This is a genomic window from Actinomadura sp. K4S16, from assembly GCF_008327685.1.
Lineage (GTDB): Bacteria > Actinomycetota > Actinomycetes > Streptosporangiales > Streptosporangiaceae > Spirillospora.
This window is the reverse complement of the sequence record NZ_BDDE01000011.1, coordinates 56,628-283,959: the sequence shown is the minus strand read 5'-3', so window position 1 is coordinate 283,959 and position 227,332 is coordinate 56,628. Positions and strand designations below refer to the sequence as shown.

Here is a 227,332-nt window from a genome sequence, read left to right as displayed (position 1 = left end):
TTCATCCTCACCGACCTCACCGTCTCCCGGTTCCACGCCGAGATCTACCGCGCGGACGAGGGCTGGATGGTCTCCGACCTCGGCTCGATGAACGGGACCCGGGTCAACGGGTACCGGCTGACCGGCCCGGCCCGCGTCCGTCCCGGCGACGAGATCGGCTTCGGCAACTCCGCCTTCATCGTCACCGCGCCCTGATCCCCCTCACCTCGCCGCAGTCGGCCTGCGCCTCGATAGCGGGCGGTTCACGGCGGCCGTGACCGGCCCCGGCCCTTGACGTATCCGTTAAGAGTCCTTACTTTTCCTTCAAGTTAGGAAACTTTCCTAATTTGGAGGAGCCGCCGTGTCCGCGCCCGTCCCCGGAACCCCCAGCCTGCTGCGGGCGATCAACGACCGCGCGGCCCTGGAGGCGCTGCTGGCCCGGGGGCCGCTGACCCGCCCGCAGATCTCCGACCTCACCGGCATCTCCAAGCCGACCGCCTCCCAGCTGCTCGCCCGGCTGGAGCAGGCCGGGCTCGTCGTCCGCGACGGCGTCCGCGAGGGCCTGCCCGGCCGCACCGCCGAGCTGTACCGGATCAACGGCGCCGCCGCCCACGTGGCGGGCGCCGACGTCACCCCTGCGCGGATCCGCGCCAGCGTCGCCGACCTCGCCGGGACGGTCGTCGGCGAGCACACGCTGCCGACCCCCGGACGCACCGGCGTGGACGTCGTCGCCCGGATGGCCGCCGCGCTCGACGGGGCCGCCGCCGCGGCCGGGCTCACCCGGGACCGCCTCGACCGGGCCGTCATCGGCATCCAGGGCGCCGTCGACCCCGCCACCGGCCGCCTCGGGTACGCCTCGCACATCCCCGGCTGGCACATCCCCGACCTGGTGGAGACGCTGAGCGGCGGGCTCGGCGTCCGCGTCGCGATCGAGAACGACGTCAACCTCGCCGCGCTCGCCGAGCGGTCCGGCGGGCGGGCCGCGGGCGCGGCGGACTTCGTCCTGCTGTGGGTCGCCGACGGCGTCGGGATGGCCGTCGTGCTGAACGGGACGCTGCACCGGGGCGCGACCGGCGGCGCCGGCGAGATCGGCTACATGCCCGCCGCAGGCGCCCCGCTCATGCGGGACGTGCGCCGCACCCGCACCGGCGGCGTGCACAGCCTCACCGGCGGCGCGGCCGTGCTGAGGCTGATGCGCGAGCACGGCTTCCGCGGCCGGGACGCCGCCGCCGCGCTCGGCCGCGCCGCCGCCGACGTGGAGACCGAGGGCAGGCGCACCGCCACCGGCGCGGGCGCCCGCGCGGAACGCGCCCTCACCGAGCTCGCCACCAGGCTCGGCGCCACGCTCGCCACCGTCGTCGCGGTCGTCGACCCCGCGCTCGTCGTCCTCACCGGCGACGTCCTGCTCGCCGGCGGGGAACCGCTCCGCGCGCGCATCGAACAGCACCTGCACAGCCTCACGATCCCGCGCCCCGAGGTGCGGCTCAGCACCGTCCAGGGCAACCCCGTCCTGGCCGGGGCGCTCCAGCAGGCGCTCCGGGAGACCCGAGACGAGGTCTTCACCACCACCGTCCCCTGACCCACCGGCCCCGACCGCGCCCTCCTCCTACCACGCCGTTCCCCACCCCTAAGGAGAACCGGAGTGCCCCCCACCACAACGCGCCGGCTCGCGGCGGCCACGGCCGCCGCCGGGCTCGGCCTCGCGACCGCGTGCACGGCCGGCGGCGACCCGTCGGGCAAGGGCCCGGCGTCCGACGAGAGGCAGACCATCGAGGTCTGGCACGGCTGGAGCGCCCCGCACGAGGTGAAGGCCTTCCAGGACGCCGTGGCCGGCTTCAACAGGGCCCACCCCAACATCACCGTCAAGCTGGTCAACGGCCAGACCGACGACCGCATCACCAACGCCATCCGCGGCGGGAACCCCCCGGACGTGGTGTCGTCCTTCACCACCGACAGCGTCGGGCAGTGGTGCCGGAGCGGCGCCTGGCAGAACCTCGCGCCCTACATCGCCAAGTCCAGGCTGGACCTGGGCCAGTTCCCGCCGGCGGTGCGCAGCTACACCGAGTACAAGGGCACCCGCTGCGCGATGCCGCTGCTGGCCGACGCCTACGGCCTCTACTACAACAAGAAGCTCATGAAGGGCGAGCAGCCGCCCAGGACGATGGGCGAGCTGACCCGCCTGGCCAAGAAGCTCACCGTCCGCGACCCCGACGGGACCATCAAGGTCGCGGGATTCCTACCGTCCGTCCAGTACTACGAGCACCAGGTCCAGCACCTGGCGCCCCAGTTCGGCGTCACATGGCTGACCCGTGACGGCAGGGCCGACTTCTCCGGCGACCCCGCCTTCCAGGCCTACCTGAAGTGGAACAAGAGCCTCATCGACTGGTACGGCTACGGCAACGTCAAGAAGTTCCTGCGCTCGATGGGCCAGGAGTTCGAGTCGTCCAACCCGTTCCAGAAGGGGAGGACGGCGATGGCCGTGGACGGCGAGTGGCGCACCAGGTTCATCCAGGAGGAGGCGCCGAGGCTCGACTACGGCACGGCGCCCGTCCCCGTCTCCGACGAGCGCGCGAGCGCCTACGGCGGCGGGTTCGTCACCGGAACCGTCATCGGCGTCCCGCGCGGCGCCAGGCACGCCCCGGCCGCATGGGAGTTCGTCCGGTACCTCACCACGGACACCGGCGCTCTGGTCACGTTCGCCAACGCGCTCGGCAACGTGCCCTCCACGATCCCGGCGCTGTCGTCGCCGGGGCTGAGGCTGCCGCCGCAGTTCCGGACGTTCCTCGACGTCTTCCGGAACCCGCACAGCTCCACAACGCCGCCGACCCCGAACGGCAACGACTACGTCGTCCGGTTCGAGAAGTTCGTCCAGGACGAGTGGGAGCCCGGCAAGGTGAAGGACCTCGGCGCGGCGCTGGAGAGGCTCGACGGCGAGGTCGACGACTCCCTCAAGCTCGCCGGAGGCTGACCGTGGCATCCGGATCACTTCGCCTCCCGCTCACCGGAGCGCGGGGCGGGACGGCGGCGCGGGCGCGGCTGCGCCGGCGGCTCCGGGTCCTGGCGTTCCTGTCCCCCTGGCTCGCCGGGTTCGGCCTGTTCTTCGCCTACCCCCTCGCCGCCACCGTCTACTTCTCCTTCACCCGCTACAACCTGTTCACCCTGGAGTACGCGGGGCTGGACAACTACACCTACCTGCTGCACGACCGCGACGCCCGCACGGCGATGCGCAACACGCTGTGGCTGGTCGCCGTGCTCGTCCCGCTGCGGGTGCTGTTCGGCCTCGGCGCCGCCCAGCTGCTCACCAGGATCAAGCGGGGCGCGGGCGTGCTGCGCTCGATCCTCTACCTGCCCTACCTCGTGCCGCCGGTCTCGGCCACGGTCGCGTTCGTGTTCCTGCTGAACCCCGGCACCGGCCCCTTACCGACGGTCTCCGCGCGGCTCGGGATCCCGCTGCCCGACTTCTTCAACGACCCCGGCTGGGCCAAGCCCGGCCTGACCCTGCTCGGGCTGTGGGCGGTCGGCGACGTCATGATCATCATGCTGGCCGCGCTGCTGAACGTGCCCGCGTCGCTGTACGAGGCGGCCGCGATCGACGGCGCCGGCGCCTGGGCCCGGTTCCGGCACATCACGCTGCCGACCGTGTCCCCCGTCCTGGCGTTCTCCGCCGTCACCGGCGTCATCGAGACGCTGCAGTACTTCACGCAGCCGATGGTGGCGGGCAAGGTCGCATCCGGGCGCGCCGACCTGCCCGGCGTCCAGTACTCCCCCGGCTACCCCGACGGCTCCACGCTGACGTTCCCGCAGTGGCTGTACGACCAGGGGTTCCGCCAGTTCAACATGGGCTACGCGTGCGTGCTGGCGCTGGTCATGTTCGCCACCGCGATGGCGTTCACCGTGGTCCTGCTCCGCAGGTTCCGCGCGTTCGCCGGAGAGGAGGCGGGATGACCCGGGGAGGGCGCGCCCGCCGGGCGCTGCTGTGGCTCGCCGTGCACGCGACCGCCGTCGCCATCGGCGTGATGTTCCTGGCACCGCTGGCGTTCATCGCGCTGACCGCCGTGATGACCGACCGGCAGGCGCTCGGCGGCGACCTGTGGCCGCGCGACTGGCGGTTCGGCAACTTCGCCGAGGTGTTCGGCGGCGACATGGTCCGCTGGACCGTCAACAGCACCGTGTACGCGGGGCTGTCGACGCTGTTCATGCTGGTCTCCAGCGTCCCGGTGGCCTACGCGCTGGCCCGCTTCCGGTTCCGCGGGCGGGGCCTCGCGCTCGTCGTGGTGGTCTCGGCGATGATGCTGCCGCCGCAGGTCACCATGGTGCCGCTGTACATCGTCTGGGCCCGCCTCGGGTTGACCGGCACCCTGTGGCCGCTGATCATCCCGCAGCTGTTCGGGGACGCGTTCTCCATCTTCCTGCTCCGCCAGTTCCTGGTGACGATCCCCCGCGAGTACGCCGACGCCGCCCGCGTGGACGGCTGCGGCGAGCTGCGCACGATGCTGCGGGTCGTCCTGCCCATGGCGAAGCCCGCCCTGGCCGCGGTGGCGCTGTTCCAGTTCTTCTACTGCTGGAACGACTACTTCCGGCCGCTGGTCTACGCCGACCCCGACCACTGGACGCTGGCCATCGGCGTCGCCACGTTCCGCGCCGCCCACCACGTCGAGTGGAACCTCACCATGGCCGCGACGCTGCTGACGATCCTGCCGGTGCTGGTGGTGTTCTTCCTCGCCCAGCGCGTGTTCGTCCAGGGCGTGACCCTGGCGGGGGTGAAGGGGTGAAGCTCACGGTCATCGGGGGCGGGTCCACCTACACACCGGAGCTGGTGGACGGCCTCGCGCGGGCGCACGCGGCGCTGCCGGTGTCGGAGCTGGTGCTGGCCGACCCCGACGCCCGGCGGCTGGAGCTCGTCGGCGGGCTCGCCGCGCGGATGCTCTCCCGCGCCGGCCACCCCGCCCGGGTCGTCACCACCGGCGACCTGGACGAGGCGGTCGCGGACGCGACGGTCGTCCTGCTCCAGCTGCGCGTCGGCGGGCAGGCGGCCCGCCGCCTCGACGAGACGCTGCCGCTGGCCTGCGGCTGCGTCGGGCAGGAGACGACCGGCGCCGGCGGCCTCGCCAAGGCGCTGCGCACCGTCCCGGTCGTGCTGGACATCGCCGCGCGCGTCGCCGCCCGCGCCCCGCGCGCCTGGATCATCGACTTCACCAACCCGGTCGGCATCGTCACCCGCGCCCTGCTGGACGCCGGGCACCGCGCGGTCGGCCTGTGCAACGTCGCGATCGGGTTCCAGCGGCGCGCCGCGGCGCTGCTGGACGTCCCGCCGGACCGGGTGGGCCTCGGCCACGCCGGCCTCAACCACCTCACGTGGGTGCGGTCGGTCCTGCTCGACGGACGCGACGTCCTGCCGGACCTGCTCGACCGGCACCCCGCCGAGCTCGCCGCGGTCTCCGGCCTTCCCGCCCCCTTCCTGCGGGCCCTCGGCGCCGTCCCGTCCTACTACCTGCGCTACTTCTACGAGCACGACCGCGTCGTCCGGGAGCAGCGCGGCGCGCCGTCGCGGGCCGAGGAGGTCGCCGCGCTCGAACGCGACCTCCTGGAGGCCTACGCCGACCCCTCCCTGGACACCAAGCCCGCCCGGCTCGCCGAGCGCGGCGGCGCGTTCTACTCCGAGGCCGCCGTGCGGCTGGCCGCGTCGCTGCTGGGCGGGCGCGGCGACGCCCAGGTCGTCAACGTGCGCAACCACCGCACGCTGCCGTTCCTGGACGACCGCGCGGTCGTCGAGGTCCCGGCGCGGATCACCGCCTCCGGGGCGGTGCCGCTGCCCGTCCCGCCCATGGAGCCGCTGTTCGCCGGGCTGATCGCGCACGTGGCGGCGTACGAGGAGCTGGCCCTGGACGCCGCCCTGCGCGGCGGCCTCGAACGCGTCACCACCGCGCTGCTCGCGCACCCGCTCGTGGGGCGGATCGAGACGGCCGAGCGCCTCGCCCGCGACCTCGTCGCCGCCAACCGCGCCCACCTGCCGTGGGCCGCCTGATGGGGGCGGGCGTCCTCGTCGCCGTCGACGGCGGCAACAGCAAGACCGACGCGGCCGTCGCCACCACCGCCGGGGAGTTGCTCGCCACCGTGCGCGGCGCGGGCTTCCGCCCGCAGACCGCGGGTCTCGACGCCGCGCTGGACGCGTTGACGGCGGACCTCGGCGGCGCGCTGCGGAAGGCCGGGGCCGCGGCCGGCGACGTCGTCCACCTCGCCGCCTACATGGCCAACGTCGACCTGCCGGGCGAGGAGGAGCGCCTGGAGAAGCTCCTGCTCGCCCGGGGCGCCGCCCCGAGCGTGACCGTCGGAAACGACACGTTCGCGCTGCTGCGCAGCGCCGCCACCGAGGGCTGGGGCGTCGCGGTGGTGTGCGGCGCCGGCATCAACTGCGCAGGTGTCGCCCCCGACGGGCGCACCGCCCGGTTCCCGTCCCTCGGCCCCCACACCGGCGACTGGGGCGGCGGCGCGGAACTGGGCCGCGCGGCCCTGTGGCACGCCGTCCGCGGCGAGGACGGACGGGGACCGGAGACGGCGCTGACCGCCGCGGTCGCCGCCCACTTCGGCGTGCCCCGCGCCGTCGACGTCGGCCTCGCCCTCCACCTCGGCGAGATCGACCAGGGCCGCCTCACCGGCCTCGCCCCCGTCCTGCTCGACGCCGCCGAGGCCGGCGACGCGGCGGCGCGCGGCACGGTGCTCCGGCTCGCCGAGGAGGTGGCGGTCCTCGGCTCGGTCGCCCTGCGCCGCCTGGACCTGCTGCACTCCCCCGCCGACGTCGTCCTCGGCGGCGGCGTCCTGGCCGCCCGCCGCCCCCTTCTGATGGACGCGGTCGCGGACCGCTACGCCGCCCTCGCCCCCCGCGCGCGCCTGCTCGTCCCCGAGGACCCTCCGCTCCTCGGCGCCGCGCTCCTCGCCCTCGACCACGTCGGCGCCGCGCCGTCCGCCCACGAGGCCCTGCGCGTCGCTTTCCGCCGCGGCCCTTGACGTTGTAAGGTCGCGCCGGAATGGGTAAGGGGGACGCCGTGGAGATCGGGTTCGCGGTTCCGGGGTCGGGCGCGTGGGCGACCCCGCGCAACCAGGTGGCGGTGGCGCGGCGGGCCGAGGAGCTCGGCTACCGCTCGCTGTGGACGCTCCAGCGGGTCCTCAACCCCGCCGGGTCGCGGGACCTCACCTACCGCAACGTCCCCGACCCCCTGATCACCCTGGCCTACCTCGCCGCCCACACCACCCGCGCCCGCCTGGGCGTCGCGGTCGTGAACCTGCCGTTCTACGCGCCGCCGATCCTGGCCAAGCAGGCCGCCACCCTCGACCACGTCAGCGGCGGGCGCCTGGACCTCGGCCTCGGGATCGGCTGGATGCCCGAGGAGTTCGCCGCGGTCGGCGCCCCGATGGAGCGGCGCGGGGCCCGCGCGGAGGAGTTCATCGGCGCGCTGCGCGCCCTGTGGGCGGGCGGGCCCGGGGACGCGGCGCGGTTCCGCGGCGAGTTCTACGACATCCCGCCGGTGACCATGGACCCGCGGCCGCTCCAGCCGTCCGGTCCGCCGATCCTGCTGGGCGGCGGCGCCGAGCCCGCGCTGCGGCGCGCCGGCCGGATGGCGGAGGGCTGGGTCAGCTCCAGCCGCGCCGACCTCGCCGCGATCGGGCGCTCCATCGACATCGTGCGGGAAGCCGCCGAGGGGGCCGGCCGGGACGCGTCCGCGCTGCGGTTCGTGTGCCGGGGCGCGGTCCGGATCCGGCCCGCGGGCCGGGAGGGCAGGCGCCCGCTCACCGGCTCCTACGAGGAGATCCGCGGCGACTTCGGGGCGCTCGCGCGGCAGGGCGTCACCGAGCTGTTCGTCGACCTGAACTTCGATCCCGAGATCACCGGGCCGGACGCCGACCCGGAGGCGTCGCTGGAGCGCGCCCAGGAGGCGCTGGAGGCGTTCGCACCCGGGGCCTGACTACAGGGGCGGGCGCCGCGCCTCCCAGGGGGTGCTGAGGACGACCGTGGTGCGCGTCGCGACGTTCGCGGCGGCGCGGATCTTCTGGAGCAGGTCCTCCAGCTCGTTCGGGGAGGCGACCCGGACCTTGAGGATGTAGCTCTCGTCGCCCGCCACCGAGTGGCACGCCTCGATCGCCTGGAGATGCGCCAGCCGCTCGGGGGCGTCGTCGGGGGCGGCCGGGTCGATCGGTTTGATCGACACGAACGCGGTCAGCGGCAGGCCGATCTGCCGGGTGTCGAGCTGCGCGGCGAAGCCGGTGATGACGCCGCGCTTCTGCAGCCGCCGGACGCGCTGGTGCACCGCCGACACCGACAGCCCCGTCTCCTTGGCCAGGTCGGTGAAACTCATCCGCCCGTCGTCGGCCAGCAGCGCCATGATCTGACGATCGATCTCCTCCACGCGGGAAATCTAGCGCGCCGGAGCCGGTGCGCGGGCCCGCATGGGATCACGGATCGGCCTTGCCCGCCGGGGCCGAGGCCCCGGCGGGCCCCGGTGAGGGGCGAAGGTCAGCGGCGCACGGTGCGCAGCGGTCCGCAGCTGCCGCGCACCACCAGCTCCGTCGGCAGCAGGACCGGGCCTCCGCGGCCGCGCCGGGCGGGCTCGCGCAGCAGCAGCTCGCAGGCGCGGTAGCCGATGTCGTGGCCGGGCCTGGCCACGGCGGTGAGCGGCGGGTCGCACAGCTCGGCCCACGCGACGTCGTCCATCATGGCGATGGACACGTCGGCGGGCACCCGCAGGTCCAGCTCGCGGGCGACCAGCACGGCGGCCTCGCCGAGCAGGTGGCCGGCGGCCAGCACGGCGGTGGCGTCCGCGCGGCGCTGCAGCAGCCCGGCGGCGGCGGCGTAGGCGGCGTCGCGGGCGGGCCGGGCGGCCACGATCAGGTCCTCCTCCACGGGCACCCCCAGCTGGGCCAGGGTCTCGCGGAACGCGCGCTCGCGCACCCCCGGCGGGCGGCCCGGCGCCCCGCCGAGGAACCCGATGCGGCGGTGCCCGAGCCCGACGAGGTACTCCGCGAGGGACCGGACGCCGCCCGCGTCGTCGGCGAGGACGGACGGGACGTCCGGCAGCCCGGGCAGGACGCGGTCGGCGAACACGACGCTGGAGCACACCCGGGCCGCGGCGCGCCAGTCGGCCTGGTCCCCCGCGGGCAGCGCGATGATCCCGTCGACCCGCTGCTCGACGAGCCGGTCGACGATCTCGGCCTCGCGGGCCGGGTCGCCGTGCGCGGCGTCCACGATGACGTGCTCGCCGAGGGTGCGGGCGCAGGCCAGCACGCCCGCGACCAGCTCGGCGCAGAACGGGTCGGTGACGTCGGGGACGACCAGGCCGATGCCGCCGCTGCGGCGCAGCTTCAGCCCCCGGCCGAGGGCGCTCGGCCGGTAGTCCAGCTCGCGGGCCGCCGCCAGCACCCGTTCGCGGGTCGCGGCGCTCGCCGAGCCCGTCCCGGAGAACACCCGCGAGACGGTGGCGATGCCGACGCCCGCCGCCGCGGCCACGTCCTTGATCGTCGCCGACCGCCGCTCCGCCATGACCGCCCCGCCCCTCTCGACCGTTTCGATCATCTTCTCACGATGAGTCTCCCCTGGAAACGATTCCATGATGTTTACTCCAGCCATTACGACATATCCCCTGCTCGACAGGGGAACGGCGGAAACGTTTCCACAAGGGGTTCGGATGGCCAAGATCGTGCTGGACCGGGTCGACAAGGTGTACGGCGGCGGCGTCAAAGCCGTCGACGGGCTCGACCTGGAGATCCGCGACGGGGAGTTCATGGTGCTGGTCGGGCCGTCCGGCTGCGGCAAGTCCACCGCGCTGCGGATGATCGCCGGCCTGGAGGAGATCAGCGGCGGGAAGATCTCCATCGGCGACCAGGTCGTCAACGACCTCGCGCCGAAGGACCGCGACATCGCGATGGTCTTCCAGAACTACGCCCTCTACCCGCACATGACGGTGGAGCAGAACCTCGCGTTCGGCCTCAAGCTGCGCGGCACGCCGAAGGCGGAGATCAAGCAGAAGGTCCGCGACGCCGCCAAGATGCTGGGGCTCGAGCAGTACCTGTCCCGCAAGCCGGCCGCGCTGTCGGGCGGCCAGCGCCAGCGCGTCGCGATGGGCCGCGCCATCGTCCGCCAGCCGCAGGCGTTCCTGATGGACGAGCCGCTGTCCAACCTCGACGCCAAGCTCCGCGTGTCCATGCGCGCCTCCCTCAGCCAGCTGCACGAGCGGCTCGGCGTCACCACCGTGTACGTCACCCACGACCAGGTCGAGGCGATGACGCTGGGGTCGCGGGTGTGCGTGCTGCGCGAGGGCAAGCTGCAGCAGGTCGACACCCCGCAGCGGCTGTTCGACAACCCCGTCAACCTGTTCGTGGCCGGGTTCATCGGCTCGCCGGCGATGAACTTCGTGCTCGCCGACCTCGACACCGGCGACGGCGGGGCGCGGGTCTCCTTCGCCGGCTACACGCTGCCCGTCCCGGCGGCCGTCCTGGACGGCAGGCCGGGCCTGCGCGACTACCTCGGCCGCAAGATCATCCTCGGCGTCCGCCCGTCGGACTTCGAGGACGCCGCGCACGCCCAGACCGGCTGGGCGCCGATGGCGGTGCGCAGCAGCGTCACCGAGGAGCTCGGCAGCGAGATCAACGTGATCTTCACGATCGACGCGCCGCCGGTCGAGCACAAGGACACCGCCGACCTCGCCGAGGACGCCGCCGAGGGCGAGGGCGACATGGCGATCCCGCTGATCGAGAACAAGGCGCTGTGGACGGCCCGCGTCAACTCCCGCTCGCACGTGCGCCCGGGGCAGGACGTGGACCTCGCCGTGGACACGCGCCGCCTGCACTTCTTCGACCCGTCCAGCGGCCTGGCCATCGGGCACCCGGGCGTCGCCGGGGCGCACGGCGCCGCGGACCTGAGCAAGTCCGGCTGACCCTCACAAGCGCGAAGCGCACCAGGGGGTGTGGGGGATCGTTCCCCCACAATGATGCGCCGGAACAGATCGGTGCCCACGGCCTCGGAGAGGCCGTGGGCACCGTCGCGCGGGGGACCGTCTCGTCCCCGGAGGTCACTTCACCGAGCCCGCGAGGACTCCCTGGACGAAGTAGCGCTGGAAGGCGAAGAAGACCGCCAGCGGGACGACCAGCGACAGGAACGCGCCGGGCGCGAGGATGTCGATGTTGCCGGTGAACTGCCGCATCTGCGACTGCAGCCACTTGGTCATCGGCTGCGACTCGGTGTCGGCGAACACCAGCGCGACCAGCAGGTCGTTCCACACCCACAGGAACTGGAAGATGCCCAGCGAGGCGATCGCCGGACCGCCCAGCGGGAAGATCACCCGGCGGAAGATCGTCCACTCCGAGCCGCCGTCCATCCGCGCCGCCTCCAGCAGGTCCCGGGGGATCGCCGCGAAGAAGTTGCGGAGCAGGAAGATGGCGAACGGCAGCCCGAACGCGACGTGGAACAGCACCACGCCGGTGACCGAGCCGAACATCTGGAACCCGCCGAACTCGATCTTGCCGTAGAGCTTGGCGACCGGGATCAGCGCGACCTGGATCGGCACCACCAGCAGCGCCACGACGAGCAGGAACAGCCAGTCCCGTCCGGGGAACTCCATCCAGGCGAACGCGTAGGCGGCCAGCGAGGCGATCGCGACCACCAGCAGCGTCGCCGGAACGGTGATCAGCACCGTGTTCCAGAACGAGTCGACGAAGTCGCCCTTGTCCAGCAGCGCGCTGTAGGACTCGGTCGTCAGCTGCGCCGGCTTGGCGAACACGTTCCACCAGCCGTCGGCGTTGTTGTCCTCGTTGGAGCGCAGCGAGGCGACCAGCAGGCCGAGGGTCGGCACCAGCCAGAACACCGCGATCAGGACCAGCAGCGCCTGGGCGGCGGTCCCCCCGACCTTCCCTACGACGCGGGCGGCCACACCCCGGCGCGGCGCTCCCGCCGCGCCGTTGCCGCCGCCGGCCCCGGAGGGCGCCGGGGCGTCCTTCTCCGCGGTGCTCATTTGCGCTCCTGCCGCATTCGCCGGACGTTGAACAGCATGGCGGGCAGCACGAGCAGGAACAGCAGCACCGCGATGGCGCTGCCGGAGCCCTGGTCGTTGCCGCCGCCGAACGACTCGGTCCACATCTGCAGGGCCAGCACGCTGGCGTTCGGATCGCCGCCGCCGATGATGTAGACGAGGTCGAAGACCTTCAGGACGTTGATGACGAGCGTCACCAGCACCACCATCAGGACGGGCGCGAGGAGCGGGATCGTCACCCGCCGGAACACCTGCCACTCGGTGGCGCCGTCCACCCGCGCCGCCTCCAGCGCGTCGCGCGGGATGGCGGCGAGCCCCGCGGCGATCAGCACCATCGCGAAGCCCGACCACACCCACAGGTACGACACGATGATCGCCGGGGTGATGAGGGTGTCGCCCAGCCACTCGGCGCCCTGGTAAGCGGTGGTGAAGTTGTCCTTGGGCAGCCGGATCGTGTACGCCCCGTCCGGCACCTTCTTCATCGTGAACGTGCCGTCGGCCTCCGTGGTCGCCTTGGCGACCACCTTGCCGCCCTGGACCGCCTCGACCCGGATGCCCGGCAGGCCGGACTCACCGGAGTTCGGGGCGTTCTGCTGCCCGCCGCCGCCCCGGGTGAAGTCGAACCAGACCGTGCCGGTCAGCTGGCCCGGCTTGGCTGCCGGGGGCTGCGCGGCGGGCTCGGCTGACTTCGGCAGGTACTCGGGCTTGACCCTCAGCAGCGGGACGAGCGCGCTCTGCCCGGCCGAGACGGGCCGCACCGTGACCACGGCGCCGCCCTCCTGTCGGACCGGTGCGCTCCCGCCGCCGCGGGGCGCGGCGCCCGGGTAGGTGGTGTCCTGCCGGAACATGTCGTGGATCGCGACCATCGCCGCGTTCGCCACGCCCTTGTCCGGGTCCTGCTGGTACACCAGCCGGAAGATCACGCCGGAGGCGAGGAAGGAGATCGCCATGGGCATGAACACCACGAGCTTGAACACCGTCGCCCACCGGATCCGCTCGGTGAGGACGGCGAACAGGAGGCCCACGATCGTCACCACGGTCGGCGCCACGACGACCCAGATCGCGGTGTTGCGCACCGCCACGAGGTTGTCGTGCCCCTTGAAGATCCCGGTGTAGTTGTCGACGCCGACGAACGAGCCGCCCGAGGCGTCGAAGAAACTGCGGATCACCGAGTAGACGATCGGGTAGACGACCAGGAAGCCGAGCAGCAGCAGCGCCGGCAGCAGGAACATCAGGGCCAGCCACGAGGGCGGGGTCAGCCGCTCGCGCGCCCCGCGGCGGCCCTGGGGGGCGGCCGGAGCGGCGACGGCGGCGGCGCCGCCGGCCGTCGCGGCCGGCGGCACCTCCTCATTCGGAGCCTTCATTCAGGGGTTCCCTACTTGTGGGCCCTACTTGTACGCCTTGGCCGCCTCGGCCTCGAGCTTGGCCTGCGTGCCCTTGACGTCGGTCGGGTTCTGCACGAACTGGCGCAGCGCCTCCCACTCGCCCTTGCCGGGGGTCGCGCCGAACGCGGCGGGCGCCAGGTCGGACATGTCGTAGCGGGCGGCGTCGCCGGACTGCTGGAGCTGGGTGACCAGCTGCTTGGCGATCGGGTCGGAGTAGGCGTCGGGCTTGACGTTCTTGTTCGGCGTCAGGTAGCCGCCGAGCCCGGCCCACACCGTGCCCGCCTCGGGCGAGGCGAGGTACTTCATGAGCTCCTGCGCGCCCTTGCCGTCCTTCAGCGCGACCGCGACGTCGCCGCCGAGGATCGCCGGGGCGGTGTCGCCGGCCTTCGGGAAGGCGAACACCTTGGCGTCCGTGCCGACCTTGGCCTTGGTGGTGGCGATGTTGGCGGCGGCGAAGTCGCCGCCGTACACCATGGCGGCCTTCTGCTGGCCGAACACCTGGGTGACCGACTCGTCGAACTTGGTCTTGGTCGCGGTCGCGACGCCGCCGTTCAGGTAGTCGCCCTTGCCCCAGATCTCGGCGAGCGTCTCCAGCGCCTTGCCCACGCTGGGGTCGGTCCACTTGATCTCGTGCTTGGCGAGCTTGTCGTAGTTCTCCGGCCCGGCCTGCGACAGGTAGACGTTCTCGAACCAGTCGGTCAGCGTCCAGGAGTCCTGCGGCCCCGCGGCGAGCGTGAACGGGGTGGTGCCCGCGTCCTGCAGCGTGCCCGCCGCCTTGGTCAGGTCGGCCCACGCCGCGGGCGGCTGGACGCCGGCCTCGTCGAGCGCCTCCGGCCGGTACCAGAGGATCGACTTGTAGGCGGCCTTGACGATGACGCCGTAGGTCTTGCCGTCGGAGGAGCCGAGCTCCTTCCAGTACGGCGCGAAGTTCTGGCCGACCTGCGTCACCACGTCGTCGGCGAGGGGCTTCAGCGCGCCCTTGCCGGCGTACTGCTGCATCAGGCCCGGCTGCGGCAGGATCGCCACGTCCGGCGGGTTCTTGGCCTCGATGCGCGGGCCGAGGTAGGCGTCGGTGTTCTCACCGGTGGAGGCGTAGTTGACCTTCGCCCCGGTCTTCTTCTCGAACGCCTGCAGGACCTTGCGGAAGTTCGCCTCCTCCGGACCGGTCCACTTGGCCGCGACCTCGATGGTGGTGCCCTTCAGCTCACCCCCGCCCGCGGGCCCGGAGTCGTCGCCCTTGTCGTCGCCGCCGCACGCGGCGGCCGCCGACAGCAGCAGGCCCGCCGCGACGGCGGCTCCCGTCACCCGCCGGCCGAAGCCGGATCGGGGGGTGCGGGGGGAGGTCCCCCCGCCGGCAAAGCTGACCGTCATTCCTCATCCTCCCTGGCCGGAGCGGCGTCGCCTGGTCCCCAGATCGACGCGCCCGTCTCGATATCGAAGAAGTGCAGGCGGCCGGTGTCGACGCGGATCGTCACCGGGTCGCCCACCTTCACGCGGGTGCGCGGGCTGAACCGCGCGACCAGGTCCGTGCGGGGCTTCTCCAGGTGCCCCAGCACGTCGGTCCCCGCGTCGCGCGCGAGCTCCTTGGTGTCCTCGGTGACGACCTGGGACGCCTCGATCGCGAAGTGCACCAGCACGTCCGAGCCCATCGCCTCCACGAGGTCGGCGGTGGAGGTGAGCCCGGACCCCTCGGGCGTCTCCACGAGCTCGGAGTCCTCCATGTCCTCGGGCCGGATGCCGACGACGACGTCGCTCCCGAGGTGGGACGCCAGGGCCGGGCGCTCGGTCAGCACCTCGGCCGGGAGCGTCAGGGTCTGGCCGCCGATCTCCAGGCGCGGGTTCGCCGCGTCGCCGGACAGCGTGCCCTGGATCAGGTTCATGGCCGGTGAGCCGATGAATCCGGCGACGAACAGGTTCGCCGGCCGGTCGTAGAGCTCCTGCGGCGCGGCGACCTGCTGCAGCCGCCCCTTCTTCATCACCGCGACCCGGTCGCCGAGCGTCATCGCCTCGGTCTGGTCGTGGGTGACGTAGATGGTGGTGACGCCGAGGTCGCGCTGGATGCGCGCGATCTCGGCGCGCATCTGGACGCGCAGCTTGGCGTCGAGGTTGGACAGCGGCTCGTCCATCAGGAAGGCCTGCGGCTCGCGGACGATCGCGCGGCCCATCGCGACGCGCTGCCGCTGCCCGCCCGAGAGGTTGCGGGGCTTCTTGTCCAGGTAGTCGGTCAGGCCGAGGGTCCGCGCGGCCTTGTCGACCTTCTCCCGGATCTCGGACTTCGGCAGCTTGCGCAGCGACAGCCCGAAGCCGATGTTGTCGCGCACCGACAGGTGCGGGTAGAGGGCGTAGCTCTGGAACACCATCGCGACGTCGCGGTCCCGGGACGGCACCCGGTTGACGACCCGGCCGCCGATCGTGACCTCGCCCTCGGAGATCTCCTCCAGCCCGGCGACCATCCGCAGCGCGGTCGTCTTGCCGCAGCCCGACGGGCCCACCAGGACGAGGAACTCCCCGTCGGCGATGTGGAGGTTCAGGTCGGTCACGGCCCGCGTGCCGTCGGGATAGACCTTCCCGACGCTGGTCAGGTCGACCTCTGCCACGGCGTCTCCTCTTCGTCACGGCACGTTGATGCGGAGGAATTTCGTTTACCCCCGCGTAACAGTGCAACAAGGAGGTACAGGGCCGGACGCCCGGACCGCAACCGGCAGCGTACGGTCCGGAGCATTTGGTGCAGAGATCGTTACCGGGCCGTTTCCGCCTCAATTTGAGACGACCGAAAATGACACGTGGGCATGAACCAGAACCCGTTCATGCCCACGTGCCCGTCGAGGCGTCCCGGCGCGTCCGGGACCGGTGTCAGTCCACGACCACCAGCCCGCGCTCGGTGGTGTTCATCGGCTCGTAGCCGTCCTCGGTGCACACGACGATGTCCTCGATGCGGGCGCCGTGCGGCCCCGGGTAAATGCCCGGCTCGATCGAGAACGCCATTCCCGGCTCCAGCGGCTCGCGGTTGCCGGCGACGATGTAGGGCTCCTCGTGCGACTCCAGTCCGATGCCGTGGCCGGTGCGGTGGAAGAAGTGCTCGCCGTGCCCGGCGGCGGCGATGATGTCGCGGCCCGCCGCGTCCACCGCCTCCGGCGTGGCCCCCGGGCGCACGGCCTCGCACGAGGCCCGCTGCGCCTCCAGCAGCACCGCGAAGTACGCCTGGTAGTCGGCGGGCGGCTCGCCCACGCAGTAGTTGCGGGTCGAGTCCGAGCAGTAGCCGCTCGGCATCGTCCCGCCGATGTCGACCACGACGGGCTCGCCGGGCCGGATGACCCGGTCCGACAGCTCGGCGTGCGGGTTCGCGCCGTTCGGACCCGAGCCGACGATGACGAAGTCGACCTGGGCGTGCCCCTCGGCGATGATCGCGTCGGCGATGTCGCGGCCGACCTCGCGCTCGGTCCGGCCGGCCTTCAGGAGGCCGGGGACCAGGCGGTGCACGCGGTCGATCGCCTCCCCCGCCTCCCGCAGCGCGGCGACCTCGGCCGCGCTCTTGCGCATCCGCAGCTCCCGCAGCACGGCCCCGGCCGCGGTCTGCTCGGCGCCGGGCATCGCGCCGCGGAACCGCAGCGCCATCACCGCCCACATCCGGTCGGCCAGACCGACGGTCCCCACGTCCCGCGGGAGGCGGTCGGCCACCAGCGCGTACGGGTCGTCGGTCTCGTCCCACGGCACCAGCTCCAGCCCGAGCGAGCCCGCCGGCGACTCCTGGGCGGCGGGCAGCTCCAGCCTCGGGACGACCAGGAACGGCTCGCCGTCGGCCGGGACCACCAGGCAGGTGAGCCGCTCCAGCTGCTTGGCGTCGTACCCGGTGACGTACCGCAGGTCCGGGCCGGGTGTCAGCAGCACGGCCCCGAGGCCCGCCTTCGCCGTCGCCTCGCGCACCAGGCCGACGCGCTCGCGCGGATACAACTCCGTTGTCACATCCGTCTCCATATGTTCGATCCTCTCCAGTGGCCGGTACCAGGATCCCAGGGGCGTCCGGGCGCCGCCGACCCGGCCCGCGTGGCAGCATGTGGCCCATGAGCGGGCTGATGCTGCTGGACACGCCGTCGTTGTACTTCCGCGCCTTCTTCGGGGTCCCCGAGTCGGTGACGGCGCCGGACGGGACGCCGGTGAACGCCGTGCGCGGGCTGATCGACATGATCGCCCGGCTCGTCCAGGACCGGCGCCCGGACCGGCTCGTCTGCTGCATGGACGCCGACTGGCGGCCGGCGTTCCGGGTGGAGGCGCTGCCCTCCTACAAGGCGCACCGGGTCGCCGAGGACGGCGGCGACCAGACGCCCGACGCGCTGGAGGCCCAGCTCCCGCTCATCGACCGGGTCCTGGACGCCGTCGGGCTGGCCCGCGCGGGCGTTCCCGGCTACGAGGCCGACGACGTGATCGGCACGCTCGCGGTACGGGGCGCGAAGGACGGGCCGGTCGACATCGTGACGGGCGACCGCGACCTGTTCCAGCTCGTCGACGACCGCGGTCCCGTCACCGTCCTGTACACCGCCCGGGGGATCCGGAACCTGCAGGTGATGGGCGAGAAGGAGGTCGCGGCCAAGTACGGCATCCCGGGCCGCGGCTACGGCGACTACGCCACGCTCCGCGGCGACCCGAGCGACGGGCTGCCCGGCGTGCCCGGCGTCGGCGACAAGACCGCCGCCGCGCTCGTCACCCGGTTCGGGTCGGTCGACGGGATCCTCGCGGCGCTGGACGCGGGCACCGACGAGGGCTTCCCGGCGGGCGCGCGCCGCCGGATGGAGGCGGCCCGCGACTACCTGGCCGCCGCCGAGACGGTGGTGCGGGTCGTCACCGACATCGACGCCCCCGAGCTGGCGGGCCTGGACGACCGGCTGCCCGCCGAGCCGCGCGACGCAGAGGCCCTCGTGGAGCTGGCCGACACCTGGAACCTGTCCAGCCCCGTCAACCGCCTGCTGAACGCGCTCTCCCGCTGAACCGCCCCTTTTCCGCTGCAATTTGCGCCGAGAGTGTCGGATGACACAGACGGCGCGGTCTCCGGCGTGCAGCATGCGGAACAGTGAGGGGTTCTCATTGGCACATGCAGGCGACCGGTACCCGCGGCACTTGGGCCTCAACGCCCCACTCCCCCCAATTGCCGTGGGTACCGGTTCATCCGAGCCCCGGACCTGAGACGGACGTGCCGTGAGCGAGCGGACCGGAACCCGCGGCGGCCTCGCCGCCGACCCCGGCGGAGGATTCTGGGACGCCCTGGACGCACCGGAGCGCGCGGCGCTGCGGAACGCCGGGCGGACCCGGAGCTACCAGCCGAGGGCGCCCCTGTGCTACCAGGGCGACGACTCCGACCACATCATCGTCATCGAGTCGGGCTGGGCGAAGGTCACCTGCGCCGGCGAGGACGGCCGCGCGGTCGTGCTCGCCGTGCGCGGGCCCGGCGACCTGGTCTGCGAGAGCGCGGTGCTCGGCCGCCGCGAGCGGTCGGCGACCGTGCAGGCGCTCGACCACGTCCGGGCGCTGATCGTCCCGGCGACCCGGTTCACCGCCTTCCTGGACGCCCATCCGCGCGCGTGGCGGCTGGTCAGCGGCACGTTCGTGCGGCGGCTCGACGACGCGGACCGCAGGCTGCGGGCGCACGTGTCGGCGCAGGGCGCGCGGCGGCTGGCGATCCTGCTGGCGGACCTGGCCGACCTGTCGGCCCGGCACGCCCCGCCGGTCGGCGGCGGGCCGATCGCGATCGCGCCGCCGCTGTCCCAGGAGGAGCTCGGCAGCTGGATGGACGCCTCCCGGGAGACCGTGGCGCGGGCGCTGTCCGCGCTGCGGCGCGAGGGGCTGGTCAGCACCGGCTGGCGCAGGGTCACCGTGGAGGACCCGGCGGGGCTGCGCGCGTTCGCGGACTCCTCCGAGGAGTGAGCGTCCGGCGGCCGGACCGCCGGCGGCCGGACGACGCCTTTACATTGTAGATTCACAGAGAGATCGACGGATTCGTCCCGTACGCTCGGTTGTGTGCCGCGCCGACCGCTGCGACTGCGTACCGCCCAGGCCGACGCCGAGGTCCGCGCGGGGCTCGACCGGATCCGCGCCGAGTTCTCGGTGCCCGGCGCGTTCCCGCCCGCCGCCCTCGCCGAGGCCGCCGCGTCCGCGCCCCCGTCCAACGGCCGCGTCGACCTGCGCGACGTCCCCTTCTTCACCCTCGACCCGCCCGGCTCGCTCGACCTCGACCAGGCGATGCACCTGGAGCGGCGCGGATCGGGGCACCGGGTGCGGTACGCGATCGCGGACGTGGCCGGGTTCGTCCGCCCGGGCGGCGCGCTCGACACCGAGGCCCGCGCCCGGGGCGTGACGCTGTACCTGCCGGACGCGAACGCGCCGCTGCACCCCCGCCCGCTCTCGGAGGGCAGCGCGAGCCTGCTGCCCGGCCGGGAGCGCCCGGCCGTGGCCTGGACGATCGACATCGACGACGCCGGGCGGATCACCGGCGTCGACGTGCGGCGCGCCGTGGTCCGCAGCCGCGCCCGGCTCGACTACGCCACCGCCCGGCGCGACGGCGGCGACCCGCGGATCGCGCTGCTCGGCGAGATCGGCGAGCGGCTCATCGCGGCGGAGGCCGCACGCGGCGGCGTGAGCCTGCCGCTGCCCGAGCAGGAGGTCGTGCACGCGGGCGGCGGCTGGGCGCTGAAGCTGCGCGGCGACCTCGCGACCGAGGCGTGGAATGCGCAGATCTCGCTGCTGACCGGGCGTGCCGCGGCCCGGCTGATGCTGGACGGCGGCGTCGGGCTGCTGCGCACCATGGCGCCCGCGCCCGCCGAGGCCGTCGAGCGGCTGCGGCTGGCCGCCCGCGCGCTCGGCGTGTCCTGGCCGGGGGACGCCTCGTACGGCGACATCGTCCGCGCCCTGGACCCGGCGCTGCCCCGGCACGCGGCGTTCCTGCACGACGCGGCCGGGCTGATGCGCGGCGCCGGCTACACCGCGTTCGACGGGACGCCGCCCGAGCAGGCCGTGCACGCCGCCGTCGCCGCCCCGTACGCGCACGTCACCGCGCCGATCCGGCGGCTGGCCGACCGGTACGCCACGGAGGTGTGCCTGGCCCTGGCGGCCGGCCGCCCCGTCCCGGGCTGGGCGCGGGAGGCGCTGCCGGAGCTGCCCGAGGCGATGCAGCGGGCGCTGCGCCGGGGCGCCGACATCGACCACGCCTGCGTCGACCTGGTCGAGGCGCTCCTCCTGCGCGACCACGTCGGGGACGTGTTCGACGCGGTGGTCGTGGACGTCAACGGCGACCGCACCGGCGGGCGCGTCCAACTGGTGGCGCCGCCCGTGTTCGGCCGCTGCGACGGGGAGGGGCTGCCGCTCGGCGAGCAGGTCAAGGTGCGGCTGGAGGAGGCGGACCCGGCGCGCCGCCGGGTCCGCTTCTCCCGCGCGGAGTGAGTCCCGCGACGCCGTCAGCGGCGGGCGCGGCGGCGCGGCCGCCAGCCCGCCGAGGTGCCGGTGCCGACGCCGCCGAGGTGCAGGGCGAGCAGCAGCAGGCCGAGGACGGTCAGGGTGCCGTTGTTGATGGCGTCCGAGGTGATGTCGGCCAGATCGAACAGCAGGGCAAGGGCGAAGACGATCGCGGCGACGATCGCGAGCATGTCGGCCTCCGTGGGGGTCGGGGGCCCACCGCGGGCCCCTCGGGTGCCTACCGGATCTCCTCCAGCCCGCCCCCGAAACCGTGCACCCTTTCCGGTTGTCCGATATTCGGATTAACACCACAAAACAGCCCGTGCCGGTCACGCCCCGTCGCGGCGCGGCTGCTCACCGGGTTCCCCGGCGGGCGCGGCGCCGGTCCGGCACCCGGCCCGCCGGCCGCCTTACGGGCCGTCCGGAACGTCCCGGCGCTCGGCGAGCGCGGCGCGGGCCCGCTCGGTCATGCGGACGACCTCGCGGCGCACCTGCGGGCGCTCGGTGAGCCGCTCGCCGAACGGGATCCGGACGGTGTGCTCGACCCCGCCGTCCGCGACGGCGAACTCGATGCCCTCCGCGTCCAGGCCGGTCATCCGGGCCGCGGTCGCCCCGGGGCGGCCGCCGAGCGCGCGGCAGATCGTCAGGCAGTCGGCGGCGTGGTCCTCGTTCATGTGGCGCGCGATCTGCCTCACGACGTCGTCGGTGAAGGGGTCCGCGTCGGTCATGGGTGGTCCTTTCGCTTGGGCGCCGGCGGGAGGGCCAGGTCCTTGTAGATCCGGAGGGCGTTGCCGCCGAGGACGAGCCCGAGGGTCTCCTCGTCCAGGTCGAGGGCGGCGCCGACCGCGCGGGCGTTGCGGGCGACGCCGGGCACGCCGGGCCAGTCGGTGCCGAAGACGAACTTGCGGGCCAGGCGCCGCAGGTCGTGCCGGGCGTAGTACTCGGGGAGCCGCCGGGGCGGCAGCCCGGACAGCTCGATCCACACCTCCTCGCGCGACAGCGCGAGGAACGCGGCGGCGTCGTACCACCAGCCGCGGCCGCCGTGGGCGAGGACGAACGTCAGGCCGGGGAACAGCCGCAGCACGTCGTCGACCGGCGCGGGGTCGGCGTACCGGTTGGCCGAGCCGGGGAACGAGCTCGTCCCGCAGTGCACGACGACGGGGACCCCGGCGTCGCGGCACACCTGGTAGGCGGGGTAGAGCTCCGGGTCGGCGACGCTGAACCCGCCGTGCACCGGGTGGAGCTTGAGCGCGGCGGCGCCGAACCCGAGCTGCCGCTCGACCTCGGCGTCGACCGGGTAGTGCAGGTGCGGGTTCACGTTGGCGATCGGCCTGAAGCGCCGCGGGTTGTGCTCCAGGAGCGGCCGCAGGTCCTCGATGGGCTGCGTGCCGGTGGTCCGCGGGCTGTACTCGCACAGCAGCAGGGCGATGTCGACGCCCTCGGCCTCGAAGTAGGCGTCGACCCGCTCGGGGACGAGGGCGCCCTCGTCGTCGTAGAGGTCCTGCCACGGGTGGGACGAGCCGAACTCCTCGGCCCAGCGCCGCCAGGCCGGGCGGAGCGTGGGCAGCCGGGCGGCGTGCACGTGCGCGTCGATCAGCGGGCGTCCGTCGAGCATGCGGCGGAGCCTACCCGCCGCCCCTCACGCGGCGCCGACGGTGTCCTGCTCGTCCAACCAGGCGAGGATGCCCTCCACGGCGGAGCGGCAGCTTCCGCAGCCGGTGCTCGCCCGGGTCTCCCGCGCGACGGCGTCGGCCGTGCGGGCGCCGCCCTGCCAGCAGGCGCGGATCCGGCCCTTGCTGACGTTGTTGCACTGGCAGACGGTCGCCGCGTCCGGCATCCGCAGCGGCGACTCGGCCTCGGCGGCGCCGCCGGCGCCGGGGAACAGCAGGCCGAGGCGCTCGGCGGGCAGCGGCGCGGCCCGGTCGTAGAGCTGGGTGAGCGTCCCGGCGGTGGAGGTCTCCCCGAGCAGGATCGCGCCGATCAGGCGCCCGTCCCTGATCACCGCCTTCTTGTAGGTGCCGCGCGCGGCGTCGGTGAAGCGCACGACCTCCACGTCCTCGTCGTCGTCGCCGAAGTGCGTCTCGCCCATCGACGCCAGCTCGATCCCGGCGGCCTTGAGCCGGGTGATCTGGCGGGCGCCGGTGAACCGCGCCGCGGGCTCGGTGCCGGCGAGCAGGCCCGCGAGCACCGCCGCCTGCTCCCACGCGGGCGCCACCAGCCCGTACACCTCGTCGCGGTGCTCGGAGCACTCGCCGATGGCGCGCACGGACGGGTCGGTGACCGACCGCAGCTCGTCGTCGACGACCACGGCCCGGCCGACCGCCAGGCCCGCCTTCCGGGCGAGCGACACCTCGGGCCGCACGCCGCAGGCCAGGATGACCAGGTCGGTGTCGATGACCTCCGTCCCGCCGCCGGGCAGGCCCAGCTCGACGCCGGTCACCGCGCCGCCGGCGGTCCGCAGCCCCGCCACCTCGGCCTGCAGCCGGGTGCCGATGCCGAGGGCCGCCAGCGTGCGGGCCAGGACCTTCCCGGCGGCGGGGTCGAGCTGGCGCTCCATGAGGTGCCCGGCCAGGTGCAGGACGGTCACCTCCAGCCCGCGCCCCATGAGCCCGCGCGCGGCCTCGATGCCGAGCAGGCCGCCGCCGACGACGACCGCGCGGCGCGCCGACTCGGCCAGCTCGGAGATGCGGCGGCAGTCCTCCAGGGTGCGGAAGACCTGCGCGCCGCGCGGCAGGCCGTCCCGCAGGCCCGGCATCGGCGGGATGAACGCGGTGCTGCCGGTCGCGAGGACGAGCGTCCCGTAGGGGGTGACGGTCCCGTCCGAGGCGTGGACGGTCCGCGCCTCGCGGTCGATGCGGGTGACCTCGACGCCGAGCCGGGCGTCCACGCCGTGGGAGGCGTACCAGGCGGCGTCGACCAGGCTGATGTGGTCGGGCCGCGTCATCCCGGCCAGGACGTTCGACAGCAGGATCCGGTTGTAGGGGCGCTGCGCCTCCGCGCCGAACACCGTCACCGGCGTGGCGGCGTCCCGGGCCCGCAGCTCGTCCACGAACCGCGAGCCGGCCATGCCGTTGCCGACGACGACGATGCCGGCGGTGTCTGCGGGACTCACCGCTTCACCTCCAGGGGCAGGGGTCGGATCTGGTCGCGCTCGGTCCCGAAGGCGATGCTCGGGTCGGGGGTCTGCGGCGCGTTCACGAACGAGACGAACCGGCGGAGCCGCTCGGGGTCGTCGAGGGTGTCGCGCCACTCGTCGGAGTAGGACGCGACGTGGCGGGCCATGGCGGCGTCGAGGTCGGCGCAGATGCCGAGCCGGTCGTCCACGATGACCTCGCGCAGGTAGTCCAGGCCGCCGTCGAGGGACTCCAGCCAGGTCGCGGTGCGCTGCAGCCGGTCGGCGGTGCGGATGTAGAACATCAGGAACCGGTCGATGAGAGTGATCAGCTCGTCGTCGGCGAGGTCGGTGGCGAACAGGTCGGCGTGCCGGGGCCGCATGCCGCCGTTCCCGCCGAGGTAGAGGTTCCAGCCGTTCTCGGTGGCGATGACGCCGAAGTCCTTGCTCTGCGCCTCGGCGCACTCGCGGGCGCAGCCGGACACGGCCGACTTCAGCTTGTGCGGGGCGCGCAGCCCCCGGTACCGCAGCTCCAGGCGGATCGCCATCGCCGCCGAGTCCTGGACGCCGTAGCGGCACCAGGTGGACCCGACGCACGACTTCACCGTGCGCAGCGCCTTGCCGTAGGCGTGGCCGGACTCGAACCCGGCCTCGACGAGCCGCCGCCAGATCTCGGGCAGCTGCTCGACGCGGGCGCCGAACAGGTCGATCCGCTGCCCGCCGGTGATCTTGGTGTAGAGGCCGAAGTCGCGCGCCACCTCCCCGATCACGATGAGCCGCTCGGGGGTGATCTCCCCGCCGGGGACCCGCGGGACCACCGAGTAGGTGCCGTTCTTCTGCAGGTTGGCGAGGAAGTGGTCGTTGGTGTCCTGCAGCGCCGCCTGCTCGCCCTCCAGGATGTGGCCGTTGCCGAGGCTGGCGAGGATGGAGGCGACGACCGGCCTGCAGATGTCGCAGCCGCGGCCCGTCCCGTGCTCCTCGACGAGCTGGGTGAAGCTCGTGACCCGCCCCGCCCGGACGATGTCGAACAGCTCGGCGCGGCTGTAGGCGAAGTGCTCGCAGAGCGCCTTGCTGACCTCGATCCCGGCGGCGGTCAGCTCGGCGTCCAGGATCCGCTTCACCAGCGGGACGCAGCTGCCGCAGCTCGTCCCGGCCCGGGTGCATTCCTTCACGCCCGGCACGTCGGTGAGGGAGTGCTCGGCGATCGCGCAGCGGATGCCCTCGGCGGTGACGTTGTTGCAGGAGCAGATGACCGTCGCGCCGGGCAGGTCGCCGCCCGCGGCCTCGGTCCCGCCGAACAGCATCTGCTCGGGCGCGCCCGGAAGGCTCCCGCCGACGTGGGCGCGCAGCGTCCCGTAGGACTCGGCGTCGCCGACGAGGACGCCGCCGAGCAGGGTCCGCGCGTCGTCGCTGACGACGAGCCTCTTGTAGACGCCGACGACGGGGTCGGTGTAGGTGACGCCGAGGGCGCCCTGCTCGGGGCCGGCGAACGGGTCGCCGAAGCTGGCGACGTCGACGCCCATCAGCTTGAGCTTGGTCGACATGTCCGCGCCCTCGAACACCGCGGTGCTCGCCTCGGACAGCAGCCGGTCGGCGACCACCTCGGCCATGGAGAAGCAGGGCCCGACCAGCCCGTACACCGCGCCGCCGACGAGGGCGCACTCGCCGATCGCGAAGACGGCGGGGTCCTCGGTGCGGCAGGAGGCGTCCACCACGATCCCGCCGCGCTCCCCCACCGGCAGGCCGCAGCCGCGGGCCAGCTCGTCGCGCGGGCGGATCCCGGCGGAGAACACCACGACCTCCGCGTCGACCACCGTGCCGTCCTCCAGGACGACGCGGCGGACGGATCCGTCCTCCCCCGCCTCCAGGGCGCGCATCGGGGTGCCCGCGTGCACGGCCATGCCGAGCGCCTCGATGTGGCGGCGCAGCATCGCGCCACCGCCCTCGTCCAGCTGGCGGGGCATCAGCCAGGGCGCCACCTCCACGACGCCGCTGCGCAGGCCGAGGCCCTGGATCGCGCGGGCCGCCTCCAGGCCGAGCAGTCCTCCGCCGACGACGGCCCCGGTCTCCTTGCCGCGCGCGTAGGCGCGGATCGCGTCCAGGTCGTCGATCGTGCGGTAGACGAACACCCCCGGCAGGTCCCTGCCCTCGACCGGCGGCACGAACGGCGACGACCCGGTGGCCAGGACGAGCGCGTCGTAGGCGACGGCGCCCCCCGCCGAGGTCGTGACGGTCCGGGCGGCGCGGTCGATCCCGGTGACCCGCTCGCCCGTCCGCACGGTGACCGCGCCGTCGTGCGCCGGGTAGGCGAGGTCGGCGCCCTCCAGATGCGTCGTCAATGCCACCCGGTCGTAGGCGGTCCTGGGCTCCTCGCCGATCACCGTGATCGTCCACGTGCCGGCGGTGTCGCGCTCGCGCACCGCCTCCACCAGGCGGTGCGCGGCCGGCCCGTGGCCGGCGACGACCAGGCGCTTGTCCGGTCTGCTGTCGGCTCCCATGGCCCCGATCGTCGGCGGCCCGTATTTCCCGGAGGCATCGCCGCCGTCATCCCCGCGTTAACTGGGCCTCACAACCGACACGCCCGGTATGTGGGGACGCGGGAACGGGCGCGATCCTCCCCGCCGCCGCTTCGCCCCAGGGGCGCACCGTGCCGCACCCGTCCCGGTCGTGCACCATGGAAGAGTGACGGAGGCTGTGGAGAGCGGGACGCGGACCGGGCTGCGGATGCTGGCCGACCTCGTCTCGGACGGCGACGTGGTGGTGCTGAGCGGGGCTGGCCTGTCGACCGAGTCGGGCATCCCCGACTACCGCGGGGAGACGGGCCGCCGGCGGCGCGCGGCGCCGATGACCTACCAGGCCTTCACCGGGAGCGAGGCGGCGCGCCGCCGCTACTGGGCGCGCAGCCACATCGGCTGGCGGCACATCGCGCGGGCCCGCCCGAACGCGGGGCACCGCGCGGTCGCCGAACTGCAGCGGCGCGGCCTCCTCGCCGGGATCATCACCCAGAACGTCGACGGGCTCCAGCAGGCCGCCGGGGCGCGCGAGGTGATCGAGCTGCACGGCGCGCTGGACCGCGTCCTCTGCCTGGCCTGCGGGGAGCGGTCCGCGCGCGAGCGGCTGGACGAGCGGCTGCGCGAGGCCAACCCCGGCTGGGCGGCCGGCGCCGAGGCGGTCAACCCCGACGGCGACGCCGTCCTGCCCGACGAGGCCGTCGAGGCGTTCCGGATCGTGGGCTGCGAGCGGTGCGGCGGCGCGCTCAAGCCCGACGTGATCTTCTTCGGGGAGAACGTGCCGCCGGCCCGCGTCCGGGCCTGCTACGCGCTGACCGAACGCGCGGGCGCGCTGGTGGTGCTCGGGTCGTCGCTGACCGTGCTGTCGGGCTACCGGTTCGTCCGGCACGCGGCGCGGCACGGCGTGCCGGTGGCCATCGTCAACCGGGGCGCGACCCGCGGCGACCCGCACGCCCTGGTCACCCTGGACGCCCCGCTCGGCGCGACCCTGGACGAGCTGCTCGCCGAGCTGCCCGCCTGACCGGGCCCGCCCCCGCACGGCTCCCCGGTCCGGCCTACTGCCCGCCGCCGAGCAGCGAGGTCGCGGGCGGAGCGGGGCTGTACGGCTGGCCCGGGCTCCCCGCCGGGGGCGCGCCCGTGGCCTGCGGCGGATCGGGCAGCATGTCGCCGGTGACGAAGCCCGTGCCCTCCAGCAGCCGCATGTGGGTGCGCACGAACGTCTCGCACTGCTCGGAGAAGGCCCGCACGAGAGTGTTGCGGGTGCTGCCGCGGACGGCTCCGATCGCCGGGTAGATCTGCCCGTGCGCCATCCGCAGCCGGGCGACGGCGGTCCGGTCGTAGTCGTTGCCGGACTTGCCGGTGATCTCCGACATCCAGCTCTGCTGGTCGGCGGTGGGCTGGTTCGGCAGCGGGACGTTCAGCTTCGCGGCGACGGCCCGGTCCAGCGCGTCGAGGCGCACGTGCTGGCGGGCGATCTCGCCGAGGTTGCGCCGGGTCGCGGCCCGGGAGGCGCGGCGCTCGGCCTCCCGGCCGACGGGGATCTCCCACAGCCCCGCCTGCCGGACCTTCACGATCAGCTCCCGGTCGGCGGGGCCGAGCGGCCCCCACGGGGTGTCGACGGTCGACTGCGCCGCGTCCGCGGCGCCCGCCTGCGGCGCCACGGCGCCGCCGTCGGAGGCCTGGCGGCCGATCGGCGCGCAGGCGCCGAGCAGCAGCGCCGCGGCGAGGCCGCACAGCGCCGCGACGACCGGTCGGGGTTCTCGCATCCGCCGCCGCCTTTCGGTCTGGGGGAAGGGGCGTCGATGCGCAGTACGCGCGTCCGGTCGCGGAGGTTCGACGGGATCTCGACCGGACCCGGACCGGTTCGGCCCGGCGGTCAGGTCCAGCCGAGCTGCGACAGCGAGGTCAGCGGCGGCTCGCCGCCGGCCTCGGTGAAGGCGCGCAGGGCGTCGACGAGGGCGCGCCGCTGCCCGGCCGGCATCCGGGACACCACCGCGGCGATGTCGGCGCGGCGGCGGGCGGTCACGTCGTCGACGATGCCGCGCCCGGCCGGGGTGAGCTGGATGCGGACCTCGCGGCCGCTGTCGGGGCTCGCCTGCCGGTCCACCAGCCCGGCGGCGGCCAGCCGGTCCACCATGCGCAGCGCCGTCGAGGGGTTGACCTCCAGGAGGCCGGCGAGCGTCACGAGCTTGGCCGGCCCCTGCGAGGACAGCACCACCAGGAGACGGAACTGCGGCAGCGTGACGGCGCCCTCCGTGGCCGCCAGGGAGCGCACCGAGACCGCCACCAGCAGCCGGGAGGCCGTCAGGAGCGCCGAGGTCACCTCGTCGACGCCGTCGTCGTCCAGCGCGTTCATGACGACTTTCTACAGGGGCCGGTCCCGCGCGCGCCAACGCGGCCCGGGACCGCTCCACCGCCGGTCACGGACCGTCGTCCTGGGGTAGCAGATCGGCGAGGAGTTCGGCAAGATGGCGCGGCCGGGCGCCGGTCCCCGCCTCGATCTGCGTCCGGCAGGAGAACCCGTCGGCCAGGACTTCCGTCCCGGGCGCGGCGTCCCGGACCTCGGGCCAGACGCCCTGCTCGGCTATCGCGGTGGAGACCTCGTAGTGGCCGGCCTCGAAGCCGAAGTTCCCCGCGAGACCGCAGCAGCCGACGTCGAGCGTCCGCACGTCCACCCCGGCGCGCGACAGCACCCGCTGGTCGGCGCCGAAGCCCATCACGGCGTGCTGGTGGCAGTGCGGCTGGGCGATCGCGCCGACCTTCGGCGTGTCGAGCCCGGCGACCACGTCGTGGGACGCGCCGGGCGAGGCGCCGCCGGACTCCTCCTGGTGCTCGTCGAGCAGCTCGGCGAGGGTGCGGGTCTGGTCGCGGAGCCGCTTGACGTCGTCCTCGACCGCGTCGCCCTCCATCAGCTCGGGGGCGTCGGCGCGGAACACCGCCGTGCAGCTCGGCTCCAGCCCGACCACCGGGACGCCGTCGCGCAGCCGGGGCGCGAGCGCCCGGACGGTGCGGCGCAGCACGCGGGCCGCCACGCCGAGCTGCCCGGTGGAGATCCAGGTCAGGCCGCAGCACAGCGGGACCGGCGGGACCTCGACCCGGTGGCCGGTCGCCTCCAGGACCCGGACGGCGGCCCTGCCGATGTGCGGGTGGAAGTTGTTCGTGAAGGTGTCGGGCCACAGCACGACCCGCCTGCCCCCGCCGCGCGGGGGCCGGCGCCTGAACCAGTCGGTGAACCGCTCGCCGGCGAACCGGGGCATCTCGCGGCGCGGGTCGATGCCGCCGGCCCGCTTGGCGATCCCGCCCAGGACGGGGGCGTGCAGCGCCGCGTTGGCGGCGCCCGGCGCGAGCGCCGCGATCCGGGCCCACAGGGGCAGCCAGCCCATCGTGTAGTGCGCGGGCGGACGGATCCGCCCCTTGTAGTGGTGGGCGAGGAACTCGGCCTTGTAGGTGGCCATGTCCACGTTGACCGGGCAGTCGCTGCGGCAGCCCTTGCACGCCAGGCACAGGTCCAGGGCGTCGCGGACGTCCTCGGACCGCCAGCCGTCGGTGATGACGGCGGCGCCGCCCGGCCCCGGCACCGACGGGTTCGGCGTGCCGGCGCCGGGCATCCCGCGCATCATCTCCATCAGGACGCGGGCCCGGCCGCGGGTGGAGTGCTCCTCCTCCCCCGTCACCCGGTAGCTCGGGCACATGACGCCGCCCGACGACGCCCGGCACTTGCCGATCCCGACGCAGCGGGACGCGGCGTGGGCGAAGCGGTGGTGGTCGTCGGGGAAGGAGAAGTAGGTGTCCGGCTCGGCGGGGTCGTAGGCGAGGTGGTCGAGGTCGTCGTCCAGCCGGTACGGGTGGACGATCTTGCCGGGGTTCATCCGGTTCCCCGGGTCGAACACCGCCTTGAACCGCTCGAACAGCCGGACCACCTCGTCCCCGAACATGATCGGCAGGAGTTCGCCGCGGGCCTGGCCGTCGCCGTGCTCGCCCGACAGCGAACCGCCGTAGTCCGCGACGAGGCGGGCGGCGCGCTCGACGAAACGGCGGTACCGGGAGGCGCCGCGCTCGTCCTCCAGGTCGAACGGGATGCGGGTGTGCACGCACCCCTGCCCGAAGTGCCCGTAGAGGGAGACGGGGCCGTAGCCGAACTCCTCGACGAGGGCGCGGAAGTCGCGCAGGTAGTCGCCGAGCCGGTCGGGCGGGACCGCGGAGTCCTCCCAGCCCTCGTGCGTGTCGGGCTGCCCGGGCGGGTAGGCGGTCGCGCCCAGCCCCGCCTCGCGCACCTTCCAGAGCAGCTCCTCCTCGTGCGGGTCGTGCACGAACGTGCAGCGCGGCGGGTTCGGCCCGTTCTCGATCTCCTCGAGGAGGGCGCGGGCCCTGCCGTCGGCCTCGTCCCTGGTGTCGCCGCCGAAGCGGACCATGAGCCAGCCCGCTCCCTCCGGCATGTCCTCCACCACCCGTGGCGCGGCGAGGTGGTCGCGCTTGGCCAGGTCGAGGAGCTGCTCGTCCATGCCCTCCAGCGCGAGCGGATCCGAGGGCAGGACGCGCGGCACGGCGTCCCCGGCGGCCGCGATGTCGTCGTAGCCGAGGACGGCGAGCGACTCGAACGCCGGGACCGGCACCAGGCAGATCTCCGCGCGCAGGACGGTGACGAGCGTGCCCTCCGAGCCGACGAGGGCGCGGGCCGCGTCGAAGCCCTTCTCCGGCAGCAGCGAGTCCAGGTTGTAGCCGGACACCCGGCGCGGGATGTCGGGGTAGCGGGTGCGGATCAGCTCCATGCCGTCGTCGCGCAGCTCGCGCAGCGCCCGGTAGATCTCGGCGCGCCGGCCGCCCTCGGCGAGGATCCGCTCGTACTCCTCGTCCGAGGTCTCGCCGACCCACATCCGCAGCCCGTCGTAGGTCAGCACCTCCAGCCGCACGACGGAGTCGACCATCTTCCCGTACGCCTGCGCGGACGCGCCGCACGAGTTGTTGCCGATCATCCCGCCGATCGTGCAGGTGTCGTGGGTGGAGGGCTTCGGGCCGACCATCAGCCGGTGCTCCGACAGCCGCTCGTTCAGATCGTCCAGGCACGCGCCGGGCTCGACGACGGCGCGGCGCGCCTCCGGGTCGACCGAGACCAGCGCGCGGCAGTACTTGGACCAGTCGACGACCACGGCGTTGTTGACGCACTGCCCCGCCAGGCTCGTCCCGCCGCCGCGGGACAGGACCGGGACGTCGTGCTCGGCGCATACCCGGACGGCCTCCGCGCCTGCCTCGACCGTCCGCGGGACCACCACCCCGATGGGCGGCTGCTGGTAGTTGGACGAGTCGTGGGAGTAGGCGGCCCGGGAGCCGGGATCGAACCGGACCTCGCCGTCCACCCGCTCGGTGAGCGCGCGCCGCAGCGCGTCCCGCCCTCGGGACGCCGCGGCCTCCCGCCTCTGCTCCTGCCTGGTGCCCTCCGCCGATACAGCCATGTCGAAGCGACTATCCCGGAAACCGCGCTTCAATCGCGGCGCCCGGATTTCCGGGCCGGCCTCCCCCGGGATCAGTGCGCCAGGCGGTGGGCGGCCTCCAGCAGGAGGGCGTGCACGAACGCCTGGGGCATGTTGCCGCGCAGCTGCCGCTGCTTGACGTCGTACTCCTCGGAGAACAGGCCGCTGGTCGCGCAGCCCGACCGGGTCCGCTCGAAGGTCGCGAGGGCGCGGGCGGTGTGGCCCTGGCGGTCCTCGGCGAGCGCGAGGAAGAAGCCGCAGAGGATGAAGGCGCCCTCGGCCACGCCGAGCGGCCGGTCCCCGACCCGGTAGCGGTAGACGAACCCCTCCTCGACGAGGTCCTCGCGCACCGCCCGCAGCGTCGCGGCGGTGCGGGGGTCGTCGCTCGGGAGCGCGCCCCGCAGCGGGGGGATCAGCAGCGCCGCGTCCACGCGGTCGTCACCGGGCGCGCGCTTCCAGCGGCCCTCGGGGGTGAGCGAGGTGCGGGAGGTCTCGGCGAGGATGGCGTCGGCGAGCGCGGTCCACCGGCCGGCCTCGGCGCGGCCCGCCAGCGTCCGGGCCGCCTGGCGCAGGCCGGCGACGCAGGTCAGGCGCGAATGCGTCCACAGGTCGTCGTGGATCTCCCAGATCCCCGCCTCGGGCCGGGTCCAGCCGCGGGCGACGGCGTCGACCGCGACGCGGGCGGCCTCCACCGCCTCCGGCTCGCGGCGGTCGTGCTCGGCGGCGGCGGACAGCAGCAGCAGCGCCTCCCCCAGCGCGTCGAGCTGGAACTGGTCGCCGGCCCTGTTCCCGACGACCGCCTGGGCGCCGGGGTAGCCGGGCAGGCCGCTGGCGCTCTCGTCCGGCACCTTCCCGCCGCTGACGGTGTAGGCGGGTTTCAGCCGGTCCCCGTCGGCGAGGACGCGGGCGGACACGAACCCCACGGCGTCGCGCAGGAGTCCGGGCGGCCCGCCGTGGACGGCGACGGCCCGCCCCGCGAAGCACTGGTCGCGGATCCAGGCGTAGCGGTAGTCGAAGTTGCGGCCCTCGTTCGAGCGCTCCGGCAGCGCCGTCGTGGCGGCGGCCACCATCCCGCCGCCGGAGGCGGTGAGGCCGGTGAGGACGGAGTAGGCGAGGCGGGCGTCGCGCGGCGCGATGGTGTCGCGGCAGTGCGGCACGGCCTCGTGCCAGTCCCGCTCGGTGGCCTCCCAGAGCGCGGCGGCGTCCAGCGGTCCGCCGCCCCCGCCCGCCGCGACCTCGAGGACCAGGTGGCGGGTCTCGCCCTCCTCCAGGTCGAAGGCGAGGTCGAGCACGGGCCCGCCGTCGCCGCCCGCCCGCACGACGGCCTCCTCCGCGCCGAGCCAGCGCAGCGACGCGCCGCCGCCGCGGGCGGTCCACTCCGCGCCGTCGCGGCGCGGGTCCCGCATCCGGGCGGCGCCCGGGCCGGTGCGCACGTCCAGCAGGGCGCGGACGCGGGACCGGCCCCGCACGGCCCGGCAGCTCCGCAGGACGACCGCCCGGTCGGAGACCGCCGGGCGGGCGAGTGCCTCGCGGCACTCCAGGATGGCGCCGTCGCCGGTCACCCACCGGCTGTGCCAGATGAGCCCGCGGTCGGCGTAGTAGCCGCCCCAGACCCACCGACGGGCCGCGGGCTGGACCACGTAGGCGCCGGGGCCGCCGAGGAGGCCCCCGAAGGCGGGTGGCGAGTCCCAGGCCGGGAAGCACATCCACGCGAAGTCCCCGTCCGGGCCCACAAGGGCGCCGCGCTCCCCGTCGGCTATGAGGGCGTAGTCGCGGAGCGCGTTCGGCCGGGACTCCCTCTCCTCGGGCTGGTCCAGCATGCCCTTCCCGTACCCGGCGACCAGCCGGTACTCCCCCGACGCCGCGGGCCGGGACCGAGAAGCACCGCTAGGCGTCGCGGCGCTTGAGCAGGACGGCGGCCACGGCGAGCAGCACGGCCGTCCAGAGCGCGAACACCCCGTACCCCTGCCAGGGGGTCAGCAGGTCGTTCTGGCCCTGGCGGGCCTGGGCGATGAGATGGCCCGCCTCGGACGGCAGGTAGGCGTGGATGTGGTCGCCGATGCTGCCGGGCAGCAGCTGCGCGAGCGGCGCCAGCACGAGCACGAAGCCGATGACGCCGGTGATGCCGCCGGCGGTGTGCCGCACGATCGCGCCGATCGCCAGGGCGAACAGCCCGAGCATCGCCAGGTAGAGGCCGCCGCCGACGACGGCGCGCAGCACGCCATCGTCGGCGAGCGAGACCTCGGCCTTGTCGCCGATGAGCGCCGAGCCGATGAAGAACGAGGCGAACGACACCGCGACGCCGAGGACGAGGACGACCGCCGCGAACACCAGGGACTTGGCCCACAGCACGGGCAGCCGCCGCGGCACCGCGAGCAGGCTCGCGCGGATCATGCCGGTGGAGTACTCCGAGGCGATGACCAGCACGCCGAGCACGCAGATGGTCAGCTGGCTGAGGAAGAACCCGCTGCCGAGGATGAAGCCGGTCGGGTCGGCGACGACCTGGGCGCGGTCGGCGGGATCGGTCTTGTCCCACTGCGCGACGGTGAGGCCGACGAACAGCGCGGTGAAGCCGAGGTCGAGGAGGACGAGCAGGATCAGCGTCCAGAGCGTGGACCGGACGGTGCGGATCTTCGTCCACTCGGAGAGCAGCAGCCGCCCGAAGCCCGGCCGGGGGTGCTCGGCGGGGTCGGCGGCGGGCGTGGTGGCCGTGGTCATCGGGTCTCCCCCTCCTGGGCGGGGACGGCGGCCGGCACGGGCGCGCCCGCGCCCGCCGCGCCGTATTCGACGCTGTCGCGGGTCAGCTCCATGAACGCCGACTCCAGCGAGCCGCGGGTCGGGGTGAGCTCGTGCAGGACGATCCCCTCGGCGGCGGCCAGCTCCCCGACGCGGGGCGCCTCCATGTGCGTCACGGTGAGCAGCCCGTCGCCGTCCGGGACGGCGCCGCCCCCTTCGGCGGTGACGAGGGCGGCGAGGCGGGCGGCGTCCGGGCTGCGGACGATCACCGTCTTCTCGGTGCTGCGCTCGATGAACTCCTCGGTGGAGCAGTCCGCGATCAGCCGGCCGCGGCCGATGACGATGAGGTGCTCGGCGGTGACGGCCATCTCGTTCATCAGGTGGCTGGAGACGAACACCGTGCGGCCCTCGGCGGCGAGGTGCTGCATGAGCGTGCGGATCCAGACGATGCCCTCGGGGTCGAGGCCGTTGACGGGCTCGTCCAGGATGAGCACGGACGGGTCGCCGAGCAGCGCGGCGGCGATGCCGAGCCGCTGCCCCATGCCGAGCGAGAAGCCGCCGGCGCGCTTGCGGGCGGCGCCGGTGAGGCCGACGAGCTCGACCACCTCGTCGACGCGCTTCCTGCCGATGCCCTGCGTCTGGGCGAGGCACAGCAGGTGGTTGTAGGCGCTGCGGCCGGTGTGCACGGCCCGCGCCTCCAGCAGCGCGCCGACGACGCGCATCGGGGCGTTCAGGTCGCGGTAGTGGCGGCCGTGGATCCGGGCGTCCCCGCGGTCCGGCCGGTCGAGGCCGAGCAGCAGCCGCATGGTCGTCGACTTCCCGGCGCCGTTCGGGCCGAGGAACCCGGTGACCCGCCCGGGGGCGACCGTGAAGGTCAGGTCGTCCACGGCGGTCTTGTCGCCGTAGCGCTTGGTGAGGTTCTCCGCCTCGATCATGCCTCTCCCGGCTCGCTCTCTCGCGGTTGGTCCGTGATCAGGATCACACTAGCGCCCCGGAACGGAAGCCATCTCCTCCTGGAAGCCGATCCGACCTGGGCCGAGAGGACGAGCGCCAGGGGCGGAGACGACGAGACGCCCTGCCCGGGGACCGGGCAGGGCGTCGGGCCGGGGAGGGCGTCAGGCGGCGACGCCGTCGGCGGCGTTGACGTCCTTGTGGAACCGCTTGTGGATGTAGAGGCGCTCGCCGAGCGTCTCGCAGCGCCACCACAGCCCGCTCGGCGGGCCGATCCGGGTGCCGCGGGGCAGCTCCCGCAGGACCTCGTTGACCGGCGTCATGCGCAGCCGCCCGGACCGGCACACGAGGATGCGCCGGTCGGTCACCACGACGACCCGGTAGGCGTTGCTGAAGATGATGATCCAGTACGAGAGCAGAGCGAAGTACTGGCTGGTGGTCTGGGCGCCGAACACCGCCTGGATGTTCTCGCCCGGCTGCAGGACGTGGGCCGCGTTGGCGCGCATCTTGTCGCGGATGGCCACGGTCGGGGCCTTTCTCGTGTTCCGGTGAAGCGCCTGATTGTGCCACCGGGAACTGGGCCGTACGAGGTTTTTTCACAGCCTTGGTAGTTTTTGCAGTCTTCACCGGGGTTCGTCCGGGTCTTTCCGAGGGAGCCGGGGCGTTATTGACCATCTGCCAATAGGTGCGGGAGGATGACCCGGCAGGATCCGACCCCCCGGGAGGCGCCGTGACCGCCCCGTCCGAGATCACGACCGACCGCCTCGGAGAGCGCGACGTCCTGCGGAGCCTGGCCGCCGAGCCGCTGGTCGGCCTCGCGGCCGGCCGGGCCCTGCTCATGCAGCTCGCCCACCCGGCCGTGGCGCGCGGCGTCGCCGAGCACAGCGACTTCGCCGACCGCCCCCTGGCGCGGCTGTTCGGCACCCTCGACTTCCTGCTCGTCGTCACCTTCGGCACGCCGGAGCAGGTGGCGCGCATCGCGGCGAAGGTCCGCGGCATCCACACGACGGTGCGCGGCGAGGGCTACTCCGGCAACGACCCCGACCTCCAGATGTGGGTCAACGCGACCCTCATCGACTCGGCCCTGCACGTCTACGAGCAGGTCATGCGGGGCGACGACCCCGGTCTGGCCGAGGCGTACTACCGGCAGTCGAGGGTCGTCGCCGAGGTCCTCGGCTGCCCCCTGGAGTCGCAGCCGCCCGACCTCGCCGCCTTCCGCGCCTACATGGCCGACACGCTCGCCGCGCTGGAGGTCGCCGACACCGCCCGCGAGGTCGCCGCCGCCGTCCTGTGGCCCCGCCGCCTGCGGATCCTCTTCCCCGCGCTCGCCGTCTTCCGGCTCGTCACGGCCGCGCTCCTGCCGGACGAGCTGCGCGACGGGTACGGCCTGCCGTGGACTCCGGCCCGCCGGCGAGCGGCCGGCGCGCTGCTGCGGACGGCCGGCCTCACCTACCGCCTGACGCCGGGGTGGCTGAGGCGCCCGCCGGAGCCGCTCCTGGTGCGCCTGGCCGCCTACCGCGTCGACCGGACCCTCTCGGCGCGGCGGGCCCGGCGCCGCACCGCCTAGGCGACCGAGGAGTAGGCGACGACGCCGCGGCGCATGGCGTCCATGGCGCGGCGGGCGGTCTTGCGGATGTGGCTGTTCGGGGGCGCGGCGTCGGTGACCTGCCCGAGCAGGTCGAGCAGCTGCTTGACGGCCCGTACGAAGTCGCCCGCGGTGAGGTCGCTCTCCAGCAGCACCTCGTCGAGGTCGTCGCCCTTGGCCCACCGGTAGGCGGTCCACGCGAAGCCGAGGTCGGGCTCGCGCAGGAACGAGACCCGGTTGTCGTGCTCGACCGACTCCAGCTGGCCCCACAGCCGCACCATCGCGGCCAGCGCGTCCTGCGCGGGACCGGAGGGCGTGCGGGGCGGAGCGGCGTCGTCGGGCTGCCGCGACTCGTAGACGAGGGCGGACACGCACGCCGCCAGCTCGGCCGGGCCGAGCTTCTCCCACAGGCCCTCGCGCAGGCTCTCGGCGGTGAGCAGGTCCAGCTCGTTGTAGATGCGGCCGAGGCGGCGCCCCTCGGCGGTGACGGAGTCGCCCTCGAGGTAGCCGAGCTGCTGCAGGACGGCGCAGACGCGGTCGAACGTGCGGGCGATGACCTGGGAGCGGCCCTCGACGCGGCGCCGGAGCTGCTCGGTCTCGCGCTCCAGGCGGTGGTAGCGCTCGGCCCAGCGGGCGTGCTCCTCGCGCTTGTCGCAGCCGTGCACCGGGTGCCGGCGCAGCTCGGCGCGCAGCCGGGTGATCTCGGCGTCGTCGGTGGCGGGCGAGTCGCCGCGCGTGCGCCTGCGCTCGCGGACGTCGTCCGGGACCTTGTTGCGCAGCGTGGAGGCGAGGTCGCGGCGGTCCTGCGGGTTGCGGGGGCTGAAGGACTTCGGGATGCGGATCCGCTCGACGGGCTCGACGGCGCGCGGGAAGTCCTGGATCGACAGCCGCTGCACGGACCGGTTCACCGTCAGCACGAGCGGCGCGGGCCCGTCGGAGCGGCGGCCGACGCCCGGGTCCAGGACGACGGCGAGGCCCGAGCGCCGCCCGGACGGGACGAGGATGACGTCGCCCGGCCGCAGCCGCTCCAGCGACCGGGCGGCCTCGGCGCGGCGGGCGCCCGCGCGCTCGCGCGACAGCTCCGACTCGCGGTCCGACAGCCGCCGCCGCATCGCGGCGTACTCCATGAAGTCGCCGAGGTGGCACTCGGCCGCCTTGGCGTAGCCCTCGAGGGCCTGCTCGTTCTTGTGCACCTGCCGGGCCAGGCCGACCACGGCGCGGTCGGCCTGGAACTGCGCGAACGACTCCTCGAGGAGCGTGCGGGCGCGCTCGATGCCGACGGCGCCGACGAGGTTGACGGCCATGTTGTAGGACGGCCGGAAGCTGGAGTTCAGCGGGTAGGTGCGGGTGCCCGCCAGCCCGGCCACGGACGCGGGCTCGACGTTCGGGCCCCACACCACGACGGCGTGGCCCTCGACGTCGATGCCGCGCCGCCCGGCGCGCCCGGTGAGCTGGGTGTACTCGCCCGGGGTGAGGTCGACGTGGGCCTCGCCGTTCCACTTGTCCAGCTTCTCGATCACCACGGTGCGGGCGGGCATGTTGATGCCGAGCGCGAGCGTCTCGGTGGCGAACACCGCCTTGATCAGCCCACGGGTGAACAGCTCTTCGACGATCTCCTTGAACGTGGGGAGCATCCCGGCGTGGTGGGCGGCGACGCCGCGCTCCAGGGCGGCCAGGAAGTCGCCGTAGCCGAGGATCCGCAGGTCCTCCGGCGCGATGTCGGCGGTGCGCAGCTCGGCGTGCGCGCGGATCTCCTCGGCCTCCTCCTTGGAGGTCAGCCGGATCCCGGCGTGCAGGCACTGCAGGACGGCGGCGTCGCAGCCGGCCCGGCTGAAGATGAACGTGATCGCCGGGAGGAGCCCGGCGCGCTCCAGCCGCTCGATCACGTCCGGCCGGGCGGGCGGCCGGAACCGCTGCGGGCGCGGCGCGCGGCGGCGGCCGGTGCGGCGCCCCTGGTTGACCTTGGCGCGCCGGACCTCCTCCACGGCCATGCGCGTCAGCTGCGGGTTCAGCCTGGCCTGCCGGTCGCCGCTCTTGCCGGTGTCGACGAACAGGTCGTACAGCCGCGTCCCCACCAGCATGTGCTGGAACAGCGGGACGGGGCGGTGCTCGTCCACGATCACCGCGGTGTCGCCGCGGACCTCGTGCAGCCACTCGCCGAACTCCTCGGCGTTGCTGACGGTCGCCGACAGCGCCACGATCCGCACCGAGTCCGGGACGTGGATGATCACTTCTTCCCAGACGGCGCCGCGGAACCGGTCGGCGAGGTAGTGCACCTCGTCCATCACGACGAACGCCAGCCCGGCGAGGGTCTGCGAGCCCGCGTACAGCATGTTCCGCAGGACCTCGGTCGTCATGACGACTATCGGCGCCTCCCCGTTGACGCTGTTGTCGCCGGTGAGCAGGCCCACCTTCTCCGGGCCGTACCGGCGGACGAGGTCGGCGTACTTCTGGTTCGACAGCGCCTTGATCGGCGTGGTGTAGAAGCACTTGGTGCCGCCGGTCAGGGCGAGGTGGACGGCGAACTCCCCCACCACCGTCTTCCCGGAACCGGTGGGGGCGGCGACGAGCACGCCGCTGCCGTCCTCCAGGGCCTGGCACGCCTCGAGCTGGAACGCGTCGAGCTCGAAGTCGTAGAGCGTCCGGAAGTCCAGCAGGGCCGGGCCGTGCCCCGCGGTCCGCCTGCGATAGGCGGCGTACCGCTGAGCCGGGCTCTCGTCGGCCGACGTGGTGTCGGGGGAGGTCATACCTTCGAGCCTACGGTTTCGACCGGCCCGATACCCAATCAGCGGGCCCGGTCGCCCTTCTCCAGCTCGGCGTCGATCGCCTCGAGGTCGAGGGGCGAGGCCTCGTCGTCGGACAGGCCCGCGTACGGGTCGGGACGGCGGGCGCGCCTGCGGTCGTTGAGGAAGGCGAGCAGCGCGGCGATCTCGAACAGCGCCACGGTCGGCAGCGCGAGCGCGAGCATCGTGAACGGGTCGGCGCTCGGCGTGGCGACCGCCGCGAAGACGAAGATGCCGAAGAGGATCAGCCGCTGGGACCGGCGGATCCGCGACGAGCTCAGCACGCCCGCCATGTTCAGCACGACCACGAACAGCGGCAGCTCGAACGTCAGCCCGAACACCAGCAGCATCGTCAGCACGTAGCTGAGGTAGCTGTCGACCGTGATGAGGGGCTTGACGTCGTCGGCGACGAACCCCAGGAAGATCGCCAGCCCCTTGTCGACGGTCAGGTAGGCCAGGGCCGTGCCGACGAAGAACAGCGGGACCGCGGCGCCGAGGAACACGTACGTCCAGCGCCGCTCGCGCTGGTACAGGCCGGGCGCCACGAACGCCCAGAGCTGGTACAGCCAGAACGGCGCGGAGATGACCCCGCCGATGATGCAGGAGATCTTCAGCTTCAGGAAGAACGAGGAGAAGATCCCGTTGACGAACAAGGAGCACTGGTCCTTGTCGACCACGTGGGACTGGGGCAGCGAGCAGTACGGCTGCTTGAGGAAGTCCCAGACCGGGTCGAACAGGAGCCAGCCGATGACCGCGCCGACCGCGAAGGCCAGCACGGCCTTGATGAGCCGGTTCCGCAACTCACGGAGGTGGTCCATGAGGGGCATGCGGCCGTCGGGGGCGGCGTCGCGGCTGTTCAGCTTCATCGTCGGCATTCGGCTCGGGGGTCGGGGTGGACGGGGGCGCGGGCCGGATCAGCCCTTGCGCGCCTGACCGGGGTCCGACACCGGCACGCCCTGGATCGGCTCGCCCGACCCCAGCGCGCCGCGGGGACGCTGCCCGCCCTCGCCCGCGGCCGCCTCGCGCTCCAGCCGGGCCGCCTCCTCGCGCAGCCGCGCCGCCTTCTCGCGCGCGTCCTCGCCCTGGGAGGCGGGCATGGTCTGCGCGGGGCGGTCGGCGGGCGCGTCGTCATCGTCCTCGCGCAGGCCCTTGGTCTCGGCCTTCAGGATGCGCGCCGACTTGCCCAGCGACCGGGCCAGCTGGGGCAGCTTCGCCGACCCGAAGATCAGGACGACGACCAGCAGGATGATGAGCAGTTCGGGAGTCCCGATGTTCGGCATGGGCAATCCTCTTCAACAGGTGACACTCAGCACGATCGTACGCCGTCCCCGGGCGGTTGTGGCGACCGAGCGTCCTCGAGCCGGGAGAGTTCATCGCGCAGCGCCGACCGTTTCGGTTCCAGCCGCCGCCGGGTGCGTTCCAGTTCACGTCCGAAACGCCGCACGCCGAGCCACACCTTGACCGCGCACCAGGCGAGCACGGCCAGCCCGGCGAAGCCGAGCGACACCGAAACCGAGACCCACGCCACGACCGCCACGCTATCCGATCGCTCAGGCCAGGCCGTACCGGGCCAGCGCGCGCGCCGCGTCCTCCCGCACCCCGGCCGCGACCGCCTCCGGGGCGACGACGCGGCCCTGGTCGCCGAGCCGCAGCGCCAGGCCCCGCACCCAGCGGGCGTCCGGGGTGCGCAGGACGACCCGGAGCCGCCCCTCCCCCAGTTCCTCCACGCTCTCGCACGGGTAGTAGTCGGCGACCCACCGGCCGCGCGGGGACAGCTCCAGGGTGACCGCCTCGTCCTGCGGCGAGGGGCGGAACAGGCCGGCGTCCACGTCGATCGGCTCCGCATCGTCCGGCACCTCGGCGGGCACGTCGAGCACCGACAGGTCGGCGATCCGGTCCAGCTTGAAAAGCCGCACGCCCTCCGCCCGGCGGCACCAGCCCTCAAGGTAGGTGTTGCCCTCCACGACCAGCAGCCGCATCGGGTCGACGTCGCGCTCGGTGTTCTCGTCCCGCGCGGGGACGTAGTAGGTCAGATGGACGCGGCGGCCCGCCGCGATCGCGTCGCGCAGGGCCCCGACCGCGGTGCGGGCCGAGTCGCCCGTCCCGCCCCGGGCGTCCACCTCCACGGCGACCTTGCTGGACACCGCCGCCGCGGCGCCCGCCGCGGTCTCCAGCTTGGCGATCACCCGGCTGAGCGCGTCGCGGTCGTCCAGGTCGGGGATCCCGGCCAGCATCCGCAGCGCCACCAGCAGCGCGCTCGCCTCGTCGACCTTCAGCCGCAGCGGCCGGGCGATCGACTCGGCCTCCGCGACGGTGATCTCGCCGCCCTCGTAGGACAGGTCGATCGGGCAGTAGGGGTCGGGCGCGCGCAGCTCCACGCACCACAGCAGGTTCAGGTCGTCGATCAACTGCTTCTCGGTGACTCCGAACGCGGCGGCCGCCTCGCCGAGCATCACCGAGTCGCGGTTCACCACGTACGGCACGAGCGCCAGCAGGCGCGCGAGCCTGTCCGTGGACGTCGTCGCCGCCGTCTTCGCCGCGGTCTTCGCGGCCGTCTTCGCCGCCGTCCTCGCCGTCATCGGCCGTCCGTCCCCCCGTGCTCTCCCCGCCCGTCCGCCGGATGCGGGCCGGCCGCGGCCAGCACCGACTTCAGGTGCTGGATCACCGCCTCGCGCAGGTCCGGCGGATCGAGCACCACCACGTCGTCGGCGAACCGCGCCAGGTAGGGCGCGAAGCGGTCGACGTCCCGGAAGGTCAGGACCGCCTCGTCCCACTCCCCGTCCCAGCCCGGCTCCTCGACCGGCCGGACGTCGCGGGCCCACCGCCGCGGGCCCTGCGCCGCGCCCCGCCGCAGCCGGACGGCCGCCGGGCGGGGCTCGCCGAGCGGCTCGCTCCAGTCGAACGCGATGCGCCGCACGTCCACCCCGTCGGGCACCGTCACCGACCCGGGCGGGCCGTCCGGGGCCACCTCCCCGACGATGCGGCTCAGCCGGAACACCCGCTGCTCGTCGCGGTCGCGGTCGAACCCGACCACGTACCAGCGGCCCCGCCGGCTCACCACGCCCCACGGGTCGAGGTGCCGGCGCGCCACCGACGTCCGCCCGATGCCCTGGTAGTCGAACGCGACCGGGCGTCCGTCGCGGACCGCCTCCCACAGCGCGGGGAAGGACGGGTCCTGGGTGTTGACCCGCGGCTCGATCCCGGCGGCGGTGGTCACGTCGGTCTCCACTCCGGCCGCGCGCAGCTTCAGCAGCGCACCCGAGGCCGCCTCGGCCATGCTGGCGCGCTGCCACACCCGCGCCGCGAGGCCGAGCACCGCCGCCTCGTCGGGCGTCAGGTGGATGTCGGGCAGCTCGTAGTCCTGCGGGGGGATCCGGTAGCCGATCTCCTCGCCGCCGCCGCCCTGCTGGTCGCTGCCGACCTCCAGCGGGACGCCGAGCTCGCGCAGCTCCTCCTTGTCCCGCTCGAACATGCGCTTGAACGCCTCGTCGGAGTCGGGATAGCCGGGCACCGCCCGGCGGATCTGCTCGGCCGTCAGATAGCGCCGGGTGGCGAGCAGGCAGACCACCAGGTTCAGCAGCCGCTCGGTCTTGCGCCGCGACACTTCGCCACCACCTCGTTCCTCCGTGAGCCCCGTACCCCGGCCGGCGTGCCGATCGGCCCCACGTGCCGTCGCCCAGGACGCTACCGTTTCCCGGTGTGATCCGATGGCGCAAAGGCACAGTTGAGGACATCCGCCGCGAATGGCCCGGGGCGGTCGAGCTGGACGTCTCGATCGGGGGCGACGGGACGCACCGGGCCCTGGCCTACCCCGCCCTCGTGGGGAGGCCCGAACCGGGCGACACCGTCCTGCTCAACACTACGGCCTTGGCGATGGGTCTCGGCACCGGCGGCTACGCCATGGTCGTCGCCGTACCCGACAGGCTCCCGCCCGACCCGGAGGGGCCCGGCCACCTGGTCAAGGCCCGCTACACCCCGCTCCAGGCCACCGTCCTCGGCGCCGACGAGCAGGACTCGCCCCACCACGCGGCCCTGCGCGAGGCCGACTCGCTGGACGGCATGCCCGTCGTCGTCGCCGACCTGCACTCGGCGCTGCCGCCGATCCTGGCCGCCCTGCTGGCCGAGCGCCCGGCCGCGCGGGTCGTCTACGTCATGCCGGACGGCGGGGCGCTGCCCGCGTGGTTCTCGATGTCGATCGCCAAGCTGAAGGACGCCGGGGCCCTCGCCGCGACCGTCACCGTGGGGCAGGCGTTCGGCGGCGACCTGGAGGCCGTCACCGTCCACACCGGCCTGCTGGCCGCGCGGCTCGTCCTGGAGGCCGACGTCGCCGTCCTCGCCCAGGGCCCGGGAAACCTTGGGACGGGCACCCGGTGGGGCTTCTCCGGCGTCTCGGCGGGCGAGGCCGTCAACGCCGCGTCCGTGCTGGGCGGGCGGCCGGTGGGGTCGCTGCGGGTGAGCGAGGGCGACAAGCGGGAGCGCCACATCGGCGTGTCGCACCACTCCCTGACCGCCTACGGGCGCGTGGCACTGGCCCCCGCCGACATCCCCGTCCCCGAGCTCGGGGGCCCCTTCGGCGCCCGCGTCGCCGCCGGGGCCGCGCCGCTGGGCGACCGGCACCGGCTCGTCCCCGTCCCCGTCGACGGCCTCCACGAGGCCCTCAGGGCCGCCGAGAAGGACTGGGGCGTCCGGCTGTCCACCATGGGCCGCCGCCTGGACGAGGACCTCCCCTACTTCCTCACGGCCGCCGCCGCGGGCCGCCACACGGCCGCCCTGCTCGGCTGACGCTCACAGCGCCGCGGCTTCGGCGTCCGCCGTGCGGGCGCCGGCCCCTTCGGCGCCCGCGGCCTCGCCGCCGCCCGCGGCCTCGTTGCCGCCGGCGCTCGCGGCCTCGTCGGCGGTGTAGGACGAGGTGAACGTGAACGCCCGCGGCGACGGGCCGTTCTCGCGCAGCAGCGCGAGGCGCTCCAGGGCCTCCCCGACGGTCGGGATGTGGCCCGCCGGCACCCACCACAGCACGAGGTGCGCCTCGACGTGCCGCTGGAACCACTCGCGGCGGCGCCGCATCGTCTCCAGATGGCCGCTGCGGTAGACGAAGTCCCACAGCGCCTCCGCCGACTCCCACACCGAGAAGTTGACGATCACGTCCTCGCCGGCGGGGCGCATCCCGGTGGCGTCCTCCTCCCCCTCCTCCACCAGCCGCCAGACGAACCCCGGCGTGCCGTCGGCGAGCGCGTTGACGGGCTCCACGAGCGCCATGAAGTCGGCCATGCGCGGGTCGTCGAGGGGGTGGCGGAGCGTGCCGACGTTGAACTGGGCGAGGTGGTACCGGGTCCGTGTGCTCATGGGCTCACCTCACCACGGGCGCCGCTTCTATGTCAATCCTCATTGTTTTTAGAAGGGGCGGCCGCGACGCAGCACCAGCCGGGCCGCGGATCCATGCGGACCCGGACCGGCGAACCCTCCACCAGTCCCTCCAGCAGCGCCAGGTTCATCCCGCACACGAGCGGGGGGAACTGCTCGGCCACCGCGTGGAACGGGCAGTTGCGCATGCGCAGGACCTCGCCGTCCACGACGGGCTCGTAGCCGCGGTCGACCAGCGTCTTCGCCAGATCGTCCAGGCCGCCGCACGGGCCGCTCCCGCCGCGCAGGGCCCTGCCCTTGCGGCGGGCCGCGTCCTGGAGCTCCATGTCGAGCCCGGCCGTCTCGGCCGCCTCGGCCAGCAGGCCCGCCGCCGTCCGGTAGTCGCGGGCGGGCACCGACACGTCCCGCTCCGCCGCCGAGCGCCGGTACACCTTCGCCGGCCGCCCCGCCCCGGGCCCCGACCGGCCCGTCAACCGCCTGCTGGCGGCCTCCAGGAGGCCCGCGTCGACCAGCTTGTCGAGGTGGAAGGCCGCCAGGGTCCGCGCGACGCCGACGGCCTCGGCGGCCTCGCCCCGCCCCACGTCGCGGCCCTGCGCCGCCACGAACTCGTACAGCCGCCGCCGCAGCGGGTCCTGCAGCAGCGCGATCGCGTCGATGTCCTCCATCCCGCCATTCTAAGAACAACGGGAGTTCGACTTAGAGGGGAGGCGGGGAGGCCGGGGTCAGTGCGCGCCCAGCAGGTCCACGACGAACACCAGCGTGTCGTTCCCCTTGATCCCGAACTGCGCCAGGCCCTTCGGCCCGTACCCGAGGGCCGGCGGCACCACCAGCAGCACCCGGCTGCCCACCCGCTGCCCGACGAGGCCCTGGTCCCAGCCCGTCATGACCTGGCCCGTCCCGATCATCGCCGCGAACGGGTGGCCCTCCGACCAGGACGAGTTGAACACCTTGCCGTCGCGCCAGAAGTACCCGCCGTACTGCAGCGCCACCAGCTGGCCCTTCCGCACGGCCGGGCCGTCCCCCTTGACCAGGGTGCGCACCTGGAGCCTCTTGGGCGGGGCCGTGCGCGGCATCGTCACCGCCGGCGCCTGCCCCGGCGCCGCGTCCGCCACCTTCGGCAGCCCGGGCTCGGACGGCGGGGCCTGCCGCGCGCCGTGCGGGCCCGCCGTCCGCGGGTACACCGCGCGGACGTCCAGGACGTACAGCAGCGTGTCGCCGCCGCCCACCTGGTGCTTCGGGTCGCCCTTGTCGCCGAAGCCGTCCTTCGGCGGGATCCGGGCCACCACCCGCGATCCCGGCTGGACCCCGTCGAACGCCTTGGTCAGGCCCGGCACCAGCCGGCCCGTGGGGAACGCGCCCGGCTCGCCCTTGGAGTAGCTGCTTGCCAGCAGCTTGCGCCCGCCCTTGTTCCAGCGGTAGCCCACGTAGTCGGCCACGACGAGGTCGCCCTTGCGCGCCGCCGTGCCCTTGCCCGCCTTGACGGTCTTCACCGCGAAGGACCCGCCGGGCTCCCCCTTGGGGAACTTCACCTGCGGCAGCTTGCCGAAGTCACCGGTCACCTCGACGTCCACGCCGCCGCCCCAGCAGGCGGCGGACAGGGCGAGCGGCGCGGCGAGCACGACGGCCGCGGGCAGGAACCGAAGACGACGGCGCATACGGGGTCCTTCGGGGGGTGGTGAGCGCTACTGGGCGCTCACCCTACCGCCCAGGTGACCTACCGGTAACCTGCCGTGCGCGTGTCGCCCCGGCCGGTCCGCGGGGCGCGCCGGCCGGCGCCGCGCCCCGCGTCCGAACGCCGCCGGGCCGTCCGCCTACATGCCCGCGATGAGCTTGTCCACGCGCTCGTCGACGGAGCGGAACGGGTCCTTGCACAGCACGGTCCGCTGCGCCTGGTCGTTCAGCTTCAGATGGACCCAGTCGACCGTGAAGTCGCGGCGCTTCTCCTGCGCCTTGCGGATGAACTCGCCCCGCAGCCGCGCCCGCGTCGTCTGCGGCGGCACCGACTTGGCCTCGAAGATGTCGAGGTCGCGCGACACCCGGTCGACCGAGCCCCGCTTCTCCAGCAGGTAGTACAGGCCGCGGTCGCGGTGCACGTCGTGGTAGGTGAGGTCGAGCTGCGCCACGCGCGGCGACGACAGCGGCAGGTCGTACTTGCGCCGGTACCGCTCGATCAGCTTGTACTTGATCACCCAGTCGATCTCGCGGGACACCAGGTCCAGGTCGCCGGTCTCCACCGCGCGCAGCGTCCGCTCCCACAGCTCCAGCACCCGCTTGGCCGTGGCGTCGCCGCCCCGCGCGTCCACGAAGTCGCGGGCCTTGCCGTAGTACTCCTTCTGGATCTCCAGCGAGCTGGCCTCGCGGCCGTTGGCCAGCCGCACCTTCCGGCGCCCCGTCATGTCGTGGCTGACCTCGCGGATCGCCCGGATGGGGTTCTCCAGGGTGAGGTCGCGCATCACCACGCCGGCCTCGATCATCCGCAGCACCAGGTCGGTCGCCCCGACCTTCAGCAGCATCGTCGTCTCGCTCATGTTCGAGTCGCCGACGATCACGTGCAGGCGGCGGAACCGCTCGGCGTCCGCGTGCGGCTCGTCGCGGGTGTTGATGATGGGACGGGACCGCGTCGTCGCCGACGACACGCCCTCCCAGATGTGCTCGGCCCGCTGCGACACGCAGTACACCGCGCCGCGCGGGGTCTGCAGGACCTTGCCGGCGCCGCAGATGATCTGCCGCGTCACCAGGTACGGGATGAGGACGTCCGCGAGCCGCCCGAACTCGCCGTGCCGCCCCACCAGGTAGTTCTCGTGGCAGCCGTAGGAGTTGCCGGCGGAGTCGGTGTTGTTCTTGAACAGGTAGATGTCGCCGGCGATGCCCTCCTCGCGGAGCCGCCGCTCGGCGTCGACCAGGAGCCCCTCCAGGATCCGTTCGCCCGCCTTGTCGTGCGTCACCAGGTCGACGACGCTGTCGCACTCCGGCGTCGCGTACTCAGGATGGCTCCCCACGTCCAGGTAGAGCCGGGCACCGTTGCGAAGGAACACGTTGCTGCTGCGGCCCCACGACACGACCCTGCGGAACAGATAGCGCGCCACCTCGTCCGGTGACAACCGCCGCTGCCCGCGGAAGGTGCAGGTGACGCCGTACTCGTTCTCAAGCCCGAAGATGCGCCTGTCCACACCAAGACCCTATGCGGCGCGGCCGTCACTTGGCAGTCTCTCGACCCACCGTTTCCGGCGAACCCGTCCGCCGCCCCGCAAGCCGCCCGGCACGCCGCGGGCCCGCGGGGCGGGGCGGTGTGGCCGCCCCGCCCCGCGGGCCCGTCTCCGTCCTGCACGGCGCCGCCGGGCGGCGGGCGCGTCAGTCCTCGTCAGCCCCGGTTCCGGTGGAGCCGCCGGCGTCCTCGCCGCCGGAGGCGGTGCCCGGTCCGGACTCCTCCGCCGACAGCAGCTCGCCGATCCGCGCCGCCGACAGCCGCTTGAACAGCCGGTGCTCGCGGTTGCGGTCCAGCACCGCGACCTCCAGCGAGGTCGCCTCCAGGTGCCGGTCGGAGTCCTGCGCCTCCAGCGCCCGCACCGCCGTCCGCAGCGCCGCCTCCAGCGAGGAGCCCTCCCGGTAGCCGTCCTTCAGCGACTGCGCCACCGCCTCGGCCTGCCCGCCCATGGCGACGTAGCCGTGCTCGTCGGCGACCGAGCCGTCGAACGTCAGCCGGTAGATCTGGTCGGTCTCGGCGTCTTCGCCCACTTCCGCGACGACCAGCTCCACCTCGTACGGCTTGTTGGTCTCGGTGAAGATCGTCCCGAGCGACTGCGCGTACACGTTCGCCAGGCCCCGCGCCGTCACGTCACGGCGGTCGTACTGGTAGCCGTTGATGTCGGCGTAGCGGACGCCCCCGAGCCGCAGGTTCTCGAACTCGTTGTACTTCCCCACCGCCGCGAACGCGATCCGGTCGTAGATCTCACTGATCTTGTGCAGCGCCCGCGACGGGTTGTCCGCCACGAACAGGATGCCGTCGTCGTACTGCAGCACCACGACACTGCGGCCGCGCGCGATGCCCTTGCGCGCGTAGTCCGCCTTGTCCTTCATCTGCTGTTCGGGCGACACGTAGAACGGCATGGACACCGGTCTGGATCCCTTCTATCGCAGCGGGGCGGTCGGGCCGCCCGGCGAGTCGTAACGTCCGTCGACGACGGCCTGCGCCAGCGCGCCCACCTCGTCCTCGCCGAGCCGGCGGTACCCGTCCGCCGTCACCGACGCCACCACGGGGAAGATCCGGCGGGTCAGGTCGGGGCCGCCCGTCGCCGAGTCGTCGTCGGCCGCGTCGTACAGCGACTGGACGCACGCCAGCGCCGCGTCCTGCGCCGACAGGTCCGGCCGGTACAGCTTCTTCAGGGCGCCCCGCGCGAAGACCGACCCCGAGCCGATCGAGTGGAAGTCGCGCTCCTCGTAGCGGCCGCCGGCGGGGTCGTAGGAGAAGATCCGCCCCTCGTTCCGCTCCTCGTCGTAGCCCGCGAACAGCGGCACCACCGCCAGGCCCTGCATCGCCATCCCGAGGTTCTGCCGCACCATCGTCGCCAGGCGGTTCGCCTTGCCCTCGACCGACAGGGTGCGGCCCTCGCGCTTCTCGTAGTGCTCCAGCTCCACCTGGAACAGCCGCACCATCTCGATCCCGATCCCGGCGGTGCCGGCGATCGCGATCGCGGAGAACTCGTCGGCGCGGAAGACCTTCTCGATGTCGCGCTGCGCGATGACGTTGCCCGCCGTCGCCCGCCGGTCACCCGCCATCACCACCCCGCCGGGGAAGGCGACCGCGACGATCGTCGTCCCGTGCGGGATGTCGTCGCCCGCCCGCGACGCCGGCGGCGTCCGCCTTCCGGGCAGCAGGTCCGGGGAGTACGCCCCGAGGAACTCCGTGAACGACGACGTATCCGGGCTCGCGAACAACCCCGGCAGACGTCCGGTGTGCGAATCGTGGGACGCCACGCGACTCCCTTCCCCTCCACCATTGCGCCGGCTCCGGTGATCTCACCGGCGCGGACTCTACGACCCTACTGTTCAAGGTCGCCCGCGCGCATGCCGCCCGATCACCGGTCCGGTCAGCCCACGGCGAACCCGGCCCCCGCCCGGCCGGCCCTCGTCCGCCCCTGGACGCACGAACATGGGCGGGCCCCTGCCGGGCCCACCCATGTCCTCACTGCCGTGTCAGGTCGGAGTTCCGCCCCCGGAGAAACGGCGATTCGCTATGTGGCCGATCCGCCAGGACCGGGGATCACTGCCCGCCCTTTTGGATATAGGCGCGGACGAAGTCTTCGGCGTTCTCTTCCAGCACCTCGTCAATTTCGTCCAGGATCGAGTCCACGTCGTCGGTGAGCTTCTCCTGGCGCTCCTGCACGTCCTCGGTGGTCGTGGCCTCGGTCTCCTCGACCTCTTCCGTGCGCCGGGTGGTCTGCTTCTGACCGCCGGTGTCCTTCGTGGCCATTCCGTACCTCCGCTCTGCCGGTGCCTCCGACCCTATCTCCGATCTTCGACGGTGCGCGGAACTCTCGGCTCCGTTTCGCCGTCTCCGGCCGGGGACCGGGGGCATGCTCGGGTTATCGCCGGTCCACCGCCCAGCGAAACGGGCAAACCGGCCAGGAAACCGAGCCCTTCACCGTCGCGCCAGGTCAGCGGTACCGATCGCGCTCGATAGTCCCGCTATCCAATGCACGCGCGAGCGGACCCGTCCCGGGGCCGTTCAGGACGCCCGTGCCGGGGCTCAGCTCTGGCCGGTCAGGGTGGCCACGAGGTCGGCGGCGGTGCGGCAGCGGTCCAGGAGGGCGCCCACGTGCTGCTTGGTGCCGCGCAGGGGCTCCAGGGTGGGGACGCGCTGCAGCGACTCGCGGCCGGGGACGTCGAAGATGACCGAGTCCCAGGAGGCCGCGGCGACCGACTCGGCGTACTGGCGCAGGCAGCGGCCCCGGAAGTAGGCCCGCGTGTCCTCGGGCGGGTCCTCGACCGCGGCCTGGACCTGGGCCTCGGTGACGACCCGGTCGATGCGGCCGCGCTCCACCAGGCGGTTGTACAGGCCCTTCTCGGGCCGGATGTCGGTGTACTGCAGGTCGACGAGCTGCAGGCGCGGGTGGGACCAGTCGAGCCCGTCGCGGCTGCGGTAGCCCTCCAGCAGGGACAGCTTGGCGACCCAGTCGAGCTCCCGGGACAGCTGCATGGGGTCGTCCCCGAGGCGGTGCAGGACCGACTCCCAGCGGTCGAGGACGTCCCGGGTCATCTCGTCGACGTCCGAGCCGAACCGGTCCTCGACGTACTTGCGCGACTGCTCCAGGTACTCCATCTGGAGCTGGACCGCGGTCATCTTCCGGCCGTCGCGCAGCGTGAGCAGGTGCTTGCAGGACGGGTCGTGGGACACGGCGCGCAGCGCGGCGACGGGCATGTCGACCGACAGGTCGACGGTGAGGAAGCCGTCCTCGATCATGGCGAGCACGAGCGAGGTGGTACCGAGCTTGAGGTAGGTGGACAGCTCGGCCATGTTGGCGTCGCCGATGATGACGTGCAGCCGCCGGTACTTCTCGGGGTCGGCGTGCGGCTCGTCGCGGGTGTTGATGATCGGCCGCTTGAGGGTGGTCTCCAGCCCCACCTCGACCTCGAAGAAGTCGGCGCGCTGGCTGATCTGGAAGCCGTCGCCGCGGCCGTCCACGCCGATGCCGACGCGGCCGGCGCCGCAGACCACCTGGCGGGAGACGAAGAACGGGGTGAGGTGCCGGACGATGTCGGCGAAGGGCGTCTCGCGGCGCATGAGGTAGTTCTCATGGCAGCCGTAGGAGGCGCCCTTGTTGTCGGTGTTGTTCTTGTAGAGCTGGATGGGGTGGGTGCCCGGCACGAGCGCGGCGCGCCGCGCGGCGTCGGCCATCACGCGCTCGCCGGCCTTGTCCCAGATGACGGCGTCGAGCGGGTTGGTGCACTCGGGCGCCGAGTACTCGGGGTGGGCGTGGTCCACGTACAGCCGGGCGCCGTTGGTGAGGATGACGTTGGCGAGGCCGAGGTCCTCGTCGGTGAGCTGCGTGGGGTCGGCGACCTCGCGCGCCAGGTCGAAGCCGCGGGCGTCCCGGAGGGGGTTCTCCTCCTCGAAGTCCCAGCGGGCCCTGCGGGCCCGTGCCGCCGACGCCGCCAGGTAGGCGTTGACGACCTGGGAGGAGGTCACCATCGCGTTGGCCCCTGGCTGTCCGGGTACGGAGATGCCGTACTCGGTCTCGATGCCCATCACCCGCCGAACACTCATATCGTCGAGCCTATCGGGGCCGGGAGGGTGGAGCCATGGGGCCCGCTGTTAGCGGCGGGCGTGGCGGGGCATGCCGCGCGGCGGCCCCCGTCTGGAGGGGCCGCCGCGCGCATGCGCCGGGTCGGGGCTACAGGTACTGGCCGGTGTTGGCGACGGTGTCGATGGAGCGTCCGGCCTCGGAGCCCTTGGTTCCGGAGACGAGCGTGCGGATGTAGACGATCCGCTCGCCCTTCTTGCCGGAGATGCGGGCCCAGTCGTCCGGGTTGGTGGTGTTGGGCAGGTCCTCGTTCTCGCTGAACTCGTCGACGCAGGCGGCCAGCAGGTGGCTGACCCGCATGCCCTTCTGGCCGGTGTCGAGGAACTGCTTGATGGCCATCTTCTTGGCCCGGTCGACGATGTTCTGGATCATCGCGCCGGAGTTGAAGTCCTTGAAGTACAGGACCTCCTTGTCACCGTTGGCGTAGGTGACCTCCAGGAAGCGGTTCTCCTCGCTCTCGGTGTACATGCGCTCGACGGTGCGCTGGATCATCGCCTCGACGGTGGCCTCGGCGGAGCCGCCGTGCTCCTTGACGTCGTCGGGGTGCAGCGGGAGTCCGTCGAGGATGTACTTGGAGAAGATGTCCTTGGCGGCCTCGGCGTCCGGCCGCTCGATCTTGATTTTGACGTCCAGCCGGCCGGGGCGCAGGATCGCGGGGTCGATCATGTCCTCGCGGTTGGACGCGCCGATCACGATGACGTTCTCCAGCCCCTCGACGCCGTCGATCTCGCTGAGCAGCTGGGGGACGATGGTGTTCTCGACGTCGGAGGAGACCCCGGACCCGCGGGTGCGGAAGATGGAGTCCATCTCGTCGAAGAACACGATGACCGGCGTCCCGGCGGACGCCTTCTCGCGCGCCCGCTGGAAGACCAGGCGGATGTGCCGCTCGGTCTCGCCGACGTACTTGTTCAGCAGCTCGGGGCCCTTGATGTTCAGGAAGAAGCTCTTGCCCTCCTGGCCCGTCTTCTCCGCGACCTGCTTGGCGAGCGAGTTCGCGACGGCCTTGGCGATGAGCGTCTTGCCGCAGCCGGGCGGACCGTAGAGCAGCACGCCCTTGGGCGGCCGGAGCTGGTGCTCGCGGAACAGGTCGGCGTGCAGGTAGGGCAGCTCCACGGCGTCGCGGATCATCTCGATCTGCGATCCGAGGCCGCCGATCTCGTCGTAGGAGATGTCGGGCACCTCTTCGAGGACGAGCTCCTCGACCTCCGCCTTGTGGATCTTCTCGTAGACGTAGCCGGACCTCGGCTCGAGCATGAGGGAGTCGCCCGCCCGCAGCGCCACGCCGCGCAGCGGCTCGGCCAGCTTGACGATGCGCTCCTCGTCGGCGTGCGCGATGACCAGGGCCCGCTCGCCGTCGTCGAAGAGCTCCTTGAGCATGACGACCTCGCCCTGCTCCTCGAACTTCAGCGCCTCGACGACGTTGAGGGCCTCGTTGAGCATGACCTCCTGGCCGCGCTGCAGATCGTCGATCTCGACGGCCGGGCTGACGTTCACGCGGAGCTTGCGCCCCCCGGTGAAGATGTCGACCGTCCCGTCGTCGCGGGCGTCCAGGAAGACGCCGAACCCGGAGGGTGGTTGTGCGAGCCTGTCGACCTCCTCCTTGAGCGCCACGATCTGTTCGCGAGCCTCTTTGAGGGTCGCTACGAGACGCTCGTTCTGACCGGTTACGGCGGCCAGGTTGGCCTGTGCCTCATGGAGGCGTTCTTCCAGCACACGTACTTGGCGCGGGGATTCCGCGAGCTTGCGGCGCAGCACGGAGATCTCCTCCTCCAGGAAGGAGATCTGCGTCTGGAGGTCCTTGACCTCCTTTTCGTGCTGCGCCCTGCGCGCCCCAGCATCGTCACGAGCGGCCACGCCCCGCCACCTCCTCACGAAGAGAGCCGACGACCTACTGAGACCCTACCTATCTGGAGGGCTTCCGTAACCTGCCCATTCGGTGTTCGTGTCGTGCGGGGGTCTTCCGGGAGGGTTGGCAGAGGTGCCGTGGAGGTACCGCGGGGCGGGGGCTTACGACGCCTGGACCTGCGGGTTCGTGATCCCGGGCGTGTCGTGGCACGGCGTTTGCCGAGTCCGGTGGATGGGCGCGGAGCTAATGTGATCTAGGCCTCGGCGGGACCGCCGGGCGCGGCGTCCGGGGCGGACGCGGCGTCCTCGGAGGCGGTGCGGGCCTCGCCGGAGGCCTTGCGGGCCTCGCCGGAGGCGGTACGGGCATCGTCCGGGGCGGGGTGGGCGCCCTTCGCGGGGCGCCGGCGGCGGGCCGGCGGCGTGACGCCGTCGGCGAGGCGGCGGGCGGTCACGAGGAAGCCGGTGTGGCCGACCATGCGGTGGTCGGGGCGGACGGCGAGCCCGTCGACGTGCCAGGAGCGCAGCATCGTCTCGAAGGCGTAGGGCTCGGCGAAGCTGCCGTGGGAGCGCAGGTCCTCGACGACGCGCGACATCTGGGTGGTGGTGGCGATGTAGGCGCAGACCATGCCGCCCGGGACGAGGGCCTTGGCGACGGCGTCGAGGGTCTCCCAGGGCGCGAGCATGTCCAGGACGACGCGGTCGACGTCGGTCTCGGCGAGGGCGTCCTCCAGGGAGCCGACCGTGAGGCGCCAGGAGGGGTGGGGGCCGCCGAAGAACTTCTCGACGTTCGCACGCGCGATGTCGGCGAAGTCGGGCCGGCGCTCGTAGGAGGAGACGAGGCCGTGCTCGCCGACGGCCCGCAACAGGAAGCACGTCAGGGCCCCGGACCCGGCGCCGGCCTCCACGACGCGCGCGCCGGGGAAGATGTCGGCCATCGCGACGATCTGGGCGGCGTCCTTGGGGTAGACGACGGCGGCGCCGCGCGGCATGCGGAGGGTGAAGTCGGCGAGCAGCGGCCGGAAGGCCAGGTACTCGGTGCCGCCGCTGGAGCGGAAGACGCTCCCCTCGGGGCTGCCGATCATCTCGTCGTGCGGGACCGAGCCCTTGTGCGAGTGGTAGACCTTGCCCGGCTGGAGGGTGATGGTGTTGATCCGGCCCTTGGGGTCGGTGAGCTGAACCTGGTCGCCGGGGCGGAAGGGGCCGTGCGGGATGCGGCCGGGCGACGGTGCGGAGCCGTTCGGCTGGGGTTCGCTCATGGAGGTCAAGGCTAGCGGCGGCCGCGGGCAGGTCTGTCCGTCGCGCAGGCGGTCTGAGCACCGCCCGGGCGGGGCGGGACGGGTCAGATGCCGGCGAAGGCGCGGTCGACGTCGGCGACCGCGAGGACGCCGTAGACGCGGCCGTCGGGCTCCACGAGGAGGTACTCCGAGGCGGGCGCCTTGCGCAGCGCCTCCACGAGCTCCTCGCCGGAGAGGTCGGCGGGCAGGGTGAGGCCGTCGTCGATGCCGCGCGACAGGTCGCCCGCGCTGACCCAGGGGCGGCGGTGCTCGGGGGTGGCGGTGACGGCCTTCTCGCTGACGAGGCCGAGAGGCCTGCCGTCGTGGTCGGCGATGACGATCGCGCCGGCGTGGTCCTCGCGGGCGCGGCGGACGGCCTCGGCGAGCGGCACGTCGGCGGTGACGAGGGTGGCGCGGCGGGCGAGGCGGCGCGCGGACAGCAGCGGGATGCGGTCGCGGACGCGCTCCGCGCGGATGGACTGCGTGGCGCCCACCCAGATGAAGGAGGCGACGAGGGCCGACCAGAGCAGGGCGAGCCAGCCGATGCCGCCGCCCTCTCCGGTGTTGTAGGTGGCGAGGTAGGCGCCGGCGAAGAGGCAGGCGATCGCGACGCCGCGGCCCACCCAGCCGGCGAAGACGGCGCCGTTGCGGCTGCGGCCGGTGACCTTCCAGACGACCGCGCGCACCAGCCGGCCGCCGTCGAGCGGGAGGCCGGGCAGCAGGTTGAACAGCCCCACGAGGAGGTTGGCGAAGGTGAGGGCCTCGACGAGCAGCAGCGCGACGTCCGGCATCGGGAGGACGGCGTGGGCGAGCAGGCCGAGCCCGGCGAGGACGAGGTTGACCAGCGGCCCGGCGAAGGCGATGAGGAACTCGCGGCCGGGCGTGGGGGCCTCGCGCTCGATGGAGGTCTCGCCGCCGAGGATGTGGAGGGTGACGGAGCGGACGGGCAGCCCGAACGCGCGCGCCGTGACGGCGTGGCTCAGTTCGTGCACGAACACCGACCCGTACAGGAGGACGGCGTAGGTGAAGGCGACGAGGTAGCTGAGCGGGCGGCTGACGACGCCGTCGACCTGGCCCTCGAACATCACGGTGACCAGGACCGCGACCAGGAACCAGCTGGGCGAGACGTAGACGGGCACGCCGAACGGCCGGCCCATGAGGAGGCCGGGGCGTCCGGCGCGGTCGTCGTCGGGACCGCGGCCGCCGGCCGGGGTCCGGTCCTCGGTCGGGGGCGCGCTGTGTGTCACGCCCTCGATGCTACGGCCCCGCCGGTGCAGGTCGCCCGCGGGCGGCGCGGGTCCGCCGGCGCCGCGAGGCCGGGCACGGCGGCGGGTGCGGGATTTCCGTCGGGGGTGTCGCCTAGTCTGCTGTGCCATGACGACGACCGAGACGACCGAGACGGGCGGCACCGAGGCCGGCGGCAGGACGTCCGTTCCGCCCGCGCGCAGGGCGGACGAGGGCGGAGGCGCGGGGGGCGCGGTGGTGGTCGGGTCGTTGTCGCCGTCGCGCGCGGGCGACTTCATGACGTGCCCGCTGCTGTACCGGTTCCGGGTGATCGACCGGATCCCGGAGCGGCCGAGCGCGGCGGCCGTGCGGGGGACGCTGGTGCACGCGGTGCTGGAGCGGCTGTTCGACCTGCCGACCGGGGCGCGCACGCCGGAGGCGGCGCTGGAGATGCTGGCGCCGGAGTGGGACCGGCTGCTCGAGGCCGAGCCGGAGCTGGCCGAGCTGTTCGAGGACGGCGCCGACGGCGAGGCCGAGCACGCGGAGTGGCTGGCGCAGGCGCGGCGGATGGTGGAGCGGTACTTCACCCTCGAGGACCCGCGGCGCCTGGAGCCGGCCGAGCGCGAGCTGTTCGTCGAGACGGTGCTGGACTCGGGGCTGAAGCTGCGGGGCTACATCGACCGGGTGGACGTGGCGCCCAGCGGCGACGTGCGGATCGTCGACTACAAGACCGGGACGGCGCCCCGGGCCGACTTCGAGGCGCGCGCGCTGTTCCAGATGAAGTTCTACGCGCTGGTGCTGTGGCGGCTGCGCGGCCGGGTGCCGCGGCTGCTGCAGCTGATGTACCTGGGCAACGGCGAGATCCTGCGCTACGAGCCGGACGAGGCCGACCTGCGCGCCACGCAGCGCAAGGTGGAGGCGCTGTGGCAGGCGATCCGGCGGGCGATGGAGACCGGCGAGTGGCGGGCGCGCGCGGGCCGGCTGTGCGACTGGTGCGACCACAAGGAGCGCTGCCCGGAGTTCGGCGGCACGCCCCCGCCGCTGCCCTCGGCCCCGGTGGACCGCCCCTCCCCCGCCGACCTGGAGGGGGCCGGCCGGGCCGACCCCCGCGCGGGGGTCGGCGCGCGCGAGCACGACGATCTCTAGTAGCGCCCCCGGAGCGGCCGGGTCATCCTTGGGGAGGACCGCGGATCCGCGTTCAGGAGGGCTCGGGACCTGCCGCGGCCTCCTAGGGTGAGTGTCGTGTCACCCCGCATCCGTGGTCTCCACGCCTTCCGCGCCTGGCTGCAGGCGCGTCCGATGGCGGCCGACGCGCTGCTCGCGGTGGGCCTGCTGGCGGTGGGGTTGCCGCAGCTGTTCCTGGAGGAGCTGCCCGCCGGCGACAGCTACGAGGGCTTCCGGTCGCCGGACGTCTGGGACGGGCTGCTCGTCACCGCGGTGACGATGGCGCTGACGTGGCGCCGCCGCCACCCGATGCCCGTGCTGCTGTTCATCATCAGCGGCGAGCTGGTGATGGCGGTGTTGCACTACCCGCCGTCGGTGCCGGACGTCGTGGCGTTCCTGATGGCCGTCTACAGCGTGGCGGCGCACCGGGGGCTGGCGCAGAGCGCGCTCGGCGGCGTGACGGCGTTCGTCTACTTCCTGACGTACCTGCTGGTGCTGCCGGTGTCGGCGGCGCCGGAGGTACTGATCACCGACTGCGCACTGGTGATCGGCGTGTGGGTGCTGGGCCGCAACCTGCGGCTGCGCCGGGCCTACTTCGCCGAGCTCGAGGACCGGGCCGCCCGGCTGGAGCGGGCGCGCGGCACCGACGCGCGGGCCGCACGGGTCGAGGAGCGGTCCCGGATCGCCCGGGAGCTGCACGACGTCGTGGCGCACCACGTGAGCGTGATGACCGTGCAGGCGGGCGCCGCGCGCCGGATCATCGACCGGGACCCGGGCAGCGCGCGCGAGGCGATGTCGACGATCGAGGAGGTCGGGCGGACCGCGCTGAGCGAGATGCGGCGGATCGTGGGCGTGCTGCGCACCGACCGCGACACCGAGCGGCCGGGCCGGGAGCTGGCGCCGCAGCCGGGCCTGGGCGACCTCGGCGAGCTGCTGGAGCACGTGCGGGAGACGGGCCTGTCGGTGCAGCTGTGGATGGAGGGCGAGGCGCGGCCGCCGTCCCCGGGCGTGGACGTGGCGGCGTTCCGGCTGATCCAGGAGGCGCTGACGAACACGCTGAAGCACGCGGGGCCGCAGGCGCGGGCCTGGGTGCGGCTGTACTACGGCGACCGCGACCTGACGGTGGAGATCGAGGACGACGGGCGCGGAACCGCGACGTTCATGGCCGGCAACGGCGACAATCCGGGCCACGGCCTGGTCGGCATGTACGAGCGGGTCGCGCTGTACGGTGGCGAATTGAAGATCGGGCCGCGGGTCGGCGGCGGATTCGGCGTGCGGGCCCGGTTCCCGCTGGAGCCGTGAGCCGTGGCCGCGCGAGGCCGTAGGTTGGGCAGGAGCGCCGCGGACGCGGCGGTCCGGTGAGGGCGAGGAGCAGGGCGATGAACGGTCCGGGACGGCGGCCGGCGGTGGCGGCCCGATGACCACGGTACGAGTGCTGCTCGTCGACGACCAGCCGCTGCTGCGGACGGGGTTCCGGCTCATCCTGGAGGCGGAGGCCGACATCGCCGTCGTCGGCGAGGCGGGGGACGGCGCGGCGGCGGTGGAGATGACCCGGTCGCTGCTGCCGGACGTGGTGCTGATGGACATCCGGATGCCGGGGGTGGACGGCATCGAGGCGACCCGCCGGATCATCCGGGAGGGCGCGGCCTCGCACGACCCCAAGGTGCTGATCCTCACCACGTTCGACCTGGACGAGTACGTGATCGAGGCGGTCCGGGCGGGCGCGAGCGGGTTCCTGCTCAAGGACTCGCCGCCGGAGGACCTCGTGCAGGCGATCCGGATCGTGGCGGAGGGCGACGCGATCGTGGCGCCGTCGGTGACGCGGCGCCTGCTGGACAAGTTCGCCAACCGGCTCCCGTCCGTCCGCGACTCGGCGCCCCCGCCGGGGCTGGACACCCTGACCCAGCGGGAGCGCGAGGTGCTGTCGCACGTGGCCCGCGGCCAGTCCAACGCCGAGATCGCGGCCGAGCTCGTGGTGAGCGAGACGACGGTGAAGACGCACGTCGGGAACGTCCTGGCGAAGCTGGGCCTGCGGGACCGCGTGCAGGCCGTGGTGTACGCCTACGAGACGGGGCTGAGCAGGCCCGGCCAGAGCTGACGCACCGGGCGGGCGGCCGGTTTCAGGGGCGGCCCCTGAGGCGCCCCTGACCTTCGGCGGCGGAGGCCTACTCCGGTAGGACGACGGCGGGGTCCTTTCTCCTGCCGTGGGTGGACGGGCAAATCAGTTCCTGAGGTCCAGGAAACGGGTTTGTCCGCCTTCTAGTGTTTTGGACGTCGGATCGCCGGGGGCACGGCGCGGTCCGGACGTTTCCTGCTCACTCACCCACAGGAGTTTCCCGTGACGAACACCGCCCCATCGACCGCCGGCGCGGCACACGCGTCCGGGGCGGGCGACTTCGCCGCTCGGACCCAGCAGATCGCGAAGGTGTACGGGCGCGGCGACGCTCAGGTCGTCGCGCTCGACGGGGTCACCGTCGGCATTCCCCGCGGCCGCTTCACCGCGATCATGGGCCCCTCCGGGTCCGGCAAGTCCACGCTGATGCACTGCATGGCGGGGCTGGACTCGGTGGACTCCGGACAGGTCTTCATCGGCGACACCGAGCTGACCCGCCTCAAGGACAAGCAGCTCACCCGGCTGCGCCGCGACAAGATCGGCTTCATCTTCCAGGCATTCAACCTGGTGCCGACGCTGACGGCGCTGGAGAACATCACGCTGCCGATGGACATAGCCGGGCGCAAGCCCGACGCCAAGTGGCTGGACGAGGTGATCGAGACGGTGGGGCTGCGGCCGCGGCTCAAGCACCGTCCCACCGAGCTGTCGGGCGGGCAGCAGCAGCGGGTGGCGTGCGCCCGCGCCCTGGCCTCCCGCCCTGAGATCATCTTCGCGGACGAGCCGACCGGGAACCTGGACTCGCGCTCGGGCGCCGAGGTCCTCGGATTCCTGCGCGACTCGGTGCGGCGGATGGGGCAGACCATCGTGATGGTCACCCACGACCCGTCCGCGGCCGCCTACGCCGACCAGGTGCTGTTCCTGTCCGACGGCCAGATCGTCGACACGATGGCCGAGCCGACCGCCGAGCGGGTGCTGGAGCGCATGAAGGGCTTCGACGCCGGCGGCCACGACACCCGTCCCGCGGGCGCGTCCGGATCCGGGGTGTCGGCGCGATGATGGGCAAGGTCACGCTCCGCAACCTCGCGGCGCACAAGATCAGGCTGGTGCTGACGGCCGTCGCGGTGATCCTCGGCGTCGCGTTCGTGGCCGGCACGCTGATCTTCACCGACAGCATGAACAAGCAGTTCGACGAGCTGTTCAGCCGGATCGGCACGAACGTGGCCGTTGACGTGCGGGCCAAGAAGGTCGTCGAGGGCGACGACGACGGCATGGCGGCGCAGCCGGTGCCGGCGGCCGTGCTGAAGACCCTGCAGGGGATCGACGGCGTCAAGGACCCCAAGGGCAACGTCAACGGGTACGCGGCCGTCGTCGGCAAGGACGGGAAGATCGTCGGGACGGCGCAGGACGGGCCGCCACAGATCGGAACGAACTGGACGACGGGCGGCACCTACGACCTGGCGGCGGGCCGCGCCCCACAGGGGCCGGACGAGGTCGTCATCGACACCAGGACCGCGGAGAAGGGCAAGCTGAAGGTCGGCGACACCACCCGCGTCGTCACGGCGGGGCCGCCGGCCCGCATGCGGATCGTCGGGCTGGTCGACGCCGGGAACCTGATGGGCGCGACCCTCACCGGCTTCGACACCGCCACCGCGCAGCGGCTGATGCTGAAGCCCGGCTACTTCAGCGACATCGAGATGGGCTCCACCGGCCCGTCCCAGGCCGAGCTGCGCGACCGGGTCGCCAAGGCGCTGCCGCAGAACCTGGAGGCCGTCACCGGCGAGAAGCTCCGCGAGGAGTCCAAGAGCGACATCGCGGCGATGATGAGCTTCTTCCGCACGTTCCTGCTCGTGTTCGCGCTGATCTCGATCTTCGTCGGGTCCTTCATCATCTTCAACACGTTCTCGATGCTGGTCGCGCAGCGGACCCGCGAGCTGGCGCTGCTGCGCGCGATCGGCGCGGCCCGCGCCCAGGTCACGCGCGCGGTGATCGGCGAGGCCGTCGCGGTCGGCGTGGTCGGCTCCACCCTCGGCCTCGCGGCCGGCGCCGGCCTGGCGTCCCTGCTGCAGTCCCAGATGGGCGACGCGGGGCAAGGCGGGCTGACGTTCACCGCGACCCCGGTGATCTGGTCGTACGCGGTGGGCATCGTGGTGACGGTCGTGTCGGCCTACTTCCCGGCCCGCCGCGCCGCGAAGATCCCGCCGGTGGCGGCGATGCGCGACGACGTGGCGCTGCCGCAGCGGTCGCTGCGGATCCGCGTCGCGCTCGGCTCGCTGCTCACCCTCGTCGGCGCCGGCCTCATCGCCGCCGGGCTCGCCGGCAACGGCGGCAACCCGGCGATCCCGGTGGGCGCGGGCGCGTTCGCGGTGTTCATCGGCGTCACGATGCTCGCCCCGGTGATCAGCGTCCCGGTGATGAAGGTGCTCGGCGCGCCGTTCGCGCGGCTGCTGGGCTCGCCGGGCCGGCTCGCGCGGCAGAACGCGCTGCGCAACCCGCGCCGGACCGCCGCGACGGCGTCGGCCCTGATGATCGGCCTGGCGCTGATCACCACGGTCAACGTGCTGGGCGCGACGATGCGGGCCTCGATCGACGAGCAGGTCGACGCGCAGTTCGGCGCCGACTACCTCGTCGAGGTCGAGGGCGCGGGCGGCATCAGCACCGAGGCCGTGCAGAAGATCGGGGCGACGCCCGGAGTGGCCTCCGCGTCCTCGACCTACGAGGGCGACGCCAAGATCGACAACAAGAAGGCCTGGTACATGTCCGGCGACGTGGCGGTGATCGCCAAGGCCGCCAGGCTGAAGATCACCTCCGGTGGCACCGCCATCGGCGACGCCGGGATCATGGTGGACGAGGCCACCGCCAAGGCACGCGGCTGGAAGGTCGGGACCGCGGTCCCGGTGCAGTTCACCGATGGACGGACCGAGCGGCTGACGGTGGCGGGGGTGTACGCCAGGAGCGATCTGGTCGGTCCCCGGCTCATCTCCCAGCAGGCCCACCTGCGGCACACGGTGAAGCCGACCGTGGCCGCGGTCGTGGTGGACGCCTCGGCGCCGTCGGCGGCGACGAAGAGCGCGCTGGAGTCGACGCTGAAGGACTACCCGAACCTGAAGGTGTCCGACCAGGCGTCGCTGAAGGCCGATGCCCGCAAGCAGGTCGACGGGTTCGTGACGTTCCTGACGATCCTGCTGGTGATGTCCGTCATCATCGCGGCCGTCGGGGTCATCAACACGCTGGCGCTGTCGGTGATCGAGCGCACCCGGGAGATCGGGCTGCTGCGCGCGATCGGGATCTCCCGGCGGCAGCTGCGCCGCATGGTCCGGCTGGAGTCCATCATGATCGCGGTCTTCGGCGCGGTGCTCGGCATGGGCATCGGGGTGGCGTTCGGCGCGGCGCTGCAGAACGCCCTCGCCGACAAGGGCCTCGGGGTCCTCGCCGTGCCGTACGGGACCCTGGTGGTCTACCTGCTGGTCGCCGCGGTCATCGGCGTCCTGGCGGCGCTCTGGCCGGCGTGGCGCGCGGGCCGCATGGACGTCCTCAAGGCGATCTCCACCGAGTAGTCCGGAGCGGGCGCCCGTGAAGAAGGCCCGGTCCCCCTCGCGGGGGCCGGGCCTTTCCTCGTGCGCGGGGCGCGCTCACGCGCCCGGCGGCGCTACTCCGCGGGCTCCGGGTCTTCGGCCGGGGCGGCGGGCGCCACCGCGGCCTTGGCGACCGCGTCGGTCGCGCTGACCGTGGTGTTCTCCGGGAAGTGGCAGGCGGCCTGGTGTCCCGGGCTGAGCTCGACCAGCGGCGGCTCGACCTGCTTGCAGATGTCCTGCGCCTTCCAGCACCGGGTGTGGAACCGGCAGGCGGGCGGCGGGTCGAGCGGGCTCGGCACGTCGCCCTGCAGCCGGATCCGCTTGCGCTCGGCGCGCTGGCTCGGGTCCGGGATCGGAACCGCGGACAGCAGCGCGTTCGTGTAGGGGTGCATGGGCCGCTCGTACAGGTCCGAGCGGTCCGCCAACTCGACGATCTTGCCGAGGTACATGACGGCGACGCGGTCGGAGATGTGCCGGACCACCGAGAGGTCGTGCGCGATCACCACGTAGGTGAGGTCGAGCTCGTTCTGCAGGTCCTCCAGCAGGTTGACGACCTGCGCCTGCACCGACACGTCCAGGGCCGAGACCGGCTCGTCCGCGATGATCAGCTTCGGCTTCAGGGCCAGGGTGCGGGCGATGCCGATGCGCTGCCGCTGCCCGCCGGAGAACTCGTGCGGGTAGCGGTTGTAGTGCTCGGGGCTCAGCCCGACCAGCTCCAGGATCTCCTGGACCGCCTTCTTGACGCCCTGCTTGGCCTCGATGTTCTGCAGCCGGAAGGGCGCCCCGACGATCGCGCCGACCGTCTTGCGCGGGTTCAGCGACGAGTAGGGGTCCTGGAAGATCATCTGGAGGTCGCGCCGGAGCGGCCGGAGCCGCCCCTGCGACATCGTGGTGATGTCCTCGCCCTCAAAGGTGATCTTGCCGAAGCTGGGGTCCAGCAGCCGCATGATCATCCGGCCGGTGGTGGACTTGCCGCAGCCCGACTCGCCCACCAGTCCGAGCGTCTCGCCCTTGCGGACCGAGAACGACACGCCGTCGACGGCCTTCACCGCCGCGACCTGCCGGCGCAGCAGCCCCGCGGTGACGGGGAAGTGCTTGCCGAGGTTGTCCACCTCCAGCAGCGGCTCGCCCTCCCGTACGGGGCGGGCCTCCGCGGCCGGACGGGTCTCGTCGGCCGGGGTCTTGGTCGTATTCACAGTCTCGTTCCCACCCGTGCTCGTCACAGCTTCGGCCGGATCTCGTCGTTCCAGATCTGCCGCTTCTTCTCCAGCGGGAGATGGCACGCCGCCTTGTGGCCGGGCTCGACCTCGACCAGCTCGGGCCGCTCGGTCGTGCTCTTGTCACCGTTGAGGTCACTGTAAGGGCAGCGCGGATGGAACGCGCACCCCGACGGCACGTTGATCAGGCTGGGCGGCGACCCCTCGATCGGCATCAGCCGCTCCGAGCGCTCCCGGTCCAGACGCGGCATCGAGCCGAGCAGCCCCCAGGTGTAGGGGTGCAGCGGCCGGTGGAAGGCGTCGTCGACGGAGGCGTACTCCACGGCGCGGCCCGCGTACATCACCAGGATGTCGTCCGACAGCTCCGCGACCACCCCGAGGTCGTGGGTGATCATGATGACCGCGGAGTTGAACTCCTGCTGCAGGTCGCGGATGAGGTCGAGGATCTGCGCCTGGACGGTCACGTCCAGCGCCGTGGTCGGCTCGTCGGCGATCAGCAGCTCGGGGTCGCAGGACAGCGCCATCGCGATCATCGCGCGCTGGCGCATGCCGCCGGAGAACTGGTGCGGGTAGTCGTCCACCCGCCGGTCCGGCTTGGGGATGCCGACCTTGCCGAGCATGTCGATGGCGTGCTTGCGGGCCACCGCCTTGGACACGTCGTTGTGCACCCGGTAGGCCTCGATGATCTGGTGGCCGATCGTGTAGAAGGGGTGCATCGAGGACAGCGGGTCCTGGAAGATCATGGCCATCTCGCGGCCGCGGAGCCGGCGCACCTCGTTCTGCGAGGCGCCGACGATCTCCTTGCCGTTCAGCCAGATCTCCCCGGACACGTCGGCGTTGCGCCGGTTGTGCAGGCCGAGGATGCCGAGGCTGGTCACGCTCTTGCCGGAGCCCGACTCGCCCACGATCCCGAGCGTGCGGCCCCGCTCCAGCTGGAACGACAGGCCGTCGACGGACTTGACCAGGCCGTCGTCGGTCGGGAAGTGGATCTTGAGGTCGCGGACCTCGAGGAACGCGCTCGGGGCCTCGCCGGTGCCCGCGGTGTCCGCGGCGGGCGCGGTGCCGGTCATCAGCCAAGCCTCACTCTCGGGTCGACGATCGCGTACAGCATGTCGACGATCAGGTTGATCACGATGATGGACGTCGCCGTGAGCAGCGTCACGCCGAGCACCATGGGCAGGTCGCCGCCCCTGATCGAACTGATCGCCAGCTGGCCCAGCCCCGGGATGCCGAAGGTGTTCTCGGTCAGCACGGCGCCGCCGAGCAGCAGCCCGATGTCGAGACCGAAGATCGTGAGGATCGGCGTCAGCGAGGCGCGCAGCGCGTGCTTGGTGACGACGGTCTTCTCCGGCAGGCCCTTGGCGCGGGCGGTGCGGATGTAGTCCTCGTTCATCGTCTCAAGCATGCCCGCTCTGGTGAGCCGCGCGTACATCGCGGCGTAGAGGAACGCCAGCGTGATCCAGGGCAGCACCAGCGACTGGAACCAGGTCACCGGATTGGAGGTGAGCGGAACGTAGCTGCCGCCGCCTGGGAAGATCTTGAGGCTGTAGGAGAACAGCGCGAGGGAGACCAGGCCGGTGAAGTAGATCGGCAGGGACACGCCGGCCAGGGCGATGATCATCGCCCCCCGGTCCCAGACCGAGCCTCTGCGCAGCGCCGACACCACCCCGGTGGCGATGCCGCTGATGAGCCAGACCACGGCGGCGCCGAGTGACAGCGACAGGGTCGCCGGGGCCCGGTCGATCAGCGTCTCCAGCACCGGCTGGCTGCTGCGGAACGAGTAGCCGAGGCACGGCGCCGGGCAGTGGTCGGTCACGGGGCCGGCCTTGTAGTCCTTGCCGACCACGATGGCCTTGACGTAGTTGCCGTACTGCACCACGACCGGCTTGTCGAGGCCGAGCCGCTCCTTGGTGTCCTGGATGGCCTCGGCGGTCGGCGCCTTGCCCACGTAGGACGCCGCGATCTGGTCGGTCGTCTGACCGGCGATCTTGGGCAGCCAGAAGAAGATGCCGAAGGTCACCATGCTGACCAGCAGCAACATGACGACGGCACCGATGAGGCGCCGGATGAGATATGCGAACACAATGCTCGGCCCGACCCGCCGGCCGGCGGGACCTGTGGGTCCCGGACCGGCCGGCGGGCGTCGCCTTCACCTGCCTTCAGCTGTACGCACGGACGAAGCGGAGTGTCACTCCACGCCCATGTTCAGGTAGTCGTACATTCCGCCGTAGTAGTACGTGATGCCCGCGTTCGTCACGCGCTTCGGCCGGTACATCAGGGCCTTGGCGTAGATCAGCGGGACCTCGGCGGCGGTCCCCATGACCGCCTTGTCGACCTCGCCGTACATCTTCGTGCGAGCGGCCTTGTCCTGCGTGGAGATCGCGTCGTCGAGACCCTTGTTGACCTTCGGGTCGTTGAGCTCGGCGAGGTTGTTGCCGCCGGACGGCTTGATCGCCGAACCGTGCACGATCTGCGACAGGAAGCCGTACCCGGTCGGCCAGTCGGCCGCCCACGCCATGATCATCATGCCGATCTCGTGGTCGTGCACGTACTTCGGCACGCCGACGTACTTGTTGAAGTAGTCGCCGGCCGGGAACTGGACGATGCTGACCTTGATGCCGACCTTGGCGAGGCTCTGCTGGATCGCCTCGGCCATCGCGACTTCCTTCGGCCGGTCCGACCGCGCCGAGATCTTGCTCGTGAAGCCGTTCGGCTTGCCGCACGCCTGCAGCTCCGACTTGGCCTTGGCGAGCGTGGCCTGGTCGAGCCCGCCGCCCTCGGCCTGCTTCTGCGGGTACAGGTCGAACTTGGTGTAGCCGTCCACCGACGGGGGGAGCACGGTGGTGGCGACGTCGCCGCCGGCCAGCGGGCCTCCGTAGGCGGTCTGCGCGGCGACCTTGTCGGTCGCGTACTGCACGGCCATGCGGCAGTGGATGTTGTCGAGCGGCTTGACGTTCACGTTCAGCGACATGAACCGCAGGAAGCCCTGGATCGGGTTGTCCACGTACGGCTTCTGCTCGGGGGTCAGCACCTTCGGCTGGGTCCCCGCCTGGACGCCGACGCCGGTGATGTCCATGTCCAGCGAGCCGGCGAGCAGCCGCTGGTCGATGTCATCGGCGTTCTGCTTGATCTGGACTTCGATCTTGTCCGGCAGCGCCTTGCGGAGCGGGTCGGTGCTCTGGTTCCAGTTCGGGTTGCGCGACAGCGACATCGACTTGCCGCGCGTGTAGTTGTCGATCTTGTACGGACCGCTGGAGACGATCGAGGTCTCGTACTTCGTGCCGGTGTCCTTGGCCTTCGGCACAGGGATGGACTGCGACATCGAGACCAGGTAGTCGAACTCCTGGAACGGCTCGTTCAGGTGGAAGATGATCGTCTGGTCGTCGGGGGTCTCGATCGACTTCAGACCCTCGTCGCTCTTGTCCTCGTACGGGCCCTTGTAGGCGGGCTTGTTGTCGACGAGGTACTGCTTGAAGTACTTCGGCCCGAGCTGCAGCTCCTTGGTGTAGTTGCTGCGCTCGATCGCGTACTTGACGTCCTTGGACGTGACCGTGGTGCCGTCGTCGTACTTGACGCCGGTCCGCAGCTTGTACGTCCAGGTCTTGCCGCCGTCGCTGGGCTGGCCCATGTCGGTGGCCAGGTCAGGGACGATCTCGAGGCTCTCCTTGCCCGCCGCCGCCTTGGCCGTGGTCAGACCGCGGCCGTAGAGGCGGGCGAAGTTCTGGGAGAACGCGTAGTAGGTGTTGCCGGGGTCCGGCGAGTCCCAGTCGTCGGAGTCGGCCAGCTTGAGCGTGCCGCCCTTCTTGTCCGACTTGTTGACGACCTCGTTCACGCCGGCGTTGTACCCGGGGCCGCTCCCCGAGCCTCCGGATTCACCGCCGCCGCAGGCGGCGAGCCCTGCGGCCGCGACCACACCGGCCGCGAAGACCGCAAATGGTCTCATCTTGTTCATGTGCAGGCGCACCCCTTCAATTAGACGGGTCGGTTGAACCCGAGTCACTTGGCCCGAGGGTCGAGAGCGTCCCGCAGCCCGTCACCGAAGAGGTTGAAGGCGAGGACGGTGATGAAGATGGCCATACCGGGGATGATCATGTAGGCCGGGTCCGAGGAGTAGATCGGCACCGCGAGCGTCAGCATGGCGCCCCAGGACGGCGTCGGCGGGATCACTCCGACGCCGAGGAACGACAGCGCCGCCTCGAACAGGATGTTGGTCGGGATCAGCAGGGTCGAGTAGACCAGGATCGGGGCGACCAGGTTCGGCAGGACCTCTTTGAAGAGCACGTAGGAGTTGCGGGCTCCCAGGCTGCGGGCGGCGTCGACGAACTCGCGCTCGCGCAGCGACAGCGTCTGGCCGCGGATGATGCGGCCGATGTAGGGCCAGTTGAAGAAGCCGATCACCACGACCAGCACGGAGATCCGCAGCCCGTTGCCGTTCATGCCGAACGCGCCGTCGGAGACGACGCCCACCAGCGCGATCGCGAACAGCAGCAGGGGGAAGGCCAGGAAGGCGTCCATGGCCCGGCTGATCAGGTAGTCGACCCAGCCGCCGAAGTAGCCGGCGGTGATGCCCATGACGGTCCCGATGACCACCGACAGCAGGGTGGCCAGGAAGGACACCAGGAGCGAGATCCGGGCTCCGTGCACGATGCGGGCCAGCAGGTCGCGGCCGGTGCCGGGCTCCACGCCGAGCAGGTGGTCGCCGCTGATGCCCGTGTGCCAGATGCCGCCCTTCGGCCGGTTGTAGGTCGGGTCGATCAGGTTCTGGTGGTACGTCAGCGGGTTCTGCACGAAGAACGGACCGAAGATCGCGATCAGGATGAGCACGAAGACGATGACCGCGCCGGTGAGAGCGACCTTGTCCCGCTTGAGCCGCATCCAGGCGATCTGCCCGAGGGAGCGTCCCTGGATCTTCTTCTTGTCGACGCCGACAAGTACCGCTTCCGGCTGCGCCTCGCTGTCGGACCCGGTCACCTCTATGGGTGCGGCCACGCTCGTTACCTCCTACCGTCCGGCCACTGGTTCTGCCTGCCGCCGGCGAGTGACCGGCGGTCGCGGAGATCATCCGCTGCCCCCGTGCCCGTTACGCCGCGTTTGCTGAAGGGAAACGTAGTCCTTCGGGCACGACTGTCCATCCGTGAGACGTACTTCGGAAGTACCCGTATCTGACTTGTGATCTCGTCGTCATCTGGCAAACACGCGCCCGTACGCCACTTCGGACAAATCGCCCGAATAGTACGTTCAGCCACGAGTGGCCCCGCAACGCCAGGGGGGTCCGGAACGACAAGCTTTACCGTACTGAGTCCGTTCTGAGACTGATCGTCCGCAGGTCAGGCCCCGGACGCACAGAAACGGCGGGCCGGAACGCCCGCGATCGGGACGTCCCGGCCCGCCGTCACGTCGCGTGCGGGGGCCGCGGTCTCAGGAGATGCCGCGGTCGCGGAGGATCTTCTCGATCTCCGCCAGCTCCGGGTCTCCCCCGCCCGGCGCGGGCCCCTCGACGCCGCGCCTCGGCTTGCCGCCGCGCCCGGCGGAGCGGTGCCCCTCCCCGCCTCCCGCGGCCTTGCCGCCGCCGGCGTCCCCGCGCCTGCTCAGCATCGCGCCGGAGGCCAGGTAGAGCAGCACGGCCAGGCCGCCCACGGCGACGCCCGCCCACTTCACCGGGCTGAACGCCAGGTCGACGAAGAACTCGGTCACGCCCGTCATCGCCGCCGCGAGCGGCACCAGGGACAGGGCCGCGCCGCGCAGCCCGCTGGCCGCGCCCCGGCGGCGGTAGGCGCCCCAGCTGATCACCAGCCCGACCAGGGTCACCCCGAGACTGATCGCGAAAATGGCTGCGTCGCTCATGCCGGCCCCTCACTCCGTGTGTCGGTGCTCTCTCCATCGTCACACGTGGAATGCCGGTTCTGCTCCTCCCGGCGGACGGTTTGCGGCCGGACCGGTCTCCTCCCCCGGCGGGACCCTCCCCTAGGGGCCGCCCCCCGGGGTACCGCCCCGCGGGTATCAGGCCCGCGCGGCGCCGCGCCGTGAGGTGCCGCGGTCGGACGGCGGACGCGCCGCCGCACTCGTCACGCGACCGGCGAGTGTCACACGACCAGGGAGCGCAGCCGCTCCAGGTCCACCTCGAGCAGCGAGGCGACCACCGTCCGTCCCGGCGCGGGCGGGATCGGCAGGACGCCGGGGACGGCGACGGTGACGCAGCCCGCCGCCTCGGCCGCCGCGACGCCGTTCGGGGAGTCCTCCAGCACCACGCAGCGGGCCGGGTCGGCGCCGAGCCGGGCGGCGGCGGTCAGGTAGGGCTCGGGGTGCGGCTTGGTCCGGGCGACCTCGTCACCGGCGACGCTGAGCGCGAAGTGCTCGCGGCCGACGGCGTCCAGCACCGGCTCGATCAGCCGCCGGTGGCTGGAGGACACCAGGGCCGCCGTCACCCCGGCGGCGCGGACCTCGGCGAGCAGGTCCTTGGCGCCGGGCATCATCGGGACGCACGCGCCGAGCCGCTCGACCATGCCGTCCAGCATCCGCCGGCCGACCTCCTCGCGGGGGGCGTCGGCCCCGGTCAGCTCCAGCATGTAGTCGACGGCGAGGTAGAGGGAGCCGCCGACCAGGCGCTCCTGGTGGGCGGGGCTCCACTCGCCGCCGAGCCAGGCCATGACCTCCGACTCGACCTCGAGCCAGACGCGCTCGGAGTCGATGAGCAGGCCGTCCATGTCGAACAGCACGGCCTGCGGGCCCCCAGCAGTCACAGCTCTCCTCACATGTCGCACGAACCGGAGAACCACCCTATCCGGGTGATCACCGGACACTCCGGGCCGTCCGCGCTCCAGGCGGGCCCGCGCCTCTTGGACGGGGTGTGCAAAGAGACGGTGACGGATGGGTCACCGGACCGATAGCGTGCCACCAGTGACTACTAACGGGTAAGGAACGGCATGAGCGCGTACCGCATCATCCTCGTCGGCACCGACGGCTCTGACTCCTCGTTCCGCGCGGTCGACAGGGCCGCGCAGCTGGCCGCCGCCACGGGCGCCACCCTCCTGCTCGCCTCCGCCTACAGCCCCATGCCGGAGCGCGAGCGCGCCACCGCCGCCGACCGGCTGGGCGACCTGGCCTACAAGGTGCAGGGGTCCACCCCCGCCGACGACGCGCTGCGCGCCGCGCGGGAGCGGGCCGTCGCCGCCGGCGCCACCGACATCGAGCAGGAGGCCGTCGAGGGCGACGCCGTGGACGTGCTGTCGAAGCTGGCGAAGGAGCGCCCCGTGGACCTCATGGTGATCGGCAACCGGGGCCTCAACAGCCTCGCGGGCCGCATCCTCGGGTCCGTCCCGGCGAACCTGTCCCACCGCGCCCCCTGCGACGTGCTGATCGTGCACACCACCCCCCGCGGCAAGTGACCCGATCGTGACCCGGGTTCCGCCGCGGGCGTACACGGCGGGGTCTGGCCTCCGGAGGGGTGGGGTAGGTCACCGTCAGGACGTAGGCTGACAGCCACCGATCATGAGCGGGGCCCCCGACCCCCGGGAATGACGGCCCCCGTCGGTGACGCTGTACCTGGGCGTCGGAAGGAGGCAGCGCGTGGTCGAACTCGAAAGCGTGCCGGAACTCGTCGATCCGGTGGTCGTGGCCGCCTTTGAGGGGTGGAACGACGCCGGGGAGGCCGCCAGCGGGGTGATCGCGCATCTGGAGTCGACGTGGGAGGCGGTGCCCATCGCCGAGCTCGACCCGGACGACTACTACGACTTCCAGGTCACCCGCCCCATCGTCGAGATGACCGACGGCGAGACCCGCGGCATCACCTGGCCGACGACCCGCGTGTCGTGGGCGCGGCTCCCGAACGGCAAGGACGTCGTGCTGCTGCACGGGATCGAGCCCAACATGCGGTGGCGGTCGTTCTGCCGCGAGCTGGTCGGACTGATGCTGGAGCTCGAGGTCCGCAACGTCGTGCTCCTCGGCGCGCTGCTCGCCGACGCCCCCCACACCCGCCCGGTGCCGGTCACCGGCGCCGCCTCCGAGGCCGGCCTGGTCAACACCCTGAACCTGGAGCCGGCCCGCTACGAGGGGCCGACCGGCATCCTCGGCGTGCTCCAGGACGCCTGCGCCAAGGCCGACCTCGACACCGTCTCCCTGTGGGCGGCCGTCCCGCACTACGTCGCCCAGCCGCCGTCCCCCAAGGCCACCCTCGCCCTGCTGCGCCGCGTCGAGGACCTCCTCGACGTCACCGTCCCGCTCGGCGAGCTGCCCGAGGAGGCCCGCGCCTGGGAGCACGGCGTCAACGAGCTCGCCGAGGAGGACTCGGAGGTCGCCGAGTACGTCCGCACCCTGGAGGAGCAGAAGGACGCCACCGAGCTGCCGGAGGCCAGCGGCGACGCCATCGCCCGCGAGTTCGAGCGCTACCTGCGCCGCCGCGATCCGGGCTGAGGGCCGCGGCGGGGGCTAGACTCGATCACGTCGATTCCCCGTCGATGGCCCGCGCACGCCGCGAAGTGCGCCCGACATGACGTCATCTCCCTCGGAGGGCGGTAGCGCCCGGGGCCGGTGAGCCCCCGCCAGGCGGCGATCCGCGTCCGCCCGCCCCGCGAGCTCCGGCGCCAGCGGCGCCGCCGCTCCCACACCTGCTGGGACCATCTCCTCGTCGCGCCGCTGTGGCCGCTGCACGGCGCCAATCTCGGGACGCTCCTGCGGACCTGCGACGCGGTGGGCGCGTGCATGGCCGTCCCCCGCTTCCCCTGGGTGCCCGAGGCCCTCGCCCGGGGCAACACGCTGCGCCGCCCCGCCTGCGTCCACTGGGTGGGCGACCCGCTCGGCTGGCTGGAGCGGCAGCGGGCGTCCGGGAGCCGGGTCGTCGGCGTCGAGCTGGCCGACGAGGCCGTGCGGCTCGCGGACCTGCCCGCCGCGCGCACCCGGACGGTGGCGGTGCTGGGCCACGAGCAGTCCGGCATCCCCGCCGAGGCGCTCGACCTGCTCGACCTGGCCGTGGAGATCCCCATGGTGGGCGCCGGCAGCAGCCTGAACGTCGCGGTGGCCGGCTCGCTGGTGCTGTACAGGCTCGCGGGCCTGCTGTGACGCGCGGGGCTCACCGGCCGCGCCGTGCCGGGATCGGCAGGGACCGCCGCGGCCGAGGGCCGGGCGGGCCCGGCCGGTCAGAGATCGACGCCGAGGAGGGCGTCGACGACGGCGGCGGCCTGGGCCGGCGCGGCCTCGTCGGCGCCGTCGGCGGCCGCCCAGGCGTCGACGGCCGCCAGCGCGGCCGGCGCGTCGAGGTCGTCGGCCAGGCTCTCGCGGACCGCGGCGGCCAGCGGGGCGGCGGGCGGACCGGACGGGCGCGCCGCCGCGGCCCGCCAGCGGCCGAGGCGCGCCGCCGCCTTGTCGAGCTCGGCCGGCGTCCACTCCCAGTCCGAGCGGTAGTGGTGGGCCAGCAGCGCCAGCCGGATCGCCATCGGGTCGGCGCCGGACCGCCGGAGCTTCGAGACGAACACGAGGTTGCCGCGCGACTTGGACATCTTCTCGCCGTCCAGGCCGACCATGCCGGCGTGCACGTAGGCGCGGGCGTGGGGACGCTCCCCCGTGGCGACCTGCGCGTGCGAGGCGCCCATCTCGTGGTGCGGGAACGCCAGGTCCGAGCCGCCGCCCTCCACGTCGAACCCCATGCCGAGGTACTCGATGGAGATCGCCGAGCACTCCACGTGCCAGCCGGGGCGGCCCTCCCCGAACGGCGAGTCCCAGCCGGGCTCGCCAGGCCGCCGCGCCATCCACAGCAGCGCGTCGAGCGGGTCGCGCTTGCCGGGCCGGCCGGGGTCGCCGCCGCGCTCGGCGAACAGCGGGCCCATCTCCTCCCGCGTGAGCCGGCTGACCTGCCCGAAGGCCGGGTCGGAGGCGATCGGGAAGTAGACGTCGCCGGCCACCTCGTAGGCGGCGTCCCGGCCGCGCAGCTTCTCGATCATCTCGATGATCATAGGGATCGCCTCGACCGCGCCGATGTACCGGTCGGGCGGCAGCACGCGCAGCGCGGTCATGTCGTCGCGGAAGAGCTGGATCTCCCGGTCGGCCAGATCGCGCCAGTCCTCGCCCGTCTGCCGGGCACGTTCCAGAAGGGGGTCGTCGACGTCGGTGGCGTTCTGGACGTAGCAGACCTGATGGCCGAGATCCCGCCACACCCGGTTGACCAGGTCGAAGGCCAGGTACGTGTTGGCATGGCCCAGATGCGTCGCGTCGTACGGGGTGATCCCGCACACGTACATCCGGGCGGTGTCGCCGGGCGAGGTGGGGCGCGTCGTCCCCGTCCCGGTGTCGTGCAGGCTCAGAGGCCGGGTCGCGGCGGGCAGTCCCGCATCGGACAGGCGGGGGACTTCGGAGGCGGGCCACGATCGCATACGGAAAGCTTATCCATGCGCACTTCGCGGCATGAATCCGAGATCGCGGCATCCGACCGGACGGCCCGCCCGGCGCCCCTCAGCCCAGCCGGACGCGCGGGTCCAGCACCGAGTAGCCGATGTCGACCAGCAGGTTCGCGGCGACCACGGACGACGTCACCAGCAGCGTCACCCCGATGATGACCGGGGTGTCGCCGAGCGCGATGGACTGGTAGACGAGCTGGCCCACCCCCTGCAGCCCGAACACCTTCTCGGTGACGACCGTGGAGCCGATCAGGGCGCCGAGGTCGATGCCGAGCTGGGTGACGACCGGGGTCAGCGCCGTGCGCAGCCCGTGCCGGCCGACGACGCGGCGCTCCGGCAGGCCCTTGGCCCGCGCCGTGCGGACGTAGTCCTCGCCGAGCACGTCCAGCATCGCCCCGCGGGTGAGGCGCGTGTAGGTGGCGATCATGAGGAACGCCAGCGCGATCCACGGCAGGACCATCCGCCGCAGGAAGTGCTCCTGCAGGGGCGGCCCGGCCTCGAAGAGGTGGACGGCGCCCCGGCCGAACCCGGCGGAGGCCACCTGCAGCAGCACGAGCGCCATCACGAACGGCGGGGTGGACAGGCCGACCAGCACGAGCACGGTCGCGGCCCGGTCCCACAGGCCGCGCGCCCGCACCGCGCTGAGGACGCCGAGCAGGACGCCGCCGGCGAACCACAGGATCGCGGCGCCCGCCACCAGGAGCAGCGTCGTGGGGAGGCGCTCGCCGATCAGGGTGGTGACCGGCATGCCGTTGATGTAGGAGTCGCCGAGGTCCCCGCGCAGCAGCCGCGCGGCGAACCGCCAGTACTGGACGAGGACGGGGCGGTCCAGCCCGAGGTTGCGGCGGATCTGGCCGAGGGTGTCCGCGGTGGCGCGCGGCCCGCCGATGACGCGCTCCACCGGGACGGGCGAGACGTGCAGGAAGACGAACACCAGGGTGGCCACCAGCCACAGCACCACGACCGCGTACAGCAGCCGGCGGAGGACGAACCGCGCCACGCGCCTCACCGCCCCCCGGGGACGCGGTCGCCGCGCGGGTCGAACGCGTCGCGGACGCCCTCGCCGAGCACGTTGAACGCCAGCGTGGTCAGCAGCAGCAGGACGCCCGGGACGGCGAGCAGCCACCAGGCGGTCTGGAACACGTCGCCTCCCTCACCGAGCATCGACCCCCAGCTCGGCATCGGCGGGCGCACCCCGACGCCGAGGAACGACAGCGTCGCCTCGAAGACGATCGAGGCCGGGATCAGCAGCGAGGTCAGCACGGTGATCTGCGCGGACAGGTTCGGCAGGATCTCGCCGAACATGATCCGGACGTCGGAGGCGCCGAGGGCGCGGGCCGCCTCGATGAACTCCCGCCTCCGGATCATGATCACCTGGCCGCGGATCACCCGGGCGACCGCCGCGAACGAGAAGAACGCGATCATCAGGATCGTCATGGTCAGGCCGGCGGCGACCGAGCCGATCTGGAACGTGGTGGCCAGCATGATGGCCACCAGCAGGTACGGCAGGGCGAGCAGCATGTCCATGAGCCGGGCGAGCACGCCGTCGACGAGGCCGCCCGCGAACCCGGCGAGGGTCCCCACCGCGGTCCCGGCGGCGGACGCGAGCAGGGCCGACAGGATGCCGACGGCCAGCGAGATCCGCGCGCCGTAGGCGGCGCGGACGAGGACGTCGCGGCCGAGCTGGTCGGCGCCGAGGGGGAAGCGGCCGCCCGGTCCGCGCGGCTGCCCTCCGGCGTCCAGCCCGGTCTCCGGGAAGGTCGCGTCGTAGGGGTGGCCGGTCAGGTGCGCCCACAGCGGCGCCAGCGCGGCGAACGCCAGGATCAGCGCCAGGACGGCGAGCGCCGCGACCGCGAACCGGTCGCGGCGGAACCGGGCCCACGCGAGCTGGCACGGGGTGCGGCCCGCCACGGGCCGGGCCCCGTCCGGCGCCGTCCTGCGCCGGCGGGTCTCCACCTCGGCGCAACTGCTCATCGCGCCGCCGCCGCGGCCGCCGCCCGCCCGGGCACGCGGGCCCGGTACCCGGTCGTGGGCGCCGCGCGCCGCGCCACCGCCGCCATCCGCACTCCCCGTCCGCCGATGACCCTGCGCGGGCGGCCCCGCTCCGACGAAGATCGCATCAGGTAGTCAAACTAGCACCGAGCGTCACGTCCCGCAGGCGGAGCCGGCAAGAGGTCCGGGGCCGCGGTCCCGGCCGCCGCCCCTCAGCGGACGCGGGTCCAGGCCCGCCCGTCCCCCGGGGTGGCGGAGAAGTCGTACCGGACGCCGGTCCGGCCCAGCGCGACGAGGCTGACGGAGGTGGTGCCCCACACCCGGCCGTCGCCCAGGTCGAGCAGGGGGAGCAGGGCGCGGTGGTCGGCGCGGGGCAGCCCGGCGCCGTTCACCAGCGGCAGCCACGCGCCCCAGGCCCGCTCCACGGGGTCCCCGGGGCTCGGCTCGGGGCGCGGCGCGGCGGCCAGGAGCGGCCGGAAGTGCGCGAGCCGCGCGGCCATGTAGGCGTCCTCGGTCTCGCCCTCGAGCTGGCCCTCACCCTCCAGCCCGCTGTTGACGATCATGTGCAGGCCGGGGCCGAGGTCCCGCTCGGTGAGGGCCGCGCCGTCCCAGCTCCACAGCCGGACCCGGTCGGGTTCGGCGCCGACGAGATGGAACGGGTCGAAGGCGGCGAGGTCGGGCAGGCCGAGCTTGCCGTCGGCGGCGACCCGCAGCGGCAGTTCGCCGCGCGAGACGCGGCCCGCCTCGGGCGCCGCCCGGCCGCGGCCGTTCAGCACGACGGCGACCCGCGGGGCGCCGGGGTCCACCGCCAGCCAGGTACCGCCCGCGCGCAGGTCGCGGCCGCCGAGGAGGCCTGGGCGGTCCGGCCAGTGCCGGCCGGGCGGCTCCCAGGCGCGGGCGACGAACTCGTCGCGCACGCCCGCGAGGAGCACCGGGACGGGGGAGGCGGGGTCGACACTGATGATCGCCGTGCACATGCCCTAATTGGAGCATTTCCCGGAAATGCCGCACCCGGCGGGGCCGACCTACAGCGGCGGCCAGGGGATGGCGGGCCAGTCCTCGGGCGGGTAGGGGTGGATGCGGTGCTTGAGCATCAGCTCGACGCGGCGCCGGGTGGCGTCGACCTCCTCGGCCGTGAGCAGCTCGGCCAGCCGCGCGCCGAGGGCGCCGCGCAGCTCGGCGTGGACCCGGCCGAGCGCGTCGACGGCCTCGGCGGTGAGGGGCTTGCCGCGCCACTGCCACAGGACGGTGCGGAGCTTGTACTCGGTGGAGAAGCAGACGCCGTGGTCGCAGCCGTACACGTGGCCGTCGCCGGGCGGCAGCAGATGGCCGATCTTGCGGTCGGCGTTGTTGACGACGGCGTCGAAGACCGCCATCCGGCGGACGGCCTCGTCGTCGGAGCGGGACAGCGCGACGAGGTCGATGTCGGGGTCGGGCTCCACCCACAGCTGCACCATGCCGGGCCCGTACGGGCCGTCGCGGTGGACGGTGGGCGGGACGGTGTTCCAGCCCATGGCCTTGGAGACCTCGTAGGCGGCGACCTCCCGCTCGGCGAGCGTGCCGTCGGGGAAGTCCCACAGGGGCCGCTCCCCCGCGACCGGCTTGTAGACGCAGTTGGCCGTCGCCCCGTCGTGCTCGATCGAGCAGTAGAGGGTGGCGTTCGAAGCCTGGACGAGCCGGCCCTCCACGGCGATGCGCCCGGCCGACAGCAGCCGCTCGGCGGCGTCCGCGTCGCGCGGCGGGACCGGGCGCCCGGCCCCGGCCCGTCCGCCTGCGTCGCCGGCGGGCGCCCGCCCGCGCGAGGACTGCGTCATGCGCTCATTCTCCCGGCCACGTCGTCCATGATCCAGCACAGCGGGGTGTCATCTCAGCCGAGGTACCCGTTCTGGCGGGGGCACACGTGCCCCTCGCTGTCGAGCGGCAGGCCGCACAGCGGGCACGGCGGCCGCCCGGCCGCCACCACCTGCAGGGCGCGCTCGGCGAACGCGCGGGCCTGCGCCGCGCTGATCCGCACCCGGAGCACCGCGACGGCCGGGTCGTCCTCGCCGACCTCCGGCTCCTCGTCGGACTCGGTGACCTCCTGGGCCTCGATCACCACCTGCTCGTCCTCGGGGTCCCAGGCCAGCGCCATCGTGCCGACCTTGAACTCCTCCTCGACGGGCTGGTCGAGGGGGCCGTCGTCCTTGAGCTCGGACGGGGCGACCGCGGGCACGGCCGCCTCCCCGCCGCTGCGCCGCAGGACCTCGTCCAGCAGCTCCTCGAGCCGCTCGGCCAGCAGCGTCACCTGGAACTTCTCCAGTCCGACGCTGGTGACGCGGCGGCCCGAGCGCGCCTGCAGGTAGAAGGCGCGGTCGCCGGGGCGCCCGACGGCGCCGGCGACGAAGCGCTCCGGCGGGTCGTAGGAGATGACGGGCATGCCAATGACCCTACGCGCCGCCGCCGACGACCGCGTCACTCGACCCGAGTCCGGCTTTCCCGGAACGTTCCTCCGGCGGTTCCGGGACCAGGCCGGCGACGTCGCCTCCGGTGTCGTTGAGCCGCACGACGAACGGGCGCGTCTCGGTGTACCGGATCACGGTGAGCGAGGCCGGGTCGGCCTGGATGCGCTGGAACTGGTCCAGGTGGAGGCCGAGGGCGTCGGCGACCACGGACTTGATGATGTCGCCGTGGCTGCACACCGCGTAGAGCGCGTCCGGCCCGTGCGCGGCGGCGATCCGCTCGTTCCAGTCGCGGACGGCGGCGACGGCGCGGTGCTGCGCGTCCGCCAGCGCCTCCCCCGCCTCGCCGGGGAACCGGGCGGCGCTCGGGTGCGCCTGCACGACGCGCCAGAGCGGCTCCTCCGCCAGCTCCTTGAGGGGGCGCCCCGTCCAGTCGCCGTAGCGGACCTCGCCGAACCGCTCGTCGGTCTCGATCTTCCCGGCGGGCTCGGCCCGCGCCGCGACGATGGCCTCCGCGGTCTCGGCGCAGCGTTCGAGGGGGCTGGACACGACGGCGGCGAGCGGCAGCGGCGCCAGGCGGGCGGCGAGCGCGGCCGCCTGCGCGCGGCCGCGCTCGTCCAGGCGCACGCCGGGCGTCCATCCGGCCAGCACGGGGCCGGTCATCGCGGTCAGGCCATGCCGAACCAGGAGAAGCGTCGTCACACCGGCCACTCTAGGAGATCACCGGAACGCCCCGACGCCCCGGATGCGCGACAATGCGTGGCGTGATCGTCGACAAGGCCATCTACGCCGGCGGCAAGCGCCGCGACATCGAGGGCGACATCAGCGACGCGTTCGACCTCGCCCGGGAGGACGGCGACTGCTTCTTGTGGATCGGCCTCTTCGAACCCGACGAGGACGAGTTCGAGCTGGTCAAGGACGAGCTGAACCTGCACCCCCTGGCGGCCGAGGACGCGGTGTCCGCGCACCAGCGGCCCAAGATGGAGCGCTACGACGACACGCTGTTCGTGGTGCTGAAGACCCTCGCCTACATCGACAAGACCTCCGACATCGAGGTCGGCGAGATCATGGTCTTCCTCGGCCGGGACTTCGTGGTGACCGTCCGGCACGGCGCCGGCAACCCGCTCGGGCCGGTCCGCAAGCGGCTGGAGGAGAGCCCGGAGCTGCTCGGGCACGGCGCCACCGCGGTCCTGTACGCGGTGTGCGACGAGGTCGTCGACCGGTACGGCGTCGTCGCCCACGAGGTCGAGGTCGACATCATCGGGCTGGAACGGGCCGTGTTCGACCCGAACGCCCGGGACGTCACCGCCGACATCTACTCGCTCAAGCGGGAGGTGCTGGAGTTCCGCAGCGCCGAGGACCCGCTCGTGCCCGTCCTCCAGGAGATCGTGAAGGGCCGCGTCGCCGAGTGCGGCTCCACCCGCGAGTACTTCCGCGACGTCCTGGACCACCTGCTGCGCGTCGACGGGCAGGTCGACTCCCACAACGAACTGCTCAACAGCGTGCTGACCGCGCACCTGGCGCTGCTCGGCAAGCGGCAGAACGAGGACATGCGGAAGATCTCCGCGTGGGCCGCGATCATCGCCGTGCCCACCGCGATCGCCGGGATCTACGGCATGAACTTCGACCACATGCCCGAGCTGCACTGGACGATCGGCTACCCGCTCGTCATCGCGGTCATGGCCGTCGTGTGCGTGCTGCTGTTCCGCCGACTGCGCAAGAGCGGCTGGCTCTAGCCGTCCATGACGTGGGGCGACGGCGGCGCGGCGAGCAGCACCGCCCACAGGTGCGACTCGGCGCCCCGCGCCTCCAGGCGCCGGCGCATCCGCTCCACGCCGGAGCGCGTGGGCAGCGCCAGCCACACCAGCAGCGGGTAGCCGAGGACGAACCCGACGACGAAGACGAGCTCGCTGTGGGCCACCATCGCCAGCGGCAGACCGAGCAGGATCACGCCCTCGGCCAGCGCGAACCGCAGCAGGACCGCCTGCCGGAACATCATCAGCGCGGTCAGCGCCGCCGCGCCCGGCTCGGCGCCCGGCTCCATCGGGCGCGGCGCGCGGGGTCCGGCGAGCAGGGCCAGCAGCGCGGCCGCCGCGAGCGGGAGGTGGATCCACGGCGGTGCGTCGCGGCGGCCGTCCTCGACGATCAGCGGCATGATCGCCAGGATCAGCACGGGGGCGGCCAGCAGCGCCAGCATCATCAGGCGCATCCGGCCGAGCTCGGTGCCGGCGCGCAGCGAGGCGAGGTAGCCGGGGTCGTCGCCGGGGCCGGCGCCGAACACCGGCGCCACGCTCGGCCCGCCATCGCCCTCCGGCGTCTTCGGCGAGTACATCGAGAACGGGGGTGGCGCCATGGCTGCGAACTCTAGCCCGGCGGGAGCCGGCCGCAATAGATCTCACCAGGATCTTCACGCCGCGGGCGCGTCCCGCCGGAGCCGCCGCTCGCTTTCCGCGCGGCCTGCGCGGACCGCTAGATTGACCGCCTATGAAGGAGCGTCACCTCGGGCGGAGCGGGCTGCTGGTGTCCCGGCTGGGCCTCGGCACCATGACCTGGGGCCAGGACACCGACCCGAACGAGGCGGCGGCCCAGCTCACCGCGTTCGTGGAGGCGGGGGGGACCCTGGTCGACACCGCCGACGTCTACAGCGACGGCGACAGCGAGCGCATCCTCGGCCACCTGCTGCGCGAGCTGGTCGACCGCGACGACCTCGTCGTCGCGACCAAGGCCGCCATCCGGCCGAACGGGCGCTACGACGGATCCCGCAGGCACCTGCTGCGCGCGCTCGACGCCTCCCTCGACCGCATGGACCTGGACCACGTCGACCTGTGGCAGCTGAACGTCTACGACCCGGCCACGCCCCTGGAGGAGACGCTGTCGGCGCTGGACGAGGCGGTCGCGTCCGGCAGGGCCCGCTACGTCGGGGTCTCCAACTACGCCGGCTGGCAGGTCGCCAAGGCCGCCGCCTGGCAGCGCGCATGGCCGGGCCGCGCGCCCATCGTGTCCGCGCAGCTGGAGTACTCGCTGCTGAGCCGCGACATCGAGCGGGAGGTCGTGCCCGCCGCCCTGGACGCCGGGGCGGGCCTGCTGCCGTGGTCCCCGCTCGGCCGGGGCGTCCTCACCGGCAAGTACCGCACGGGCATCCCCGCCGGGTCGCGCGCCGCCGCCCCGCACTTCGCCGAGTTCGTCCAGCCGTACCTGGACGAGGAGTGCGCCCGCATCGTGGAGTCGGTGGTGACCGCCGCCGAGGGCCTCGGGTGCTCCCCGCTCGCCGTGGCGCTGGCGTGGGTCCGCGACCGGGAGGGCGTCGCGGCGCCGATCGTCGGCGCCCGGACCGCCGCGCAGCTCCGCGCGATCCTGGAGAGCGAGGAGGTCACGCTGCCGAACGAGATCCGCGGCGCGCTCGACGACGTCTCCGACGTCTCGGACACGACCTCCCACCCGTGACGCGTCCGTGCGCGATTCATCCGTGAAGCCCGGGGCCGTCCGTGGCACGCTCTGGACGGTCCACCGCCAACCGCGATCAGCCGTGACGGGAAGCCCGTGACCGACACCCCTGACCAGACGCCCTCCCCCGCCGAGCGCAAGGCCCGCGCCGAGGCCGCCATCCGCGCCGCCGAGGCCGCCGCCGGAGCGCTCGTCGAGAGAGACGCCCCCGACTCCGCGCCCGCACCCGCGCCGGCGCCCGAGCCCGGACGCACCCCGGAGGAGGGCCTGCGCGCCCTCGCCGAGCTGTTCGCCGAGACGGGCGTGCCCGCGGCCCTCGCCGCCCGGGCCGCGGCGCGGCTCGGACCGGGCGCCGCCGGGCGGCTGCGCGACGACCCGTGGCGGCTGCTGAGCGTCCCCGGCGTCCGCCCCGGTCAGGCCGACCACTTCGCCCGCGCCGTCCTCGGCGACGGCGCCCGCCCCGACGACCCCCGCCGCGGCGGCGCCCTCGTCCTGCACCTGCTGACGGAGGCGGCGCGCCAGGGCCACACGGTCACGCCCGCCGCCGACGTGCTGTCCGCGCTGGAGCGCCTGCGCTTCCCCGACCCCCGGCGCGCCGTCGAGGCGGCGCTGGACGAGGCGGAGGTGCTGTCGCTCACCGAGGAGCCCGAGTTCGACGAGGAGGCGTTCGAGGAGGACGCCGAGCCGCCGGAGCCGGAGGAGACGCTCGGCCCGGCGCGGTGGGCGCTCGCCGAGGAGGCGGCGGCCGAGGGCTTCCAGCGCCTGACGCTCACCGCGGCGCCGCTGCTGGACGACGCGGCCCTGAAGGGCCTGCGCGACGGGCTCCCCGAAGACCGCTCCCTCGCCCTCACCGCCGCGCTGCGCACCGGCGTGAGCATCCTGCGCGGCGCGCCGGACGGCCTCGCCCGCACGGTCGCCGCGATCGCCTCCGCCGCCGCGTCGCAGGGCGTCCGGACCGCGGTGGCGGCGCCCACCGACCGTGCCGCCGCCGATCTCGCCGCCGCCCTTCCCGGCGGGGCCGCGGAGGGCGTCGAGGTCACCAGCCTGCACCGGCTGCTGGAGCCGCGGGAGGACCCGTCGGCCGCGCCCGGGGCCGTCGTCTACGGGCGCGGCGAGCAGCGGCCCTTCGAGCTCGACCTGGTCATCGTGGCGGACGGCGCGGCGCTCGACGTCGAGCTGTGCGCGGTGCTGACCGAGGCGTGCCCGGACGGCGCCCACCTCGTGCTGTGCTGCGAGCCGGGCGCCGCGCCGCCCGCCGGGCCCGGCCGGCCGCTGGACGACCTGGAGGCGTCGGAGACCGTGCCCGTGGTGGAGCTGGACGCCGAGCCGCCGTCCGGCCCCGTCGGCGAGCTGACCGAGGCGGTGCGCGGCGGCGAGCTGGCCGCCGTGGACGCCCCCGGCCGCGAGGTCGTGATCGTGCCCGCCGAGGGCGCCGGGGAGGCGGTGCACCGGGCCGTCCAGCTCGTCACCGACTCGATCCCGCGCGCGCTCGGCATCCCCGTCGAGGACGTCCAGGTCGTCGCCCCGGCGGCGGGCGGGGACGCGGGCGCCGGCGCCCTCAACACCGCGCTCAAGGCCCGCCTGAACCCCGGCCCCGGCGCGTTCGGCGGCATGGACCCCGGCGACCGCGTGGTCGTCGCCGCGCCCCTCCCGCAGGCCCCGCTCGGCGAGACGGGCGTGGTGACCGGCGGCGGCCCGCACGGACTGGAGGTCGACTTCCCGGGCGGCGCCGCGGTCGTCGCCCCGGCGGACGCGTCCCGGCTGCGGCACGGCTGGGCGGTGCCGGTGGCGCTCGCGCGCGGGACCCGGCGTCCCGGCGTGGTCGCGGTGCTGGCGGCGGACGGCCTGTCGCGGCCGCTGGTGGCCACCGCGTTCGGCCTCGCGCGCCGCCACCTGTCCGTCGTGCAGGCGGCCGGACCCGCGCTGGCCAGGGCCGTCCGCGAGGACGGGGCCCCGGCGCGGCGCACCAGGCTCGCTCGGCTGGTGGCCCAGTGAGGTACTGACGGGTAAAGAAACCCCCGTGTCGCGGTTTACGGACGACCCCGTATGGGACACGATGTCAACAAGGGTCAGGGACAGCAGGTGGAGGAACGACATGCCCCAGCGGCTCAGGCGGCTCGGTACGGCGTCGGCGGCGGTCTCGGCGGGGGCGCTCGTCGTCGTCCTCTCCGCGCCGGCGGCCGAGGCGGAGACGTGCAAGAAGGGCGTCGATCCCCAGAGCACGATCGAGAACTGGAAGTGCAACCTCGGCAACCTGCGCGAGGGGCTCACCCCGAAGCCCACGCCGACGCCGACGCCGTCGAAGACCGCGAAGCCGGTTCCGGAGAAGTCCACCAAGAAGACGCGGACGCCTGCCAAGGCGCCCGTCAAGGCGCGCAAGCCGGCCTCGGCGCCGAGCGGCGGGCAGGGGGCCGCGTCCGGGCCCGCCCCGATGACGGGGCCCGGAGGCCTCAAGCCGTACAAGGGGCAGGCCCCGGTCACCGCGCCGGGGCTTCCCGGCGTGCTTCCCACGCCGGAGATCGCGGCCGACCCGAACGCCTACGCGAACGCGTCCGGCGGGACGGCCGCCGTGCCGCAGACCCGGCTCATCTCCCCCGTCGCCGCGTCCGGCCAGGACAACGGCCAGATGCTGCTGGTCGCCGCCGCGGCCGGGGCCGCCGGGGCCGTGGGCGCGCTCCACATCAGCGTCGCGGGCCGCGCCCTCCGCCGCCGCCGCGAGGCGCGCTGAGGGTTCCGCGGGCCGCGGGCCGCGGGTCGCCGCGGCCCGCCGGGCGTCACGCGGACGCGGCGCCGATGGAGTGCAGGCCGCCGTCGACGTGGACGATCTCGCCCGTCGTCGCGGGGAACCAGTCCGACAGCAGCGCCGCGCAGGCGCGGGCCGTGGGCTCGCTGTCCTTGATGTCCCAGCCGAGCGGGGCCGCCTTCGGCCACATGTCCGTCATGCCCTCGAAGCCGGGGATGCTCTTGGCCGCCATCGTCGCGAGCGGCCCCGCGGCGACGAGGTTCACCCGGATGCCCTGCGGGCCCAGGTACTTGGCCAGGTAGCGGGCGCACGACTCCAGGCCGGCCTTCGCCACGCCCATCCAGTCGTACACCGGCCACGCCTTGGTGGCGTCGAAGTCGAGGCCGACGACGGAGCCGCCGTCCTTCATCAGCGGCAGGCACGCCATCGTCAGCGACTTCAGCGAGTACGTGGAGGCGTGCACGGCCGTCGCGACGTCCTCCCAGGGCGTCTCGAGGAAGTTGCCGCCGAGCGCGGTCTGCGGCGCGAAGCCGATCGCGTGGACCACGCCGTCGAGGCGGTCGAAGCCGCAGTCGCGCAGGTTCCCGGCGAGGGCGCCGAGCTGGTCGGCGTCGGTGACGTCGAGCTCCAGCACCGGCGGCGGGTCGTCGGGGCCGGACGGCAGCCGCTTGGCGGTCCGCTGCGTCAGGGTCGGCCGCGGGTAGGCGGTCAGCACCACCTCGGCGCCCTGCTCCTGCGCGATCCGCGCGACGTGGAAGCCGATGGAGGCGTCGGTGAGGACGCCGGTGACCAGGATGCGCTTGCCTTCGAGGATTCCCATGACTGTCAGTGCCCCATTCCCAGGCCGCCGTCGACCGGGATCACGGCCCCGGTGATGTAGGCGGCGTCCTCACTGGCCACGAACCGCACGGCCTTGGCGATCTCCTCCGGCTTCGCGATGCGGCCGAGCGGCACCGCGGCGGTGATGGCCTTCTGCTGGTCCTCGCTGAGCACCGCCGTCATGTCGGTGTCGACGAAGCCGGGCGCCACCACGTTGACCGTGATGCCCCGCGACCCGAGCTCGCGGGCGAGCGAGCGCGCGAAGCCGACCATGCCGGCCTTGGACGCGGCGTAGTTGGACTGCCCCGGCGAGCCCATCAGCCCCACGACCGAGGAGACCAGCACGATCCGCCCCGCGCGCTTGCGCATCATGCTCTTCACCGCGCGCTTGGCCACCCGGAACGAGCCGGTCAGGTTGGTGTCCAGGACGGAGGTGAACGACTCCTCGCTCATGATCGCGAGAAGCGTGTCCTTGGTGATCCCCGCGTTGGCGACGACCACCTCGACCGGGCCCTGCTCCGCCTCCACCTTGCCGAAGGCGGCGTCGACGTCCTCGGCGCTCGTCACGTCGCACCGGACGCCGAACAGCCCCTCGGGCGGCTCTCCCGACCGGTAGGTGACCGCGACCGCGTCGCCCGCCGCGGCGAGCTCGCGGGCGATGGCGAGGCCGATGCCCCGGTTACCGCCGGTCACGAGGACAGAGCGACTCATCAGGACCCTCTCGTTGTGCTGCTCGTTGGCTGGTGCCCGACACTAGCGGCCCCGGCGCCCGCTGCGGATGTCCCCAACCGACAAGATCCGCTCACCTCCCTTTGTTCGGTCGGCGCGCGGGCCCCGGCGGGACGGGCGCGGGCGGTAGGTTGCGGAGGGTGCATGACATCGATCCCGCCTTCACCGCGCTGCCGCTCCGCGCGCTGGCCGACGCGGCGCTGTCCCGTGCCAGGGAGCTGGGCGCCGAGCACGCCGACTTCCGCCTGGAGCGCATCCGCAGCCAGACACTCCGCCTGCACGACGCCGCCCTGGAGACCGCGCTGGACGCCGACGACGTCGGGCTGTCGGTCCGGGTCGTCAAGGACGGCACCTGGGGCTTCGCCGCGGGCATCGACCTGACGCCCGGGGGCGCGGCCCGCGTCGCCGCGCAGGCCGTGGAGGTCGCCGCCGTCGCCCGGGCCGTCAACCGCGAGCCGATCGAGCTGGCGCCCGAGCCCGTCCACGGCGAGCGCACCTGGGTCTCCGCGTACGAGACCGACCCGTTCGAGGTGCCGACCGCCGACAAGGTCGCGCTGCTGGCGGGGTGGAGCCGGCGGCTGCTCGGCGACGACCGCGTCGACCACGTCGACGCCACCCTGCTGCAGGTCAAGGAGAACAAGTTCTTCGCCGACCTCGCCGGGACGGTCACCACCCAGCAGCGCGTCCGGCTGCATCCGGTCGTGACCGCCGTGGGCATCGCCGACGGCCTGTTCGACACGATGCGCACGCTCGCGCCGCCCGCCGGGTACGGCTGGGAGTGGCTGTCGGGCCGGCACTGGGACTGGGACGGCGAGCTCGCCCGCATCCCCGAGCTGCTCGCCGAGAAGCTCGCGGCGCCGTCGGTGGAGCCGGGCGTGTACGACGTCGTCGTCGACCCGTCCAACCTGTGGCTGACGATCCACGAGTCGATCGGGCACGCCACCGAGCTGGACCGGGCGCTCGGCTACGAGGCCGCCTACGCGGGCACCTCGTTCGCCACGCCGGACAAGCTCGGGGCCCTGCGGTACGGCTCCAAGGTCATGAACATCACCGGGGACCGGACCACCGAGCACGGCCTGGCCACGATCGGCTACGACGACGAGGGCGTGGAGGCCCAGTCGTTCGACATCGTCTCCGAGGGCCTGTTCACCGGCTACCAGACCGACCGGCGCATCGCCCGCCTCACCGGCGCCGAGCGCTCCAACGGCTGCGCCTTCGCCGACTCCGCGTCCAGCATGCCGATCCAGCGGATGGCGAACGTCTCGCTCAGGCCCGCCGAGGGCGGCCCGTCCACCGAGGAGCTGATCTCGGGGGTCGAGCGCGGCATCTACATCCTCGGCGACAAGAGCTGGTCGATCGACATGCAGCGCCAGAACTTCCAGTTCACCGGGCAGCGGTTCTTCCGGATCGAGAACGGGCGCCTGGCCGGGCAACTGCGCGACGTCGCCTACCAGGCGACGACCACCGACTTCTGGAACTCGATGGAGGCCGTCGGCGGTCCGCAGACCTACGTGCTCGGCGGCGCGTTCAACTGCGGCAAGGGCCAGCCGGGGCAGGTCGCGCCGGTCAGCCACGGCTGCCCGTCGGCGCTGTTCCGGGGCGTCAACATCCTCAACGCGGTGAAGGAGGCCGGCCAGTGAGCACGATCAGGCCGCAGGAGGCCGTCGAGCGGGCCCTGTCGCTGTCCCGCGCGGACGACTGCGTCGTCATCGCCGACGAGGCGAGCACCGCGAACCTGCGGTGGGCGGGCAACACCCTCACCACCAACGGCGTGACCCGCTCCAACCGCCTCACCGTCATCGCGCTGCGGAGCACGGCGGACGGGGTGGCGGCGGGCGTGGTGTCGCGGTCGGCCGTCGGCGCCGACGGCATCGAGGACCTGGTGCGCGCCGCCGAGGCCGACGCCGCGGGCAACGAGCCCGCCGAGGACGCCCGGCCGCTGGTCGCCGAGGCGCCGCTCGCGGGCGGTTCCGGATGGGACGACGACCCCGCCGAGACCGGCATCGGGGTCTTCGAGGGCTTCGCGCCCGCGCTCGGCGAGGCGTTCGCCGCCGCGCAGGCCGGCGGCCGGCGCCTGTACGGGTTCGCCAACCACATGGTCACCTCGACGTTCCTCGGCAGCTCGGCGGGGCTGCGGCTGCGGCACGACCAGCCGACCGGGCTGGTGGAGCTGAACGCCAAGGGCGCGGGCGGCTCGGCGTGGGCGGGCGTCGGCACCCGCGACTTCACCGACGTGGACGTCGCCGCCCTCACCGCCGGCCTCGCGCGGCGGCTGGAGTGGGGCGAGCGGCGCGTGGAGCTGCCGGCCGGGCGGTACGAGACGATCCTGCCGCCCTCCGCCGTCGCCGACCTGATGATCTACCTGTACTGGTCGGCGGGCGCCCAGGACGCGCAGGACGGCCGGACGGTGTTCAGCGCCCCGGGCGGCGGTACCCGCGTCGGGGAACGGCTCGCGAACCTGCCCGTCACCCTGTCCAGCGACCCGGCCGCCCCGGGCATGGAGTGCGCCCCGTTCGTCATCGCGCACGCCTCCGGCCGCGAGTCGTCGGTGTTCGACAACGGGCTCGCGCTCGGCGCCACGGACTGGATCGGCGACGGGACCCTCGCGTCCCTCACCCAGACCCGGCACTCCGCCGAGCGGACCGGGCTGCCGGTCACCCCCGCCGTCGACAACCTGGCGATGCGCGGGCCGGACGGCGGCGCCTCCCTGGAGGAGATGATCGCCCGCACCGAGCGCGGGCTGCTGCTGACGTGCCTGTGGTACATCCGGGAGGTGGACCCGCAGAGCCTGCTGCTGACCGGGCTCACCCGCGACGGCGTCTACCTCGTCGAGGACGGCGAGGTCGTCGGGGCCGTGAACAACTTCCGGTTCAACGAGAGCCCGGTCGACCTGCTGTCGCGGCTCGCCGAGGTCGGCGAGACCGGGCCGACGCTGCCGCGCGAGTGGTCCGACTACTTCACCCGCACCGCCATGCCGGCGATCCGGGTGCCCGACTTCCACATGTCGACGGTGAGCCAGGCCACCTGAGCCGCCGCGGACGGGACGGCGGGAACGCCGCGCCCGGGCCCTGAGCCGGACCCGGCGCGGCGTTCCCGCCGTCCCCCGGCCGTGACGGTCCGGGCGCCGGGCGCCCCCGGCGCTAAGCCCACCGCGGGCTCACGCGTCCTCCAGGCGGAAGCCCACCTTCATGGTCACCTGGAAGTGGGCCACATCACCGTCCTCGATGTGGCCGCGGACCTCGGTCACCTCGAACCAGTCGAGATGGCGCAGGGTCTGCGAGGCGCGCCGGACACCGTTGCGGATCGCGGCCTCGACGGTGTCCGGCGAGGTCCCCACGATCTCGGTCACGCGGTACGTGCGATCGGTCATCGACTCCTCCAGATGTTTTGCCCAGTACTGCCGGTGCAGGTCGGACTCCATGGGCTTACCGTGGAATGGTGAAGGTCAATCCCCGCCACCACCGCGAGCCGGCGGTCTACACGGTCACCGACGCTCCCCGCCCCATGTCGGAGGACATCGGCCGCCGCCAGCGGCGGTACCTCGTGTCCATGGGCGTCCGCACGATCTGCTTCGTGGGGGCGGTGGTGGCCGCGGTCGCGGGCGCGCCGTGGTGGCTCGCGCTCCTCATGGTGGTCGGAGCCGTGGTGCTCCCCTACGTCGCCGTCATCTTCGCGAACGGAGGGCGCGAACCGACCGCCCCGGCGGCCTTCGACGACCGCGCGCGCAGGGAACAGAAGCCGGTTTCCGGACAGCGTCCGGAAATCCGGTCGTGACATTCTCTTGACTAACCGCAGGGGGTTTCGGTGTACGATTTGTACCGGCGCTCTGGTCCCCCGTCGGAGCGCCCGTGCCGGTGTTCCGGGCCCCCGTCGGAACACCGATGATGCGGCGCCGGGTGGATTGCCCCCGTATCCACCCGGCGCCGCTTTTCAATGTCCTCGGTGACTCTTGAAGCCGCGCGGCGCGGCGGACGACCCTCCGCGGACCTCTCCTTGACCGCCCTTCCCGGATGAGGCACATCCCCGCCGGAACGCAAGCCCTCCGGGCTGGCCTGGTCCGGCCACGACCCGAAACCCGGGCCCCTCACGCCCTCCCCGCCCAGATCCGCGGGGGTCGCGGCGCTTCCACCCGGACACCCTCCCCCAAGACGTCCTGGCCGCGAACCGATCCTCTTCCCGGGCCCGCCGCGTACTGCTGAGCGACGCCGACGCCCCGCGCCGGAGGGGAGGCTTAGCGGGAGCCCGGGGCCCGCCACCCCTTGACGGAGGCGGCCGTTGAGACGAACATCACAGCTGCCCCCTTTGAGACACATCCCCCATGTGTCTCACCGGCGGGCCGTCGACCCACGGCGCGACACGGCCCGCACCCCCGCCCGGGAAACGGAGATCGGCCATGAGCGCACACGACGACGTTCCTGAGTGGGCACCCCGGACCCCGCCGGAGTCGGGCGGCCCGGAGTCCCCCTACCTCTTCCTCGGCGCCTCCCGCCCGGGCGGGCTCCCGCCCTCCGGCGCGGGCGAGTCCTCCGGCGAGCCGTTCGACGCCTTCACGCGGCCGCACCGCACGCCCCGGCCTCCGGGTCCGGCGCACGCCGCCGCCCGGCCGGCTCGCGGGCCGTGGGGCCTCGGCGGGGGGCGGCCGCCGCGGCGCGTCGGCGGCGTGCTGCTCGGGCCGCTGGCGGGCGCGGTCGGCCTGGTGCTGCTCTCCGGGTTAGGCGCCTACGCCCTCGCCTCGACCGGCGGCGGGTGCTCCGGCGACGGCGCGGTGACGCTCGACGTGGCGGCGGCGCCGGACGTCGCGCCCGCGGTGGCGCGGGCGGCGGGCCGCTTCAACGACGCCGGGCACAAGGTGGACGGGCGGTGCGCCCGCGCGCGGGTGCGCGCCGCCGACCCCGCCGCGGTCACGACGCTGCTGTCCGGCAAGGGCGTGGCCGGGGTCGCCCAGAAGCCGGACGTCTGGATCCCCGACTCCTCGCTGTGGACCAAGCTCGTCGAGGGCCCCGGTCGGGCCCCGGCCCCCGGGGACCCGGACCGGCTGGGCGGGATCGCCTCGACCCCGATCGTGCTGGCGATGCCGCGCGGCCTCGCGACCCAGTTGCGCGATCTCGGCGCGCCGGAGCGGCCGTCCTGGAAGGACCTGCTCGCGGCGGCCGGGACGGCCTCGAACGCCGAGCCGGGCCCGGCGGCGGGGGCGGGGGGATCCCGCCGCGGCTGCTCCGGCTCCAGGTCCCCGACCCGAACCGCAGCGCGACCGGCATGGGCTCGCTGATCCTGGCCGGCGCGCTGCTGGCGGACGCCCCGGGCGGCGAGGCGTCGTTCACCGGCGTGGTCCGGACGATCCGGGAGGGCGTCGCCCCCTCGGTCCAGGCCGAGTTCGCCGAGTTCGCCGAGTTCGGCGCGGCCGGCCAGGGCAAGCCCGACCGCTACCCGGTCGCCCTGGCGCCCGAGCAGGCGGTGTACGCCTACAACGCGCGGCGTCCGGCGGAGCCGGCGGTGGCGGTGCACCCGGCGGAGGGCACGGTCTACCTCGACCACCCCGTCACCGTGTTGGCGGAGGACCGGGCCAAGGCGCGCGCGGCGCGGCTGCTGGGAACGGCGCTCGTGGACAAGGCCACCCGTGACGACCTCCAGCGGCTGGGCTTCCGGGCGCCCGGCGGGGCGGCGCCCGCGTCGTTCTCCCCGCGGACCGGCCTGGACCCGCGCCCGCCGCGGGCGCTCCCGGACACGCCCGCCGCCGACGTGCGGCGCACCATGCAGTCGTGGGCGCAGCTGTCGCTGAGCATCCGGATGCTGAGCGTGATCGACGTGTCGGGGTCCATGGACGAGCCGGTCGCGCCGGGGGTGACGCGGCTGCAGTCCACGGTCCGCACCGCCCAGGGCGGGCTCTCGCTGCTGCCGGACGACAGCGAGCTCGGCCAGTGGGTCTTCTCCACGAAGCTGGAGGGCGACCGGGACTGGCGGGAGCTCGTGAGCGTGGGCCCCCTCAACGAGCGGCTGGGGTCGGCCACCCGGCGGCAGCTCGTGCTGAGCGCGTTCGCGCGGATCCAGGTGAAGGAGCACGGCGACACCGGGCTGTACGACACGGTCATGGCCGCGTTCGACTACATGAAGCGGACCTACAAGCCGGAGTACGTGAACTCGGTCCTGCTGTGGACGGACGGCAGGAACGAGGACCCACGGGGCCCGTCCCTGGAGGAGACCCTCGACCACATGCGCCGCGAGTACGACCCGGAGCGCCCCGTCCAGGTCAACATGCTGGGCTACGGCTCGGGCGTGGACGTCGACGAGCTGCGGCGGATCGCGGAGGTGACGCACGGCGACGCGTACGTGGCCGAGACGCCCGGGCAGATCCAGGGGATCTTCCTCAAGGCCGTCTCGCGCCGGGTCTGCGAGCCCGACTGCTGACCCGCGGAGCGCCGGGCCGCGCCCGGAGGCGGCGCACGAACCCTCTCGTATTTGATTCTAGAACTCTGTTCGAGTTAAGTTAGCGTTCTGTTAGTAACGCAGGCGAGAGGGGCACGGCGTGCGCCGCACCGTATTCAACGAGGACCACGAGGCCTTCCGGGACACGATCCGGGACTTCATCGAGGCCGAGGTGGCCCCGGTCTACGAGGAGTGGGAGGACGCGGGCCACCCGCCGCGCGACTTCTACCGCAAGCTCGGCGAGCTGGGCGTGTTCGGCATCCAGGTGCCGGAGGAGTACGGCGGCGCGGGCGAGACCAGCTTCAAGTACCAGGCCGTGATCTCCGAGGAGTGCGCCCGCGCCGGCGTGAGCTTCGGCGGCTACGGGGTGCACGTCAACCTCGTGCTGCCGTACCTGCTGAAGTACGGCTCGGAGGAGCAGAAGAAGCGCTGGCTGCCGCCGTTCGTGTCCGGCGAGATGATGACGGCCATCGCGATGACCGAGCCCGGCACCGGCTCCGACCTCGCCGGCATGCAGACCACGGCGAAGCGGGACGGCGACCACTACGTCCTGAACGGCGCCAAGACGTTCATCACCGGCGGCGTCCTCGCCGACCGGGTGCTCGTGGTGGCGCGGACGTCCCCGGCCACGCCGGAGAACCGCCGGGCGGGCCTGTCGATCCTGGCCGTGGACACCAGGAGCGAGGGCTACGCGGTCGGCCGCAAGCTGGAGAAGATCGGGCTGCGCAGCTCCGACACCGCCGAGCTGTCGTTCACCGACGTCCGAGTCCCCGTGGAGGACCTGCTCGGCGAGGAGGGCCGCGGGTTCGAGTACCTGACGCACAACCTCGCCGAGGAGCGCCTCGGCATCGCGACCAGCTCCTACGCCTCGGCGGCCGCCGCCGTGGAGTTCGCCCGCAAGTACGTGCAGGAGCGCACCGTCTTCGGCAAGACCGTGTCGTCGTTCCAGAACACCAAGTTCGTGCTGGCCGAGTGCGCCACCGAGGTGGAGGCCGCCCGCTCGCTCGTCGACCGCTGCATCGAGGCGCTGGACGCCGGCGAGCTCACCCCCGCCGACGCGGCCGTCTGCAAGCTGTTCTGCACCGAGGTGCAGGCCCGCGTCGTCGACAAGTGCCTCCAGCTGCACGGCGGCTACGGCTACATCCTGGAGTACCCGATCGCGCGCCTGTACGCCGACGCCCGGGTCACCCGGATCTACGGCGGCACCAGCGAGGTGCTCAAGACCATCATCGCCAAGGACATCCAGGTCTGACGGAAGGGCTGGGCACATGACCGAAACCCGGGTGGCCATCGTCACCGGCGCCGCGCGCGGCATCGGCGCCGCCACCGCCGTCCGCCTCGCCAGGGAGGGCTTCGCCGTCGCCGTCTGCGACCTCGACGAGGCCGCCTGCGCCGGCACGGTCGAGACGATCAGCAAGGACGGCGGCACCGCGCTCGCCGTCGGCGTGGACGTCGCCGACACCGCGCGGGTGAACGCCGCCGTCGCGCGCGTCGCCGCCGAGCTGGGCCCTCCCGTCGTCCTGGTGAACAACGCCGGCATCACCCGCGACAACCTGCTGTTCAAGATGTCCGACGACGACTGGGACGCGGTCATGTCGGTGCACCTGCGGGGCTCGTTCCTGATGACCCGCGCCGCGCAGGAGCACATGACCAAGGCCGGATGGGGCCGGATCGTGAACCTGTCGTCGGTGTCGGCCCTCGGCAACCGCGGCCAGGTCAACTACTCCGCGGCCAAGGCGGGCCTCCAGGGCTTCACCAAGACGCTGGCGATCGAGCTGGGCAGGTTCGGGGTGACGGCCAACGCCATCGCGCCAGGGTTCATCGCCACCGAGATGACGGCCGCGACCGCCGCCCGCGTCGGCGTGGACTTCGAGGACTTCAAGGCCGCCGCGGCCAAGGAGATCCCGGTCCGGCGCGTCGGCGTCCCCGAGGACATCGCCGGGACCGTCGCGTTCCTGGTGAGCGACGACGCCTCGTTCGTGTCCGGCCAGGTCATCTACGTGGCCGGTGGTCCCCGCGCGTGACGGGGCGGCCCGGGCGCGGGACCGGGAGGGGACGGAGGAGTCGCTGCGCGCCGCGGCGGTCGCGCTGCTGCGGCGCGGCGGCGTCCTCGCCGGCCTGAACCTGCGCCAGGTCGCCGACGAGGCCGGGGTCAACCGCGGGCTGGTCTACCAGTACTTCGGGTCGCGCCGGGCGCTGCTGCGCTCGGCGCTGTTCCACCGGTCGCGCCCGAACGCCGAGGACGCGGTGGACGCGGCCGGGCTGCCGCTGCGCGAGCGGCTGGCCCGGCTGTTCTGGACGAGCCTGCGCCATCCCGAGCCGGTCCGGCTGGCGACGCTGCTGGTGCTGGACGGCGACGACCGGCCCCGCGTCCTGCTCAACCGGGGCGCGGGCCGGGAGGATCTCGCCGCGGAGGCGGCGCGGGGCGACCTGCCGGTCGAGGACGTGGCGGCCGTGCAGGCGGCCATCGCGTCCACCATCTACGGGTACACGCTGCTGCGCGAGCATCTGGCGCGGGAGATCGACGTGCCGGCCGAGGAGCTCGACGAGCGCATGGCCCGCTGCCTGGAGGCGATGTTCGTGCGCCGTCCCGGCTAGCGTCCGTGCGCCGTCCCGGCTAGCGCGGGCGGGCCGCGGCGAGCCGTTCGGCGAGCGCGGCCGGTGCCTCGACGAGGGACGGGCCGTACCAGGTGAGGAGCCGGCCGCTGACGAGCGCGACGTCGAGCCCGGGGAAGCACTCCGGGCCGTCGTCCTCGGTGAAGCGGTACGGCTCGTCCGGCAGGACGACGAGGTCGGCGCCGGCCGCGGTCAGCTCGTCCAGGGGGATCTTCGGGTAGCGGTCGGAGTGCCCGGCGTAGACGTTGGACACGCCCAGGCGGGCCAGGACGTCGCCGGTGAAGGTGTCGCGCCCGACGACCATCCACGGCCGCCGCCAGATCGGGATCACCGCCGCCCGAGGCTCCCCCGGCGCGACGCCCGCCCAGACGCGGGACGCCTCCTCCAGCCAGCCGGGCACCGGCACCCGGCACGCCTCGGTGAGCATGCGGCGCAGCGAGGCCAGCGCCTCCTCGACCGTGCGGATCCGCGTCATCCACACCGGGACGCCCGCCGCGCGCAGCGCCTCGACGTCGGCGGGGCGGTTCTCCTCGGTGTTGCCGACGACGACGTCCGGCCGCAGCGCGATGATCCGCTCGAGGTCGGGGTTCTTGGTGCCCCGCACGCGCGGCACGTCCAGGCCCTCGGGACGGGTGCACCAGTCGGTCGCGCCGGCGAGCAGCTCGGGCGCGGTCGCCGCGACCGTCTCGGTCAGGGACGGGACGATCGACACGACGCGGCGCACCCGGCCGGGGACGGCGGCCGGGGCGCGGGTGTCGTCGCGGACGGCCATCGGCGCGCGGGCCTCAGACGTTGCGGCGGTACTGGCCGCCGACCTCGAAGAACGCGTCGGTGATCTGCTGGAGGCTGCACACGCGCGCCGCGTCCATCAGCACCGCGAACACGTTCCCCCCGGACCGGGCCGCGTCCTTGAGCGCGGCGAGGGCGGCCCGCGCCTCCTCGCCGTGCGCGTCCTGGTAGCCGCGGACCCGGTCGAGCTGGGACCGCTTCTCCTCCTCGGTGGCGCGGGCGAGCTCGATCGTCTGCGGCGTCCCGTCGTCGCCGTCCGGCGCGCGGAACGTGTTGACGCCGATGATCGGCAGCGAGCCGTCGTGCTTGCGCTGCTCGTACAGCATCGACTCGTCCTGGATGCGGCCGCGCTGGTAGCCGGTCTCCATCGCGCCGAGCACGCCGCCGCGCTCGCTGATGCGGTCGAACTCCGCGAGCACGGCCTCCTCGACCAGGTCGGTGAGCTCGTCGATGACGAACGACCCCTGCAGCGGGTTCTCGTTCATCGCCAGGCCCCACTCCCGGTTGATGATGAGCTGGATCGCCAGGGCCCGCCGCACCGACTCGGCCGTCGGCGTGGTGACCGCCTCGTCGTAGGCGTTGGTGTGCAGGCTGTTGCAGTTGTCGTAGATGGCGATGAGCGCCTGCAGCGTGGTGCGGATGTCGTTGAAGTGCATCTCCTGCGCGTGCAGGGAGCGCCCGGACGTCTGCACGTGGTACTTGAGCTTCTGGCTGCGCTCGTTGGCCCCGTACCGGTCGCGCATGGCCACGGCCCAGATGCGGCGGGCCACGCGTCCCAGCACGTTGTACTCGGGGTCCATGCCGTTGGAGAAGAAGAACGACAGGTTGGGCGCGAAGTCGTCGATGTCCATGCCGCGCGCCAGGTAGGACTCCACGTAGGTGAAGCCGTTGGCGAGGGTGAACGCGAGCTGGCTGATGGGGTTCGCGCCGGCCTCGGCGATGTGGTAGCCGGAGATGGACACCGAGTAGAAGTTGCGGACCTTGTTGGCGATGAACCACTCCTGGATGTCGCCCATCATCCGCAGCGAGAACTCGGTGGAGAAGATGCAGGTGTTCTGCCCCTGGTCCTCTTTGAGGATGTCGGCCTGCACGGTGCCGCGCACGGTGGACAGCACGCGCGCGCGGATCTGCGCGGCCTCCTCCTCGGACGGCTCGCGCCCGTTCTCCTCGTAGAAGGCGTCCAGCCCCTGGTCGACGGCGGTGTTGAGGAAGAACGCCAGGATCGTGGGCGCGGGACCGTTGATCGTCATCGACACCGAGGTGGTCGGCGACGACAGGTCGAACCCGTCGTAGAGCGCCTTCATGTCGTCGAGCGTGGCGATCGAGACCCCGGACGTGCCGACCTTGCCGTACACGTCGGGACGCTCGTCGGGGTCGCGCCCGTACAGCGTGACCGAGTCGAACGCGGTGGACAGGCGCGTCGCGGGCTGGCCCTCCGACAGCAGCTTGAAGCGGCGGTTGGTGCGGAAGGGGTCGCCCTCCCCCGCGAACATGCGGGCCGGGTCCTCGTTGTCGCGCTTGAACGGGAACACCCCGGCGGTGAACGGGAACCGGCCGGGCAGGTTCTCGCTGCGGAGGAACCGCAGCAGCTCGCCGTGGTCGGTGTAGCGCGGCAGGGCGACGCGGGGGATCCGGGTGCCCGACAGCGACTCGCGCGTGAGCCGGGTGTGCAGCTCCCGGTCGCGGATCCTCACGACCTGCTCGTCGCCGGAGTAGGACTCCACGACGGCGGGCCAGTTCTCGACCAGCTCGGCGTTCCCCGGCTCCACGTCGCGGCGCGCCCTCTCCAGCAGGGCCTCCACCTCGGTGGCGTCCGTCAGCTCGGCGCGCACCTCGTCCAGCCGCTGGACGCGCCGCACCGCCTCCATCTGCTTCACCGTGTCGGCGTGGTACGCCCGCACGGTCTCGGCGATGTCGGACAGGTAGCGCACCCGGTTCGGCGGGATGATCGTCGCGGCGCCGGTCGACACCTTGCTCGCGATCTCGGGCAGGGCGCCCGGCTCCAGGGGCAGGCCGTGCTCGCCCAGCAGCCCGCCGAGGTGCTGGTAGAGCGCCGTGACCCCGTCGTCGTTGAACGTGGCGGCGCTCGTGCCGAACACCGGCATGTCGTCGGGCCGCTGCCCGAACGCCTCCCGGTTGCGCACGAGCTGGCGGCTCACGTCGCGCAGCGCGTCCGCCGCGCCGCGCCGCTCGAACTTGTTGATCGCGACCACGTCGGCGAAGTCGAGCATGTCGATCTTCTCGAGCTGGGACGCGGCGCCGAACTCCGGCGTCATCACGTACAGCGACACGTCCACCAGCGGGACGATCGCGGCGTCGCCCTGCCCGATGCCGGGCGTCTCCAGGATCACCAGGTCGTACCCGGCGGCCTTGCAGGCGGTGACGATGTCCTCGATGTTGTCCGGCAGCTCCCGCGCGCCCCGGGTCGCCAGCGAGCGGAAGAACACGCGGTCGCCGTCCAGGGAGTTCATCCTGATCCGGTCGCCGAGCAGCGCGCCGCCGCCGCGCCGCCGGGTCGGGTCCACGGCCAGCACCGCGACGCGCAGCCGGTCGCCCTGGTCGACGCGCAGCCGCCGCACCAGCTCGTCAGTGAGCGACGACTTGCCGGACCCGCCCGTCCCGGTGATCCCCAGCACGGGGACCCGCCGCCCGGCCGCCGCCTCGGCGAGCCGCGCGCGGGCGTCCCCGGGCAGGCTCCCGGCCTGGAGGCACGTGATGGCCCGGGCGAGGGCGCGCCGCTCCCCCGCCAGCACGGCGTCGGCCGGCACGGGCTCCGCGGCCAGGTCGACGTCGCACTCGCGGACCAGCTCGTTGATCATGCCGGGGAGGCCGAGCCGCTGCCCGTCCTCCGGGGAGAAGATCCGCACGCCGGCGCCGGACAGCCGGGCGATCTCCTCGTGCACGATGACGCCGCCGCCCCCGCCGAACACCTTCACGTGCTCCGCGCCGGCCTCCTTCAGGCTGCGCGAGAGGTACTCGAAGTACTCGACGTGGCCGCCCTGGTAGGAGCTGACCGCCACGCCCTGCGCGTCCTCCTCCAGGACGGCGTCGACGACCTCCCGCACGGAGCGGTCGTGCCCGAGGTGCACCACCTCGGCACCCTGGGACTGCAGGATGCGGCGCATGATGTTGATGGCCGCGTCATGGCCGTCGAACAGCGCCGCCGCCGTCACGAAGCGCACCGGGTGCACCGGCGCGTGCAGCTCCCCCGTCACCGTCTCCACCTCAACCCTTGGACATCCAATATTTGGAAGTTAAAATAGTTTCCGTGCGCGACGCAGTCAAGACCGAATACGGTGGCCCGGTGCCCGACATGCCCGACCCCATCGCCGAGGCCCACCGCCAGTGGAGCGGCCGCTGGCCCGAGCACGCCGACCACATGGCGGCCGTGACGTCGGTGATGCGGGCCCAGCAGATCCTGCTCAGCCGGATCGAGGCCGTCCTCAAGCCGTACGGGCTGACGTTCGCCGCCTACGAGGCCCTGCGCCTGCTCGCCTTCGCCCGCACCGGGACCCTTCCCATGGGCAAGATGGGCACCCGCCTCATGGTGCACCCGGCGTCGGTCACCAACGTGATCGGCCGCCTGGAGCAGCGGGGCCTCGTCGGCCGCCGCCCCTCCCCCGACGACCGCCGCGTCGTCCTCGCCACCATCACCCCCGCAGGCCGCGACCTCGCCGAGGAGGCCACGCACGCCCTGAACGAGGCGGGCTTCGGCATCGCCGGCCTCCCGGCCGCCGAGGCCGCCGAGATCACCACCGCGCTCCGCCGGGTCCGCCTGGCGACCGGCGACCTCGACTGATCCCGCTCGCCCGATCCCGCTCGATCAGGTCCGGCGGGTCTCGCCGCTCTGGAACGGCCGGGGTCTGTGACACCTTGGGGGCATGACGAGCGAGACGGTCTTCACGTACGGGGCGCCGCAGCTGAAGTTCGGGAGCGGGGCGGCGGACGAGATCGGGTTCGATCTCGCGCAGTTCGGGGCGCGGAGGGTGCTGGTCGTCACCGACGCCGGGATCGCCGCGACGGGCGCGCCGCAGCGGATCGCGGAGGCGATGGCGGCCTACGGGATCGAGGCCGCGGTGTACGACGGCGTGCGCGTCGAGCCGACGGACGCGAGCATGCGGCAGGCGGTCGAGCACGCCCGGGAGACCGGGCCCTACGACGCGTACGTGGCGGTCGGCGGCGGGTCGAGCATCGACACCGCGAAGGCCGTCGACCTCCTCACGACCAACGAGGGCGATCTCGCCGAGTACCTGAACCCGCCGGTGGGGGCCGGACGGGCGCCGGAGCGGCCGCTGCTGCCGCTGGTGGCCGTCCCCACCACGACGGGCACGGGCGCCGAGAGCACCACGGTGTGCGTCCTGGACGTCCTGGACCTGCGGGTCAAGACCGGCATCAGCCATCCGCGGCTGCGGCCCGCGCTGGCCGTGGTGGACCCGGACCTGACGATGACGCAGCCGTCCGGGGTGACCGCGTCCGCGGGGATGGACATCCTCTGCCACGCCCTGGAGAGCTACACCGCGCGCCCCTACGACGCGTACGAGCGCAAGAGGCCCGAGCAGCGGGTCCCGTACTGCGGGGCCAACCCGGTGTCGGACATGTGGGCGGAGAAGTCGCTGAGCCTGCTGTCGCGGTCGTTCCGCAGGGCGGTCCAGGACGGGGAGGACCGGGAGGCGCGCACCGACATGGCGCTCGCCGCGACGTTCGCGGGGCTCGGGTTCGGCAACGCCGGCGTGCACATCCCGCATGCCAACGCCTACCCGATCGCCGGGCAGGTCAGGGACTTCAGGCCGGACGGCTACCCGGACGGGGAGGCGATGGTCCCGCACGGCATGTCGGTGGCGCTCACCGCGCCCGAGGCGTTCCGCTTCACCTTCGAGGCGTGCCCCGGGCGGCACGTCCGGGCCGCCGAGCTGCTCGACCCGCGGATGGACCGGCCCGACGACGCTGCTGAGCACCTGCCGCTGGCGGTGCTGCGGCTGATGCGCGACGTCGGCATCCCGGCGGGGATCGGCGGCGTCGGGTACGCGGAGGGCGACGTCCCCGGGCTGGTGGAGGGCGCGATGAAGCAGCAGCGGCTGCTCGCGACCTCGCCGCGCCCGGTGGACGAGGAGGCCGTCGCCGGGATCTTCACGCGGTCGCTGCGCCTGTGGTGAGACCGCCCGTGGTGAGACCGCCCGTGTGAAGGTGAGGCCCTCAGCGGGCGCGGACCCAGGCGTCGATCAGGTCGGCGGCCTCGGGCCGGGAGTCCGGCAGGTAGTGCGTGTCCTTGATGCGGTGGAAGGTCTTGTCGGACGCGGCGAGCGCGTCGAGGACCGCGCGGGCGTCGCTGTCGTAGACGCCCTCGTCCGCGGTGGCGTGCACCACCAGGGACGGGGCGGTGATGCGCGCCAGGTGCGGGGCGGCGACGCACTGCGAGGTGCGCAGGCTCCACATCGACAGCCACGAGCGGAGCGTGCACAGCGAGCCGAGGCCGAACACGCCGTAGTTGGCCTTGGCGGGCTCGCCGAGGTAGCAGCGGTTCGGCGGGCGGTCGGACGGCTCGATCGCGGGGTCGATCATCCGCAGGTCGGCCCAGGTGCGGTGCACGGTGAACAGGGCGTCCCGGGCGCGGGTGCCCCGCAGGGCGTCCAGGCGGGCGAGGACCCGGTCGGTGATGTGCTCGTTGCGGGCGCGCTGGGCGGCGCGGTACCGGGCCTGGAACTCCGCGCCGTACGGGGGGCCGTTGCCGGGGTCGAAGGGGTCGAGGGACGGGTCGACCGACAGCGGGTCGGCCTCGTCGGTGACCGACGGGTCCATCCAGGCGGTGAGGACCTCCGGGCGGCCGGAGTGGGCCGCGAGCGCGACGAACAGGTCCCCGGCGGGCAGGTCCTCGATCGCCGGGACGGGGCGCATCCCCGCGACGGGCGTGACGTTGGGCTCGACGGCCTGGGACTGGTAGGCGGCCATCAGCGAGCCGCCGCCGGAGTTGCCGAGCAGGACGATCCGCTCGGCGCCCGCCTGCTCGCGGAGCCAGCGGACGCCGGCGCCGATCTCGGCGAGCGCGTGGTCGAGCAGGAAGTACGCCTCGTTGCCGCGGAAGCGGGTGTTCCAGCCGAGGAAGCCGTGGCCGCGGGCCGCGAGGTGCTCGGCGAGGTAGTGCTCGGAGAAGTCGACGTTGTAGTGGGTCGCGATGAACGCGGTCTTCGGCGCGGCCCCGGCGGGCCGGTGGTAGACGCCCTGGCACGGGTGGCCGCCCGCGCCCGCCCGGCCCCCCGCCACCGGCGACGGCAGCCCCACGAACTCCCTGGCAGTCCCGCCCATCCGGCGCCTCCCGGCTCGATACCGAATCAGGTTCTGATCGTAGGGGGTTATGGAGGCCGCACGACCACCCCCTGCCTGGTCGTACTGGTCCATCCCATATGCTGCGGATCACATCCGTTGTGTCGCAAGGAGGCGTGATGGCGGATTCGCCGACGATGACGTACGGCGGCTATCTGAGGCTCGACGACCTGCTGTCCTGCCAGGAGCCGAAGACCCGGGCGCACGACGAGCTGCTCTTCGTGATCATTCACCAGGTCTACGAACTGTGGTTCAAGCAGATCCTGCACGAGGCCGCGCTGCTCCAGGCACGCCTGGAGGAGGGCAACAGCGCCGGGTCGCTGCACACCGCCCGCCGCATCGCCAAGATCCTCAAGACCGTCGTCGGGCAGCTGGACGTGCTGGAGACGATGACGCCCCGGCAGTTCGCGGCGTTCCGCGACGCGCTCGGCAACTCCAGCGGCTTCCAGAGCGAGCAGTTCCGCGAGATCGAGGCCGTCCTCGGGCGGCGCTCCTTTCCCACCTCGGACCTGCGCGGCGACGAGCGGCTCCAGGCGGCCGTGTCCCGCCCGTCGGTGTTCGACTCGCTGCTGCGCTACCTCGCCGGACGCGGCCATCCCGTCCCGCGGGAGGCCCTGGAGCGCGACTTCTCCCGGCAGTGGGAGCCGGACGCCGGCGTGCAGAAGGTCCTGCTCACCGTCTACGCGGACGAGTCGAGCCCGGCCGCCGAGGTCTGCGAGGCGCTCGTCGACGTGGACGAGGGCATCCAGGAGTGGCGGTACCGGCACCTGAAGATGGTCGAGCGGACGATCGGCGCGAAGATCGGCACGGGCGGGTCGGCCGGCGCGGACTACCTGCGCCGCACCCTGTTCGCCCCGGCGTTCCCCGACCTGTGGGAGGTCCGCTCCCAGACCGAGGAGGTCCCCGTCCATGGCGGCTGACGGCGGCGAGCGGGTCGCGATCGTCGGCGCGGGCCTGGCGGGCTGCCTGCTCGCGGTGCTGCTCGGCCGCCGCGGCATCCCGGTGACGGTGTACGAGCGGCGCCCCGACCCGCGCGTCGCGGGCGCCGAGCGGGGACGCTCGATCAACCTGGCGATCTCGGCCCGCGGCCTGGCGGCGCTGGAGCAGGTGGGGCTGCGCGACCAGTCCCTCAAGCAGGCGCTGCCCATGCACGGCCGCATGGTGCACCCCCTCTCGGGCGCGCAGAACTTCCAGCCCTACAGCGCCGACGGCAGGCGCGCCATCAACTCCATCAGCCGCGCCGAGCTGAACCGGTCGCTGCTGGACACCGCCGAGGGCACGCCGGGCGTCACGCTGCGGTTCTCCCAGCGCGTCACCGGAGTGGACGCCGAGGCCGGCGCCGTCCTGCTGGAGGACGCCGCCCCGGAGCCCGCCGACGTCGTCCTGGCCGGGGACGGCGCGTACAGCGCCGTCCGCCGGTCGCTGCGCCTGGACGAGGACGCCGACTTCCTGGAGCACGGCTACAAGGAGCTGACCGTCCCGCCCAAGGACGGCGAGTTCGCGCTCGACCCCGACGCGCTGCACATCTGGCCGCGCGGCACCTCGATGATGATCGCGCTGCCCAACCTGGACCGCTCGTTCACCTGCACGCTGTTCTGGCCGAAGGAGGACTTCGCCGCCCTCGACACCCCGGCGAAGGCCACCGCGTACTTCGAGCGGCACTACCCCGACGTGGCGGGGCTGATGCCGGACCTGGCCGACGACTACGAGCGCAACCCGGTCGGGTCGCTGGTGACCGTCCGGTGCTGGCCGTGGACGCGGTACGGCAGGGGCGCCCTCGTGGCGCTGCTGGGCGACGCCGCGCACGCGATCGTGCCGTTCTTCGGGCAGGGCGCGAACTGCGCGTTCGAGGACTGCATCGAGATCGACCGGTGCCTCACCGAGACCGGCGGCGACTGGGCCCGCGCGCTGTCGCTCTACCAGGAGCGGCGCAAGGCGAACACCGACGCGATCGCCGAGATGGCGCTGGACAACTTCATCGAGATGCGCGACCGGGTGTCGTCCCCGGTGTACCGGATGAAGCAGGCGGCGACGCACGCGCTGGAGCGGCGCCTGGCCGGGCGCTACGTCTCCCGCTACGAGCTGGTGTCGTTCTCGACGGTCCCGTACGCGCGGATCCCGGCGCGGATCAGGCGCCAGAACCGGGTGCTAGCCGCGGCCGCCGCGGGCTCCGCGGCCGTCCTCGGCCTGGGCCTGCGCGCCCTCGTCCGGAGGCGCTGACCCCCGGCGGCCGGCGGCCAGGTCGGCCACGGCCGCCGCCAGCGCCGCCAGCACGAACCCCAGGACGACGATCAGCCCGTGCCGGAACGCGGCCGCCCAGTCCCCGCGCGTCCCGGCGATCGTGGCGAAGAACACCGACCCGACGGCGGCGACTCCCATCGCGGTGCCGACCCGCTGGCCGGTCTGCAGAACGCCCGCCGCGCTGCCGCCCTCGGTGTAGTGCACCTGCGACAGCGTGATCGTCTGGTTCGGCGAGATCACCAGGCCGCTGCCGAGCCCGGCCAGCAGCAGCGGCGCCGCGGTCGCCCAGGCCACCCCGGCGCCGGGCCTCAGCTCGACGGCGAGCCACGCCGCGCCGAGCCCGGCCAGCACCAGGCACAGGCCCGCGGCGACGAGGTGGCGGCCGTAGCGGGCCACGGCCCGGCCGCCGAGCGCGGACCCGACGGCCGAGCCGACCGCGAACGGCGTGATCGCCAGGCCCGCCTCCAGCGCGCTGAGCCCCAGGCCGGCCTGGAGGTAGAGGGTGAAGATGAAGAAGACCGCGGTGAACCCGGCGAAGTACAGCAGGGCGATCGCCGTGCCCAGCGAGTAGGAGCGGAGCCGGAACAGCGCGAGGTCGACCATCGGCGCCCTGGCCCGGCGCTCCCAGGCGGCGAAGACCGCCAGCAGCACGGCGCCCGCGAGGATCAGCAGCCACTTGCGGCCGCCGTGCCACTGCTGCTCCTGGACGAGCGGCAGCAGCACGCAGAGGACGCCCGCGCCCAGCAGGAGCACCCCGAGCGGGTCCAGGCCCTGCCGCTCCCCGTAGACCGGGGCGGGCAGCAGCCGCCACGCCAGGAACAGCGCCGCGACGCCGACCGGGATGTTCACGTAGAACACCCACCGCCAGCCCTCCGCCGACCCGGCGATCGCGATCAGCCCCCCGCCGAGCAGCGGGCCGACGGCGGTGGCGATCCCGATGACGGCGCCGAGCGCCCCGAAGGCCCGCCCCCGCTCCGCGCCCCGGAACAGCTGCTGGATGAGCCCGGCGACCTGCGGGTTGAGGATGCCGCCCGCAACGCCCTGCACGAGCCGGGCGAAGACGAGGAACAGGATCGTCGGGGCGATGCCCGCCCCCGCGCTCGCCGCCGTGAACAGCGCGAGCCCGGACATGAACACCGCCCGCCGGCTGCGGGCGTCGCCGAGCCGCCCGGCCGGGACGAGGACGAGCCCGAACGTCAGCGCGTACCCCGACAGGATCCACTGCAGCTGCGCGTCGGACGCGTGCAGCCCCGCCCGGATCGACGGCAGCGCCACGTTGACGATGCTGACGTCCAGCAGCGTCATGAACGCCGCGACCAAGCAGACCGAAAGAGCCTGCCAGCGGGTGTCCATTGCCTTTTTCTCCTCCTTCGGGCCTGGCGGCCCTCCATCGTCGATAAAGGCGGGCGATCGCTGGCATCGCTCCGACTCGCCCAAAGGCTCGCTGCGCGATCAGATTCTTGCTTCGCTCGAATCTGCCTTCGGACGCGATCGCAATCGTGAGGGTTGGTGCTTGGTTGCGGTGGTGGCTCGTGGAGGTGTCTAAGCTCGCCTCATGACCGACGCCGATCTGGGGAACGGGCCCGAGGAGTTGCAGTGCTCCGCCAAGGGGTGCCGGGCCGACGCCGTGTGGGCGCTGCGGTGGAACAACCCGAAGATCCACACGCCGGACCGGCGGAAGGTCTGGCTGGCCTGCGACGAGCACCGCGAGAGCCTCTCGGCGTTCCTGTCCCGCCGCGACTTCCTGAAGGACGTGGTGCCGGTCGCCGAGCGCGACGAGCCCGCCGGGCGGGGTTAGGCCTCGTCGAGGACCGGCTCGCCGGCCTGCTCGGGCACCTCGGCCCGCCAGCCCTCGGCCATCTCGGTGAGCCGCGCGGCGCCGTCCCGCGCGGGCACGCCGCGGCCGACCGCGAGGCCGAGCAGGTAGGCAGTCAGCGGCGCGCCGGGCCGCGCGACGTTGTGGGCGACGTCGCGGGCGAGGTCGAGCACCAGTCCCTGGTCGACGTCGCCGGGCTCCAGGCCCAGTTCGAGGCAGGCCGCGTTGATCCAGTCCTCGAGGACAGACATGGGTTCCCCCTTCGAGCATGGTGCCGGTGGTGTGCCCACTCTCGCACGATCAAAGCAGGCGCTCGGCGGCGGCCAGCTGTTCGGGGGTGTCGCAGTCGTACCAGGCGGGGCGCGTCCCGGCCGGGAGCGTGACCGGCACGGGATCCAGGGGGCCGAGGAGGCCGCGCAGGGACGCGCCGTCGTAGCCGGCCAGCGCCGTCCGCAGGGCGTCCGCCCGCCAGCAGCCGGCGAGCCACTGCTCGCGGCCGTCCTCGTCCACCAGGACGGCTCCGGCCCCCTCCGCCATCGCCGCCAGGAGCGCGGCGACGTGGGCGGGGCGCAGGAACGGCAGGTCGGCGGCCAGCAGCGCCAGGCGCGGCGCGCGGACCTCGGCGAGCCCGGCGCGCAGCGCGGGCACCGGTCCGGCGCCCGGCGGGTCCTCGCGGACGACGACGGCGCCCGCGAGGACGTCGCGGCGCGGCCCCACCACTATCAGCCGGGACGCTCCGGACGCGGCGGCCGCCGCCCACTCGATCAGCGGGCGTCCGCCCACGGGGGCGGCGGGCTTGTCGGCGCCGAACCGGCGTGCGCGTCCGCCCGCGAGCAGCACGGCGTCGAAGGCCGCGCCGGCGTCCACCGGCTCAGCCGCCGATCGCCGACATGGGCCGGGCGGGCTGCAGGAACGACGGGTCGTCGATGCCGTGCCCGGCGCGCTTGGTCCGCACCGCCGCGCGCCAGCGGTCGGCCAGCTCGGCGTCGGTGGCGCCGGCGCGCATCGCGTCCCGCAGGTTGGACTCCTCGGTGGCGAACAGGCAGTTGCGGACCTGTCCGTCGGCGGTGAGCCGCACCCGGTCGCAGGCGCCGCAGAACGGCCGGGTCACCGAGCCGATCACACCGACCGTCTCGGGGCCGCCGCCGACCAGGAACGACTCGGCGGGGGCGCTGCCGCGGTCGTGCCCGGTGTCGGGCACGAGGTCGAACTCGGCGGACAGCCGGTCCAGGATCTCGTCCGCGGTGATCATGTTCTCGCGGGTCCAGCCGTGCTGGGCGTCCAGCGGCATCTGCTCGATGAACCGCAGCCGGTAGCCGTGCTCCAGGCAGTAGCGCAGCAGCGGGACGGCCTCGTGGTCGTTGATCCCGCGCATCAGCACCGTGTTGATCTTGACCGGCGCGAGCCCGGCCCGGCGCGCCGCCGCCAGCCCCGCCAGCACGTCGTCCAGCCGGTCGCGGTGCGCGAGGCGCCGGAACGTCTCCCGGTCGAGGGTGTCGAGGGAGACGTTCACCCGGTCGAGCCCGGCCTCGGCCAGCGGCGCGGCCAGCCGGTCGAGCCCGATCCCGTTGGTGGTCAGCGAGATCTGCGGACGCGGCGCCTGCTCCGCCGTCCGCCGCACGAGGTCCGGGAGCCCGCGCCGCAGCAGCGGCTCCCCGCCGGTGTAGCGGACCTCCGTGACGCCGAGGTCGCGCACGGCGAGGCCGACCAGCCGGACCACCTCGTCGTCGGTGAGCAGTTCCGGCTTGGGCAGCCAGTCCAGCCCCTCGGGCGGCATGCAGTACGAGCACCGGAGGTTGCACCGGTCGGTGAGGGAGACCCGCAGGTCCGTCGCGGTACGGCCGAAGGTGTCGACCAGCACGGGCACCCCTTCCTGTTGCGGTCTTGCACTCCAGCCTATTCCGGTGGTTGACGATTTGATCCACCGCGGGAGACGGTGGCGTCGGACGAAGATCAAGGAGGCCGGGGTGGCGACGTCGCGGGAGTGGGAGTTCGCGGGCACGCGGGGGGCGGTCACCGCCCGGATCTGGGCGGACGGCGAGCCGCGCTACGTCGCGGTGCTCGTGCACGGCTACGGCGAGCACCTCGGCCGGTACGACCACGTCGCGGACGTCCTGGTCCGGCACGGGGCCGTCGTCTGCGGCCCGGACCACCTGGGCCACGGCCGCTCGGCCGGCGAACGGGTGCTGGTCGAGGACTTCGAGGACGTCGTCGCCGACGTGCACACGGTCGTGGAGGCGGCCCGCGGCGACCACCCGGGACTGCCCGTCATCATGATCGGCCACTCCATGGGCGGCCTGATCGCCACCCGCTACGCCCAGCTCCACGGCGGCGGCCTCGCCGCGCTGGTGCTGTCCGGCCCGGTCCTCGGCCGCTGGCACGTCGTCGAGGAGCTGCTCCCCCGCGACGAGATGCCGGACGAGCCGATCGACACCGCCACGCTCTCGCGCGACCCGGCCGTCGGGAAGGCCTACACCGAGGACCCCCTGATCTGGCACGGGCCGTTCAAGAAGCCCACCGTCCGGGCGCTCGACACCGCGCTCCGCCGCGTCAACGAGCACGGCTCGCTGGGCGCGCTGCCCACCTTCTACGTCCACGGCGACGCCGACGAGCTCGTCCGGCCGCGCGACACCCGCGTCGGCATCGACGCGGTCCGCGGGGACGACCTCACCGAGCGGCTCTACCCGGGCGCCCGCCACGAGGTCTTCAACGAGACCAACCGCGACGAGGTCCTCGCCGACGTCACCGCCTTCATCGACCGGGTGCTGCCGGAGGCGTAGGGGCCGGTCCGCGCCGCGCCGCGCGGCAGCGGATCCTCGGGGCCCCCTCCCCCGCCGTCTCATCGCCGCTCCCGCACGGCCTGCGGCGCCATCCCGGCGCGCCCCCGTGCTGGTGCGGCCACGAAGTCCTGACCAGGGCGGACACCCAAACAAGGCCACCGGAACCATGGCGACCCTCCGTGAAACATTCTTTACTTTAAGACACCATTTCCTGGTTCAAGGGGGGACGTACACATGAACCGGATCAGGATCGAGGACCGGGCGACCACGGCCGAGGACCGCGACCGCGCGGTCCCGCCCGAGGGGGGCGGGTCATGACCGACCTCTGGCCGCTCGTCGGCGCGGCCGTCAACCCGACGAGCGGCCAGACGTGGCAGCAGGCGATCAGCGCGTTCGAGACGCTCACCGGACGGCCGCTGCCGGTCCGCCGGTGCTACGACGGCGCCCCGCCGTCCACGGTGGCCACCTCGCAGCTGCGCCACGACCTGGGCGTGCGCAAGAGCGTCTACAGCATCAAGCCGACGATGACGACACCGCTGACGACGCTGCAGTCGCTCGCGAACGACATCATCGCCACGGGCGCCGTGGTCGACGTGATCATCTACCACCAGCCGGTCGACAACATGAGCGGCCCCGACTTCATCAACCTCTACAAGCGGTCGGCGCCGCCGTTCCGCTCGGCCGGGGTGAAGGTGGGGGTCTGCTACAGCAACTACTCGTGCAACCTCCCGTACTCCGATTCGCGGTCGGCGCTGCGCTACTACTGGCCGCCCACGGGCCTGGTCGACTTCATCGGGATCGACGAGTACCCGATCGGCGAGATCACCGCCACCGCGGACGCCCCTCCGATGGACGTGCGCACGCGGCGGGCGTGCCAGTTCGCCGACTCCCTGGGGGTGCCCCTGGGGCTCAGCGAATGGGGCGTCGACGCCTCCTGGCCGGTCACCAAGTCCGCCCAGTGGATGCGGTCGGTCACCGACTGGGGCCGCGAGCGCTCCCTGCTCGGCGTCCCGCTGCGGTGGTCGTGCTACTTCAACATCGCCCCCTACGCCATGACGCACGCCGAGTACGTGGACGCCTACGACAACCAGTCCGACCTGCTGATGTAGGGGACGGCGGTCCGGCGTCCCGCGTGGGGCGGGGCGCCGGACCGCCGGCTCGCGTGCCGTCAGCCCTTGACGCAGATGAGCTGGCGGAGGTGCGCCACGACCTCGACGAGGTCGGACTGGGCCTCGATCACCGTCTCCAGGTCCTTGTAGGCGCCGGGGATCTCGTCGATGACGCCGCTGTCCTTGCGGCACTCGACGCCCCGGGTCTGCTCGACGAGGTCGTCCACGGTGAAGCTCTTGCGCGCCTTGTTGCGGCTCATCCGGCGGCCCGCGCCGTGCGAGGCCGAGTTGTAGGCCGTCTCGTTGCCGAGGCCGCGGACGATGTAGGTGCCGGTCGCCATGGAGCCCGGGATGATCCCGAGGTCGCCGGCGCCCGCGCGGATCGCGCCCTTGCGGGTGACGAGCAGCTCGACACCTCCGTACTCCTCCTCCGCCACGTAGTTGTGGTGGCAGGAGATGACCTGGTCCCACCGGCAGCGCTTCTCCCCGAACCGCTTCGTCACGACGTTCTGCGCGAGGGCCAGCATGACGGCGCGGTTGCGGCGCGCGTACTCCTGCGCCCAGAACAGGTCGTGCCGGTAGGCGTCCATCTTGGCGGTGCCGGTGAGGAACACGGCGAGGTCGCCGTCCGGCAGGTCCTGGTTGTGCGGGAGCCTGCGGGCGGCCTCGATGTGGTGCTCGGCCAGCTCGTTGCCGATGTTGCGCGACCCCGAGTGCAGGACGAGCCAGATCGCGCCGTCGTCGTCCGCGCACAGCTCCAGGAAGTGGTTGCCGCCGCCGAGCGTGCCCATCTGCGAGCGGGCGCGGCCGAGGCGGGCCCGCACCGCCGGGTGCAGGTCGTCGAACGCCTTCCAGAAGTCGTACCAGCCGCGCTCCTTCAGGCCCGGCAGCGCGGACGGGTCGACGGCGGTCTTGTGCGAGCCGCGCCCGACGGGGATCGCCTTCTCCAGCCGCGAGCGCAGCCCGGACAGGTCGTCGGGCATGTCCTCGACGGTGAGCGACGACTTCGCGGCGGTCATCCCGCAGCCGATGTCGACGCCGACGGCGGCCGGGGACACCGCGTCCCTCATCGCGATCACCGAGCCGACGGTGGCGCCCTTGCCGTAGTGGACGTCGGGCATCACCGCGAGGCCCTCCACCCACGGCAGGGCGGAGACGTTGCGTAGCTGGTCGAGGGCGAGGTCCTCGACGGTGGCGGGGTCGGTCCACATCCGGATCGGGACGCGGCCGCCCTTCAGGGTCTGGTACGGCATTCCCTCTCCTTGATCGACGGAACCGGACCGCGATCTATGACGCCAGAGTCACCCGTCCCGGTTCAACCGGTTTTCGCCCTGGCGGCGCTCGGTCAGCCCGAGGCGGTCGAGGTGGCGCAGCAGGGCGACGGCGGCGTCGCGGCCGGTCCCGAGGGCCTCGCCGGCCTGGGCGGGGGTGAACGGCTGCGGCAGGGCGGACAGCACCCGCAGCGCCTCCCGGTCGGCGCCCGGGAGCAGCACGAGGCCGTCGCCGATCTTCAGGACGGCGCCCGCGTTCTGCGCGCCGGCGAGCACGTCGCCGGTGAGGCCCAGCTCTTCGAGGCGCTCGGCGCTGGGCGGCCGGAAGGGGGCGTCGGCGAGGTCGGCGCGGAGCCGCTCCACGGCGGCGGCCCAGGGCGGCGGCGGTTCCGCGGCGACGGCCGCGGGCGGCGGCTCGGCCACCCGCTCCGGTGCGGGGCCCGGGGCGGGCCCGTAGACGCGTCCGGCGTCCACGCGCAGCGGCGGCCGGACGAGCGCGGCGACGAGCTGCCGGGCGGGCAGTCCGAGGCGCAGCCGGACGGTCTCCAGCGGGATCCCGGGGGCGCGGGGGCTCGCGGCGGCGTGCCGGGACGTCTCCTCGGCGAGCCGCTCGAACAGCGACCGCCAGTGCGCCGGGTCGGCGACCCATTCGCCGTTCAGGGCGACTGCGTCCGCCGGCGGCGCGCAGCCCATGAGGGACAGCTCCGAGCGGCGGAGCACGCCGTGCCGCCGGAGCACGAGGGCGCCGTCCGGGCGGTCCGGCCAGGACGCCAGCTCCCGCGCGCGGGCGGCGCCCGCGCCGCGCCGCACGAGGGTCGGCGGCCGGACGTCCAGGACGCTCACCCCGGCGATCGAGCGGCGCTCGGGGTCGCGCAGGAGCCCGGTGTCGCCGAGGTGCAGGGCGAGCCGGGTGTTCAGGGTCAGGCGCGCGGTGTCGGGGCCGAGGGGCCGCAGCCGGACCGGGACGGCCGCCGACCCGATGTGCAGCGTCATCCGCCGCGCGAGCCTGCCGGACGCCTCGCCGAAGCGGGTGCGGACGTCGACGCTGGTGGTGTGCGTCCAGGCGCCGGGGGTGACCAGGGCCATGCCGGGGTCGACGCGCCCGGCGTCCCGCAGCGTCAGCACCACGCGGGAGACGCCGCCGACCGACTCGCGGGGCTCGCCGGCGCAACCGATCGTCCGGACGCGGACGCGCTCGCCGGCGGGCATGAGGAGCAGCTCGTCGCCCACGGCCACGGTCCCGGCGGTGAGGGTGCCCGCGATGACGGTCTGCCGCCCGGCGGTGAACGCCCGGTCCGCCCAGAGCCGCACCGGGGCGGCCGGGTCGGGCACGGGCAGCCGCCCGGTGAGGCGGTCGAGCGCGGCGGCCAGCTCGACCATCCCGGCGCCGGTGTCGGCGCTGACCGCGACGGCCTCCGCGCCCTTCAGCGCCGTCTCGGCGAGCCGCTCGCGGATCTGGCGCAGCGCGGGCTTCGGGTCTGCGGCGTCGGCCTTGGTGACCGCGACGACCCCGAACCGGGCGCCGAGCGCGCCGAGGGCCTCCAGGTGCTCCCGCGTCTGCGGCATCCACCCCTCGTCGGCGGCGACGGCGAGCAGGACGGCGGAGGCGGACGCCGCCCCGGCGAGCATCTCCGGGACGGACCGCTCGTCTCCCGGGGCGTCCACGAACGCGACGCGCCGCCCCGAGGGCAGCTCCGTCCAGGCGCCGGGCTCGCCGGGCTCGCTGCCGGTGAGGGCGCGCACGAGCGCCGACTTGCCGTGGCCACCGTGACCGGCGGTGGTGACGACCTGCATCAGCGTCCTTTCCGGGCCGGAACGCCGGTGGCCTCACAAGGACGGGCCGTGCGGGGGAAGGCGATGCGGGGGTTGCGCAGACGAAGGTCCACGAAAGGCAACCCTATGGACGCCGGGGCCCCCGGCAAACCGCGACGCGCGGGCGCGACCGGTTCGCCGGCGACGCCGCCCCGGATGGCGGGGCCTCTCCCTGGCTCAGACGAACCGGTGGAAGGCGGGCAGGTCGCGGACGAGGGGCGCCAACGCGTCGAGCTCGCGGGTGCGGGCGGGTGGTGTGGTACCGAACAGTCCCGTCTCGGCCTGTCGCCGGGCCCACGCGTTGGCGAAGACCAGGGCGCGCAACGGCGCGGGGGCCGCGGCAAGGCGCTCGGCCCGTGCCGCGGCCTCGGGGGTGTCCGTTTCGGGCTCGGCGGGGCGGGCCGTCCTCGCCTGGGCGCCGGCCGGGGTCCGCCACAGCGGGGAGCCGTCGTCGACGAGCGTGTCGGCGGGGGCCGTGCCGCAGGCGGCCAGGAGGGCCGCGGTGAGCGGTTCCGGGTCGGCGCAGCCGGCGCCGGCCAGCAGCCCTACCGTGTGCCGGCCGGTCTGCCAGGCGCCGAGGAACTCGGGCCAGGCTTCTGTGGTCAGCACGCTCGCGTAGCGTTCGGTGACCTCGCGCATGACGGGTCCGAGCGCGGTGTGCAGCGGCTCCGGCAGCAGTGTGGCGAGGTCGGCGGCGAGACCGTCCACGACCGCCGGCCGATCGGCCGGCCGCCACCCGGGCGGCAGCGGCGTAGCCCAGAGGCGGGACAGGTGGAGCCACCGCAACTCGACGGTCCGGACTTCACGGCTGACCCTGTCGACCAGCCAACCCGGCTCCGCGTACGGCCGGCGATATCCGGTGTCGCCCGGATAGTTGATCGGCGGTTCCACCGGGCGGATCGCGTCCGCCGGGACGTCCCAGCGCACGAGGTAGACGAGGCCGCGGGCTTCCGCGACGTACCCCAGGAGGCTCGGGTCGAGGCCGGGCACACGCATGTGGTAGTCGCCGAACCGCTCGGACGGACGGGCCCGCGCGACGACGGCGGCGGTGCGCAGCTCCGGCGGAAGCCCGCGAAGCCGATGCACGTTCAGGGTCCGGAGCCATGGCGGATCTCCGCGCGTCGGGCTGTACGGCCGCGCCATCGCCAGAGTCATGGCCAAGGGCCAGGTGAGCGGGGGGAGGTTGTTCAGATAGTAAGGCCGGGCCCCCAGACCGCTGTCGTACCAGGGAAGCGTGGCGGCCGCCGCGAGCACCTCGAGATCGGTCGTCCCCTGCCTGGCGAGCGTGGCGGCGGTCTCCACGCCGATCGCCAGACGGTCGGTGGGCTCCTCGCTGTCGATCTCACCCGTCGGCCTGTGCCGCCTCGCCGACGCGATCAGGTCCAGCGCGAGGGCCTCGAGATGGTCGCGGTCCTCGCGCGGAACGCGTTTGAGGAGCTTCCGGCGCAGGTGCTTCCACGACCGCGCCAGTACCGGGTCGGGCTCGGACGCGTCCATCAGTCCGGCCACCTGTCCCCGAGGATGAGTCGCCCGCCCTCGATCGGAACTTCCTCGCGTGGCCAGATCTCCAAGGTGCGGGCCACGTCGTAGTCGATGAGGTCGGTGAGGTAGAGCATGCCGTAGCCGCCGCGGAGCAGGGCGTCGCCGTCCAGGGTCCCGACGTCGAGTTGCCGCTCGGCGATGAACTGGAACAGATCCAACGTCAGGTCGGCGTACAGGAAGGCCACCTCCAGATCCGGCGTGAGTGCGGCGCACGCGTCCCGGAAGGCGCACACCAGCGGCATCCCGTCGCCCCGCACCCCGTCGCGGGCGGCCTCGTCGCGCTGGTCGAAGAAGTCGTACAGTCCGAAGACGAGGACGAGGGCGGTGTAGTGGTCGAGGTCGAGGACGTAAGCCTCGCAGTGCATTCCGCCCCAGTCGCCGACCTGCCACAGGCGGGAGGACACCGGGTTGGCCACGGGATCCGTCCCCAGGCGGCCCAGCATGTCCGGAAGCCACACGTAATGCAGGTTGAACGGCGTCCGCGGCATGAAGAACACCGCTCCGAGAGGGCGTTTCTGCGGTCCCAGCCCGACAAGGCCCGGGGGCTCCTCCGGCGACGGGGTCCAGGAGGGGCCACGGCCGTCGGCGGGGCGCACCGGCCGCGGCAGCCGACCGGTGACGAGCGTGTGGAGCGCCTCGTCGAAGGTGTCGCCGAGGTGCCATTCACCGATCGGGTCGATGGCCATCACCTTGCCCAGGTCGGTGAGGGCGAGCACCGACTCGCCCCGGCCTTCGACGCCGAGCGGGTAGAGGCTCACGCTCATGGCGCGTTCAACGTCGGTGAGCGTCTCGAAGCCATGCGCGGCCGAACCCGGGTCGATGGCGAACGGCCGAGGGGCGAGGCCCAGCCGGACCAGCAGCGCCCGGCATGAGGCGCACGGCGGTGCGGTCCGGCCGTCCTGCGGGTCGCCGGGCTCGCGGACCCGGTACGTCACCAGGTCCGCACCGCGCAGCAGCCGGCCTCGCGCCTCATCGACCGACAGCGCCGGCTCGCCGGCCGCGGCCCGCCGGGCGTCCTCGGCATGCATCACGTCGGACAGCACTGCCACCTCCGAGCAGCGGTCGTTGCCGCGCGTCCGGGACTCGACCGGCAACCGGTCGAGGATGCCGCGCACGAGCGGATGCAGGTTGGGCACACCGTCGCCCTTCATGCTGCGACCGGTGCGCAGGCGCCCGTCCCCGAGACGCAGGCGGGTGACGTTCTCCGGGAACGGTGCGCGCACCCGGTCGCGGCGGGCTTGCACGACGGGGTCCCAGGTCAGCGGCGCGGCCGGTGTGCGCTCGCGGAAGGCGCGGTACTGCTCGACCACGGCCTCCACGGGAACGAGGGGCCAGTGCGTCAGCTCCCCGTTCAGCCGGTCGACGACGACCCGGCCGGACCCGACGTCTCCGGAGCGGCCCGGCGGAGGAGTGCGCCAGTAGACGTAGCCGAGGTCGAACTCGTGCGTCCCGAACCCGCGGGGCACCCCGGCCGGACCGTCCTGGGCGAGCCAGGCGGCCGCGATCAACTGGGACTCCCATAAATCGACCACGCACGCCTCCCCGGCTCCGTGCTCACGAATATAGGGGCGCGTCGCGCCGTACCGCGGGCGTCGCGGGGCAAAGCCGCCGCTCTACACTTATTTAGGTTAAGTAAGTACATGCCGCGCGCCGGGCTCCGGTGGCCGGCCGATGCGGGAGGTTCGCATGACCGGCGCCCCGGCGGCACGTGGGACAGGCGCCCCGGCGGTGCGCGGGGCCCCCGCCCCGCCGCTGCGCGGAGCCGGCGCCCCGGCCGCCCGGAACACCGGCCCGACCCTCCTCGCGCTCTCCGTCGCCGGGATGGTCGTCTCGGTGCAGCAGACGCTCGTGCTGCCGCTGCTGCCGCAGCTCATGGTCCGCTTCGACGCCCCCATCACCGACGTGACGTGGGTGTTCACCGCGTCCCTGCTGGCCGGCGCCGTCGCCACCCCGCTGCTGACCCGGTTCGGCGACATGTACGGCAAGAAGCGCATGATCATGCTCGCGCTGGTGCTGCTGCTGGCGGGCTCGGTGGTGTGCGCGGTGTCCGGCACGCTGCCGGTGCTGATCGCCGGACGCGCCCTGCAGGGCGTCTCGGCGGCGATGATCCCCCTCGCCATCGGCATGATCCGCGACACGTTCCCGCCCGAACGGGTCACCACGGCGATCGGCATCGTCAGCGCGACCATGGGCGTCGGCGGCAGCGCGGGGATGATCGTGACCGGGCTGATCGCCGCCCGCACCGCGAGCCACCACCCGGTCTTCTGGATCGCCGCCGCGCTGGCGGCGGCGGGCCTGGCGCTGGTCGCCGCGACGGCGCGCGACGTCGGCGTCCGGGCCGGCGGCCGGCCGGACCTGCCGGGCGCGGCCGTGCTCGCCTGCTGGCTGGTCTGCCTGCTGCTCGCCATCAGCCAGGGCAACGCGTGGGGCTGGGCGTCCGGCGGCGTCCTCGGCCTGTTCGGCGCCGCGGTCGCGCTGTGCGCGGTGTGGGTCGCGATCGAACTGCGGGTCCGCGCGCCGCTGGTGCGGCTGAACCTGCTCGTCGGCGCCCGGTCGCTGTCGGCCAACGTCGTCTCGGCGCTGCTCGGCTTCTCGATGTTCGCCGCGTTCACGCTGATCGCCGGGTTCGTGCAGGCGCGGCCGGAGGAGGTCGGGTACGGCCTCGGCGGCTCGGTGCTGGACGTCGGGCTCTACATGCTGCCGAGCACCCTGACGATGCTGGTGTTCTCGGCGATGGCCGGGCGGATCGCGGCCCGGCTCGGCCCCGCGTACACGCTCGCGATCGGGTCGGCGTTCGCCGGGCTGTGCTACGCCTGGCTCGCGGTGTCGAACACGCACGTGTACGACATGCTGGCGTTCAGCGCCATCCAGGGCATCGGGTTCGGGATCGCCTACGCGGCGCTCGGCACCCTCGCCGTCCGGCACGTGCCGATGGACCAGAGCGGGATCGCCAGCGGGATCAACTCGCTCGTCCGCACCACCGGAGGCAGCGTCGCGGGCGCCGTCACCGCGTCGATCCTGGCCGGAGGGGCCGCGGGCGCCGGCGTGCCCTCCCTCGGCGCCTACGAGCTGTGCTTCTGGATCGTCTCGGCGGGCGCCGCGCTGGCCGCCCTCATCGCCGTCGCGCACGCCCTGCGCCACCCCCGGTAGACCCCGCCCGGCGGCGCGGGCTCTTGACGAACCGGCCCCGCGCCATGCCCTATAGGGGTGCGGCCCGAATCGCGGAGACGCCCGGTCCGGGCCTCCGCGCAGATCCGGGCCAGGGACCCGTCACCGGGAGGACGACATGGGCGCCTACGCGGCCGCGTACGAACGCAGCATCGCCGATCCGACCCGCTTCTGGGGGCTGGCGGCGCGGGACGTCCGGTGGCTCGTGCCGCCCGACCGGGTGCTGGACGACGGGGCGCCGCCCTTCTACCGGTGGTTCACCGGCGGCGAGCTCAACACCTGCGACAACGCGCTGGACCGGCATGTCGAGGAGGGCCGCGGCGAGCAGGCCGCGCTCATCTACGACAGCCCCGTCACCGGGACCGTGCGGACCTACACCTACCGGGAGCTGACCGAGCTCGTCGCGCGGTTCGCCGGAGCGCTGCGGGCGCAGGGCGTCGAACGCGGCGACCGCGTCGTCATCTACCTGCCGATGGTGCCGGAGGCGGTCATCGCGATGCTGGCGTGCGCGCGGCTCGGCGCGGTGCACTCGGTGGTCTTCGGCGGGTTCGCGGCGCGGGAGCTGGCGGTCCGCATCGACGACGCCCGCCCGAAGGCGGTCGTGTCGGCGTCCTGCGGCATCGAGGCGGGCCGGATCGTCCCCTACAAGCCGCTGCTGGACCGGGCGCTGGAGCTCGCCCGGCACAAGGTCGAGCGGTGCGTGATCCGGCAGCGCGAGCAGCTGCACGCCGACCTCGTCCGGCCGCGGGACGTGGAGTGGGACGAGGCGGTCGCGGCCGCCGAGCCCGCCGGGTGCGTGCCGGTCGCCGCCACCGACCCGCTCTACATCCTCTACACCTCGGGCACGACCGGGCGGCCGAAGGGCGTCGTCCGCGACAACGGCGGGCACGCGGTGGCGCTGCGCTGGTCGATGGAGAACGTCTTCGACGTGGGGCCGGGCGACGTGTTCTGGGCGGCGTCCGACGTCGGCTGGGTCGTCGGGCACTCCTACATCGTGTACGCGCCGCTGCTCACCGGGTGCGCGACCGTGCTGTACGAGGGCAAGCCGGTCGGGACGCCGGACGCGGGCGCGTTCTGGCGGGTCGCCGCGCAGCACCGGGTCAAGGCGCTGTTCACCGCGCCGACCGCGATCCGGGCGATCAAGAAGGAGGACCCCGAGGGCGCGCTGCTCGCCGGGCACGACCTGTCCGCCCTGGACACGCTGTTCCTCGCCGGCGAGCGCCTCGACCCCGACACCTACCTGTGGGCCTCGCGCATCCTGGACCGGCCGGTCGTCGACCACTGGTGGCAGACCGAGACCGGCTGGCCGATCGTGGCGAACCTGCGCGGGCTGGAGCCGATGCCGGTGAAGGCGGGGTCCCCGTCGGTGCCGGTCCCCGGGTACGACGTGCGGATCCTCGGTCCGGACGGCTCGCCCGTCCCGCCGGGCGCCGACGGCGACATCGCGATCCGGCTGCCGCTGCCGCCGGGCACGCTGCCCACGCTCTGGCAGGACGACGAGCGGTTCGTCGAGTCGTACCTGACGAAGTACCCCGGCCACTACCTGACCGGCGACGGCGGGCACATCGACGAGGACGGCTACGTCTGGGTGATGGGCCGCACCGACGACGTGATCAACGTCGCCGGGCACCGGCTGTCCACCGGGACGATGGAGGAGGTCATCTCCGCCCATCCGGCCGTCGCCGAGTGCGCGGTCATCGGCGTCCAGGACGCGCTGAAGGGGCAGGTGCCGCGCGGGCTCGTCGTGCTCAAGAGCGGCGTCCTGGCCGAACCCGAGGAGGTGTGCGCCGAACTGGTCGCGATGGTGCGCGAGCAGGTCGGGCCGGTGGCCGCGCTCAAGGAGATCTCCGTCGTGCCCGCGCTGCCGAAGACGCGGTCGGGCAAGATCCTGCGCGGCGTGATGCGGGGCATCGCGGACGGGCAGGAGGTGTCCGTCCCGTCCACGATCGAGGATCCCGAGGTCCTGGACGGCCTGCGCCCGGTCCTGCGCCGGCCCTAGGGCCCTTCCGGGGGGCGGCGGCCGGTGTCGCGGGGGGCGGCCCTGCGCTTGGGCCAGAACGCCGCCACCAGGAGGATGGCGGCCACCGGCAGGACGATCTGGAACAGCGCCTCCCACACGTTCCAGCCGCCGTTGCCGAGGTCGGACAGGTTCACCAGGCCCGTCCCGGCGAACGCCGCGACGACGCCGACCGTGGTCAGCAGCCATCCGGGCATGCGCCTGGGGCCCCGCAGCACGAGCCTGCTCAGGATTCCGATGGCCGCGCCCAGGACGACGGCGGCCACGAGTCCCCCGATGGTCATGCCTCGCCTCCCCCGTCCCCGTGGAGCCTGCCCGGAACCTACCCGCGTCCTTGATCGGTGACACGGGGCGGCGCGCGGCGGAGGGTCAGCGGATGACGAGGGTGTGCCGCCCCCGGCCGACGAGCTCCCCGATGACGGGCGCGCCGGGGATCTCCCCGGCGACCAGCAGCCCGCCGGAGGTCTGCGCGTCGGCGAGCAGGAGCCGCTCCTCCTCGGCGATCCGGCGGAAGTCGGTGTGCGGGGACACCCATCTGAGGTTGCGGCGGGTGCCGCCGGGCACGAACCCGTCCCGCACCGCGGCGCGCGCGCCGTCCAGGTAGGGGACGGCGGAGGAGTCCACGACGGCGGTGACGCCGCTCGCCCGCGCCAGCTTGTACAGGTGGCCGAGCAGCCCGGAGCCGGCGACGCCGGTGGCGCAGGCGGCGCCGCCGTCGAGGGCGGCCCGGCCCGCCGCCGCGTTCAGCTCCGTCATGGCCGCGACCGCGTGCGCGAACACCTCGCCGGTCGCCCGGTGCCGGGCGTTGAGGACGCCGACGCCGAGCGGCTTGGTCAGCGTGAGGGGGACGCCGGGGCGGCCCGCGTCCAGCCGCAGCAGCCGGTCCGGGTCGGCGACGCCGGTGACCGCGAGGCCGTACTTCGGCTCGGGGTCGTCGATGGTGTGCCCGCCGGCGATCGCGACGCCGGCGCGGGCCGCCATGTCCCGGCCGCCGCGCAGCACCTCGCGGGCCAGTTCGGCGGGCAGCGCGTCGGCGGGCCAGCCGAGCAGGTTGAGGGCCATCAGCGGCTCGCCGCCGACGGCGTACACGTCCGAGAGCGCGTTGGCGGCCGCGATGCGGCCCCAGTCGTAGGCGTCGTCGACGACGGGGGTGAAGAAGTCGGCGGCCGACACCACGGCCCGGCCGCCCTCGATCCGCAGCACGGCGGCGTCGTCGCCGTCGGGGCCGCCGACGAGGAGCGCGTCGCCGCCGCCGGTGAGGCCGGCCACGACCCGCTCCAGCTCCCCCGGCGGGAGCTTGCACGAGCCGCCGCCGCGCGCGTACTGCGTCAGGCGGGCCACGGGGGCGAGTCGGGTCACCGCAGAATTTAACGCACAACTACCTCAAATGATCAACAAACGGACGGTACGCGCCCGGTCACCGATCGCCCACCGGACCCCGCGACCAGCGGGGAAAAGCCCCGAAACCCTTGTCCGAACCCGGTTCGGCATGATGCGATCTCCCCTCTGCAAGTCATCACTTACTAGACTCACCAACGACCACGAGGGGCGTCATGGGGATCCAGGAACAGCGGGCCGACCTCGACCGGGCCGTCGCGGGGCAGACGATCTGCACCGCCCTCGCCGCGACCGCCGCACGGCACGGCGGCAGGCCCGCCTACTCCGACCGGACCGGCGGCGAGTGGAGGACCCTCACCTGGGCGGACACGCGGACCCGCGCGCTGGAGACGGCCGCCGGGTTCGCCGCCCTCGGCCTGGAGGCGGGCGAGGTCGTCGCGCTGATGATGCCGAACCGCTCCGAGCACGTCCTGGCCGACCTCGGCGCGGTGCACGCCGGCGGGGTCCCCACCACCGTGTACGCGACGCTCGCGCCCGACCAGGTCGCGTTCGTGGCCGGCCACTGCTCGGCGAAGTACGCCGTGCTGGACGGGATCGACCAGCTCGGCCGCTGGCTGCCCGTCCTGGACCGCCTCCCCGACCTCCGCAAGATCATCGTGGTGGACGCCGAGGCCTGCCCGCCCGGCGACCGCTTCCTCACCTGGGACGCCTTCACCGAGCTCGGCCGCCGGGAGCTGGCCGCCGACACGCTCGCGATCGACCGGCGCTGGCAGGCGGTCAGGCCCGGGGACACCGTCACCCTGCTCTACACCTCCGGCACCACCGGCGACCCCAAGGGCGTGCTGATCACGCACTCGATGGTGCTGCACGAGGCGGAGATGGTCGAGCGCAGCTCCGTCCTGCCCGAGCACCCGGCCGGCATCTCCTACCTGCCGTTCGCGCACATCGCCGACCGCGTGCTCAGCTACTACCTGCCGGTCCGGCTGGCCTCCCACGTCCACTTCTGCCCCGACCCGGCCCAGCTGACGACGATCCTCGGCGAGGTGCGGCCGCACTCCTTCTTCGGCGTCCCGCGCGTCTGGGAGAAGATCATGGCCGGCATCCAGGCCGTGCTGTCGGCCGAGCAGGACGAGGCCAGGAAGCGGGCGGTCGCCGCCGCCCTCGACGCCGGCCGCGCCTACGTGACGGCGCAGGAGCACGGCAACGCCCTCACCCCGGAGATCGCCGAAGCCTTCGAGCGCGCCGACCAGGCCGTCCTCACCCCGATGCGCGCCCTGCTCGGCCTGGACCGCGTCCGCCAGGCCTCCAGCGCCGCCGCGCCGCTGCCGGTCGAGGTGGCCCGGTTCTTCGCCGGCCTCGGCCTGAAGATCTTCGACGCCTACGGGATGACGGAGACGACCGGCGCCATCACCGCCAACCTGGCCGACTCCTTCAAGCTCGGCACCGTCGGCCGCCCCTTCCCCGGCGTCGAGCTGAAGCTCGCGGAGGACGGCGAGATCCTCGTCCGCGGCGCGACCTGCACCCCCGGCTACCTGAACCGTCCCGACGCCACCGCAGACCTCATCGACGCCGACGGCTGGGTGCACACAGGCGACGTCGGCCGCCTCGACGCCGACGGCTTCCTCTCCGTCGTCGACCGCAAGAAGGAACTGATCATCACCGCCGGAGGCGAGAACATCGCGCCGTCCCTGGTCGAGAACCGGCTCAAGGAGCACCCGCTCATCGGCCAGGCGCTCGCCTTCGGCGACCGCCGCCCCTACGTCGTCGCGCTCATCACCCTCGACGGCGAGGTGGCGCCCGTCTGGGCGGCGGCCCACGGCATCGACACCACCGACCTCGCCGCGCTCGCCGACCACCCCCTCGTCCTGGAGGAGGTCGCCCGGGCCGTCGAGGACGCCAACGCCCGGCTCGCCCGCGTCCAGCAGGTCAAGAGGTGGCGGCTGCTCACCGCCGAGTGGACCGCCGAGAGCGAGGAGCTCACCCCGACCCTCAAGCTGAAGCGGCGCGTCGTGCACACCAAGTACGCCGCCGACCTCGACTCCCTCTACCTCGGCTAAGATCGCCGCCGGAGGCGTGCGAGTGCCTGGTGGCCTCCCCGGCCTTCAAAGCCGACGGTCCCGAGGATCTCGGGACGGCGGGTTCGATTCCCGTACGCCTCCGCCACCCCGCCCTCGGGCGGGGCGCGGAGGGCGGGGCGTCGTAACGTGAGGGCATGAGGCGTCGCAAGCTGGCCTACGGGATCATGATGGGCACCTGCCTCACCCTGTTCGTGCTGGCCTGGGCGGTGGTCCGGCTGTACTCGCACCCGGCCGCGATCGCGATGTCGGTGGTCGCGCTGGTCATCCCGCCGTTCGCGGCGGTGGTGGCGAACTGGAACATCGACCGGAGGGACCGGGACGAGTGAGCGGCCACGGGGTCGCGTGGCTGCTGGACCTCGCAGGGATCTTCGTGTTCGCCGTGTCGGGCGCGCTCGCGGCCGTCCGGCAGCGGCTGGACGTCGTCGGGATGGTGGTGCTGGCCGAGATCACCGCGCTCGGCGGCGGGATCCTGCGCGACCTGCTCATCGGGGCCGTCCCGCCCGCGGCGTTCACCGACCTCGGGTACGTGCTGGTGCCGATGGCGGCGTCGGCGCTGGTGTTCTTCTGGCATCCGCAGGTGACCCGGCTGCTGCCCGCCGTGCTGCTGTTCGACGCCGCCGGGCTCGGGCTGTTCTGCGCGACCGGGACGGTCAAGGCGCTGGAGTATGGGCTCTCGCCGGTGCACGCGGTGCTGCTCGGGATCGTGACGGCGGTGGGCGGCGGCATCCTGCGCGACGTGCTGGCCGGGCGGATCCCGGCGGTGCTGTACGACCGGCAGCTCTACGCGGTGCCCGCGCTGCTCGGCGCCACGGCGACCGCCGCGGCGGACGCGGCGGGCCTGCACGGCGGCGCCGTCACCGCGGGCGCCGCCGTGATGGCGTTCGGGCTGCGCGTCCTCGCCATGCGCCAGGGGTGGCGGGCGCCCAGGCCCCGCGGAGTGCCCGACTAGCGCGCGCGGCCCGCCCCGGCCCCTCGTTTGGGACGGTTTCCCGGGGTACCGTCAACGGTCATGGGGCGGATCACCGTGCGCAGGCCCGTACTGCGGCTCAGCGCGTCCGGGACGCAGGTACGGCGGCCCGACACCCTGGCGGCGGAGGAGCCGCTGGAGATCCGCGTCGCCGGCAAGCCGCTCACGATCACGATGCGCACCCCCGGGCACGACTTCGACCTGGTCGCCGGGTTCCTGGCGGCCGAGGGCGTGGTCGGGCGGGCCGGCGACATCGCGACGATGCGGTACTGCGCGGACACCGAGGAGCAGAACACGCTGGACGTCGTGCTGTCCCCGGGCGTGCCGCCGCCGGACGACTCCATGACGCGGGCGTTCACCACGACGAGCGCCTGCGGGGTGTGCGGGAAGTCGAGCATCGAGGCGCTGCGCGCCGACCGGCCCTACGAGGTGGCCGAGGACGCGGTGCGGCTCACGCCGGACGTCCTCGCGGCCATGCCGGAGCGGCTGCGCGGGGGGCAGCGGGTTTTCGACCGGACGGGCGGCCTGCACGCCGCCGGGCTGTTCGACGCCGCCGGCGGGCTCCTCGCCCTGCGCGAGGACGTCGGCCGCCACAACGCCGTCGACAAGGTGATCGGATGGGCCCTGCGGCAGGAGAGGCTGCCGCTGACCGGGACGGTCCTCATGGTGAGCGGGCGGGCGTCGTTCGAGCTGACGCAGAAGGCGATGACGGCGGGCGTCCCCGTGCTGGCGGCGGTGTCGGCGCCGTCCTCGCTGGCGGTGGACCTCGCCGAGGACGCCGGGATGACGCTCGTGGGCTTCCTGCGCGGCGAGACCATGAACGTCTACACCGGGGCGCAGCGTATCGCCCTGTGAGCGGCGCCACTTGTCATAAAGGACCGAAAACCAAGCGGTAACTTGTTGGCTTCCCCTCAAGAAACCACGGGCCTCGCAGGAGTTGACTGCTCTGCCAATGACCACCGCGGCATCGGGGGCACGCCGCGCCCGGCCCGGACGCGTGGAAGGCGAGGACCGAATGACGAGGCCCCAGGTGAGCGGCGGAGCGGCGCCCATCGACGAGCGCCATCCGCCGATCAAGCCGCGGCGCGTCGCCTTCGACTGGTCGGAGACCCCGCTGCACTGGGTGCCGGGCGACCCGGTCGCCACCCACATCATCAACTCGTTCCACATCGTCCTGCCCGAGGGCGAGAAGTGGTTCATCCAGTGCGTCAAGGACGCCCGCCCGCACATCCGGGACGAGCGGCTGCTGGAGGAGATCAAGGGCTTCATCGGGCAGGAGATGGTGCACGCCCGCTCCCACCAGGGCGTCCTCGACCAGATCCTGGAGCGGGGCGGGATCGACGTCTCCAAGATCACCGACGCCGCGGGCCGGGGGAACGCCGAGCGCCCCGCGCAGATGGCGGCGCTGAAGGAGCGCAACCCGCGGGCCTGGCGGCGCCGGCTGCGCTTCGAACTGGCCGCGGTCGCCTCGATCGAGCACTACACCGCCGTCCTCGGCCAGTGGATCATGGACAACGACCGGCTCGACAAGGCCGGCGTGGACCCGACGATGCTGGACCTGCTGCGCTGGCACGGCGCCGAGGAGGTCGAGCACCGCTCGGTGGTGTTCGACGTGTACAAGGCCATGGGCGGCCGGTACCCGACCCGCGTCGCCGCGTGGGTGGTGTCGCTGTTCTTCCTCTACTGGGCGCTGATCGGCGGCTCGCTCTACCTGCTCAAGCAGGACCCGACGATCAAGAAGCGGGTGACCCCGCTGCGCGTCTACCGCTCCTACCGGCGGTCCGTCCGGCTCGGCCACGTGCCCGGCATCTTCAGGCTCCTGCTCGGCGAGGCGCCCGTCTACCTCAAGCCGAACCACCACCCGTCGAAGGTGTGCTCCACGCCCCGCGCGCTGGAGTACCTCCTCCAGTCGCCGGCCGCGAAGGCCGCGGGCTACGACCCCTACTAGACCTCCCCTCCCCTGGGCCGCGCCGCCGCGCCATCCGCTTCCGCGCGGTGGCGGGCATCACTCCGCGAGCCCTTGACCCGGACGCGGATCGGCGATTTATTAACGATGTGTCCAATAAAACCGCGCTCGCCCGCGTGCACGACGAGGCGGAGCTCGAGCGGTTCCGTGCCGTCCAGCGCCTGAGCTACCGGTGCGCCGAGGAGGTCGCCGGCACGCTCGAACCGGGGGTGACCGAGCGCGAGGCGTGCCGCCGCATGCGCCGGTGGCTGCGCGAGCGCGGCGTGGACGACTGGCTCCACACCCCGTTCGCCTGGTTCGGCGACCGGTCGGCGTTCCGCGGCTTCAAGATGCCCACCCAGTTCCTGCCCGGCGGGACGCGCCTGGAGGAGGGCATGCCCTACATCCTGGACATGGCCCCGGTGAGGGACGGCTACTCCGCCGACATCGGGTACGGGGGCGTGCTCGGCGAGAACAGGATCTGGGAGAGGCTCGACGCCGACCTCGCCGGCTACCGGGACCTCATCCTCCGCCTCGTCCGCGAGCGCCGCACGTTCGCCGACGTCTACGCCGAGGTCGACGCCCTCATCGAGCGGCAGGGCCATGACAGCCGGCACCGCCGGTATCCGGGGCGCGTGATCGGCCACCAGGTCGGCGTCATCGGCGGGATCCTCCCGAAGCGCGTGGGATTCCCATTCGGTGTACGGTTCCTCCAGACCATCGGCCGCGAACTGGTCAAGGAGCGCCTCGAGGGGCGCTCCCCGCTCTGGAACGGGGCCGCGCAGTCCCAGCACCCCCCGACGCCCGGGCTGTGGGCGGTCGAGCCCCACATCGGGTTCCGCGGCGTCGGCGTGAAGTTCGAGGAGATCCTCGTGGTCACCGAGGACGACGCGTACTGGCTCGACGACGACCTGCCCCACGTGCACCGGTGGGCCCGACGGGAGACGACGACCGCATGACTCAGCCCGCCCCACCCGTCACCCGGCGGCGCGTCCGCGGCGACGGCGTCGACCTCGCCGTCTACGAGCAGGGCGACCGGTCCCGCCCGACCGTCCTGCTGGTCCACGGCTACCCCGACACCCACGCCGTGTGGGACGAGGTGGCCGCGCGGCTCGCCGACCGGTTCCACGTCGTCCGGTACGACGTGCGCGGCGCGGGCGCCTCGTCCCGGCCGTCCGGGCGCAGGCGCTACACGTTCGAGTACCTGATGGCCGACATGGAGGCCGTCCTGGACGCGACCGCGCCCGAGCGCAAGGTGCACCTGGTGGGGCACGACTGGGGCTCGATCCAGTCGTGGGAGGCGGCCTGCACGATGCCGGACCGCTTCGCCTCGTTCACCTCGATCTCCGGGCCTTGCCTCGACCACGTCGCGCACTGGACGCGCCGGAACCTGGCGCGCCCCACCCCCGCCAACCTGCGGCGGGCGGCCGGGCAGGCCGTCCGGTCCTGGTACATCTACTTCTTCCAGACGCCGGTGCTGCCGGAGCTGCTGTGGCGGGCCGGGATGGCGAAGCCGTTCGCCAAGGCGCTGGAACTGGGCGAGGGCGTCCCGCCCCGGCACGGCCACCCGGCCGGGACGATGGCGCGCGACGCCGCGGCCGGGGTCGGGCTGTACCGGGCCAACATGCTCCAGCGGCTCCGCCGCCCGCGCGACCGGCGCACGGACGTCCCGACGCAGGTCATCGTCCCGACGAAGGACCTGTTCGTCTCGCCGCACCTGGTGGGCGGGCTGGCCGGCCGAGTCCCGAACCTGTCGCTGCGGCCGGTCAGGGCCGGGCACTGGGTGCCGCGCAGCCACCCGGACGTCGTCGCGCGCTGGATCGGCGAGCACATCGCCGGCGTCCGGGGCGGCCCGCTCGGCGCGGCCGAGTCGCGGGCCCTCAGGCGGGCCAGGGTCGCCCGGAACCGCCGGCCCTTCGACGGGGCGCTCGTCGTCGTCACCGGCGCGGGCAGCGGGATCGGCCGCGCCACCGCGCTCGCCTTCGCCGAACGCGGCGCCGAGGTGGTCGCCGCCGACATCGACCGGGCCGCCGCCGAGCGCACCGCGGAACTCGCCGGCCTCCTCGGCCCCGCGGGCCACGCCGTCCAGGTGGACGTGTCCGACCGCGGCGCGATGGAGGACTTCGCCAAGTCGGTCATGCACGAGCACGGGGTGCCGGACGTCGTCGTCAACAACGCCGGGATCGGCGTGGCCGGGCCGTTCCTGGAGCACGGAGCCGACGACTGGCGCCGGGTCCTGGACGTCAACCTGTGGGGCGTCGTCCACGGCTCGCGGCTCTTCGCCAAGCAGATGGTGGAGCGGGGGCAGGGCGGCCACATCGTCAACACCTCGTCGGCCGCCGCGTTCACGCCGTCCCGCGCCCTGCCCGCCTACGCGACGAGCAAGGCGGCCGTGCTGATGCTGTCGGAGTGCCTGCGCGCCGAACTGAAGGGCAAGGGCATCGGGGTCAGCGCCGTCTGCCCGGGGGTCGTCAACACCAACATCACCCGCACGTCCCGCTTCGTCGGCCAGAGCAAGGAGGACGAGGCGCGCAAACGGGAACGGGTCGTGCGCGCCTACGCGCGCCGCAACTACGGCCCGGACCGCGTGGCCGAGCAGATCGTCGCGGCCGTCCGCGACGACCGCGCGGTCGTCCCGGTGACGCCGGAGGCGCGGCTGGGCTACCTCGGGTCGCGCGTGGCGCCGGGCGTGATGCGGCTGCTGGCCCGCCTCGACGTGGGCTGACCGCGGCGCCGCCGCGGGGTGCCCGTAGGGTGACCGGCGGGAGGGGATGCCGCATGGCTGACGCCGTGGTCGTCGGCGCGGGGCCCAACGGGCTCGTCGCCGCCAACATGCTCGCCGACGCCGGGTGGGACGTGGAGGTCCTCGAAGCGCAGCCCGAACCCGGCGGCGCGGTGCGCAGCGACGAGGGCGTCCGGCCCGGCTACGTGAGCGACCTGTGCAGCGCGTTCTACCCGCTCGGCGTCGCGTCGCCCGCGATGCGGGCGCTGGAGCTGGAGCGGCACGGGCTGCGCTGGCGGCACGCGCCCGCCGTCCTCGCCCACCCGCTCCCCGACGGGCGCTGCGCCGTCATCGAACGCGACGCGGACGCGACCGCCGCGGGCCTGGACGCGCTCGGCGCGGGCGACGGCGAGGCGTGGCTGCGGCTCTGGCGCCTGTGGGACGTGATGGGAGAGGACCTCCTGCGCGCCATGCTCGGCCCGATCCCGCCGGTGCGCGCCGCGCTCCCGCTGCTGGCGTCGACCCGCCGCGCGGGCGGCCTGCGGGCCCTGCGCACCCTGCTGGCCCCCGTCCGCACGCTCGGGGAGCAGGAGTTCGGCGGGCCCGGCGGCCCGCTGCTGCTCGCCGGGTCGGCGCTGCACACCGACGTGTTCCCCGAGTCGACCGCCGGGGCCATGTTCGGCTGGCTCCTCGCCATGGCCGGCCAGCGGTACGGGTGGCCGGTCCCCGAGGGCGGCGCGGGCGAGCTGACGGCGGCGCTCGTGCGGCGGCTGGAGTCGCGCGGCGGGCGCCTCCGCTGCGACACCCCGGTCGCGTCCGTCGTCGTGCGGGACGGGCGCGCGCTCGGCGTCCGCACCGCGGCGGGCGAACCGGTGCGCGCCGCGAAGGCCGTCCTCGCCGACGTCTCGGCACCCGCCCTCTACGGGGGCCTGGTCGGCTGGTCCGACCTGCCCGCCTCGCTCCGCGCGGACATGCGCCGCTTCGTCTGGGACCACGCCACCTTCAAGGTCGACTGGGCGCTGTCGGGGCCGATCCCCTGGGCGTCGGACGGCGCCCGGCGCGCCGGGACCGTCCACCTGTCCCCCGGCATGGACGCGATGACCGACTACAGCGCGCAGCTCGCCACCGGCCGCGTCCCGGCCGAGCCGTTCGCGCTCCTCGGCCAGATGACGACCGCCGACCCCACCCGCTCCCCCGCCGGGACCGACTCGGTGTGGGCGTACACGCACGTCCCGCACCGGGTGAAGGCCGACGCGGGACCGGACGGCATCACGGGCGCCTGGGACGAGCGCGAGCGCGACGCCATGGCGGCCCGCGTCGAGGACGTCGTGGAGCGCCTGGCCCCCGGCTTCCGCTCCCGCGTCCTCGACCGGCGCGTCACCGCCCCGCCCGCCTTCCAGGACCACAACGCCAACCTGCGCAACGGGGCGCTCAACGGCGGCACGGCGATGCTCCACCAGCAGCTGGTGTTCCGGCCCGTCCCCGGCCTCGGGCGCGCCGAGACGCCGGTCGCGGGCCTGTACCTGGCGTCGGCGTCCGCGCATCCGGGCGGCGGGGTGCACGGCGCGTGCGGCGCCAACGCGGCCCGGGCCGCCCTCGCCCACGCCGGACCGGCGGGACGCCTGCTCACCCCGGCCCTCGGCGCGCTGTCGCGCCTCCTCGCCCCCTGACCGGGGCGGGGAGGCGCGACCGGAACTCCGTCAGGCCGCCGCGGCCTGCTCCGCCGACAGGGGCTTGGCCACGTCCTCCAGGGACCGCTGCGCGGCCTCGACGCCGATGGCCAGCTCCACCAGCCCGGCGGCGATCATCAGCGCGGCGCCCAGGTAGTAGCCGTTCACGACGTTCGCCACCTTCTCGGTCTCCACCAGGCGGCCGAAAAGCGCGGGGCCGATCACGCCGCCGAGCCCCGTCCCGACCGCGTAGAACGCGGCGATCGCCATCGCCCGGGTCTCCATCGGGAAGATCTCGCTGACCGTGAGGTAGGCCGACGACGCCCCGGCCGAGGCGAAGAAGAAGACCGCGCACCAGCAGGCCGTCAGCGTCCAGGCGTCGAGCAGGTCCGCGCGGAACAGCAGCCCCGTGCCGATCAGCAGCACGCCGGAGAGGACGTAGGAGGCCGTGACCATCGTCCTGCGGCCGACCGTGTCGAACAGCTTGCCGAGGAAGAACGCGCCCAGGAAGTTCCCGATGCCGATCGGGATCAGGTAGTAGCCGACCTTGGCGTCGGGGACGTCGAAGAACGTGCTCAGCACGAGCGCGTAGGTGAAGTAGACGGCGTTGTAGAGGAACGCCTGCCCGATGAACAGCGAGAGGCCGAGGACGGTCCGGCGCGGGTAGCGGCGCACGGCCGTCGAGGCGATCTCCCGGAACGACACGACCTTGCGCTGGCGCACCCGGATGCTCTCGCGGGGCTCCTCCAGCGCCTCGCCGGTCTCCTTCGTGATCTCGCGCTCGATGCCGCCCACCACGCGCTCGGCCTGGTCCTCGCGCCCGTGGATGAACAGCCAGCGCGGGCTCTCCGGCACCGTCCGGCGCACGAACAGCACGCCGAGGCCGAGGACCGCGCCGAGCGCGAACAGGGCCCGCCAGCCGAGGTCCTCGGGGACGAGGTCGCCGTTCAGCACCGGGATCGACAGCGCCGCCGCTATGGACGTGCCGATCCAGAACGAGCCGTTCACCACCACGTCCACCCGGCCGCGCACCCGCGCCGGGATCAGCTCGTCGATCGCCGAGTTGATGGCGGCGTACTCGCCGCCGATGCCGGCCCCGGTGAGGAACCGGCAGGCGTAGAACCACATCGGGTTGAACGAGAACGCCGTCGCGACGGTCGCCGCCAGGTACAGCGCGAGCGTGGCGATGAAGAGCTTCTTGCGCCCGAACCGGTCGGTCAGGTGCCCGAAGAACAGCGCGCCGAGGCACGCTCCGATCACGTAGACGGACGCGGCCAGCCCGACCTGGCCGTCGGTCAGCCCGAGCCCGCCGGAGGCGTCGGTGAGCCGCGGGCCGATGACGCCGACGACGGTCACCTCCAGCCCGTCCAGGATCCAGACCGCGCCGAGACCGAGCAGGACCGTCCAGTGCCAGCGCGACCACGGCAGCCGGTCGAGCCGCCCGGGGATGTTCGTTTCGATGGTTCGCTGCGCCGTCATCGCCATGCATCCCTTGGTTCCCGATCTACGGCATTTATTCGGCCTTTATGCCGTCACCTGACCGGGGCGTTTCCCGGACCGGGGGTTTCGCTGGACGCCGGAACATGCGATTTTGGCAGGACCAAGGCCCGGCAAGCGGCCCCGCCCCCGGCGGCCGCCGCCCCGCGGGCCCGAAACCGGCACCGGGAGCGTGAGGCATGCGGATTCGCGACATCCTGCGGAGGAAGGGAGACGAGGTGGCCACGGTGCGGCCCGACGCCACCGTGCGGCAGCTCCTCGCCGTCCTGGCGGAGCACAACATCGGCGCCGCGGTGGTCTCGCCCGACGGCGCGTCGATCGCCGGCATCGTCTCCGAGCGGGACGTGGTGCGGCGGCTGCACGAGCACGGCGCGGCGCTGCTCGACCACCCCGTCTCGGAGATCATGACGGCCGAGGTCCGCAGCTGCGGACCCGGCGACCAGGTGGAGGACCTGCGCCGCGCCATGACCGAGCACCGGTTCCGGCACGTGCCCGTCGTCGAGGACGGCAGGCTCGCCGGCATCGTCAGCATCGGCGACGTCGTCAAGAGCGCCATCGACGAGCTGGAGAGCGAGCGCGAGCACCTCGTCGACTACATCCAGCGCGCTCCCTGACGCCGCTCGGGCGCGCCCCCGCCGGGCGGGGGCGCGTCAGACGTAGGCGGGCAGGGGCCGGGCCGCCGGCGCCGCCTCGGCCTCCCGGTGGGCGAGGGCCAGGCGCCGCACGGCCAGGCGGAGCGTGTCCGGCGGCAGCACGTACGGCAGCCGGACGTAGTCCTCCAGCACGCCGTCGGCCCCGAACACCGGGCCGGCGACGACCCGGACGCCGAGCCGCTCGGACGCCTCGGCGACCCGGGAGGCGATGGGGGCGCCGATCCTCGCCCACAGCGACATGCCCCCGTCGGGGAGCCGGAACTCCCAGCCGGGCAGGTGCTCGCGCAGCGCCCCGGCGAGCGCGTCGCGGCCGCGCAGCAGGCTCGCGGCGCGTTCGGCGCGGACCTCCTCCACGCGCAGCAGCAGCTCCTTGACGATCAGCTGGTCCAGGGTCGGGCTCGCCATGTCGAACGGCTCGCGGGCCAGCACGATCCGGCGGGCCAGCGGGGCGGTGGCGCGGATCCAGCCGATCCTCAGCCCGCCCCACAGCAGCTTGGAGGCCGACCCGATCGTGACCACCCGGCCGCCGGAGTCGAACGCCGCGAGCGGCGGCTCGCGCGGCGCCTCGGGGTCGTGGGCGAGCTCGGCGAAGGTCTCGTCGGTGACGAGGAACGCGTCCGCGCGGCGGGCGGCGTCGACGAGCGCGGCCCGGTCGCCCGGCCCCATCAGGTGCCCGGTCGGGTTCTGGAAGTCGGGGATCATGTAGGCCATCCGGACGGCGGCCTGCCGCATGGCCCCGGCGGCGAGCTCGACGTCCCAGCCCTCGTTGACCCCGACGGGGACGAGCCGGGCGCCGCGGCGGCGCAGCGCCCCGAGCGCGTGCGGGTAGGTGGGGCGCTCGACCAGCACGGCGTCGCCCGGCTCCACCAGCAGCTGGGTCACCAGCGTGAACGCGTGCTGCGCGCCCGTGGTCACGACGATCTGGTCGGCGCGGGTCGGGACGCCGCGCGCGGTGTAGCCGTCCGCGATGACCTCCCGGAGCTCTGCGAGCCCCGCGGGCGCGTAGCCCGGACCCGAGCTGTAGCGGGGCAGCTCGTCGACGGCCGCGGCGACGGCCTCCTGGAAGATCTCGGGAGCGCCGGGAGCCGCACAGCCGAGGTCGATGAACGAGGGGTCGTCCGGCGCGGGGTGGGCCTTGCCGTACCGGTGGCCCGCTGGGACGGCGTCGCCCGAGGCTTCGCGGAGCCCCCCGTGCGGCTCGGCCGACGCCATCCGCACCGTGGGCAGCGCCGTCCAGCTTCCCGCGCCCTGCCTGCTCTGGACGTAGCCCTCGTCGCGGAGCCGGTCGTAGGCGGCCGTCACGGTGGTGCGGCTGACGCCGAGGGCGGCGGCCAGGTCGCGTTCGGCGGGCAGCCGCGTGCGCAGCGCGAGCCTGCCGTCCAGGACGAGGGCGCGCAGCGACCGGGCCACCGCCGCGTAGACGGGGCGCTCCTCCGAGACGTCCCCCAGCAGCCGGGCCAGATTCGGGCCGCTCACGTAGCGCGTGCTCATACAGGCCACTTTCGCACATTGGCTCTACTGACACCAGTCCACTTCCGCAAGAGTGGTGCGGGATGATGGTGACCAGTGGAGGGAAATCCCGATAATGGCCTTGATGGCACGTCGCTTGGTGCAGCTCTACGTTGGATTGGCCTTGTACGGGCTGGGCATCGCCCTCCAGGTGGCGTCCGGGCTCGGCAACGACCCCTGGGACGTCTTCCACCAGGGGCTCTCCCGGCGCTTCGGCCTGTCGATCGGCGCCTGGATCATCATCGCGGGCGCCCTCGTGATGCTCGCGTGGATCCCGCTGCGGCAGCGGCCCGGCATCGGGACGATCAGCAACGTCGTGCTCGTGGGCGTCTTCGCCGACCTGTTCCTGTGGCTGCTGCCCGCCCCGGACGCGCTCGCCGGGCGCTGGGCCTACCTGATCGCCGCCGTGCTGGTGGGCGGCTTCGCCACCGGCTGCTACATCGGCGCCGGCCTCGGCCCGGGACCCCGGGACGGGCTGATGACGGGGCTCGCGGCGCGCGGCCACTCGATCCGGGTGGTCCGGACGGCGATCGAGCTGACCGTGCTGGCCGCCGGATGGCTGCTCGGCGGCACCGTCGGCGTGGGAACGGTCCTCTACGCCGTGGCTATCGGGCCGCTGGCCCACGTCCTGCTGCCCCGGCTGACCGTCCGGGCCCCCGCGCCCGCGCCCGCGCCCGCTCCGGAACCCGAGCCCGCCTGCGTGCCCTAGCGGAGGACGGCCCCCTGGCGGAGGAAGCTCCCCTAGCGGAGGAAGAGGCGCACCGCCTGCTCGGCGACGGCCGCGAGCAGGGGCGCGGCGCCCGCCTTCAGCTCGTCCAGGGTGCGGGGCCCGTCGGCGAGGCTGAACGCGGCGGTCAGGCCGAGCGCGTGCAGCTCGTCGAGCGGCCCGGCGACGCCGCCGGCCAGGGCGACGCACGGGACGCCGCGGTCCCGGGCGAGCGCCGCGACCGCGGACACCACCTTGCCGCCGGCGCTCTGCCCGTCCACGCGGCCCTCCCCCGTGACGACCAGGTCGGCGCCGTCGAGTGCGGCGGGCAGGCCGACGGCCTCGGCGACGAGCCCCGCGCCGCCCGACGGCTCGGCGCCGAGCAGCCCGACGAGGCCGCCGCAGGTGCCGCCGGCCGCGCCCGCTCCCGGCAGGTCGTGCACGCGGGGGCCGCCGCGCGCGGCCAAGGCGTCGGCGAACACGGTGAGGGCGGCGTCCAGCTCCGCGACCTGGGCGGGCGAGGCGCCCTTCTGCGGGCCGAACACGGCGGCCGCGCCGGCGGGCCCGACGAGCGGGTTGGTCACGTCGCAGGCCACCCGGAACCGGGTCGCGCGGACCTCCTCCGGCACGCCGGAGTCGTCGATCGAGGCCAGCCGGGCGAGCGCGGCGCCGCCCGGCGGCAGCTCCGCGCCGGCGGCGTCCAGGAAGCGGACGCCGAGCGCGCTCAGCAGCCCGGCGCCGCCGTCGGTGCTGGCGCTGCCGCCGATGCAGACCAGGACGTCGCGGGCGCCGCGCCGCACGGCGTCGGCGATCAGCTCGCCGGTGCCGGTGGTGGCCGCGTCCATTGGGGCGGGCGGGACGTCCTCGACCAGCGGCAGCCCTGAGGCCGCGGCCAGTTCGACGACCGCGGAGCGCCCGTCGCCGGACAGCGCGTAGCGCGCCTTGACCGGACGCCCCACCGGGTCGGTGGCGGCGACCTCGACGGCGTCGCCGCCGCGGGCGCTGAGGAAGCAGTCGAGGGTGCCCTCGCCGCCGTCGGCCATCGGCACCGCGGCGACCTCCGCGTCCGGCGCGGCGCGCCGGGCACCGGCCGCGACGGCGGCGCAGACCTCCGCCGCGGAGAGGCTGCCTTTGAACGAGTCGGGCGCGACGACGATCCGCGTCATCGCTCCGCCGCCAGCGTCGCGAGCACGGAGGCGAACTCCTCCGGCAGGACCAGCGTGTCGCCCTCGTAGCGGGTCTCCAGGCAGGTCAGCTCACCGGCCCGCCACCAGTACAGGTACGGGCTGAGCGACCCGGGGCCCTCCTCGTAGGCGCGGTGCGCCTGCGCCTGGAGCTCGGTCGCCGCCGCCACGGCCTCGCGGTAGCGCGCCCTCGGGTGGCGGTCGGCGATCCGGAGCGGGTGGGCGACGATGAGGCTGCGGTTGGGCGCGATGACCAGCGCCCCGTACGGGCCGATAGGCAGGTACTCCTCCAGCCACGCCAGGTGCGTGACGGCGTAGAACGTCCACCCGTGCAGCACGGAGACGCGGACGCCGCCGAGGTCCTGCTCGTCGAGTTGGAGCGGGCCGTCGGCGCGGACGTTGGCGCGGCCGAGCATGAACAGCGCGTCGCCCGACACCGGCCAGCCGCCCATCTCCTCGGTGGTGACCGTCCGGACGGTGGTCGGCGTGTCGACCACCACCACCTCGATCAGTCCGGGCGCGAACGGCCGGGCCGCGAGCACCCCGTTGTCGGCCTCCGCCGGGTAGATGCGGGTGCGCAGCAGGTGCTGGGCGAGGTCGAAGTCGCTGAGGTCCAGCGGCTCCTCGATCGCGGTGACGATCGTGGTGACGTGGTCGGAGACCAGCGCGGGCCAGTCGTCGCGCGGCACGAGCCGGGCGAGCTGCCGCAGGTCGCGCAGGCTGACGTGCAGCCTGTTCGCGCCCTCCAGCAGCATGACCTCGCCGGGCACGCGGCTGCACCGGTAGCCGAGGCTCTCGGCCACGAGGACGAGCAGGGAGTCGAGGGTCCCCTCGTCCCATGAGTCGGGACGGGCGTGGCGGCCGCTCATCGCGCACCTCCCGGGGGCGCTTCGAGGGTGAGCGCGCCGGTGTCCGGCACGGCGGGGTGCGGATCTGCGGGGTCGTGGCCCGGCGGGGCCGGGGCGTGCAGCACGGCGGGGGCGCCGAGTTCCAGGGTGTGCTGGCGCGGCCCGTGCCCGGCGGGGAGGCCGGCGAGGACGGGGACGCCGAGCGGGCCGAGCCGGGCGGCGAACACCGCGTCGAGCTCGGCGGGGTCGCCGCAGTCCTTCCAGGAGCCGAGCGCCACCCCGGCCGCGCCGTCGAACCAGCCGGCCTGGAGCAGCTGGACGAGCATCCGGTCGATCCGGTAGGGCGCCTCGGTGACGTCCTCCAGGAAGACGATGCGGCCCGCGGCGGGCGGCGGCGCGTACGGGGTGCCGAGCAGCGCCGTCAGGAGCGAGAGGGTGCCGCCGGTCAGCGGGCCCTCCGCGCGTCCGGGCCGCAGCGTGCGGGTGCCGGGCAGGGTTGCGGCCCCGCCGAACAGGGCCGCGCGCAGGGCGTCCAGGGAGTCGTCGGGGGCCGCGGGGTCGAGGTCGGCGATCACTCCGGCGGGCATGGGGCCGAAGGACGTCGTGACGCCCAGGCGCGTTCCAAAGGCGGCGTGCAGCGCGGTGATGTCGCTGGAGCCGTGGAGGATCTTCGGCCCGCCGGAGGCCGGGGACGCCTGGGTCGCGGCGCGCAGGGCGTCCCAGTCGAGGAGGTCGAGCACGCGGGTGGCGCCGTAGCCGCCCCGCGCGCAGACCACCGCGCGGACGCTCGGGTCGCACCAGGCGGCCTGGAGGTCGGCGGCGCGGTCGGCGTCTGCTCCGGCCAGCCGGTGCCAGTCGCCGCGCACCGGCTCGGCGGAACCGAGGTTGACCTGGTCGAGGGCGTGCTTCCCCACCACGGTGTCAAGGCCGAGGTCGCGCAGGACCGCGCAGCCGGCCTCCAGCCGGGCGGGCTCGGCAGGACCGCTGGGCGCGACCACCGCGACGCGGTCGCCGGGCAGCAGACGCCGGTACCTGCGGGCCTTGCGCGCCCGCTCCGGACCGCCGGGCGTGCCGACGGCGGGCGCGTCAGGCGGCCCGCCGGCCGCCACCGCGCGGGCGCCCCCGCTGTTCAACCCGATCCCTCCTCGCACCGCGACGGATAGAGCTTGTCAGGATCCGGACGCCAGTGGAAGGGGCGACCGGTCACGACCCGCCAACAGATCATCGCCCCGTGCCGAGCGCGAGGCCGGCGAGGCGCGGCAGCGTCTCGCCGATCGGCCGGCGCAGCACCGCGTCGGCCAGCTCATCGTACGGCGTCTCCTCCGCGTTGATGATCACCAGGCGGGCGCCGTGGTCGACGGCCTCCAGGCACAGGCCCGCGGCGGGCTGCACGGTGAGCGAGGTGCCGACCGCCAGGAACAGGTCGCAGGACCGCGCGGCGGCGACCGCCGCGTCCAGCACGTCCCGGTCGAGGGCCTGGCCGAAGGAGATCGTCGCGGACTTCTGGATGCCGCCGCACTCGGCGCAGGGCGGGTCGTCCTCCCCCGCGTCGACGCGGGCGATGATCTCCGGCATCGGGGTGCGCAGCCCGCAGGCCAGGCAGACGGCCTCGCGCATGGTCCCGTGGATCTCGATGACCGTGCCGTCCGACGATCCGGCGCGCTGGTGCAGGCCGTCGATGTTCTGGGTGATCAGGGCGCGGATCCGGCCCGCCCGCTCCAGCTCGACCAGGGCGGCGTGCGCGGCGTTCGGCTCGGCCTCCCAGACGGGGTCGTCGCGCCGCGCCCGCCAGGCGCGGCGGCGGACCTCGGGATCGGCGAGGTAGGAGCCGATCGTGGACATCGCCTCCGCCGAGGGGTCGCGCGTCCAGACGCCGTTCGGGCCGCGGAAGTCGGGGATCCCGCTGTCGGTGGAGATGCCGGCGCCGGTGAGCACCGTGATCGCCTCGGCCTCCGGCAGAAGCCGGGCGAGGGTCAGGGGAGCGTCCACCTCACCATCGTAGGTCCGGGGCGGACCCGCGCGTCCCGGTGACGGTGCGGTCCGCGGCGGTTAACGGATGGGTATCGGGCGGGCCTCACGGAGGGTCACGGGCCGCCCCGCCCTCAAAAGGTGACAAACTTGGCCCGGTATGAGGTCGACGCCGCACATCCTGGTGATCAACGGCACCAAGGTCCGCCGCCCGGTGTTCATCCTGGGCGCTCCGCACTCGGGTGCGGAGCTGCTGGCGCGCGCGGTCAAGCGCTCCCCCGGCTTCCACCTGACCACCGGCCGGCCGGGCGTCCTGCGCGTCACCTACGCCTTCGCCCGGCAGCCCTCGATCGCCGAGCGCGGGGAGGGCGCCGCCCGCGTGCTGCGCGACGCCTTCGCGCAGGCGTGGCAGGTGTCGGCGCGGGCCTGCGCGGAGTGCCCGGACGAGTGCCGGGAGATGGGCGGGCTGCCGCCGCGCCCGCCCGGCCGCCCGGAGGGGCCCGCGCCCGGCTCCGAGCTGCCCGGCCCGTGCGTGCAGGCGCAGGGGCTCGCCCGGTTCGCCGACGCCTCCCCCGACCTGATCTACAGCGCCGACGTGCTGCTGGACGCCTTCCCCGACGCCCAGCTCGTCCAGGTGATCCGGGACGGCCGGGACGTGGTCGCCGACATGCTGGCCGACGAGCGCTGCCTGGCCTGGTTCAAGCCGGGGCTGGCCAACCTCGACACGGTGTTCCCCAATCCGTTCTTCGGCGTGGAGGACCACACGGACCGCAGCCGGTGGCCGCGCGCGGCGACCGCCGTGAAGTGCGCCCTGCGGTGGCGGGGCTCGGTGCGGCTCAGCGCCAGGCTCCGCCTCCAGGTGCCGGAGGAGCAGCTGGTCACGGTCCGGTTCGAGGAGCTCGTCGCCCGGCCGCGCCGGGTCGGGGCCGAGCTGGCGGAGTACCTCGACGCGCCGCTGTCGAAGTCGGCGCTGTCGGGACTGGTGCGGGCCGGCGCGCAGGACGCCGCGGAGCCGGGCGTCGGGGTGTGGCGCGAGCGCCTCACCCCGCGGCAGGCCGCCCAGGTCGAGAAGGTCGCGGGCACCGAGCTGCGGCGGCTCGGCTACCCGGTCGGCCCGGACGCCTGAGCGGCCGCCGCCCGGCCCTCGGCTACTCGGCCCCCAGCGGCTCGGCCCCCAGCGACTCGGCCCGCAACTCCTCCCCGGGACCGGAATCGCGCTGGTGCGAGAACTGCGTGCGGTAGAGCTCGGCGTACAGGCCGCCCTCCAGCAGCAGCTCCTCGTGCCGGCCGCGCTCGGCGACCCGGCCGCCGTCGATCACCAGGATCTGGTCGGCCTCCCGGATCGTGGACAGCCGGTGCGCGATCACCAGCGACGTCCGGCCGGCCAGGGCGGTGCGCAGCGCCCGCTGGACGGCCGCCTCGGACTCGGAGTCCAGGTGCGCGGTCGCCTCGTCCAGCACGACCACCGAGGGCGCCTTGAGCAGCAGCCGGGCGATGGCCAGCCGCTGCTTCTCCCCGCCCGACAGCCGGTAGCCGCGGTCGCCGACGACGGTGTCCAGCCCCTCGGGCATCGCGGCGACGAGGTCGCCGATGTGCGCCGCCTCCAGCGCGGCGAGGATCTCCTCGTCGGAGGCGTCCGGGCGGGCGTAGCGCATGTTCTCGCGGATCGTGTCGTGGAACAGGTGCGCGTCCTGGCTGACGACGCCGATCTCGGCGCGCAGCGACTCCAGCGTGACGTCGCGGACGTCGACGCCGCCGATCCGGACCGCGCCGTCCGACACGTCGTACAGCCGCGACACCAGATGCGTGATCGTCGACTTGCCCGCGCCGGACGGCCCGACGAGCGCGACGAGCTGCCCCGGCGCGGCGGTGAAGTCGACGTCGTGCAGCACCTCCCGGCCGGGCGCGGTGTCGGTGCGCGCGATCGACTCCAGCGAGGCGAGCGACACCTCCTCCGCCGACGGGTAGGCGAACCGGACGTGGTCGAACTCGATCGACGGGGCCTTCGAGAGCGCCGGGCCCGAGCCGTTGCCGGACGGCGCGCGGGCCCCGGCCAGCTCCCGGGCGTCCTCGCGGTCGCGGACCAGCGGCTTCAGGTCGAGCACCTCGAACACCCGGTCGAAGCTGACGAGCGCGGTCATCACGTCCACGTGGACGTTGGACAGCGCGGTCAGCGGGCCGTACATCCGCGTCAGCAGGGTGGCGAGCGCGACGAGCGTGCCGAGCTGGAAGGCGCCGTCCACCACCAGGTAGCCGCCGACGCCGTAGACCATGGCGGTGGCGAGCGCGGCGACCAGCGTCAGCGCGGTGAAGAAGACCCGCCCGTACATGGCGGCGACGACCCCGATGTCGCGGACGCGGGCGGCGCGGCCGGAGAAGTTCTCCTCCTCTTCGTCGGGGCGCCCGTAGAGCTTGGCGAGCATGGCGCCGGCGACGTTGAACCGCTCGGTCATCAGCGAACCCATCTCGGCGTCCAGCACCATCTGCTCGCGACTGATCCGGCTCAGCCGCTTGCCGACCCACTTGGCCGGCAGGATGAAGATCGGGAGCAGCAGCAGCGCGATCACCGTGACCTGCCAGGACAGCACGAGCATCGTCACCAGCACCAGGACCAGGCTGATCACGTTGGACACCACCGACGACAGGGTGGTGGTGAGGGCCCGCTGCGCGCCGATGACGTCGTTGTTGAGGCGGCTGACGAGCGAGCCCGTCTGCGCCCGCATGAAGAACGCGACGGGCTGCCGCTGGACGTGCGCGAACACCTGGCTGCGCAGGTCGTAGATCAGCCCCTCCCCGATGCGCGCCGAGTACCAGCGCTGCGCGAGGCCGAGCACGGCCTCCACCAGCGCGAGCCCGGCGACGGCGCCGGCGAGCCACAGGACGATGCCCGACCGGCCCGGCACGATGCCGCGGTCGATGATCGATTTGAGCAGCAGGGGGTTGGCGACGACGATCAGCGCGGCCAGCGCGTTCAGCCCCAGGAAGATCGACAGCTCGCGGACATAGGGGCGGGCGTAGCCCGCGATCCGCCCCACGGTGCCGGGCGCCAGCTTCTGGTGGGTGACGGAGCTGTCCTTGCGGAACGAGGCCATCACCTGCCAGCCGTTGCCCGGCATTCCCGGCATTCCCACGAGCGCCTCCCGGAGAGCCTCGACGTGACCAAGTACGTAATCAAGTAAGCATCTCAGTATCCGGCGGACACAACGCGGACGCGCGCACCGCTCTTCCCGGCTCCGCTCACGGCGTAACGCGGCTCTGGACAAGCCGCTCCCGGGGTGTAAGCGTGATCTCCGTTCCAGGCTCACATCCCCCAGGAGCCCCTATGAGACGACGCCTCACCGGCGGCGCCGGCGTGATCACCCTCACCGCCGCGCTCGCCGCCACCACCGCGCTGCCCGCGGCGGCGGCCGGGCCCACGAGGTCCGCGCCCCGGCCTTCCCACGCCGACGCGGGCGCCCACCAGGTCACGGTGCGGAACGGGGAGACGCAGCCGGTCTTCTCCCGGGCCGACGCCGTCACCCAGACCGTGAACATCGAGACCACGGCCGACAGCGACCGCGACGGCGTGCGGGACCGCGTGCAGCTGCGGATCATGCGCCCCAAGGAGACCGACACGGCCGGCCTCAGGGTCCCGACGATCCTGGAGCCGAGCCCGTACTGGGCCGGGATCAACGACGTCCCGAACCACCCGGTCGACATCGGCGACGCCAGGTCCCGCGCGCTGACCACGACGCAGCGCAATCTCGCCGAGATCTTCCCCGGCTACTACGACAACTACTTCCTGCCGCGCGGCTACGCCGTGGCCGACCTCGACAGCATCGGGACGGGCGGCTCGACCGGCTGCCCGACCTCCGGGGACCGCAGCGAGCAGGCGGGCGCCAAGGCCGCCGTCGACTGGCTGAACGGGCGGGCCCGGGGCTGGGCGCCGGACGGCACGCCGGTGGCGGCGACCTGGTCCACCGGGAACGTCGGCATGATCGGCCAGTCCTACAACGGGACGCTGCCGAACATGGCCGCCGCCACCGGGGTCGAGGGCCTGAAGGCCATCGTCCCGATCGCGGGCATCTCCAGCTGGTACGACTACTACCGCGCGGGCGGCGGCGTGGTCGCACCCGGCGGCTACCAGGGCGAGGACCTGGACGTCCTGGCCAAGGCGGTGCTGACCCGCAAGGACCCCGAGGTCTGCGCGAAGGTCATCGACGACATCGAGGCGACCCAGGACCGCGAGACCGGCGACTACTCCAAGGTGTGGGCGGAGCGCGACTACGTCGGGCAGGCGCGCAGGGTGCGCGCCGCCGTCATGGTCGTGCACGGGCTCAACGACTGGAACGTCAAGACCAAGAACTCCGTGCAGTGGTGGAACGCCCTGAAGGAGGCGGGCGTGCCGCGCAAGCTCTGGCTGCACCAGGGCAACCACTCCACGCCGTTCCGCTGGCGGGTCGAGGAGTGGCTGCGCCAGACGCTGCACTGGTTCGACCGCTACCTGTACGGCATCCGCAACGGCATCGAGCGCGAGCCGCGGGTCGACGTCCAGCACGCGGACGGGACGTGGGAGACGGCGAAGGACTGGCCCGTCCCCGGCACCCGCACCGTGCCGCTGAGCCTCAACGCCGGCCCCTCCGGGCAGCCGGGCGCCCTCGGCCTCACGCCTCGCCCCGGCGCGGCGCAGTCGTTCGCGGACGCGGGCAAGACCCGCACCGCCGAGCAGCTCCTCGTGAACGAGGACCGGGCCGACCCGAACCGGCTCGCCTACCTGACCGGCCCGCTGGCGGCGCCCGCCCGGGTGGACGGGATCCCGTCGGTGTCGCTGCGGGCCTCGCTGGACGGCCGGTCGCCGTACCTGACGGCGCTGCTGGTCGACTACGGCACCGACACCCGTCCCACGGGCGCGCGGGTCGCCACGGGCGAGCAGGTCTGCTACGGCGAGAGCGTGCCGGGCGACCCCGGCTGCACGACCCGGCAGGTGCTGCAGACCGAGACCGCCCCCTACAAGATCATCACGCGGGGGTGGCTGGACGCGCGGAACCGGCACGACTTCGCCAGGACCGAGCCGATCGAGGCGGGCAGGACCTACACCTTCACGTGGGACCTCGAACCGACCGACTACACGGTGAAGGCCGGCCACCGGCTCGGCGTGGTGCTGCTGTCGACCGACTACGACTACACGCTCCGCTACCCGGCGGGGACCGAGGTCGCCGTGCGGCCGGGCGTCAGCAAGGTGCTGCTGCCGCTGGCGCGGGGCGGCCGCGAGTCGCTCCGCTAGAGCGGCGCGGCGGGCCGGGGGAGGCCCCCGGCCCGCCGGCCGTCACTTTCCGAAGACCTCGCGGAGGCGGCCGATCTGCTCGCGGCGCTCGGCGGCGCACTGCTCGTCCAGGGTGTTCTCGGCGGCCTGCCACAGCAGCCGCTTGGTCGCGACGGCCGCACCCGGGTTCACCGCCAGCAGGGCGCCGGCGAGGTCGCGGACGGCGCCGTCCAGGCCGTCGCGCGGGACCACCGTCTCGGCCAGCCCGATCCGGGCAGCCTCGTCGGCGAGGACCGTCCGGGCGGTGAGGCACAGCTCCAGGGCGCGCCCGATCCCCACGATCTCGACCAGCGGCTTGGTGCCGGTCAGGTCGGGGACGAGCCCGAGCGCGGGCTCCTTCATGCAGAACTTGGCGTCGTCGGCGACCACGCGGATGTCGCAGGCCAGCGCGAGCTGGAAGCCGGCGCCGATGGCGTGGCCGTGCACCGCCGCGACGGAGACGATGTCGGGGCGCCGCAGCCAGGTGTAGCCCTCCTGGAGCTCGGCGATGAAGCGGTCGGTGCCCTCGGCGTCGGAGCCGTCGGTGAACCCCTCGCCGCCTCCGCCGCCGGAGAACATGCCGAGGTCGATGCCGGCCGAGAACGAGGGGCCCGCGCCCTTCAGGACGACGACGCGCACGTCCGAGGGCAGGGAGCGCCCGATCGCGGCGAGGCCGCGCCAGGTCGCGAAGGTCATGGCGTTGCGCCGCTCGGGCCGGTTCAGGGTGACGGTCGCGACCGCGCCGTCCACGTCGAGCCGGAGGCCCGCCTCGTCGAGGCCGGGCGGGACGTGCCGAGCCGCCTCCGCCGCCGTGGCCGTTTCCGGCCTGCCGGCCGTGGTCGCGTCCCCCATGGGTCTTCCTTCCGATGAGCGTTTCGGGTCCCGTCCCGCCGTCCACGGGGCGGGACCCGAGATCCTGTCCGCCGCCGCGACCGAACCTTACTCGGTCGGTCGCGGCGCCGGGTCAGGCGGTGCGCTCATCCGGGGGCCGGTGTCCGGTCAGGACTTCTTGCCCCGGGTCGCGCCACCGCGACCGCGCAGGTTGACGCCGGACTCGGTCAGAATCCGGTGGATGAAACCGTACGAGCGGCCGGTGGCGGCTGCCAGGGCGCGGATGCTCTCGCCGGAGTCGTACCTCTTCTTCAGGTCCGCCGCCAGCTTGTCGCGCTCGGCACCGGTCACGCGGGTGCCCTTCTTCAGGGTCTCGGCCACGAGTACCTCCCGTAGTGATGTGGTGACCGCTGCGTTATCCCCCGCCATGATCAGTCATTCCCGCCGGTTCGGCTACCCACTCGGCCAGAAAAGATCTGCGGAAGTCATCCCGCAGGTCACGCGAGCGCCACCAGATCGGCAAACTCGTCACTCCAGATGTCTTCCACACCATCTGGGAGCAAAATCACTCTTTCCGGTGCCAGCGCCTCGACCGCGCCCTCGTCGTGGGTCACCAGGACGATCGCCCCGGCGAACGTCCGCAGCGCGGCGAGGATCTCCTCGCGGCTCGCCGGGTCGAGGTTGTTGGTGGGCTCGTCCAGCAGCAGCACGTTCGCGCTGGACACCACGAGCATCGCCAGCGCCAGCCGGGTCTTCTCGCCGCCGGACAGCACCCCTGCGGGCTTGTCGACGTCGTCGCCGGAGAACAGGAACGAGCCCAGGATCTTGCGGACCTCGACCGGCGCCAGCCCGGGGGCGGCCGACTGCATGTTCTCCAGGACGGACCGCTCGACCTCCAGGGTCTCGTGCTCCTGGGCGTAGTAGCCGATCCGCAGCCCGTGGCCGGCCACGACCGTCCCGGTGTCGGGCTTGTCGACCCCCGCCAGCATCCGCAGCAGGGTCGTCTTGCCCGCGCCGTTCAGGCCGAGCACGACCACGCGGCTGCCGCGGTCGATGGCCAGGTCCACGTCGGTGAATATCTCCAAAGATCCGTACGATTTCGACAAACCCTCCGCGGTGAGGGGGGTTTTGCCACAGGGTGCCGGGTCCGGGAAGCGAATTTTGGCCACCTTGTCGGCCTGCCGCTCGCCCTCGACGCCCGCCAGCAGCTGCCGGGCCCGCCGGTCCATCTGCTGGGCCGCCTTGGCCTTGGTGGCCTTGGCGCGCATCTTGTCGGCCTGCGACAGCAGCGCGGACGCCTGCCGCTGGGCGTTCGCCGTCTCGCGCTTGCGCCGCCGCTCGTCGGTCTCCCGCTGGTCGAGGTACTTCTTCCAGCCGACGTTGTAGATGTCGATCACGCAGCGGTTGGCGTCCAGGTGGAACACCCGGTTGACCACCGCGTCCAGCAGCTCCACGTCGTGGCTGATGACGACGAGGCCGCCCTGGTGGCCCTTCAGGAAGTCGCGCAGCCAGACGATCGAGTCGGCGTCCAGGTGGTTGGTGGGCTCGTCAAGCAGCAGGGTGTCGGCGCCGGAGAACAGGATGCGGGCCAGCTCGACGCGTCGCCGCTGGCCGCCCGACAGCGTGCCGAGCGGCTGGCTCATCACCCGGTCGGGCAGGCCGAGGCTGGAGGCGATCGAGGCGGCCTCGGCCTCGGCGCTGTAGCCGCCGAGGACGTGCAGCCGCTCCTCCAGCCGCCCGTACCGGCGGACGGCCTTGTCACGGCCGGCGTCCGTGGCGGTCGCCATCGCCTCCTCGGCGGCGCGCAGGTCGCGGATCACCTCGTCCAGCCCCCGGGCCGAGAGGATCCGGTCGCGGGCCAGCTCGTCCAGGTCGACGCCACGGGGGTCCTGCGGGAGGTAGCCGATCGTCCCGGAGGACGTCACGGCGCCCTGCGCGGGCTGCGCCTCGCCCGCCAGGACCTTGGTGAGCGTGGTCTTGCCGGCGCCGTTGCGGCCGACGAAGCCGACCCGGTCGCCGGGGTTGACCCGGAAGGTGGCGGCCTCGATCAGCAGCCGGGACCCGGCGCGCAGCTCGATGTCTTTCGCAATGATCACAGTGACAGGGCTCCCCTGACGGACGGCTCGGTGGACAGGCACGAAGAAGCGCGCCGCGCGGTCCTGTGACCGGGGCGCGCTGGGCGGCCTGTCAGTTCGGGAGCGGAACCATCCGCCCAGTGTACGTGAAGCCGGGCCGGTCCCGGCCATCCCGGAGCCCGCCGGGAGCCGATGTGTAGACGCGGGAGGGCGGGGCCAGGATGGAAGTGGCGGCGCGTGCGACGGGACGGCATCGGGGCCGTGGTCCCCGGCACGAAGGAGTGTGAGGCAGATGACCCACGTCACGAGCAACGCGCCTGACGGGACGCCCACCTGGCTGGACATCGGCATCCCCGACCTCGACCGCGCCAAGACGTTCTACGGGACCCTCATGGGCTGGCAGTTCGAGGACGCGGGGGCGGAGGCGGGCCACTACAACCTGTGCAACCTGCGCGGGGAGCCCGTCGCGGGGATGATGCGGAACCCCGAGGGCGAGCCGGACGTGTACTGGTGGGAGGTCTACTTCGCCGCGGGCGACTGCGACGGGTTCGTCAAGCGGGTCACCGACGCGGGCGGCGAGGTCGTCGTCCCGGCGATGGACGTCATGGACCGCGGGCGCATGGCGATCGTCCGCGACCCGCAGGGCGCGCAGTTCGGCCTGTGGCAGGGCCGCGCCCACCCGGGCTCGCGGATCGTCAACGAGCCGGGCTCGTTCGTGTGGAACGAACTGGTCACGAGCGATTCGGCCGCGGCCGGGGAGTTCTACGGGGCGGTGTTCGGATACGAGCTGGAGCCGATGCCGGGTGACATGGACTACACCGTGCTGAAGCGGGCGGGCGACGGCCGCTACGTCGGCGGCATCCTCGGCGGATCCGAGATCCGCCTCGGCGGCGGCGAGCACCCCGCCTCGTCCTGGGTGACGTACTTCGCGGTCGACGACGCCGACGAGGCGGTCCGCAAGGTCCGCGCGGGAGGCGGCGCCGCCGACTCCGAGCCGCAGGACACCCCGTACGGGCGGACGGCGGCCGTCCGCGATCCCTTCGGGGTCCCGTTCAACGTGATGAAGCCCGCGCAGGAGCCGCAGTCCTGACCCGGCGGCCCCGGGGGCCGGACGCGCGCGTCCGGCCCCCGGGGGGTCAGCCCTGGCGCTCGGCGGCGAGCCGCTGCGTGATCGTGTGCTGGAGCCGCTGGAGGCCGGACGTGCCGACCAGTCCGATCTGGCCTTCGAGGTCGCGCAGCAGGACGTCCTCGTTCATCACGACCTCCGACGACTGCATCATCACGGTGCCCTGGCCGGTGAAGTCGAACTGGTGCTCCTCGCCGGACGAGCCGCCGATCCCGAAGATCATCCGGGCGGCGCCGAACGCGCCGCGCATGTAGGAGTGGTCGTAGTGGTGGCAGGGCGAGGGGCAGTCGGCCCAGCCGAGCAGCGCCTGCGGGTCGACGCGGATCGGCGGTTCGACGAAGTGCACGGGCCCGTTGGACGCGGCGACGAACCGGCCCGTGCCGATCAGGGTCAGGAACCCCGGGATGATCGACTGCTTCAGCTCCAGGCCCGGCTCGAAGGCGAGCAGGTTCCCGGCCCGGACGGTGAGGTTGCCCTCCTCCAGGTCGAAGGAGTTGACGTCGAACCCGCGGTCGGCGAGGACGAGCTTGCCCTGCCCCTGCGCGACGATCCAGTCCTGCGCGTACAGCGGGGAGTTGAACGTGTGCGCGACGAGGGAGTCCAGCGGGCCGGCCGACAGCGCCTCGAACCTGATCTGCCCGTAGTAGGCGATCATCTTGCCCTTCTGCGCGAACCACTGGCCGTTGAGGTCGACGCTGAAGGCGTAGGGGTTGACGTTGTCGTTGGACGGCAGGGTCGTGGGGTTCCAGGTCTGCGTGCCGAACGTGCTCACGGTCAGATCTTCCTCTCGCTGGCCTGGACGTAGACGACGCCGGAGCCGCTCAGCTCCAGCTGGAAGCCCTCGCCGGAGCCGCGCCCGATCAGGTCGCGCAGCCCCACCGCCGTGGTGAGCTTGTTCTGCACCTGGCCGCGGTGGGCCACGTACGCCTGCGGGTCGACGTGGACGGGGCGCTGCGGGGTGATCGGCAGCTCCATCACGCCGCCGTGCGACAGCAGGGCGCACGCGCCGTGCCCGGTGAGCGTCGTGGTGAACAGGCCCTGCCCGGTGACCGCGCCGCGCACGATGCCGCGCACGCCGCCCTGCTCGCCCATGAACATGGTCCCGACCTGCAGGGTCGCGTCGTGCACGAGCAGCCGGTCGGCCTCGGCGTACAGGGTGTCGGCGCCGTTCAGCTCGACAACGGACACGTGCAGCCCGCCATGGCCGAACATGACGCTGCCCTGGCCGGTCACGTGCATCATCGCGCTGTGCTCGCCGGCGACGGCGCGCCCGAGGGCACCGCCGATGCCCTGCCCCGCCGTGGTGGACGGGGCGAACGACACCGGGCCGGTGTAGGCCAGCATGGCCCCGCGCTTGCTGTAGACCTCCTGCCCGGGCCCGATCCGGACCTGGAGCATCTTGGAATTGATCGACTGGTAGCCGGGCATCAGATCTCCAGAATCCCGCCGCGTTCGGCCGGCTGGACGTAGACCAGCCCGTGCCCCTGGTACCGGAACTGCACGCTCTCCCCCGATCCCTGGCCGATCACCGTCCGCCAGTTGACGTCGGTGACCACGTCCTGCTGCAGCTGCCCGTGATGGCAGACGTAGGCGTGCGGGTCGACGCACAGCGGCGTCTGCGGCGTCACCTCCAGCGCGATGGCCGGGCCCTGCGAGAGGATCGCGACCGTCCCGTGCCCGTCGACCTTGGTGGTGGCGAGGCCCTGGCCCGTGCCCATCCCCCGCAGCCCCACGAACTGGACGCCCGTCTGGAGGCTCCCGTCGAGCGCCAGCAGGCTCTCCGACTCCACGAACAGGGTGTCGCCGGTGAGCTGGACGAGGGTCACCTCCGTCGCCTCGCTCGCCAGGTAGACCGTCCCCTGCCCGGTGATCTCCATGAGGGTCATGCCCTCGCCGGCGATCCTGCGCTTGAGGGCGCCCCGCAGCCCCTCGCCGCCCGTCATGCCCTGCCGCTTGAACGACATCTGGCCCTCGTAGGCCACCATCGAGCCGTTCAGCGCCCGGATCGTCTCGCCGCCGAGGTCGACGGCGAGCATCTTCGAGCCGTTCATTCGAAATTGCGCCACGAAGCGGAAAGATACAGCCCGGCGCGTTGCCGGTCCCCCGCGTGCGCCGATCCGCAAGGATGAGCACATGTGGATCGCTCCCGAACGCCGCAGTCTCAGCCGGTGGGCCGTCCCAGGGCTCGTCCTGGGCGCCGGTGTGGTGGTCGGGGCCGTGCTGGCCGCCGACGGGCGGTCGGGCACGGCCCTCATCGCACTGGCCGCGCTGGCCGGGTACGCGGCGTATCTCGCCTACCGGCGCAACGAGCCGGCGCTGCCGCTCAGCGAGGGGTTCGGGTCGGGCACCCGGGCCCGCGCGCACCTGCGGGCCGCCGCGATGACCGGCGACGTGCTGACCGTCGCGGTCGTCGGCGGGCTCGTGGTGCAGGCGCTGCGCGGCGCCGACATCACCGCCTACGTGTGGCTGGCGGCCGTCGCCGGCGTGACGTACCTGCTGTCGGCCGTGGCCGGCCGCGGGCTGTGACCGGATGCCGGCCGGCCGCGTGACCTCGGGAACTGTGGGTTAACTTCTCCCAACAAGTCCGGTTTGACCGGGCCGCGGGCGGCATGATGCGCCTGTGTCCGCCACCGACACCCTCGATGCGCTCGTCCCGGCCCGGGCTGTGTTCCATCCCGTGGTCGACCTCGGCACGGGCGCCGTCGTCGCCGTGGAGGCGCACGCCGCACCGTCCGCTCCGTCCGGCCCGCCCGGCCCGTCCGGCGGACCGATGCGGCCCGACCCGGCGTCCGGGGACGTGCGGCGCGCGGTCGAGGCCGCCCGCGCGGCCGCCGGGCTGGGCACGCCGCTGCCGATCCAGATCGGGCTGCGCGCCGAGACCCTCGCCGGCGGCGAGGACCTGCTGGCCGAGCTGCACCGCGGCCTCGGCGACACCGGACGGCGCCCGCAGGAGATCATCCTGTGCGTCGGCGGGGGCTTCCCGCCCGCGCGCCGCCCGGCCCTCGCCGCCGCGCTGTCCGCGCTGCGCCGCGCCGGCTACCTCGTCGGGCTCTCCGGCCTCGGCTCGGCGCACACGCCGCTCGACCTGCTCGTGGAAGGCGCCTCCTACCTGCTCAAGCTCGATCCCGGGCTGGCCCGGACGGCGGCCGCCGATCCGCGCCGCGCGGCGCTCGTGGCGAGCCTCGTCGAGCTGGCCCACCGGCTGGAGACGCACGTCCTGGCGCCCGGCATGGCCGCCCGCGACCAGGTGCTGCACATGCGCGAGACCGGCGTCCGGCTCGTCCAGGGGCCGGCCCTCGCTCCGCCGGAGTGGCGGCCGGGGATGCCGGTCACCATCCCGGTCACCGGGGAGGCCGCGGCGCCCGCCCGGCCCGGCGCCGGACTGGGACCGCGCGTGTCGGAGTTCACCCTCCCCGCCGTGACGCTGCCGCGGACGGCGACCGCCGGCGAGGTGCTCAACGCGCTCACCGCCGAGACCGGCGCGACCAGCGTCGTCCTGGTGGACGAGCGGCAGCGGCCGAGCTTCACCGTGGACCGGACGCGCTTCCTGCTCCAGCTGTCGGGCGCCTACGGCCATGCCCTGCACGCGCGCCGGCCCGCCGCGCGGCTCGCCGACCCGCCGCGCCCGGTCCCGCGCACCGTCCCGGCGATCGCCGCGCTGCGGGCCGCCGGGGCCGCGGACGAGCGCGTCTACGACGACCTCGTCGTGGTCGACGAGGTCGGCCGCTGCCTCGGCATCGTCCGGGTGGCCGACCTGATCCGAGCCATGTCGCGCTGAGATCGCCGCTGCGGGCCTAGTCCGCCCCGGTTGATCCCTTATGTGGATCAAGGCCGGAAAGCCCGGTGACGGCCGTCTCCTGGGCGAGGATGGCCGCCTGGACGCGGCCGGCGAGCCCGAGCTTGCCGAGGATGCGGCTCACGTGCGTCTTGGTCGTCGTCTCGGCCATGGCGAGCCGGGCGGCGATCTGCCCGTTCGACAGGCCCTCCCCGAGGCAGGCGAACACCTCGCGCTCGCGCGGCGTCAGCTCGGCCAGCCCCGGTACCTCGGCGGGCACGGCGGGCCGGGCGGCGAAGGCCCCGATCAGCCGCCGGGTGACCTTGGGGGCGATGATGCCCTCGCCCGCCGCGACCGTCCGCACCGCCTCCACCAGCTTGTCGGCGTCGACGTCCTTGAGCAGGAACCCGGCCGCGCCCGCCCGCAGCGCGCCGAACACGTACTCGTCCATGTCGAACGTCGTCAGCACCAGGACGTCGGTGAACCCGGCGATCCGCCGGGTGGCGGCGATGCCGTCCAGGACGGGCATGCGGACGTCCATGAGCACGACGTCGGGGCGCAGCTCGCGGGCCAGCTCCACCGCCCGCGCGCCGTCCGCGGCCTCGCCGACCACCCGGACGTCCGGCGCGGCGCCGAGGATCAGCACCAGCCCCGCCCGGACGGCGGCCTGGTCGTCGGCCACCAGCACCTCGATCGGACCGCCCGGCCCGCCGCCCACGCGGCCCTGCTCAGCGCTCGTCCCGCTCGGCTCGCCGCTCATGCCGCCCCGCTCAGCGAGTCGACGGGCAGTTCGGCGTGCACCCGCCACCGGCCGCCGTCCGGCCCGGCGTCGAACTTGCCGGCGAGCATCACGGCGCGCTCGCGCATCCCGACCAGGCCGCTGCCGGTGCCCGGCAGCCGGGAGCCGTCCGGGCCGAGCGGGCTCAGCACGTCGATCACCACGCGCCCGCCCGCGTACTCCACCCGCACGTCGGCGTACCCGGACCCGGCGTGCTTGAGCGCGTTCGTCAGCGCCTCCTGGACGATCCGGTAGGCGGCCAGCTCGACCGCCGCCGGCAGGTCCGGCTGCTCGCCGGCGACCTCCAGCCGCGCCGACAGGTCGGGCCGCGCGGTGTGCCGGACGAGCCGGTCCAGCTCCGCCAGGCGCGGCCGGGCCGCCGGGTCCTCGGCGTCGCCCTCGCGCAGCAGCCCGATCATCCGCCGCATCTCGGCCAGCCCCCGCACGCTGTTCTCCCGGATCACCTCCATGGCCCGGTTCACCTCCTCCCGGTCGAGGCCCTGCACCTTCAGGACGGCCGAGGAGTGCAGCGCGACCGCGCTCAGATGGTTGGCGATCACGTCGTGCAGCTCGCGGGCCATCCGGGCGCGCTCGGCGGTCACCGCGGCCCGCCGGTCCATCTCGGCCAGCCGCGCGACCTGCTCGGCGCGCTGGCGCTCGGCCTCGGCCCGGGAGCGGTGCTCCCGGACCGCCATCGCGGTCAGCACGGGGGTCACCCATACCACCCCGGTGAGCGACGCCGCGAGCACGCCGACCGCGACGCCGCGCAGCGCGAACGCGACGGCGGCCGCCACCGCCAGGCTCGCGGCGAGCGTCGTCCCGAGCAGCCACTCCGCCGTCCGGCGCCGCCCGTACAGGCTCGCGGCGTACAGCGCGTCCCCGTAGATCATCGCGGTGGCGAGGCTCGGCCCGAACGCTACGTCGACGAAGTTGAACGGGGTCGCCAGCAGCAGCCAGGTGAGCGGCGCCGTCCGCCTCAGCGGCATCGCCGCGCACAGCCCGGCCAGCGGGACGAGCCGCACCGCGAACGGCGGGTTCCAGCTCTCGGACCAGACCGTGTGGCCGTGCGCCGCGAGCACCACGAGCCCTCCCGCGAACGCGGCCGCGGCGATCAGCGCGTCCTGGGGGGTGGTGAGACGTCGGAGGCTGTGCACGCGTCCATCTCAGCATCCCGGCCGGGGTCTCCACTTCCGCCCGGGTGAGGAGCGCCCGTACATCCTTCGGACGACCCCCGGAACCTCACCGCAGACGACGATCGGCGGCCGTCCGGAGCAGACGATGGAAACCCGCGTCGAGAAGGGATTCCACGTGCTCCTGGCGGTCATCACCGCATGCGAGATCGGCTTCTGGGTCGTCCTCGCCGCCGGCCTCCTCGCCCGCTACGCGCTGCGCCTGCGCCGCACCGGCGCGGCGCTCCTGCTGTGCGTCCCGCTGCTCGACCTGGTCCTGCTGGCGGCCGCGGTCGTCGACCTGCGCGGCGGCGCGACCGCCGGCACCGGCCACGGGCTGGCGGCCGCCTACCTCGGCTACTCGGTCGCGTTCGGCCACAGCATGGTGCGCTGGGCGGACGAGCGCTTCGCCCACCGCTTCGCGGGCGGCCCGCCGCCCACGCGCAGCCCCAGGTACGGGGCGGCCCGCGCGCGCCACGAGTGGCGCGAGTTCGGCAAGGCGGTCCTCGCCACGGCCATCGCGTGCGGCCTGCTCCTGGCGATGATCGCGCTGGTCGGCGACGCGGACCGCACGCGGGCCCTCGACGCCTGGCCGGGGCGCCTCGGATTCGTCCTGGCGGTCTGGTCGCTGTGGCCGATCACCACCACCGTCTGGCCGCCCAGGCCGCCCGGGGACGCTACCCGCGACCCCGCGGAGCACGCGCGGCAAGAGTGACGATCGGCAGGTCGAACTCCCCCTCGGCCGTCTCCGGGGTGCCGTGAAGGTACTCCAGCACCCGGCCGAGGGCGGCGGCGCGCTCCTCGGCGTCCAGCACCAGCATGTGCGAGTGCGTCCCGACGGTCGCCGCCAGCGACTCGGCGGTCCGCCGCTGCGCGTGCGGGAACTCGGCCCGCTCGAACCCCGGGAACCACCGGGTCTCGGGCAGCGTCTTCGACCGCCAGTTCGAGGCGGACACGCTGCTGCGCGCCACCCGCTTCAGCCCGGCGACCCACGGCACCCGGTCGTCGTCGGTGTTCCACAGCCCGCCGAGGACGCCGCCCTCCGCGAGGACCCGGTGGATCTCCGGCAGCGCCCGGTCCGGATCGAACCAGTGCATGGCCTGCCCGACGAGCACCGCGTCGACGGCTCCGTCCTCGAGCGGCACGGCCTCGGCGCTTCCCCGGAGGGCCCGCACGCCCGGCACGCGCCGCCGCAGCTCCGCCAGCATCGCCGCGTCGGGCTCCACGGCCACCACGCCGGCCGCGTCCACGCCCGTCCGCAGCAGCACCTGCGTCAGCTTGCCCGTCCCGGCACCGAGATCCAGGACCCGGAGCCGCCCGCGCCCGGCGACCGGCTCCAGCGCCCACCGCACGGCCGCGTCCGGATAGTCGGGACGCTCCTTCGCGTAGGCCGCCGCCTCGCCGCCGAACGACGCGGCCCGGCGGGCGACCAGCGCCGGATCGCTCCCGGGGAACGCATCTCTCACAGATGCCACCTTAGAAGCGGCCCGCCCGCGGCGGCCGACCGCGGCCAGGTCGGCGGCCCCGCTTGCCCGCCGCCGCGCGGCGGTGTCCCATGGCGGTGATCGAGTTGAAGGGACCGGGACGGCATGCTGACCCAGCGCGCCTCGGCGGGGCCGTTCGGCCGGGTCTTCCAGGCGGGCCGCGACATGGTCGTGTACGAGGCCGAGGACCCGTACCGCCTCAGGTGGTGACGGCCGCGGGGTTCCCCGCCCTCGGCGGCCGAGGCCCGGGCCCAGCCGAGCCGGCTGCTCCGCGTGTAGAGCGAGGCGGTGCCGTTCACCGGGCGCGAGGCCGAACTGGCGGGCCTGCGCGAGTGGCGCGACGGGCGGGCGGCACTGTCCGTGCGGCTCGTGCACGGGCCGGGAGGGCAGGGCAAGTCCCGCCTGGCCGCCCAGGCGGCGCGGCTCTGGAGTGCCGACGGCTGGACGGTCCTCACCGCGCTGCACCGCCACGATCCGGCCGCGCCGCCGGAGTTCGCGCCGGGCGACCTGCGCGCCGCACGGGGGCTGCTGGTCGTCGCCGACTACGCCGAACGCTGGGACGTCGCCGACCTGCTCAGGATGCTCTCCGACCTGCGCGGCGCGGAAGGGCCCAAGGTGCGGGTGCTGCTGCTGGCGCGCCCGGCCGGCACCTGGTGGCAGACCCTCGCGCACAGGCTGGACGCCGATCTCGGGCTGGAGGCCGGGGCGAGCGCCCTGGACGCCCTCGAAGCGGGCGCGCACGGCCGCGGCAGGCTGTTCGAGGAGGCGCGCGACCGGTACGCGGCGCTGCTGGACGTGCCCGGGGCGCGCCTCGTACCGGCGCCCGAAGCGGTCATGGCGGACGACGGCTACGCCCAGGTGCTCGCGGTGCACATGGCCGCGCTCGCCGCGGTGCTCGCCCATGAGGAGGGCGCCCGGGCGCCGCGGTTGCCCGCGGAGGTCTCGATGTTCCTCCTGTCGCGCGAGCGCGTCCATTGGGAGGAGCTCCACCGCGGCCTGCTGAGCACCGGCGCGGACGCGATGGGCCAGGCCGTCTACACGGCCACCCTGACCGGCGGCCTTCCGCGCGCGGAGGCGGTTGAGGCGCTGGTCCGGGCCGAGGTGGAGTCCGTTCTGCACCCCGGTCAGATCATCAAGGACCACGCCGTCTGCTACCCGCCGCCGCCCGGGTCCGCCGGCGTCCTGCGGCCGCTCTACCCGGACCGGCTCGGCGAGGACTTCGTCGCGCTGACGACCCCGGGCCATGACCACCCGTACCCGAGCGACCCCTGGGCCGCCGACGCGGCCGAACGCCTGCTCGGGGCGGGCGGGAAGGCGTGGACCCGCTCCGCCATGACCGTGCTCGTCGAGACCGCGCGGCGCTGGCCGCACGTCCGGGACGGGCGGCTCTTCCCCCTGCTCAGGGCGCGGCCCGAACTGGCGGTCCAGGCCGGCGGCGCCGCGCTCACCGCCCTGGCCGAGCTGCCGGACCTCGATCCCGCGCTGCTGGACGCGGTCGAGGCCCTGCTGCCGGAGCGGCGAGACGTCGACCTGGACCCCGGCGTCGCCGCCATCACCCGCCGCTGGGCGGAGCAGCGGCTCGGCCGGGCGCCGCGGGAAGGAGACGGCGTGCTCGAGGACCGCGCCCTCACCCATACCAAGCTCACCGGCCGGCTGATCAAGGCCGGGCTCTACGCGGAGGCCATGGAGTCCGCGCGGGAGGCGGTCGCCGCCTACCGGCGGCCGGCGGAACAGCGTCCGGGCGAATACCTGTCCGACCTCTCCGGCGCGCTGGTCAACCTCGGCATCTGCCAGGCGCACCTGGGAATGCGCCCGGAGGCGCTGGAGGCCACCGAGGAGGGAGTGGAGCTCGACCGGCGCCTCGCCGAGAGCGGTTCGGCCGCGAGGCTGGAGAACCTCGCCTCCTCGCTCAACAACCTGGGCAACCGCCTCGCCGAACTGGGGCACCGGGACCGCGCCCTGGAGGCCTCCTGGGAGTCGGTGCGGATCCGGCGGCGGCTCGCCGAGACCGCTCCGCCCCGCTACCTCGCGAAGCTGGCCGGGGCGCTCGACAACCTCGGGAACCGCCTCGCCGCGCTGGGGGACCCCGAGGACGCCCTCGCGGCCACGGGCGAGGCGGTCGAGCTGTACCGGCGCCTCACCGCCGTCGACCGCGCCGCCCATCTGGCCGACCTCGGCATCGCGCTCACCAACCTCAGCGCCCTGCTGGAGCAGACGGGGAAGGCGGAGGAGGCGCTGGAGGCCGGCGACGACGCCGTCCGCGTCCGCCGGGAGCTCGCCGAGACCAACCCGGTCGCGTTCCGCGCCGGCCTGGCCGGGGCGCTGTGCACCCGGTCCGACGCCCTGGCCGCGCTCCGGCGGCACGGCGAGGCCCTGCGGGACCTCCAGGAGGGCGTGGAGCTGTTCCGATCGGCCGCGCTCGGCAACCCGGGGGCGGTCCGGCGCGACCTCGCGGCCGCCCTGTGCAAACTCGGTGCGCGGCTGCGGGAGAAGGACCGCCACGCGGACGCCGCGAGGGCCCTCGACGAGGGGGTGGGGCTGTACCGGTCGATCGCCGCGACGCACCCCGGCGCGTTCGGGGAAGAGTTCACCATGGCCCTTCGCATGCGCCTCGCCGCCCATCTGGACGGCGGCGCGGACGAGGAGGCGCTCCGCTGCACCGCCGAGTACGCGGAGCATCTGCTGCCTCTCGCGCGGCGGCTCCCCTGGCGGTACCGCCGCGAGCTGGACGAGACCCTGGCGACCGCCGTCCTCCTTCTCGGCCGGTCCGGGCGGCTGCGCGAGACCGTCACGATGCGGCAGCGGCACGGCAAGGCCAGGCGCACCGGCGACCACGCGAAGGCGGTCGAGATGCTCCGGCGGATCGCTGGGCCCGGGGACGCGTGAGGCCGCGCCCCGGACGGGGCGCGGCCTCATCGTTCACGTCGACCGGTGCCGGCCGGGCCCGCGGACCGGGTCCGCGGAGCCGTCAGACGTTGAACCCGAGGGCGCGGAGCTGGTCGCGGCCCTCGTCGGTGATCTTGTCTGGGCCCCACGGCGGAAGCCAGACCCAGTTGATCTTGACGTCCTTGACGAGGCCCTCCAGCGCGCTGTGCGCCTGGTCCTCGATCACGTCGGTGAGCGGGCAGGCGGCGCTGGTCAGCGTCATGTCCAGGGTGGCGACCTCGTCGGACAGGTCGACGCCGTACACCAGGCCGAGGTCGACGACGTTGATGCCGAGCTCGGGGTCGACGACGTCCTTGAGGGCCTCCAGGATCTCCTCCTCCTGCTCGGAGGCGGGGGCCGCGGGGACCTCGGCGTCGGTGGCCTCGGCGGCGGGCGTGTCGGTCGCGGGCGTGTCGGTCATGGTGCCTCTCCGAGTGCGCGGGCGGTCGCGTCCTTCCACGCCATCCAGGCGAGCAGGGCGCATTTGATCCGGGCGGGGTACTTCGAGACCCCGGCGAAGGCGACGGCGTCCTCCAGGACGTCCTCGTCCGGCGCGACGTCCTGGCCGCGGGACTGCATCAGCGCCAGGAACTCCTCGCCGACGGCCATCCCCTCCTTCACGGACTTGCCGATCAGCAGGTCGGACATCACCGACGCGCTCGCCTGGCTGATCGAGCAGCCCATGGCGTCGTACGACACGTCGGCGACCGTGGCGTCCTGGCCCTCGCCCTCCAGGTGGACGCGGAGCGTCACCTCGTCGCCGCACGTGGGGTTGACGTGGTGCGCCTCCCCCTCGAACGGCTCCCGCAGCCCCTTGTGCAGGGGATTGCGGTAGTGGTCCAGGATGACCTCCTGGTACATCGCCTCCAACTGCATGGCGTCCCTTCCAAGCCTTTCTCGCTACAACCCGGGCACCACTCAGCGTGTTCCTCAGGCGGTGCCGAAGAACTTCTGAGCGTGCCGTACCCCGTCGGCGAGCGCGTCCACGTCGGCGAGGGTGTTGTAGAGGTAGAACGTCGCGCGGGTGGTCGCCGGGATGCCGAAGCGGCGGCAGATCGGCCACGCGCAGTGGTGGCCGACGCGCACCTCGACGCCCTGGTCGTCCAGGACCTGCCCGACGTCGTGCGGGTGGATGCCGTCGACGGTGAACGACACGGCGCCGCCGCGGGCCTCGGTGGTGCCGGGGCCGATGACGCGGACGCCGGGGATCTCGCCGAGCCGCTCCAGCGAGTAGCCGACCAGGGCCTCCTCGTGGGCGTGCACGCGGTCCATGCCGATCTCGGCGAGGTAGTCGCACGCCACGCCGAGCCCGACGGCCTGGGCGGTCATCGGGACGCCCGCCTCGAACCGCTGCGGCGGCGGCATGAACGTGGACTCCTCCATGTGGACGACCTCGATCATGGAGCCGCCGGTGATGAACGGCGGCATGGCCTCCAGCAGCTCGCCGCGGCCCCACAGCACGCCGATGCCGGTCGGGCCGAGCATCTTGTGGCCGGAGAACACGAGGAAGTCGGCGCCGAGCCGGGCCACGTCCACGGGCTGGTGCGGCACCGACTGCGCGGCGTCCAGCAGGACCAGCGCGCCGACCGCGTGGGCGCGCGCCACGATCCGCTCGATCGGCGGGACGGTGCCGAGCACGTTCGACTGGTGCGTCAGCGCGACGATCTTCGTGCGCTCGTTGACGATGCCGTCCAGGTCGTCCAGGTCGAGGCGGCCCTCGTCGGTGATGCCGAACCAGCGCAGGGTGGCGCCCGTCCGCCGGCACAGCTGCTGCCACGGGACGAGGTTGGCGTGGTGCTCCATCTCCGACACCACGACCTCGTCGCCGGGGCCCACGGCGAACCGCTCGGCCTCGGGGCCGGCGGTGGCCGCGTTGCTCATCGCGTAGGCGACCAGGTTGATGCCCTCGGTGGCGTTCTTGGTGAACACGATCTCGGCGGGCGTCGCGCCGACGAACCGGGCGATGGACGCGCGGGCGCTCTCGTAGGCCTCCGTCGCCTCCTCGGCGAGCAGGTGCGCCCCGCGGTGCGGCGCCGCGTTGTGCCGCTCGTAGAACTCCCGTTCCGCGTCCAGCACCCGGACGGGCTTCTGCGACGTCGCGCCCGAGTCGAGGTAGACGAGCGGCCTCCCGCCGCGGACCGTGCGCCCCAGCAGCGGGAAGTCCTTCTTCAGCTCCTCAGGCAGAAGGCCCCCGGTTCCACTCATAGGGAAGCGCCCGCCTTCACGTACTTCTCGTAACCCTCGTTCTCCAGCTCGTCGGCCAGCTCGGGGCCGCCCTCGGCCACGACGCGGCCGCCGGCGAACACGTGCACGAAGTCGGGCTTCACGTACCGCAGGATGCGCGTGTAGTGGGTGATGAGCAGGACGCCGGTGTCGCCGGACGCGAACCGGTTGACGCCCTCGGAGACGACCTTGAGCGCGTCGACGTCGAGGCCGGAGTCCGTCTCGTCCAGGACGGCGACCTTCGGCTTCAGCATCTCCAGCTGCAGGATCTCGTGCCGCTTCTTCTCACCGCCGGAGAAGCCCTCGTTCAGGCTGCGCTGCGCGAACGCCGGGTCGATGGACAGGGCGTCCATCGCCGCCTTCATCTCCTTGGAGAACTCGCGCAGCTTCGGGGCCTCGCCGCGCACGGCGGTGACGGCCGAGCGCAGGAAGTTGGAGACCGAGACGCCGGGCACCTCGACCGGGTACTGCATCGCCAGGAAGAGCCCGGCGCGGGCGCGCTCGTCGACCGACATGGCCAGGACGTCCTCGCCGTCCAGCGTGACGGAGCCCGAGGTCACCTCGTACTTCGGGTGGCCCGCGACCGCGTAGGCGAGGGTGGACTTGCCGGAGCCGTTCGGCCCCATGATCGCGTGGGTCTCGCCGGCCTTCACGGTCAGGTCGACCCCGCGCAGGATCTCCTTCGCGCCGTCGGAGCCGTCGCCGACGGAGACGTGGAGGTCGCGGATCTCAAGGGTGGCCATAGTGCGTACAGTCCTTCGTCGTGCGGTCAGTCGTCGCCGGCGAGCGAGACGTAGACGTCGCCGTCCTCGACCTTGACCTTGTAGGTGGCGACCGGCTGCGTGGCCGGCGGGTTGGTGGGCTTGCCGCTGCGCAGGTCGAAGCAGGACCCGTGCAGCCAGCACTCGATGGTGCCGTTGTAGACCTCGCCCTCGGAGAGCGAGACCTCGGCGTGCGAGCAGATGTCGTTCAGCGCGAACACGTCGTCGCCGCTGCGCGCGATGACGACGGGCTCCCCGTCGACCTCGGCGCCGAGCGCCCCGTCGGCGGGGACCTCGTCCAGCGCGCACACCTTCACGTAGGTCACTTCGCCGCTCCCTGGTCGAGCTCGGCCTCGATCGCCTCGCGCACCTTCTCGCGCACCTCGGCGACCTCGATGCGCTCGACGAGCTGGCCGAGGAAGCCCCGGACCACCATGCGCCGCGCCTCGTCGAAGGTGATGCCGCGCGCCTGGAGGTAGAACAGGTGCTCGTCGTCCAGCCGCCCGGACGCCGAGGCGTGCCCCGCGCCGGCGACCTCGCCGGTCAGGATCTCCAGGTTCGGCACGGAGTCGACCCGCGTGCCGTCGGTGAGCACGAGGTTGCGGTTCAGCTCGTAGGTGTCGGTGCCCTCGGCCTCGGCGCGGATGATCACGTCGCCGATCCAGACGGCGTGCGCGTCCTGGTCCTGCAGGGCGCCGCGGTAGTCGACGCGGCTGCGGCAGTGCGGGACGGCGTGGTCGACGAGGAGGCGGTGCTCCAGGTGCTGGCCGCCGTCGACGAAGTACACCCCGTACAGCTCGGCGTCGCCGCCGGGCCCCTCGTAGGCGACCGACGGGGAGATCCGCACGACGTCGCCGCCGAGCGAGACGTTGTGCGAGACGAACCGGGCGTCGCGGCCGAGCCTGGCGTGCTGGTGGGAGACGTGGACGCCGTCGTCCGACCAGTCCTGCAGGCTGATCACCGACAGCCGGGCGCCGTCGCCGACGACGAACTCGACGTTGTCGGCGTAGGTCGCCGAGCCCCGGTGCGCCAGCACGACGGTGGCCTCGGCGAACGGCTCGAGGACGATCGTGGTGTGCCCGTAGGCGGCGGCCGAGGCGTCCTCGCCGCGCAGCCGCAGCACGGTCGGCGCGGAGGCGACGGTCTCCTTCGGGACGGTCACGACCGTGGCCTGGGTGAAGGAGCTCCACGCCTGGGCGCTGACGCGGTCGGCGGGGACGTAGGCCCTGCCGAGGCGATCGTCGTCGCGTCCGACGGTCTCGACGGTCACCTCGGGCGCCGCCTCGACCTCCACCAGGACCTTGCCGCCGTCCTCGGCGGTGCCGTTGTGCAGGCCGCGCAGGCGGCGCAGCGGGGTGAACCGCCACTCCTCCTCGCGGCCCGTGGGCACCTCGAAGTCGGCGACCTCGTAGGACGCCTTCTCGTGCAGCGTCGAGAGAGGCTTCTGCTCCAGCCCCATCAGCCGACGGCTCCTTCCATCTGCAGCTCGATGAGCCGGTTCAGCTCGAGGGCGTACTCCATGGGCAGCTCGCGCGCGATCGGCTCGACGAAGCCGCGCACGATCATCGCCATCGCCTCGTCCTCGGTGAGGCCGCGGCTCATCAGGTAGAACAGCTGCTGCTCCGACACCTTGGAGACGGTCGCCTCGTGGCCCATCTCAACGTCGTCCTCGCGGACGTCGACATAGGGGTAGGTGTCGGACCGGCTGATCTGGTCGACGAGCAGCGCGTCGCACTTGACCGTGGACTTGCTGTGCTCGGCGCCCTCCTGGATCTGCACCAGCCCGCGGTAGGACGTGCGGCCCCCGCCGCGCGCAACCGACTTGGAGATGATGCTGCTGGAGGTGTTCGGCGCGGCGTGCACCATCTTCGCGCCGGCGTCCTGGTGCTGGTCCGCGCCCGCGAACGCGATCGACAGGGTCTCGCCCTTGGCGTGCTCGCCGAGCAGGTACACGGCCGGGTACTTCATGGTGACCTTGGAGCCGATGTTGCCGTCGACCCACTCCATGGTGGCGCCCTCGTAGGCGACGGCGCGCTTGGTCACCAGGTTGTAGACGTTGTTGGACCAGTTCTGGATCGTCGTGTACCGGACGCGCGCGTCCTTCTTCACGACGATCTCCACCACGGCGGAGTGCAGCGAGTCGGACTTGTAGATCGGCGCGGTGCAGCCCTCGACGTAGTGGACGTAGGAGCCCTCGTCGGCGATGATCAGCGTCCGCTCGAACTGGCCCATGTTCTCGGTGTTGATCCGGAAGTAGGCCTGGAGCGGGATCTCCACGTGCACGCCCGGCGGGACGTAGATGAACGAGCCGCCCGACCACACGGCGGTGTTGAGCGCGGCGAACTTGTTGTCGCCGACCGGGATCACCGAGCCGAAGTACTCCTGGAAGATCTCCGGGTGCTCGCGCAGGCCGGTGTCGGTGTCGACGAAGATGACGCCCTTCTCCTCAAGGTCCTCACGGATCTTGTGGTAGACGACCTCCGACTCGTACTGGGCGGCGACACCGGCGACGAGGCGCTGCTTCTCGGCCTCGGGGATGCCGAGCTTGTCGTAGGTGTTCTTGATGTCCTCCGGGAGCTCCTCCCAGGAGGCGGCCTGCGCCTCGGTGGAGCGCACGAAGTACTTGATGTTCTCGAAGTCGATGTCCGACAGGTCGGAGCCCCAGGTGGGCATCGGCTTCTTGCTGAACAGCCGCAGCCCCTTGAGGCGCAGGTCGAGCATCCAGTCGGGCTCGTTCTTCTTGGCCGAGATGTCGCGGACGACGTCCTCGTTCAGGCCGCGGCGCGCCGAGGCGCCGGCCTCGTCCGAGTCGGCCCAGCCGAACTTGTACTTGTCGAGCCCTTCGAGCTCCGGGTGGGCAGCCGTAGTCATAGGGAGGTCCCTCCGGACTCCTCGTCACTGGTCAGATGCTTTGCGGCGGACGCCCCCGCGTCCGCCTCGCCCCCGCCGGGGGCGGCATGCGCGGCGCGTGCGCCGCCGTCGCCGGTCTCGCCCGGCCCGCACAGCGAGCGCGAGCTGACGTGGGTCGTGCAGATGCCGTCGCCGTGCGCGATCGTCGCGAGCCGCTGCACCGGAGTGCCGAGCAGCCGGCTGAACGCCTCGGTCTCGGCCTCGCACAGCTGCGGGAACTCCGCGGCGACGTGCGCGACCGGGCAGTGGTGCTGGCACAGCTGCTCGCCGCCGCCCGGCTGCGGCGCCTTGGCGGCGGCCGCCGCGTAGCCGTCGCCCGACAGGGCCTCGGCGAGCGTGCGGACCCGCTGGTGGGGCGGAGCGTCCTGCACGACGGGCCGGTACCGCCGCTCCAGGTCGGCGATCTGCCGCCGGGCGAACTCGGCGACCGCGCGGTCGCCGGCCGTCTCGGCGAGGAACCGCAGGGCGCTGGTCGCCAGGTCGTCGTAGGCGTGCACGAAGGCGCTGCGCCCGGCGTCGGTGATGGCGAACCACTTGGCGGGCCGGCCCCGGCCGCGCCGGGACTGCGGGACCCGCGCCTTGCGGACCTCGATCATGCCCTCGGCCAGCAGCGCGTCCAGGTGCCGGCGGACGGCCGCCGGCGTGAGGCCGACGCGCTCGCCGAGCGTGGACGCGGTGACCGGGCCGTGTTCCAGGATCAGGCGGGCGACCCGGGCGCGGGTGTCGCGCTCGGTGCGGCCGGACGGCGCGCCGAAGGAGCGCGTAGCTGCGCCTCCGGTGCTCGTCTGATCCTCGCCCACGTTTTTCACAACATCAGTGTGCCGTAATTACTTCCCGCGAAACACCGGAATCCCGATGTCGTAGCTCACGCAGGTAAGCCTTACCTAATTCGGGCCTCCTCGCCGGCGAAGGGCGCGCCGGCCCCGCGCGGCAGCACCACCACCGGGCACGGCGCGGCCCGGACGATCTTGCCGGACCGCTCCCCGAGGAACACCCTGAGCAGCGGGCCGTGGTGGCCGGACAGGCAGGCGAGGACCTCGCCCGGCAGCATATCGACGGCGCCGAGGGTCCCGGAGACCCCGCTGCCGACCTCCGCGAGCCGCTCCACCGGCATCCCGTCCCCGAAGCGCGCGCCGAGCAGGCCCGCGGCCTCCCGCAGGTCCTCGTCGGCCTGGGCGGCCTGGCGGCCCAGCGCGCGCTCGACGCCGCCGAGCCTGGCCGCGGGGCCGGGCGGGCGCAGTACCAGCGTCAGCAGCCGCACCGGCAGCCCGAGCCGCGCCGCGAGGTCGGCCATGGCAGTCAGGTCCTCCAAGCCGCGGGGCGGCCAGTAGGCCACGGTCATCCGCTCCAGCCGCCGCGCGGGATGATGGGGGTGCACCACCCGCGTGTGGTGCGGCGAGTCCTCCGCGTACCCGCGCGGAGCCAGCATGACCGGCACGGGCGAGTCGTGCAGGAGCCGGTCGGCGGTGCTGCCGAGGGCGATCCGGTGAGGGTTCCCGCCCGGCGCCGAGCCGATGACCAAGAGGTCGGCGCCGGTCTCGCGGGCGGCCTCCATGAGACCGCGCCCGCTCCCCCGGTGGGCGTGCACGCGCAGGTCGAGCTCCTGGCTCGGCACCCCGAGCTCGCCGAGCCGCGCGGCGGCCCTGGCGAGGGCCTCCTCGGCCTGCTCCCTGAGGTAGGCGACCCATTCGGCGTCAACGGAACCGGGGCCGTGCGCGGGCCAGGCGGGCGGATGGACGTGGACGACGGTCAGCGGCGCGTTCCGGTCCGACTGTGCCGCCGACCAGACGAGTGCGGCCAGGGCGAGGGCGTCGTCACCGCGCTCGTCGGGCGAGTACCCGACCAGCACGCGCAGTCCGCCGGGCTCGCCCCTGTGCTGTTCGGCGCCGTGCTGTTCGGCGCCGTCCGGTTCGACGCCGCCCTGTTCCGTCGTGCTCGGTTCACTCATGCGGGCTCCCCTCCGTGCCCCGTGTGCCGGGCCGCCAGCCGCGAGTGGCGGCGGCCGTACAGGAAGTAGGCCGCCAGGCCGACGGCGATCCAGATCGCGAAGACGGTCCAGGTGACGCCGCCGAGGCCGACCATCAGGTACACGCACAGGGCGACGCCGAGCAGCGGCGTGAGGGGGTACAGCGGTGCGCGGAAGCTGCGCGGAAGGTCGGGCCGGGTGCGGCGCAGCACGATCACGCCGACGCTGACCAGCGCGAACGCGAACAGCGTGCCGATGCTGGTGGCGTCGACGAGCCGGCCGAGCGGGACGGCCGCTGCGAGCACCCCGATGAACGCGGCCACGATGACGGTGTTGGCGACCGGCACGCGGCGCCGGGGGCTCACCTTCCGGAAGACGTCCGGGACGAGCCCGTCGCGCGACATCGCGAACAGGATGCGGGTCTGGCCGTACATGACGGTGAGCACGACGCTGGCGATCGCGACCACGGCGCCGAGGGACAGGATCATCGACGGCCACGTCCGCCCGCTCACGCTGTCCAGCACCTGCGCCAGCGAGGCCTCCGAACCGCTCAGCGAGAACCGCGTCCAGTTCATGGCGGCGACCGCGGCGAGCCCCACCAGGACGTACAGGGCGGTCACGATGGCCAGCGACAGGATGATCGCCAGCGGCAGGTCGCGGCGCGGGTTCCTGGCCTCCTCGCCCGCCGTGGAGGCGGCGTCGAACCCGATGTAGGAGAAGAACACCTTGGAGCCCGCAGCGCTGATGCCCGCCCATCCCATCGGGGCGAACGGGGCCATGTTCCCGGTCCGGAACGCCGTGAAGGCGACCGCGCAGAAGAACAGCAGCACGCCGATCTTGAGGAAGACCATGACCGTGTTCGCCGCGGCGCTCTCGGAGGTGCCCCGCAGCAGCAGCAGCGTCGCGAACAGCACCACGACCACGGCGGGGAGGTTGACCACCCCGCCCTCCCCCGGCGGGTTGCCGACCTGCGCCGGGATCGTGAAGCCCAGCGCCGAGTCGAGGAAGGCGTTGAGGTAGGAGCCCCAGCCGACCGCCACGGCCGACACCGACACCGCGTACTCCAGGAGCAGGCACCAGCCGCAGACCCACGCGACCAGCTCGCCGAGCGTCGCGTAGGCGTAGGAGTAGGACGAGCCGGAGACGGGGATCGTCCCGGCCAGCTCGGCGTACGACAGCGCCGAGAACAGGGCGGTAACGGCGGCGAGGACGAACGAGAGCACGACGGCGGGCCCGGCCGGCGGGACCGCCTCGCCGAGGACCACGAAGATCCCGGTGCCGAGGGTCGCGCCGACGCTGAACAGGGTGAGCTGCAGGAGGCTCATCGTGCGCTTCAGCTCGCCGCCCGCGCCGTACCCGCCCTCGGCGACGATCCTGTCGACCGGCTTCGTCCGCAGCAGGCTGCGCGCGAAGGTCTCCGGCGCGGTCCCGGTGGTCACAGCGTGCTCGCCAGCGGCCAGGTCGCGTTGGGGGTGACGATCGTCCCCGCGGTGCCCTCCAGGATGCGCTCGCACTGGTCCAGCAGCCCGATCGCGGCCATGTCGCCCGTGCGCTCCACGAAGCTCACCGCCGCCTCGACCTTCGGGCCCATCGACCCGGCGGGGAACTCCTCGCCGCGCAGCTCGTGCGGCGTCGTGTGTGCGATCTCCTCCTGCCGCGGGGTCCCGAAGTGCCGCATCACGCGCGGCACGTCGGTGAGGATCAGCAGCGCGTCGGCGTCCATGCTCTCGGCCAGGACGGACGCGGTGAGGTCCTTGTCGACCACCGCCTCGACGCCCTCCAGCCGCCCCACGTCGTTGCGGAAGACGGGGATGCCGCCGCCGCCCGCGCACACCACCACCGTGCCGAGCCGGACCAGCTCCCTGATCAGCCGGGTCTCGATCACCCGCTGCGGCCGCGGGGACGGCACCACGCGACGCCAGCGGTCCCCGTCCTGCCGGACGGTCCAGCCGTACTCGGCGGCGAGCTTCTCCGCCTCCTCCCGCTCGTAGACCTGGCCGACGAACTTGCTGGGCTCGTCGAACGCCGGGTCCACCGCCGAGACCAGCGTCTGGTTGATCATCGCCACGACCTGGCGGCCGGGCAGCGCGTTCTGCAGCGCCTGCAGCATCCAGTAGCCGATCATGCCCTGGGTCTCGGCGCCGATCGTGTCCAGCGGGTAGGGCCGGGTCAGGTTCGGGTCGTTGACGCTCTCCAGCGCCAGCACCCCGACCTGCGGGCCGTTCCCGTGGGTGATGATCAGCTCGTGCCGCTCGGCGAGCGGCGCCAGCGACCGCACGGCCCGGTCCACGTTGGCGCGCTGCGGCTCGGCGTCGGGCGTCTCCCCCCGCTCGACCAGCGCGTTCCCTCCGAGCGCGACGACCACGCGCATGCTGCCTCCCCCTCCCCGGCGGTCCGCTCAGCCGAGCGTCGCCACCATGACCGCCTTGATGGTGTGCACCCGGTTCTCGGCCTCGTCGAAGACGATCGACGCCTCGGACTCGAAGACCTCGTCGGTGACCTCCAGGGCGTCCAGGCCGGTCTTGCGGAAGACCTCCTCGCCCACGGCGGTCGCCCGGTCGTGGAAGGCCGGCAGGCAGTGCATGAACCGGGCGGCGGGGTTGCCCGTCGCCCGCATGACCTCCGCGTTGACCTGGTAGGGCCGCAGCAGCGCGACGCGCTCGTCCCACACCTCGGCCGGCTCCCCCATCGACACCCACACGTCGGTGATCACGAAGTCGGCGCCGCGCACGCCCTCCCCGACGTCCTCGGTGAAGGCGATCTCGGCGCCGGTCCCGGCCGCGACCGCGCGCGCCGGCCCGACGACCGCCTCCTCGTCGGGCCAGAGGCTCCGCGGGGCGACGATGCGGACGTTCATGCCGAGGAGCGCACCGGCCGCCACGTAGGAGTTCCCCATGTTGTTGCGCGCGTCGCCCAGGTACGCGTAGGTGATCTCTTGGAGCGGCCTGCCGCCGTGCTCGCGCATGGTCAGCATGTCGGCGAGCATCTGCGTCGGGTGCCACTCGTCGGTCAGCCCGTTCCACACCGGGACGCCCGCGTGCTCGGCCAGCTCCTCGACGAGCCGCTGGCCGGCCCCCCGGTACTCGATGCCGTCGTACATCCGCCCGAGGACGCGCGCCGTGTCCTTCATCGACTCCTTGTGGCCGATCTGCGTCCCGGTGGGGCCGAGGTAGGTGACGTGGGCGCCCTGGTCGTGCGCGGCGACCTCGAACGCGCAGCGGGTCCGCGTGGAGTCCTTCTCGAAGATCAGCGCGATGTTCCGGCCCGCCAGCGCCCGCACCTCCGTCCCGCCGTACTTGGCGGCCTTCAGCTCGGCCGCCAGGTCGACGAGGTACCCGAACTCGCCCGGGGTGAGGTCGAGCTCCCTGACCAGACTGCGCCCGCGAAGGTCGAAGGCCATCAGGCGTCCCGGACGAGCGGGCAGCTCATGCAGCGCGGGCCGCCGCGCCCCCGGCCGAGCTCGCTGCCGCGGATCGTGATGACCTCGATCCCGTTGCGGCTCAGGTGGTTGTTGCTCGTGGCGTTGCGCTCGTAGGCGACGACGACGCCGGGCGAGACGGCCAGGACGTTCGCGCCGTCGTCCCACTGCTCGCGCTCGGCGGCGAACACGTCCTGGGTCGGGGTGAGGACCTTGATGTCGTCGGTGCCGAGCGCGGCGGCGATCGCCCGGTGCATGTCCTCCGGCGGATGGTCGGTGATCTTGAGTTCCTTCTCGGTGTCACCGGGCTCGACGGTGTGCGACGGCAGCATGCCCATCCCCGCGTACTTGGTGAACACGCCGTGGTCGACCATGGTCATGACCGTGTCCAGGTGCATGAACGCCCGCTTGCGCGGCATCCGCAGCGCGACGATCCGCTCGCAGGAGCCGGCGGCGAACAGCGACTGGGCGAGCATCTCCACCGCCTGCGGCTGCGTCCGCTCGCTCATCCCGACCAGCACGCTGCGGTTCCCGAGGACCAGCACGTCGCCGCCCTCCAGCGTCGCCGGCGCCATCGCGGTGCCGCGGTTCCACACGTGGTAGCCGCCCTCGGCGGGGCGGTCGTGCCCGGGGGCGAACAGCGGATGCCAGCGGTAGACCGCCTCCATGTTCACCGTCTCGCGCATCCGGGCCTTCATGCGCATCGTGTTGATGGAGACGCCGTCGTAGATCCAGCAGGACGTGTCGCGGGTGAACAGGTGGTTCGGCAGCGGCGGCAGGACGAACCCGTCCGCCTCGACGGAGTGGAACGCGATGGACGCCGGCTCGGGCATCCGCTCCAGCATCTCCCGCTTGGTGATGCCGCCGACCAGGAACGCGGCCAGGTCCGCGACGTCCATGGCGTCGAAGCAGTTGCGGATCGCGTCGGTGGCGAGCGGGCCGAACCAGTGCGGATCGACGATCCGGTCGAGGATGTGGCGGCGCGCCTCGGGGATCGTGACGGTCTCGGTCAGCAGGTCCGTCAGCAGGTGCGTCCGTACGCCCTGGGCGCGCAGCACGTCCTCGAACTCCTCGTGCTCCTCGACCGCGCGCCTGACCCACAGCACGTCGTCGAACAGCAGCCCGGCGGCGTTGGAGGGGGTGAGCCGCTTCAGCGAGAGCTCGGGCCGGTGCAGCAGCACCTCCCTGAGCCGGCCGACCTCCGAATCGACGTGGAACGCCATCCCACCTCCCCGGGGGCCCGGCCGCGGCGCCGCGGCTCCCCTGATCGCGGATTCCCCGGCGCGGGGCGGCGAAACTAGATCGACTTCCACCGGACGGCTTTACCGCGCCTTCACGCGGCCGGGGCCGGGTCCGGGCGCGGAGCTGTCCTCCCCCGGACCTAAACTCGTCAGCATGACACCCCCCGGAGACGGCGCGGTCGAACTGCGCTCCCTCGCCAAACGCTACGGCGCGGTGACGGCCGTGGACGGCCTGTCGCTCAGCGCCGCCCGGGGAGCGGTCACCGCGCTGCTCGGCCCGAACGGCGCCGGCAAGACCACCACGATCGAGATCTGCGAGGGGTTCCGGCGGGCCGACTCGGGCACCGTCCGCGTCCTCGGCCTCGACCCCGCCTCCGACGGGCGCGCGCTGCGGCCGCGGGTCGGCGTGATGCCGCAGTCCGGCGGCGTGCCGGGCACGGCCCGCGCGGGCGAGTTCCTGCGGCTGGTCGCCTCGTTCCACGCCGCCCCGCTCGACGCCTCCGCCCTGCTGGAGCGGCTCGGCCTCGCCGAGCACGCCCGCACCCCGTTCCGGCGCATGTCGGGCGGGCAGCAGCAGCGGCTCTCGCTGGCCGTCGCCGTGGTCGGGCGCCCCGAGCTGGTCTTCCTCGACGAGCCCACCACCGGGCTCGACCCGCAGGCCAGGCACGCCACCTGGGACCTGATCGGCGAGCTGCGCGCCGCCGGGGTGTCGGTCGTGCTCACCACGCACAACATGGAGGAGGCCGAGCGCCTCTCCGACCACGTCGTGATCGTCGACGGCGGCAGGGTCGTCGCCGAGGGCGCCCCCGAGGAGCTGACCGGCGCCGAGCGGCAGCTGCGGTTCCGCGCCCGTCCCGGCCTCGGCCTGGAGGAGCTGCTGGCGGCGCTGCCCGCCGGGAGCGCCGCCAAGGAGTCGCCCGCCGGGCACTACCTGATCGAGGCGGAGGTCAGGCCCGAGCTGCTGGCCACGGTCACCGCCTGGTGCGCCTCGCACGGCGTCCTCACCGAGGACCTGCGCATCGAGCGCCGCACGCTGGAGGACGTCTTCCTGGAACTCACCGGACGGGAGCTGCGCTCGTGACGACCCCGCTCGACCTGGCCCCCGCGCCGGGCGCCGCGCCGCTGCCGCGGATGATCCTGTCCCAGGCCGGCTACGAGTTCCGCGCCGTGCTGCGCAACGGCGAGCAGCTGCTGCTCACGCTGATCATCCCGGTGGTGCTGCTCACCCTGTTCAGCGCCACGTCCCTGCTCGACCTCGGCGCGGGCCGCCGCGTCGACTTCCTCACGCCCGGGATCCTCGCGCTCGCGGTGATGTCCACCGCGTTCACCGGCCAGGCCATCGGCACCGGGTTCGAGCGGCGCTACGGCGTCCTCAAGCGGCTCGGCGCGACCCCGCTGCCGCGCGGCGGGCTCATCGCGGCCAAGACGCTCAGCGTGGTCGCGGTCGAGGCCGTGCAGGCCGCGGTGGTCTGCGCGGTGGCGCTGGCGCTCGGCTGGCACCCGCACGGCGACCCCGGCTCCGTGGTCGTCCTGCTGCTGCTCGGCACCGCCGCGTTCAGCGGCTTCGGGCTGCTGATGGCGGGGACGCTGCGCGCCGAGGCCACCCTCGCCGCCGCCAACCTCGTCTACATCCTGCTGCTCGCCCTCGGCGGCGTCGTCTTCCCGCTGGACAGGTTCCCCGCGGCGGTGCGGTCGGCCCTGGAGCTGCTGCCGATCTCGGCGCTGGCCGACGGGCTGCGCCAGGTCCTCCAGCACGGCGCCGCGCTGCCCGGCAAGCCGCTGGCCGTCCTCGCCGTCTGGGCCGTCGCGGGCCTCGTCCTGGCCGCCCGCTTCTTCCGGTGGGAGTAGCGCATGGCCCTGTCTGAGGCGCCCGGCTCCTTCGGCGGCGCGTCCCGCCGCGCCCGGCCCCTGCGGCCGCGGGCGGGCTGGTCGCGGACGCTGTCGCTCGGCTCGGTGCCGCCGCCCGCGCTGATCCTGCTCGGCATCATCTCCCTGCAGGTCGGGGCGGGCCTGGCCAAGCACCTGTTCGACCGGCTGCCGCCGAGCGCCGTCGTGACGATGCGGCTGCTGACCTCGGCGGTCGTGCTGGGGTTCCTCGCCCGCAAGGCGCTGCGGACCGTCCTGCGCGACCACTCGCGCTCCAGCCTCGCCATCGCCGCCGGGTTCGGGCTGGCGCTGGCGCTGATGAACTTCTCGATCTACCAGTCGTTCTCGCGGATCCCGCTCGGCGTCGCGGTCACGATCGAGTTCCTCGGGCCGCTCGCGGTCTCCATCGCGGCCTCCCGGCGCCCCCGGGACGCGCTTTGGGTCGTGCTCGCGGGGGCCGGGGTCGTCCTGCTGGCCAGGGGCGGCAGCGGCGCCCTCGACCCGGTCGGCATCGCGTTCGCCCTGCTGGCGGGGGTCTGCTGGGCGGGCTACATCGTGCTCACCGCCGCGACCGGCAGGCGGTTCTCCGGCACCACCGGCCTGGCGCTCGCCAGCATCGTCGGGACGGTCGCGATCCTCCCGCTCGGCGTGGCGTCGGCCGGCTCCGCCCTGCTCGACCCGCGGCTCCTGCTGATCGGCCTCGGCGTCGGGCTGCTGTCGTCGGTGATCCCGTACTCGCTGGAACTGGAGGCGCTGCGGCGGATGCCCGCCCGCGTCTTCGGGATCCTCATGAGCCTGGAGCCCGCCGTGGCGGCGCTCGTCGGGGTGGCGCTGCTCGGCGAGGTCCTCACCGTGCGGCAGTGGGTCGCGATCTGCTGCGTCATCGTCGCCTGCGCGGGCGCCACCAGGGGACAGAAGGACCCTCCCGAGGCCCCCGAGGCGTGAGCGGTGGCGGCCCCGTGTGGCAGCGTGGAAGGATCGGAACGTCGCGATCATCGAGCCGGAGAGGAGCCGCCGTGATCGGCCGGAGCGAGGACCAGGGGATTCCGCCCGAGTTCTTCGAGGCGGGGTCGGCATCGTTCGTCGACTTCCTGCGCCTGCACTCCCCTGAGCTGCTGCCCGTGAACCGGGTGCCCGAGGGGGACGCGCCCGAGCTGCCGCACGGGACGACGGTCCTGGCGTTGACGTTCCCCGGCGGCGTCATGATGGCCGGCGACCGGCGCGCCACGCAGGGCAACCGCATCGCCTACCGCGAGCTCGACAAGGTGCAGCGCGCAGACGAGTACTCCGCCGTCGCCTTCGCCGGAACGGTCGGCTTGGCGCTGGAGATGGTCCGCCTGTTCCAGGTGGAGCTGGAGCACTACGAGAAGATGGAGACCGTCCCGCTGTCGCTGCCGGGCAAGGCCCGCCGCCTCGGCGCCGTGATCCAGGCGAACCTCGCGCAGGCCCTCCAGGGGCTGGCGGTCGTCCCGCTGTTCGCCGGCCTCGACCCCGACTCCGGCGAGGGCCGCATCTACACCTACGACATCACCGGCGCCCCGCAGGAGGCCCGCGGCTTCCACGCCGACGGCTCCGGCTCCCCCTACGCGACCGGCGCGCTGAAGAAGCTCTACCGCGACGACCTGTCCCTGGAGGACGCCGCCACCGCGTGCGTCCAGGCCCTCTACGACGCGGCCGACGACGACACCGCCACCGGCGGCCCCGACCCGACCCGGCGCATCTACCCGACCATCGCGGTCGTCACCGCCGACGGCTACCGGCGGCTGCCCGACGAGCAGGTGGCGGCGATCGCCGACGAGGTCGTGCGCGGCCGGACGGAGCGGCCCGGCGGCCCCGTCGCGCCGCTGCGCTGAGCGCCGGAAGCGTCGTACCCGGCTTCTAGACTCGGCCCATGGCACGGGCGAACGACGAGGCTGCGGCCCTCATCCAGGAACTAGCCGACCTGCTGTCCATCACGGGCGGGGACGCGTTCAAGATCAGGGCGTACGAGAAGGCGGCGCGCGCGGTCGCGGGCCACCCGGGCGACATCTCCGGCCTCGATCTGGCCGGGCTGCGCAAGATCTCCGGGGTGGGCGACGCGATCGCCAAGAAGCTCCTCGACTACAACACCACCGGCACGATCCGCCAGGTCGAGGAGCTGCGCACGCAGATCCCGTCCGGGGTCAGGGCCCTGACCGCCATCCCCACGCTCGGCCCGAAGAAGGCCCTCGCCGTCTACGAGGCGCTCGGCGTCTCCTCGGTGGACGAGCTCGCGGCCGCCATCGGCGAGGGCCGCCTGCGCGGCCTCAAGGGCTTCGGCGCCAAGACCGAGGAGAACATCCTCCGGGGCATCGAGCTGATGCGCAGCTCCGGCGACCGCGTCCTGGTCGACGCGGCCGCGGGCGTCGCCGACGAGATCGTCGCGGCCCTGTCCGAGCTGCCCCAGGTGGAGCGCTGCGCCCACGCCGGCTCCCTGCGCCGCATGCGCGAGACGATCGGCGACGTCGACGTCCTCGCGGCCTCCCACGACCCGCGTCCGATCATGGAGGCGTTCACCGCGCTGCCGTTCGTCGCGGAGGTGATCGCGGGCGGCGACAAGAAGACCTCGGTGCGCACCGCCACCGGCCTGCAGGTCGACCTGCGGGTCGTCCCGCCCGAGTCGTGGGGCGCCGCGCTCCAGTACTTCACCGGCTCGCAGGCGCACAACATCCGCACCCGCGAGATCGCCGTCAAGGCGGGCCTCAAGCTGTCGGAGTACGGGCTGTTCGACGCCGGCAGCGGCGAGCTGATCGTGTCGAAGACCGAGGAGGAGGTCTACGAGCGCCTCGGCCTGCCGTGGGTCCACCCCGCCCTGCGCGAGGACACCGGCGAGATCGAGGCCGCGCTCAAGGACGAGCTGCCCCGCCTGGTGACGGTCGAGGACCTGCGCGGCGACCTGCACAGCCACACCGACCTGACCGACGGCGTCGCCTCCCTGGAGGACATGGTCGCCGCGGCGCGGGCCCGCGGCCTGGAGTACTACGCGATCACCGACCACGCGCCGAACCTGGTCATGCAGCGCATGACCGACGAGAAGATGCTCGCCCAGCGCGCGCAGATCGCCGAGCTGCAGGAGCGGTGCCCCGGCCTCACCCTCCTGCACGGCACCGAGCTCAACATCGACCCCGACGGCGGCGTCGACTGGGACGCCGACTTCCTGTCCGGCTTCGACGTCTGCGTCGCCTCCGTCCACTCCCACTTCACGCAGGACGAGGCCGACATGACCCGGCGGCTCGTCCGCGCGTGCGAGAACCCGCACGTCCACGTGATAGGGCACCCCACCGCCCGCAGCATCGGCCGCCGCCCGCCGGTGAACGCCGACTGGGACGAGGTGTTCCGCGCCGCCGCCCGCACCGGTACCGCGATGGAGATCGACTCCTTCCCCGACCGCCTCGACCTGCCCGCCGACCTGGTCCGGCGCGCGAAGCGGTTCGGCGTGAAGTTCTCCGTCGACACCGACGCCCACTCGGTCGGCCACCACCGCAACATCCGCTACGGCGTCGGCACCGCCCAGCGCGGCTGGCTGACCCCGGACGACGTCATCAACACCTGGCCGCTGGAGCGGCTGCGCGCGTTCCTGCGCAAGAGCTGAGCGCGGGTCAGGCGGGCTGGGGCGCCCCGGCGGCGTGCGGAGCGGCCGGGGCCGGTTCCGCGGTCGCGGGGCCCGGCACCGGGCCCCGGTCGCGCAGGGCGAAGAAGAGACGGAACGCGGCGATCCACATCAGCACCGAGCCGAGCATGTGCAGCAGCACCAGGCCGGCGGGGACGCCGAGGAAGTACTGCGTGTAGCCCACGGCGCCTTGGAGGACGATCAGCCCGGCCAGCTCGTGGGCGCGGCGCCGGGCGGCCGCGGGCGCGCCGGTGCGGTGCAGGGCCGCGATGGCGAGCACCGTCAGCGCGATGGTGAGCCACGCCAGCTCGCCGTGGATCCGGGCGACGTCGGTGATGTCGAAGCCGTAGCGGCGCGACTCGGCGTCGCCCGCGTGCGGGCCGGTGCCGGTGACGACGGTGCCCGCGACCATCACGGCGGCGGAGGAGACCAGCAGCGCGGCGGCGAGGCGGCGCGTCCAGGGCCCGGCGAGCGGGCGGGGCGGCGCGTCGCCCTCCCCCGCGCGGATCCACAGCGCGACGCAGAAGACCAGCAGGGCGGGCGAGACCAGGAAGTGCAGGGACACGGCGGCCGGGTGCAGCTTGGTCAGCACGACGACGCCGCCGATGACCGCCTGGGCGACCACGCTCATCGGCTGGGCCAGCGCCCACCACACCAGGCTCCGGCGGCGCGGCCGCAGCCGCAGCGCGGCGACGAACACCAGGACGCCGACGCCGAGCACCACGAAGGTGATCAGCCGGTTGCCGAACTCGATCGACATGTTGAGCACGTGGTGCTCCGGGTTGTGGGTGGGCACGAGGCTGTCGCCGGAGCAGCGCGGCCAGTCGGGGCAGCCGAGGCCGGACTTGGTGACGCGGACGGCGCCGCCGCTGACGACGATCACCACGTTGCCGATGACGCCGAGCAGCGCGAGCAGCCGCAGCGACCCGGGCGTCGGGCGCCACACGGCGTTCCAGGTCCGGACCAGGGGGTTCGACGACTCTCGCTCTGCCACGGCACCAATCGTATGGCCGGGCCCCCGTGACCGTGACGCGACCCCTGCCCATGCCCGCACCGCACGACCGCGCCGCGCGGACGGGCCGCTGGCCGGGGGTCAGGCGCCGTAGGGGCCGGGTGGTCGGGGCGGCAGGAATCCCGACGGGCCCTGGCGCGCCCACGGCGGCCCGGCCGCCGGCGGGGCCGCTCCGGGGCGCGGCGCTGTGCGCAGGAACGCCTGCCTGGCCAGCGCCATCAGTTCGAGCAGGGAGTCGCGGCGGGTGGCGAACCAGCCCGGGTCGGCGACGCCCCGGTCGGCGCGCTTGTGCAGCAGCGCGAGCTCGGTCGCGGCGAGCTGGTAGTCGACCATGGCGCGCCCGGCGGGCGCGCCGCCGACCGAGCGGGCCCAGCGGCGGGCGGCGCGGCGGGAGGGGATGGAGCGCAGCATGCGCACGTCCTGAGGCGTCACCAGGCCCGTCCCGGCGTACATCGGCAGGTACGCCTCGATGCGCCGCACGGTGCCGCGGCGCTCCACGAACACGATGACGATCAGCGTGACCAGGACGGAGAAGTCGAGCACGTAGACGGCGCCGATGCCGCCGAGCCCGAAGGCGGCGGCCCCGTTCCACAGCCCGTGCAGGACCATCGCGCCGAGCAGCCCGGCCAGCGGCGCGGCGAGCTGGCCGCGCCGGTGGGTGGCGGCGTAGGCGACGCCGAGGCCGGTCATCGCGGTGAACAGCGGGTGGCTGAGCGGCGCGATCAGGCCGCGCAGGATGAACACCGCCTGGAGCTGCTGGGCGCCGCCGTCCTCGAACGCCCGCATGTAGTACGTGATGTTCTCCATCATGGCGAAGCCGAGGCCCACCATGGCGGCGTAGATGATCCCGTCCGCGAACCCGTCGATCTCGTTGCGGCGGAACCACAGCATGCCGAACAGGACGGCGCCCTTCAGCGTCTCCTCGATGACCGGGGCGCCGAAGGCGGCGCTGACGAAGTGGCCCTCCGTCTCGCCGAAGATGGGCACGGTCACGTACAGCATCCCGAGGGTGTTGAGCACGAGGGCGCCCAGGACGGCGACCCCCGCGCCCCACATGAACGAGAAGGCGAGCGCGCGCGGCGGCTCGGGCTCCAGCCGGTCGAGGGTGAGTGCGAGGGCGACCAGCACCGGGATCGGCAGGATCGCGAGGAGCGCCCCGACCCAGAAGGCGGCCCCGCCCAGCACGGCGTACGTGCCGAGCGCGATGACGGCGCACAGCCCGGACACGGTCATGCCGAGGATCAGGCCGACCGGAGGCCGTCCGGGGACGCGGCCCTCGAGCACCGCCTTGGGATCCATGGTCGCCATACCGCGAAGGGTAACGGCAGGTGGGACCGATCGGTAAAGCGCCGGAAGCGCCGCCCCCGGCCGGACGCGCCGTCAGTACAGGAGCGGGTCGACCGCCACGGCGGTGAACAGCAGCGCCAGGTAGACGTTCGACAGGTGGAAGAAGCGCATCGGCCGCAGGTGGACGCCGGTCACCCCGGCGCGCACGGCCTTCAGCAGGCGGTGCCCCTCGGCGAGGAAGACCAGGCCCAGGACGACGGCGACGGCCCCGTACACCGGGCCCATCCCGGCGACGGGCCACAGCACCAGCGAGCAGGCGACGGTCGCGTAGGTGTACACCAGGCTCTCGACGACCACGCGGCGCTCGGAGGCGACGACCGGCAGCATCGGGACCTTGGCGACGGCGTAGTCCTCGCGGTAGCGCATCGCGAGCGTCCAGGTGTGCGGCGGCGTCCAGAGGAACACGACGCCGAACAGGACGAACGGCGTCCAGGCGACGCCCCCGGTGACGGCGGCCCAGCCGATGAGGACGGGCATGCACCCGGCGATGCCGCCCCACACGACGTTCTGCGACGTGCGGCGCTTGAGCAGCAGCGAGTAGACGAAGACGTAGAACAGGATCGCGAACAGCGACCCGGCCGCGGCGACCGGGTTCACCGTGAGCAGGAACCCGACGGTGGACAGCGCGGCCAGCGTCACCCCGAAGACCAGGGCGCGGGCCGGGGTGACCTGGTGGCGGGCCAGCGGGCGGCGCCGGGTGCGGCGCATCTTGGCGTCGATGTCGCGGTCGATGTAGCAGTTGATCGCGTTGGCGGCGCCGGCGGACATGGTGCCGAACGCCAGCGTCAGCAGGACGGTGGGCAGCGGCGGCACGCCCCGGGCCGCCAGGAACATCACCGGGATGGTGGTGATCAAGAGCAGCTCGATGACGCGCGGCTTGGTCAGCGCCACGTAGGCGCGCACGCTCGCACCGAGCGTGCGCCGTTCGGCCCGCTCGGCGGGGGGCGGGGCGAACGGGGACGGCGGCGCCTCGGGCACCTGCTCGTCCAGCTCGATCCCGCGCTTGTTACTGAGCACCGTCACAATCGGGTCCACGTCTGACTAGGGATGAGAAATCGGTACCACCTCGGCGGTGCCCCCGCGATCCGGGCCGGCCTCGGCTGGCTGCGACTTCGGCTTGGTCGTCTTGCCGCGGCCGCTGGCGTCAGCCGCGCAATCACTGTAGTCCGCCCCCTCCCGGGACCGCGCACCGGGTCGCCGGACGCGCCGTGCGCGCCGTGCGCGGCGGTCCGGCGCTCCCGCGGACCGGGGCGGCCGCGGATCACCCGCCGGATCACCCGTGCGGGGGGTTAGCCCGCGGAGCGTTCGGGCAAGGGTGCATGAAGCGTCGCGGCCCGGTGCCCGGCGTGCGGCCCCGCACCCCCCTCGCCCCAGCCTGCGGCGGCCCTCCCGCGCGATAGGCTCGCGGCTGGGCGCGGCACGATCTCCACCAGGCCGCTCCCGTGCGGCCCGGGCGGGGGAAGAGGGGCCGCACCGCCGGACGTTGTCCTGTGTGCCGGGGCCGTCCGCGACGCCGCCGGCGCACAACATTACAGAGTGTTCTTAGACACCGGTTCGAGAGGAGCCTGTCGTTTCCGTGAGCAGGGACAACAGCACGTTTGAGTGGTCCGACCAGGACCGGCGCGCGGTGGACGTGATCCGCGCCCTCGCCATGGACGCGGTCGAGGAGGCGGGCTCCGGTCACCCCGGGACGGCGATGAGCCTCGCACCGGCCGCCTACCTTCTCTTCCAGCGGTTCCTGCGGCACGACCCGACGGACCCGCAGTGGCCCGGGCGGGACAGGTTCGTGTTGTCCTGCGGCCACTCCAGCCTGACCCTTTACATCCAGCTGTACCTGTCGGGCTACCCGATGACGCTGGACGACCTGAAGTCGCTGCGCAAGTGGGGCAGCCTCACCCCCGGCCACCCCGAGTACGGGCACACCGCGGGCGTGGAGACCACGACCGGGCCCCTCGGCCAGGGCATCGCGAACGCCGTGGGCATGGCGATGGCGGCCCGCCGCGAGCGCGGCCTGTTCGACCCTGACGCGCCCGAGGGCGAGTCCCCCTTCGACCACACCGTCTGGGCGTTCGCGTCCGACGGCGACATCGAGGAGGGCATCAGCCACGAGGCGAGCGCGCTGGCGGCGCACCAGCGCCTCGGCAACCTGGTGCTGCTCTACGACGACAACCACATCTCGATCGAGGACGACACGGCCATCGCCCTGTCGGAGGACGTGCGCGCCCGGTACGCGGCCTACGGCTGGGACGTCCACCACGTCGACTGGACCGAGAACGGCGACTACGAGGAGAACGTCGCCGCGCTCGCCGCGGCGTTCGCCGCGGCCAAGGCCGAGACCTCCCGCCCGTCCTTCATCGCGCTGCGCACGATCATCGGCTGGCCGGCGCCGAACAAGAAGAACACCGGCAAGATCCACGGTTCGGCGCTCGGCGCCGACGAGGTCGCCGCGACCAAGCAGGTCCTCGGCATGGACCCGGCCGAGAGCTTCCACGTCCCCGAGGAGGTGCTGGCCCACGCCCGCGCCGTCTCCGACCGGGGCCGCGTGGAGCACGCCGAGTGGAACCGGACCTTCGAGGCGTGGCGGGCGGCGAACCCCGACCGGGCCGCCGAGTTCGACCGGATCTCCTCCCGCACGCTGCCCGCCGGCTGGGAGGAGGCGCTCCCGGCGTTCGAGGCCGGCAAGGACATCGCGACCCGCGCCGCGTCCGGCGAGGTGCTGGCGTCCCTGGCGCCGGCGCTGCCGGAGCTGTGGGGCGGCTCGGCCGACCTCGCGGAGAGCAACAACACGACGATGAAGGGCGAGCCGTCCTTCATCCCGGAGGAGTTCCAGACCAAGGAGTTCCCCGGCCACCGCTACGGCCGCACGCTGCACTTCGGCGTCCGCGAGCACGCGATGGCCGCCATCTGCAACGGCATCGCGCTGCACGGCGGCACCCGCCCCTACGGCGGCACGTTCCTGATCTTCAGCGACTACATGCGCCCGGCGGTCCGGCTGGCGGCGCTGATGAAGCTGCCGGTCACCTTCGTCTGGACGCACGACTCGATCGGCCTCGGCGAGGACGGCCCGACCCACCAGCCCGTCGAGCACCTGTGGGCGCTGCGGGCCATCCCCGGTCTGGACGTCGTCCGCCCGGCCGATGCCAACGAGACCGCGGTGGCGTGGCGGACCGTCCTGCAGCACACCGACCGCCCGGCCGGCCTCGCGCTCACCCGGCAGAAGCTGCCGACGCTGGAGCGCGGCGGCGGGCTCGCGTCCGCGGAGGGCGTCGCCAAGGGCGGCTACGTGCTGGCCGACGCCGACGGCGGGCGGCCGGAAGTGATCATCATCGCGACCGGCAGCGAGGTGGCGCTGGCGCTCCAGGCGCGCGAGGCGCTGCAGTCCGAGGGCACCCCGACCCGCGTCGTGTCGATGCCGTGCGTGGAGTGGTTCGAGGAGCAGTCCGACGCCTACCGGCAGGAGGTCCTGCCGCCCGGCGTGCGCGCCCGGGTGTCGGTCGAGGCCGGCGTGGCGCTCGGCTGGCGCACCTACGTCGGCGACGCCGGCGAGTCGGTGAGCCTGGAGCACTTCGGCGCCTCGGCCGACTACAAGACGCTGTTCCAGCAGTTCGGCATCACCTCCGAGCGCGTGGTGGCGGCGGCCAAGGCCAGCCTCATCAAGGCCGGCGTGCGGAACGCCGGGCAGGGCGAGACGACCGGCAACTGAGCGAGGCCCACGAGGCAGGCGGCGCCCGCGCACCCCTGGGCGCCGCCGCCCCGCCCCCGGGCCGACGGTGACGACGACGTGAAGACGACGAGGAGAAAGCGATGAGCGACATTCTGAAGGAGCTCTCGGGCGAGGGCGTGTCAATCTGGCTGGACGACATCAGCCGGGAGCGGCTGCGCACGGGCAACCTGGCGGAGCTGGTCAAGGACAAGCACGTCGTCGGCGTCACGTCCAACCCGACGATCTTCGCCAAGGCGCTGAGCAAGGGCGACGCCTACGACGAGCAGGTCCGCGACCTCGCGGTGCGCGGCGTGGACGTCGAGGAGGCGTCCCGGGCGATCACCACCTACGACATCCGGTGGGGCTGCGACGTCCTGCGCCCGGTCTACGACCGGACCGAGGGCCTGGACGGCCGCGTGTCGATCGAGGTCGACCCGCGCGTGGCCCGCGACACCCGCCGGACGGTCGCCGAGGCGCGGGCGCTGTGGTGGATGGTCGACCGGCCCAACCTGCTCGTCAAGATCCCGGCGACCGAGGAGGGCCTGCCGGCGATCACGGCGGCGCTGGCCGAGGGCATCAGCGTGAACGTCACGCTGATCTTCTCGCTGGAGCGCTACGGCAAGGTCATCGACGCGTTCTTCGCCGGCCTGGAGAAGGCCAGGGAGAACGGCCACGACCTGTCGACGATCGCCTCGGTGGCCTCGTTCTTCGTCAGCCGGGTGGACACCGAGATCGACAAGCGGCTCGACAAGATCGGCTCGGACGAGGCGAAGGCGCTGCGCTCCAAGGCGGGCCTCGCCAACGCCCGGCTCGCCTACGCGCTGTTCGAGGAGAAGTCCGCCACCGACCGGTGGAAGGCGCTCAAGGACGCCGGGGCCCGTCCCCAGCGGCCGCTGTGGGCCTCGACCGGCGTGAAGGACCCCGACCTCAACGACACTCTGTACGTGGACGAGCTGGTCGCGCCGGGCACCGTCAACACGATGCCGGAGGCGACGCTGGTGGCGGAGGCCGACCACGGCCAGGTCCGCGGCGACACCGTCCGGGGCGCCTACGACGACGCCCGTGCGCACATGGCGGCGCTGAAGGACGCCGGCGTCGACTACGACGACGTCGTGCGGGTGCTGGAGGAGGAGGGCGTCGAGAAGTTCGAGGCGTCCTGGAAGGAGCTCCTCGACACCATCACCGGCGAGCTGGAGTCCAAGAGGGCCGGCGCGTGACCTCGGTGGTGACCGCCGGGGGGATCTCGGTCACCATCCGCGGCGCCGTCGTCGACGAGAGCGAGACGGTCCTCGACCGTCTCGTCTCCGACGGCGCGCCGGGGTCGCTGGCGTCCCGCAGCGCCAAGCTGTGGGGGCCGGACGCGGCCCCGCTCGCCGCCCGCCGGCTCGGCTGGCTCGGCCTGCCGGAGACGTCCCGCTACCTGAGGGACCGGCTGGCGGGCCTCGCGCGCGAGGTCCGCTCCGCCGGCCTCGACAGGGTCGTGCTGGCCGCGTCCGGCGGCCCCGCCCTGGCCGCCGAGACGATCTGCCGGACGGCGGGCGCCGAGCTGACCGTCCTCGACACCAGCGACCCGCACGAGGTGTCCGCCGTCCTGGCGTCCGGCCTCGACCGGACGCTCGTGGTCGTGGCGGACGACGGCGTCGAGGCCGATGCGCTGCGACGCGTGTTCGGCCGCGCCTTCGCCGAGGCGGGGCTGGAGGGCGCGGACCTGGCGGGCCGGTTCGTCGTCGTGGCCGAGGAGGGCTCCGACCTCCAGCGCACGGCCCAGGAGGCCGGACACCGCTTCGTCACGGCCGAATCCGACGTCGACGGCCGGTTCGGCGCGCTCGGTGCGCGGGCGCTGGCCCCCGCCATGCTCGCGGGCGCGGACGCCGAGCCCCTGCTGGACGAGGCGTCCCGGCTCGCGGCGGTGCTGCGGCAGCCCTACGACAACCCGGCGCTGGCGCTCGGCGCGGCGCTCGCGTCCTCGGCCCTCGGCACCCGCGACAAGCTGGTCATCGCCGACCTCGGCTCCGGGCTGGACGGCTTCGCCGCGTGGGCGGAGCAGCTGGTCGCCGGGACGATGGGCAAGGACGGCAAGGGCCTGCTCCCGGTCGTGGTGGAGGGCGTCGACGCGGCCGGATTCGAGCTGACCGGAGACCTGCGGCGCGTCATCCTCGGTCGCCGCCCGGACGAGCCGGGCCCCGGACGCGAGGCGGGCGTGAGCGTCGCCGGGCCGCTCGGCGCTCAGTTCCTGCTGTGGGAGTACGCGGTCGCGGTGGCGTGCCGGGTGATCGGGGCCGACCCGTTCGCCGAGCCCGACACCGGAGAGTCGCGCGAGAGCACCGCGGCGCTGCTGCGCTCCGAGGAGGGCGCGGCGCCCACCGTGGTGCACCGGCCCCCGGAGCTGGTCGAGGGCGCGGTCGAGGTGCACGCCCCCGAGGGCGTGCTGCGCGGTGCGCAGACGCTCACCAAGGCGCTCGACACCGTCCTGGAGGACGTCGAGGACGGCGGCTACCTCGCCCTCCTGGCCTACCTGGACCGGTCCGGCGACGCCGTGGCGGCGGGGCTGCGGCCGCTGCTCGCGGCGCGGGGCGCCAAGGTGCGCAAGCATCCGGTCCCGGTCACGTTCGGGTGGGGGCCCCGCTACCTGCACACGGCCGGGCAGTACCACAAGGGCGGCCCGGCGAACGGCGCGTTCCTGCAGATCACCGGTACCGTCACCCGCGACGTCCCTGTGCCGGGCAGGCCCTACACCCTGGGCGAGCTCCAGCTCGCGCAGGCGTTCGGCGACCTGCGGGTGCTGCGCTCGCTCGGCCGCCCCGCCTACCGGATCCACCTGCGCGACCGCGCCGAGGGGCTCGCGCAGCTCGCCGCGGCGCTCGGCTGACCCGACCCGGATCCGGTCGCGGCGACGCGGGGCGACCGGCCGGATCCGGGACGCGGCGCAGAAGATCGACGGAGATGGTCGCGGATGCCCTTTCTCTCCTGAAACGATGGGGGGTGGGAGGGAACGGTGTCCGGATTCGACGTACTGACGCGCGGCGACGTGCTGGACTCGGCGCTGCAGGCGCGGGACTACCTCGTGAGCTGCGGCGTCCCCGGCGCGCTGGCCGCCAAGGACCCCCGGCTGTGGGGGCGGCGGGCGGTCGACCACAGCCGGCTCGGCTGGCTCGACCTGCCGTTCGCCTCCCGCGGCCTGCTGAACCAGGTGAGCGGCCTGGTGTCGGAGGCGCGGTACTCGGGCCTCGACCACATCGTGCTGATCGGCGTCGGCGCCGAGAGCCTCGCCGCGCAGGCCGTCATGGAGGCGCACGCGCCCGCTCTCGCGGGCTCCGGCGGCGCGCCCGAGCGGCCGTCCGGCGAGCTGACCGTGCTCGACGGCGGCGACACTGCCGCGCTCGCGTTCGCGCTGGAGCGGCTCGACCGCACCCTGGTGGTGCTGTCCAGCAAGGCGGGCGTGTCCCTGGAGGGCGACGCCTACCGCCGGATCTTCGCCGCGGCGTTCCGGGAGCGGGGCCTGTCGGAGCGGGAGATCGCGAGCCGGTTCCTCGTGATCACCGACCACGGCAGCCCGCTGCACGACTTCGCCCGCCAGTGCGGCTACCGGATCGGGCTCACCGACCCGTACCTGCCCGGGCACTACGGCGCGCTGTCCGCGTACGGGCTCGTCCCGGCCGTGCTGGCGGGCGCGGACGCCGACCGGCTGCTGGAGGAGGCGGCCTCCCTGGTGCCCTCGCTGTCCAAGGACGAGGACAACCCGGGGCTGCTGCTCGGCGCCGTCATCGGCGGCTGCGCGCAGCAGGGGCCGGGCGGCCTCGCCCGCGACAAGGTGCTGCTGCGGGAACCGGGCGGGCCGGGCGCGCTGAGCGCGTGGATCTCCCAGCTGCTCGCGGTCGGCACCGGCAAGCGGGGCCGCGGCGTGCTGGCCTTCGAGCCGCCCGGCGCGCGGGGCGACTTCCCCGACGTGCACGGCATCTCGGTCAACCCGCGGTCCGCGGCGCAGGACGAGTCCGACACCTCGGTGTGGGCGCCGCTGGGCGCGCAGTTCCTGCTGTGGGAGTACGCGACGGCGGTCGCCGGGTGGCTGCTCGGGGTGAACCCGTTCGAGGCGGGGAGCACGGTCGTCCAGGAGGCCGAGGACGACGCCGCCACCCTGCTGCGCACGGTCGCGAGCGGGTCGCTCACGCAGGAGCGGCCGGTGTACGTCGAGGACGACATCGAGGTGCACGCCGACTTCCCGTGGCCGCCCGGCGCCGAGCTCCAGACCGTCCTCGGCGGCCTGGTCGCCTCGGTGCCGTCCGACGGCTACCTGGCGGTGATGACGTACCTGTCGGGCGACTTCTCCGGCCGCTACCTCGCGCCGTCGCTGGCCCGCGCGTCCGGCCGCCCGGTCGCCTACGGGCCGGGCCCCGGCTACCCGCACGCGACGGGGCCGGTGCACAAGGACGGGCCGGGCAACGGCGCGTTCCTGATCATCACGGGCGAGCCCGCGCCGGGCGACGCGCTCGCCGCGCACCCCGTCCCCGGCCGCCCCTACAGCCTGGCGCAGCTGCAGATCGCGCGCGCCCTCGGCGAGCTGCGGGCGCTGCGCGCGCGGCGGCTGCCGGTGATCCGGCTGCACCTGCGCAACCCGGTCGAGGGCGCGGGCCGGCTGACCGAGGCGGTCCGCGCGGTGGCGGGGGCGCGCAGGCCGTGAGCTTCACCGCCGTCGTCTCGGGGGAGACGGCCATCACCGCCCGCGGGCCCCTGAAGGAGTCCGCCGAGCGGGTGCTGGGCCGGTTGTGGATCGACCAGGTGCCCGTCCGGCTCGCCTCCGAGGACGCCTCGCTGTGGCCGTCGGCCGCCACCGCCGGCGTGGAGGGGCGGCCGCTGTGCTGGCCCGGGCAGCCCGGCCCCGGCCGCGCGGTGTTGGACCGTGCCGGAGAGCTGCGCTCGCGGGCCCGCGCGGACGGGCTGACCGAGGTGGCGCTGCTCGGCGGCGGCCCCCCGGCCCGCGCCGCCGAGCTGATCGTGCGCGCCCACGGGCTCGCGGCGCCGGACGGCCGCGGTGCGCTGGCGGTGCTGGACGGCCCCGACCCCGGACCGCCGCTGCGCGTCCGGGACGACCCGGACCGGCTGCACCGGACGGCGTTCGTGGTGACCGGCGACGACCAGGCGACCGAGGTGCTGCGGCAGGTGTTCGCCGAGGCCCTGCGGGAGGCGGGCCTCTCCCCCGCCGAGGTCGCGCGGCGGTTCGTCACGGTCGCCGAGCCGCGCGCGGCGGCGGCCAAGCACGCGACGGAGGCGGGGCACGCGCTGGTGGAGGCGCCGGCGCCCACCGCGTTCGGCGCGCTCTCCCCTTACGCGCTGGTGCCCGCCGCGCTCGCGGGCGCCGACGTCGCGGCGCTGCTGGATGAGGCCACCGCCGTCCTGCCGTCGCTGACGCGGCCGGAGAACAACCCGGGGCTCGTGCTCGGCGCCGTCCTCGGCGGCGCGGCCAGGGCGGGGCGGCGGACGGCCGTGCTCGGCGGCTACCCGGCGGCGCTGCCGGGCATCGCCCGGTGGGCGGCGCTGCTGCTGGAGGAGTCCGCCCGCGGCCGGCTGACGCCGGTCGTCCAGGACGGCGGCATGCCGCTGCAGCCCGCCGACGACCTGTTCCTGCTGACGTTCGACGGCCGCCCGCACCAGGACGACGCCACGGTGGCCGGGCCGCTCGCCGCGCAGCTGGTCGTGTGGGAGTACGCGGCCGCGGTGGCGTCCTACCTGCTGGGGGCCGACCCGCTGGCGCCCGCGGAGCGGCCCGCCCCGATGACGCTGGACGACGGGACCGGCGAGCCGCTGTTCGCCGACGGCGACCCCGGCCGGGCGGTCGAGGCGCACACGACCGTCCCGGCGCTGGCGGGCGCGGCCGGGCTCACCGAGCTGCTGGACGCGCTGACCGGCCTGGTCGGGCGGGGCGAGCACCTCGCGCTCGTCGCCTACCTCGACCCGGACGAGGCCCGCGGCCAGGGCGCGCAGGTCCGCCGGCTGGCCGCGCTGCTCGCGGCCCGCTGCGGGCGCCCGGTGCGGGTGGGCTGGGGCGCGCGGCCGCCCGCGGGCGGAAATGATCACCCGGACGGATGCGTTTACCTTCTGGTGACCGGGAACGTCGTCCGCGACGTGCCGGTCCCCGGCCGGCACCACAGGCTCGGCATGCTGCAGCTCGCGCGGGCGCTCGGCGACGCCCGCGACGCGCGCGCGGCGGGCCGCCCGGTGGTACGGCTCCATCTGCAGAACCGCTGGGCGGGGCTGAACCGGCTGCTCGACTCCGCCAGAGGAGACATATGAGGGCTCACGCCGGAGACCGGAGACCGCGGCCGGCCGGGGGGCGAAACCGAGTTGGGGCCCGCGATACGAGTTGGGGCAGGATGCTTGCAGCAGTAGTCGGACAAGGCGCAGTGCGAACAGAGGCAGTGCGATCAGAGGGGGCCACGTGACCAACCCAGCCAATCCGCTCCGCGACCCGCGGGACAAGCGCCTGCCGCGGGTGGCCGGGCCGTGCGTGCTCGTGCTGTTCGGGGTCACCGGGGACCTGTCGCGCAAGAAGCTCCTCCCGGCCATCTATGACCTGGCGAACCGAGGGCTGCTGCCGCCGGGCTTCTCCCTGGTGGGCTTCGCCCGGCGCGACTGGGAGAACGAGGACTTCCGCCAGATCGCCTACGAGTCGGTGAAGGCCCACGCGCGGACCCCGTTCCGCGAGGACGTGTGGACGCACCTGTCGGAGGGCATGCACTTCGTCCCCGGCGAGTTCAGCGACCCGGGCGCGTTCGACGCGCTGGCGATGGCGGTCAAGGAGCTGGACGAGAGCCGCGGCACCGGCGGCAACTACGCGTTCTACCTGTCGATCCCGCCGAAGTTCTTCCCGGAGGTCGTCGAGCAGCTGCAGCGCAGCGGGCTCGCCGACCGCGAGGAGGGCTCGTGGCGCCGGGTCGTCATCGAGAAGCCGTTCGGCCGCGACCTGAAGACCGCGGTGGAGCTGAACGACACCGTGCACCGCGTGTTCCCCGAGGAGACGATCTTCCGGATCGACCACTACCTCGGCAAGGAGACGGTGCAGAACATCCTGGCCCTGCGGTTCGCCAACACGATGTTCGAGCCGATCTGGAACCGCTCCTTCGTCGACCACGTGCAGATCACGATGGCCGAGGACATCGGGATCGGCGGCCGGGCCGGCTACTACGACGGCATCGGCGCCGCCCGCGACGTCATCCAGAACCACCTGCTGCAGCTGCTGGCGCTCACGGCGATGGAGGAGCCGACGTCGTTCAGCGCCGACGCCGTCCGCGCCGAGAAGGCCAAGATCCTTTCCGCGGTGCGGGTGCCCGGCGACCTGGCGCAGTCCACCGCGCGCGGGCAGTACGCGGCGGGCTGGCAGGGCGGCGTGAGCGTCCAGGGGTACCTGGAGGAGGACGGCATCCCCGCCGACTCCCGCACCGAGACCTACGCCGCGGTCAAGCTGGAGATCGACAACCGCCGCTGGGCGGGCGTGCCGTTCTACCTGCGCACCGGCAAGCGGCTGAGCCGCCGGGTGACGGAGGTGGCGATGGTGTTCCAGCAGGCGCCGCACCTGCCGTTCTCGCACACCGACACCGAGGAGCTGGGGCAGAACGCCCTGGTGATGCGGGTACAGCCGGACGAGGGCATCACGGTCCGGTTCGGCTCGAAGGTGCCCGGCACCTCGATGGAGATCCGCGACGTCAACATGGACTTCGCCTACGGCGAGTCGTTCACCGAGGCCTCCCCCGAGGCCTACGAGCGGCTGCTGCTGGACGTGCTGATCGGTGATCCGCCGCTGTTCCCGCGGCAGGAGGAGGTCGAGCTGTCCTGGAAGATCCTCGACCCGATCGAGGAGTACTGGGCGAGCCGCGGCGGCCTCGACCAGTACAAGTCCGGCGGCTACGGGCCCGACAGCGCCGACGAGCTGATGGCGCGGGACGGCCGAACCTGGAGGCGGCTCTAGTTGACTTCCTCCCCCGCTTACGGGCGGGCGATTCCAGCGGTCGCCCGCTGGGTTTCCTGCTTCGCCGACGAGTGCCCCGTCCGGGAGGTGCCCCGTTGAGGTCTTACACCGTCTCCACAGGCGGTCACCGCCAGCCCGGCGGCCAGGACGTTGCGCGCCGCGTTCACGTCGCGGTCATGCACGCTGCCGCAACCGCACGTCCATTCGCGGACGTTGAGCGGCAGCTCGGCGCGGACGGTTCCGCAGGTCCCGCAGAGGTTGGTGGAGGGGAACCAGCGGTCGACGACCACGAGGTCGCGGCCGTACCAGGCGCACTTGTACTCCAGCATCGTGCGCAGTTCCCGCCACGCGGCGTCGGAGATGGCGCGGGCGAGCTTGCGGTTCTTGAGCAGGTTGCCGGCAATGAGGTCTTCGACCACGACCGTTTGGTTCTCACGGACGAGGCGGGTCGACACCTTGTGCAGGAAATCGCGGCGCCGGTCGACGATCCGCGCGTGCACCCGGGCCACCCTGCGGCGGGCCTTGTCCCGGTTCACCGAACCGGGAGCTTTGCGGGCCAGCTCCCGCTGCGCCTTGGCCAGGCGGGCACGGTCCCGCCGCTCGTGCCGGGGGTTGGTGATCTTCTCCCCGGTGGACAGGGCCACCAGGGAGGTGATCCCGGCGTCCACCCCGACCGCCGCGTCAGTGGCGGGAGCGGCGGGGATGGTGTCCTGGCACAGCAGGGAGACGAACCAGCGGCCGGCGCTGTCGCGCGACACCGTCACCGTGCTCGGTTCGGCCCCCTCGGGCAGGTGACGCGACCAGCGGATGTCCAGGGGCGCGGCCATCTTCGCCAGCGTCAGGCGCCCATCGCGCCAGGTGAAGGCACTGCGGGTGTACTCGGCCGAGCAACGCGACCGCTTGCGCGACTTGAACCGCGGATAGGCGGCCCGCTTGGCGAAGAAGTTGGCGAACGCGGCCTGAAGATGTCGCAGCGCCTGCTGGAGCGGCACGCAGGACACCTCGGTGAGGAAGGCCAGTTCCTCGGTCTTCTTCCACTGCGTCAGCGCCGCCGAAGACTGCAGGTAGGAAATGCGGCGCTGCTCGCCGTACCAGGCCCGGGTGCGTTCTTCAAGCGCCTTGTTGTAGACCAGTCGCACGCATCCGAACGTGCGCGACAGCTCGGCCGCCTGCTCGGCGGTGGGGTAGAAGCGGTACTTGAACGCCCGCCTGACCTGCCGCGCCATGCCTCACAAGCTACCGGCCCGGGTGCGAGCGCAGAGGCCAAATCTCCCTGGGGAACTCGTCTTTCCACGTCCTGCTCGACAGGGGCTTCGTTTCCTCCCCGGCTTGAGGCCGGGGTATCCACGAAGGAGCACCGATGAACATCGATCTGACCGGCACGACGACCCGCAAGATCCAGGACGCGCTCACGCAGTCGCGGCACCTGATGGGCGGCCCCGCCGTCGGCATGGTGCTCACGCTGATCATCGTGACGGACGAGTCGGCCCAGTACGACGCGGTGCGCGCCGCGACCGAGGCGGCGCGCGAGCACCCCTGCCGGGTGCTGACCGTCATCTCCCGCGACCCGCGCGGCGGCTCGTCCCGGCTCGACGCCGAGATCCGCATGGGCGAGACCGGCCCCGGCGAGACGGTGCTGCTGCGCATGTACGGGCCGCTCGCCGAGCACGCCGACTCCGTCGTGGTCCCGCTGCTGATGCCCGACACCCCGGTGGTGACGTGGTGGCCCGGCGGCAAGGTGCCGAAGGTGCCCGCCAAGGACCCGCTCGGCCGGCTGGCGCAGCGCCGGGTGACCGACTCCTACGCGGCGCGCGACCGGCTCGGCACCCTCGCCCAGCTCGCCGAGGGCTACCGGCCGGGCGACACCGACTTCACGTGGACCCGGCTGACCTCCTGGCGGTCGCTGCTGGCCGCCGCGCTCGACCAGGACCACGAGGAGATCACCGCCGGCGAGGTGATGGCCGAGCCGGACTCCCCGAGCGCGGAGCTGCTGGCCGCGTGGCTGTCGGTCCGGCTCGGCGTCCCGGTGGGCCGGTCGGTCTCCGAGGGCCCCGGCATCACCGGCGTCCGGCTGGCCACGACGGGCGGCGACATCGTCATCGACCGCCCGGACGGGCGGGTCGCGACGCTGTCCCGTCCCGGCCAGCCCGACCGGCAGGTGTCGCTGATGCGGCGGCCGATGGCCGAGCTGCTGGCCGAGGAGCTGCGGCGCCTCGACCCCGACGAGGTCTACCGCGAGGCCGCCGCCCGGTTCGCCAAGGACCTCGCGGGCGGAACGCAGAAGCCGGGCGTGGCGAGCGAGCCGGTGTCGGCGACGCCCGACGCCGCCAAGACCGGGCCCGCCAGGAAGCAGGCCGAGTCCAAGCAGGGCGAGTCCAAGCCGCCGGCGCGCAAGGGGCGCGGCAAGTCGGGGGACGCGTGACTCCCCCGGCCGTCCTGGTCCACCGCGACCAGTCCCTGCTCGCCGAGGCGGCCGCGGCCCGGCTGGTGACGCGGATCGCCGACGTCCAGGCGGCGCGGGGCTCGGCGTCGGTCGTGCTCACCGGCGGCGGCGTCGGCACGGCGGTGCTCGCCGCGCTGGCCGCCTCCGGCGCCCGCGACGCGGTCGACTGGGGCCGGCTGGACGTGTGGTGGGGCGACGAGCGGTTCCTGCCCGCGGGCGACCCGGAGCGCAACGAGACCGGGGCGCGGGAGGCGCTGCTCGACCGCGTCCCGCTCGACCCGGCCCGGGTGCACGCGATGCCGGCGGCGGACGGCCCGGACGGCGACGACCCCGACGCCGCGGCCGAGCGGTACGCCGCCGAGCTGCGGGCCGCCGCGGGGGCGGGGGGCGGCCCGGTGCCGTCCTTCGACGTGCTGATGCTGGGCGTCGGCCCCGACGCGCACGTGGCGTCGCTGTTCCCGGAGATGCCGGCGCTGCGCGACGAGGGCGCGGTCGCGGCGGTGCGCGGCGCCCCGAAGCCGCCGCCGACCCGGATCTCGCTCACGTTCCCGTCCCTGCGCGCCGCGGACGAGGTGTGGGTGCTGGCGGCGGGCGAGTCCAAGGCGAAGGCCGTCGGGCGCGGGCTGGCCCCGGACGCGGACCCGTTCCAGGTCCCGTGCGCCGGGGCTCGCGGCCGGAGCCGGACCCTCTTCCTGCTGGACCGCGCCGCCGCGTCCGAGCTGCCGCCGGGGAGTTTCACCTCCCCGTGAACCCGGCATGAAGATAGGCCCGTACACCTGGGAGAAGACTGAACGGTAGCGGAGCTTCCGCATGCCTCGCCCGAAAGCGTGCATACCCTAACCAAGGGAAAACCCGCGTCGAGCGTGAGGAGTTCTCAGGTGCTCAAGGGTCGGACCGGGACGGCGAGTGCGGCGATCATCGGAGCGGCGGTGATCGCCGCTGCGGGCTGCTCGTCCGGCGGCGGAGACGGTGGCGGTGGCGGTGGCGGCAAGGCCGAGGACGCGGTGAAGCTCGCCATCACGCCCGCGACCGGCACGAAGCAGGCCGCCCCCGACAAGCCCGTCACCGTCACGGCGGACAAGGGAAAGCTGACCAGCGTCACCCTCGCCTACGGCAAGAAGGGCGCCAAGGCCGAGGGGAAGCTCGCCTCCGACGGCAAGTCGTGGACGTCGTCATGGACCCTGCAGCCCTCCACGACCTACACGGTCACGGCGAAGGGCACCGGGGACGGCGGCAAGGAGGTCACCGCGACGTCCACGTTCACGACCCTGACGCCGCAGAAGAAGCTGGAGAGCGGCATGTCGCCGCTGGACGGCGAGACCGTCGGCGTCGGCATGCCCGTGCAGCTGCTGCTGTCCAAGCCGGTGAGCACCAAGGCGGGCAAGGTCGCGGTGGAGAAGGCCCTCGAGGTCCGCATGTCCAAGCCGGTCGAGGGCGCCTGGTACTGGGTCAGCGACAAGGAGGTCGACTTCCGGCCCCGCGACTACTGGCCGTCCGGGCAGAAGGTGAAGGTCGTCGCGCACCTGGCCGGGCTGAAGGCCGGCGAGGGCATGTACGGCATGAAGGACCGCAGCGTCGAGTTCACCGTGGGGCCGCGGCATATCACCACCATCGACGCCAAGAAGCACCGGGCGACGGTGACCGACGGCGGCCGGACGGTGCGGACGATGAAGGTGAGCCTCGGCAAGCCGGGGCACGACAGCTACAGCGGCACGATGATCGCGCAGGAGAAGGCGGCGCACATCATCATGGACTCGGCCACCACCGGCGACCCCGGCGAGTACCGCATCCCGACGAAGTGGAACGTCCGCCTCACCTACAGCGGGACGTTCGTGCACTCGGCCCCGTGGTCGACCGACGCGCAGGGCAACGACAACGTCAGCCACGGGTGCGTGAACGCCGCTCCCGGGGACGCCAAGTGGTTCTACGACTTCACCAACCGGGGCGACGTGGTGAAGGTGACGGGCACGTCGCGGCGGCTCCAGTTCGGGAACGGGCCGACGCCGTGGGCGAAGTCCTGGGACGGCTGGCTCGCGGGCAGCGCCGTCGGCAAGCCCGTGACGGGCGCGCCCCTCACGTGACCCGGGCCCCGGGACCCGTCCCGGACCTCACTGGCACACTTGGTGCCATGCAGAAGCTCTCGTTGGACGCACGGGTACGGGACCTGATGAAGCGCGCCGCCGCGGCCTCGACCGGGCGCAGCGCCGACACGGTGTACGGCGGGCACGAGCACGTCCTGCGGCAGACGCTGATCACCATGACGGCGGGCACGACGCTGGCGGAGCACGAGAACCCGGGCGAGGCGACGGTCCTGGTGATGCAGGGGCGGGTCCGGCTGGTGGCCGGGGAGGACTCCTGGGACGGCATCGCCGGCGACCTGCTGATCATCCCGGACGCCCGGCACGGCCTGGAGGCGCTGGAGGACGCCGCGGTGCTGCTCACCGTGGCCAAGACCAAGAACGGCTGACCGGGCCGCCCGGCCGCGGCACGAGGCGCGGAAGGGACCCGGGACGGGCCGCCCGGTCGTCGGGCGGCCCGCCCCGGGGCCTCGGCCAGGAGTGCGCGCCGCCTCAGTCGCAGGTGAAGTCCCGCGCGGGCAGGCGGCCGGTCAGCAGGTAGTCGTTGACGGTGTCCATGACGCAGGCGCTCGGATAGCCGCGCTGGTAGGGCGCGTGGACGTCGGCGTCCAGCGTGACCATCCGCGAGCCGCGCAGCAGCCGGTGCAGCGCCTCGTTGTTCGCGTAGGTGGTCCGCGTGTCACCGGTCGCGGCCACCATCAGCGCGGGCAGGCGCCCGCCGACCTGCGTCGGCCGCTCCGCGGGCCGCGTCGGCCAGAACGCGCACGGGTTGACGTCGCGGGTCAGCGGCGCGAACAGCGGGCTGGCCGGCCGGTTCCGCTCGATGTCGCGCCGGTAGAACTCCGGGTCGCGCGGCGCGGCCGCGTCCCCGCAGACGATCGCGGTCTGCCCGCTCCCGTACACCGACTCGGCGCCGGTGAGCAGGAACGCCAGCTCCTCCTCCAGTTCCTTGGTCGGCTGGACGCTCTCCCCCGCCGCGGCCTTGGCGAGGACGCGCAGCGACTGCGCGAGCACGGCCCTGGGCTCGTCCTCGTCGGTGCCGAGGTTGTCGAACAGCACGACCGGCAGCACCGTGTCGTCCACGCGGTACCGGCCGACCGCGAGCGGCTTCTCGGCGGACGCCTTGACGAGCGAGCGCACGGTACCGAGGACTTCGGCGCGGGTGCCGCCGAGGCCGTAGGCCGCGTCGCGCCTCGCCGCCCACTCCGCCCACGCGCCGAGCGCGTGGTCGTTGGCGCCTTCGGCGCCGGCCAGCAGCCGCGGGCCGAAGCGGGTCGGGTCGACCGAGCTGTCGAGGACGACGCGGTCGAGGCGGCCGGGGAACATCGTCGCGTACACCGACCCGAGGTAGGTGCCGTAGGACGCGCCGTTGTAGGAGACCTTCCGCTCACCGAGGGCGGCCCGGACGATGTCCATGTCGCGGGCGATGTTGCGCGTGCTGACGTGCGGCAGGACGCCGCCGTTCGTCCGCGCGCACCGCGCCGCCAGGTCCTTGGCGAAGGCGGTGGCCCGGTCGAACGAGCGGCGGCTCTCCCCCGCCGACCTGATCCAGGTCCCGGAGGGCCAGCCGCAGTCGACCGCGGCGCTGCGGCCGAGCGAGCGCGGGTCCATGCCGACCAGGTCGTAGCGCGGCCCGGCCTTCCCCATGATGGAGCGCATGTAGGGGGGCATGTCGATGGCCGGTCCCGGGCCGCCGCCGTTGAGGATCATCGTCCCGATGCGGTGGCCGGGGTCGGACGCCTTCAGCCGCGAGATCGCGACCGTGATGGTGCGGCCGTCCGGGTGGCGGTAGTCGAGCGGGACGGTCACGTCCGCGCACCGGGCGCCCGCCTTGTCGAGATCCTTGCCGGTCTCGTCGCCGGATCCGAGCGTGCACGCCTTCCAGTTCAACCGCTGGTCGTAGAAGCGGGCGAGGCCCCCGCGCCCGCCCGTGGCGGCGCCCGGTCCGGCGGCCGCCGGTTCGGCGGCGCGCGCGGCGGCCGGTGCGGCGGCGGCCGGGCCGCCCGCCCCGTCGCAGAACGCCGTCTCGACGAGCTTCATCTGGTCGTCGAACGCCTCCCTGGTGGACGGGTTCTCGTTGAGGTCGACCGTGACGCGGCGCCCCGACGGCGCGACGCCCGAGACGGTGATGTAGCTCTCGAGGCCGCCGGCGTGCCCCCACCAGGTACCGCCGCAGCGCAGCGGTGTCCCGATCAGCCCGAGGCCGTAGGCCGCGCCCTCCCAGACGCGGTCGGGGTCGGCGGGGACGGTCCGCCGCATCTGCGCGAGCATCTCCGGCGGCAGCAGGCGGCCGCCCATCAGCGCGCCGAAGAAGGCGTTCAGGTCCCGCGGGCTGGAGATGAGGGCCCCGCCGGCCCAGGCCACCGTCGTGTTCATCGCGGTGAAGTCCTCCCAGCGGACGGCCCCGTCGCGCTCCTCCCGCACGTAGCCGTGCGCGTACGCCCCCCTGATCCGGGTCTCGTCGCCCGGCCAGTAGGTGTCGCTCAGCCGCAGGGGCCGGATGATGCGGCGCCGGACCTCCTCCTCGAGGGAGTGGCCGCTCGCCTTCTCTGCGATGAGCCCGGCGATGACGTAGTTGGTGGTCGAGTAGTGCCAGCCGGGGCCCGGCGGCGGGAGCGTCAGCGCCCGCTCGACCAGCTCCTCCGGCTCGAAGTGCCGGAAGCGGTACCCGTCCGGCCCCGCGAAGGTGTCCATGTGGTCGGGCAGGCCGCTGGTGTGCCGCAGCAGGCTCCGCACGGTGATCTTGCGGCCGTCGTAGCCGCCCCGGTCGAGCAGGCCGGGCAGGTAGCGCTCGACCGGGGCGTCGAGCGAGATCCGGCCCTCCCGGGCCAGCTGGAGCACGGTCACGGCCGTGAACGTCTTGGTGACGCTGGCGACCCGCACCCGCAGGTCCGCCCGCATCGGGCGCCCGGTGCTGCGGTCGGCCGCCCCGCTCCCGGCCGTCCACGTCCCGCAGGCGGGGTCGTCGACGCGTACGGCCGCGCCGGTGAGTCCGTGTGTCCCGGTCATGCGTTCCAGGGCCTGCCGCGTCGCCGTGCGGTCGGTGCAGCCGGCCTGCGCCGGCTCGGCCCGCGCGGGCGCCGGGACGGCGGCGGTCACGGCGATCGCGGCCACCGCCGCCAGCACCGCGGCCGCCCGCCTGGCGGCCCGGCGCCGCCTCGATCGTGTGGTCGTCATGGTCTCCGACGCTAGGCAGCGGCGGGCGCGGGCACACTGCGGGCAGCGGGCGGCCGGAGGGTGGGGACAGCCCCAGCACGCGCGTCGACCAAAGTCGACGCGGCGGCCGACCTGCGGCCGCTGACCGGGGCGGACGGCACGGCTACCGTTGGCCGGATGGACCTCCTCCGGCGACCGTGGCGCGACTGGCTCGGCGACCTCGGCGCCGCCGCCGCCGCGATGGTGCTCGGCTGGGTGCTGCTCCAGGGCACGATCGACGACCTGCCTGCCGGAGAGACGATCGCGGTCCGGCGGGACGTGCTCCTCGGCGCCGTCGCCTGCGTGTTCCTCGTGCTCTTCCGGCGGCGCCATCCGGTGGGCCTCGCGGTCGTGATGGTGTTCGCGCAGTGGACGGCGACGACGACGCTCGGCACGGCGGCGATCGCGATGTACTCGCTGGCCATGCTGCGCCCCTGGCGGATCGCCCTGCCGATCGCCGGCGCGAACCTGGCGCTGATCATCGGGCTGTTCTGGGTGTCGGCCTCCGGGACCGACTTCCGCGAGGGCAGCGTCATCTTCGCGCTGATCTACGCGGTCCTCATCACGACGGGGATGCTGGTGCGGTCCCGGCGGCAGCTGATCGCGTCGCTGGAGGAGCGGGCCCGCGCCGCGGAGACCGAGCAGCGGCTGCGGGTCGAGGAGGCCCGGCTGCTGGAGCGCGAGCGGCTCGCCCGCGAGATGCACGACGTCCTGGCGCACCGCATCTCGCTGCTGGCCGTGCACGCGGGGGCGCTGGAGTTCGGCCCGGGGACGCCCGAGGGCCAGCGGGAGGCCGCCGGGGTCATCCGGCGGAGCGCCTACGAGGCGATGGAGGACCTGCGCGAGGTGATCGGCGTGCTGCGGGACGACTCGCCCGGCGCCGATCCCGAGCGCCCGCAGCCGACGCTCGCCGACGTCCCCGGGCTCGTGGAGGAGTCGAGGCGCGCCGGGAGCCGCGTCAGCCTGGAGCAGAACGTCCCCGACCCCGGCCTGGTCCCCTCCCGCGTCGGGCGGCACGCCTACCGGATCGTCCAGGAGGGGCTGACGAACGCCCGCAAGCACGCACCGGGCGCGCATGTCCGGGTCCGCCTCGACGCGGGAGCCGAACTGGAGGTCGAGATCGTGAACGCGCTGCCGGCCGTCCCGCCGCCGCTGCCCCTCCCCGGTTCCGGTACGGGCCTGGTCGGCCTCGCCGAGCGGGTGGCGCTCCTCGGCGGGACGCTGGAGCACGGCCGCACCGGCGACGGCCGGTTCCGCCTGCGCGCCCGCCTTCCGCTACGGTCGGCGCATGGCGCAGGGACCGGTGGGAAAGGTGATACGCATGGCAGCGAACTCCTCTGACGGGCCCGTCCTGGAAGAACTCGACCGCGACGAGTGCATGAAGCTCCTCGCCGGCGGCACCATCGGCCGGGTGGCGTTCGACGACGGCGAGGGACCGACGGTCGTCCCGGTGAACTACGCCGTCGAGGGCGACGCGGTGATCTTCCGCACGTCGGCCTCGGGCCGGCTGAACCGCAACCTGCTGACGGCGGTGGCCGGCGGGGAGGTCCGGGCGGCCTTCGAGGTCGACAGGTTCGACGAGGCCGACCACGCGGGCTGGAGCGTGCTGCTGCGCGGCGGCGCGCATCCCCTGTCCGAGGCGGAGAAGGCCGAGGTCGCGCAGGTCCGCCCCTGGCCGGGCGGCGACCGGGAGGCGTGGTTCCGGCTGGCGGCGTCGAGCGTCACCGGGCGCCGCCTGCGCCGTCCCTGAGACGCCCGTAGGGTGGCGGGATGGACTCCCCTCCCGTCCGTGTCCTGATCGTGGACGACGACGCGCTCGTCCGGGCCGGCCTGTCGATGATGCTGGCGAGCGCCGGCGACCTGGAGGTGGTCGCCGACGTCTCCGACGGCGCCGAGGTCGTCGCCGCCGTCAACCAGCACCGGCCCGACGTCGTGCTGATGGACATCCGGATGCCGCGGCTGGACGGCCTCGCGGCGACCGAACTGCTGCGCGGCCGCCGCGAGCCGCCCGAGATCATCATCCTGACCACGTTCGACTCCGACGACCACATCCTGCGGGCGATGCGCGCGGGGGCGAGCGGCTTCCTGCTGAAGCACACCCCGCCGCCGGAGATCGTCGCGGCGATCCGGCGGGTGGCGGCCGGCGAGCCGATGATGTCGCCCGCGGTACTGCGCAAGATGATGGCGTACGTGGCCGAGAGCGGCGCGGACCCGCGCCGGGCCCGCGCCCGCGAGCTGCTCGCCCGGCTCAGCGAGGGCGAGCGGGCCGTGGCCGCGCTGGTCGGGCGCGGCCGGACCAACAGCGAGATCGGCAGGGAGCTGTCGCTCAGCGTCGCCACCGTGAAGGCGTACGTGTCGCGGCTGCTGACCAAGCTGGAGCTGAACAACCGCGTCCAGATCGCGCTCCTCGTCCACGACGCCGCCCTCGACGCCGGCGCTCGCGACTAGCGCTCCGGGCCGCGCCGCACCAGGGGGACGTGGCGGAGCAGCAGCGCGGCCGCCAGGCCCACCGCGGCGGCGGGCAGCGCGGCGACGAACAGGGTGGAGAACGCGTCCGCGAAGGCCTCGGCGACGCCGTCGCGCACCGGCGCCGGGAGGGTCTCCAGGACCTCGGGGCGGACGGCGTCCTCGAACGCGGGCACCCGCCCGTCCGGGACGCGCCGGACGATCTCCTCGGCGAACCGGTTCGCCACGACGGCGCCGAACACCGCCATCCCGGCGGCGGTGCCGAGCATCCGGCTCGCGAAGACGCCCGAGCTCGCCGCGCCGAGGTCGCGGTGCGGCGCGGCCTGCTGCGCGATGAGCATGACGACCTGCTGGGACAGGCCGGCCCCGAAGCCGAGGACGGCCATGTAGCAGCCCGCGGTGACCAGGCCGGTGCGGGTGTCCATGGTCGCCAGCAGCGCGATCCCCGCCGCGCTGACCGCCATGCTCGCCGCGGGCAGCCGGTGGTAGCGGCCGGTCCGGTGGATGTACCGGCCGGCGGCCACGGACGCGGCCAGGAGGGCGGCCATCATGGGGAGCAGCAGCAGGCCCGACCTGGTGGCGCCCACTCCCCCGACGACCTGGAAGAACATCGGCAGGTAGGTGGCGAGCCCGAACCCCGTCGCGCCGCCGACGGCCGCGACGACGCAGGCCACGCTGAACGAGCGGTCGCGGAACAGGCGCGGCGGGACGACCGGTTCGGCGGCCGCCCGCTCGGCCAGCACCCACGCGGTGAACAGCACGGCCGACGCCGCCGCAAGCGCGAGGACGGCGGGCGAGCCCCACGCATGGCGCGTCCCGGCCCAGCTGGTGAACAGGGTGAAGCAGGTGACGGCCGCGCCGAGCAGGACGATCCCGGCGTAGTCGATCCGCGGCCTGCCCTCGGGCGCGGGCAGCCGCAGGAACAGCACGATGACGGCGGTCGCGGCGATGCCGAGCGGCAGGTTGAGGTAGAAGACCCACCGCCAGGACGCGTGGTCGGTGAGCACCCCGCCGGCGAGCGGTCCCGCGATGCTGGACACCGCGAAGACCAGCGCCGAGTACCCCTGGTACCGGGCGCGCTCGCGCGGCTCGAACAGCTCGCCGGTGAGCGCGAACATCGAGCTCATCAGGCAGCCGGCGGCGGCGCCCTGGCCGGCGCGGAACACGATCAGCCAGGTCATGCCGGGCGCCGCGCCGCACGCCGCCGATCCGGCGAGGAAGCCGAGCAGCCCGATCAGCAGCACGCGGCGGCGGCCGAACAGGTCCCCGAGCCGTCCCGACAGCGGGACGGTGACGCTGGTGGCCAGCACGTACGCCGTCGACACCCAGGCGAGCCGGTCCAGCCCGCCGAGGTCGCCGACGATCGTCGGCAGCGCGGTGCCGAGCACCGTCGCGTCCAGCGAGGACATGAGCCCGGCGAGCATCAGCCCGCCGAACACCAGCAGCCGGTGCCGGTCGGTCATCGGCGCGGTCGCGGAAACCATCTGCACCTCACATTCGTTTGCTTTGAGCATTTGAATGCTAAGAGCAACTATATGAGCTGCGCAACCTGGTTACACTGTCGCCATGAGCGAGGAGGCACTGGACGCCGTCGAACGGAGCATGGTCAAGCTGCGCCGCGGGATGTCGCGGCAGCGGCTGGGCAAGGCGGCGGTGCGGGAGCACAACCTCCCCGTGGACGTGCAGGTCCTGCACGTCGTGGACATCGTCGACGAGGGTCCCGACCGGCCCGGCGAGGAGATGAGCGTCGGCCTGGTCGCCGCCCGCCTCGGCGTGGACGCCTCACGCGGCAGCCGCATCGTCGCCGAGGCGGTCAAGTCGGGCTATGTCCGGCGGGTCGCGTCCCAGGAGGACGGCCGCCGCATCCATCTGGAACTCACCGACGCCGGGCGGTCCGTCGTCGAGGCGACCCGCCGCACCCGCCAGGAGCACTTCGCCAAGGCCATGAGCGACTGGACGGACGAGGAGCGCGCCGAGTTCGCCCGCCTGCTGTCCAGGTTCGTCCACACCTACGACGCCTGACGGGCTCCGGCCGCGGCGCTCGGACCGCCGGGCGGGAGGCGGCGCCTCCGCCTCTGGTCGCAGCCCGCGGGCGTCCGGTTGCGCCTCAGGTTGCAAGGCCGGCCCGCCGGGTGCGGCCGAGAGGAGGAGAGCGCCGCGGGCGCCGCCGCCTAGGCTGTGCGCATGGGTCGTCGCCGTGGTCCCGTTCCGCCGCGCGGCCGCGCACGGGACGCGGCCCTGGCCTGCGCCGTGCTGCTGGTGGTGGCCGCCAGCAGCGTGGGCTCGCTCGTCGGCGACCGCGCGGAGCCCTGGGGCGTCACCGCCCTGGGCTGGGCGCTCATCGCGGCGACCTGCGGAGCGCTGTACCTCACCCCCCGCCACCCGGTGGCCGTCGGATCGCTCGTCCTGGTGCTCACGTTCGGCTACTACGTCCTCTCCGCCTACGACGGAGCGCTGATGATCGCGCTCACCGTCGCGCTGTACCAGGTCGCGGCGGCGGGCAGGCTCCAGGCGGCCGTCGCCCTCGGCGCGCTGACGGTGATCGGCACCGGGGCCGGCACGCTCCTCGGCAACAGGGACGTCAACAGCGTCGCGCTGTTCATGCTGTCCGGGTGGGTGGTGGCCATGGTCGCGCTGGGCTGGGTCCGGCACAGCCGCCTGGCCTACCTGCGCGAGGCCGAGCGGCGCGCCGCCGGGGAGGAGCGGCTGCGCATCGCCCGCGAGCTCCACGACGTCGTCGGCCACCACATCTCCCTCATCAACGTCCAGGCGGGGACTGCCCTGCACCGGTTCCACCGGGACCCGGCGAACGGCGAGGCCGCCCTCGCGGCGATCAAGGAGTCGAGCAGGGAGGCGCTGCGCGAGCTCCGCGCGACGCTCGGGGTGCTGCGGCAGGCCGACGAGGAGGCGCCGACCGCGCCCGCGCCCGGCCTGGACCGGATCGGCGAGCTGGTGGCGCCGGCGCGGTCGGCGGGCCTCACGGTGCACGTCAGCGTCGGCGACGCGGCGGACCCGCCGGCCGAGGTCGGCCTGGCCGCGTACCGGATCGTCCAGGAGTCCCTCACCAACGTGGTGCGGCACGCCGCCGCCCGCGAAGTGACCGTGAACGTCGCGCCCGGCCGCGGGGAACTGCTCGTCGAGGTCGCCGACGACGGCCGCGGCCCGGCCGCCGCGGGCGGCGCGCCCGGCAGCGGCGTCGGCGGCATGCGCGAGCGCGCCCGCGCTCTCGGCGGCGAGCTCACCGCGGGCGGCCGGCCCGGCGGCGGCTACCTCGTCCGCGCCCGCCTTCCGTACCGGAACGAGGCACCCCTGTGATGATCAAGGTTCTGCTCGCCGACGACCAGGGGCTCGTCCGGGCCGGGTTCCGGTCCATCCTCGACGACGAGGACGACATCACGGTGGTCGGCGAGGCCGCCGACGGCGAGCAGGCGGTGGCGGCCTGCCGCGAACTGCGCCCGGACGTGGCGCTGCTGGACGTGCGGATGCCCCGGATGGACGGCCTGGAGGCCGCCCGCCGGATCACCTCCGACGCCCGGCTGGACGCGGTCAGGGTCGTCATCCTGACCACCTTCGACCTCGACGAGTACGTCTACGGCGCGCTGCGCGCCGGCGCCACCGGCTTCCTGCTCAAGGACACCGAGCCGGCGGAGATGATCCACGCCGTGCGCGTCGCGGCGCGCGGCGACGCGCTGATCACGCCGTCCGTCACCCGCAGGCTGATCGGCGAGTTCGCCGGGCGCGTCGAGGCGCCGAGGCCCGGCGCCCGGCTGCGGGCCCTCACCGACCGCGAGCGCGAGGTCATGGTCCTCGTCGCGGGCGGGCTGAGCAACAACGAGATCGCCGGCAGGCTGGTGCTCAGCCCCGCCACCGTCAAGTCGCACGTCAGCCGCATCATGACCAAGCTCGACGCGCGGGACCGCTCGCAGCTCGTCGTCCTGGCCTACGAGTCCGGGATGGTCAACCCCGCCTGGATGCGACCGGAGCGGTAACCCGCCCCCCGCACCCGCAACCGGTGGGGTGCCCCGGGTGCACACCGGGGGCCGATGCCGCGCGGCGTACCGCGTCCCGATGCTGGCGCCATGAATCTCACGGGTGCCGTGCTCGGGTTCCTGGTCGGAGGGGCCGCGGGCTTCATGCTGACCGAGGCCGTCGGCGTGTTCTTCCATTTCGTCCTCGACCGGACGCTCGACGTGGGCGGGACGCCCGCCCTGCTCGCCGCCTTCATCTCCGTGCCGATCCTGTGCGCCGTCGCAGGCGCGTTCGTCGGCACCCGCTTCAAGACCCGAGGTTGACGTCTGCATGTCCATTCCAAACACGGCGCCCGCACACGCGGGCCCCACTCCCCCCGCGGGCCGGTTCGGGCGCCTGGCCGCCTGGTCGCAGCGCCGCCGCTGGGCCGCCCTCGCCCTGTGGGTGCTGGTGGTCGCGGCGATCACGGTCGGCTCGCAGGCCGCCGGCGCCGCCTACCACAACGACTTCTCGCTGCCCGGAACCGAGTCGCAGGCCGCCGCCGACCTGATGGAGGAGCACGGCTCCCGCCAGGCAGGCGCCACGGTCCAGATCGTCGCCGAGGCCCCGGCTGGCCTGCGGGGCGAGCGGCAGGAAGTCGGGCGGATGCTCGACGAGGTGCGCCGGCTGCCCGCGGTCGCCGACGTCGGCGACCTGTCGGTCTCCGGATCCGGCACCGTCGGCTACTCGACCGTGACGCTCGACGGCGCGGCGGAGGACGTGCCGAAGGAGCGGATCACCAAGATCATCGAAACCGCGCAGGCGGCCTCCGGGGACGGGCTGCGCGTCGAACTCGGCGGCGACGCCGTCCGCGGCGCCGAGGAGGGCGGGGGCGGCGGCGCCGAGGGCGCCGGGATGCTGGCCGCCCTGGTCATCCTCGTGTTCCTGTTCGGCTCCCTCGTGGCGGCGGCGCTGCCCCTGGTCACCGCCGTGTTCGCGGTGGGCGGCGCGGTCGGGCTGATCGCGCTCGCCTCGCACGCGTTCACGGTCGCCGACTTCACCCCGCCGATCATGATGCTGATCGGGCTGGGCGTCGGCGTGGACTACGCCCTGCTGATCTTCTACCGCTACCGGCACGAGCTGCGGAACGGGGCCGACTCCCCGGCCGCGACCCGCATGGCGCTGGACGCCGCCGGGCGCACCGTCTTCTTCGCCGGCTGCACCGTCATCATCGCGCTGCTGGGCCTGATCGCCCTCGGGCTCGGCTCCCTCCAGGGGGTGGCGCTCGCCGTCGCGCTGACCGTGCTGGTCACGATGGCCGCCTCGCTGACCCTGCTGCCCGCGCTGCTCGGCGTCTTCGGCGGCCGCATCCAGCGGCAGGTCCGCAAGCGGGCCGCGAAGTCCCGGCCGCGCGAGGACGGCTGGCGCCGGCTGGCCGCGGCCGTCCAGCGCCGCCCCGTTCCGGCGCTGCTCGCCGCGGTCGCCGCGCTGCTCGCCCTCTCGGCGCCGGCGCTGGACATGCGGCTCGGTTTCGCCGACTCCGGCAACGACGCCCCGGCCTCGACCAGCCGGCAGGCCTACGACCTGCTGGCGAAGGGGTTCGGCCCCGGCTTCAACGGCCCGCTGATCGTGGTGGCCAAGGGCGACGCGGGGCCGCTCCGCGAGGCCCTCGCGCGGACGGAGGGCATCGCCGCCGCGACCCCGCCGTTCCCGTCCAAGGACGGCGAGGTGTCCGCCGTCGTCGCCTACCCGACGACCGCGCCGCAGGACGCGAGGACCACGGACCTCGTGCACGAGCTGCGCGGCGACGTGCTCCCGGCCCTGTCCGACCGCACCGGCGTGGAATACCTGGTGGGCGGGACGACGGCCGCCACCCAGGACTTCGCGGACTCGGTGTCGGCGCGGATGCCGCTGTTCGTCGCGGTCGTGGTGGGACTGTCGGCCCTGCTGCTGATGGTGGTGTTCCGATCGGTCCTGATCCCGGTCAAGGCCGCGCTGCTCAACCTGCTGTCCATCGCCGCGGCGCTCGGCGCGATCGTCCTGGTCTTCCAGGACGGCCGGTTCGGCGCGCACAGCGGCCCCATCGAGGCGTTCATCCCCGTGATGATCTTCGCGATCGTGTTCGGCCTCTCCATGGACTACGAGGTGTTCCTGGTCGCGCGCATCCACGAGGAGTGGGAGCGCACCCGGGACCCGTCCCGCGCCGTCCGCGAGGGCCTGGCCGCCACCGGCAAGGTCATCACGGCGGCGGCCGCCATCATGATCGTGGTGTTCGCCGCGTTCATCCTGAGCCCGGACCGGATGCTCCAGCAGTTCGGCCTCGGCCTGGCGGTGGCGGTCCTCCTGGACGCGCTGGTCATCCGCTGCCTGATCGTCCCGGCGGTCATGCAGCTCCTCGGCAGGCACGCCTGGTGGCTCCCCGCGCCCCTCGCGAAGCGCCTCCCGAGGGTGGCACTGGAGCGGCCCACCGCCTGAGGCCCCTCCGGCACCGCCCGGCGACGCGCGGGGCGGTGCCGGCCCTCGGACCTCGGCACCGAACGGACGTGCGGTCAGGTCACGCGGGACCGGAGCAGGCAGAACTCGTTGCCCTCCGGATCGGCCAGGACGACCCAGCTCTCCTGGCCCGTCTGCCCGACGTCGGCGTGCCGCGCCCCCGCGGCCAGGAGCCGCTCCAGCTCCGCGTCCTGGTCGCGGTCGGTCGCGTTCACGTCGAAGTGCAGCGGCAGCTTGCCGTTCCGCGGATCGTCGCTGCGGCTGAGGACCAGCGTCGGCCGGAGGCCGCCGAACCCCTCCGGCGGGCCGATCTCGACGTCGTCGCCCTCCTTGCCCAGCACCGCGTACCCGAGCACCTCGCACCAGAACTCCGCGAGCCTCTCCGGGTCGCGGCAGTCGAGCACCAGCTCGGTGATCCGGCATGCCACGGTCGGCCCCCCCATCACGTCGAACGAAGATCGGATATCCGTCCGCCACGGTGCCAGACGCTCGCGCGGGCCGTCGAGCGGATTCGCCGGACCCGACCGGCCCGGCTCCCGAAGGCCCGCCCTAGAGCCGGGCCGCTGGGACGCCGTGGCCGCGCGGGGGTGACGGAGGGTGACGCCCATGGCCAGAAGTGGGCCGCGGTGACGCAAGGGCGTCGCCGCTTCGCGGTGAGTGGCCAGGCCGTCTCGTTCGGGAATGGGGGCTCGTGAAGCCTTCACCCTTCCGCCCGGGAGCATCGACGGAGAGGGTCGCGTGACCGAGCGGGTCACGTCTCGGCGAGAACGGCGCAGAGGGCGTCCAGGGCGGCGGGGTAGGCGGCGCCGACCGGGGTGCTGTAGCCGACGACGAGGCCCTGCGGGCGGCCGTCCGGCTCCTGCCAGTGGTCGCGGAGAGGCATGAGGGCGAGGTCGTGGAACGCGGCGCGGCGCACGGCCTCGCCCTCACCCCGCCCGTCCGGGAGCAGGACGAGGGCGTGCAGCCCGGCGGCGATCCCCTGGACCCGGACGTGCGGGACGCGTTCGCGGAGCGCGGCGACCAGCAGGTCGCGGCGGCGCCGGTAGCGCAGGCGGGCGGCGCGGACGTGCCGGTCGTAGGCGTGGGTGTCGATGAGGTCGGCCAGAGTGAGCTGGGCGAGCGACTGGGTGTGAGCGTCGGCGAGGCGTTTGGCCTCGGCGAAGGGCTCGACCAGGCGCTCGGGCAGGACCAGCCAGGCCAGGCGCAGCGCCGGGGCGAGGGTCTTGGACGCGGTTCCGCCGTAGACGACGTGGTCGGGCGCCGTCCCCTGCAACGCCCCGACCGGCTGGCGGTCGTAGCGGAACTCGCCGTCGTAGTCGTCCTCGACGACGGTCCCGCCCGTGTCGCGGGCCCAGGCGGCGAAGGCCCGGCGGCGGTCCGGGCGGAGGGTCGCCCCGGTCGGGTACTGGTGGGCGGGGGTGAGCACGGCCGCGCCCGCCCGGTCGAGCGAGTCCGGGCGCGCGCCCCGGTCGTCCACCGGCAGGGGGACGACGCCGAGCCCGGCGCGCCGGACGATCTCGCGGTGGAAGAAGTGCCCCGGCTCCTCCATCGCGACCGCCGCCGTCCCGAGGTCCCGCAGGACGGCGGCCAGGAGGCCGAGGGACTGGGCGTAGCCGGACGTGACCACGATCCGGGCCGGGTCGGCGTGCACCCCCCGGGCCCGGCCGAGGTATCCGGCCAGCGCCTCGCGCAGTTCGGGTCGTCCGCGCGGGTCGCCGAGCGCGTGCGCGCCAGGCGGGGCGGACGCCAGCACGCGGCGCGTCGAGCGCAGCCACGCGGCGGACGGGAACGTGCTCAGGTCGGGCCGTCCGGGCAGCAGGTCATGTACCGGTGTCCTGGCGGGCGCCGGTTCCGCGGGCGCCGGTCCGGATCCGGCGGGCCCGGCCGCGGGACCCACCGCGACCCGCGTGCGCGAGCCGGGGACGGCCGTGAGGTAGCCCTCGGCCGTGAGCTGGTCGTAGGCGGCGGTGACCGTCCCGCGCGCCACGCCCAGCTCCGCGGCCAGCGCGCGGGTCGACGGGACGACGTCGCCGGGAGCCAGCCGCCGGGACCTGATGGCCTCGCGGAGGGCGCGTTCGAGGCCCGCCCGGCGGCCCCCGGAGGAGTCGACGTCCAGATGCAGATCGACCGAACCGGTCCAGTCTTCGCGCATGGAACTGGATCTTAATCCTGGTCCGGTCGACCTCTAGGTTCACGGCATGATTGTTTTCGCGCAGCTCAGCGACACCCATCTGGACGGCGGCGGCCACCGCGCCGAACGCGCGGCCCGCGTCATGGACCACCTGAACGGCGTGCCGCTCGACGCCGTCCTCGTCACGGGGGACGTCGCCGACCACGGCGAGCCCGCCGAGTACGAGCAGGCCCGCAAGGTGCTGGCGTCGCCGCATCCGGTGCTCACCTGCCCCGGCAACCACGACGTGCGCGGCCCCTACCGGGAGGTCCTGCTGGACGAGCCGCCGGGCGGCGGCCCGGTCGACCGCGCCCATGAAATCGGCGGGGCCACGTTCCTGATGTGCGACTCGACCGTCCCCGGCGAGGACCACGGGCACCTCGACGACGAGACGATCGGATGGCTCGACCGGCGGCTCGCCGCGGCCCCGGACGCGCCGGCGTTCGTCTGCTTCCACCACCCGCCGGTGGATCTCCAGATCCCCTACGTCGACGGGATCCGGCAGTTCGGCGAGCAGCGACTCGCCGAGGTGGTCCGGCGCCATCCGCAGGTGGTGGCGCTGCTGTGCGGCCACGCCCACACGGCAGCGGCCACGACCTTCGCGGGACGGCCCCTGCTCGTCGCGCCCGGCGTCGTGTCCACCCTCCGGCTGCCGTGGCAGGAAGGCGACATCGCCGACATGGACGCTCCCCCGGGCGTCGCGTTCCACGTCCTGGACGACGAGGGCCGCCTAAGCACGCACTACCGCACCTTCTAGGGGCGCGCCCGGGTGCCGGCGCGGCGAACGCTTCGACGTGCGCCGAAACGACCCGCCCGTAGGTTCAAGGCATGGACTTCGGAGGCGCGGAGAAGGCGGACCGGTTCAGGCGGCTGCACCACGGCGACCGTCCGCTGGTACTGCCGAACGCGTGGGACTTCGCGAGCGGCGCGGCGCTGGCCGAGGCCGGGTTCCCGGCGATCGGGACGACGAGCCTCGGCGTCGCCGCGGCGGCCGGGAAGGCCGACGCGGACGGCGGCACGCGCGCCGAGACCCTCGCGCTGGCCCGGACGCTGGCGCGGCTGCCCGTGCCGGTGACCGTAGACGTCGAGGGCGGGTTCTCCGCCCGCCCCGGCGAGGTGGCCGCGCTGGCCGCCGAACTCGCCTCCTCCGGGATCGCCGGGATCAACCTGGAGGACGGGCGTCCCGACGGGACCCTCGCTCCCGCCGGTCACCAGGCGGCCGTCATCGCCGCCGTCAAGGAGGCCGCGCCGGGGCTGTTCGTGAACGCCCGCACCGACACGTTCTGGCTGGGTTCCCCCGACCTGGACGAGACGCTCCGGCGGGCGCGGGCGTTCGCCGCGGCCGGGGCGGACGGGATCTTCGTCCCGGGGATCGCGGACGACGCCGGCATCCGGGCCGTGCTGGACGCCACGGACCTGCCGCTGAACGTGCTGCACCTCCCGGGCAGGACCGACTACCGGCGCCTCGCGCGGCTCGGCGTGCACCGGGTGAGCACCGGGTCGCTGCTCTTCCGCACGGCGCTGCGGGCGGCGGTCGCCGCGGCGCTCGAGGTGACCGGGGCGGGCGAGGCCCCTGCCGTGCCGTCGTACGGCGAGGTCCAGCGGCTCGTCAGTGGCCGGTGATCCGGTCGGCGAGGCGGGCCAGGCCCGAGGTGGCCGCGGAGGGCGCGGACGCCTCGCGGGCGTCGGCGGCGCGGTAGAGGGCGTACATCGCGTGGACGCCGAGCCACCGCAGGGGTTCGGGCTCCCAGCGCCGGACGCGCCGGTCCACCCACGGCAGCGCGGTCAGCTCGGTGTCGCGGCGCAGGACCAGGTCGCGGAGGGTGCGCCCGGCGAGGTTCGCGGTGGCGACGCCGTGGCCGGTGTAGCCGCCGGCGTGGCCGAGCCCGGTCGCGTGGTCGAGGACCACGGTCGCGCACCAGTCGCGGGGGACGCCGAGGACGCCCGACCAGGCGTGCTCCACTTCCACCTCCCCTTCGTCGGCGACGGCGGGGAACATCCGTGTGAGCATCGTCCAGAGCGCGTCCACGGTGGACGGCTCGGTCCGGCCGCCGTCGTCGATGCGCGACCCGTACCGGTAGGGGCGGCCCCGGCCGCCGAAGGCGATGCGGTCGTCGGCGGTGCGCTGCGCGTACATGTAGTAGTGCGCCATGTCGCCGAGCAGTTCGCGGCGCTCCCACCCGATCGCCTTCCAGGCGCGGGCGGGCAGCGGCGTCGTGACGATCATGGAGCTGTTCATCGGGAGCCAGTCGCGCCGGTGGCCGGGCAGCGCGGCGGTGAAGCCCTCGGTGCCCCGCAGGACGAACTCGGCGGTGACGGTCCCGAACGGGGTGACGGCGCGGGCCGGGGCGGCGCCCCGGCGCGGGTCGATCCGGACGACGGGCGTCCCCTCGTAGACCTCCACGCCGAGCCGCCGGACCGCCGCGGCGAGGCCCCGGACGAGCGCGGCGGGCTGCGCCCGCGCGGCGTGCGGGCTCCACGCAGCGCCGGTCGCGCCATCGACGCGCAGCCGGTCGTCGCGTTCGGCGGCGGGCAGCGGGACGAGGTCGTCGTCGCTCCAGCCCCACTCGCGGGCCTCGCCGACCAGGGCGGCGAGGCGGGCGCGCTGGGCGGCGTTGCGGGCCACGTGCAGGACGCCTCCCTTGACCAGCCCGGCGTCGATCTCCTCGGCTCCGGCGACGCGGACGACCTCGTCCACCGCCTGGAACATGGCCTGCTGCAGCGCGATCGCGGCGGGGCGCCCGTGCCGGGCGGCGTAGCGCTCCCGGGACCCCGCGATCTCCCCCAGCACCCAGCCGCCGTTGCGGCCGGACGCGCCGAACCCCGCGAACTCGCGCTCCAGCACGACGACGCGCAGGTCGGGGCGGGCGCGCTTGAGGTAGTAGGCCGTCCAGAGCCCGGTGTAGCCGGCGCCGACGACGCACACGTCGGCGGTGCGCGGGCCGGGCAGGCGGGGACCGGGGGCGGGGCGCCCGGCCGCCCGGTACCAGTAGGAGACGCCGCCATTGGCGAAGCCGGAGGCCAGGGGCGCCCGGCCCGGGGAGGAGCTCATGCGCTCATCCTGCTGCATTCCGCAGCAAAAGCAACAGTCGGCAACGGATTCTAGGGTACGGCGTCCACAATTCGACGGGATCCGATCCAGCGCGAGCGTTCGGCCGCATAGTAGGCGGCGCCGTCGGGGCCGCTCGGGCCGTCCCGCCACCGGCGCATCCCGAGCTGCAGCGCGATCTCCGACGACGCGGGGTTGGCCGTGTCGATCTCGGCGGTGATCCGGCGCACGCCGACCACCCCGAACGCGTAGTCCAGGACGGCGCGGGACGCCTCGGCGGCCAGCCCCCGGCCCCAGTGGTCGGGCTCCAGGCTGTAGAGGATCTCGACGTCCACGCCGTGGCCGAGCGGCCCCTCGTGGTGGCTGAGCCCGGCCACGCCGACCAGCGGGTCGCCCGGCGCCGCCGCGCCGGCGCCCGGGGACCAGGGCGCGGGGCGCAGCGCCCACAGCCCGTAGCCCTCGGTCGCGAAGTCCCGCTCGCTGGCCTCGATGATCTCGCTGACCTGCACGGGGGTGACCACCCGGTCGTCGAACAGGTGCCGGCGGACGAGGGGGCCCGTCCAGTGCGTCAGCAGGGCGCCGTGGTCGCGCATCGACACCGGGTGCAGGGCGAGTCGCACCGTGCGCAGGACCTCACTCATCCCCGTCCCCCGAAGGGGGCCACTCGGGGGCGGCCTCGCCGTCCGGGACCCCGACCCGGAACACGCGCAGCTGCAGCGCGAGCGCCTGGTAGTAGCCGACGAGCGCGACCAGCTCGACCAGGGCGGTGCGGCCGAGCGTCGCCACCGCCTCGGTGTACACGGCGTCGGCGAGGTCGCCCTCGGCCACGAGCTGCCGCGCCGCCTCGTGCACGACGCGCTCGCGGACGTCGGCGAGCATCGGGGCCCGGCCCTCGCGCAGCGCGTCCATCTCCTCGTCGGCGAGCCCCTGCCGGCGCCCGATGCGCTCGTGGGCGTACCACTCGAAGTCGGAGCGCAGGTGCGCGGCCACGACGAGCGTCGCGATCTCCCGCTCGCGCTTGGTGAACCCGGTGCGGAAGCGCAGCGCCGCGCCGAGGTCCTGGAGCGGCAGGCCGACGGGAGGGCTGTAGAGCATCGCGTTGAACGGGCCCTGGAGCCGGCCGATGTCGTCGGCCAGGGCGAAGGGCGGGTTGCGGTCGCCGGCGCGGGGCCCGCCCGTCACCGCCTCGTAGACGGCCCGCTGCTCGTCGCTGAGCGAACCGGGGAGGAGCAGCGGGAGCCGCGTCGGGGACGGGCCGCGCCGCGGTCGGTCGTTGACGTGCTCACCGCTCACGGGGTCGATCACTCCCCGCACGCTAGGCGCTCGGGGCGGGCGGCTCAACCCCCGTCCGAAATGTGAAACCCCTGGCACACGATGACGTAGCGGCCGCGTAACACGCGTCGGCGAGCCTGGTCCGCGACCGCACCGGACACGAGCGGGGCGACCGGGCCCCGGAGGGAACGTCCCATGCCGCTGCTCCGCATCCGCACCGAGATCGAGGACCGGCCCGGCCGCCTCGCCTCCCTCACGGCCGCGCTGGCCCGGCGCGGCGCCAACATCCTCGGGCTGTCCGTCCAGCTCGACTCGGGCGGGGTGGTGGACGAGTTCGTCGTCGACGTCCCGCCCGGCGGTCCGGACGCGCGCGCCCTCGCCGAGGCGCTGGGCGCGGCGGGCGGGACCCGGACCGCCGTCCTGCCCGCCCGCCCCCACGAGCTGGTGGACGAGCCGACCCGCGTCCTCGTCCTGGCGTCGCGCCTCCGCGCCGAACCGCACGCGGTGCCCGAGATCCTCGGGGAGCTGCTGCGCGCCGACGACGCGCGCTGGCACTCACCCGGCGGGGAGGACGGGGAGCCCGACCGGTGCGACCTCCTCGTCCCGGTGCGCGGCCGCTCGGTCCGGCTCCGCCGCGTGGGCCTGCCGTTCACCGCGACCGAGGCGGCGCGGGCGGACGCGCTGGTTCGCGCCGCGCTTCCCACCGTGCCGCGTCCCTGCGCGTCCCGGCGGATCGCGCTGCGCGACGGCACGCAGGTGGTCGTCCGGCCGATCGAGCGGCGCGACGCGGACACCGTGCGGGCGCTGCACGAGCGCTGCTCGCTGGACAGCCGCCGGATGCGCTACTTCAGCCCCAAGCCGTATCCGCCGCGGCGGGCGTTCGAGCGGTTCTGCGACCCCTCGCGCGGCATGACGCTGGTCGCCGAGGGCCCGGACGGGTCGCTGCTGGCGCTCGCCCACCTGGTCCTCGTCCGCGATCCGGGCGCCGCGGAGGTGGCGTTCCTGGTCGAGGACGCCTGGCAGGGCCGCGGGCTCGGCCGCGGCCTCGCCGTGCTGCTGCTCGCGCTGGCCCGGGACCGCGGCCTGGTGGAGGTGCGCGCGACCGCGCTGAGCGAGAACGCCCGGATGCGGCGGCTGCTGACCTCGCTCGGCGGGCGGACCCGGCGCACCGAGGACACCGCGGTCGTGGAGATCAGGCTGCGCCTGGACGGCCGTCCCGCCGAGCCGGGGGCGCTGGCAGGATGGGCGGGTGAGCGGCGTATATGACGACCCCTGGGCGTACGAGCTGGCGTGCTCGTTCCGCGACGTGCCGGCCGAGGTGGAGGTGCTCCTCGGCTGGTGCGCCGAGCAGGGCCTCGCCCCCCGCACGGCGCTGGAGCTGGCCGCCGGCCCCGCCGAGCACGCCCGCGAGTTCGCCCGCCGCGGCCTGGCGGCGACGGCGCTCGACCTCAACCCGCGGATGTGCGCCTACGCCGCCCGCGAGGCCGAGAAGGCCGGCGTCGCGCTGGAGGTCGTCGAGGGCGACATGACGCGGTTCGCGCTGGGCCGCCGGTTCGACCTCATCGCGACCATGCTGGACTCCACGTCCCACCTCATGACGCTGGACGCGTTCGTGGCGCACCTGCGCCGCGCCGCCGCGCACCTGTCCCCCGGCGGCCTCTACGTCGTCGAGATGTCGCATCCCCGCGACCGGCTGGGCGACGACCCGAGCGTCAGCACCGGGTGGACGGTCGAGCGGGACGGCGTCCGGGCGAGCGTGCGCTGGGGCGAGCCGTCCGACCGGCTGGACCCGGTCACCCAGATCGCCGACGACCACGTCACGATGACCATCACCGGGGAGGGCGCGGAGTCGCGGGTCGTCCGCGACGTCGTGCCCTACCGGTTCTGGACGGCCACCGAGCTGGACGCCGCGATCCGCCTCGCGGGCGGTCTGGAGGTGGCGGCGCAGTACGGCGACTTCGGGGCCGGCGAGGACGCGGTGCCCCTCGCCGACCCCGAGGCCTGGCGCATGATCACGCTGCTGCGCCCGCGCTGAGCGTCAGGGCGCGGACCGCCAGCCCGGCATCGGGTAGGCGGCGAGCAGCTCGCGGACCTGCCCGGCGACCCGGTCCAGGACCGTCTCGTCCTCCTTGGCGGCGGCCTGGACGACCTCGTCGATCCACGCCGCGACCTGCGGCATGTGCTCCTCGCCGAGCCCCCGGGTGGTGATCGCGGCGGTGCCGAGCCGCAGCCCCGACGGGTCGAACGGCTTGCGCGGGTCGAAGGGGACGGCGTTGTAGTTGAGCTCGATGCCGGCGCGGTCGAGCGCCTGCGCGGCGGGCTTGCCCGCCACGCCCTTGGTCGTGAGGTCGATGAGGATGAGGTGGTTGTCGGTGCCGCCGGAGATCAGGTCGTAGCCGCGGTCCAGCAGCGCGGCGGCCAGCACCTTGGCGTTGGCGACGACCTGCCGGGCGTACCCGGCGAAGTCCGGCCGCGCCGCCTCCTTCAGCGCCACGGCGATCGCGGCCGTCGTGTGGTTGTGCGGCCCGCCCTGCAGGCCGGGGAAGACGGCCTTGTCGACCGCCTTCGCGTGCTCCGCCGTCGACATGATCATGGCGCCGCGGGGGCCGCGCAGCGTCTTGTGCGTGGTCGTGGTGATGACGTCCGCGTGCCCGACCGGGGACGGGTGCGCGCCGCCGGCGACCAGGCCCGCGATGTGCGCGATGTCGGCGGCCAGCACCGCGCCGGCCTCCCGGGCGATCTCGGCGAACGCCGGGAAGTCGATCGTGCGCGGGATCGCGGTGCCGCCGCACCAGATCAGCTTCGGCCGCTCCTTGAGCGCGAGGTCGCGCACCTGGTCCATGTCGATCCGGCCGGTGTCGGCCCGCACGTCGTAGCGGACGGGCCGGAACCACTTGCCGGTGGCCGACACCGACCAGCCGTGCGTGAGGTGGCCGCCCATCGGCAGCGACAGGCCCATGACCGCGTCGCCCGGCTCCAGGAACGCCATGTAGACCGCGAGGTTGGCGGGCGAGCCCGAGTAGGGCTGGACGTTGGCGTGCTCGACGCCGAACACGCCCTTCGCCCGCTCGATGGCGAGCAGCTCGATGGGGTCGACGTTCTGCTGGCCCTCGTAGTAGCGCTTGCCCGCGTAGCCCTCGGAGTACTTGTTGGTCAGGACCGTGCCCGCGGCCTCCAGCACCGCCTCCGACACGTAGTTCTCCGAGGCGATCAGCCGGATCTTCTCGTACTGGCGCCGGGCCTCGGCCTCCACCAGCTCCGCGATCTCGGGGTCCTGGCCCTGCAGACGGGGTACGGCCGGTTCGTGCATCGTGAGCCTCCGCGCTGTTCGCGCCAGGGCTTCGGGCGCCCCGGCGAAGGGGACCCGTACACCCAGGCGCGCGGTGTGCGGACTACTTTCGCTCCCCGGTGGTCGTCTCCACCTTGACTGCGCCAGTCGCGTGGGCGCCATCATACCGGGCCGCCCCGCGTCCGCGCCGGGCGCGCTCGGGCACCGAGACCAGGAACAGACCGCCCATCAGCAGCAGCGACCCGGCCGCGACGGGCGGCGGCATCCGCTCGCCGAGGACCGCGACGGCGAGGCCGGTGGCGACGAGCGGCTCGGCGAGGCTGAGCGTCCCGGCGGTCGCGGCGGACACCCGCCCGAGGCCGGTGACGAAGAACATGTACGCGGCGGCGGTGGCGGCGATCCCGAGCCAGGCCACCAGCGCGGCCGAGCGCGGCGCGGCGAGCGCCGGCAGCTCCGGCAGCGTCCAGGGCAGCAGGGCCGCTCCCCCGGCGAGCAGCGTCACCGACACCGCGGCCGCCATCGCCATGCCGGACGTCCCCGCGCCGCGGCCCGTCAGGACCTTGGCCGACACCGTGTAGACGCCGAAGCACGTCCCGCCGACAAGGCTCAGCGCGATCCCGGCGGGGTCGGCGTGGACGGCCTGCCCCGGCACCATCAGCAGGGCCACGCCGCCGACCGCGCAGGCCGTCCCGGCCCACCAGCGGCGGCTGAGCCCGGCCCGCAGGACGAGCCGTTCGCAGAGACCTGTCGAGACGGGCGCGAGCCCGAAGACCACGGCGGTCGCGACGGCGGCGCCCGTCCGGTCGACCGCGCTGAAGAACGACGCCTGGAAGGTGCCGGTCGCGGCGGAGGCAGCCGCGATCGGCGCCCAGGCCGGCCGGGTCAGCGCGCGGAACGCCCGGCGGTCCGCCGCGAGGACGAGGACGGCGAGCACGAGCCCGCCCGAGAGGATCCGGGCGCCGCCGACCGCGACCGGGCTCGCGGACGGCCCGGCCAGCACCTGCGCCGGCCCGACCGTCCCCCAGAGCACGCCGGCGGCGAGCACCAGCAGCGCACCGGATGAATGGTTTCGTCGCTCCATGCCGCCGAAGCTAGGCGAACATGCGGGAGATGGCGTGCACAGCCGTCGTTTCATTCGACCCAGGCGCGTGGACCCGTCAATCCTTCGACCACACGGGGGAACGCTGCCTGTCAGGTGTAGGCCGTTCGCCCTTCCGGCCGGTGCGCCGACGGAAGTTCGGACTGCTCCACCGGCTGGACGTAGTCGTACACGACGATGGTGCGGACGTCCACGTACTCCTTGCGGCGCGCCAGCCGGTCGAGGACGAAGTCGCGGAGGTAGGCGGTGCTCGGCACGGCCACGTGGACGAGCAGGTCCTCGTTCCCGGTCACCACGAAGACCCCGATCGTCTCGGGCATCGAGGCCATGCTGTCGCGGGCGGACTCGATGGCCTCGCGCGACTGGGGCCGGATCCTGATGGAGATCAGCGCCTGCACCCCGCGCCCCAGCCGCTCCAGGTCGGCCGCCGCGTGGAACCCGGTGATGACGCCCCGCGCGCGCAGCGCCCGCGTCCGCTCCAGGGCCGTGGACGGCGCGATCCCCACCGCCTCGGCCAGTTCGCGGTTGGTCTGCCGCCCGTCGCGCTGCAGGCGCCGCAGGATCGCCTGGTCGACCGCGTCCATGAGGTTCCTCCGAACTGCCCGGCGGACGCCGAACTCCCGCGCGGGAACCGCGCCCTTATGTCCCGTTCCCCGAAGATTATTCGACCCGGGCCGTGCCCGCCACGGCCACGAGCGCGCAGGCGCCGACCCCGGCGAGGGCCCAGACCGCGCCCGCCGGCCCCAGATCGAAGAGACGGCCGATCACCAGGTCGCCCGCGAAGGAGAACATGCCGGCGCAGAACGCCAGGACGCCGTAGTACGAGCCGAAGCGCTCCACCGGGGCGTGCCGCGCGGTGCGCTGGAAGACCGCCGGCTGGACAAGGCCGTTCGCCACCCCGTTGAGGACGGCCGCGGCCATCAGCGGGCCGGCCTGCGTGCCGTCCAGCGCCGCGAGCACGAAGAACGCCGCCGCGGCGCACAGCAGGCCGAGGCGCAGCACCCACGGCCGCTCCCCCCGCCGCCGGACGGCGACGAAGGGCTGGACCGCCGCCGCCACCATGGCCAGGAGGGAGAAGGACAGCGTCGCCACCGCGGGCCTGAAGCCGAGGAGGGGCGCGGCCGTCATGATGTGGGTCGCGAGCAGCGTCGTCGGCGCGGTCAGCAGCGCGAAGTACAGGAACCTCCGGTCGCCGAGCACCGCCCGGACGCCCGCGAGGACGTCGCGGAGGCCCGCGGCGGCGCGCTTCGCGCCGGACCGGGGCACGACCAGGAACAGGGCGCCCGCGACCGTCCAGAGAGCGGCGGCGGTGCCCGTCAGGAGGGGGAACCCTGCCCCCGTCCCCAGGAGGAGCAGGCCCATCGGCGGGCCCGCGACGGTCGCCAGGTGCTGGGCGACGACGTAGGCGGCGAAGCCGCCGGACCTTCCGCCGGGACCGACGGCCGCCAGCAGGCTGTGGGCCGCGGGGTTGTAGAGGGCGCCGCCCACCGCGAGGACGACGGCCGCGCAGAGCAGCGCGCCCACGCCCTCGGCGTACCCGAGCATCGCGAACCCCAGCGCGCGCACGGCGCAGGACAGCATCCCGGTCCGGCGCGCGCCGAGCAGGTCGGTGACCGTGCCGACCGGGAGGAGCAGCGCGAACTGGAGCCCCACCCGCACGCCGAGGACCAGGCCGACCGTGCCGGCCAGCAGTCCCAGGTCGTGCCGGAGGTGCGCGACGAGGTGCGCCATCACCGAGAAGAAGCCGAGGCTCGCGGCCAGCTGGATCGCCACGACCGCCGCGATCACGCGGCGACCGGACGGGTCCGCCGCGGGAGCGGGCGGGGCGGGGGCGGGTGCGGTTCCCGACGCGGGGGCGGAGACCGTCACAGCCCTGCCCGCGACAGGCCGGAGACGACCAGCTTCGCGGCCTCCGCGATCAGGGCGTTCTTGGGCGGGGTGCCGTACCCCGGACGGTCGGTCATGACGGCCACCATCAGCGGAGCTCCCCGGGGAGGCCACACGACCGCGATGTCGTTGGCCCTGCCGTAGTCGCCGGTCCCGGTCTTGCTCGCCGTCCGCCAGCCCCGGGGCAGCCCGGCCTTGACGCGTTCGGCCCCGACGGCGGTGGCGCTGCGTTCGAGCCAGCCGCGGACCAGGGCGCGCTTCCCGGGCTCCAGCGCGTCCCCGAGGACGATCGCGCGGTAGTCGGCGGCGATCGCCCGTGGGCTCGTCGTGTCCCGGGGATCGTCCGGGCGGACCCTGTTCAGTTCGGGCTCGTAGTCGTCCATGCGGCTGACGGCGTCGCCGAGCCCGCGCAGGTAGGCGGTGAGCCCTGCCGGGCCGCCGGCGTCGCGCATCAGCAGGTTCCCCGCCGTGCCGTCGCTGTAGCGGACGGCGGCGTCGCACAGCTCCCGGATCGTCATGCCGGTGTCGACGCGGTCCTTGGTGATCGGTGAGATGGAGTTCACGTCGGCCCGGGTGTAGGTGACGCGCTCGTCGAGGTGGGCGAGCGGATTGCCGTGCAGGACCGCCGCCGCGGCGAGCGCCTTGAAGGTGGAGCAGAACGCGAAGCGCTCGTCGGCGCGTAGGCCACCTCGGCTCCGGTCCGGGTCGCCACCGCGTACACGCCGAGGCGGGCGCCGTGCCGGCGTTCGAGCGCCGCGAACCGCGACGCGTCCGGCTGCACGGCCGCCGAGACGTCCGGGGACCGTGCGGACGGCGATGCCGCCGCGGAGGGCGGTCGTTCCCTCTCCGCGCATCCGGCCAGCGGCAGGAGAGCCGCGGCGGCCAGCAGCGTCCGCCGGGAAGAGCCGGACTGCTCGAACGGCATGCGGGGCACCTGCTTTCCCGGGGCGGAGGGCGGACGCCGCTCAGCAGACCAGAGCCGCACTCGCGGCGTCCAATATGGATATCGCTCGTGCCGCCATACGCGCGCACATATCGACGCTGGTCAGAGGGGCCCGCCGAGGCGCCGCCGGGGAGACCGGCGATTCTGCCGATGCCGGTGGGACCGGTGGGTCCGACAATGGGCGGCTCACAGAGGCCGGCCGCGCGAGTCGCCGCCGGTGCGGGAGCCAGGGTCGGCGGGGAGTCGAGGTCGGACGTGGGCGGAGCGCATCGAGGGACCGGCCGGCGGGGGCGCCGGCGCGCGGTGACGGCGGGCGCGGCGGTGAGCGGGGCGGTCGTCGCGGCCGTGCTCGGCACCTCGGTGTACGCGCTGTCGGAGACCCCGGGCTGCTCCGGACCCGTGCGGGGGCTCGACGTCGCCGCCGCGCCCGAGATCGCCGGGGCGGTCTCGGCGGTGGGCGCCGAGTTCAACCGCCGGGGGCACCGGGTCCGGGGCCGCTGCGTGCGGGTCGCCGTGCGGGCGGCGGGCCCCGCCGGAGTGCGGGCGCTGCTGGCGGGCGAGATCCCGCCCGGCGCGGGCGTCCGCCGCCCGGACGTGTGGATCCCCGACTCGTCGCTGTGGCTGCGCCTGCTGGAGGCGCCGCCGCCCGCCGCCGGGTCCCTCGCCCGCTCCCCGCTGGTGGCGGCGCTGCCCCGCGCCGAGGCCGGCCGCGCGGCCGGGCCGTGGCGGAAGGTGCTGGACGCGGCCGTGCCCGGGACGCGGGAGTCCCGGTCGTTCCGGCTGACGGTGGCCGACCCGGCGCGCACCGGCACGGGCCTGGCGTCGCTGCTCATGGTCGACGCACGGTACGGGAAGGCGTCCGCGCCGTTCGCGGCGTTCGCGCGGGACGTGCGCCAGCACGTCACGCCCGACGCCTCGGCGCAGTTCTCCGCCCTCGCCCGCCGCGAGTCCGGCCGCGTCCCCGTCCTGGTGACGTCGGAGCAGGCCGTGTGGGCGCACGACCGCGCGGACCCGTCCGAGCCGGCGGAGGCCGTCTACCCGCCCGACGGCACCCTCTTCCTGGACTATCCGGTCACGCTGCCGTCCGCCGATCCGGCCGCGCGGCTGTTCGCGCGGGCGCTGCGGTCCGGCGCCGCCCGCGAGGCGTTCCGGTCCCGCGGCTTCCGGGACCCGGACGGAGCCCCTCCCGCGGCGTTCGCCGAGGCCGCCGGCGTGGCGGCGGCGCGTCCGCCGGAGCTGCCCGCCCCGGCGGGAGCCGACGTCGAGCGGGTCGCGCAGGCGTGGGCGCGGCTGGCGCTCGCCTCGCGGATGCTGTCGCTGATCGACGTGTCCGGGTCGATGGCGCAGCGCGTGCCCGGCACCGGCCTCACCCGGATGCAGGCGATCGCGCAGGCGTCGCGGCAGGGCCTCGCGCTCCAGCCGGACGACACCGAGCTCGCCCAGTGGATCTTCTCGACGCGGCTGGACGGCGTCCGGGACTGGCACGAGAACGTGCCGATGGGCCCGCTCGGAGGCCGGATCGGGTCCGCGACCCGCCGGCAGCGGATCCTCGGCGCGCTGGCGGCGCTGCGCCCGCGGCCGGACGGCGGCACGGGCCTGTACGACACGCTGCTGGCCGCCGTCCGGTACATGCGCCGCACGTACCGGCCGGAGATGGTCAACACCGTGCTGGTGTTCACCGACGGCCGTGACGACGACCCGGACGGCCCGACGCTCCCCGCGACGCTGGCGGCCCTGCGCGCGGAGCGCGACCCGGCCCGGCCGGTGCAGATCATCGTGGTCGGGTTCGGCCCGGACGTGGACACCGCCGAACTGCGCGGGATCGCGGACGCGACCGGCGGCAGCGTCTACACCGCGCACGCCCCGCAGGACATCCTGCGGATCTTCGGGCAGGCCACCGCCCGCCGCCTCTGCGCGCCGCACTGCTGACTCCGCGGGAGCGGCCCCGGTCCGGAAAGACGTGTGGCCCGGCCCCTCTCCGGGACCGGGCCGCACGGTGCCGCTGCGGCCGGCGTCAGCGGGCCGCGGCCTCCATGGCCTGCTTGACGGCGGCGCGCTTCTGCCGGAGCTTGGCGAGCGCCTCCTCGAGGATGGCCTCGCCGTCCTCGTCGCTGCGCCGCTCCTTCACGTACGCGAGGTGGGTCTTGTAGGGCTCCGTCTTCGGCGGGGCCGGGGGGTTCTCGGAGTCCTGGCCGGCGGGGAACCCGCAGCGCGGGCAGTCCCACGTCTCGGGCACCGCGACGTCCGTCGCGAAGCTGGGGCGGGTCTCGTGCCGGTTGGCGCAGTAGAAGGTCACCCAGACGCGGGGGGCGGCGTCGCCGCGCTCCGCCTCTCCCATCGGACCGGCCCCGACACGGCTGCCCCGAATCGCGTTGCCACTACCCACGGATTACTCCTCGCTTGGTGTTCCGCCGCCGCCCGTGACCTTCGAGGACGGCGCGGCGCTCGCATGTGTTGAACGGGCGGCTCAGCCGACGCCCTTGTGCTTGAACAGCAGTCCGAGCACGATGACCGCGGCGAACCAGACCACGCCGACGCCGATGGTCAGCCGGTCGAGGTTGCGCTCGACCACCGAGGACCCTCCGAGGGACGACGAGACGCCGCCGCCGAACATGTCGGACAGGCCGCCGCCCTTGCCCTTGTGCATCAGGACGAGGACCACCATCAGCAGGCTCGTGACGATGAGCACGATGGACGTTGCGATGATCACGTTTCTTCAGCGCCTTGTCTGTAGTTCAGGACGGAGGGTCGGGCCGGACCGGGCGTTTACCCGTCAGCTACGAAGGGTACGACGAAGTCTTCGCTGGTTCGGCAAGAACCCCTGGTTCACACGGAATTGATCAGTTTTGATCAGACCGGCAGATCCCGGTACCGGCAGATTTTGACGAACTCGCCCGGGTCCAGGCTGGCACCACCGACCAAGGCGCCGTCCACATCGGCCTGCGCCATGATCCCGGCGACGTTGCCGCCCTTGACCGAGCCGCCGTACAGGATACGCGCCTCGTCGGCCACTCCGCCGTCGTACAGCTCGGCGAGCCGCGTACGGATGGCGGCGCAGACCTCCTGCGCGTCCTGCGGGGTGGCGACCTCGCCGGTGCCGATCGCCCAGACCGGCTCGTAGGCGATCACGGTGCGCCGCACCTGGTCGGCGGGGATCTTCTCCAGCCCGCCGTCGACCTGCGCGAGGACGTGCGGGACGTGCTCGCCGGCCTTGCGGACCTCCAGGCCCTCGCCGACGCACAGGATCGGGGTGAGGTCGGCGACGAGGGCGGCCTTGGCCTTGGCGTTGACGACCGCGTCGTCCTCGGCGTGGTACTGGCGCCGCTCGGAGTGCCCGACGACGGCGTAGGTGCAGCCGAGCTTGGCGAGCATCGCCGCGGAGATCTCGCCGGTGTAGGCGCCGGACGCGTGCTGGGAGACGTCCTGCGCGCCGTACTGGATCGCGTACTTGTCGGCCTCGATCAGCGTCTGCACCGAGCGCAGCGCCGTGAACGGCGGGATCACGGCGACGTCGACGGCGTCGTGGTCGGCGTCCTTGAGCGCGAACGCCATCTTCTGGACGAGCGCGATCGCCTCGAGGTGGTTGTTGTTCATCTTCCAGTTGCCGGCCATGAGCGGCTTACGGCCGGTCTGCGGGGTCGCGGGGGCCATCGGTCAGTCCTCCAGGGCTTGCAGGCCGGGCAGCGTCTTGCCTTCGAGGTACTCCAGGCTGGCGCCGCCGCCGGTCGAGATGTGGGAGAAGGCCGCCTCGTCGAAGCCGAGCCGCCGGACGGCCGCGGCGGAGTCGCCGCCGCCGACCACGGTGAACGCGCCGGAGTCGATGAGGCCCTGCGCGACGGCGCGGGTGCCGTGCGAGTAGGGCTCCATCTCGAACACGCCCATGGGGCCGTTCCAGAACACCGTCCTGGCGTCGGCGAGGCGGGAGGCGAACAGCTTGCCGGACTCGGGCCCGATGTCCAGGCCCAGCCGGTCGGCCGGGATCGCGTCGGCGGGGACCACGTCGTGGTCGGCGTCGGCGGCGAACGCGGCGGCCGCGACGATGTCGACCGGCAGCACGAACTCGACGCCGGACTCCTCGGCCCGCCGCAGGTACTCGCGGACGGTGCCGAGCTGGTCCTCCTCCAGGAGGCTCTTGCCGACCTCGTGGCCCTGCGCCTTGAGGAAGGTGAACACCATGCCGCCGCCGATCAGGATGCGGTCGGCCTTGCCGAGCAGGTTGTCGATGACCCCGAGCTTGTCGGACACCTTGGACCCGCCGAGCGCGACCGCATAGGGGCGCGCGACGTCCTCGGTGAGCTTGCGCAGCACCTCGACCTCGGCGGCGATCAGCCCGCCCGCGGCGTGCGGGAGCCGCTTCGGCACGTCGTAGACCGACGCGTGCTTGCGGTGCACGGCGCCGAAGCCGTCCCCGACGTAGACCTCGGCGAGGGCGGCCAGCCGGTCGGCGAGGGCGCCGCGCTCGGCGTCGTCCTTGCTGGTCTCGCCCGGCTCGAAGCGCAGGTTCTCCAACAGGGCGACGCCGCCGTCCGCGAGGCCGCCCGCGACGGCCTGGGCCGACTCGCCGACGACGTCGGAGGCGAACGCCACCTCCGCGCCCAGCAGCTCGCCCAGGCGGGCGGCGACCGGCGCGAGCGAGAACTCGGGCTTGACCTCCCCCTTGGGGCGGCCGAGGTGGGCGCAGACGATGACCTTGGCGCCCCGGGCCCGCAGCGCCTCGATCGTCGGCAGGCTGGCCCGGATCCGCCCGTCGTCGGTGATCTGCATCGTTGTGGGGGGACGACCCCCCACACCCCCCGGAGGGGGGTCAGAGCCCTCCAGCGGGACGTTGAGGTCCGCCCGCAGCAGGACGCGCCGGCCGGCGACGTCGAGATCGTCAATGGTGCGCATCGGGATGCGGTGTCCTTCCGTACACGGCCGCGCCGTGGCCGCGCGTCGCGCGGCCACGGC

204 protein-coding genes, 1 tRNA gene, 2 pseudogenes and 1 riboswitch (1 of these 208 running past the window's edge) are annotated in these 227,332 nt (G+C 73.9%); of the genes and pseudogenes, 90 read left to right on the top strand and 117 right to left on the bottom strand.

Annotated features, from left to right (window positions below):
• The 8 genes from K4S16_RS08460 to K4S16_RS08425 form a co-directional block, all read left to right on the top strand.
• Nucleotides 1–195, top strand: the final stretch of a protein-coding gene (locus K4S16_RS08460) for a DUF1707 and FHA domain-containing protein (protein WP_308800786.1). The gene continues 321 nt to the left of window position 1, outside the view; 195 of the gene's 516 nt are visible here — the last part of the coding sequence; its start codon lies off the left edge, out of view; its stop codon occupies nt 193–195.
• Nucleotides 196–340: 145 nt separating this feature from the next.
• The gene (locus K4S16_RS08455) at nt 341–1,558 is read left to right on the top strand and encodes an ROK family transcriptional regulator (protein WP_149258300.1); all 1,218 of its coding nucleotides are present in this window, start codon (nt 341–343) and stop codon (nt 1,556–1,558) included.
• 63 nt (nt 1,559–1,621) lie between these two features.
• On the top strand, nt 1,622–2,947 hold the full coding sequence (locus tag K4S16_RS08450) for an ABC transporter substrate-binding protein (RefSeq protein WP_149258299.1): 1,326 nt from the start codon (nt 1,622–1,624) through the stop codon (nt 2,945–2,947).
• Nucleotides 2,948–2,949: 2 nt separating this feature from the next.
• Nucleotides 2,950–3,924: a carbohydrate ABC transporter permease gene (locus K4S16_RS08445; protein WP_200841750.1), complete on the top strand. Its 975-nt coding sequence runs from the start codon at nt 2,950–2,952 to the stop codon at nt 3,922–3,924.
• Nucleotides 3,921–4,751 (top strand): carbohydrate ABC transporter permease, encoded by an 831-nt coding sequence (locus K4S16_RS08440; protein WP_149258298.1) that lies wholly within the window; start codon nt 3,921–3,923, stop codon nt 4,749–4,751. The genes K4S16_RS08445 and K4S16_RS08440 overlap by 4 nt, the downstream gene beginning before the upstream one ends.
• Nucleotides 4,748–6,004, top strand: a complete 1,257-nt coding sequence (locus K4S16_RS08435; RefSeq protein WP_149258297.1) for a 6-phospho-beta-glucosidase — start codon at nt 4,748–4,750, stop codon at nt 6,002–6,004. Before K4S16_RS08440 ends, K4S16_RS08435 begins: the two co-directional genes overlap by 4 nt.
• Complete coding sequence (locus K4S16_RS08430; protein ID WP_149258296.1) at nt 6,004–6,984, top strand: N-acetylglucosamine kinase; 981 nt, start codon at nt 6,004–6,006, stop codon at nt 6,982–6,984. Before K4S16_RS08435 ends, K4S16_RS08430 begins: the two co-directional genes overlap by 1 nt.
• Before the next feature lie 20 nt (nt 6,985–7,004).
• Nucleotides 7,005–7,940: a TIGR03619 family F420-dependent LLM class oxidoreductase gene (locus K4S16_RS08425; RefSeq protein ID WP_235036658.1), complete on the top strand. Its 936-nt coding sequence runs from the start codon at nt 7,005–7,007 to the stop codon at nt 7,938–7,940.
• On the opposite strand, the gene K4S16_RS08420 is transcribed toward K4S16_RS08425, so the two are convergent.
• Together K4S16_RS08420 and K4S16_RS08415 are read right to left on the bottom strand one after the other, a co-directional pair.
• On the bottom strand, nt 7,941–8,381 hold the full coding sequence (locus tag K4S16_RS08420; RefSeq protein WP_149258295.1) for an Lrp/AsnC family transcriptional regulator: 441 nt from the start codon (nt 8,379–8,381) through the stop codon (nt 7,941–7,943). It lies immediately after the preceding gene.
• A gap of 107 nt (nt 8,382–8,488) precedes the next feature.
• Nucleotides 8,489–9,544, bottom strand: a complete 1,056-nt coding sequence (locus K4S16_RS08415; protein ID WP_235036657.1) for a LacI family DNA-binding transcriptional regulator — start codon at nt 9,542–9,544, stop codon at nt 8,489–8,491.
• A gap of 112 nt (nt 9,545–9,656) precedes the next feature.
• Here K4S16_RS08415 and K4S16_RS08410 point away from each other — a divergent pair, with 112 nt between their 5' ends.
• Nucleotides 9,657–10,904, top strand: coding sequence for an ABC transporter ATP-binding protein (locus K4S16_RS08410; RefSeq protein WP_149258294.1), 1,248 nt, complete (start codon nt 9,657–9,659; stop codon nt 10,902–10,904).
• 135 nt (nt 10,905–11,039) lie between these two features.
• Here the strand turns inward: K4S16_RS08410 and K4S16_RS08405 are convergent, their stop codons facing one another.
• The 5 genes from K4S16_RS08405 to K4S16_RS08385 form a co-directional block, all read right to left on the bottom strand.
• Nucleotides 11,040–11,978 (bottom strand): carbohydrate ABC transporter permease, encoded by a 939-nt coding sequence (locus tag K4S16_RS08405; RefSeq protein ID WP_149258293.1) that lies wholly within the window; start codon nt 11,976–11,978, stop codon nt 11,040–11,042.
• Nucleotides 11,975–13,360, bottom strand: coding sequence for a carbohydrate ABC transporter permease (locus tag K4S16_RS08400; RefSeq protein ID WP_149258292.1), 1,386 nt, complete (start codon nt 13,358–13,360; stop codon nt 11,975–11,977). Before K4S16_RS08400 ends, K4S16_RS08405 begins: the two co-directional genes overlap by 4 nt.
• A 24-nt stretch (nt 13,361–13,384) precedes the next feature.
• Nucleotides 13,385–14,752, bottom strand: coding sequence for an ABC transporter substrate-binding protein (locus K4S16_RS08395; RefSeq protein ID WP_149258291.1), 1,368 nt, complete (start codon nt 14,750–14,752; stop codon nt 13,385–13,387).
• Nucleotides 14,749–15,978, bottom strand: a complete 1,230-nt coding sequence (locus tag K4S16_RS08390) for an ABC transporter ATP-binding protein (RefSeq protein WP_149258290.1) — start codon at nt 15,976–15,978, stop codon at nt 14,749–14,751. The genes K4S16_RS08395 and K4S16_RS08390 overlap by 4 nt, the downstream gene beginning before the upstream one ends.
• A gap of 256 nt (nt 15,979–16,234) precedes the next feature.
• The gene (locus K4S16_RS08385; RefSeq protein ID WP_149258289.1) at nt 16,235–17,356 is read right to left on the bottom strand and encodes a Xaa-Pro peptidase family protein; all 1,122 of its coding nucleotides are present in this window, start codon (nt 17,354–17,356) and stop codon (nt 16,235–16,237) included.
• Between the two features lie 86 nt (nt 17,357–17,442).
• On the opposite strand from K4S16_RS08385, the gene K4S16_RS08380 reads away from it, so the two are divergent.
• The 3 genes from K4S16_RS08380 (at nt 17,443) to K4S16_RS08370 (ending at nt 20,809) form a co-directional block, all read left to right on the top strand.
• A complete protein-coding gene (locus K4S16_RS08380; RefSeq protein ID WP_149258288.1) occupies nt 17,443–18,363 on the top strand; it encodes a 5'-3' exonuclease in 921 nt (306 codons plus the stop codon).
• 208 nt (nt 18,364–18,571) lie between these two features.
• Nucleotides 18,572–19,297, top strand: coding sequence for a Crp/Fnr family transcriptional regulator (locus tag K4S16_RS08375; protein WP_149258287.1), 726 nt, complete (start codon nt 18,572–18,574; stop codon nt 19,295–19,297).
• 93 nt (nt 19,298–19,390) lie between these two features.
• A complete protein-coding gene (locus K4S16_RS08370; protein WP_149258286.1) occupies nt 19,391–20,809 on the top strand; it encodes an RNB domain-containing ribonuclease in 1,419 nt (472 codons plus the stop codon).
• 14 nt (nt 20,810–20,823) lie between these two features.
• On the opposite strand, the gene K4S16_RS08365 is transcribed toward K4S16_RS08370, so the two are convergent.
• From K4S16_RS08365 to nirB, 5 genes are all read right to left on the bottom strand, one after another.
• A complete protein-coding gene (locus K4S16_RS08365) occupies nt 20,824–21,012 on the bottom strand; it encodes a hypothetical protein (protein ID WP_149258285.1) in 189 nt (62 codons plus the stop codon).
• A 219-nt stretch (nt 21,013–21,231) separates the two neighbouring features.
• Entirely contained in the window at nt 21,232–21,549 is a 318-nt protein-coding gene (locus K4S16_RS08360) for a DUF2470 domain-containing protein (RefSeq protein ID WP_149258284.1), read from the bottom strand.
• Nucleotides 21,546–22,436 (bottom strand): amidohydrolase family protein, encoded by an 891-nt coding sequence (locus tag K4S16_RS08355; RefSeq protein WP_149258283.1) that lies wholly within the window; start codon nt 22,434–22,436, stop codon nt 21,546–21,548. The genes K4S16_RS08360 and K4S16_RS08355 overlap by 4 nt, the downstream gene beginning before the upstream one ends.
• Nucleotides 22,437–22,460: 24 nt before the next feature.
• The gene (locus tag K4S16_RS08350; protein ID WP_235036656.1) at nt 22,461–23,933 is read right to left on the bottom strand and encodes an FAD-dependent oxidoreductase; all 1,473 of its coding nucleotides are present in this window, start codon (nt 23,931–23,933) and stop codon (nt 22,461–22,463) included.
• Nucleotides 23,930–26,431, bottom strand: a complete 2,502-nt coding sequence (gene nirB / locus K4S16_RS08345) for a nitrite reductase large subunit NirB (protein ID WP_149258282.1) — start codon at nt 26,429–26,431, stop codon at nt 23,930–23,932. Before nirB ends, K4S16_RS08350 begins: the two co-directional genes overlap by 4 nt.
• A 226-nt stretch (nt 26,432–26,657) precedes the next feature.
• Here nirB and K4S16_RS08340 point away from each other — a divergent pair, with 226 nt between their 5' ends.
• Nucleotides 26,658–27,464 (top strand): NAD-dependent protein deacetylase, encoded by an 807-nt coding sequence (locus tag K4S16_RS08340; protein WP_149258817.1) that lies wholly within the window; start codon nt 26,658–26,660, stop codon nt 27,462–27,464.
• Nucleotides 27,465–27,498: 34 nt separating this feature from the next.
• Here the strand turns inward: K4S16_RS08340 and K4S16_RS08335 are convergent, their stop codons facing one another.
• From K4S16_RS08335 to K4S16_RS08305, 7 genes are all read right to left on the bottom strand, one after another.
• Nucleotides 27,499–28,209, bottom strand: a complete 711-nt coding sequence (locus K4S16_RS08335; protein ID WP_149258281.1) for a DUF4142 domain-containing protein — start codon at nt 28,207–28,209, stop codon at nt 27,499–27,501.
• A 110-nt stretch (nt 28,210–28,319) separates the two neighbouring features.
• Nucleotides 28,320–28,799 carry a MarR family winged helix-turn-helix transcriptional regulator gene (locus K4S16_RS08330; RefSeq protein ID WP_149258280.1) on the bottom strand — a complete coding sequence of 160 codons (480 nt, stop codon included), beginning with the start codon at nt 28,797–28,799 and terminating at the stop codon, nt 28,320–28,322.
• Between the two features lie 64 nt (nt 28,800–28,863).
• The gene (locus K4S16_RS08325) at nt 28,864–31,893 is read right to left on the bottom strand and encodes an FAD-binding and (Fe-S)-binding domain-containing protein (RefSeq protein WP_149258279.1); all 3,030 of its coding nucleotides are present in this window, start codon (nt 31,891–31,893) and stop codon (nt 28,864–28,866) included.
• A gap of 71 nt (nt 31,894–31,964) precedes the next feature.
• Nucleotides 31,965–33,731 carry a glycoside hydrolase family 15 protein gene (locus K4S16_RS08320; RefSeq protein ID WP_149258278.1) on the bottom strand — a complete coding sequence of 589 codons (1,767 nt, stop codon included), beginning with the start codon at nt 33,729–33,731 and terminating at the stop codon, nt 31,965–31,967.
• A gap of 67 nt (nt 33,732–33,798) precedes the next feature.
• Complete coding sequence (locus K4S16_RS08315) at nt 33,799–34,629, bottom strand: ABC transporter permease subunit (RefSeq protein WP_149258277.1); 831 nt, start codon at nt 34,627–34,629, stop codon at nt 33,799–33,801.
• On the bottom strand, nt 34,626–35,582 hold the full coding sequence (locus tag K4S16_RS08310) for an ABC transporter ATP-binding protein (protein WP_149258276.1): 957 nt from the start codon (nt 35,580–35,582) through the stop codon (nt 34,626–34,628). The genes K4S16_RS08315 and K4S16_RS08310 overlap by 4 nt, the downstream gene beginning before the upstream one ends.
• A gap of 180 nt (nt 35,583–35,762) precedes the next feature.
• Nucleotides 35,763–36,122: a hypothetical protein gene (locus K4S16_RS08305; RefSeq protein WP_149258275.1), complete on the bottom strand. Its 360-nt coding sequence runs from the start codon at nt 36,120–36,122 to the stop codon at nt 35,763–35,765.
• Nucleotides 36,123–36,328: 206 nt separating this feature from the next.
• Here K4S16_RS08305 and K4S16_RS08300 point away from each other — a divergent pair, with 206 nt between their 5' ends.
• Nucleotides 36,329–37,165, top strand: a complete 837-nt coding sequence (locus K4S16_RS08300) for an oxygenase MpaB family protein (protein ID WP_235036654.1) — start codon at nt 36,329–36,331, stop codon at nt 37,163–37,165.
• On the opposite strand, the gene K4S16_RS08295 is transcribed toward K4S16_RS08300, so the two are convergent.
• Genes K4S16_RS08295 through K4S16_RS08270 form a run of 6 tightly spaced genes read right to left on the bottom strand, consistent with a single transcriptional unit; the run spans nt 37,162 to nt 43,570 of the window.
• Nucleotides 37,162–39,930, bottom strand: coding sequence for an RNA helicase (locus K4S16_RS08295; RefSeq protein ID WP_149258274.1), 2,769 nt, complete (start codon nt 39,928–39,930; stop codon nt 37,162–37,164). The genes K4S16_RS08300 and K4S16_RS08295 overlap by 4 nt on opposite strands.
• A 38-nt stretch (nt 39,931–39,968) precedes the next feature.
• Nucleotides 39,969–40,832 (bottom strand): twin-arginine translocase subunit TatC, encoded by an 864-nt coding sequence (tatC, locus tag K4S16_RS08290; RefSeq protein WP_308800785.1) that lies wholly within the window; start codon nt 40,830–40,832, stop codon nt 39,969–39,971.
• A gap of 48 nt (nt 40,833–40,880) precedes the next feature.
• Nucleotides 40,881–41,246, bottom strand: coding sequence for a Sec-independent protein translocase subunit TatA (gene tatA / locus K4S16_RS08285; RefSeq protein WP_149258272.1), 366 nt, complete (start codon nt 41,244–41,246; stop codon nt 40,881–40,883).
• Nucleotides 41,247–41,272: 26 nt separating this feature from the next.
• Complete coding sequence (locus K4S16_RS08280; protein ID WP_235036653.1) at nt 41,273–41,494, bottom strand: hypothetical protein; 222 nt, start codon at nt 41,492–41,494, stop codon at nt 41,273–41,275.
• A gap of 22 nt (nt 41,495–41,516) precedes the next feature.
• The gene (locus K4S16_RS08275; protein WP_149258270.1) at nt 41,517–42,545 is read right to left on the bottom strand and encodes a YafY family protein; all 1,029 of its coding nucleotides are present in this window, start codon (nt 42,543–42,545) and stop codon (nt 41,517–41,519) included.
• Nucleotides 42,542–43,570, bottom strand: a complete 1,029-nt coding sequence (locus K4S16_RS08270; protein WP_149258269.1) for a YafY family protein — start codon at nt 43,568–43,570, stop codon at nt 42,542–42,544. The genes K4S16_RS08275 and K4S16_RS08270 overlap by 4 nt, the downstream gene beginning before the upstream one ends.
• 95 nt (nt 43,571–43,665) lie before the next feature.
• Between K4S16_RS08270 and K4S16_RS08265 the strand changes: the two genes are divergently transcribed.
• Nucleotides 43,666–44,748: a DUF3866 family protein gene (locus K4S16_RS08265; protein WP_149258268.1), complete on the top strand. Its 1,083-nt coding sequence runs from the start codon at nt 43,666–43,668 to the stop codon at nt 44,746–44,748.
• A gap of 3 nt (nt 44,749–44,751) precedes the next feature.
• On the opposite strand, the gene K4S16_RS08260 is transcribed toward K4S16_RS08265, so the two are convergent.
• The 11 genes from K4S16_RS08260 to K4S16_RS08210 form a co-directional block, all read right to left on the bottom strand.
• Nucleotides 44,752–45,309 carry a DUF3291 domain-containing protein gene (locus K4S16_RS08260; protein ID WP_149258267.1) on the bottom strand — a complete coding sequence of 186 codons (558 nt, stop codon included), beginning with the start codon at nt 45,307–45,309 and terminating at the stop codon, nt 44,752–44,754.
• A 32-nt stretch (nt 45,310–45,341) separates the two neighbouring features.
• Nucleotides 45,342–45,992: a metalloregulator ArsR/SmtB family transcription factor gene (locus K4S16_RS08255; RefSeq protein WP_149258266.1), complete on the bottom strand. Its 651-nt coding sequence runs from the start codon at nt 45,990–45,992 to the stop codon at nt 45,342–45,344.
• 57 nt (nt 45,993–46,049) lie between these two features.
• Entirely contained in the window at nt 46,050–46,982 is a 933-nt protein-coding gene (locus K4S16_RS08250; RefSeq protein WP_149258265.1) for an FKBP-type peptidyl-prolyl cis-trans isomerase, read from the bottom strand.
• 156 nt (nt 46,983–47,138) lie between these two features.
• On the bottom strand, nt 47,139–48,497 hold the full coding sequence (pafA, locus tag K4S16_RS08245; protein ID WP_089313247.1) for a Pup--protein ligase: 1,359 nt from the start codon (nt 48,495–48,497) through the stop codon (nt 47,139–47,141).
• A 181-nt stretch (nt 48,498–48,678) separates the two neighbouring features.
• A complete protein-coding gene (prcA, locus tag K4S16_RS08240; protein ID WP_149258815.1) occupies nt 48,679–49,434 on the bottom strand; it encodes a proteasome subunit alpha in 756 nt (251 codons plus the stop codon).
• Between the two features lie 21 nt (nt 49,435–49,455).
• Nucleotides 49,456–50,301 (bottom strand): proteasome subunit beta, encoded by an 846-nt coding sequence (gene prcB / locus K4S16_RS08235; protein WP_149258264.1) that lies wholly within the window; start codon nt 50,299–50,301, stop codon nt 49,456–49,458.
• Between the two features lie 286 nt (nt 50,302–50,587).
• Nucleotides 50,588–50,797, bottom strand: a complete 210-nt coding sequence (locus K4S16_RS08230) for a ubiquitin-like protein Pup (RefSeq protein WP_021593619.1) — start codon at nt 50,795–50,797, stop codon at nt 50,588–50,590.
• 276 nt (nt 50,798–51,073) lie between these two features.
• Complete coding sequence (gene dop, locus K4S16_RS08225) at nt 51,074–52,591, bottom strand: depupylase/deamidase Dop (protein WP_149258263.1); 1,518 nt, start codon at nt 52,589–52,591, stop codon at nt 51,074–51,076.
• A 127-nt stretch (nt 52,592–52,718) separates the two neighbouring features.
• Nucleotides 52,719–54,482: a proteasome ATPase gene (gene arc / locus K4S16_RS08220; protein WP_149258262.1), complete on the bottom strand. Its 1,764-nt coding sequence runs from the start codon at nt 54,480–54,482 to the stop codon at nt 52,719–52,721.
• A 245-nt stretch (nt 54,483–54,727) separates the two neighbouring features.
• Nucleotides 54,728–55,729, bottom strand: coding sequence for a tRNA (adenine-N1)-methyltransferase (locus K4S16_RS08215; RefSeq protein WP_149258261.1), 1,002 nt, complete (start codon nt 55,727–55,729; stop codon nt 54,728–54,730).
• An 83-nt stretch (nt 55,730–55,812) separates the two neighbouring features.
• Complete coding sequence (locus K4S16_RS08210; RefSeq protein ID WP_149258260.1) at nt 55,813–56,994, bottom strand: site-2 protease family protein; 1,182 nt, start codon at nt 56,992–56,994, stop codon at nt 55,813–55,815.
• 127 nt (nt 56,995–57,121) lie between these two features.
• Between K4S16_RS08210 and K4S16_RS08205 the strand changes: the two genes are divergently transcribed.
• The 5 genes from K4S16_RS08205 to K4S16_RS08185 all read left to right on the top strand — a co-directional run bounded on the left by K4S16_RS08205 (nt 57,122) and on the right by K4S16_RS08185 (nt 63,802).
• Nucleotides 57,122–58,117, top strand: coding sequence for a PD-(D/E)XK nuclease family protein (locus K4S16_RS08205; RefSeq protein ID WP_149258259.1), 996 nt, complete (start codon nt 57,122–57,124; stop codon nt 58,115–58,117).
• 96 nt (nt 58,118–58,213) lie between these two features.
• Nucleotides 58,214–59,437, top strand: a complete 1,224-nt coding sequence (locus tag K4S16_RS08200) for a sensor histidine kinase (RefSeq protein ID WP_149258258.1) — start codon at nt 58,214–58,216, stop codon at nt 59,435–59,437.
• Between the two features lie 115 nt (nt 59,438–59,552).
• Complete coding sequence (locus K4S16_RS08195; RefSeq protein WP_149258257.1) at nt 59,553–60,233, top strand: response regulator transcription factor; 681 nt, start codon at nt 59,553–59,555, stop codon at nt 60,231–60,233.
• A gap of 240 nt (nt 60,234–60,473) precedes the next feature.
• Complete coding sequence (locus K4S16_RS08190; RefSeq protein ID WP_149258256.1) at nt 60,474–61,304, top strand: ABC transporter ATP-binding protein; 831 nt, start codon at nt 60,474–60,476, stop codon at nt 61,302–61,304.
• Nucleotides 61,301–63,802 carry an ABC transporter permease gene (locus K4S16_RS08185; protein ID WP_235036652.1) on the top strand — a complete coding sequence of 834 codons (2,502 nt, stop codon included), beginning with the start codon at nt 61,301–61,303 and terminating at the stop codon, nt 63,800–63,802. Before K4S16_RS08190 ends, K4S16_RS08185 begins: the two co-directional genes overlap by 4 nt.
• Before the next feature lie 92 nt (nt 63,803–63,894).
• Here the strand turns inward: K4S16_RS08185 and K4S16_RS08180 are convergent, their stop codons facing one another.
• The 7 genes from K4S16_RS08180 to K4S16_RS08150 all read right to left on the bottom strand — a co-directional run bounded on the left by K4S16_RS08180 (nt 63,895) and on the right by K4S16_RS08150 (nt 71,777).
• Nucleotides 63,895–65,016, bottom strand: coding sequence for an ABC transporter ATP-binding protein (locus K4S16_RS08180; RefSeq protein WP_375708325.1), 1,122 nt, complete (start codon nt 65,014–65,016; stop codon nt 63,895–63,897).
• A gap of 23 nt (nt 65,017–65,039) precedes the next feature.
• Nucleotides 65,040–66,107 (bottom strand): ABC transporter ATP-binding protein, encoded by a 1,068-nt coding sequence (locus K4S16_RS08175; RefSeq protein WP_149258255.1) that lies wholly within the window; start codon nt 66,105–66,107, stop codon nt 65,040–65,042.
• Nucleotides 66,107–67,120 (bottom strand): ABC transporter permease, encoded by a 1,014-nt coding sequence (locus K4S16_RS08170; RefSeq protein WP_149258254.1) that lies wholly within the window; start codon nt 67,118–67,120, stop codon nt 66,107–66,109. The genes K4S16_RS08175 and K4S16_RS08170 overlap by 1 nt, the downstream gene beginning before the upstream one ends.
• A gap of 105 nt (nt 67,121–67,225) precedes the next feature.
• Complete coding sequence (locus tag K4S16_RS08165) at nt 67,226–68,980, bottom strand: ABC transporter substrate-binding protein (protein ID WP_149258253.1); 1,755 nt, start codon at nt 68,978–68,980, stop codon at nt 67,226–67,228.
• Between the two features lie 53 nt (nt 68,981–69,033).
• Nucleotides 69,034–70,026 carry an ABC transporter permease gene (locus K4S16_RS08160; protein WP_149258252.1) on the bottom strand — a complete coding sequence of 331 codons (993 nt, stop codon included), beginning with the start codon at nt 70,024–70,026 and terminating at the stop codon, nt 69,034–69,036.
• Between the two features lie 429 nt (nt 70,027–70,455).
• Nucleotides 70,456–70,881, bottom strand: a complete 426-nt coding sequence (locus K4S16_RS08155) for a hypothetical protein (protein ID WP_149258251.1) — start codon at nt 70,879–70,881, stop codon at nt 70,456–70,458.
• A gap of 239 nt (nt 70,882–71,120) precedes the next feature.
• Nucleotides 71,121–71,777, bottom strand: a complete 657-nt coding sequence (locus K4S16_RS08150) for an HAD family phosphatase (protein ID WP_235036651.1) — start codon at nt 71,775–71,777, stop codon at nt 71,121–71,123.
• Nucleotides 71,778–71,960: 183 nt separating this feature from the next.
• Between K4S16_RS08150 and K4S16_RS08145 the strand changes: the two genes are divergently transcribed.
• From K4S16_RS08145 to K4S16_RS08135, 3 genes are all read left to right on the top strand, one after another.
• Nucleotides 71,961–72,422 (top strand): universal stress protein, encoded by a 462-nt coding sequence (locus K4S16_RS08145; RefSeq protein WP_149258250.1) that lies wholly within the window; start codon nt 71,961–71,963, stop codon nt 72,420–72,422.
• A 181-nt stretch (nt 72,423–72,603) separates the two neighbouring features.
• Nucleotides 72,604–73,446: a PAC2 family protein gene (locus K4S16_RS08140; protein ID WP_149258249.1), complete on the top strand. Its 843-nt coding sequence runs from the start codon at nt 72,604–72,606 to the stop codon at nt 73,444–73,446.
• A gap of 117 nt (nt 73,447–73,563) precedes the next feature.
• Nucleotides 73,564–74,091, top strand: coding sequence for a TrmH family RNA methyltransferase (locus K4S16_RS08135; RefSeq protein ID WP_149258248.1), 528 nt, complete (start codon nt 73,564–73,566; stop codon nt 74,089–74,091).
• 77 nt (nt 74,092–74,168) lie between these two features.
• On the opposite strand, the gene mshC is transcribed toward K4S16_RS08135, so the two are convergent.
• From mshC to K4S16_RS08100, 8 genes are all read right to left on the bottom strand, one after another.
• The gene (mshC, locus tag K4S16_RS08130; protein WP_149258247.1) at nt 74,169–75,398 is read right to left on the bottom strand and encodes a cysteine--1-D-myo-inosityl 2-amino-2-deoxy-alpha-D-glucopyranoside ligase; all 1,230 of its coding nucleotides are present in this window, start codon (nt 75,396–75,398) and stop codon (nt 74,169–74,171) included.
• 79 nt (nt 75,399–75,477) lie between these two features.
• A complete protein-coding gene (locus tag K4S16_RS08125) occupies nt 75,478–76,422 on the bottom strand; it encodes an ABC transporter permease (protein WP_149258246.1) in 945 nt (314 codons plus the stop codon).
• Between the two features lie 5 nt (nt 76,423–76,427).
• Entirely contained in the window at nt 76,428–77,396 is a 969-nt protein-coding gene (locus tag K4S16_RS08120) for an ABC transporter permease (protein ID WP_149258245.1), read from the bottom strand.
• Nucleotides 77,393–77,542 (bottom strand): hypothetical protein, encoded by a 150-nt coding sequence (locus K4S16_RS44260; protein ID WP_160160868.1) that lies wholly within the window; start codon nt 77,540–77,542, stop codon nt 77,393–77,395. Before K4S16_RS44260 ends, K4S16_RS08120 begins: the two co-directional genes overlap by 4 nt.
• Before the next feature lie 84 nt (nt 77,543–77,626).
• Entirely contained in the window at nt 77,627–78,391 is a 765-nt protein-coding gene (locus K4S16_RS08115; protein ID WP_149258244.1) for an NRDE family protein, read from the bottom strand.
• A gap of 48 nt (nt 78,392–78,439) precedes the next feature.
• Entirely contained in the window at nt 78,440–79,228 is a 789-nt protein-coding gene (locus K4S16_RS08110; protein WP_149258243.1) for an SCO1664 family protein, read from the bottom strand.
• Between the two features lie 53 nt (nt 79,229–79,281).
• Nucleotides 79,282–79,830 (bottom strand): DUF3090 domain-containing protein, encoded by a 549-nt coding sequence (locus K4S16_RS08105; protein WP_149258242.1) that lies wholly within the window; start codon nt 79,828–79,830, stop codon nt 79,282–79,284.
• Nucleotides 79,831–79,840: 10 nt separating this feature from the next.
• Entirely contained in the window at nt 79,841–80,554 is a 714-nt protein-coding gene (locus tag K4S16_RS08100) for an MSMEG_4193 family putative phosphomutase (protein ID WP_149258241.1), read from the bottom strand.
• Between the two features lie 62 nt (nt 80,555–80,616).
• Between K4S16_RS08100 and corA the strand changes: the two genes are divergently transcribed.
• Nucleotides 80,617–81,588, top strand: a complete 972-nt coding sequence (gene corA, locus K4S16_RS08095; RefSeq protein WP_149258240.1) for a magnesium/cobalt transporter CorA — start codon at nt 80,617–80,619, stop codon at nt 81,586–81,588.
• On the opposite strand, the gene K4S16_RS08090 is transcribed toward corA, so the two are convergent.
• Entirely contained in the window at nt 81,585–82,205 is a 621-nt protein-coding gene (locus K4S16_RS08090) for a hypothetical protein (protein ID WP_235036649.1), read from the bottom strand. The genes corA and K4S16_RS08090 overlap by 4 nt on opposite strands.
• Before the next feature lie 131 nt (nt 82,206–82,336).
• Between K4S16_RS08090 and K4S16_RS08085 the strand changes: the two genes are divergently transcribed.
• The 3 genes from K4S16_RS08085 (at nt 82,337) to K4S16_RS08075 (ending at nt 86,024) form a co-directional block, all read left to right on the top strand.
• On the top strand, nt 82,337–83,296 hold the full coding sequence (locus K4S16_RS08085) for an aldo/keto reductase (protein WP_149258239.1): 960 nt from the start codon (nt 82,337–82,339) through the stop codon (nt 83,294–83,296).
• Nucleotides 83,297–83,392: 96 nt separating this feature from the next.
• The gene (locus tag K4S16_RS08080; RefSeq protein ID WP_235036648.1) at nt 83,393–85,291 is read left to right on the top strand and encodes a helix-hairpin-helix domain-containing protein; all 1,899 of its coding nucleotides are present in this window, start codon (nt 83,393–83,395) and stop codon (nt 85,289–85,291) included.
• Nucleotides 85,292–85,391: 100 nt separating this feature from the next.
• Nucleotides 85,392–86,024, top strand: coding sequence for a hypothetical protein (locus K4S16_RS08075; protein WP_149258238.1), 633 nt, complete (start codon nt 85,392–85,394; stop codon nt 86,022–86,024).
• A 46-nt stretch (nt 86,025–86,070) separates the two neighbouring features.
• On the opposite strand, the gene fabI is transcribed toward K4S16_RS08075, so the two are convergent.
• Nucleotides 86,071–86,859, bottom strand: coding sequence for an enoyl-ACP reductase FabI (gene fabI / locus K4S16_RS08070; protein ID WP_149258237.1), 789 nt, complete (start codon nt 86,857–86,859; stop codon nt 86,071–86,073).
• A 5-nt stretch (nt 86,860–86,864) separates the two neighbouring features.
• The gene (locus tag K4S16_RS08065; RefSeq protein WP_149258236.1) at nt 86,865–87,569 is read right to left on the bottom strand and encodes a beta-ketoacyl-ACP reductase; all 705 of its coding nucleotides are present in this window, start codon (nt 87,567–87,569) and stop codon (nt 86,865–86,867) included.
• Nucleotides 87,570–87,727: 158 nt separating this feature from the next.
• Between K4S16_RS08065 and K4S16_RS08060 the strand changes: the two genes are divergently transcribed.
• A complete protein-coding gene (locus K4S16_RS08060) occupies nt 87,728–89,227 on the top strand; it encodes a TldD/PmbA family protein (protein ID WP_149258235.1) in 1,500 nt (499 codons plus the stop codon).
• A 5-nt stretch (nt 89,228–89,232) separates the two neighbouring features.
• Entirely contained in the window at nt 89,233–90,615 is a 1,383-nt protein-coding gene (locus K4S16_RS08055) for a metallopeptidase TldD-related protein (RefSeq protein ID WP_149258809.1), read from the top strand.
• Between the two features lie 129 nt (nt 90,616–90,744).
• Here the strand turns inward: K4S16_RS08055 and K4S16_RS08050 are convergent, their stop codons facing one another.
• Complete coding sequence (locus K4S16_RS08050) at nt 90,745–90,957, bottom strand: dodecin (protein ID WP_149258808.1); 213 nt, start codon at nt 90,955–90,957, stop codon at nt 90,745–90,747.
• A 68-nt stretch (nt 90,958–91,025) separates the two neighbouring features.
• On the opposite strand from K4S16_RS08050, the gene K4S16_RS08045 reads away from it, so the two are divergent.
• The 6 genes from K4S16_RS08045 (at nt 91,026) to K4S16_RS08020 (ending at nt 96,608) form a co-directional block, all read left to right on the top strand.
• Entirely contained in the window at nt 91,026–91,361 is a 336-nt protein-coding gene (locus K4S16_RS08045) for a DUF3099 domain-containing protein (protein ID WP_200841748.1), read from the top strand.
• Between the two features lie 619 nt (nt 91,362–91,980).
• Nucleotides 91,981–92,856: a substrate-binding domain-containing protein gene (locus tag K4S16_RS08040; RefSeq protein WP_160160867.1), complete on the top strand. Its 876-nt coding sequence runs from the start codon at nt 91,981–91,983 to the stop codon at nt 92,854–92,856.
• Nucleotides 92,844–93,992: a VWA domain-containing protein gene (locus tag K4S16_RS08035; RefSeq protein ID WP_149258232.1), complete on the top strand. Its 1,149-nt coding sequence runs from the start codon at nt 92,844–92,846 to the stop codon at nt 93,990–93,992. The genes K4S16_RS08040 and K4S16_RS08035 overlap by 13 nt, the downstream gene beginning before the upstream one ends.
• A 118-nt stretch (nt 93,993–94,110) precedes the next feature.
• Complete coding sequence (locus K4S16_RS08030; RefSeq protein ID WP_149258231.1) at nt 94,111–95,262, top strand: acyl-CoA dehydrogenase family protein; 1,152 nt, start codon at nt 94,111–94,113, stop codon at nt 95,260–95,262.
• A 16-nt stretch (nt 95,263–95,278) separates the two neighbouring features.
• Complete coding sequence (gene fabG, locus K4S16_RS08025; protein ID WP_149258230.1) at nt 95,279–96,034, top strand: 3-oxoacyl-ACP reductase FabG; 756 nt, start codon at nt 95,279–95,281, stop codon at nt 96,032–96,034.
• On the top strand, nt 96,018–96,608 hold the full coding sequence (locus K4S16_RS08020; RefSeq protein ID WP_149258229.1) for a TetR/AcrR family transcriptional regulator: 591 nt from the start codon (nt 96,018–96,020) through the stop codon (nt 96,606–96,608). Before fabG ends, K4S16_RS08020 begins: the two co-directional genes overlap by 17 nt.
• Before the next feature lie 19 nt (nt 96,609–96,627).
• Here the strand turns inward: K4S16_RS08020 and K4S16_RS08015 are convergent, their stop codons facing one another.
• Both K4S16_RS08015 and icmF read right to left on the bottom strand, forming a co-directional pair.
• Nucleotides 96,628–97,398 (bottom strand): helical backbone metal receptor, encoded by a 771-nt coding sequence (locus K4S16_RS08015; protein WP_149258228.1) that lies wholly within the window; start codon nt 97,396–97,398, stop codon nt 96,628–96,630.
• 13 nt (nt 97,399–97,411) lie between these two features.
• Nucleotides 97,412–100,630, bottom strand: coding sequence for a fused isobutyryl-CoA mutase/GTPase IcmF (gene icmF, locus K4S16_RS08010; protein ID WP_149258807.1), 3,219 nt, complete (start codon nt 100,628–100,630; stop codon nt 97,412–97,414).
• 98 nt (nt 100,631–100,728) lie between these two features.
• On the opposite strand from icmF, the gene K4S16_RS08005 reads away from it, so the two are divergent.
• Nucleotides 100,729–101,214: a MarR family transcriptional regulator gene (locus K4S16_RS08005; protein WP_149258806.1), complete on the top strand. Its 486-nt coding sequence runs from the start codon at nt 100,729–100,731 to the stop codon at nt 101,212–101,214.
• 82 nt (nt 101,215–101,296) lie between these two features.
• Nucleotides 101,297–102,568 carry a hydroxyacid-oxoacid transhydrogenase gene (locus tag K4S16_RS08000; RefSeq protein WP_149258227.1) on the top strand — a complete coding sequence of 424 codons (1,272 nt, stop codon included), beginning with the start codon at nt 101,297–101,299 and terminating at the stop codon, nt 102,566–102,568.
• A 40-nt stretch (nt 102,569–102,608) separates the two neighbouring features.
• On the opposite strand, the gene K4S16_RS07995 is transcribed toward K4S16_RS08000, so the two are convergent.
• A complete protein-coding gene (locus K4S16_RS07995) occupies nt 102,609–103,715 on the bottom strand; it encodes an alpha/beta hydrolase (RefSeq protein WP_149258226.1) in 1,107 nt (368 codons plus the stop codon).
• 137 nt (nt 103,716–103,852) lie between these two features.
• On the opposite strand from K4S16_RS07995, the gene K4S16_RS07990 reads away from it, so the two are divergent.
• Both K4S16_RS07990 and K4S16_RS07985 read left to right on the top strand, forming a co-directional pair.
• Nucleotides 103,853–104,653, top strand: a complete 801-nt coding sequence (locus K4S16_RS07990; protein WP_149258225.1) for a tryptophan 2,3-dioxygenase — start codon at nt 103,853–103,855, stop codon at nt 104,651–104,653.
• Nucleotides 104,643–105,953: an NAD(P)/FAD-dependent oxidoreductase gene (locus tag K4S16_RS07985; protein ID WP_149258224.1), complete on the top strand. Its 1,311-nt coding sequence runs from the start codon at nt 104,643–104,645 to the stop codon at nt 105,951–105,953. Before K4S16_RS07990 ends, K4S16_RS07985 begins: the two co-directional genes overlap by 11 nt.
• Here the strand turns inward: K4S16_RS07985 and K4S16_RS07980 are convergent.
• Nucleotides 105,882–107,327 (bottom strand): MFS transporter, encoded by a 1,446-nt coding sequence (locus K4S16_RS07980; protein WP_149258223.1) that lies wholly within the window; start codon nt 107,325–107,327, stop codon nt 105,882–105,884. The genes K4S16_RS07985 and K4S16_RS07980 overlap by 72 nt on opposite strands.
• A gap of 202 nt (nt 107,328–107,529) precedes the next feature.
• On the opposite strand from K4S16_RS07980, the gene K4S16_RS07975 reads away from it, so the two are divergent.
• Nucleotides 107,530–107,772 carry a hypothetical protein gene (locus tag K4S16_RS07975; protein ID WP_149258222.1) on the top strand — a complete coding sequence of 81 codons (243 nt, stop codon included), beginning with the start codon at nt 107,530–107,532 and terminating at the stop codon, nt 107,770–107,772.
• Here K4S16_RS07975 and K4S16_RS44990 read toward each other — a convergent pair.
• The 3 genes from K4S16_RS44990 to moaA are packed head-to-tail and all read right to left on the bottom strand — an operon-like array spanning nt 107,769 to nt 109,651.
• On the bottom strand, nt 107,769–108,041 hold the full coding sequence (locus tag K4S16_RS44990; RefSeq protein ID WP_200841747.1) for a DUF6457 domain-containing protein: 273 nt from the start codon (nt 108,039–108,041) through the stop codon (nt 107,769–107,771). The genes K4S16_RS07975 and K4S16_RS44990 overlap by 4 nt on opposite strands.
• Nucleotides 108,042–108,090: 49 nt before the next feature.
• The gene (locus K4S16_RS44985) at nt 108,091–108,657 is read right to left on the bottom strand and encodes a molybdenum cofactor guanylyltransferase (protein WP_200841746.1); all 567 of its coding nucleotides are present in this window, start codon (nt 108,655–108,657) and stop codon (nt 108,091–108,093) included.
• A gap of 4 nt (nt 108,658–108,661) precedes the next feature.
• On the bottom strand, nt 108,662–109,651 hold the full coding sequence (moaA, locus tag K4S16_RS07965; protein ID WP_200841827.1) for a GTP 3',8-cyclase MoaA: 990 nt from the start codon (nt 109,649–109,651) through the stop codon (nt 108,662–108,664).
• A 106-nt stretch (nt 109,652–109,757) separates the two neighbouring features.
• Between moaA and K4S16_RS07960 the strand changes: the two genes are divergently transcribed.
• Both K4S16_RS07960 and K4S16_RS07955 read left to right on the top strand, forming a co-directional pair.
• Nucleotides 109,758–110,570, top strand: coding sequence for an alpha/beta hydrolase (locus K4S16_RS07960; protein ID WP_149258221.1), 813 nt, complete (start codon nt 109,758–109,760; stop codon nt 110,568–110,570).
• Between the two features lie 314 nt (nt 110,571–110,884).
• Nucleotides 110,885–111,679, top strand: coding sequence for a hypothetical protein (locus tag K4S16_RS07955; protein WP_149258220.1), 795 nt, complete (start codon nt 110,885–110,887; stop codon nt 111,677–111,679).
• Between the two features lie 59 nt (nt 111,680–111,738).
• Here K4S16_RS07955 and K4S16_RS07950 read toward each other — a convergent pair whose 3' ends face one another.
• The 4 genes from K4S16_RS07950 to K4S16_RS07935 form a co-directional block, all read right to left on the bottom strand.
• Entirely contained in the window at nt 111,739–112,932 is a 1,194-nt protein-coding gene (locus K4S16_RS07950) for an RtcB family protein (protein ID WP_149258219.1), read from the bottom strand.
• Nucleotides 112,933–112,980: 48 nt separating this feature from the next.
• Entirely contained in the window at nt 112,981–114,744 is a 1,764-nt protein-coding gene (locus K4S16_RS07945) for a SelB C-terminal domain-containing protein (protein WP_149258218.1), read from the bottom strand.
• A 195-nt stretch (nt 114,745–114,939) separates the two neighbouring features.
• Nucleotides 114,940–116,259, bottom strand: coding sequence for a hypothetical protein (locus tag K4S16_RS07940; RefSeq protein ID WP_149258217.1), 1,320 nt, complete (start codon nt 116,257–116,259; stop codon nt 114,940–114,942).
• Entirely contained in the window at nt 116,259–117,836 is a 1,578-nt protein-coding gene (locus tag K4S16_RS07935; protein WP_149258216.1) for a YwqJ-related putative deaminase, read from the bottom strand. Before K4S16_RS07935 ends, K4S16_RS07940 begins: the two co-directional genes overlap by 1 nt.
• A gap of 154 nt (nt 117,837–117,990) precedes the next feature.
• Here K4S16_RS07935 and K4S16_RS07930 point away from each other — a divergent pair, with 154 nt between their 5' ends.
• Together K4S16_RS07930 and K4S16_RS07925 are read left to right on the top strand one after the other, a co-directional pair.
• Nucleotides 117,991–119,454 (top strand): MFS transporter, encoded by a 1,464-nt coding sequence (locus K4S16_RS07930; protein WP_149258215.1) that lies wholly within the window; start codon nt 117,991–117,993, stop codon nt 119,452–119,454.
• 136 nt (nt 119,455–119,590) lie between these two features.
• Nucleotides 119,591–121,471, top strand: coding sequence for a propionyl-CoA synthetase (locus tag K4S16_RS07925; protein WP_149258214.1), 1,881 nt, complete (start codon nt 119,591–119,593; stop codon nt 121,469–121,471).
• On the opposite strand, the gene K4S16_RS07920 is transcribed toward K4S16_RS07925, so the two are convergent.
• Together K4S16_RS07920 and selD are read right to left on the bottom strand one after the other, a co-directional pair.
• Nucleotides 121,468–121,773, bottom strand: a complete 306-nt coding sequence (locus K4S16_RS07920; protein ID WP_149258213.1) for a GlsB/YeaQ/YmgE family stress response membrane protein — start codon at nt 121,771–121,773, stop codon at nt 121,468–121,470. The two genes, K4S16_RS07925 and K4S16_RS07920, sit on opposite strands and share 4 nt — an antisense overlap.
• Before the next feature lie 85 nt (nt 121,774–121,858).
• Entirely contained in the window at nt 121,859–122,848 is a 990-nt protein-coding gene (gene selD / locus K4S16_RS07915; RefSeq protein ID WP_149258212.1) for a selenide, water dikinase SelD, read from the bottom strand.
• Between the two features lie 194 nt (nt 122,849–123,042).
• On the opposite strand from selD, the gene K4S16_RS07910 reads away from it, so the two are divergent.
• From K4S16_RS07910 to K4S16_RS07870, 9 genes are all read left to right on the top strand, one after another.
• Nucleotides 123,043–124,884 carry a long-chain fatty acid--CoA ligase gene (locus K4S16_RS07910; RefSeq protein ID WP_149258211.1) on the top strand — a complete coding sequence of 614 codons (1,842 nt, stop codon included), beginning with the start codon at nt 123,043–123,045 and terminating at the stop codon, nt 124,882–124,884.
• Between the two features lie 10 nt (nt 124,885–124,894).
• Nucleotides 124,895–124,990, top strand: a tRNA-Sec gene (locus K4S16_RS07905).
• Between the two features lie 49 nt (nt 124,991–125,039).
• Nucleotides 125,040–125,231 (top strand): DUF3099 domain-containing protein, encoded by a 192-nt coding sequence (locus tag K4S16_RS07900; protein WP_149258210.1) that lies wholly within the window; start codon nt 125,040–125,042, stop codon nt 125,229–125,231.
• The gene (locus K4S16_RS07895) at nt 125,228–125,854 is read left to right on the top strand and encodes a trimeric intracellular cation channel family protein (RefSeq protein ID WP_149258209.1); all 627 of its coding nucleotides are present in this window, start codon (nt 125,228–125,230) and stop codon (nt 125,852–125,854) included. The genes K4S16_RS07900 and K4S16_RS07895 overlap by 4 nt, the downstream gene beginning before the upstream one ends.
• Before the next feature lie 60 nt (nt 125,855–125,914).
• The gene (gene fdhD, locus K4S16_RS07890; protein ID WP_149258208.1) at nt 125,915–126,727 is read left to right on the top strand and encodes a formate dehydrogenase accessory sulfurtransferase FdhD; all 813 of its coding nucleotides are present in this window, start codon (nt 125,915–125,917) and stop codon (nt 126,725–126,727) included.
• A gap of 160 nt (nt 126,728–126,887) precedes the next feature.
• The gene (locus tag K4S16_RS07885) at nt 126,888–127,820 is read left to right on the top strand and encodes a metal-dependent hydrolase (RefSeq protein ID WP_149258207.1); all 933 of its coding nucleotides are present in this window, start codon (nt 126,888–126,890) and stop codon (nt 127,818–127,820) included.
• A gap of 107 nt (nt 127,821–127,927) precedes the next feature.
• Nucleotides 127,928–128,776 (top strand): M24 family metallopeptidase, encoded by an 849-nt coding sequence (locus K4S16_RS07880; protein WP_149258206.1) that lies wholly within the window; start codon nt 127,928–127,930, stop codon nt 128,774–128,776.
• On the top strand, nt 128,773–130,542 hold the full coding sequence (locus K4S16_RS07875; RefSeq protein ID WP_149258205.1) for an SDR family oxidoreductase: 1,770 nt from the start codon (nt 128,773–128,775) through the stop codon (nt 130,540–130,542). Before K4S16_RS07880 ends, K4S16_RS07875 begins: the two co-directional genes overlap by 4 nt.
• Nucleotides 130,543–130,595: 53 nt before the next feature.
• On the top strand, nt 130,596–132,209 hold the full coding sequence (locus K4S16_RS07870) for an NAD(P)/FAD-dependent oxidoreductase (protein ID WP_149258204.1): 1,614 nt from the start codon (nt 130,596–130,598) through the stop codon (nt 132,207–132,209).
• Between the two features lie 30 nt (nt 132,210–132,239).
• Here the strand turns inward: K4S16_RS07870 and K4S16_RS07865 are convergent, their stop codons facing one another.
• Nucleotides 132,240–133,688 (bottom strand): MFS transporter, encoded by a 1,449-nt coding sequence (locus K4S16_RS07865; RefSeq protein ID WP_149258203.1) that lies wholly within the window; start codon nt 133,686–133,688, stop codon nt 132,240–132,242.
• A gap of 197 nt (nt 133,689–133,885) precedes the next feature.
• Between K4S16_RS07865 and K4S16_RS07860 the strand changes: the two genes are divergently transcribed.
• Nucleotides 133,886–134,320 (top strand): CBS domain-containing protein, encoded by a 435-nt coding sequence (locus K4S16_RS07860; protein WP_149258202.1) that lies wholly within the window; start codon nt 133,886–133,888, stop codon nt 134,318–134,320.
• A gap of 36 nt (nt 134,321–134,356) precedes the next feature.
• Here the strand turns inward: K4S16_RS07860 and K4S16_RS07855 are convergent, their stop codons facing one another.
• Nucleotides 134,357–135,850: a PLP-dependent aminotransferase family protein gene (locus tag K4S16_RS07855; RefSeq protein WP_149258201.1), complete on the bottom strand. Its 1,494-nt coding sequence runs from the start codon at nt 135,848–135,850 to the stop codon at nt 134,357–134,359.
• A 94-nt stretch (nt 135,851–135,944) separates the two neighbouring features.
• Between K4S16_RS07855 and K4S16_RS07850 the strand changes: the two genes are divergently transcribed.
• Nucleotides 135,945–136,577 (top strand): YitT family protein, encoded by a 633-nt coding sequence (locus K4S16_RS07850; RefSeq protein ID WP_149258200.1) that lies wholly within the window; start codon nt 135,945–135,947, stop codon nt 136,575–136,577.
• Nucleotides 136,578–136,609: 32 nt separating this feature from the next.
• Here the strand turns inward: K4S16_RS07850 and K4S16_RS07845 are convergent, their stop codons facing one another.
• From K4S16_RS07845 to K4S16_RS07830, 4 genes are all read right to left on the bottom strand, one after another.
• The gene (locus tag K4S16_RS07845) at nt 136,610–137,740 is read right to left on the bottom strand and encodes a glycerate kinase (RefSeq protein ID WP_149258199.1); all 1,131 of its coding nucleotides are present in this window, start codon (nt 137,738–137,740) and stop codon (nt 136,610–136,612) included.
• Nucleotides 137,737–138,627: a hypothetical protein gene (locus tag K4S16_RS07840; RefSeq protein WP_149258198.1), complete on the bottom strand. Its 891-nt coding sequence runs from the start codon at nt 138,625–138,627 to the stop codon at nt 137,737–137,739. Before K4S16_RS07840 ends, K4S16_RS07845 begins: the two co-directional genes overlap by 4 nt.
• The gene (locus K4S16_RS07835) at nt 138,624–139,739 is read right to left on the bottom strand and encodes an LD-carboxypeptidase (RefSeq protein ID WP_235036647.1); all 1,116 of its coding nucleotides are present in this window, start codon (nt 139,737–139,739) and stop codon (nt 138,624–138,626) included. The genes K4S16_RS07840 and K4S16_RS07835 overlap by 4 nt, the downstream gene beginning before the upstream one ends.
• An 88-nt stretch (nt 139,740–139,827) precedes the next feature.
• The gene (locus tag K4S16_RS07830; protein WP_149258197.1) at nt 139,828–140,595 is read right to left on the bottom strand and encodes a Sir2 family NAD-dependent protein deacetylase; all 768 of its coding nucleotides are present in this window, start codon (nt 140,593–140,595) and stop codon (nt 139,828–139,830) included.
• A 139-nt stretch (nt 140,596–140,734) separates the two neighbouring features.
• Between K4S16_RS07830 and K4S16_RS07825 the strand changes: the two genes are divergently transcribed.
• The gene (locus K4S16_RS07825; protein ID WP_149258196.1) at nt 140,735–141,700 is read left to right on the top strand and encodes a sulfotransferase; all 966 of its coding nucleotides are present in this window, start codon (nt 140,735–140,737) and stop codon (nt 141,698–141,700) included.
• A gap of 22 nt (nt 141,701–141,722) precedes the next feature.
• Here the strand turns inward: K4S16_RS07825 and K4S16_RS07820 are convergent, their stop codons facing one another.
• Nucleotides 141,723–143,699 carry an ABC transporter ATP-binding protein gene (locus tag K4S16_RS07820; RefSeq protein WP_375708326.1) on the bottom strand — a complete coding sequence of 659 codons (1,977 nt, stop codon included), beginning with the start codon at nt 143,697–143,699 and terminating at the stop codon, nt 141,723–141,725.
• A gap of 197 nt (nt 143,700–143,896) precedes the next feature.
• Between K4S16_RS07820 and K4S16_RS07815 the strand changes: the two genes are divergently transcribed.
• Complete coding sequence (locus K4S16_RS07815; protein ID WP_149258195.1) at nt 143,897–145,837, top strand: Xaa-Pro dipeptidyl-peptidase; 1,941 nt, start codon at nt 143,897–143,899, stop codon at nt 145,835–145,837.
• 42 nt (nt 145,838–145,879) lie between these two features.
• On the opposite strand, the gene K4S16_RS07810 is transcribed toward K4S16_RS07815, so the two are convergent.
• The 3 genes from K4S16_RS07810 to K4S16_RS07800 form a co-directional block, all read right to left on the bottom strand.
• Nucleotides 145,880–146,707 (bottom strand): enoyl-CoA hydratase/isomerase family protein, encoded by an 828-nt coding sequence (locus K4S16_RS07810; protein WP_149258194.1) that lies wholly within the window; start codon nt 146,705–146,707, stop codon nt 145,880–145,882.
• A 147-nt stretch (nt 146,708–146,854) separates the two neighbouring features.
• Entirely contained in the window at nt 146,855–147,067 is a 213-nt protein-coding gene (locus tag K4S16_RS07805; RefSeq protein WP_021596738.1) for a helix-turn-helix domain-containing protein, read from the bottom strand.
• Between the two features lie 116 nt (nt 147,068–147,183).
• Nucleotides 147,184–148,782 carry an ABC-F family ATP-binding cassette domain-containing protein gene (locus tag K4S16_RS07800; RefSeq protein ID WP_149258193.1) on the bottom strand — a complete coding sequence of 533 codons (1,599 nt, stop codon included), beginning with the start codon at nt 148,780–148,782 and terminating at the stop codon, nt 147,184–147,186.
• A gap of 271 nt (nt 148,783–149,053) precedes the next feature.
• On the opposite strand from K4S16_RS07800, the gene K4S16_RS07795 reads away from it, so the two are divergent.
• On the top strand, nt 149,054–149,851 hold the full coding sequence (locus K4S16_RS07795; protein ID WP_149258192.1) for a VOC family protein: 798 nt from the start codon (nt 149,054–149,056) through the stop codon (nt 149,849–149,851).
• Nucleotides 149,852–149,897: 46 nt separating this feature from the next.
• Here the strand turns inward: K4S16_RS07795 and K4S16_RS07790 are convergent, their stop codons facing one another.
• The 3 genes from K4S16_RS07790 to K4S16_RS07780 are packed head-to-tail and all read right to left on the bottom strand — an operon-like array spanning nt 149,898 to nt 151,953.
• The gene (locus tag K4S16_RS07790; protein WP_149258191.1) at nt 149,898–150,659 is read right to left on the bottom strand and encodes an AIM24 family protein; all 762 of its coding nucleotides are present in this window, start codon (nt 150,657–150,659) and stop codon (nt 149,898–149,900) included.
• A 2-nt stretch (nt 150,660–150,661) separates the two neighbouring features.
• Nucleotides 150,662–151,315 (bottom strand): AIM24 family protein, encoded by a 654-nt coding sequence (locus K4S16_RS07785; RefSeq protein WP_149258190.1) that lies wholly within the window; start codon nt 151,313–151,315, stop codon nt 150,662–150,664.
• Nucleotides 151,315–151,953, bottom strand: coding sequence for an AIM24 family protein (locus K4S16_RS07780; RefSeq protein WP_235036646.1), 639 nt, complete (start codon nt 151,951–151,953; stop codon nt 151,315–151,317). Before K4S16_RS07780 ends, K4S16_RS07785 begins: the two co-directional genes overlap by 1 nt.
• A gap of 67 nt (nt 151,954–152,020) precedes the next feature.
• Here K4S16_RS07780 and K4S16_RS07775 point away from each other — a divergent pair, with 67 nt between their 5' ends.
• Together K4S16_RS07775 and K4S16_RS07770 are read left to right on the top strand one after the other, a co-directional pair.
• The gene (locus K4S16_RS07775; protein WP_149258189.1) at nt 152,021–152,413 is read left to right on the top strand and encodes an ABC transporter permease; all 393 of its coding nucleotides are present in this window, start codon (nt 152,021–152,023) and stop codon (nt 152,411–152,413) included.
• Nucleotides 152,414–152,507: 94 nt separating this feature from the next.
• Nucleotides 152,508–153,665 carry an EAL domain-containing protein gene (locus K4S16_RS07770; protein ID WP_149258188.1) on the top strand — a complete coding sequence of 386 codons (1,158 nt, stop codon included), beginning with the start codon at nt 152,508–152,510 and terminating at the stop codon, nt 153,663–153,665.
• A 16-nt stretch (nt 153,666–153,681) separates the two neighbouring features.
• Here the strand turns inward: K4S16_RS07770 and K4S16_RS07765 are convergent, their stop codons facing one another.
• Together K4S16_RS07765 and K4S16_RS07760 are read right to left on the bottom strand one after the other, a co-directional pair.
• Nucleotides 153,682–154,422, bottom strand: coding sequence for a response regulator transcription factor (locus K4S16_RS07765; protein WP_149258187.1), 741 nt, complete (start codon nt 154,420–154,422; stop codon nt 153,682–153,684).
• A complete protein-coding gene (locus K4S16_RS07760; RefSeq protein ID WP_149258186.1) occupies nt 154,419–155,594 on the bottom strand; it encodes a sensor histidine kinase in 1,176 nt (391 codons plus the stop codon). Before K4S16_RS07760 ends, K4S16_RS07765 begins: the two co-directional genes overlap by 4 nt.
• Before the next feature lie 124 nt (nt 155,595–155,718).
• Between K4S16_RS07760 and K4S16_RS07755 the strand changes: the two genes are divergently transcribed.
• Nucleotides 155,719–156,324, top strand: coding sequence for a hypothetical protein (locus K4S16_RS07755; RefSeq protein ID WP_235036645.1), 606 nt, complete (start codon nt 155,719–155,721; stop codon nt 156,322–156,324).
• Here K4S16_RS07755 and K4S16_RS45595 read toward each other — a convergent pair.
• Nucleotides 156,287–157,075, bottom strand: coding sequence for a class I SAM-dependent methyltransferase (locus tag K4S16_RS45595; protein ID WP_149258185.1), 789 nt, complete (start codon nt 157,073–157,075; stop codon nt 156,287–156,289). The two genes, K4S16_RS07755 and K4S16_RS45595, sit on opposite strands and share 38 nt — an antisense overlap.
• Nucleotides 157,076–157,381: 306 nt before the next feature.
• Here K4S16_RS45595 and K4S16_RS07745 point away from each other — a divergent pair, with 306 nt between their 5' ends.
• The gene (locus K4S16_RS07745) at nt 157,382–159,979 is read left to right on the top strand and encodes a tetratricopeptide repeat protein (protein ID WP_149258184.1); all 2,598 of its coding nucleotides are present in this window, start codon (nt 157,382–157,384) and stop codon (nt 159,977–159,979) included.
• 82 nt (nt 159,980–160,061) lie between these two features.
• On the opposite strand, the gene K4S16_RS07740 is transcribed toward K4S16_RS07745, so the two are convergent.
• The 13 genes from K4S16_RS07740 to K4S16_RS07680 form a co-directional block, all read right to left on the bottom strand.
• Nucleotides 160,062–160,439: a metal-sulfur cluster assembly factor gene (locus tag K4S16_RS07740; protein WP_149258183.1), complete on the bottom strand. Its 378-nt coding sequence runs from the start codon at nt 160,437–160,439 to the stop codon at nt 160,062–160,064.
• A complete protein-coding gene (sufU, locus tag K4S16_RS07735; RefSeq protein WP_149258182.1) occupies nt 160,436–160,894 on the bottom strand; it encodes a Fe-S cluster assembly sulfur transfer protein SufU in 459 nt (152 codons plus the stop codon). The genes K4S16_RS07740 and sufU overlap by 4 nt, the downstream gene beginning before the upstream one ends.
• 54 nt (nt 160,895–160,948) lie before the next feature.
• Nucleotides 160,949–162,223 (bottom strand): cysteine desulfurase, encoded by a 1,275-nt coding sequence (locus K4S16_RS07730; protein WP_149258181.1) that lies wholly within the window; start codon nt 162,221–162,223, stop codon nt 160,949–160,951.
• A complete protein-coding gene (gene sufC / locus K4S16_RS07725; RefSeq protein WP_149258180.1) occupies nt 162,220–162,984 on the bottom strand; it encodes a Fe-S cluster assembly ATPase SufC in 765 nt (254 codons plus the stop codon). Before sufC ends, K4S16_RS07730 begins: the two co-directional genes overlap by 4 nt.
• A 26-nt stretch (nt 162,985–163,010) precedes the next feature.
• Nucleotides 163,011–163,328, bottom strand: coding sequence for a non-heme iron oxygenase ferredoxin subunit (locus tag K4S16_RS07720; RefSeq protein WP_149258179.1), 318 nt, complete (start codon nt 163,326–163,328; stop codon nt 163,011–163,013).
• The gene (gene sufD, locus K4S16_RS07715) at nt 163,325–164,461 is read right to left on the bottom strand and encodes a Fe-S cluster assembly protein SufD (protein WP_149258178.1); all 1,137 of its coding nucleotides are present in this window, start codon (nt 164,459–164,461) and stop codon (nt 163,325–163,327) included. The genes K4S16_RS07720 and sufD overlap by 4 nt, the downstream gene beginning before the upstream one ends.
• Nucleotides 164,461–165,873 (bottom strand): Fe-S cluster assembly protein SufB, encoded by a 1,413-nt coding sequence (gene sufB, locus K4S16_RS07710; protein WP_149258177.1) that lies wholly within the window; start codon nt 165,871–165,873, stop codon nt 164,461–164,463. The genes sufD and sufB overlap by 1 nt, the downstream gene beginning before the upstream one ends.
• A complete protein-coding gene (locus K4S16_RS07705) occupies nt 165,870–166,712 on the bottom strand; it encodes a metalloregulator ArsR/SmtB family transcription factor (protein WP_268843218.1) in 843 nt (280 codons plus the stop codon). Before K4S16_RS07705 ends, sufB begins: the two co-directional genes overlap by 4 nt.
• Nucleotides 166,713–166,792: 80 nt before the next feature.
• Entirely contained in the window at nt 166,793–167,860 is a 1,068-nt protein-coding gene (locus tag K4S16_RS07700; RefSeq protein WP_149258176.1) for a universal stress protein, read from the bottom strand.
• Nucleotides 167,857–169,317, bottom strand: a complete 1,461-nt coding sequence (locus K4S16_RS07695) for an amino acid permease (protein ID WP_235036644.1) — start codon at nt 169,315–169,317, stop codon at nt 167,857–167,859. Before K4S16_RS07695 ends, K4S16_RS07700 begins: the two co-directional genes overlap by 4 nt.
• Nucleotides 169,314–170,249 (bottom strand): carbamate kinase, encoded by a 936-nt coding sequence (gene arcC, locus K4S16_RS07690; protein WP_149258175.1) that lies wholly within the window; start codon nt 170,247–170,249, stop codon nt 169,314–169,316. The genes K4S16_RS07695 and arcC overlap by 4 nt, the downstream gene beginning before the upstream one ends.
• 27 nt (nt 170,250–170,276) lie before the next feature.
• Complete coding sequence (argF, locus tag K4S16_RS07685; RefSeq protein ID WP_149258174.1) at nt 170,277–171,278, bottom strand: ornithine carbamoyltransferase; 1,002 nt, start codon at nt 171,276–171,278, stop codon at nt 170,277–170,279.
• Nucleotides 171,278–172,519, bottom strand: a complete 1,242-nt coding sequence (locus K4S16_RS07680; RefSeq protein ID WP_149258173.1) for an arginine deiminase — start codon at nt 172,517–172,519, stop codon at nt 171,278–171,280. The genes argF and K4S16_RS07680 overlap by 1 nt, the downstream gene beginning before the upstream one ends.
• A gap of 172 nt (nt 172,520–172,691) precedes the next feature.
• Here K4S16_RS07680 and K4S16_RS07675 point away from each other — a divergent pair, with 172 nt between their 5' ends.
• The 5 genes from K4S16_RS07675 to polX all read left to right on the top strand — a co-directional run bounded on the left by K4S16_RS07675 (nt 172,692) and on the right by polX (nt 178,013).
• A complete protein-coding gene (locus tag K4S16_RS07675; RefSeq protein ID WP_149258172.1) occupies nt 172,692–173,618 on the top strand; it encodes an ABC transporter ATP-binding protein in 927 nt (308 codons plus the stop codon).
• A 50-nt stretch (nt 173,619–173,668) separates the two neighbouring features.
• Nucleotides 173,669–174,385, top strand: a complete 717-nt coding sequence (locus K4S16_RS07670; protein ID WP_149258799.1) for an ABC transporter permease — start codon at nt 173,669–173,671, stop codon at nt 174,383–174,385.
• A gap of 3 nt (nt 174,386–174,388) precedes the next feature.
• On the top strand, nt 174,389–175,348 hold the full coding sequence (locus K4S16_RS07665) for a DMT family transporter (RefSeq protein WP_149258171.1): 960 nt from the start codon (nt 174,389–174,391) through the stop codon (nt 175,346–175,348).
• A gap of 71 nt (nt 175,349–175,419) precedes the next feature.
• Nucleotides 175,420–176,256, top strand: a complete 837-nt coding sequence (prcB, locus tag K4S16_RS07660; protein ID WP_149258170.1) for a proteasome subunit beta — start codon at nt 175,420–175,422, stop codon at nt 176,254–176,256.
• 38 nt (nt 176,257–176,294) lie between these two features.
• Nucleotides 176,295–178,013: a DNA polymerase/3'-5' exonuclease PolX gene (gene polX / locus K4S16_RS07655; protein WP_149258169.1), complete on the top strand. Its 1,719-nt coding sequence runs from the start codon at nt 176,295–176,297 to the stop codon at nt 178,011–178,013.
• Between the two features lie 7 nt (nt 178,014–178,020).
• Here the strand turns inward: polX and K4S16_RS07650 are convergent, their stop codons facing one another.
• The 3 genes from K4S16_RS07650 to K4S16_RS07640 all read right to left on the bottom strand — a co-directional run bounded on the left by K4S16_RS07650 (nt 178,021) and on the right by K4S16_RS07640 (nt 181,413).
• A complete protein-coding gene (locus K4S16_RS07650) occupies nt 178,021–179,025 on the bottom strand; it encodes a heme A synthase (protein WP_235036643.1) in 1,005 nt (334 codons plus the stop codon).
• Nucleotides 179,026–179,124: 99 nt separating this feature from the next.
• On the bottom strand, nt 179,125–180,351 hold the full coding sequence (locus tag K4S16_RS07645) for a PrsW family intramembrane metalloprotease (protein ID WP_149258168.1): 1,227 nt from the start codon (nt 180,349–180,351) through the stop codon (nt 179,125–179,127).
• Between the two features lie 72 nt (nt 180,352–180,423).
• Nucleotides 180,424–181,413 (bottom strand): heme o synthase, encoded by a 990-nt coding sequence (locus K4S16_RS07640; RefSeq protein WP_375708324.1) that lies wholly within the window; start codon nt 181,411–181,413, stop codon nt 180,424–180,426.
• Nucleotides 181,414–181,966: 553 nt separating this feature from the next.
• On the opposite strand from K4S16_RS07640, the gene tkt reads away from it, so the two are divergent.
• From tkt to zwf, 6 genes are all read left to right on the top strand, one after another.
• Complete coding sequence (tkt, locus tag K4S16_RS07635; RefSeq protein ID WP_149258167.1) at nt 181,967–184,093, top strand: transketolase; 2,127 nt, start codon at nt 181,967–181,969, stop codon at nt 184,091–184,093.
• A 101-nt stretch (nt 184,094–184,194) separates the two neighbouring features.
• A complete protein-coding gene (gene tal, locus K4S16_RS07630) occupies nt 184,195–185,310 on the top strand; it encodes a transaldolase (protein ID WP_149258166.1) in 1,116 nt (371 codons plus the stop codon).
• The gene (locus tag K4S16_RS07625; protein WP_149258165.1) at nt 185,307–186,962 is read left to right on the top strand and encodes a glucose-6-phosphate isomerase; all 1,656 of its coding nucleotides are present in this window, start codon (nt 185,307–185,309) and stop codon (nt 186,960–186,962) included. The genes tal and K4S16_RS07625 overlap by 4 nt, the downstream gene beginning before the upstream one ends.
• 126 nt (nt 186,963–187,088) lie before the next feature.
• Nucleotides 187,089–188,771: a phosphoheptose isomerase gene (locus tag K4S16_RS07620; protein WP_149258164.1), complete on the top strand. Its 1,683-nt coding sequence runs from the start codon at nt 187,089–187,091 to the stop codon at nt 188,769–188,771.
• Complete coding sequence (locus K4S16_RS07615) at nt 188,768–190,381, top strand: glucose-6-phosphate isomerase (RefSeq protein WP_149258163.1); 1,614 nt, start codon at nt 188,768–188,770, stop codon at nt 190,379–190,381. The genes K4S16_RS07620 and K4S16_RS07615 overlap by 4 nt, the downstream gene beginning before the upstream one ends.
• 145 nt (nt 190,382–190,526) lie before the next feature.
• Nucleotides 190,527–192,053 carry a glucose-6-phosphate dehydrogenase gene (gene zwf / locus K4S16_RS07610; protein WP_149258162.1) on the top strand — a complete coding sequence of 509 codons (1,527 nt, stop codon included), beginning with the start codon at nt 190,527–190,529 and terminating at the stop codon, nt 192,051–192,053.
• A gap of 17 nt (nt 192,054–192,070) precedes the next feature.
• Here the strand turns inward: zwf and K4S16_RS07605 are convergent, their stop codons facing one another.
• On the bottom strand, nt 192,071–193,279 hold the full coding sequence (locus tag K4S16_RS07605) for an RNA-guided endonuclease TnpB family protein (protein WP_149258161.1): 1,209 nt from the start codon (nt 193,277–193,279) through the stop codon (nt 192,071–192,073).
• Between the two features lie 134 nt (nt 193,280–193,413).
• Between K4S16_RS07605 and K4S16_RS07600 the strand changes: the two genes are divergently transcribed.
• The 4 genes from K4S16_RS07600 (at nt 193,414) to K4S16_RS07585 (ending at nt 196,963) form a co-directional block, all read left to right on the top strand.
• The gene (locus K4S16_RS07600; protein ID WP_149258160.1) at nt 193,414–194,475 is read left to right on the top strand and encodes a glucose-6-phosphate dehydrogenase assembly protein OpcA; all 1,062 of its coding nucleotides are present in this window, start codon (nt 193,414–193,416) and stop codon (nt 194,473–194,475) included.
• Nucleotides 194,472–195,245, top strand: coding sequence for a 6-phosphogluconolactonase (gene pgl / locus K4S16_RS07595; RefSeq protein WP_149258159.1), 774 nt, complete (start codon nt 194,472–194,474; stop codon nt 195,243–195,245). The genes K4S16_RS07600 and pgl overlap by 4 nt, the downstream gene beginning before the upstream one ends.
• 129 nt (nt 195,246–195,374) lie before the next feature.
• Nucleotides 195,375–196,577, top strand: a complete 1,203-nt coding sequence (locus K4S16_RS07590) for an Ig-like domain-containing protein (RefSeq protein WP_149258158.1) — start codon at nt 195,375–195,377, stop codon at nt 196,575–196,577.
• A gap of 47 nt (nt 196,578–196,624) precedes the next feature.
• On the top strand, nt 196,625–196,963 hold the full coding sequence (locus K4S16_RS07585) for a cupin domain-containing protein (RefSeq protein WP_149258157.1): 339 nt from the start codon (nt 196,625–196,627) through the stop codon (nt 196,961–196,963).
• Nucleotides 196,964–197,066: 103 nt separating this feature from the next.
• Here K4S16_RS07585 and K4S16_RS07580 read toward each other — a convergent pair whose 3' ends face one another.
• Nucleotides 197,067–199,751: an alpha/beta fold hydrolase gene (locus tag K4S16_RS07580; protein ID WP_149258156.1), complete on the bottom strand. Its 2,685-nt coding sequence runs from the start codon at nt 199,749–199,751 to the stop codon at nt 197,067–197,069.
• Between the two features lie 156 nt (nt 199,752–199,907).
• Between K4S16_RS07580 and K4S16_RS07575 the strand changes: the two genes are divergently transcribed.
• The 3 genes from K4S16_RS07575 to K4S16_RS07565 are packed head-to-tail and all read left to right on the top strand — an operon-like array spanning nt 199,908 to nt 202,217.
• Nucleotides 199,908–201,110 carry a sensor histidine kinase gene (locus tag K4S16_RS07575; protein WP_149258155.1) on the top strand — a complete coding sequence of 401 codons (1,203 nt, stop codon included), beginning with the start codon at nt 199,908–199,910 and terminating at the stop codon, nt 201,108–201,110.
• Nucleotides 201,091–201,519: a pyridoxamine 5'-phosphate oxidase family protein gene (locus K4S16_RS07570; RefSeq protein ID WP_149258154.1), complete on the top strand. Its 429-nt coding sequence runs from the start codon at nt 201,091–201,093 to the stop codon at nt 201,517–201,519. Before K4S16_RS07575 ends, K4S16_RS07570 begins: the two co-directional genes overlap by 20 nt.
• A gap of 20 nt (nt 201,520–201,539) precedes the next feature.
• A complete protein-coding gene (locus K4S16_RS07565; protein ID WP_149258153.1) occupies nt 201,540–202,217 on the top strand; it encodes a response regulator transcription factor in 678 nt (225 codons plus the stop codon).
• Here the strand turns inward: K4S16_RS07565 and K4S16_RS07560 are convergent.
• Nucleotides 202,214–203,719, bottom strand: a complete 1,506-nt coding sequence (locus tag K4S16_RS07560; protein WP_160160866.1) for an MDR family MFS transporter — start codon at nt 203,717–203,719, stop codon at nt 202,214–202,216. The two genes, K4S16_RS07565 and K4S16_RS07560, sit on opposite strands and share 4 nt — an antisense overlap.
• Nucleotides 203,720–203,801: 82 nt before the next feature.
• Between K4S16_RS07560 and K4S16_RS07555 the strand changes: the two genes are divergently transcribed.
• The 5 genes from K4S16_RS07555 to K4S16_RS07535 all read left to right on the top strand — a co-directional run bounded on the left by K4S16_RS07555 (nt 203,802) and on the right by K4S16_RS07535 (nt 208,658).
• The gene (locus K4S16_RS07555) at nt 203,802–204,257 is read left to right on the top strand and encodes a MarR family winged helix-turn-helix transcriptional regulator (protein ID WP_149258151.1); all 456 of its coding nucleotides are present in this window, start codon (nt 203,802–203,804) and stop codon (nt 204,255–204,257) included.
• 162 nt (nt 204,258–204,419) lie between these two features.
• Nucleotides 204,420–205,550 (top strand): sensor histidine kinase, encoded by a 1,131-nt coding sequence (locus tag K4S16_RS07550; protein ID WP_149258150.1) that lies wholly within the window; start codon nt 204,420–204,422, stop codon nt 205,548–205,550.
• Complete coding sequence (locus K4S16_RS07545) at nt 205,550–206,224, top strand: response regulator transcription factor (protein WP_149258149.1); 675 nt, start codon at nt 205,550–205,552, stop codon at nt 206,222–206,224. The genes K4S16_RS07550 and K4S16_RS07545 overlap by 1 nt, the downstream gene beginning before the upstream one ends.
• 90 nt (nt 206,225–206,314) lie before the next feature.
• The gene (locus K4S16_RS07540; protein ID WP_149258148.1) at nt 206,315–206,527 is read left to right on the top strand and encodes a hypothetical protein; all 213 of its coding nucleotides are present in this window, start codon (nt 206,315–206,317) and stop codon (nt 206,525–206,527) included.
• A 7-nt stretch (nt 206,528–206,534) separates the two neighbouring features.
• Nucleotides 206,535–208,658 carry an MMPL family transporter gene (locus K4S16_RS07535; RefSeq protein WP_149258147.1) on the top strand — a complete coding sequence of 708 codons (2,124 nt, stop codon included), beginning with the start codon at nt 206,535–206,537 and terminating at the stop codon, nt 208,656–208,658.
• Nucleotides 208,659–208,732: 74 nt separating this feature from the next.
• Here K4S16_RS07535 and K4S16_RS07530 read toward each other — a convergent pair whose 3' ends face one another.
• Both K4S16_RS07530 and K4S16_RS07525 read right to left on the bottom strand, forming a co-directional pair.
• Entirely contained in the window at nt 208,733–209,104 is a 372-nt protein-coding gene (locus K4S16_RS07530; protein ID WP_149258796.1) for a VOC family protein, read from the bottom strand.
• A gap of 323 nt (nt 209,105–209,427) precedes the next feature.
• A complete protein-coding gene (locus K4S16_RS07525) occupies nt 209,428–210,828 on the bottom strand; it encodes a PLP-dependent aminotransferase family protein (RefSeq protein WP_149258146.1) in 1,401 nt (466 codons plus the stop codon).
• A 46-nt stretch (nt 210,829–210,874) separates the two neighbouring features.
• Between K4S16_RS07525 and K4S16_RS07520 the strand changes: the two genes are divergently transcribed.
• Nucleotides 210,875–211,603, top strand: coding sequence for a phosphodiesterase (locus K4S16_RS07520; protein ID WP_149258145.1), 729 nt, complete (start codon nt 210,875–210,877; stop codon nt 211,601–211,603).
• Nucleotides 211,604–211,674: 71 nt separating this feature from the next.
• Complete coding sequence (locus tag K4S16_RS07515) at nt 211,675–212,469, top strand: isocitrate lyase/phosphoenolpyruvate mutase family protein (protein ID WP_149258144.1); 795 nt, start codon at nt 211,675–211,677, stop codon at nt 212,467–212,469.
• Here K4S16_RS07515 and K4S16_RS07510 read toward each other — a convergent pair.
• The 3 genes from K4S16_RS07510 to K4S16_RS07500 are packed head-to-tail and all read right to left on the bottom strand — an operon-like array spanning nt 212,456 to nt 215,200.
• A complete protein-coding gene (locus tag K4S16_RS07510; RefSeq protein WP_149258143.1) occupies nt 212,456–213,898 on the bottom strand; it encodes an FAD-binding oxidoreductase in 1,443 nt (480 codons plus the stop codon). The two genes, K4S16_RS07515 and K4S16_RS07510, sit on opposite strands and share 14 nt — an antisense overlap.
• Before the next feature lie 50 nt (nt 213,899–213,948).
• Nucleotides 213,949–214,536, bottom strand: a complete 588-nt coding sequence (locus K4S16_RS07505) for a GNAT family N-acetyltransferase (protein ID WP_149258142.1) — start codon at nt 214,534–214,536, stop codon at nt 213,949–213,951.
• The gene (locus K4S16_RS07500) at nt 214,529–215,200 is read right to left on the bottom strand and encodes a carboxymuconolactone decarboxylase family protein (protein WP_149258141.1); all 672 of its coding nucleotides are present in this window, start codon (nt 215,198–215,200) and stop codon (nt 214,529–214,531) included. The genes K4S16_RS07505 and K4S16_RS07500 overlap by 8 nt, the downstream gene beginning before the upstream one ends.
• A 162-nt stretch (nt 215,201–215,362) precedes the next feature.
• Here K4S16_RS07500 and K4S16_RS07495 point away from each other — a divergent pair, with 162 nt between their 5' ends.
• Nucleotides 215,363–216,433 carry a GNAT family N-acetyltransferase gene (locus K4S16_RS07495; RefSeq protein WP_149258140.1) on the top strand — a complete coding sequence of 357 codons (1,071 nt, stop codon included), beginning with the start codon at nt 215,363–215,365 and terminating at the stop codon, nt 216,431–216,433.
• On the top strand, nt 216,417–217,202 hold the full coding sequence (locus tag K4S16_RS07490; protein ID WP_149258139.1) for a bifunctional 2-polyprenyl-6-hydroxyphenol methylase/3-demethylubiquinol 3-O-methyltransferase UbiG: 786 nt from the start codon (nt 216,417–216,419) through the stop codon (nt 217,200–217,202). The genes K4S16_RS07495 and K4S16_RS07490 overlap by 17 nt, the downstream gene beginning before the upstream one ends.
• Nucleotides 217,203–217,205: 3 nt before the next feature.
• On the opposite strand, the gene glyA is transcribed toward K4S16_RS07490, so the two are convergent.
• The 5 genes and pseudogenes from glyA to bla all read right to left on the bottom strand — a co-directional run bounded on the left by glyA (nt 217,206) and on the right by bla (nt 222,367).
• Complete coding sequence (gene glyA / locus K4S16_RS07485) at nt 217,206–218,477, bottom strand: serine hydroxymethyltransferase (protein ID WP_149258138.1); 1,272 nt, start codon at nt 218,475–218,477, stop codon at nt 217,206–217,208.
• A 53-nt stretch (nt 218,478–218,530) separates the two neighbouring features.
• Nucleotides 218,531–218,617: riboswitch (ZMP/ZTP riboswitch) on the bottom strand.
• 104 nt (nt 218,618–218,721) lie between these two features.
• Nucleotides 218,722–219,537 (bottom strand): annotated as a pseudogene (locus tag K4S16_RS46900) (DMT family transporter); the annotation flags it as partial.
• A gap of 110 nt (nt 219,538–219,647) precedes the next feature.
• The gene (locus tag K4S16_RS07475) at nt 219,648–220,139 is read right to left on the bottom strand and encodes an Lrp/AsnC family transcriptional regulator (protein ID WP_149258136.1); all 492 of its coding nucleotides are present in this window, start codon (nt 220,137–220,139) and stop codon (nt 219,648–219,650) included.
• A 76-nt stretch (nt 220,140–220,215) separates the two neighbouring features.
• Nucleotides 220,216–221,343 (bottom strand): MFS transporter, encoded by a 1,128-nt coding sequence (locus K4S16_RS07470; RefSeq protein ID WP_149258135.1) that lies wholly within the window; start codon nt 221,341–221,343, stop codon nt 220,216–220,218.
• Nucleotides 221,344–221,420: 77 nt separating this feature from the next.
• A pseudogene (gene bla, locus K4S16_RS07465) lies at nt 221,421–222,367 on the bottom strand (class A beta-lactamase).
• Between the two features lie 339 nt (nt 222,368–222,706).
• Here bla and K4S16_RS07460 point away from each other — a divergent pair.
• Nucleotides 222,707–224,314: a substrate-binding and VWA domain-containing protein gene (locus K4S16_RS07460; RefSeq protein WP_160160865.1), complete on the top strand. Its 1,608-nt coding sequence runs from the start codon at nt 222,707–222,709 to the stop codon at nt 224,312–224,314.
• A gap of 85 nt (nt 224,315–224,399) precedes the next feature.
• On the opposite strand, the gene K4S16_RS07455 is transcribed toward K4S16_RS07460, so the two are convergent.
• From K4S16_RS07455 to K4S16_RS07440, 4 genes are all read right to left on the bottom strand, one after another.
• Nucleotides 224,400–224,771, bottom strand: coding sequence for an RNA polymerase-binding protein RbpA (locus K4S16_RS07455; RefSeq protein WP_149258133.1), 372 nt, complete (start codon nt 224,769–224,771; stop codon nt 224,400–224,402).
• Nucleotides 224,772–224,852: 81 nt separating this feature from the next.
• Entirely contained in the window at nt 224,853–225,095 is a 243-nt protein-coding gene (gene secG, locus K4S16_RS07450; protein WP_149258132.1) for a preprotein translocase subunit SecG, read from the bottom strand.
• 140 nt (nt 225,096–225,235) lie between these two features.
• Nucleotides 225,236–226,036, bottom strand: a complete 801-nt coding sequence (gene tpiA, locus K4S16_RS07445; protein ID WP_149258131.1) for a triose-phosphate isomerase — start codon at nt 226,034–226,036, stop codon at nt 225,236–225,238.
• 3 nt (nt 226,037–226,039) lie between these two features.
• On the bottom strand, nt 226,040–227,272 hold the full coding sequence (locus tag K4S16_RS07440) for a phosphoglycerate kinase (RefSeq protein ID WP_149258130.1): 1,233 nt from the start codon (nt 227,270–227,272) through the stop codon (nt 226,040–226,042).
• Between the last annotated feature and the right edge of the window lie 60 nt (nt 227,273–227,332).

What these genes read in the sequence shown, in the direction of transcription:
- K4S16_RS08440 (WP_149258298.1), top strand. Translation starts at nt 3,921, where the DNA reads ATGACCCGGGGAGGGCGCGCCCGCCGGGCGCTGCTGTGGCTCGCCGTG.
- K4S16_RS08430 (WP_149258296.1), top strand. Translation starts at nt 6,004, where the DNA reads ATGGGGGCGGGCGTCCTCGTCGCCGTCGACGGCGGCAACAGCAAGACC.
- K4S16_RS08425 (WP_235036658.1), top strand. Translation starts at nt 7,005, where the DNA reads ATGGGTAAGGGGGACGCCGTGGAGATCGGGTTCGCGGTTCCGGGGTCG.
- K4S16_RS08415 (WP_235036657.1), bottom strand. Translation starts at nt 9,544, where the DNA reads ATGATCGAAACGGTCGAGAGGGGCGGGGCGGTCATGGCGGAGCGGCGG.
- K4S16_RS08410 (WP_149258294.1), top strand. Translation starts at nt 9,657, where the DNA reads ATGGCCAAGATCGTGCTGGACCGGGTCGACAAGGTGTACGGCGGCGGC.
- K4S16_RS08405 (WP_149258293.1), bottom strand. Translation starts at nt 11,978, where the DNA reads ATGAGCACCGCGGAGAAGGACGCCCCGGCGCCCTCCGGGGCCGGCGGC.
- K4S16_RS08400 (WP_149258292.1), bottom strand. Translation starts at nt 13,360, where the DNA reads ATGAAGGCTCCGAATGAGGAGGTGCCGCCGGCCGCGACGGCCGGCGGC.
- K4S16_RS08395 (WP_149258291.1), bottom strand. Translation starts at nt 14,752, where the DNA reads ATGACGGTCAGCTTTGCCGGCGGGGGGACCTCCCCCCGCACCCCCCGA.
- K4S16_RS08385 (WP_149258289.1), bottom strand. Translation starts at nt 17,356, where the DNA reads ATGGAGACGGATGTGACAACGGAGTTGTATCCGCGCGAGCGCGTCGGC.
- K4S16_RS08380 (WP_149258288.1), top strand. Translation starts at nt 17,443, where the DNA reads ATGAGCGGGCTGATGCTGCTGGACACGCCGTCGTTGTACTTCCGCGCC.
- K4S16_RS08365 (WP_149258285.1), bottom strand. Translation starts at nt 21,012, where the DNA reads ATGCTCGCGATCGTCGCCGCGATCGTCTTCGCCCTTGCCCTGCTGTTC.
- K4S16_RS08360 (WP_149258284.1), bottom strand. Translation starts at nt 21,549, where the DNA reads ATGACCGACGCGGACCCCTTCACCGACGACGTCGTGAGGCAGATCGCG.
- K4S16_RS08355 (WP_149258283.1), bottom strand. Translation starts at nt 22,436, where the DNA reads ATGCTCGACGGACGCCCGCTGATCGACGCGCACGTGCACGCCGCCCGG.
- nirB (WP_149258282.1), bottom strand. Translation starts at nt 26,431, where the DNA reads ATGGGAGCCGACAGCAGACCGGACAAGCGCCTGGTCGTCGCCGGCCAC.
- K4S16_RS08340 (WP_149258817.1), top strand. Translation starts at nt 26,658, where the DNA reads ATGCTGGCCGACCTCGTCTCGGACGGCGACGTGGTGGTGCTGAGCGGG.
- K4S16_RS08335 (WP_149258281.1), bottom strand. Translation starts at nt 28,209, where the DNA reads ATGCGAGAACCCCGACCGGTCGTCGCGGCGCTGTGCGGCCTCGCCGCG.
- K4S16_RS08330 (WP_149258280.1), bottom strand. Translation starts at nt 28,799, where the DNA reads ATGAACGCGCTGGACGACGACGGCGTCGACGAGGTGACCTCGGCGCTC.
- K4S16_RS08325 (WP_149258279.1), bottom strand. Translation starts at nt 31,893, where the DNA reads ATGGCTGTATCGGCGGAGGGCACCAGGCAGGAGCAGAGGCGGGAGGCC.
- K4S16_RS08320 (WP_149258278.1), bottom strand. Translation starts at nt 33,731, where the DNA reads ATGCTGGACCAGCCCGAGGAGAGGGAGTCCCGGCCGAACGCGCTCCGC.
- K4S16_RS08315 (WP_149258277.1), bottom strand. Translation starts at nt 34,629, where the DNA reads ATGACCACGGCCACCACGCCCGCCGCCGACCCCGCCGAGCACCCCCGG.
- K4S16_RS08310 (WP_149258276.1), bottom strand. Translation starts at nt 35,582, where the DNA reads ATGATCGAGGCGGAGAACCTCACCAAGCGCTACGGCGACAAGACCGCC.
- K4S16_RS08295 (WP_149258274.1), bottom strand. Translation starts at nt 39,930, where the DNA reads ATGACCTCCCCCGACACCACGTCGGCCGACGAGAGCCCGGCTCAGCGG.
- tatC (WP_308800785.1), bottom strand. Translation starts at nt 40,832, where the DNA reads ATGAAGCTGAACAGCCGCGACGCCGCCCCCGACGGCCGCATGCCCCTC.
- tatA (WP_149258272.1), bottom strand. Translation starts at nt 41,246, where the DNA reads ATGCCGAACATCGGGACTCCCGAACTGCTCATCATCCTGCTGGTCGTC.
- K4S16_RS08275 (WP_149258270.1), bottom strand. Translation starts at nt 42,545, where the DNA reads ATGACGGCGAGGACGGCGGCGAAGACGGCCGCGAAGACCGCGGCGAAG.
- K4S16_RS08260 (WP_149258267.1), bottom strand. Translation starts at nt 45,309, where the DNA reads ATGAGCACACGGACCCGGTACCACCTCGCCCAGTTCAACGTCGGCACG.
- K4S16_RS08255 (WP_149258266.1), bottom strand. Translation starts at nt 45,992, where the DNA reads ATGGAGGACATCGACGCGATCGCGCTGCTGCAGGACCCGCTGCGGCGG.
- K4S16_RS08250 (WP_149258265.1), bottom strand. Translation starts at nt 46,982, where the DNA reads ATGCGCCGTCGTCTTCGGTTCCTGCCCGCGGCCGTCGTGCTCGCCGCG.
- prcA (WP_149258815.1), bottom strand. Translation starts at nt 49,434, where the DNA reads ATGCCGTTCTACGTGTCGCCCGAACAGCAGATGAAGGACAAGGCGGAC.
- K4S16_RS08230 (WP_021593619.1), bottom strand. Translation starts at nt 50,797, where the DNA reads ATGGCCACGAAGGACACCGGCGGTCAGAAGCAGACCACCCGGCGCACG.
- dop (WP_149258263.1), bottom strand. Translation starts at nt 52,591, where the DNA reads ATGAGTGTTCGGCGGGTGATGGGCATCGAGACCGAGTACGGCATCTCC.
- K4S16_RS08215 (WP_149258261.1), bottom strand. Translation starts at nt 55,729, where the DNA reads ATGAGCGAACCCCAGCCGAACGGCTCCGCACCGTCGCCCGGCCGCATC.
- K4S16_RS08205 (WP_149258259.1), top strand. Translation starts at nt 57,122, where the DNA reads ATGACGACGACCGAGACGACCGAGACGGGCGGCACCGAGGCCGGCGGC.
- K4S16_RS08195 (WP_149258257.1), top strand. Translation starts at nt 59,553, where the DNA reads ATGACCACGGTACGAGTGCTGCTCGTCGACGACCAGCCGCTGCTGCGG.
- K4S16_RS08185 (WP_235036652.1), top strand. Translation starts at nt 61,301, where the DNA reads ATGATGGGCAAGGTCACGCTCCGCAACCTCGCGGCGCACAAGATCAGG.
- K4S16_RS08175 (WP_149258255.1), bottom strand. Translation starts at nt 66,107, where the DNA reads ATGACCGGCACCGCGCCCGCCGCGGACACCGCGGGCACCGGCGAGGCC.
- K4S16_RS08165 (WP_149258253.1), bottom strand. Translation starts at nt 68,980, where the DNA reads ATGAGACCATTTGCGGTCTTCGCGGCCGGTGTGGTCGCGGCCGCAGGG.
- K4S16_RS08155 (WP_149258251.1), bottom strand. Translation starts at nt 70,881, where the DNA reads ATGAGCGACGCAGCCATTTTCGCGATCAGTCTCGGGGTGACCCTGGTC.
- K4S16_RS08145 (WP_149258250.1), top strand. Translation starts at nt 71,961, where the DNA reads ATGAGCGCGTACCGCATCATCCTCGTCGGCACCGACGGCTCTGACTCC.
- mshC (WP_149258247.1), bottom strand. Translation starts at nt 75,398, where the DNA reads ATGCGATCGTGGCCCGCCTCCGAAGTCCCCCGCCTGTCCGATGCGGGA.
- K4S16_RS08120 (WP_149258245.1), bottom strand. Translation starts at nt 77,396, where the DNA reads ATGAGCAGTTGCGCCGAGGTGGAGACCCGCCGGCGCAGGACGGCGCCG.
- K4S16_RS44260 (WP_160160868.1), bottom strand. Translation starts at nt 77,542, where the DNA reads ATGCGATCTTCGTCGGAGCGGGGCCGCCCGCGCAGGGTCATCGGCGGA.
- K4S16_RS08115 (WP_149258244.1), bottom strand. Translation starts at nt 78,391, where the DNA reads ATGTGCACGGCGATCATCAGTGTCGACCCCGCCTCCCCCGTCCCGGTG.
- K4S16_RS08110 (WP_149258243.1), bottom strand. Translation starts at nt 79,228, where the DNA reads ATGACGCAGTCCTCGCGCGGGCGGGCGCCCGCCGGCGACGCAGGCGGA.
- K4S16_RS08105 (WP_149258242.1), bottom strand. Translation starts at nt 79,830, where the DNA reads ATGCCCGTCATCTCCTACGACCCGCCGGAGCGCTTCGTCGCCGGCGCC.
- K4S16_RS08090 (WP_235036649.1), bottom strand. Translation starts at nt 82,205, where the DNA reads ATGGCGCCACCCCCGTTCTCGATGTACTCGCCGAAGACGCCGGAGGGC.
- K4S16_RS08085 (WP_149258239.1), top strand. Translation starts at nt 82,337, where the DNA reads ATGAAGGAGCGTCACCTCGGGCGGAGCGGGCTGCTGGTGTCCCGGCTG.
- K4S16_RS08075 (WP_149258238.1), top strand. Translation starts at nt 85,392, where the DNA reads ATGCCCCAGCGGCTCAGGCGGCTCGGTACGGCGTCGGCGGCGGTCTCG.
- fabI (WP_149258237.1), bottom strand. Translation starts at nt 86,859, where the DNA reads ATGGGAATCCTCGAAGGCAAGCGCATCCTGGTCACCGGCGTCCTCACC.
- K4S16_RS08065 (WP_149258236.1), bottom strand. Translation starts at nt 87,569, where the DNA reads ATGAGTCGCTCTGTCCTCGTGACCGGCGGTAACCGGGGCATCGGCCTC.
- K4S16_RS08050 (WP_149258808.1), bottom strand. Translation starts at nt 90,957, where the DNA reads ATGACCGATCGCACGTACCGCGTGACCGAGATCGTGGGGACCTCGCCG.
- K4S16_RS08040 (WP_160160867.1), top strand. Translation starts at nt 91,981, where the DNA reads ATGAGCGCACACGACGACGTTCCTGAGTGGGCACCCCGGACCCCGCCG.
- K4S16_RS08035 (WP_149258232.1), top strand. Translation starts at nt 92,844, where the DNA reads ATGGGCTCGCTGATCCTGGCCGGCGCGCTGCTGGCGGACGCCCCGGGC.
- fabG (WP_149258230.1), top strand. Translation starts at nt 95,279, where the DNA reads ATGACCGAAACCCGGGTGGCCATCGTCACCGGCGCCGCGCGCGGCATC.
- K4S16_RS08015 (WP_149258228.1), bottom strand. Translation starts at nt 97,398, where the DNA reads ATGGCCGTCCGCGACGACACCCGCGCCCCGGCCGCCGTCCCCGGCCGG.
- K4S16_RS08005 (WP_149258806.1), top strand. Translation starts at nt 100,729, where the DNA reads ATGCCCGACCCCATCGCCGAGGCCCACCGCCAGTGGAGCGGCCGCTGG.
- K4S16_RS08000 (WP_149258227.1), top strand. Translation starts at nt 101,297, where the DNA reads ATGACGAGCGAGACGGTCTTCACGTACGGGGCGCCGCAGCTGAAGTTC.
- K4S16_RS07995 (WP_149258226.1), bottom strand. Translation starts at nt 103,715, where the DNA reads ATGGGCGGGACTGCCAGGGAGTTCGTGGGGCTGCCGTCGCCGGTGGCG.
- K4S16_RS07990 (WP_149258225.1), top strand. Translation starts at nt 103,853, where the DNA reads ATGGCGGATTCGCCGACGATGACGTACGGCGGCTATCTGAGGCTCGAC.
- K4S16_RS07985 (WP_149258224.1), top strand. Translation starts at nt 104,643, where the DNA reads ATGGCGGCTGACGGCGGCGAGCGGGTCGCGATCGTCGGCGCGGGCCTG.
- K4S16_RS07980 (WP_149258223.1), bottom strand. Translation starts at nt 107,327, where the DNA reads ATGGACACCCGCTGGCAGGCTCTTTCGGTCTGCTTGGTCGCGGCGTTC.
- K4S16_RS07975 (WP_149258222.1), top strand. Translation starts at nt 107,530, where the DNA reads ATGACCGACGCCGATCTGGGGAACGGGCCCGAGGAGTTGCAGTGCTCC.
- K4S16_RS44990 (WP_200841747.1), bottom strand. Translation starts at nt 108,041, where the DNA reads ATGTCTGTCCTCGAGGACTGGATCAACGCGGCCTGCCTCGAACTGGGC.
- K4S16_RS07955 (WP_149258220.1), top strand. Translation starts at nt 110,885, where the DNA reads ATGACCGACCTCTGGCCGCTCGTCGGCGCGGCCGTCAACCCGACGAGC.
- K4S16_RS07950 (WP_149258219.1), bottom strand. Translation starts at nt 112,932, where the DNA reads ATGCCGTACCAGACCCTGAAGGGCGGCCGCGTCCCGATCCGGATGTGG.
- K4S16_RS07945 (WP_149258218.1), bottom strand. Translation starts at nt 114,744, where the DNA reads ATGCAGGTCGTCACCACCGCCGGTCACGGTGGCCACGGCAAGTCGGCG.
- K4S16_RS07940 (WP_149258217.1), bottom strand. Translation starts at nt 116,259, where the DNA reads ATGGACGCGTCCGAGCCCGACCCGGTACTGGCGCGGTCGTGGAAGCAC.
- K4S16_RS07930 (WP_149258215.1), top strand. Translation starts at nt 117,991, where the DNA reads ATGACCGGCGCCCCGGCGGCACGTGGGACAGGCGCCCCGGCGGTGCGC.
- K4S16_RS07925 (WP_149258214.1), top strand. Translation starts at nt 119,591, where the DNA reads ATGGGCGCCTACGCGGCCGCGTACGAACGCAGCATCGCCGATCCGACC.
- K4S16_RS07920 (WP_149258213.1), bottom strand. Translation starts at nt 121,773, where the DNA reads ATGACCATCGGGGGACTCGTGGCCGCCGTCGTCCTGGGCGCGGCCATC.
- K4S16_RS07910 (WP_149258211.1), top strand. Translation starts at nt 123,043, where the DNA reads ATGGGGATCCAGGAACAGCGGGCCGACCTCGACCGGGCCGTCGCGGGG.
- K4S16_RS07900 (WP_149258210.1), top strand. Translation starts at nt 125,040, where the DNA reads ATGAGGCGTCGCAAGCTGGCCTACGGGATCATGATGGGCACCTGCCTC.
- fdhD (WP_149258208.1), top strand. Translation starts at nt 125,915, where the DNA reads ATGGGGCGGATCACCGTGCGCAGGCCCGTACTGCGGCTCAGCGCGTCC.
- K4S16_RS07885 (WP_149258207.1), top strand. Translation starts at nt 126,888, where the DNA reads ATGACGAGGCCCCAGGTGAGCGGCGGAGCGGCGCCCATCGACGAGCGC.
- K4S16_RS07875 (WP_149258205.1), top strand. Translation starts at nt 128,773, where the DNA reads ATGACTCAGCCCGCCCCACCCGTCACCCGGCGGCGCGTCCGCGGCGAC.
- K4S16_RS07870 (WP_149258204.1), top strand. Translation starts at nt 130,596, where the DNA reads ATGGCTGACGCCGTGGTCGTCGGCGCGGGGCCCAACGGGCTCGTCGCC.
- K4S16_RS07865 (WP_149258203.1), bottom strand. Translation starts at nt 133,688, where the DNA reads ATGACGGCGCAGCGAACCATCGAAACGAACATCCCCGGGCGGCTCGAC.
- K4S16_RS07860 (WP_149258202.1), top strand. Translation starts at nt 133,886, where the DNA reads ATGCGGATTCGCGACATCCTGCGGAGGAAGGGAGACGAGGTGGCCACG.
- K4S16_RS07855 (WP_149258201.1), bottom strand. Translation starts at nt 135,850, where the DNA reads ATGAGCACGCGCTACGTGAGCGGCCCGAATCTGGCCCGGCTGCTGGGG.
- K4S16_RS07850 (WP_149258200.1), top strand. Translation starts at nt 135,945, where the DNA reads ATGGCCTTGATGGCACGTCGCTTGGTGCAGCTCTACGTTGGATTGGCC.
- K4S16_RS07845 (WP_149258199.1), bottom strand. Translation starts at nt 137,740, where the DNA reads ATGACGCGGATCGTCGTCGCGCCCGACTCGTTCAAAGGCAGCCTCTCC.
- K4S16_RS07840 (WP_149258198.1), bottom strand. Translation starts at nt 138,627, where the DNA reads ATGAGCGGCCGCCACGCCCGTCCCGACTCATGGGACGAGGGGACCCTC.
- K4S16_RS07825 (WP_149258196.1), top strand. Translation starts at nt 140,735, where the DNA reads ATGAGGTCGACGCCGCACATCCTGGTGATCAACGGCACCAAGGTCCGC.
- K4S16_RS07820 (WP_375708326.1), bottom strand. Translation starts at nt 143,699, where the DNA reads ATGCCGGGAATGCCGGGCAACGGCTGGCAGGTGATGGCCTCGTTCCGC.
- K4S16_RS07815 (WP_149258195.1), top strand. Translation starts at nt 143,897, where the DNA reads ATGAGACGACGCCTCACCGGCGGCGCCGGCGTGATCACCCTCACCGCC.
- K4S16_RS07810 (WP_149258194.1), bottom strand. Translation starts at nt 146,707, where the DNA reads ATGGGGGACGCGACCACGGCCGGCAGGCCGGAAACGGCCACGGCGGCG.
- K4S16_RS07795 (WP_149258192.1), top strand. Translation starts at nt 149,054, where the DNA reads ATGACCCACGTCACGAGCAACGCGCCTGACGGGACGCCCACCTGGCTG.
- K4S16_RS07785 (WP_149258190.1), bottom strand. Translation starts at nt 151,315, where the DNA reads ATGCCCGGCTACCAGTCGATCAATTCCAAGATGCTCCAGGTCCGGATC.
- K4S16_RS07775 (WP_149258189.1), top strand. Translation starts at nt 152,021, where the DNA reads ATGTGGATCGCTCCCGAACGCCGCAGTCTCAGCCGGTGGGCCGTCCCA.
- K4S16_RS07765 (WP_149258187.1), bottom strand. Translation starts at nt 154,422, where the DNA reads ATGAGCGGCGAGCCGAGCGGGACGAGCGCTGAGCAGGGCCGCGTGGGC.
- K4S16_RS07755 (WP_235036645.1), top strand. Translation starts at nt 155,719, where the DNA reads ATGGAAACCCGCGTCGAGAAGGGATTCCACGTGCTCCTGGCGGTCATC.
- K4S16_RS07740 (WP_149258183.1), bottom strand. Translation starts at nt 160,439, where the DNA reads ATGACCGACACGCCCGCGACCGACACGCCCGCCGCCGAGGCCACCGAC.
- sufU (WP_149258182.1), bottom strand. Translation starts at nt 160,894, where the DNA reads ATGCAGTTGGAGGCGATGTACCAGGAGGTCATCCTGGACCACTACCGC.
- K4S16_RS07730 (WP_149258181.1), bottom strand. Translation starts at nt 162,223, where the DNA reads ATGAGTGGAACCGGGGGCCTTCTGCCTGAGGAGCTGAAGAAGGACTTC.
- sufC (WP_149258180.1), bottom strand. Translation starts at nt 162,984, where the DNA reads ATGGCCACCCTTGAGATCCGCGACCTCCACGTCTCCGTCGGCGACGGC.
- sufD (WP_149258178.1), bottom strand. Translation starts at nt 164,461, where the DNA reads ATGGGGCTGGAGCAGAAGCCTCTCTCGACGCTGCACGAGAAGGCGTCC.
- sufB (WP_149258177.1), bottom strand. Translation starts at nt 165,873, where the DNA reads ATGACTACGGCTGCCCACCCGGAGCTCGAAGGGCTCGACAAGTACAAG.
- K4S16_RS07700 (WP_149258176.1), bottom strand. Translation starts at nt 167,860, where the DNA reads ATGAGTGAACCGAGCACGACGGAACAGGGCGGCGTCGAACCGGACGGC.
- arcC (WP_149258175.1), bottom strand. Translation starts at nt 170,249, where the DNA reads ATGCGCGTGGTCGTCGCGCTCGGAGGGAACGCGCTGGTCGAGCGGGGG.
- argF (WP_149258174.1), bottom strand. Translation starts at nt 171,278, where the DNA reads ATGGCCTTCGACCTTCGCGGGCGCAGTCTGGTCAGGGAGCTCGACCTC.
- K4S16_RS07680 (WP_149258173.1), bottom strand. Translation starts at nt 172,519, where the DNA reads ATGGCGTTCCACGTCGATTCGGAGGTCGGCCGGCTCAGGGAGGTGCTG.
- K4S16_RS07675 (WP_149258172.1), top strand. Translation starts at nt 172,692, where the DNA reads ATGACACCCCCCGGAGACGGCGCGGTCGAACTGCGCTCCCTCGCCAAA.
- K4S16_RS07670 (WP_149258799.1), top strand. Translation starts at nt 173,669, where the DNA reads ATGATCCTGTCCCAGGCCGGCTACGAGTTCCGCGCCGTGCTGCGCAAC.
- K4S16_RS07665 (WP_149258171.1), top strand. Translation starts at nt 174,389, where the DNA reads ATGGCCCTGTCTGAGGCGCCCGGCTCCTTCGGCGGCGCGTCCCGCCGC.
- polX (WP_149258169.1), top strand. Translation starts at nt 176,295, where the DNA reads ATGGCACGGGCGAACGACGAGGCTGCGGCCCTCATCCAGGAACTAGCC.
- K4S16_RS07645 (WP_149258168.1), bottom strand. Translation starts at nt 180,351, where the DNA reads ATGGCGACCATGGATCCCAAGGCGGTGCTCGAGGGCCGCGTCCCCGGA.
- tal (WP_149258166.1), top strand. Translation starts at nt 184,195, where the DNA reads ATGAGCGACATTCTGAAGGAGCTCTCGGGCGAGGGCGTGTCAATCTGG.
- K4S16_RS07605 (WP_149258161.1), bottom strand. Translation starts at nt 193,279, where the DNA reads ATGGCGCGGCAGGTCAGGCGGGCGTTCAAGTACCGCTTCTACCCCACC.
- K4S16_RS07600 (WP_149258160.1), top strand. Translation starts at nt 193,414, where the DNA reads ATGAACATCGATCTGACCGGCACGACGACCCGCAAGATCCAGGACGCG.
- K4S16_RS07585 (WP_149258157.1), top strand. Translation starts at nt 196,625, where the DNA reads ATGCAGAAGCTCTCGTTGGACGCACGGGTACGGGACCTGATGAAGCGC.
- K4S16_RS07580 (WP_149258156.1), bottom strand. Translation starts at nt 199,751, where the DNA reads ATGACGACCACACGATCGAGGCGGCGCCGGGCCGCCAGGCGGGCGGCC.
- K4S16_RS07575 (WP_149258155.1), top strand. Translation starts at nt 199,908, where the DNA reads ATGGACCTCCTCCGGCGACCGTGGCGCGACTGGCTCGGCGACCTCGGC.
- K4S16_RS07570 (WP_149258154.1), top strand. Translation starts at nt 201,091, where the DNA reads ATGGCAGCGAACTCCTCTGACGGGCCCGTCCTGGAAGAACTCGACCGC.
- K4S16_RS07565 (WP_149258153.1), top strand. Translation starts at nt 201,540, where the DNA reads ATGGACTCCCCTCCCGTCCGTGTCCTGATCGTGGACGACGACGCGCTC.
- K4S16_RS07560 (WP_160160866.1), bottom strand. Translation starts at nt 203,719, where the DNA reads ATGGTTTCCGCGACCGCGCCGATGACCGACCGGCACCGGCTGCTGGTG.
- K4S16_RS07555 (WP_149258151.1), top strand. Translation starts at nt 203,802, where the DNA reads ATGAGCGAGGAGGCACTGGACGCCGTCGAACGGAGCATGGTCAAGCTG.
- K4S16_RS07550 (WP_149258150.1), top strand. Translation starts at nt 204,420, where the DNA reads ATGGGTCGTCGCCGTGGTCCCGTTCCGCCGCGCGGCCGCGCACGGGAC.
- K4S16_RS07545 (WP_149258149.1), top strand. Translation starts at nt 205,550, where the DNA reads ATGATCAAGGTTCTGCTCGCCGACGACCAGGGGCTCGTCCGGGCCGGG.
- K4S16_RS07540 (WP_149258148.1), top strand. Translation starts at nt 206,315, where the DNA reads ATGAATCTCACGGGTGCCGTGCTCGGGTTCCTGGTCGGAGGGGCCGCG.
- K4S16_RS07535 (WP_149258147.1), top strand. Translation starts at nt 206,535, where the DNA reads ATGTCCATTCCAAACACGGCGCCCGCACACGCGGGCCCCACTCCCCCC.
- K4S16_RS07525 (WP_149258146.1), bottom strand. Translation starts at nt 210,828, where the DNA reads ATGCGCGAAGACTGGACCGGTTCGGTCGATCTGCATCTGGACGTCGAC.
- K4S16_RS07520 (WP_149258145.1), top strand. Translation starts at nt 210,875, where the DNA reads ATGATTGTTTTCGCGCAGCTCAGCGACACCCATCTGGACGGCGGCGGC.
- K4S16_RS07515 (WP_149258144.1), top strand. Translation starts at nt 211,675, where the DNA reads ATGGACTTCGGAGGCGCGGAGAAGGCGGACCGGTTCAGGCGGCTGCAC.
- K4S16_RS07510 (WP_149258143.1), bottom strand. Translation starts at nt 213,898, where the DNA reads ATGAGCTCCTCCCCGGGCCGGGCGCCCCTGGCCTCCGGCTTCGCCAAT.
- K4S16_RS07505 (WP_149258142.1), bottom strand. Translation starts at nt 214,536, where the DNA reads ATGAGTGAGGTCCTGCGCACGGTGCGACTCGCCCTGCACCCGGTGTCG.
- K4S16_RS07495 (WP_149258140.1), top strand. Translation starts at nt 215,363, where the DNA reads ATGCCGCTGCTCCGCATCCGCACCGAGATCGAGGACCGGCCCGGCCGC.
- glyA (WP_149258138.1), bottom strand. Translation starts at nt 218,477, where the DNA reads ATGCACGAACCGGCCGTACCCCGTCTGCAGGGCCAGGACCCCGAGATC.
- K4S16_RS07475 (WP_149258136.1), bottom strand. Translation starts at nt 220,139, where the DNA reads ATGGACGCGGTCGACCAGGCGATCCTGCGGCGCCTGCAGCGCGACGGG.
- tpiA (WP_149258131.1), bottom strand. Translation starts at nt 226,036, where the DNA reads ATGGCCCCCGCGACCCCGCAGACCGGCCGTAAGCCGCTCATGGCCGGC.
- K4S16_RS07440 (WP_149258130.1), bottom strand. Translation starts at nt 227,272, where the DNA reads ATGCGCACCATTGACGATCTCGACGTCGCCGGCCGGCGCGTCCTGCTG.